Origin of the sequence: Pseudoalteromonas sp. 0802 (assembly GCF_013350085.1) — a bacterium.
Classification (GTDB): Bacteria; Pseudomonadota; Gammaproteobacteria; order Enterobacterales; family Alteromonadaceae; genus Pseudoalteromonas.
Genome location: NZ_JABVXE010000001.1, coordinates 123,654 through 354,339, shown reverse-complemented (window position 1 = coordinate 354,339; position 230,686 = coordinate 123,654). Strand labels below are relative to the sequence as shown.

Genomic DNA, 230,686 nt, shown 5'->3' with positions numbered 1-230,686 from the left:
CCATTCGCACCGATTAAACCGTAACGGTTACCATCGCCAAATTTTGCTGAGATATTTTCGAATAAAGGTTTAGCACCAAATTGCATGGTGATATTAGCTGTACTAATGATAGCGGTACCCTCCAGCGGGTAAAAAGTAAAAACGAAACTGCGGGCAATTTTAAACTAAAGCCGCTTGGCACGCCATGAAAGTTTAATTAAATACACAGGCTAATTTTACAAGCTCAACACTTACGACTACCTTTAATGAGCGTGCTCATATATGTATATGAGCACGCTCACTATTAAAATAACCAAATAAAAACAGCAGGTTAAAAATGAGCAAACATGGCGATACTCACCAACGTATTTTAGAGGCGGCTTGGCGACTCTTTACTGAGCAAGGGTTTAACGATACCTCTACACGGCAAATTTCAGCAGCAAGCAACATAGCGGTTGGCACCTTGTTTAATCATTTTGCTGATAAAGTTGCTATTTTAGAAGCTTGCCTCGAAGATAAATTTAATGATGTATTAGAGCGCGCAAAAGAAACCGATATACATCGCCCTGCTCGCTTAAAGATTAATCATTACGCACAATATTTTTATCAGTTTTATTGTTTACATCACCGCTTTTATAAGGTGCTCTTTAGCCAGCGATTATTTTCGCAATCATTCCAGCAACAACACATGGAGCTAATTCAATCATTAGTTTTTGCCGACCAACCGCAATTTAATAAAGTAAAAGCAGCTATATTACTCGACTGCTATTTTATGACCTTGTTGTATGGCTTAGGCGCCGAAACCCCAAACACTAAACTCATGCTCAGAACGCTTAGCCAGAAGGTGTCTGTTTTTTAGGCTTGGTAACTCATTGATAATTCAACACAGTGAACCTAAAGTGAATAATTTTTCCTCGATGTAGGTTTGTTGCATGATAATTTTTCACTTTTGACCCTATTTTAGCTTTGATAATCTCCGTCTCTTAACTAAATTATACCTATTAGGGACAATATTTAATCAAGGTACTTTATGAAAAGAACACACACTGCCTTATTTGTTGCAGGCATGCTTGCCATACCTACAGCCAATGCCATCGAGATCTATAACAATCAAACCAATAGCGTTACTGTTGGTGGCTTTATCGATGCAAGAGTTATTAATACTCAAGGCGAAACTGAGGTAGTAAATGGTGCATCACGCATAAATTTTGATTTTAAGCGCCAATTAAAAAATGGCTGGCAAGCGTTTGCTCTACTTGAATGGGGAGTAAACCCAGTCGGTAGTAGTGATATCGTTTACAACAATCGCTTTGAAACAATTCAAGATGAGTTTTTATATAACCGTTTAGGCTATGTTGGTCTTAAACATGACGATTATGGCCAAGTGACATTAGGTAAACAATGGGGCGCATGGTACGACGTTGTTTACAACACCAACTACAGCTTAGTGTGGGATGGTAACGCTGCAGGTGTTTATACCTACAATAAAGATGATGGTGCTGTGAATGGTACAGGCCGCGGCGATAAAGTACTTCAGTATCGAAATACCTGGGGTGGTTTACATTTAGCACTTCAAGCACAGCTAAAATCTGATGAATTTTATACCTGTGATATCGTTGATATTTCAAGAAGCTCTTGTGAAGTACTTTGGAACCAAGGCAACAATGCTGCACAAAAAGTAGAATTTAACTCGACTTATGGGGCCGCACTCACCTACTCGGTTAGCCCTAATTTAAAAGTCACTGCTGGTGTTAACCGCGGCCAGTTCGATATTGTGTACGCAGGTGGCAGAAATCAATCAGTAAACGATTTAATTTATGGTATGGGCATTACCTATGGTGATTTTTATAAACCGGGTTGGTATGCATCAGCGAATATAAATAAAAACGAAAACCACGATACAGACAACTTAGGCCGCTTAATAAAAGATGCTGTTGGTCTAGAGTCTATTTTAAGCTATCGCTTTGATAATGACATTCGTACCTTTGTTGCTTATAACGTTTTTGATGCCGGTAGTGACTATGTTATTCAGCCAAACTTTAATGCCGACCCTGAAGATGTGTTTAAACGCCAATTTGCAGTAATTGGTGCGCACTACTTTATGAGCGATGACACCATTTTATATATCGAAGCCCGTAAAGATTTTAGCGACTTTTCGAGTAATGACGCTGAGCAAGAAGCACAGATGTCACAAACCGAAGATGACGGTATTGCCATTGGTTTTAATTACACTTTGTAGTTACGATAAACACTAAGCCCACTATTGTGGGCTTTTTTCCAATCCAATTACACACTTTCAAGATTGTTCGCAATATCAATCAACAACTGCTATTACTTAACAACCATAAAATAAAATACGTAATTAGTTGAGGTTGTTGTGTCTAACAAGATAAAGCTAATTCTACTTTCATTAATTTCTAGCGTTTCGTTCATGCTTTTTTACTGGCTAACAAATGTCAGAGAGTCGGATTATGTATTAGGTGTTAGTTCCGATTTATCGGGTGGTTTAGTAATGGGGTTTGCTATTGGTGTGATGCTAGTTACATTAAGCACACTTAAGTTAAACAAGTATTGAGTGTTTTTTGGAAACAAACGTTTAAACCGTTTTGACTCTTCACTTCCAAATAATGTGATTGTGGCTAATTATTTCATGAGCTCCTTTTTAGATCCTACACACTTACCCTGCTTATTAAAAAGCTCAAATTTAGGGGTTATGCCGAGATTGAAATTAAACCAAAAACAGTATGATGTGTTCTTTTTGTGGTTAATGATTATCATAATGAATAATCACGTTCTACTTTAGCAATACGCGTTGTAAAGGCGCTGTACCATTTGTCTCTGCCGAGCTGTTGGGCATTTAAGTGCTCTACGTTTTGTTTCCAGGCTTTTATTGCATCTAAGCTTTGCCAATACGACACCGTAATACCCAAACCATCACGAACAGACTCCATACCTAAATACCCAGGTTGTTGCTCTGCAAGCTCAACCATTCTATTAGCCACTTCTTCATAACCGGCGGTATCATCTGATAAGGTATTCGTAAAAATCACGGCGTAATATGGCGGTTTTGGTGTATTCGCTATCATGGCTGTTACTTCCCTCTACTTGGTTCAAAACCATCATAACATGGTATTTCTGCGTCAAATGTATCCCAATTTGCTTTAGAGCTTACAAAGTTATGGCTAATCGGACGCTCGTTTATATCGCTATCTAATAAACCTAAGCGAATACGTAAGCGGCTTGGGTCATCTTTATTTTCGCTATAAATAGGCGAGCCACAACAGTTACAAAAATAGCGAATTCTGCCGGGTTTAAATTCAAACGCACTTAAATGCTGCTTGCCTTCTGTGAGGTTAAAACCATCTCGTTGAATAAAGCCATTGGTTGCGTAGGCTGTGCCTGAGTTTTTACGACATAAGGAGCAATGACAATGAATAATTGAGTCTATGCCACCAGCAATAGTTACTTTTACTTTGCCGCATAAACAACTTCCTTGATACATAGTCCCTCTCAGGTTTAAAGATTAATAACCGCGATGCTTCCAAAATTCAGTGGCAGTGCCTTCGGCTTCCTTTAATAAGTTAAAGGATTTATCGGCAATTATATGGCCATTTAACTCAATAGTCATTCGCCAAATACCTACTTTATTGTCAACAGGTGCCCATATCGTATCACCTAAATAAAACTGCCAATCGTTTGTTTTAACGTACTGCTCGCCCTCAAATGGTGGCATGATCTCGCCATCTTCATCGGGGATATCTGGGTGGTAAACGCAAAATTTAATTTTTTGTCCTTTAGCCTTTTTAATATTAACAATAAAGCCAAATTCAATATCTAACTGTGCAGGAACGTCTGTTGTAAATTCGGTAATTTGAGGCAGGTCTTTCTCTTTTGCATCCCAATGACTGTAAATACCGTAACTTTCAATACTGGTAATTGGTTTGGCTTTTGCCATATCTGCAAGCGCTCCTTTTTAAAAATGAGGCGCTATTTTATAGTAGCAACCCTAGCAGAACAAGATTGTACTATTATAGTAATTAGCTAACGTATTTTACCCAGTGAGTGTCATGTTGTTGAAAGCCACATTTAGTTAAAAGTTTAATACTTGCGCTGTTATTTGGGTTAACTAAAGCTAACACACTGTTTAGCGGAGCAGGTACAAAGGTCGTCAGTTTTTCAAATAGCATATCCATTACCTTTTGCATTATTCCTTTGCCAAAGTATTGTGACGATAACTCAAACCCCAACATGCCCTGCCCGTCAATTATGTTAAATACGCCTACACTGCCAATAACTTGCCCACTACTTCGTAAAACGATAACTAAACGAATGCCTTGTTGATTATAAAAACGTTCTATGTCGCCTTGAATAAAGTCGTACACGTCACCTTTCGTTATATCAGCGCCGTAATCATTAAACGTTTGTACTTGCGGATCTTTTAAAATATCCCATATCGCTTGGCAATCTTTATGTCGAATTGGGCGTAAGTCAAACGCTAAGTCATCGTGGCTAGACACGTTAATTTCTTCTTTTTGCTTTATGAGCTGGCATTATTGTCTTACTATAAACGCAATTTCAAGCAATTAGATTAAGTTCGATGAGTGAAGAATTTAAAGTAATTCAACCTACCACTACAGTTTACTGTAAAGAGCGCGGTGAAGGCTGGACCTTAACAGGGATCACCAGTATTGATGAACATACTTCTGTGATGTTTGATGGCGTAAGATATACCTTACCTGCCCGTGAAATTATTGAGGTATTATTGCCACAACAACTCGAGCGAGAGAAAAACCAACAATAAAAAAAGCCAGCTTGATGCTGGCTTTTTCGTATTTAAAATTAACGTAATGCGTTAATACGTTCATCAAGTGGTGGATGCGATGAGAATAACTCGGCAACACCTTTACCGCTTGCAATACCAAATGCCATCATTGAACCTTCTAGTTGTGATGGATGGTTTTGTTTTAAACGCTCAAGGGCGCTACGCATTTTATCTGCACCTACTAGTCTTGCTGCACCCGCATCCGCAGAGAATTCGCGTTTACGGCTGTAGTAAGCAACAATCACGCTTGCTAGAACACCAAATAACATTTGGAAAATCATATCGAACAAGAAGTAAGTCCAGCTACTACCGCCCTCTTCTTCATCACTATTAAGAAAGTTATCAACAATACCTGCCAATACTTTCGCCATAAAGATAACAAAGGTATTCACTACACCTTGAATAAGAGTAAGCGTTACCATGTCACCATTTGCAATGTGAGATACCTCATGAGCCAATACCGCCTCAGCTTGATCTTGATTCATGTTGTGTAATAAGCCTGTGCTCACAGCCACCAGTGAGTTGTTCTTACTTGGACCGGTCGCAAATGCGTTCATTTCAGGACTATCGTAAATAGCCACTTCTGGCATCGCGATACCTGCTTTTTTAGCTTGCGCTGCTACCGTCGAAACTAACCATTGTTCTGTTTCAGAACGAGGCTGTTCAATAACATGTGCACCGGTTGATTTTTTTGCCATCCATTTCGACATAAATAACGAAATAAACGAGCCACCAAAACCAAACACAGTTGAAATAACTAAAATGCCGCCTAAACTGCGATGGCTAATACCCAGTACGCTCATCACAATAGACAACACAATACCTAACACTAGCATTACCGCTAAGTTTGTAAGTAGAAACAAAAATACACGCTTCATAAAAACCTCAGAATAAACATACCAATTGTATTAACTAACGACATGGTTAAAAATCGTTAGTTAATAAAATTATCTGGGTGTTCTACCAACTCAGTTTAGGGCTTATGCAATTGGTTGCAAGGAACTAATTGCAACCAATTGTGACAGAGTATGTCAAAAGTAACAACTCAATTATTATGGGTTGATAGATAAAATTTCAAGTAAGGTTTTGTAAATTTTTAATTTAGGGGTGCCGTCTGTATACGGACTAATCGCTAAAAGCGGGAAAGGTAGTGCTGATTTCAAAGTTTCTAAATTGGCGTCTTGTTCACGCATGTTTGGGTCTACATGATTTGCTATCCAACCTACACAATTTACACCAAGCGCTTTAAAGTGAGCAGCTGTCAGTAGTGCGTGATTAAGGCAACCAAGCTTCATGCCTACTACTAGAACAACATTAAGGTTTTGTGATTTAACCCAATCGCTGAGTAAATCGGTTTCGTTAATAGGTAAACACCAACCGCCTGCACCTTCTGTAAGAATATAATCGGTATTGAGTGCTTTTACATTTGCATAAGCAACATCAAGTTTATCAAATGTCAGTCTGTCACCTACTTGGGCAGCTGCAATATGCGGTGCAATGGGTGGCTCATAGGTAAAGGGGTTAACAATGTTATATTTAACCCCAATTGATGAGCTTTCCATTAAGGTTAATGCATCATCATTCACTAGCTGACCAAATGCTTCTTCTGCACCTGCTGCAATGGGTTTAAAACCCACCGCACGCTGTTTATGTTGCGCTAGTAAGTTTAATAATAAACTGGTTACATGGGTTTTTCCGGCATCGGTGTCTGTACCCGTGATAAAAAATTCTTTCATTTTTGAGTTAATTCTATTTTTCTAGTTCTAAAAGGACAACTTGATAGCTCACTCTAGCATGCCCATCAACCAGAGGGTATGCCCTACAAACACTATTAAGTGCCTGCCTCGTTAATAACCCTTGGCGTTTTTGCTTAGTTTGCAATGAGGTAGCACCAATCGCTTTTATCGACCGCAGCGCATCTAAAGGAGAATTATAGGCATCTATATAACATCTATCAGCTGCAAAATTCAGTTTAAACCCCGCCAATTTTGCATACTCAATAATATGACTAGCACAATGAAACTGATTAATATGGTTTTGCTCGTCTAAACAAGCGAAAGCCTGTTTGATTTCTTTAAGTGATCCATCTACCACACAGCTTAAATAAACCTTACCGCCCGCTTTTAGTGAATAAAAAAGACTTTTAAGTAGCCCTTTTAAATCAGCAGACCATTGCATTGCAAAATTACTAAACACACAATCTAGCGAATTTTGCTGTAATGGTAGGTTATCCATATCAGCACACACTTTTAAACAATGCGGGTTTTGCTCTGTGCTTAACATGGAATGACTTAAATCCATTGCTAATACAGTATTAAAATGTGTTTTAAGCAATGCCGTGTTAACTAAAGGCCCAGCACCTAAATCTAGGCAAGTACCCTGCTGATGTTTACTTGCCATCATTTTAAATAAGTGCGCAGCCGCTTGTTTTTGTACATTAGCATGGCTTGTGTAATTTGCAGCTGCTTTAGAGAACTTAGTTTGTGTTGTTAGCTTATTACTGTGTTGAAAGCTTAAAGGCGCTTGCAGTTGAACACTCATAAACACTCCACTAGCGAATCAACAAGCTGTTTTATATCGTCAGCTTGATGCGCGCTACTTATGGTTACTCTAAGTCGTGCCGTATTAAATGGCACCGTGGGCGGTCGAATAGCGGTTAACCACACGCCTTTACCTTTAAGCTTATTAGCAACCGCTAGCGTGTGTTCTGCATCGCCCAGTACCAAAGGCTGAATAGCCGTTGTTGATTCCATTAATGCTAAGTTATGCTCTTTGGCAAGTGCTCTAAAGTAGGCAATATTCTCTGTAAGTTGAGCGCGTCTCTTATCAGCTTTTAATAACTTTTCGAGTCGTTCAAGAATACAATTTGCCATCAGTGGTGACATTGCCGTTGAATATATGTATTCACGATTAAACTGCAGCATGTAATCAATCATTTTCTTTGATGCAAGCAGACAAGCCCCACTACTTGCTAGTGCCTTGCCAAAGGTGATAATCAGTAAATCAGGCTTGATTACCTCACAACTCCCTAAGCCTTGCTCGCCTAACACGCCAAAGCCATGGGCGTCATCAATCATCAGCCACGCATTGCTTTGTTTAGCAAGTTTACAGAGTGCTTCAATGGGGGCTTGATCGCCATCCATCGAAAACACCCCTTCGCTCACTATGAGTTTATGCTTTGCTTTTGACTTTTGTAACCGAGATTCTAAGTGCCTAAGGTCGTTATGATTAAACCGCACCATAGCAGCGGCAGAATGAAGGCCGCCATCAATTAGGCTGGCATGATTAAGCTTATCTTGAAAAATTGCCGATGATTGCGCCACGCTTTTATCTTGAAACAACGCTTTTAATACGCTGCTATTAGCACTAAATCCGCTATTAAATAACATGGCGCTTTCATAGCCTAATAACTCGCATAAACGCTGCTCAAGCTGTTGTTGTGGTTTATTATAACCATTCACTAATGCTGAACTGTGGCTCCCTAGATGCTGCGCTTGTATTTCAATAAAATCATCAGCAAAGCCAAGATAGTCATTACTGGCAAAATTTAAATACTGTTTGCCTGCAACCTGAATAAAGCGCCCGCTTGATTGCTCAACAAGTTGACGCTTTCTCAGCAATGCATCTGCTTGTCGCTCAACAAGATGCTCGGCAATAAAATCAAAAGCCATTTAATTGCTACGCTTCGTAAAATAATTCAGATGTTGCTTTATCGGCAACTTTTGATGAAAGTGATGCTTCTACTGCTTCATCTGAGTAATCTTCACGTGTTTCTGGGTTCATGCCTAATTTTTTAATTAGCATCATATCTGCGTCTGCTTCAGGGTTTTCTGTAGTCAGTAGTTTATCACCGTAGAAAATTGAATTAGCACCAGCAAAGAAACACATAGATTGCATCTGTTCGTTCATCGCCGTACGACCCGCTGATAAACGAACATAGCTTTTCGGCATCATAATACGTGCAACTGCGATAGTACGAATAAACTCAAAATGATCTAAGTCTTCTACATCTTCAAGTGGCGTACCTTTAACCTTAACCAACATATTAATTGGTACACTTTCTGGCTGCTGCGGTAAATTTGCTAATTGCATTAATAAACCAAAACGGTCAGCAGCCTGCTCGCCCATACCCACAATACCACCAGAGCACACTTTCATGCCGGCATCGCGCACGTTATCGATGGTGTTTAAACGGTCTTGGTAAGTACGTGTTGTAATGATCTGCTGGTAATACTCAGGTGATGTATCTAAGTTATGGTTGTAATAATCAAGGCCCGCGTCTTTTAATGCATGGGCTTTTTCGTTATCTAGCATGCCAAGGGTCATACAGGTTTCAAGGCCTAGCTCTTTAACCTCTTTTACCATTTTTGAAATATATGGCATGTCACGTTCTTTCGGATCAGACCACGCAGCACCCATACAAAAACGGGTTGCGCCTTTTTCTTTAGCAACACGCGCTTGCTCAACCACTTTTTCTACTTCCATAAGGCGTTCACGGTCTAAGTCTGTTTTATAATGACCTGACTGAGGACAATATTTGCAATCTTCTGGGCAAGCACCGGTTTTAATCGATAACAAAGTAGAAATTTGTACTTCATTTGGGTTGAAGTTTTCACGATGCACACTGGCCGCTTTAAACAACAGATCATTGAACGGCATTTCGAATAAGGCTTTTACTTCTTGGTGAGTCCAATCGTGACGGACAACTGCGTGCTCCATAATAGTCTCTTTTTTTAAATTATTGGGACGGTTTGATTGGCTTAGTCTACGACTTGACGTAACATTGTCAACGAACCGAAGTGATGTAAAGTTTACATATGATTAATAAACAAACAATTAATTTAGATTTTGATCGTGAGCATATTTGGCACCCTTATACTTCTATGACTCAGCCCCTTCCCGTTTACCCAGTCAGTCATGCCAATGCAAATCGTATTTTCTTAGAAACAGGCGAAAGCCTAATAGATGGTATGGCCTCTTGGTGGAGTGCGATTCATGGTTACTGCCACCCTGTTTTAAATGAGGCAATCACTACACAGATTAGTAAAATGAGCCATGTCATGTTTGGTGGCTTAACTCATGAGCCCGCTGTTGAACTGTGTAAAAAGCTAGTGAGCATCACACCTGAGTCACTCGATAAGGTGTTCTTAGCCGACAGTGGCTCTGTGAGTGTTGAAGTTGCCATTAAAATGGCCTTGCAGTACTGGCTTAGCCAAGGTTATACAGGCAAACAAAAACTAATGACACCGCTTAAGGGATACCACGGCGATACCTTTGCAGCCATGAGCGTTTGCGATCCGGTTAATTCAATGCACAGCATGTACTCGGGTTTTTTACCTGAACATGTTTTTGTACCTGCGCCGAGTGCTAAATTTAATGGCGAGTTTAGCCCTGCAGAAGCTGATACGCTTGAAAGCTACTTTGCAGCTCACCACCAAGATGTTGCTGCATTTATCATTGAACCCATAGTACAAAATGCTGGGGGAATGAATTTTTACCACCCTGATTACTTAAAACACTTACGCATTCTGTGTGATAAGTATGATGTTTTACTTATTTGTGACGAAATCGCTACAGGCTTTGGCCGCACTGGCACTCTTTTCGCTGTTGAGCACGCCAACATTGAGCCGGATATTTTATGTATTGGCAAAGCATTAACGGGCGGCATGATGACGCTATCAACGACATTAACCACCAGCAAAGTCGCTATTGGCATTAGTGAAGGTGAAGCCGGCGTATTAATGCATGGCCCAACCTTTATGGGTAACCCGCTTGCCTGTGCTACTGCCTGCGCAAGTATTGATTTACTGTTAGAGCAACCGTGGCAAGAACAAATAGAACATATAAATGATGTACTAACTACGCAGCTTGCAAAGTGTAAGCATCTCGATGCGGTCGTTGATGTGCGAACATTGGGGGCAATTGGTGTTGTTGAGCTTAATAGAAGTGTAGATGTAGCAAAAATTCAACGCTTTTTTATAGAGCAAGGTGTGTGGATACGCCCGTTTGGTAAGTTAATTTATTTGATGCCGCCTTACATAAGTGATGAACAGAGCTTAACTAAGTTATGCAATGCTATTTATGCAGCAATAGAACAGCAGGCGTATTAGGGCGTGTTGACCCTTTGTGATTGATTTTGCAGCAGTGTGTTTGGTATTTAGGCAAGGCAGAGCCTATGTAGTGTGATTGTTCCACATAAATAGGCGATAACGCAGCATCAATGCCAAACACGCGCTGCCCTTCGGGATCTTTCTAGGGGCGATTAACTCTTTGTTACCTACATGGATGTAGGTAAGGAGCGTGAGCAGGACGCGGTAGCTTTGCTCGATTTTTACTTAGCCCACTAGGTTACAAATCTCGCGCCGCGATTAAATCGCCCCTAGAGTGAACAAATTTTAATCCACAAAGGTCAACACGCCCTCTAGACATTAAAAAAGGAAGCTAATGCTTCCTTTTCCTTTAAACTTTACCATTCAAACATATATGCCATTTTACTGATCATTCGAAGCGGTACTTTATGTTCGCAGCGCTTGGCGTAAAGATGCTGCAGCGATTTATCTTTAATTTCACCAACGATCACTTCTTTCACTTGATAACCCAGTGCAGTGGCCGCTTGTGCGTAGGCGATAAATTCCCACTTTTTAATATTAGTGTTATCAACAATTACTAACGGGATTTCTTCTGCTAAGGCATTAATAAAGCGTGCAAGGTTTAGATTGTGATACTCAGATAACTTGTACTTATCAAATTGATACACACCTTCGCTATTGTAAAAATAATCATCTGTTGCGCACACGACATAATCACTTTCATTACCAGCTACCAACTCATCAGCAAGGCTTTGTGCGTAATATGATTTACCTGAGCCTGGTAAGCCGCGAAGAATAAAAACTTGTTTCATAGCACCTGTTATACAATTTAATTAAAGACTAAAGGACAGTAATTGTTAATAATGCCACAAAATAACCAATTAGCGCAGCGAGAATTTAAATAAACGCAAATTTTACGCAAAATATTGCTGCTATTTTACTCAATTGAAGAAAAACTACTAAAGAGTACGCCTCAATAGTTTTTTTATTTGATTTACGAGGGTAAGATAGTCGATTCAAGTGCAATGCACAGCATTATTATATTAGGCAACTTATATCATTGGAGTGAAGATGAGCCATTTAGCGATTTCAGAGCTATTAAAAGGCAAGGTTGCGGTAGACAGCCAAGTAACAGTAAAAGGCTGGATCCGTACACGCCGCGATTCAAAAGCAGGAATTTCATTTTTAGCCGTTCATGACGGTTCGTGTTTTGATCCTATTCAAGCGGTAGTACCTAATTCACTCAATAATTATGATGAAGTAACACGTTTAACTGCCGGTTGTTCTGTATCTGTAACAGGTGTTCTTGTGCCTTCTGCGGGTCAAGGCCAGTCTTTCGAAATTCAAGCTAACTCTGTAGAAGTATTAGGTTGGGTTGAGAATCCAGATACTTACCCTATGTCTGCGAAACGTCACAGCATTGAATATTTACGTGAGCACGCACACCTTCGTCCTCGTACTAATATCATGGGCGCGGTAACCCGTGTACGTAACTGTTTAGCACAAGCGATTCACCGTTTTTACCACGAGCAAGGCTACTACTGGATCAGCACACCGATCATCACAGCAAGTGACTGTGAAGGTGCCGGTGAAATGTTCCGTGTATCTACTTTAGATATGCAAAACTTACCACGCACAGATAAAGGCGACATCGATTACAGTGAGGATTTCTTCGGTAAAGAAGCATTCTTAACAGTATCTGGTCAATTAAATGGTGAGACATATGCCTCAGCAATGTCAAAAATCTATACTTTTGGCCCTACTTTCCGTGCTGAGAACTCAAACACATCTCGTCACTTAGCAGAGTTTTGGATGGTTGAACCTGAAGTTGCATTTGCAGATTTAGAAGATATCGCAAAACTTGCTGAAGACATGCTTAAATACGTTTTCAATGCAGTATTAACTGAGCGTCGTGATGATATGGAATTCTTTGCACAACGTGTTGAGAAAACAGCTATCTCTCGTTTAGAAGAGTTCGTAACTAAAGATTTCGCACAAGTTGATTACACAGATGCTATCGAAATCTTAAAAGCGTGTGGTAAGAAGTTCGAATACCCTGTTGAATGGGGTGTAGATTTACAGTCTGAGCACGAACGTTACCTTGCTGAAGAGCACTTTAATGCGCCAGTAGTTATTAAAAACTACCCGCGTGATATTAAAGCCTTCTACATGCGTCAAAACGAAGATGGCAAAACAGTCGCTGCAATGGACGTAGTTGCACCAGGTATTGGTGAAATCATCGGTGGTTCTCAACGTGAAGAGCGTCTAGATGTTCTAGATAAGCGTCTAGAAGAAATGGGCTTAAACAAAGAAGATTACAGCTGGTACCGTGACCTACGTAAATACGGCACTGTACCGCACTCAGGTTTTGGTCTAGGTTTTGAGCGTTTAGTTGCATATGTAACAGGTATGGGTAACGTACGTGACGTTATCGCCTTCCCTCGTACAAAAGGCAGCGCGACTTACTAACAAGTAACGCTACATAATCTAAAAGCCGCTTTCGAGCGGCTTTTTTGTGTGTAAATCATTAAATATTTTAAAGTTTACAGCCTAAAGAATTAGCAAAGCCAGACATATTGCCTATATTGATAGGAAGCTAACTATTAAGGAATTTGTGTCTATATGCTATTTCGCTCTATGAAAGCCCTTTTGCTATCTACAACTCTTATCTCTGCACATAGTGCGTATGCAATTGAAGAAAATATTAATACCAAACCAATTTTTATTGCCGGCTCAACCACAGTGACAGAATTACTAGTCTATATAAAAGACGACTTAAGCCAAGAATTTGGCAATAGTATACAAATTAGGCCAATGGGCAGTGATAAAGGCATTAAAGCAATTGCCGAAAATGTTATAGATATCGGCACCAGCTCGCGTTATTTAACAAAAGAAGAACAACAACGTTGGCCCTTTTTGCGGCAAATAATCATAGCCCAAGATGCAATCGCATTTTTTGTAAACAAAAACTTAAACATCACTGAGCTTACAACTAAAAAACTAAGCGATATTTACCAAGGTAAACTAAAGGCGTGGTCTGAGGTTTCGCCTTATACTCCAGAGCTAAGCGCAAAAAATGATGAGATCCTGCTTTTTAGCAAAGGCACTAGTCATGGTAGTTTTGATGTGTTTTTAGAGTATTTAAACTTAGATTATATTCAAGAACCTGGCAGTAATTTCATACGCTTAAAAATGGCGGGTAATAGAGGTTTATTTTCTAAACAAAAAGTAGAGCTTTATGATCAGTTCAATCAAGCGCTGGGTATAGTCCAGCGTATTCCAAATGCCATTGCCTATGATTCATATGGCGCTATTAGTAAATTAGAAAATGATAGACGTATTAATAGAGTAACTTTGCTTAAGATTGACGGTGTTAGCCCTTCTGTTGAATCAATTCAAAGTGGCGACTATGCCTTTGTAAGGCCGCTGGTGCTAATAGTAAACACACAATCACCCCGCTCAAAAAAGATTGGCGACAAACTCGCTGTGATTGTTAAATCAAACAAGATACAACAGAAAATGCTTGAGTTTGGTTACCTTCCGGTAAAACAGTAATCTGAAGATATAAACGAAAAAAAGCTGCGCACCTAAAAGGTGAACAGCTTTTAACAACCAGAATCGTTATGAATTACAGAGCGCTTTCAAGCTCTGGTAACACATCAAATAAATCAGCAACTAAACCATAGTCAGCGACTTGGAAAATTGGTGCGTCAGGATCTTTATTGATGGCAACAATCACTTTAGAATCTTTCATACCCGCTAAGTGTTGAATTGCACCACTGATACCCACAGCAATATATAAATCTGGGGCAACAATTTTACCTGTTTGACCTACTTGCATATCGTTTGGTACAAAGCCCGCATCAACAGCAGCACGTGAAGCACCAATAGCTGCGCCTAGTTTGTCGGCAATACCATTTAATAACGCAAAGTTTTCACCATTTTGCATACCACGACCACCTGAAATAACCACAGGTGCAGCAGTAAGCTCTGGACGTTCTGATTCAGTTTGTTCTTCTGATACAAACTCACTCAGGCCAACAGAACCTTTACCAGCAACACTAGTTACAGCTACTGGCGCTTGCTCTGGTGCAACATCAAAGCTACTTGCACGAACAGTAATAACCTTTTTGCTATCCAATGATTTAACTGTCGCAATTGCATTTCCTGCATAAATAGGACGCTTAAAGGTATCTGCATCAATCACATCGATGATTTCAGAGATTTGCGCAACATCTAAAAGTGCAGCAACACGTGGCATAAAGTTTTTACCCGTTGTTGTTGCGCTTGCGACAATGTGTGAATAGTTATCTGCTAAAGATAAAACTAGATCCGCTAGGTTTTCTGCAAGTTGATTTGCATAAGCTGCATCATCGGCAATCAGTACATTGCTAACACCTGCAATTGACGCTGCTTGTTCACTCATTGCAGCTAAATTTTCGCCGGCAAGTAGTAAATCTACATCAAAGCCTAGTTTAACAGCAGCAGTAATCGTTTTATTGGTTTCAGGCTTTAGAACACCTTTATCGTGTTCGGCTATCACTAATGTTTTCATTTAGATCACCTTCGCTTCTGTTTTTAACTTTTCTACCAATGTTGCTACATCTTCTACAATGATGCCGCCACTGCGTTTTTCTGGCTCATTTACTTCTACCAGCTGTACGCGAGGCGCAAGGTCTACACCTAGACTATCAGCAGCAATTACATCAAGTGGTTTACGTTTTGCCTTCATAATGTTTGGCAATGAAGCGTAGCGTGGCTCATTTAAACGTAAGTCTGTGGTTACAATAGCAGGTAGTTTAAGAGCAACTGTTTGTAAGCCACCGTCTACTTCACGCGTTACATTAACTGTTCCCGCTTGAACATCAACTTTAGATGCAAAAGTACCTTGGCCACGACCCGTTAAAGCAGCAAGCATTTGACCGGTTTGATTGTTGTCAGAGTCAATCGATTGCTTACCTAAAATAACCAGCTCAGGTGATTCTTGCTCTACAATTTTGCTCAGTAATTTTGCAACATGTAAAGACTCAAGCTTTTCTTCTGTTTCAATATGAATGGCTTTATCAGCACCGAGTGCTAAGGCTGTACGCAATTGCTCTTGAGATGATTTATTACCAATAGTCACAGCAACAACCTCAGTGGCCGTCCCTGCTTCTTTTAAACGAATAGCTTCTTCAATTGCAATTTCACAAAACGGGTTCATCGCCATTTTTACATTAGCTAGATCAACATCCGTTTTATCGGCTTTAACGCGTGCTTTGACGTTGTAGTCAATTACTCTTTTAATTGGAACGAGGACTTTCATCGTGACTCCATCAATTGTGTGTTCTCAAAGTTGACCTATACGTCAACTTATTTATTTTATGAATTCAGACTACTTCCTGTTGACGTAAACGTCAACCTAAAATAACCTTAAAGTATTCACAGCCTGTAACGTTTCATTTGCAAGTATGAAATAAGGTTCTTTACAGCAGGTCCGTCACCGAGAAGAGGTTTATATGGTCGAACGCGAAACCATGGAATTTGATGTAGTCATCGTAGGCGCAGGCCCAGCAGGTTTATCAACTGCGATTAAATTGGCTCAACAAGCACAAGAAAAACAACAAGAATTAATGATCTGTGTGGTAGAAAAAGGCTCTGAGGTGGGCGCACACATTTTATCGGGTGCGGTTTTTGAAACCAAAGCACTAGATGAGTTATTACCTGATTGGCAGTCATTAGGCGCTCCAGTTACCACTAAAGTAACGCAAGATGATATTTACTGGTTCAATAACAGTGAAAAAGCCACCAGCATCCCCCACTTTGCTAGCCCTAAAACATTCCATAACGACGGCAATTATATTGTCTCTATGGGTAATGTATGTCGCTTTTTAGCAGAGCAAGCGGAAAACTTAGGAGTAGAAATATTCCCTGGCTTTACTGCGCATTCTTTGATTATTGAAGACGAAACAGTAAAAGGCATTATCACTGGCGATATGGGCCTTGATAAAGACGGCAACGAAAAAGATGGTTACATGCCAGGCATGGAGCTTAGAGCTAAATACACAGTATTTGCTGAAGGCTGCCGCGGTCATTTAGGTAAAGAGCTAATTAAACACTTTGCCCTTGATAAAGATGCATCACCACAGCATTACGGTTTAGGGTTCAAAGAAATTTGGCAAATCGACCCAAGTAAACACAAAGAAGGCACTGTCGTACATGGCACAGGCTGGCCGTTAACTGGTGATACCAGTGGTGGTGCGTTTATGTATCACAGCGACAACAATCAAGTTGTGGTGGGCTTAATTGTTGACCTTAACTACTCAAACCCACATCTAAGCCCGTTTGATGAATTCCAACGCATGAAACATCACCCTGTTTTTAAAGATGTTTTAGAAGGCGGTGAACGCATAGCCTATGGCGCAAGAGCTATTGCCAAAGGTGGCCTGCGCTCTTTACCGAAAATGCACTTCCCGGGTGGTTTACTTGTAGGTTGTGATGCAGGCACATTGAACTTTGCCAAGATCAAAGGTAACCACACAGCCATGAAATCGGGCATGGTTGCCGCTGATGTGATAGTAGCAGCTCTTAGCGACGGTAAAGAGAATGCCGATTTAGCCGAATATAAATCAGCTTTTGAACAAAGCTGGGCGTACAAAGAGCTTTATCAATCACGTAACTTTGGCCCTGTTATGCACAAACTCGGTAAGTTCTTAGGTGGTGCTTATAACACCCTAGATCAAAACCTATTTGGTGGCAACTTACCATTTAACTTTGAAGACAACATGCCAGATCATGCCACATTAGTTGCAGCTGATCAGGCCGAAAAAATCGATTACCCGAAAGCAGACGGCAAACTGAGCTTCGATAAACTTTCATCGGTGTTTTTATCAAATACCAATCATGAAGAATCGCAGCCATGCCATTTAAAGCTAAAAGATAACTCGATTCCAATTAAGGTCAATTTACCGCAATTTGATGAGCCAGCACAACGCTACTGCCCTGCGGGTGTTTACGAAGTACAAGAGGTTGAAGGTGAAAAAGAGTTTGTGATCAACTCACAAAACTGTGTGCACTGTAAAACCTGCGACATAAAGGACCCAAGTCAAAACATTACTTGGGTAACACCTGAAGGTGCTGGCGGGCCAAACTACCCTAATATGTAACGCACGTTACTCATTTAATTAAAATTTATCCTAAATTGCAGGGGCTTCGGCCCCTTTTTTAGGCTATGCTGAAAATGTCGTGTTTTATAAAAGTGAGTAAAGTATGCCGTCTTCAAGTGTAACCTTTCGTTTTTTAGCTGAACCTACTGATGTCAATTTTGGCGGTAAGGTTCATGGTGGTGTGGTAATGAAGTGGATTGACCAAGCTGGTTACGCCTGTGCTGCAGGTTGGAGCGGTCACTACTGCGTAACTGTTTCTGTTGCGGGTGTAAAGTTTCAGCGCCCTATTTTGGTTGGCCAAATAGTCGAAGTGAAAGCTAGTATCGCCCACACAGGTAAAACCAGTATGCAAATCTTTATTCAAGTACGCTGCGGCGACCCTAAAACCCAAAACTTAGTTGAAACCAACCATTGTGTTATTAGTTTTATTGCTATGGATGAAGCAGGCTACCCAATCGAAGTCCCTTCATATACAGCCGTAACTGACGAAGAAAAGAAAATCGAAAACTATGCGATTAAAATGAAAGAGATCGCGATAGAAACAGAAACCCTTTTACAAAAAGCCTAAAAGCTTAAAGCAACAAAAAAATTATAAACCGTACCTAGTAACTTCTACAGAGCACCCTGAAATTGTTACGACTGCCAAACTGAATGCCTGATTACAGTTTCAACAAACTGCACAAAAACCCGCTAAACAAAGCCTAAAAACAATACTTTAGGCTTTGTTTTCAGCTTGGCATTGCCGTTGCAATACTCCTTGTGAATGACGCGAAACATTCGTTTATTTATTTTATAAAGGAGCTATTAAATGATTAAAGCAATTTCACTTTCTGCACTTTCTTTAGCACTACTAGGTTTTAATAATGCTGCACATGCAGATATTACCGAAATGGATTCTCCGCGTATTTATACCGGTATCGGCTACGGTCAATATTCTTTTGAGTTTGAAGACAGTGAAAATGACACTGACTTTGATGACGATTCACAAATGCTGAAAGGTTATATTGGTACTCAGTTTAACAAGTACTTAAGCCTTGAACTTGCCTACCAAAATTTTGATGAAGTAAGCGATATCGATTCTAAAGCTGAAATTGACGGTGTTTCACTAGCAGCACGCTTAGCAGCCCCAATTACAGATAGCTTTTCTGTTTATGCCAAAGGTGGTTGGCTAGAGTGGGATGCTGAAATTGAGCAAGACCTAGGCGAGCTTGGCAGTATCAGTGCTGACTCAGACGGTGGTGATGTATTTTATGGTGCAGGTGTAGAATATGCTTTCACAACAAACATGCAAGTACGTTTTGAGTATGAGCGCTATAAATTAGAAGATGATATTGACCCTGATATGGATGTAGCGTCTGTATCATTCCAATACATGTTTTAATTTAGACTGTATAGTCTAAATATTTAAAAGGCAGTCTCGACTGCCTTTTTTGTGTTTGCATGTAATGCATGTAAAATGTCGGCAGATTTTCATAACGACATTGCACAATGAGCGAATACCAATTAACTGCCGTCGGCCATATTCAATCTCCTTATAAACAAAAGTTTGCCATACCTCGCCAACCTCGTTTAGTTCCTGAAGCTAAAGCAAAGCTGGTATTCAGCAGCGATTTTAATCGTGAAGAGTTTGTACGCGGCCTCGATGAATTTAGCCATATTTGGTTACTATTCAGATTTCATGAAACCGCAGATAAAGGCTATTCAGCAATGGTGAGACCCCCTCGCCTAGGCGGTAATGAACGTAAAGGTGTATTTGCAACACGTGCAACCTTTCGCCCAAATGCAATTGGCATGAGTGCCGTAAAATTAGAGGGTATCGAATATAAAAATGGTCAGTTAAGCTTATTGCTTTCAGGTATCGATTTACTCGATGGCACACCTATTTTAGACATTAAGCCATATTTGCCCTACTCAGACGCAATGACCGATGCCACCGCAGGCTTTGCCGATACCCGACCAGAAACCGATATGAGCGTTGAGTTTAGTGAAGAAGCCCTGGCGTTTATCGAAAAACAGACCGAACAACCTGAATTAAAAGCGTTTATCACCAATGTATTAAAGCAAGATCCTCGCCCTGCTTATAAAAAGCAACGTGACTCAGAACAAAGCTACGGCATGACCTTATATGATTTTAATATTAGATGGCATGTTCAGGACAATCATAATACAGTGACCAGCATTGAAAAATGCTAGTTTTTAGCATATAGCGCTTTAGTGTCAGTGCTTCCACTGGTAAACTTAGCGCCTTGTTATTACTCAAACGTCTTGAGTAAACTATAATAATTTTAACACTACTTGGAATAGAGATGCGTACCAGTCAATATATACTCGCAACACTTAAAGAAACTCCGTCTGATGCAGAAATTGTTTCTCATCAATTAATGCTACGAGCAGGCATGATCCGCCGCGTTGCGTCGGGTTTGTATACATGGTTGCCCTCTGGTCTACGCGTACTTAAAAAAGTAGAAAACATCGTACGTGAAGAAATGGATAAAGCAGGCGCTATCGAAATGTTAATGCCTATTATCCAACCAGCTGATCTTTGGGAAGAGTCTGGTCGTTGGGAGCAATTTGGTCCTGAATTACTTCGTATTAATGACCGTCACAACCGCCCATTTGCACTTGGCCCAACACACGAAGAAGTGATCACTGATTTTGTACGTAAAGAAGTGAGCTCTTATAAGCAATTACCGCTTACTCTTTACCAAGTACAAACAAAAGTACGTGACGAAGTTCGCCCTCGTTTTGGTGTAATGCGTGCTCGTGAATTTACGATGAAAGATGCTTACTCTTTTCACTTAAGTGATGAGTGTTTAGAGAAAACATACCAAGTAATGCACAAAGCATACTGCAACATCTTCGAGCGCCTTGGTCTTGATTACCGCCCTGTTATCGCTGATACAGGTTCTATCGGTGGTAGCGTTTCACATGAGTTCCATGTACTTGCAGAATCAGGCGAAGATGCAATCGCATTTAGTGATGCAAGTGATTATGCTGCAAATATCGAAAAAGCAGAAGCACTAGCACCGGCTGAAGAGCGCCCAGCTGCAAGCAAAGAGCTAAAAGCGTTCCCAACGCCTGATGCAAGATCAATTGCTGAGCTTAAAGAGCACTATGGTGTTAAACCTCATCGCGGCGTGAAAACATTAATCGTATATGGCGCACCAGATGAAAACGAACAACGTGGTTTAGTTGCCCTTGTATTACGTGGTGACCATGATCTAAACGAGTTAAAAGCTGAGAAACACCCGCTTGTAGACTCACCGCTTGAAATGGCAAAAGAAGAAGACATCGTTGCTGCTATTGGCGCAAAACCAGGTTCATTAGGCCCGGTCGGCCTATCAATGCCAATCATTGTTGACCGCACAGCTAACGTAATGGCTGATTTTGTAGCTGGTGCTAATAAAGATGGCGAACACTTCAGCGGTATCAACTGGGATCGCGATGTAGAAAACTACGAAGTGGCTGATATCCGTAATATCGTTGAAGGCGACCCAAGCCCGTGTGGCCAAGGTTCACTGCAAATTAAACGCGGCGTTGAAGTTGGCCATATTTTCCAACTTGGCACTAAGTACTCAGAAGCAATGAAAGCAGGCGTATTAAGTGAATCAGGTAAAAACCAAGTAATGACAATGGGTTGTTACGGTATTGGTGTATCACGTATCGTAGCTGCCGCTATTGAACAAAACAACGACCAATACGGTATTAAATGGCCGCAACCTATCGCACCATTTGATTTAGCGATTGTACCTATGAACATGCATAAGTCTCATCGTATTCCGGATATTGCAGATAACCTTTACAAAGGTTTGAAAGATGCAGGTTTAGATGTGTTGTTTGATGACCGTAAAGAGCGCCCTGGTGTTATGTTTAATGACATGGAATTATTAGGTGTGCCTTTCACGCTAGTTATTGGTGAGCGTAACCTTGATGAAAATAAGGTGGAGCTTAAAAACCGTCGTACTGGTGAAAAGCTAATGCTTGATTTAGATAGTGCCGCTTCCGAAATTGCCGCACTTGTTAAAGGCTAATTAAGTCAGCTCAACAAAATATAAAAAACCGCTTCGGCGGTTTTTTTGTGTTTTTAATTGTCATAGATGTTTCGCTAAAGCGTCTTTTAACTGTCATTGATTCTGCCTAGCATTTACTTTATTACACCACGAGTAAATGCCATGAATAACACCACTTGCAGTAGTAAAACCCACTATCCTGCCGTTTGGATTTCCGACGTTCACTTAGGTTATAAAGACTGCCAAGCGCAGTATTTACTAGACTTTTTAAATGCGATTGAATGCGATGTTCTGTATTTGGTCGGTGATATTGTCGATTTATGGTCGATGAAACGACAGTTTTTTTGGCATCCTAGTCATTATGATGTGCTAGCGCTTATTCAACAAAAAGCAAAAGATGGCACACGAGTGATCTATATACCGGGTAACCACGACGAAACCTTTCGCCATTATGCCAATGATTCATTATTCGGTATTGAAGTACATAAACAATATATCCATACCACAAAAGCCAACAAACGGTTTTTACTGTTGCATGGCGACGATTTTGATTCAGCAACCCGCTACAACAAATTAATCAGTATTGCAGGCGATGCAGGATACGACTTTTTACTTTTTTTAAATCGTTGGACTAATCGCATTCGCCGTTTATTTGGCGGTAATTATTGGTCATTGGCCTCTTGGATCAAAGCACGCGTGCATAAAGCACGTGAAGCAATTGACGCATTTGAAAAAGCGGCAATCCACGAAGCAAAAAAACAAGCCGTCGATGGCATCATTTGTGGGCATATTCATCACCCAGCCGTTAAAGTGGTTGATGGAATTTTGTATTGCAATGATGGCGACTGGATTGAGAACTGCACTGCATTAGTTGAAAACAGCTCTGGTCGTATTGAGTTATTGCACTGGAGTGAAACACAAAAAGTGATTCACTCTGCTGATATTAGTACATTAACGCCTAAACCTGCATTTAATAAAGAGCGAGATGCCGCTTAAGCCTTCAGCCACATTGAGAGCTTTTTACGCAATGTGGCTTGTTTAATAGGCTTGGTGATATAGTCGTTCATGCCAACACTAAGGCATTTCTCTCTATCGCCAGCCATGGCGCTTGCGGTCATGGCTATGATCACCACATCTTGGTATTTCTCACCTGTTTTGCCTTGCCTAATTGCTTTGGTACAGTCATACCCATTTAAGTTTGGCATTTGGCAATCCATCAAGATCAGATCAAATTGAGTTTCGCTGTTATTCAATACCTCAATTGCTTCAAGACCATCACTGGCTGATTCAATATGCACATGGCTATCTCTTAAAATGGCTTTGCTCACCTCAATATTAATCATGTTATCGTCGACAATAAGCACTGAGCGAGATGTTAAATCAAGCTCAATAGTTTCTTTAGTATCTGTATTCTTACGCTCAATAACAGAGTTATTATCATTAAATAAAACCGCGAGTTTATAAGCTAATTCATCAGGAGTGACAGGTTTTGCAATAACAGTACAATTGCTCGGTAATGTTTCTTTTTGTTTAAGTGATGCCATAACCCCTAAAATTAATACACAGGTGTCGGGGTATTGATTTGCAAAACTCACCACATTTTTTAGTTCTGGGTGTTTATGATCAATGATAAGTAAATCTAACTCATTGAAAACATTTTCAGGTATATCACTTAATCGAGAAACTTTCGATGGCTGAGGCTGACAAGATTTCTCTAATTGGGTTTCAATGTTCTGACCAAGCAGATCATATAAAACTGCACAACCAACGTGTTTGTTATTCAGCGCCGTAATCGCACCCAGCTCTTTTAATGAGCCACTGAGTGACACTTTGATACTTGCACAAAAGCGGCTTCCTTTTCCTTTTTCACTATCAACGATAATATCACCGCCCATCAACTGAGCGAGTTTTCGGCTTATTGAAAGCCCTAAACCGCTGCCACCATAATGGCGCGTTGTACTTGAGTCCTCTTGGGTAAACACTTCAAACAATTTACTTTGGTTTTCTTTCGAAATACCAATACCTGTATCTTCAACAACAAAGCTTAGGCAAAGCGACTTATCTGAATGCAGCTGCTCCTTAACCGTTAAACTTACATGCCCTTTATGAGTAAACTTGAATGCATTATTGAGTAAATTATTGAGAATTTGTTTTAAGCGGTGGCTATCACCCGTTACGGTACGCTTAGTAATAGCATGTGCATCGAACAGGATTTCAATACCTTTTTTCTGACCTTGAACGGCCATCGATGTGATTAAATCACTGCACACTGAAACTACATCAAACTCATGACTATCTAAGTCAAGTTTACCTGCTTCAATTTTTGAAAAATCGAGAATATCATTAATCAGTGTCATCAATGAGTTAGCGCTGGTATTTGCATAATGTAAGTATTGCATTTGCTGAGTAGATAATGGTTCTTCTTCAAGCATTTCGAGCATGCCAAGCACACCATTCATCGGAGTGCGGATTTCATGGGAAATGTTAGCGACAAATTCACTTTTAGCTTTACTAGCAGCTAATGCTTGTTCGGTGGCCTTTTCGAGCTCGGCTGTGCGGCTTTTTACTTTTTCTTCTAGTGTCACATTAAGCTTTTCTAGTTGATGTTGAGCGCACTTAAGTGAATCAATATTGCGTAGTATTGCCGCTATTTGATATTGCTGCTTCGCTGCATCAAAAACAGGTGTCATGGTAATAGAGAAATAATGAGTGCTCTGTTCACTAATGTGAACCGCTTCAAACGAGCAACGCTGCCCTTCTTTAATGGCTTCTGCAATCCCTTGAAAATCTTCATCGTTATAATTAAACAAGGTATCAAAATGGGTGGTTTGTTCTGTAATACCAAAAAATGTTTTTGCTGTTTCATTGGCATTACAAATAACGCCATTTGGCTGAACCATAATGATGGCATCTGTTGAGCTTTCAATTATTTTGCTGTTTTTTTCTTTTAAAAAACTGAGCTCAATTTTTCTGTTGATGTCACGTTGATAGATTATAAATAACATCAGCACAACTAAAATGATTAAGCATAATATACCAATAAACCTTAATCGCTTTTGATGTATTTCATTGAGTAATGTATCTGTATTTATTGAGACAGCCAGTGTCAGTGGCTGCATTTGAACGCCATTGTTAAACTCAATAATTTTCTGAACATATAATTTTTCAGGCAAGTTAACTACATCAAAAAAATCAACGCCTGCCATTTTTTGTTCAGTGCTAAATTCTTCAGACCAATAATGAGCATCATCCAGCTCAAAACTAAAACGGTATGATTCCTTTGGATGATAGATAAATTGTTGCTGCGCATTTAATAAATACACTGACAGATTATCAGCAGTGTTACTGGTAAGCTTATTAAGCAAATCGGCTGCATAATAGTTGAGGATCAACACTGCGAACGGCTTACCTTCATTATCTTTTACTAATTTGGCTATCCTATATGTGCTGATATAAGGCTGTTGTAAACGGCCATTTTCACGATTGTAGTTAATGGGTGAAATGTAAATTTGGCCATTTTCAAGCTTTGCCGTAATTTGCATGTAATCACGTTGGCCTTTGTGTTGTAACTTGTCATCAGCCACTCTATAAGCCTGACCATTTAAACTATCAACCCGCACAACTTCTTTGCCATTATCAGCAATATAAATGTACCGAGCTTGTGCGAGGTCTTTATCTGTTGACATAAAACCAGTAAAGATTTTTGCTAGGCGGTCTTTCCATGCTGAGATAGGCGTGCCTAAAACGGGATCTATATTTTGATCATTTGTAGCACGCATGATTGCAAGCACTGGCGGGGTTGAATCTAAGAAGTTAAGTGCTGAAATATTCTCTCTTAAACTTGTTTTTAATACACTTTCTTTAGTGCCGAGCTCTCGCTGCATCTGTTCAAAGGTGCGAGTGAACACATCTTCTCGTAGATCATATTCATATTTTACAGTAACAAAAATGCCCAATACTAAAAAAATACATAATGCCAGTATTGGTAATTTATGACGTTGATAGAAATGCGCTGAATGTCCAGAATCCATTGAATCGAAAGCCTTCTTTTCTACTCTACTTTAGAGTATAGGAGAGAATAGTAATAAAAGCGGAGTATACAGAAAATATATTAAGTAATAAGGATTGGCAGGTACTTAGCTTGGCTTACAAACAAATAAAGCACCAAAATGGTGCTTTATTATTAGGTAAAATCAGTATCTCTTATCTAAATAAGACATCTTCTTTGTTAAACCATTTAACGCAAAACGCAAGTAATGCACCTGCCACAATGACTGTCGCTAAGAAAATTAAACCCACGAGTGTGTAATCAACTGTACCTTTAATAATTTCTTTGATTGCCAAAGCTACATTTGTAACAGGAATGAATGCTGTTTTGCTCGTCAGTTCAACATTTGGCATCAAAGCAACCATAATTGGAAAAATTACACCCATGCTAAGTGGTGCCATGTAGTTTTGCGCTTCTTTAAAGGTTCGCGCATAAATTGAAATAGCCAACGCTAATGATGAGAAGATTGCAGCAATAGGTAATAACAACACAAAAATCAGCCCTAAATCTAATACGGTTAAAGAGCTAAATGCGTTTTTAACAACTGCTAAATCTACAAATGCAATGGCCACTGATATCCACACACCCATACTGAGTACAGTAATGGTGGTTGTCGCAATAGAAGAAGCAAGTAAGGTTACAAACTTACCTAACACCAGCTGTGTACGGGTGATTGGTGTAAGTAGAAGGGTTTCGAGCGTACCGCGCTCTTTTTCACCAGCTCCTAAATCAATCGCCGGATACGTTGCGCCCATCAATACCAGAGGAATAAGTAGATAAGGAATAAACCCACCTATTTTCTCGCCAAGATTTTCACGTTTATCTGCAGTGTCGACCTTCACAACTTTAATAGGCTCGATAATGGCAGCTTGTTGCTCTTCTGATACACCAAAGCTTAATAGTTTGTTTGTACGCAGCGCATCGCCATATTCTTTTGCCAGTTCTTTGACACGGTCAAATAGGAAATTAATTGCTTTTGCGTCGTTATACACAACTTGCCATTCGCTTTGCTTTGCATCATCTAATGTTTGCTTAGCGTCTGACGGTAAATAGATACCCATGTCTATGGTGCCTGCTTTTACCGCTTTAGTGAGCTCTTCTACCGTATTAAAGGTTTCGTCGCCTTTATATAAAGCAAAGCTCTTATGGTAAAACACCTTATCGGTAAAATCTTGCGCGTAATTGCCATTGATAATGGCGTAAGTATGGACCTCTTGTTCTGCCTCTAACGCCGCTTGAGAACTAATAAAGGCCATAACAGCAAATAAAAGTGGGAAGATAGCAACCGGTAGTGCAACAACGAATATCAATGTTTTACGGTCACGTAATAGCTCTTTTAATTCCTTTTTAAATACTTCAAACATCACGGCTCTCCGTTAAAATATTCATAAACGCTTGGTTCAATTCTTCACTTTGACCTGTTTGTTTAAACTCATCTAAGGTGCCATCAAAGCAACTAATTCCTTGGTTTATCACTGCAACACGGTCACAAAGTAAGGCAACTTCATCTAAATGGTGCGTTGAGAAAATAACTGGTGTGCCCTGCTCTTTAAGGCCGCGAATAAAGTTAATTACGGTTTGCGTAGTCATAATATCTAAACCAGTTGTCGGCTCATCAAGAATAACCACATCAGGATGATGAACAACAGCACGGGCAATATTGGCTTTTTGCTTCATACCTGTTGAAAGGTTTTCGGCGCGTTTATCAATAAAGCTGTGCATATCAAGTAAGGTGAATAGCTCATCACAACGAGCGGCTACCGCTTTTTTACTCATGCCATGTAAACGGGCAAAGTATTCAACGTTTTCTTTAACTGTTAAACGCCCATATAAGCCGGTACTACCTGACAGAAATCCAATTGACTTGCGGCCAACTAATGGCTTTTTAACGATATCATGACCAGAGATGGTAATGCTGCCTTCATCTGGTTTTAAGGCTGTTGAAATCATTCTAAGGGTGGTTGTTTTACCGGCACCATTTGGGCCGAGTAAACCGAGTACTTCACCTTTGTTACATTGAAAGCTGACGTCTCTTACAGAATGAAAAAACTCTTTATCTTCACGGGGGTCTACGTTGTCCGTTTTATTTTTTTTATGATCTTTTGTTAGCTTAAACTTCTTTTTAAGCCCTGCCACTTCAATCATGTGCGTTTCCTTCGTTTCGGTCTAAAGTAATCAGTGTTACTGTAAAATTCTGGATTTTCATTGTCAGTCCACCATCCTGGTACGCCTAACAAGGGTAAGGGTGATAAGTTTTTATTATCACGCAAACAATCATCAAGCTTTATCATCTCATAAAGACGTTGATCTAGATACGCATATTGCTCGCTTAAATCTTTACAAAATATGTCATCAGGAACAATTACAAATAATGCTTTACCCGTTAAACCAATATACGGCTGAGTGAGCATTTCGTAGTTAGCATGACCAAACATAAATGGCCTAATGCTTTTTCCCCAATGTTCACGTTGTTCTACAAAGACTTGCTGCCATTGGTGGTCGCGTAATTGATGCTGCCAGCTTTGCTCAGTAATTGCCAGCACCACACCGCATTCGTCAAATAAAGTAAGCGCATTTCGGTGTTTACTACGCTCTTTTAGACCATGCAGTTTAATTTCTTCGATATGCTGATGATTAATCAGCGCTTTTGTTTTTGGAAATAAACACCAAATAAAGCCACCAAAAAGGTCATGCCAATTTTGTTGTCTTGTTGGTACTTGCCCCGTCTCAAATATGATTTGCTCATAATAACGGGTTTCATCAGCAAACTTTTCATCTTCAACAAAGGTTATGGCTTTGTCCTGTGTAGTTTTCGCATTTAGATATTGATTAAACCACTGGCAAGATGGCCAATCTGACAGTTTATCTAAATTAAATAGCGTCGCTAGGTCACTAAAAGCACCCGTTGTGAGGTATTGTGTTGACCATTGCTCGGGAGCATTAAATCGTTTCATTGCTTATTTTTAACTTCTTGATGTATTGTGGGTAGTTTACCGTAAAAACTGGTTCTCATTAATAGAACCTCATATACTAATGCCACCATAAAACAAAAAAAGAGCTATTATGAAACGCTATTTTCCAATGACAGTCCTTGCAAGTGCCATTCTTGCGGGCTGTGCTTCAACAAGTATCACATCAAGTGATGTCGAAAAAGCCTATCAAAGCATTAATTCAGAGCAATTAGCAGAGCATATTAAAGTGCTTGCCTCTGATGAGTTCGGTGGCCGTGCACCATCATCTAAAGGTGAAGAGCTAACGCTTGCCTATTTAACCGACCAATTTAAAGCATTGGGTTTTGAGCCGGGTAACGGTGATAGCTTCTTACAAGAAGTACCGCTTGTTTCACTAGAAGCTGATTCAGACATGGTACTTACCATTGGCGGCAAAGATTACCAATACAAAAAAGATATGGTAATGGGTAGCAGCCGTATTAGTGCTAAGCAAAGCATTAAAGATTCTGAATTAGTATTCGTTGGCTACGGTGTTAATGCACCAGAATACAACTGGAACGACTACGAAGGCCTAGATGTTAAAGGCAAAACAGTTGTTATGCTGGTAAACGATCCTGGTTTTGCGACGAAAAACCCTGATTTATTCACCGGCGATGCCATGACCTATTACGGTCGTTGGACATACAAATATGAAGAAGCAAGCCGTCAAGGTGCAGCAGGTGCGATTATCATCCACGAAACAGCACCGGCTTCTTACCCATGGTCAGTTGTTGAAAACTCTTGGAGCGGTGAGCAATTTGGTTTCCAAAAAGAAAATAACAACATGGACCGTGTTGCTGTTGAAGGCTGGGTAACAACTGATGTTGCTAAAGAGCTTTTCACAAAAGCAGGCTTAGATTTCGATACCATGAAAGCTAATGCGGCAAAAGGCGCTTACCATGTTGATATGGGCGACCTAACTGCAAGTGTTGAAGTAAATAACACAATCAAAAAGTCAATTTCGTATAACTTTATCGCGACGTTACCGGGTAGCGAAAAGCCAGACGAGCACATCATTTATTCAGCTCACTGGGATCACCTTGGTACTGATAAAACCCGCAAAGGCGACCAAATCTATAATGGTGCCCATGATAATGCAACGGGTACTGCTGGTTTAATCGAAGTTGCTGAAGCATTCGCTACGTTACCTGAGCACCCTAGCCGTTCAATGACTTTCTTAGCCGTTACTGCTGAAGAACAAGGTTTACTTGGCTCGAAATATTATGCTGCAAATCCAGTGATCCCAGCATCACAAACGGTTGCTAACATCAATATGGATAGCTTAAACCTATTAGGTAAAGTAAAAGACATCAGTGTTGTTGGTATTGGTAAATCAGAAATGGATAGCCTGCTAGAAACAGCTGCTAAAGCACAAGGCCGTACAGTATCTGGTGACCCTAAACCGTCTTCAGGTGGTTACTACCGCTCTGATCACTTTGCATTTGCAAACATGGGTGTACCAGCAATGTATGCCGGTGGTGGTAGTGAAGCACTTGACGAAGAAACGGCAAATTACCGTAAGCGTATGAGCCTAGTGCTTCGTGGTTGTTATCATCAGCCTTGCGACCGTTACCGTGATGAATGGGATTTATCAGGTGCCGTTCAGGACCTTCAGTTATTCTATCAAGTCGGTTTTGATATCTCAGAACGAAAAGAATGGCCGACATGGAATGCCACTTCTGAGTTCCAACGTAAATAGATACAAATGAGATTGATTTTCATTTAAAATCGTAATACAGTGTAACCTGATTAATTTTTAGGTTGCACTGTATGCTCTCACTAACACAAACGAGGTTTATTCCTAATAAAGCGAGGTGTTACATTACGGACAATAAACGCTTAATTTTACCCCTTTTATTACTGACTTCTTTAGCGGTACCTGCAAGCCGAGAATTCACCCTACAAGCGCTTAGTGATGCTTTTTTTCAAGTATCTGTATTTGTTGCAGCCACCTTATTAATCTATTACTACCTTATTGATCGACTTCCTCAATTACAGCTTAGCTATTTACGTGCTAAATCAGGCATTCTAGAGGTGAGCTTTGCGTCTATTTTAGGTGCTTTGCCTGGCTGTGGGGGTGCTATTATTGTGGTAACCCAATTTACTAAAAAGCAGGCTAGCTTTGGCTCTGTTGTTGCCGTATTAACAGCAACCATGGGCGATGCCGCCTTTTTACTGTTAGCAACCCGCCCGCTTGATGGTTTATTAATGATGTTAATCGGTGTTGCTGTAGGTATTATTAGCGGTCAGATAGTTAATACATTTCATAGCCCAGATAAATTTCAACCTGACGAAGCAGGTGAATACAGCGAGCAGCCACAATGCCAACCAAGAGCTTTGAAATTTAGCCGTCCTATTTGGAAATTTACCCTAGTACCAAGCTTGATTATTGCTTTTGTTATCGCTACCAATTCTGACCTTAGCGAATTTAGTCAAAGCGTTAATACTGGCGTCACCCTGTTTGGCTCGATCATGGCGCTATTCACCGTGGTTGTGTGGTCTCTGTCTTCTAAAGGCAGCAGTTATAAGCAAGTAACCAGTGAAGAAGCGCCTTGCACACCTCCCTCAAAACTCACGAAAGTGTTAATGGACACGCACTTTGTTACTGCCTGGGTTGTTGCCAGTTTTATGCTGTTCGAAATTCTCGTTAATCTAGTCGGTGTTGATTTAACAGCCTGGTTTTCTGAGTATGCTTATCTTGCACCGCTGGTGGCTGTGGCTATTGGTTTATTACCTGGCTGTGGGCCACAAATCGTGGTGATGACACTCTATATTCAAGGTATTATTCCATTTAGTGCGATGGCAGCCAATGCAATTTCAAATGACGGCGATGCCCTATTCCCAGCTATTGCATTAGCGCCAAAAGCGGCCTTAATCGCGACGGTGTATTCAACAATTCCAGCGCTGTTACTCGGTTATGGATTGTATTTTTACGGTAAATAACAAATACAAAATTTACGATTAAAAAAACCAGCCGAGGCTGGTTTTTTAATGCTTACTAATGTTAGCTCATCGCCATCATCATTTTTGCAGGGTCTTCTAAGTAAGACTTCCATAAGTTATTGAAGCGGGCAATTGTTCCGCCATCAATCACTCGGTGGTCTCCAGACCAGCTTACTTGCATAATAGCAGCTGAAACAACATTGCCTTGTGCATCAAAGCGAGGTAAATGCTGCAGTTTACCTAAAGCAACAATCGCTACTTCAGGTTTATTGATGATTGGGGTTGCAATTGTGCCGCCAATCGCACCTATGTTAGAAATGCTAATAGTGCCGCCTTTCAAATCATCCGGTGAAACACGACCATCACGTGCTGCTTCAGTTAAACGAGTCACTTCGTTTGCAACATCTACGATGCTCTTTGATTGGCATGATTTAATGTTTGGTACTAGTAAACCAATCTTAGAATCAACCGCCATACCGATGTTATGATCATCAAAGTAAGTTAGCTCGCTGCAATCATCATTTACTTGCGAGTTTAGTACTGGGAATTGCTTAATCGCTAACGACAGTGCTTTGATAAAGAACGGCATCATAGTGAGCTTAACGCCCTGTTGCTTATACTGCTCTTTAAGCTCACTGCGCATTGCAATTAGTTTAGTTAGGTCAATTTCATCACAGAAAGTAAAGTGAGGAATTGTCGAAACTGAAGCAACCATTTGCTTAGCCATTGCTGCTTTAATGCCTTTAATAGGCTCTACGCGACTGCCACCAGAAGACGCCACAGTTGATACTGGCTCTGCCGCTTTTGGCGCAGCTTGTTGTGATGCTACTTGGCTTGGTGTTTCATTCAAGAAATCTTCGATATCTTGTTTGTAAATACGGCCATTTTTACCAGACCCTGGTACTTGTGTTAAATCAACATCAAGTTCGCGGGCTTTACGACGAACAGCAGGTGAAGCAACAGCTTTCTTATTCAGTTGTTTGCTAGAGTTTGCCGAAGTCGCAGGCTTCTGCGAAGGTTTAGTTGCTGCATTTGTTTGCGCTTTAACCACCGCAGAACTTACATCTGGCTCTGCACTTTGGCCGGCAATGCTCATTTGGAATAATGGGCTGTGAACCGCTGCAATATCACCTTTTTGATAATAAAGCTTTTCAACTTTACCTGTGTATTTAGCCGGAATTTGCACCAATGCTTTGTCTGTCATTACATCACACACAGCTTGGTCTTCTACGATTTCATCGCCTTCACTCACTAACCACTCAACGATTTCACACTCAACGATACCTTCACCGATATCTGGTAAAATGAAATCCTCTAAGTGCTCACCAGTCTCAGATGATGCTTCAGTTGCAGTAGCAGGAGCTTGAATTTCTTCACTTTGTGTTGGTGCTTCGCCATCAACATCCATTGCAAATAATGGTGCATGTACTTTCGCAATATCCCCTTTTGCATAATAGAGCTTACTGATCACACCATCATGAACAGCAGGAATTTGCACAAGCGCCTTGTCAGTCATAACATCACAAATAGGCTGGTCTTCTTTTACAGAATCGCCTTCTGCAACTAACCATTCAACAATTTCACACTCTACGATGCCTTCGCCGATATCTGGCAAGATAAAATCTTTAGACATACTGACTCCTAAAACTCTACTGATTGCTTAATCGCAGCAAGCACTTTAAGTGCATCCGGCACATATTCTTTTTCAAGTGCTAATGGATATGGCGTATCTAAACCACACACGCGAGCAATTGGCGATTCAAGGTGTAAGAAACACTCTTGTTGAATTGTTGCAACGATTTCTGCACCAAAACCATTGGTGATTGGTGCCTCGTGGCTTACCACTAAACGACCTGTTTTAGTCACTGATTTAGCAATGGTCTCAACATCCCATGGTAAAATGGTACGTAAGTCAATCACTTCACAGCTAATTCCTTGCTCTGCAGCTTTTTTAGCGGCGTCTTCGATGATTTCCATCTGAGCACCCCAAGCAAGTACAGTGACATCAGTACCTTCTTGCACGATTTCAGCTTTACCGAGCTCGATGCTGTAATCTTCTTCTGGAACTTCACCTGTTGATGCACGGTACAAACGTTTCGGCTCAAAGAAAATAACAGGGTTATCATCTTTAATCGATGCACGAAGCAAACCTTTCGCTTGGTATGGGTTACGTGGCACAACCAACTTTAAACCCGGTGTGTGAGCAAAATAAGCTTCTGGTGATTGTGAGTGATATAAACCACCTGCAATACCCCCACCGTATGGTGTACGAATTGTTAGATTTCCAACATTAAATTCATTACCACTACGGTAACGGAACTTAGCTGATTCATTCACGATTTGGTCAAATGCAGGGAAAATATAATCAGCAAACTGAATTTCAGCTAATGCAGGCGCACCAAACGCCGCTAAGCCATTAGCAAAACCTAAAATACCTTGCTCAGTTAACGGTGTATTGAACACACGATGCTTACCATATTTTTCTTGTAAGCCAGATGTAGCACGGAATACACCACCAAAATAACCAACGTCTTCACCAAAAATACATGCATTTGGATGCTCTGCCATGGTGATATCAAGGGCAGAGTTAATTGCATGAAGCATGTTCATTTTAGCCATTACTTTAATCTCCCTGCAGTTGTTGGATAAGCATCAGGATGCTGCAAAATGTGCTCTTTTAGTTCTTCATATTGTTTTTGCAGTGATGGGATTGGCTTATCATAAACATCAGAAATAAGCTCTTCTAATGCTGGCTTTTCAACTTTTTCAGCGCGTTTAAGGGCCGCTAAAATTTCTTCACGAATAGTTTCTTTGTCTTTCGCGTCTTGCGCTTCGTCTAACCAACCTTGCTTTAATAGCCACTTACGGAAACGCTCGATTGGACAGCCTTTATGTTTTGCTTCTTCATCTTTTGTACGGTAACCGCTTGGATCGTCACTGGTTGAGTGAGCGCCTAAACGATAGGCAATCGATTCAATTAAAACAGGTTCACCTTTGGTAGTCGCAATTTCACGGGCTTTTTTTGTTGCTGCATAAACAGCAAGTGCATCAGCACCGTCAACACGGATTGTTTTAATGCCATAGCCAACACCACGTGATGCAATACCATCACCTTTAAACTGTTCATCAGCAGGTGTAGAAATCGCATAACCATTGTTACGAGCAAAGAAAATAACCGGTGCTTCGTGAACTGCGGCCATATTTAAACCAGCATGGAAATCACCTTCAGATGCAGCGCCTTCACCAAAGTAACAAATAGTGATGTTATCAATAGTGCTGTTTAACTCACCTGTTTGGGCATCAATATGACGAACTTTTTGACCGTATGCATAACCTGTTGCTTGCGGAATTTGTGTACCAAGCGGTGATGAAATAGTCATGTAGTTAAGTTCGCGTGAGCCATAGTGAATTGGCATTTGGCGACCTTTACCCAAATCTTTTTCATTTGAGAACATTTGATTCATGAATTGGTCAAGGCTAAAACCACGATAACGTAAAGCTGCTTGCTCACGGTATTGGGCCATGATCATATCGTTTTGATCAAGCGCTGCAGCTGATGCTGTTACAGCCGCTTCTTCACCTAGACATTGCATATAAAAGCTAACACGACCTTGACGCTGTGCTGCTTGCATACGCTCATCAAGTGCTCTAATAAAACGCATTGTTTCATATAGACGGATTGCCGTTGCTTTGTCGATATCAGGTGCGGTTGCACCTTCGTAGATGTCGCCTTCCTCATTAAGAATACTTAATGTAGGGATCGTTAATGCGTGACCGTCAATAAATGACAGTTCATGATTAATGTTTAGCGATACGTTATTTGGATTACTCATAACCTACCTTCTTTCGTTGTCAGAAACCTACGCTACTGCCCTTAATTATATTTTTATCAGCATGAGCTGTAAGGATAAAGTTTGCGCAGTATTCAATCTAATTAAATTAAACTGCCGTCACTTTACGTTAACGTAAGTTGTTATTCAACTAATCATAGACGAATAGATGACAAATGGCTAAAAACGCATGGAAAGTTAACTATACAACAAGATAAGTTCTTTATAGTCATATAGTTAACTAAATTTAGATGGGTGTTAATGCAGAGATTTTAAATAAAGTTGCTATCAACTTGCATTGGAATAACTGTAAGCAAAGCGCGCTGACCTAAGGCTACATCAGCGTTTGGGAAGATAATAGCTTCACCGTCTACTTCCGCTTCATATCTGGTCTGACCATCAGTTGCCATTAATTCGCCCTTTGCGAAACCGGTGAAATTTTCCACATCATCAGCAAATGGAAAACTAAAGTCTTCGCAAGTACGGTTTATTGTTCTATATACTGAAAACAACTCGAAATCATCTGCATTAAATTCTTTATATTCGACAGATTCTTGACTAATTAATGCAATTAAAGTTTGTTTGGTTTTCTCAAATCGCGACATGTCATTTTCGCCAAATGGTTTTACTTGGCCAAGTTCTACCGTAAATGAGTCAGCTCCATGTACAAACGACGAGTAGTAACTAAAGGTAGTTGCCGCTGATTTCATCATTAGTACCGTGTTTACGCCACAGCTAAGTAAAAATTGCAGTTGTGATTTTTTCCACGGTTTACCATGTAAGAAAGGATACACTGCGAACTTTTCATTTTTAGAGCCACGAATTGCTGTGTGAAGATCATAATGAAAACGCTCACTGCCCTGGTTGCCTCTAGCAAAGAAATCAGTAACAACGTCTTCAAGCAGTTTTGCACGAACTCGCTCTGGGTTAGAAGCAATGCCTTCTACAGTATGATGACCATTAAACAAACGGTTTAAGTTTTCATCTACAAAACGCTTACCGATATTAATAGATTTAGGATTACCATAAATGAACAGTACACGCTGCTTCAAGGAAAGTTGTTCTGTAATGATTGACTTGATTAATTGATCGCAAATTTCAATTGGCGCAGTTTCGTTACCATGTACTGCACTTGAAAGAACAATATCTTTGTTTGTTTGCTGTGCAGGTTGAAACTCGATGATACCCGTGTCGTGAACTGTGACATCAGTACCATTGGCAAGAGTAAATGCACAAGGTTCTAATGAAAATTCATTGTTGCGAGTCAGGGTTAAAAAGTCGCCGGTACTTTTTAATTCTTCGAGATATGAAGGAGTTGAATAGCTCATTGTTCTATCCTAAAAATGCGTGAGAGAAGAATACAAAAACGGCTGAGAATCTCAGCCGTTTTAATAGGTAAAAAAGGAATTAGCTAATTACTGAATCAACCAGCTTTTTCGCTTCTTTTTCTAATAATGCTAGATGTTCTTCACCTTTGAATGATTCAAGGTAAATTTTATAAATATCTTCAGTGCCCGATGGACGTGCAGCAAACCAACCGTTTTCAGTAACAACTTTTAAACCGCCGATAGCAGCGTTATTACCAGGGGCATGGGTTAGTTTTTGCGTAATGGCATCACCCGCTAAGGTACTTGCAGTAACATCATCAGCTGATAACGCTTTTAAACGTGATTTTTGTTCTGCACTAGCTGGCGCATCAATACGTTTATAAATAGGCGCACCGAACTCTTGTTCAAGTTCTTTATAAAGCTGTGAAGGTGTTTTACCCGTTACGGCTAAAATCTCTGCAGCAAGAAGACCTAAGATGAAACCATCTTTATCAGTGTTCCAAACTGTTCCATCAAAGCGCAAGAATGACGCCCCTGCACTTTCTTCACCACCGAAAGCAAGGGTACCTTTGCTTAAGCCTTCAACAAACCATTTAAAGCCTACCGGTACTTCTTTTACTTCACGGTTATTACGTGCAACTACTTTATCAATCATGCCGCTTGATACCAGCGTTTTACCAATTGCGACCTCTTTTGACCATTCGCGGTTATTTAATAAGTAGTCAATTGCAACTGCTAAAAAGTGATTTGGATTCATTAAGCCGTCAGGTGTAACAATACCGTGGCGGTCATAGTCAGGGTCGTTACCAATACCGATATCATAGTCATCTTTTAATGCAATAAGGTTTGTCATTGCATAAGGAGAAGAGCAATCCATACGGATTTTGCCGTCTTTATCTAAAGGCATGAACGAAAATGTTGGGTCAACAGACTCATTTACGACCGTTAAGTCTAAATTATATTTTTCTGCAATGACTGGCCAAAAGTTGATACCAGAACCACCAAGCGGATCCACACCAATTTTGATTTGAGCATCGCTAATTGCTTTTAGATTAACGATATTAACTAAGTCATCAACATAAGGGGTAATTAAGTCTTGGTACTTAATAAAACCAGAACGTGATGCTTTAGCATATGGAAATAACTCGACTTCAACTAAGTCTTCTAAAAGTAATTGATTTGCTCTGTCTTCAATCCACTTAGTAACATCAGTATCTGCAGGGCCACCATTTGGTGGGTTATATTTAAAACCACCGTCTTCTGGCGGATTATGTGAAGGAGTTACCACAATACCATCAGCAAGTTCATTTGGGTTTTCTTTGTTATGGCAAACAACAGCATGACTGATTACAGGTGTTGGCGTGTAATCGTCATTTTCTTGTGCAATGACTTGCACTTCGTTTGCAACAAGTACTTCAATAGCAGAGTTAAAAGCCGCTTCACTCAATGCATGTGTATCTTTACCTAAGAAAAGTGGACCAAAAATATTGTTTTCTTTACGGTAATCACAAATTGCTTGAGTGATCGCTAAAATATGCGATTCATTAAATTTTACATCGAACGAACAACCACGATGGCCAGACGTACCAAAAGCAACACAATGCTCTGGGTTTTGTTCTAGGTCAGGTTCATTTAAGTAATAAGCCGAGATCAGTTTTGGTACATTCACTAAGCTTGATTGCGGTGCAGGTTTACCTGCATCTGGATGAATCGCCATATTATTTCCTTATGGATTATAAGTAATCACGAATTTTTTCTGCTTCATCTGCGCTGTAGCCTAAGCACAGTGCTACTTCGTGAAGCATCATTTTTTTTCTGGTTGTATTTGAATTTGTCATCACCCAATACTCAGTATCAGTGATATTTTTTGGATTCATGCTGCTACCGCTTTCCAGAAGTGCTTCTTTGCTAGTGGCAAAATAAACACGGTCACGGCCTTTAATTTCAAGCACGTTAGCGAAATCTTTTTTATGCGTTCTATATAAAGCAGCTAGTATAAATAAGAATCGACCAACAACACCTTTTTGCATTGCCAGCTCTTCTTTGTTTAATACATTAAACACATTACCTTTCACTTGTGTCGATGCTGTGACAGTTTGTGCAGCCTCTTCAACATTTTCGTCGCTTGGTTCAGGGCTTGATTCTTGTTCTGCTTGTTCTTGTACTTCAACAACTGGGGTTTCTTGTTCAGTTTTAGTAGTTGTTTCAACTGGGGCATTGGCGCCATCAGAGAGGTTTAATAAACGACGCAAAATGGTTGATGCACTTTCACCAATACTTTGCGTGTTACTTGCAATGTATTGATATAACTCGTCGTCTATGTCGATTTTTTTCATGTTATTCCTGTCTTTACGGGTCACATTTTAAAAGTTCTCAATGATTATACCTAAGCTCGCAGCAATTCTCTATGTTTTGCATTTTGTAATTTCACTAGGCAAAATACTGCCATTAAAATTAGGAGTTGAAAATGCTATTAAACTACCAACAATGGGGTCAAGGTTCAGACGTTGTATTGATCCACGGTTTGTTTGGCTCACTTGAAAACCTCAATGTTATCGCAAAAGCATTAGCTGAAAATTATCGTGTAACGAATATTGATTTACGTAACCACGGTAAATCATTCCATAGCGATACCATGAATTATCACGCTATGGCTAAAGATGTCAGTGAGTTACTTGAGCATCTAAATATTAGTAAAGCGCACATCATAGGTCATTCAATGGGTGGCAAAGTGGCCATGCAATTAGCACTTAATCACCCAAAGCTTATTGATAAGCTTGTAGTGTTAGATATTTCTCCTGTTGCGAATAACCCAAGGCACAGTGCTATTTTTGCAGGCCTTAACGAAGTTGCACAATCGAATGTCAGTGATAGAAAAGCAGCTGATGAAATTCTTGCCAAACACATTGATGAAATGGGTGTGCGTCAGTTTTTATTAAAAAGCTTTGCTAAAAATGATGAAGGTCAATATCAATGGCGCTTTAATTTAGCTGTTTTATACCAGCAATATGAAAATATTTTAGCGCAAGTTAGTGAAAATGATTCTTGTTTATGTGATACTTTATTCATTAAAGGTAATGATTCTGACTACATTTTAGCAGAACACCGCCCTGCTATTATGGCGTTATTCCCTAATGCAAAAGCAAAAATTATTCATGGTGCTGGTCACTGGCTACATGCCCAAAAACCACTTGCTGTAAATAAAGCAATCAGTGATTTTTTAGCTCATTAATTGGGCTGATAAAATTCGCTGTTTTTGATCGTGCGCACTAAATTATTACAAATTTGTGTGCTATAGTACGCGCCGTTTAATTTAAAGGTTTATACGTTGATGGTCAGTCAGTTAATTAACGAATTTGATACCTTAGGGTTGTATTTTGGCTTAGCCGGTATTTTCTTTTTTATTGGAATGGCAATTCAAGACGTCCTTAAAAAAGGTGATGTACCACGATTTGGCCGATACATCGTTTGGTTAGTGCTATTTTTAGGCTGTTCTGGGTTTATAGCGAAAGGACTTATTCAAGTCTTCTGGCAAGGCGCAGGTGTGGGCTAGACATGGCAAAGTCAGAAACAGATAGAACAACACCCGATTTATTTGAATACGAAAAGCGTCCAGGTAGGCCGAAAACAAATCCCCTACCTCGCGATATGCAATTAAAAGTAAATAAACGTAATCAAATAAAGCGAGATAAAGCACGTGGTTTAAAGCGTGTAGAATTTAAGGTTTCATCACAGTTATATCAAGCATTAAGCGATATGGCAGATGCGCAGAATATTAGCCGTAGCGCGTTGATTGAAACAATTTTACAAGAAAGATTGGCTATTGATAGATAGAAGGTTTTAAATCCATGTCAAGCGTAGGTATTTTTTTCGGAAGTGACACAGGCAATACTGAACACGTAGCTAAAATGATTCAAAAAGAATTAGGTAAAAAGCTTGTAGCGGTTCACGACATTGCAAAAAGTTCTAAAGAAGAGATTGCTGAATTCGATTTATTGTTATTCGGTATTCCAACTTGGTACTACGGTGAAGCTCAATGTGACTGGGATGATTTCTTCCCTGAATTAGAAGAAGTTGACTTCGAAGGTAAACTTGTTGCTATTTTCGGCTGCGGTGACCAAGAAGACTATGCAGAATACTTCTTAGATGCAATGGGCATGATCAACGATATCGTTACTGAGCGTGGCGCAATCGTAGTGGGTCATTGGTCAACTGAAGGCTACGACTTTGAAGCTTCAAAAGCACTAGTAGATGACAGCAATTTTGTTGGCCTTGGTATTGATGAAGACCGTCAACCAGAGCTTACTGAAAAGCGTGTTAAAGACTGGTGTGCTCAGGTTTATGACGAAATGTGTTTAGCGGAACTTGCTGATTAATAACAAGTATTACTCGCATTTACTAGCTGATGTAAAGATGCACAACCAGTTCATTTTTGTTTGAAAAATCGGCAAATAGACGAATTGTTCTTTGCACTTAGTAACTAGGCACGTTATTCTAATAGTTGCTAATGTGTCGTGTGCATCTTGCTGATGCCTAGTATAACTAAATAAAATTGAGACAGATTGAATGACTGATCACAACTTGGAATTAAAAAAAGCAGGGTTAAAAGTAACTCTGCCGCGTATTAAAATTTTAGAGATTCTGCAATCTCCAGACAACCAACACATCAGCGCTGAAGATGTCTATAAAATTCTTTTAGACAAAGGCGAAGAGATTGGTCTTGCAACTGTCTACCGTGTTCTTAACCAATTTGATGATGCAGGTATTGTATCTCGCCACCACTTCGAAGGCGGCAAGTCAGTATTTGAATTATCAGGTAGCACTCACCATGACCACTTAGTGTGCCTAAAATGTGGTAAGGTTGTTGAGTTTGAAGACGATACTATTGAACGTCGTCAAGAAGAAATCGCAAAAGAGAATGGTATTAAACTGACTAATCACTCTCTTTACCTATATGGCGAATGTGAAGACACTGCTGCGTGTAAAGAATACGCTGAATCAAATAGCTAATTAGTTATTTGTTTCAGACATAAAAAAACCTGCTTTAAGCAGGTTTTTTTATGTCTATTTGAAATCGATTAGATGATTTCTAATAGCTCAACGTCAAAGATTAGCGTTGAGAAAGGAGCGATTGCTGCACCAGCACCGCGCTCACCGTAAGCAAGTTCGTGTGGTACGTATAAGCGCCACTTAGAACCAGTACCCATCATTTGTACTGCTTCAGTCCAACCTTTGATTACACCGCCAACTGGGAATTCAGCTGGTTGACCACGCTCGTATGAGCTGTCAAATACTGTACCGTTGATTAGTGTACCGTGGTAGTGTGCACGGATTGTTGAATCTGCAGTTGGTTTTTCACCGTCGCCTGCAGTAAGTACTTCGTATTGAAGACCTGATTCAGTGACTGTTACTTCAGGACGTTTTGCATTTTCTTCTAAGAATGCAATACCTTCAGCTGCAAGAACTTTAGCTTCTTCTTCACGACGAGCTTGGATCTCAGCGTTGATTTTCTCAAAAGCTGCTTGAATTGCTGGGATTTCAACTTGGAAATCATTACCAGTGTATGCGTCTTTCATACCTTCAAATACAGAATTTAAGTTTAAACCTTCGAATGGATTCGCTTTTAATTGCTCACCCATTTGTAAACCAATACCGTAACTTGCTTTTTCAGCGTCTGTTGTAAAATTATCTGACATGTTTTAATTCACGTTTATTTAGTTAAAAGACGTGCTCATACTAACATAAAAATACAACGAATATCGCCTAGTTTTACTGCGTTTGCTCAGTGTTTGCACTAATTCGCTGCTTTATTTTATCAATTACAAATGTCGCAACAGGTAATGTAGCGATCATCGAAGCAATAAAAAAGCCGCTCATTAAACCATCTTTGCCCAACATAACTAAAGGCACGGCAATAAGACCCACAGTCGAAATCACACATGCAGCAATGACAGGCCAATGCTTGTCGTATTTGCCAATAAGGTGCCCTACTAACACATTAAACCCAATACCATAAGCGATTGAAGATATTAGCCCGTAATCAGGCTGCGCATCATGGGCCATAGCTACAAGTACATTGATCCCGCTGTGATAAAAATAAGAAAAGATACACCAAAGCAGAACATGTTTAACAATGCGCATTAGTGTAGAAGAAGACTCGCTTGCTGACATTACTTATCTCCAGATAGCAAAAAACCGCCATAAAGGCGGTTTTTCTAAATAATGGTGGAGAGATAGGGATTTGAACCCTAGAGGGGCTACAAACCCCTGCCGGTTTTCAAGACCGGTGCATTCGACCACTCTGCCATCTCTCCGTACGGCGCGCATAATAGTGTTTACTGCGTTCGTTGTAAAGCCTTAAATGTAAAAAACTTTAAAAAAGTAATTTTAATAGTACTGCTTAGGGCGCTTTGCGATTAAAGAGCAAACTAAACAAACAATTAAACTAACAATTGCAAAGCCTGAACCCTGCACTATTACGTCAATTTTATTGAGGTTATAGCTAGGTATAATGACTAATGCAAAAGCGGGTAAGCAGGTGATCGTTAAAACGTAGCAACAAATTTTAAAAGCGCGGCCGAAATCGAAACGTTTAGTGCTTTGCATCCACCAAGTCAGTAGGAGTAATATCACTACAGCAGACAAGCCAAGGTAATGAGGTTGCTTCGTAGACATGGCAACAAAAAAAGTGACCACGGCGCCAACTAAGCCCCAAATTGACCAAGCGAACCAATTTTCTTTTTCACGTAAAAATAAGTTTCCCATCGTTCTCGTCTTCTTTATCGTTATTTTTTTAAGACTATCCATACGTTAACAAAAAATAACCGATTAAAAAACACACTGAAGAAGAATTATTTCGTTTTTTGCATCCGTGCGCTTCTTACAGCTAAGCTAAATCTAAAAAAACTAACATAAGTAAGCTTAATAGTGTCTGACTGATTAACTGCAAAAAAGTTCCTAATATTTATAAATTCTCAAAAAACGTCTCTGGCTTGTGTCTGATTGGTTTTTTAATGTCTACTTCTGGTGTACCTAAATATAAGTAGCCAACAATCTCATCTTGTTCTTTACAACCTAGTGCCGCTTTAACAGCTGGGCTCTGTGCAAAATAACCTGTACGCCAAATGCCCCCTAAACCTTGCGCAAATGCTGCTTGTTGCATTGCAAGTACAGCGCAGCCTGCACTTTGTACTTGTTCAATACGTGGCACTTTTGGGTTTTCAGTTACATCAGCAATGGCAATGATCATCATAGGAGAGCGTAGAGGTAGATCTTTAGCGCGCTCAATGGTTCTATCATCTTGGTTTTCAGCAACAGCGGCTTGATGGTAGATATCGCCTAATTTATTACGTGCGTCGCCTTCAACGACAATAAACCGCCAAGGCGCAATACAGCCATGATCAGGCACTTTTATGGCCGCTCGCTTAATAATTTCAAGTTGTTCTGCAGTTGGTCCAGGTGCAATAAGACGAGGATCTGATTGTCGAGTTTGTAATAGCGTTAAAGCGTCCATGAATATTCCGTAAATGCTTAAGTACGACACCCCTTAATAATCGGGGCAGAAAACCCAAGCTTATCATTTATCTTTATTAGCAATAAAGCTATTAGATGCTTTTCTAGTTAACCAATAATCTAAACTGACGTAACGACCGCCACCTGCAAAAAATAAACTTAAGAGCATAACAAAGTATATTGCGGAAAACTCAATACCATTATTTAATATTACAGGCTTCCCTTTCCCATAGAGGTATTCTGTATAACCATGCGTCTCTAACAATTCACGCATTTTAGCTAATCTCTCACTGGCTTCATTGGAATTAACTAAACTGGCTTCACTTCCTGGTATTGCTAGCCAATTCAGCACTCTCGCAGGGCTGGTACTGGCATCGATAGGTGTTACAGCAAACCAGCCATTACTGGCATGTACTGTTGTCGCTGCAACCAGCATGGTGATCATTAAAGGGATTGCTGTTAAACGAGTAAATAAACCCAATAATATAAAGATCCCCCCTAAAAACTCAGTCCATGCAGCTAAAAAGGCTAATACAGAGGGCATGGGTAGACCTAAACCCCAGTCACTATTTCCAAACCAAGCAACAATATCCTCAGATGCTAAAAAGTATTGATAAAAGTGAGTAACATCACCGCTTAAAGCAAGTTTATTAAAACCGGCAATGATCATCACTGGGGCTAAAATCAAGCGAATTAATAGACTCGGTAGTCCATCTAAAAAATGCAGTTTCTTAAAGGTGTGTTGGTAAAGGGGTATTAGGTGTGTGTGCAACATAGCGGTCTCATGACTAAATAGATTAATCACATAGACCGCACGTTTTCTAGTTTACTTTCAATTAAATTTTACGAGCGACTTGTAACGCTTCAAAAATTGCACGTTTAGCATCGATAGCGGCAGCTAGTTTTGCGCCACCAATAACGTGTACTTTAGCGTTTTCGGTTTGATTGTCGAACGTTTCAGTATTTGACACCTGACCAATACAAGCAATCACGGTATCAACATCGAGGATTTGCTCTTCACCTTTTACCGTTATCTTCAAACCTTGTTTATCAAAGCTTAGATATTGACACTCAGCGATTTGTTTAACACCGTGCTGTTTGGCAACTTGACGGTGGATCCAACCCGTTGTTTTACCAAGTTCACTACCAAAACGCCCTGCACTTCGCTTAAGCATGTAAATTTGACGATTGTCTTTTTCAGGCGCAGCTTCGCATTCAATACCCCATTGAGTTTTGAATTGCTCAATTGTTTGGCCTTTGTGTTCACTTAAAAAGGCAACCATATCAAAACCGATACCACCGGCACCTAGAATCGCAATTTTCTCACCGAGTTCTACTTCACCACGAATTACTTCATCATAAGCGAATACGCGTTTGCCATCACTGCATTCTATTTTGGCTTCACGCGGACGTACGCCTGTTGCAAACACCACATCATCGTATTGATTGAGCATCTTGTCAGTAAATTCAGTACCGAGCTGTAAATCGACATTTAAACGCTTTAATTCATTAGTAAAGTAGTTAAGGGTATGGTTAAAGTCTTCTTTACCCGGCACTTGCATGGCTAAATTAAATTGGCCACCCATTTGTTCTTTACGTTCAATTAAAGTCACTTTGTGACCTTTCGCTGCTAAGTAAGAACTTGCAGCAAGGCCAGCAGGGCCAGCACCCACAACCAGTACTAATCGAGACGATGGTGCTTTTTCAAGGCTGTAATCTAACTCAAAAGCCGCTTGTGGGTTAACCAAACAGGTGGCACGTTTGTTTTTAAACACATGGTCTAAGCAGCCCTGATTACAACCAATACAAATATTGATTTGCTCAGACTTATTATTAACGTATTTATTGAAAAATTCTGGGTCTGCTAATAAAGGGCGTGCCATCGAAATTAAATCAGACTCGCCGGCTTCTAAAATTCCATTGGCAATTTCTGGAGTGTTAATACGGTTAACCGCGATAACTGGCACTGATACCGTTTCTTTCAAGCGTTTTGATGCTTCTTTAAATGCTCCTGGTGGTACCATACTGGCAATGGTTGGTACACGAGCTTCGTGCCAACCAATACCGGTGTTAAAGATATCAACGCCAGCTTGTTCAAGTGCTAGGGCTTGTTGTTTTACTTCATCAGGTGTTGATCCATTAGGAATTAAATCCATCACAGACAAACGAAATACAATAATGAACTTTTGACTTACTTTAGCGCGTACAGCTTTAACAATATCAACAGCCAAGCGCATGCGGTTTTCTAAACTACCGCCATAGTTGTCTGTTCTTTTATTAGTGTGGTTAGCCATGAATTCATTAATCAAATAACCTTCAGAACCCATGATTTCAACACCATCATAACCTGCTTTTTCAGCCATTTTTGCTGAGTTAGCAAAGTCTTTGATGGTTTTTTTGATTGAACCTAACGACATTTCTTTAGGTTTATACGGATTAATAGGTGCTTGAATTGAGCTTGGCGCTTGATTGAATGGATGATAAGCATAGCGACCTGCATGCAATAATTGTAAGCAAATTTTTCCGCCATGCTGATGCACTGCATCAGTATATGCTTTGTGTTTGATCACATCATAAAATGAGTTAAATGTTGATGCGAACGGAGATAGCTTGCCACGAATATTTGGGCTATAACCACCTGTAATGATTAAACCCGTGCCGCCTTTGGCACGTGCTTCGTAGAATGCACGTAAGCGTTTACGGTTATGCCAGCCTTCTTCTAAGCCGGTATGCATTGAACCCATAACCAAACGATTACGAAGTTCGGTATGCGGTAATTGTAATTTTTGTTCTAACATTGTGTGCCCCGTTAACTGGTCGAACCTCTATTTGAAATAGATTCTGCGGCAATAACTTAGAATAATCAACTTTTCACCGGTAATTATTCTGTAGCAAATTGTCGTTTTAAACACTCTGTTACTATTTAACAGTTAAATTTAAAGTTATTCTAAGCTAAGATGAGATCACTATTAAGCTGTACTGAATTAAGGATTTATTTTGCTAGCAAAGATATTTAAAGGCATTTGGACCGGGATTAATTTTTCCCGCCGTTTGGTCCTAAACATATTATTTCTATTACTAGTGATACTCTTCTTTGTTGCTATCACTGGTGAAGAAGACCAAGTAAAAGTAGCAGACGGAACCGTGCTACGCCTAAACTTAAATGGCCCTATTGTTGAAGAAAAAACGTATGTTGATCCTGTAGAAGCAGCAATCAACGATGCAACTATGGGTAATGAAGCACCATCAGAAATTCTTCTTGATGATGTTGTTGAAGTGATCAACCAAGCAACTAAAGATGATCGCATCAGTGTGATGCTTCTTGACCTACAAAAAATGCCAAGTGCACACATCAATAAGCTAAAACAAATAACTAAAGCAATTGATGCCTTTAAAGAAGCAGGCAAGCAAGTTATTGCAACGGGCTATTACTATACACAAGCTCAATACTATATTGCAGCACACGCTAATGAAGTGTCTATGCACCCTTATGGTGGTGTGAGCATTGAAGGCTACGGTATGTTCCCGCTTTACTTCAAAGATGCGCTTGAAAAATTAAAAGTAACTCAACATATTTTCCGTGTGGGTACTTACAAGTCAGCGGTTGAGCCATTTATTCGTAATGACATGTCAGATGCGGCAAAAGAAGCGAATAGCGTTTGGTTAACTGCACTTTGGAACGAGTATAAAACTGACGTTGCTGCAAGCCGTCCATTCGATGAAAGCAATTTCGATGAAGATATGGATGTTTATCTTGCAAAAATGCAAGCAGTTGATGGTAACTCAGGTCAGTACGCATTAAATAATCAGTGGGTTGATTCTTTAAAAACCTCACAACAAATTCGCCAACAGCTTATTGAGTTAGTTGGTGCAGAAGAAACAGGCAAAACCTTTAAGCAAGTAAGCTTCCGTGAGTATTTATCGCTGGTAAAACCACCTGTTGAGTTCGATAACCCAATCACTGAAAAAGTAGCTGTGGTTGTTGCGAAAGGCACTATTGTTGATGGCGAGCGTAAAGCAGGTGAAATTGGTGGTGACTCTACAGCAGCCCTACTTCGCAAAGCGCGTCTTGACGATAAAGTGAAAGCCGTAGTACTACGTATCGATTCAGGTGGTGGTAGTATGTTTGCTTCTGAAGTTATTCGTGCTGAAGTATTAGCTCTTAAAGCAGCGGGTAAACCGGTTATCGCTTCAATGAGCTCAGTGGCAGCATCTGGTGGTTACTGGATTGCATCTGCAGCCAATGAAATTTGGGCAGCCCCTAGCACAATTACAGGTTCAATCGGTGTATTCGGTACTTTCATGACATTTGAAAATACAATGGCTGAATTAGGTATTTACTCAGATGGCGTTGCTACAACAGACCTTGCTGGCTTCTCTATTGCACGCCCACTTGATGAGAAGATGTCAGATATCATTCAAATGAGCGTTGAAAATGCATACAAACGTTTTTTAAATGTAGTGGCTGAAGCGCGTAACATGACCCCTGAGCAAGTTGATAAAATTGCCCAAGGCCGTGTATGGATTGCAACTCAAGCAAAAGAGCTGGGTTTAGTTGATAAACTTGGCGATAAGCAAGATGCAATTAAGGCAGCAGCTGAGCTTGCTAAGCTTAATCATTATGATGTTAAAACCATCAAGCAATCGCTTACACCACAAGAGCAAATGCTACAAGATATCTTTGGTACAGCGGCTGTTAAGAGCTTCTTTGCTAAGTCTGATTCATCACAATCAGTACTAGCAACACAAGCCAACTTACAAAGCCTTATTAATCAGTTAAGTAGTGAAATTGATAACCTAAAAGATTACAACGATCCACAAGGCGTTTACGCTCGTTGTTTAGTGTGTAATGTAATTCAATAAGTTACTTAGCTAAGCGATTTTAGGTATACTAAGCCCAGTTATTTAACTGGGCTTTTTTTATGAAACGTAAACGTATATATATCGCCTATACGGGTGGTACTATCGGTATGAAAAAATCGAGCCGCGGCTATGTTCCGGCAGAAGGTTTTTTAACCGAAACAGTGGTCAATAATGCAGAGTTTAATCGTGATGAAATGCCTTTGTTTGATATTCACGAATATTGCCCGCTCATTGATTCTTCAGATATGTCCCCTGCCCACTGGCAATTAATTGCTGACGATATTAAGAGTAAATACCAAGACTATGATGGTTTTGTGGTTTTGCATGGTACCGATACTATGGCCTACACAGCTTCTGCTTTGTCTTTCATGTTCGAAAACCTAACAAAACCTGTAATTGTGACAGGCTCACAAATTCCATTGTCGCAACTTCGTTCTGATGGCCAAGTAAACTTACTTAATGCCATGTATTTAGCCGCTAATTACCCTATTGCTGAAGTAAGCCTGTTTTTTAATAACCAGTTGTTCCGTGGTAACCGTGCAACAAAAGCCCATGCTGATGGCTTTGATGCCTTTGCATCACCGAACCTTGAACCCTTAGCACTGTCTGGAATTAATATTCAACTGATCAAAGGGCAACTAAGCCCTTACGTTGATAACGAACTACAGGTGTCAAATATCACACCACAGCCAATTGGTGTGCTTTATCTTTACCCTGGGATCAGTCCAAAAGTGGTTAAAAGTTTAGTTAATGACGACATCAAAGCACTTGTTTTATTAAGTTTTGGCGTCGGTAATGCCCCGCAAGATCCGGCGTTCTTAGACATTCTTAATGATGCAAGTAAACGCGGTATGGTGATTGTTAATCTAACACAGTGCTTAAAAGGCCAAGTTAATATGGGCGGTTATGCAACCGGTAATGCCTTATTAAATTGTGGTGTGATCAGTGGCTACGATATGACATTAGAAGCCTGTTTGACCAAGTTACACTACTTATTTAGTCAAAAGCTTGAAGTAGAAACAATTCGTCACTTGATGCAAGACAACCTGCGCGGTGAGCTAAGTCGTTAATGCAGCAAATACAAAAAAGGCACCAATTGGTGCCTTTTTTATGCTTTTTGATAATTAACGAACTTTTTCGTCAATCTCAACTAAGTCTGTTAAATGGCAAATCTCACCACTGTGAGTTTTAATACCATGTTCACCGAAATAGTCACGTTGTGCTTGAACTAGATGACCATTACTTGGGGTTGTTAACGTCGCAATGTAAGTTTGCGTTGCTGTTAACACTGGGAAAGCAAGACCAGATGAAACTGCTGCACCCGTTACCTTACGTAATGCTGCTGATTCACGCTGCATAGAATCAATAAATTCTACACCTTCAGCTACATTGTCTAAGTAATCAGCACGGATGATACAACCTGCGCGCCACGTTTGTAGCGTTTTAGAAAGATCAACTTTCCACTGATGCGCACGAGACGCACCTTTGATAAGGGCTAAACCTTGACGGTAAGCAAGTAAACTAGCCAATGTGAACGCGTCTTTTAGCTCTGCTAAGTCTAAATCAACGGTATCAGTTGCTTTAGCAGCGTAAGTCATTTCTTTAGCAGCATGCGTATCACAGGTATTAGTTAAGTGACGTGCTTGAACAGCTGCGACTAGTGATGGTACTGCAATACCAAGCTCTAAGGCATTTTGTGCAGTCCATAAACCCGTGCCTTTCGCGCCAACTTTATTGTCGATTAAATCAACTAGCGGCTCGCCTTCTGTCGTTTCAAGGCTCAAGATATGGCTTGAAATTGACAGTAAGTAGCTATTTAAAGTGCCTTCAGACCATTCATTGAAAATGTCAGCCACTTCTTTTGGTGAACGATTAGTACCTAAACGTAATAATTGATACATTTCTGCAATTAATTGCATTAACGCATATTCGATACCGTTATGAACCATTTTTACAAAGTGACCACTTGCAGATTGGCCTACACGAGCAAAACACGACTCACCTTTGTAGCTTGCCGCTACTTTTTCAAACCACGGCTCAACTCGCTCCCAGCCGCCTTCTGAACCACTTGCCATCATTGCAGGACCGTGACGTGCGCCTTCTGCACCGCCAGAAATACCCATAGTGGCAAATTCAAATTTGTTTTGATATTTAAGTTTACGGCTAATGCCATCTTTGTAGTTACTGTTGCCGCAATCTACGATAATGTCATCACAGTCAACACCTGCTTCTGCAAGCTCTGTACATACTTTATCAACCAATTCACCAGCAGGAACTAAAAGAAGAATCGAACGAGGCGGCTCTAAGCGTCTAACCATATCATTTAAATCAGACACAATATGTAAACGGTCTGCCAAACCTAGTGCTTTCGCACAGCTTAGTAACTCGGCACCCGCATCTGGGTTTTTATCATAAGCTACTAATGTCAGCCCTTTTTCAATCAGGTTGAGGGCAAGATTTTTACCCATAACGCCTAACCCTACTAATGCAACTTGCATTTAGTGTCCTCCTCGGTAACAACTATTGGTTAGTTAATCAAAATAATTACGCGCGCATTATACCCAAGCAGCCCAAAAATGCGAGCTTGACAGCCAACTTGAGATAAATCATCGAAATCATGAAGCGACGTTGCCCCCATTATATCAAAATAACCAAGGCATCGGACCAGATTTTTATAATACCCTTTAAAAAGGTATGTGTATTGACGCTACCTGACACCGGTGTCATAATAACGTCATTCACCCTTTGTATACTCTATAATTAATACAAAGAGCCAGATTCTCATAAGTAAAAACAATCATTTTTTACTTATGAGTTCTACATTGTGCTTATGTATAAGCCTATATTAAAGGTTTATAGCACGACATTTTAATAGATAACCATCAATTCGCTTAATATATTTGAGCGCACAGGAGAATTTGATGCTAAGACGCACAAAAATTGTTGCGACCCTTGGACCGGCAACCGATCGCGATAACAACCTAGAAAAAATTATTCGTGCAGGTGCAAATGTGGTTCGTTTGAACTTCTCACATGGCGTAGCACAAGATCACAAAGACCGCGCAGAAGCGGTACGCAGCATTGCTAAGCGTTTAGGCAATCACGTTGCTATCCTTGCAGACTTACAAGGTCCTAAAATTCGTGTATCAACGTTTAAAGACGGTAAAGTAAACCTAGAAGTTGGCGCAAAATTTACCCTTGATGCAAAAATGGAAAAAGGCCAAGGCGACGTTAATGCGGTAGGTATCGACTATAAAGAGCTACCTAACGACGTTAAAACAGGCGACTTATTGTTATTAAACGACGGTTTAATTCAATTAACAGTAGATAGCGTTGACGGTGACCTAGTGCACACGACTGTTACAGTCGGCGGTGTACTTTCAAATAACAAAGGTATCAACCGTTTAGGCGGTGGTTTAACAGCCCCTGCTTTCACTGATAAAGATAAAGAAGATTTAATCACTGCTACTGAGATTGGTGTTGATTATATTGCTGTTTCATTCCCACGCAGTGGTGATGACATGCGTTATGTTCGCTCTTTAGCAGAAGCTGCTGGCTCAAACGCACAACTATTAGCAAAAATCGAACGTGCAGAAGCAGTTGAGAACGTTGAAGCAATTGACGATATCGTACTTGCTTCTGACGCTGTAATGGTTGCGCGTGGTGACTTAGGTGTTGAAATTGGTGATGCAGCCCTAGTTGGTAAGCAAAAGCTTATCATTAGCCGTGCTCGTTCACTTAACCGTACTGTTGTTACTGCAACACAAATGATGGAGTCTATGATCGATAACCCTATGCCAACACGTGCAGAGGTTATGGACGTAGCAAACGCCGTATTAGATGGTACTGATGCAGTTATGTTATCTGCAGAAACAGCCGCTGGTGATTACCCTGAAGAAACAGTAGCGACTATGGCTCGCGTTTGTTTAGGTGCTGAATCACAAAAAGAAACTCACGTTTCTAAGCACCGTTTAGACAGCCGTTTTTCATCAAATGCTGAATCAATTGCATTATCTGCGATGTATGCTGCTAACCACTTAGATTCTGTTAAAGCTATTGTGACTCTGACTGAATCAGGTAGTACAGCTAAATTGATGTCGCGCATCAGCTCTGGTTTACCAATTTATTCATTATCACGTCATCCAAGCACACTGGGCCAAACAGCACTTTACCGTGGTGTTTATCCAGTATTTTTCGATTCGACGAAATGTGAAGATGAAAGCATGGTACGTGATGCATTAAACACACTTGTTGAGCAAGGCTCACTAGTAGCTGGTGATACTGTGATTTTAACTCACGGTGATGCAATGGAAACGATTGGTGCAACAAACACAATGAAGATTGTAACTGTTTAATCTGTTACAAATTTTCAATAAAAAAGGCGCAATTTATTGCGCCTTTTTTGTTTTTAACTTATTAAATTTTGGACAACTATTAGCTCGCGAGCGCTGCTTTTACTTTATCGCGATAGCTACGGCTTACTTTTAGTTCTTGGCCGTTATCTAACACTAATAGGTATTCACCGCTTACTTGAGTTACAAGTTTGCTAATTTGCTTAGTATTAACAATGGCACTGCGATGAACTCGCACAAATAGTTGTGGATCAAGCTCTTGTTCAAGCTCTTTCATTGTTTTACGAAGGATATGCGTTTGCCCATCTTGGCAATGAAGGCACATATAATCACCAGCCGCATCAACCCATTGAATCGTAATGACTGGCACACGAACAATTTCGCCCTGCTCTTTTACTGCTAATGATTCTGGGTAACGACGATCAGCAAGGCTATCGCCCGTTGCTAACTTCTTTAAAATTTCTTCGCAATTATTGCCTGTAATACCTGCAACAAAGCTCGCTAGTTTTTTCTTATGGGCGTTATCTTGTTGCGTTTTTAAATAGGTATGCACTTTTTCTACCGCCTGTTTTAGTCTGTTGTCATCGACTGGTTTAAGAATATAATCCAACGCATGAATCTCGAATGCTTTAACTGCAAACTGGTCAAAAGCCGTGACAAACACAATAGCGGGTAATGGATTAACGCTCTCGCTAAGTGCTCTTGCAACTTCAAAACCGTTCATATTTGGCATTTGAATATCTAAGAAAACCAATTGAATATTGCCCGATAAGCATTCATCAATTGCCTCTTGACCATTGCTACATAAACGAATGACTTCTAAATCGTCAAACTCAGAAAGTCGAACTGCTAAGCCTTTTCTTGCTAGCGGTTCATCATCAACGATCAAAGTTCTAATTTTGCTCATTTCTTAACAGCCTTTTCAAACGGAACGCGCAGATTAACTTTTAATCCACTTGGCGTATTGTCAGAGAGAACAAACGAGTAGTTGTTCTCATAAAGTGTTTTTAAGCGGTCCTGTGTATTAGCTATGCCAACGCCTTGAGAATTAACCAGCTGGCCATTTTTAAGCTCAGTGCCAGGACCATTATCGCCTACTTCCAATAATAGTTCATTTGCAAAAACTTGTGCTTTAATATCAATCACACCACCCTCATTTAGTTGCGCTATCGCATACTTTATCGAGTTTTCGATAATAGGTTGGAGGATCAAGCTTGGTACCAAGGCTTCTTTTGCCTGCTCGCTTACATCTACATTAACTTGTAAACGTTCATCAAAGCGTACTTTTTCAATTTCTAAGTACAGCATGAGGGCATGAATTTCTTGCTCTAATGGCACCTTTTTTATTGGGTCGGTATTGAGTGTGTATCGTAAGAAGTCACTCAATTTTGACACCATTAAATTTGCATCTTTGTTCTCTTTTACCAAAATTAAGGTTGAGATTGCATTTAGGGTATTAAATAAGAAATGCGGATTAAGTTGATAGCGCAGCATTTTCAGCTGAGCTTCGTGAGCCATAGTGGTTGCTTTTAGAGCCTTTTGTCGCTCACTTTGCAATAGCTGGTAATACTTAATACCAAAATACAAACCACTCCAACAAAGGATGATATAAACCGAATCTAAACCTTGTTGAAAGTAATAAAACCATTCATTTGGACGGTAACCGTGACGGTAGATTTCCCATAAATTAAATTTTTGTACAACGGCCCATAATGTGCCTGTGACATAGGAAGCACCAAAAACGACAAGCATTAATACCCAAGGTGAGGCATTCCAAACTTTACGATACATATAACGTAAAGGTACTGTCATTAAACAGCCTGCATAAGCGTTTAATACAATAACAAATACGTAAATATCACGCATTTCAAAGACTTTTGAGCCGATATAATTAACTAACGCATAACCTATCCAGCCTGCAATTTGCAAAACCCAGAAAAAGCGTTGTCGATTATCAACTAATGATTGCCAATTCAAAATATCAGATTACCTTTCATAATTATTTTTATTATACCGATAGTCACGAGAACAAAGCACTGCCGCCTATCTTAATTTTTTATAGCCTTACCGCATTCTTCAGACATTAAAAAAGCGAAGACCACAACAGCCTTCGCTTTTTCTCTGCTTTATTTTTAAGCTAGTTTATCTGAAGCCACTTTATAATTTGGATCTTCAATCACATTGACTTCAACTAAATCACGCGCATTGTGTAAAAGTTGAATACAATCAGGGCTTAAATGACGTAAATGCAGTTTCTTACCCACTTTTGCGTATTTGTCTGCGAGACTGTCAATCGCTTCAATCGCACTGTGATCAGCAACACGGCTATGTTTGAATTCAATGATCACGTCTTCTGGGTCATTTTTAACATCAAATAACTCACCAAAGTTCTTAACCGAACCAAAGAATAAAGGACCATGAAGCTCATACACTTTAGAGCCTTGCTCATCGATGTAATTGCTTGTGTAAATGTGTTTAGCATGCTGCCAAGCAAAAACTAAAGCCGAAACAATCACACCCACACATACCGCGATCGCAAGATCTGTTACTACGGTTACACCTGAAACAAGTACGATAACAAAAGCATCAGACTTAGGTACACGCTTCATCATCTTGAAGCTTGCCCACTCGAAGGTACCAAGAACAACCATAAACATAACGCCAACTAAGGCAGCCAGTGGGATCATTTCAATGAGGCTGGCTGCAAAAATGATGAATGCTAGCAGTATTATTGCGGCACTAATACCAGATAAACGTGAGCGACCACCTGAATTAATATTGATCATAGATTGACCAATCATCGCACAACCACCCATTGCACCAAAGAAACCACAGGTAATATTTGCAGCGCCTTGACCAATACACTCTTTATTACTGTGACCACGGGTTTCAGTAATTTCGTCAATTAAGGTCAGTGTTAATAACGATTCAATTAAACCAATCGCCGCTAAAACTAAAGCGTAAGGGAAGATAATTTTTAATGTTTCAAGATTAAATGGCACCATAGGAATATGGAACTCCGGCAAGCCACCGGCAATCGTTGCCTGCTCATTACCTGTCATTCCTTTTAAGAAATCAAGTACAGTGCGCGCTTCTAAATCAAAACCAATCACAATCGCTGTTACAGTAACAATGGCAGCTAACGATGAAGGTACAGCAGTGGTTAGCTTAGGTAAGAAATGAATAATAGCCATAGTTAACGCTACTAAGCCAAGCATAATATAAAGTGCTTGCCCTTCCATCCACTGTTGGCCGCCCATACCGTCTGGTACTTTAAATTGCCCAAGTTGAGCTAAGAAAATAACAATCGCAAGACCATTTACAAAGCCCAGCATTACTGGGTGCGGAACCATGCGAATAAACTTGCCGAGCTTGAAGATACCTGCGAGTACTTGCAGTATCCCCATCAATAAGACGGTAGCAAATAAATACTCTACACCATGATCTAAAACTAAACTTACCATTACAACGGCTAGTGCACCGGTAGCACCAGAAATCATACCTGGACGACCACCAAAAATAGCCGTAATTAAGCCAACAATAAATGCGGCATATAAACCAACCAAAGGCTCAACATTAGCAACAAAAGCAAACGCAACCGCTTCTGGTACCAATGCCAACGCAACGGTCAGGCCTGATAGAATATCGTTTTTAGCAGAGCTTGGGGCTTTGCTGAGTAAGTTAAACATTAAGATCCTCTTTATAGTGAATGCATTTCGGCAAGGCGCAGAATTCTAGCAAAATCCGCAAAAGTTAACAATTATTAACAACAAAACGGCTAGTACCTAAAAGCACTAACCGTTTTCGAAAAAATAAAACGTAGTAGAAAAAGATTAAAGAGGTAAAGACGTACTACGCTTAACGCATGTCATGGTCACATTTGAGTGAACTTCTTGAACAAACTCAAGGTTTAGTAGGTTATCACGAACAAACTGCTCATAACCTTCAATACCTTTAGAAATAATTCGAAGCATGAAGTCCATGGTACCCGCCATGCTGTAACACTCCGTTACTTCATCATAGCTCATAATTAAACGCTCAAACTCAGCTAGATTCGTTCTACCGTGGTTAGATAGACGAACATGGGCATAAACTAACATATCAAAGCCAAGCTTTTTCTCGTCAAGCAAAGCAACTTTACCTTTGATATAGCCATCTTGCTCAAGCTTAGCAATACGACGCCAACATGGAGATTGAGATAAACCAACTTTATCGGCAATTTCTGCCGTAGATAAGCTAGCATCCTGCTGTAATAATGCCAAAATTTGGCGATCTACTTGGTTCAGAGACATTTTATTTCTTTTTCTGTAAAAATACTGGTTAAATTATATAACTGATTTAAAAATCAGTCTGCCTATTTTCTACTATTTATGCAAAAAAATTGCAATTTTATACTGATCCACTTACAAACTACTAAGCTATTGTTACGCGTTGGCATTAACCAAAACGTCCGCTAATAAATGGATTGGTTTTTCGCTCATGCCCTACGGTGGTATTCGGACCGTGGCCTGGCAAAATAGCAACTTCATCAGAGAATGATAAAATCTCAGACTTAATTGATTCGATTAATTGCGCACTATCCCCTTTCGGGAAGTCAGTACGACCGACAGAGCCTTGGAAAATCACGTCCCCCACAATCAGCTGTTCTGAACCTTGGTGATAAAAAACAACATGACCAGGCGTATGCCCTGGGCAATGGCGTACAGATAATTCAAGTTCACCCACTGTGATTGTATCGCCATGATTTAGCCACTTCGTTGGATAAAATGGTGTAATTGGTGCAAAACCAAACATTTGCGCTTGCATTGGCAAGGCATCAAACCAAAATTTATCATCTAAATGTGGGCCAATGATATCAACGCTAAAATGCTCTGCGAGTTGCTTTGCAGCACCCACGTGGTCTAAGTGGCCATGTGTTAAATAAATTGCCTCTAATTGGCAATTTAAAGCAGCAAGTTCTGCTTGAAGTTTGTCTGCATCGCCACCTGGGTCAACCAAGGCCGCTTTATTCGTTTGCTCACAAATAATAATGCGGCAATTTTGCGCAAAGCCAGTAACAGGAACAGCTTTCACTTTCATGTTATTGTCCTTTTTGTAACTGCTCAAACGCCATTAAAATGGGGTATTTTAAATAGCCTTGATCATAAAACGGTGTACGCTCATAAAGCCAATGCAAGCGCGCATCAGCATCCTTTGCAAAGCTTTTATCTTCACGAATTTTTTTATCGAACTCTAAAGCCAATGCAGGTTTTTCTTTTAGCATTTGACGTGCATACGGCATTAAAGCGTAATTCTCAACGTATTCAGTACGCTGAAAAATAGTATTAAACTCGCCCCAAGCAAAGAATGAATCTGGCGCTTCTGGGTGTAGTAAGTGTGTAGCCAGTTCTGAGTATGGCTGCTCAGTTGAGACTTTGTACCAGCCGGTCATATCGACATTTTCTACGGTGTTGTAATCAAATGTCGCCTCTACACGAAAACGTCCTTCAAAAGGTGCTTTTTCAAATGAATAATCAGCAACGCTTGCTTGGGTTAATGGCTCAGAAACAGTTTCATTAAGTGTCGTTACCTCTACGCCGTGTAATTTAAGCTTACTTACCAATTGGCTGTACGCTGGCGGAATATAAAACGCAGCAGGAACGTTAACGGTCTTTTTAACTTCTTTTTGCCAAAAAACCGGTAATGCGTCATAGTTTTTAGCCTCACCTAAATATTTAACTTCAGGTTGCCCTGACAATGCGCTTTCAGTTCTTGAATAAGCGATCCCTTTAAATTCTATGGTATCTGGCTCTTTAGCATAACCGCGTTCAACAACTAATTGTGTCGGTTTGAAATCGAGCTCTTTTTGAACCGCTTCATTAAGGGCTTTATCGTTTGCAGCTAAAGCGTCAATAGCACCATCAATAAATACATAAGTACCTAATACGCGCTGCTTATAAGGTTTTAAAGAGTGGTTCTCAACTAATATTGTTGGTAATGACCGTAAATCACCCCAACCATTTGAAAAACGTGGTGTTGCCACCCAACCAGCTAAACCTTTTTTAAATTCGCGCTTGTCCATTACAAAAACCAGTGGACCAGGAATATGCCCTGCTTTTTCGAGTTTGGCATCAATAACAGGTTTAAACAGATTATCTAACGCTTGTGACACACTTGGTGATTCACTTGAAAAAACCGGATTATAGCCGTAGGTAACATCATATTGGTAATCAGCACCATCTGTTACATGGACATCCACGTATAAGTCTGGCTTAAATTGATTAATAACCTGCATTACACCGCGTACTTCGGGTGTATCAAGCTTAGTGTAATCACGATTTAAATTTAAATTTAGACCATTCGTTCTAAAGCCCATTTCTACTGGACCACGCTGATTAATACGGTTGTATTGGCTACTACGCTCGTGACCATCAACGTTTAAAATAGGAATAAACAGAATATTGACTTTGCTGAGAATATCGCGGCGTTTACCTGTTGCAATATCGCGTAGCAACATAAACATGGCGTCTTTGCCATCAATTTCACCACTGTGAATACCTGCTTGAATAAAGATGGTTGGTTTTGTATCAGCAACAAGTTGTTTGGCATCAAACAAACCTTGCTCATTCGCCACTAACATCTTAACCGCACGACCCGCGCTGCTTGTCGCAATAGTCGTTACTTTGAATTGTGTTGGGTTTGCGGCAACAAGGCGATCTACGAAAGCCATAGTGTCTGCATAATCAGGCGATAAAGTGCCTTCGCTTAATTCAAAATCTGTGGTTAAAGGTCCTTTTTCTTGCATTAAAGACACACTATCGCCTTGCCATGGCAACAGTGGGGGTAAGTGGCTGTCTAAAGTTACTGCAGCAGATAAAAACACTAAACTCGCAAACATATCACTCTCAAGTGCGGTACTTATTCTATATTGGGGAAATTATAACAACTAATCTGAATGGATTGCGTAAACTGCGGTGATTCAACAAAAAAATGGAGCAAACGACATACGCTATGCAAAATCGTTGTTAGTTATGAATATTAATTAAGATCAAAAAAAGGAGCACAAGGCTCCTTTTTAAACTTTATGAAAAGCGAAATTAAGCCGCTAGGCCTTCTTTTGCTTTTGCAACAAGCGCTGCGAATGCAACTTGGTCATAAACAGCGATATCTGCAAGGATCTTACGATCGATTTCTACAGAAGTCTTTTTAAGACCATTGATAAAACGGCTGTATGAAAGACCGTTTTGACGAGCTGCTGCATTGATACGTGCAATCCAAAGTTGACGGAAAGTACGTTTCTTAGCACGACGGTCACGGTAAGCGTATTGACCCGCTTTAGTAACTGCCTGGAAAGCTACGCGGTAAACACGTGAACGTGCTCCGTAGTAACCTTTAGCTTGCTTTAAAACTTTTTTGTGACGTGCACGTGCGATAACACCGCGTTTAACTCTTGCCATTTCTGAAGACTCCTATTAAGCGAATGGTAACATACGTGAAACTAGACCATGGTCATTCTTATGAACCATCATCTTAGGACGTAAGTGTAATTTACGCTTAGAAGTTTTCTTAGTCAGAATGTGACGAAGATGCGCTTGTTTACGCTTGAAACCGCCAGAAGCAGTTTTCTTGAAACGCTTAGCCGCGCCTCTGTGAGTTTTTAGCTTGTAAGCCATTGCAATAACTCCAAATGTATTGCTTAAAAATTAGCAAGCAGGCGAGAGATATAAAAATAGCTCTACTTTTAAGGCCTAACTTACTGCCATAATCCGGTGAAGGTTCACTACAAAAGCAGTGCAACCTTACTTATAACCGGTTATTTCAGGTGAACAGTAAACTGTTACTTGCAGACCTGAAATAAAATCGGTGCGTAATATACCCTGTTTATTGCTTTTTAGCAATAGGTGCCATCATCATAACCATCTGGCGACCTTCAACACGATTTGGGAATGATTCAACTTGTGAAACATCTTCTAAATCGGCTTTAACACGGTTTAATAATTCGATACCAATTTCTTGGTGAGCCATTTCACGACCACGGAAACGGATAGTGATTTTAGCTTTATCACCCGCTTCTAAGAACTTGCGTAAGTTGCGTAGCTTAACCTGGTAGTCACCTTCATCCGTACCTGGACGGAATTTGATTTCTTTAACCTGGATTTGCTTTTGCTTTTTCTTTTGTTCTTTTAGTTCTTTGCTTTTTTCAAAGATGAACTTACCGTAGTCCATAACCTTACAAACAGGTGGCTCAGCATTAGGACTGATTTCTACAAGATCTACACCCGCATCATCAGCGATAGCTTGCGCCTCTTTTAATGACACGATGCCAGCTTGCTCGCCGTCGATGCCAATTAAACGAACTTCTTTAGCTGTAATATCTTCGTTGATACGATTTTTTTGAGCTGTTTGTTGCCCTTTCTTGCCGCCTCTAATGGTACGATCCTCCAAGAATATAAAATAAAAAGCGTGTAGTTGGCTGTTTGTTTTGCCCTACACGCTCATGATTTATTGTCGATTTTTAATTTCTTCGCTTACTTTAGCAACGAAATCATCAACACTAAATTTGCCTAGGTCTTCACCTGTGCGAGTGCGTACTGCCACTTCTTGTTGTTCAACTTCTTTATCGCCAACAACAAGTAAATATGGAATACGTTTTAACGTATGTTCACGGATTTTAAAGCCAATCTTCTCATTTCTCAAGTCAGCAGCGGCTCTAATTCCAAGTTTATTTAATTTTTGTACAATTTCTTGCACATAATCTGCTTGTTTGTCCGTGATGTTCATGATCACAACTTGCTTAGGAGCAAGCCACGTTGGGAACAAGCCAGCGTATTCTTCAGTTAAAATACCGATGAAACGCTCAATTGAACCTAAAATCGCGCGGTGGATCATAACTGGTGTACGACGTTCGTTATTTTCAGCAACATAAGTTGCACCTAAACGACCTGGTAATGCGAAGTCTAGCTGTACAGTACCACATTGCCATGCACGGTCTAAACAGTCATAGAGTGTAAACTCAATCTTAGGACCGTAGAATGCACCTTCACCTGGTAGGTAATCAAACTCAATGTCGTTTGCTTTTAATGCATCAGCTAGCGCAAGCTCAGCTTTATCCCACATTTCATCTTCACCGATACGCTTTTCTGGACGAGTAGACAGTTTTACAACGATCTTCTCAAAACCAAACGTTTCGTATGTGTCGTAAACCATTTTGATACATGCAGAAACTTCATCCATGATTTGCTCTTCAGTACAGAAGATATGCGCATCATCTTGAGTAAAGCCACGTACACGCATTAAGCCGTGTAATGCACCTGATGGTTCGTTACGGTGACAACAACCAAACTCAGCCATACGTAATGGAAGATCACGGTATGATTTTAAACCTTGGTTAAAGATTTGTACGTGACCCGGACAGTTCATTGGTTTGATTGCGTATTCACGCTTTTCAGACTCAGTTGTGAACATCGCATCTGCGTATTTGTCCCAGTGACCTGATTTTTCCCATAAACCACGGTCCATCATTAATGGGCCTTTAACTTCTTCGTAATCGTACTCACGTAATTTTTCACGAACAAAGTCTTCTAGTTCACGGTAAATGCTCCAGCCATCATTGTGCCAAAACACCATGCCTGGCGCTTCTTCTTGCCAGTGCCATAAATCAAGCGCTTTACCAATACGACGGTGATCACGTTTTTCAGCTTCTTCTAAGCGTTTTAAATACGCTTTAAGTTGCTTTTTATCTGCCCATGCAGTGCCGTAGATACGTTGCAGCATCTTGTTTTCAGAATCACCGCGCCAATAAGCACCTGCCACTTTCATGATTTTGAAATGTTGACAGAATTTCATGTTTGGAACGTGTGGACCACGACACATGTCGATGTATTCTTCGTGATGGTATAAGCCTGGACGATCATCTTTCGCGATGTTCTCGTCTAGAATTTCCATTTTATAGGTTTCACCACGCGCTTCAAAAGTATCGCGTGCTTCTTGCCAGCTTACGGTCTTTTTAACAACGTCGTAGTTTGTTTTAGCAAGCTCAAGCATACGCTTTTCGATAGCATCTAAATCATCTTGGCTTAAAGAGTGTTCCATATCGATATCGTAATAGAAACCGTTATCGATGGTCGGACCGATTGCCATTTTTGCTTCAGGGAAAAGCTGCTTAACTGCATGACCAATAAGGTGCGCACATGAGTGACGGATAATCTCTAAACCATCATCATCTTTTGCTGTGATAATTTCTAAACGCGCATCTTCAGTGATTAAGTCACATGCATCAACACGAGTACCATTAACACGGCCTGCAATCGTTGCCTTGGCAAGACCTGGACCGATATCGCTCGCTACGTCATATGTACTTACTGGGTTTTCAAAACTACGCTGACTGCCGTCAGGGAGGGTAATAACTGGCATTATAAATCCTTAATACAGTGGTGATGCCTACAATGCATCACATGTAATATTTTTAAAAAAATTTTATGTAACTCTGCAACGCTTTTACGAATAAGCATTGCTATTTAAGCTTGTATTTACTGAGTCTTCGCAAATACAAGCAGCTATTGTCGCTGCTCACGTGCTCAAATACAAGTAGTTAGAAGACTAAATTGACAATTAGTTAAGTCATTTCATACTTAGTGAGTCAGTACTTTTAGGGTGATGAAAATGCCAAACACGCGTACGTTCAAATTCGCAACGTTTAATTTATTAAATTACACCGCGCCACCCTACTCGTTTTACCAATTACATGAACGCTATAACAATACGCAATGGCAGCAAAAACAATTGTTTGTAGCTAATTTCTTAAATGAGGCAAACCCTGATGTGGTGGCGTTTCAAGAAGTGTTTAGTCAGCATGCTCTAGAAGTGCAATGCAAAGAAGCGGGATATGATTATTTTAAAACGGTCGATAGCCCGTCCCATGATAGCCTTTATCCGCAAGTGTTATTCAATCCTGTGGTAGCCATTGCCAGTAAATACCCGTTTAAATCGGCCGATGCACTATCGCCATGCCCTGAATTACTTGAGTACTTAAACAATCAAAATGAGTTCAAATTTAACCGCACACCGATTAAATGTATGATTGATTTACCTGATTTTGGTGAAGTCTGCTTTTATGTTGTTCATTTTAAGTCACAGCGTGTGCAATCAATGGCGCATATTCTTAATATTCATAACCTTGAAGATCCGCTGCTTCAGTTGTTACACCAGACTGTGGGTACCATGCAGTCTCAAATATCGCGTTCATTGGAAGCATCTATTGTTTATTATGATGCGCTAAAAACCCAACGCGAAAAGCAATGTGCAACGCTCGTTATGGGTGACTTTAACGATGTACTTACTAGCCCTACTTTATCGTTTATGACACAAGGGTTTCATCCTACACGCTGTGAGCCCTGCATAGAACATAACGAACCCGTTGTTGGCCTAACCGACAGCTACGAGTTTAGCCGCTCGTTTTATGATGAGAAAAACAAACCCTTTAGCCATTATTACCAAGGTAAAGGTAATGTACTAGATTATATTCTTGCCTCTGCACATTTTAATCCCGATTGCCAAGTTTCAAAGGTGAAAGCACTCGACTATGAAAGTTATGACAAGCATATTTCCCCTACACAACTGACCGAAGACATTAGTGTAAGTGACCATAGTGTTATCGCTATAAAAATTCATTTTTAAAGCAACTGTTTTTCATAACGTTACTTGCTATAATTGCGCAAATTAAGTTATTTAGAGAATGACCATGAGAACATGTGGTGTAGAAATTACAGGTAGCGACGTACTACTGTGTATTTTAACCAAAGACAATGACGTATTTGATATCCGTGATGTCAGACAAACACGTTTTACCTTAGGTAACGGTAATGACACAGAAGTAATGCGTAAATTCCAATTTGATTTCAAAAAATTAATGGAAGATTACCAAATTGACTCTGTAGCAATCAAAGAGCGCCAAGCTAAAGGTAAATTCGCTGGTAGTGCGAAAGGTTTCAAAATGGAAACGGCTATTCAGTTAATCGAGCACTTAGATGTGCAAGTTTTATCTGCAACTGAAATCAAAGAGCAGCTTAAGCGCAACCCAGTGCCTATTGATTTTGAAGACACAGGCCTAAAAAAATTCCAAGAAAACGCATTCATTAGTGCTTACGTGTACATCATGCGTAAAACTTATAAGCAAGATGAGCCAAAAGCTTAATTGCTGCTTATTCTTAAAAAAACGTGCTACGGCACGTTTTTTTATACCTCAAAACCCATTCTTTATTCTGCTTTATTAAAATTACACTCTGTACATTAGTCTTATAAAGCTTTTCTTTGTCGACAATCTATGTTTAGTTAATCAGGTACGCATGTTTTGAAATCATCCTAAATGATTGTTTCAATTCTTTTGCATCAAGTCCATGACAACAAATTAACCGGACACGGAGAATACAATGCAGACAAAGAACACACACTGTAATGCGCTTCCACTTACTCAAAGCTATTATCAAGGCCGTACAGACATTCCATTGATAGAACAAACAATTGGACAGTACCTTGACAATATTGTCGACAATTACCCTGATCATCCCGCAATTGTGGTTCATCATCAACAGATCCGATTAACCTATAGACAATACCAGCAGCAGATTAACCAGTTGGCAATGGGATTATTATCACTTGGCGTAAAACCTGGCGACCGGGTTGGTATTTGGTCTCCTAACAATATTGAATGGTGCTTAACCCAATTTGCTACAGCCAAGATTGGTGCAATTATGGTGTGCATCAACCCTGCATACCGACCAAGCGAATTAAAATACGCACTCAATAGTGTTGAGTGTTCAACACTTATCACAGCAAGTGAATTTAAAGCCAGTAATTATATAAGCATGCTCAATGAGCTCGCACCGGAACTTAAAGATTCACAAGCAGGTGAATTAAATTTAAACGCCCTGCCACATCTAAAAAATATAATTCGTATTGGTGATGAGCCTGCTACTGGCATGTTTAGCTTCAGCGATATCATGCAGCGCGCAACAGATGCCCATAAGCTAGAGCTTGATGCAATAGCTGCCACTTTACATTGTGACCAAGATATCAATATTCAATTTACTTCTGGTACTACGGGTAATCCAAAAGGAGCGACCTTATCGCATAAAAACATCCTCAATAACGGATTTTTGATGGCCCAAGCGATGAAGCTGACACATGAGGATAAACTCTGTATTCCTGTACCGCTATATCACTGCTTTGGTATGGTGCTTGGCAATTTAGTATGTATAAGTAAAGGTGCTACCGCAGTTTTTCCGGGTGATTCTTTCGACCCTAAAACAACCCTAGAAGTTGTTGAAAAAGAACGCTGTACCAGCCTGCATGGTGTTCCAACTATGTTTATCTCCGAGTTAGAGCTTAAAGATTTTGCAAACTATGACTTATCTAGCCTTCGAACAGGCGTAATGGCCGGCTCAACCTGCCCTGAGCAAGTTATGCGTAAAGTTCACTCATTAATGCATATGAAAGAAGTTGTAATTGGTTATGGCCAAACTGAGTGTAGCCCTATCAATAATGTGACCGAAACAGACTCGCCTCTCGAAAAACAAGTTACCACAGTGGGCCGTGCATTAGCCCATACTGAAGTGAAAATTATCGACGAGCTGGGTGATGTTCAAAAAGTCGGCATACCGGGTGAAGTATGTAGCCGTGGCGCTGGAATTATGCGCTGCTATTGGAATGATGAAGAAAAAACGAAAGCAACAATTGATCAAGACGGTTGGTTACATTCTGGTGACTTAGGTGTGATGGACGAAGATGGTTTTGTTGCTATTGTTGGCCGAATAAAAGACATGATCATCCGTGGTGGTGAAAACATTTACCCAAGAGAAATAGAAGAAGTTCTCTACACCTACCCTGGTATTCAAGATGCAGCCATATTTGGCATTAGCGATGAAAAATACGGTGAAGAAGTATGTGCCTGGATCCAACCTAAAGATGATGCAGTACTTGATGAAAATGCCATTCGTGATTTCTTAAAAGATAAACTAGCCTATTTCAAAGTACCAAAGCACATCCGCTTTGTTGAAGAATACCCAATGACAGTAACAGGCAAACTTCAAAAATTTAAAATGCGCGAACAAATGCAAGAACTCCTAAGCGAAAAAGCCTTTTCGTAATCATTTACTTGCAAAATACAACCTAAATTAAAAAGCTCAGCCCGCCTGAGCTTTTTAATTTATTAAGACACCCATATTAAATTAAGACGCCCATATTTATTTAAGGAGTTAACCGAGCTTCATATCTAAAGAATAAATTTAAGAAGACATCCAACTTAATATTTCTCACTTCACAAAATTATGACTAAACTTAAATTGTTCAACTCATGGAGGAGAAGAGCATGGCAACCCCACGTAGAAACTTAATTAGCGTTTCAAACACACCTTACTATCACTGCATTTCACGCTGCGTTCGTCGCGCTTATTTGTGCGGGCAAGATCCACTGACGGGCCGCTCATATGAACACCGGCGCGATTGGGTTGAAAAGAAACTACTTCAACTTGGACGAATATTTTGTATTGATATTTGTGCCTACGCTGTAATGAGTAATCACACTCATCTGGTTCTTCACATTGATATAGCAAAAGCAAAGCGCCTGAATAGTAGAGCGATTCTAATTAGGTGGCACAAGTTATTCAAAAGTACATTCCTATGCCAACGATTCTTAAATGGCGAATTGCTAACACAAGCTGAGCTCGCTGCGGTTAATACCAGAGTAAATTTATATCGAGAAAGGCTAAGCAGCATTAGTTGGTTTATGCGAGTTCTTAATGAGGGTATTGCACGAAAAGCGAATCAAGAAGATGAGTGCAAAGGACGGTTTTGGGAGGGTCGCTTTAAATCACAAGCTTTACTTGATGAAGCTGCACTTGTCGCTTGCCTCGCTTATGTAGATTTAAATCCTGTTAGAGCAAAAGTTGCCGATTTACCTGAGCAATCTGACTACACCAGTATTAAATCTAGATTTAATGCAGCTCAAAATAATAAGCAACCGAAATCGCTTATGCGCTTTGCAGGTAAACCTCGTAAACATATGCCTAAGGGACTACCATTTGAGCTCAAGACATATCTGCAACTTGTAGATTGGACAGGCCGTTCAATACGAGAAGATAAGCCAGGTAAAATCCCAGAAAATGCATTACCAATACTTGAAAGATTAAACATTTGTACAGAAAACTGGCTTACACTCACCACTTCTTTTACCCGCTCGTTTAAAAATACAGCGGGTAAAGAGCTGGCAATCAATGCTTATTCAAATCGCATGAAACGAAAGAGAAGAAGCTCAATAACTAATAGCCAAGCTTTGTTTTGCTAAACACTTAAACTTTTCATTTACTACTTTTATTCATCTATTTTAAAAAATAGAAATTTCTACGTACTGAATTTAATTTCATCTAGAATTAAATAACTAATTTTTAAATTTAAATAACAACAAAGAACTAAACATAATTTGTACATAAATGAACTCAACCAAAAGCTGTGACTATCTACTTTTTACATACTAAAAGTGGGTGTCTTTTTTAAAAAATGGATGTCTCTTTAACTTTAATTAAGAAACGTTACACAACTCCTTGTTTTAACATTGCATCTGCAACTCGTTCGAACCCTGCTATATTCGCACCAAGGACCAAGTCATGTTCATTCGAGTACTGTTTGGCGGTAGCTGAAATTGTATCGAAAATAGACTTCATAACTTGTTGAAGTTTCTCATCAACTTGCTCAGCTCGCCACTTTTGCATACTGGCATTTTGAGCCATTTCAAATTGACTGGTAGCAACTCCACCAGCATTTGCAGCCTTACTTGGACCTAAAAATACATCATTGTCTTTAAACACTTTTAACGCATCAGCTGTGGTCGGCATGTTTGCACCCTCGCATACAACAGAGCAGCCATTTTCAACCAAAGCTTCAGCATCTTTTTCGGTAATTTCATTTTGAGTTGCACAAGGAAGTGCAATATCCGCCTCATATCGCCATACATGATGTCCGTCGCTAGGGTATTGATTTACAGGCGTAAACTCAGAATCTTTGAGCTCGTTCAAATAATCCCTAAGCTCAGCACCTTGTTCATTTTTTAAGTGTTTTACAAGAGCCACATCAAGCCCATCTTTACAATACAAGGTCCCTTTTGAATCACTACAGCTAAGAATAACAGCATCGTATTGGTCAAGCTTTTCCATCAAATACAATGCTACATTACCAGCACCAGAAACTAGGCATCGCTTACCTCTTAAAGAATCGCCTTTAGCATCTAACATGGCACTTAAAAAATATGCAACACCATAGCCAGTAGCTTCGGTTCTCAGTGATGACCCCCCCATAATCTCAGGCTTGCCAGTTAACACCCCTTCAAATTGATTAGATATCCGTTTATATTGACCGAATAAATAACCAATTTCTCTCGCCCCAACGCCAATATCACCAGCAGGAACATCTGTGTTAGCACCTATGTGACGATAGAGTTCAGTCATATATGACTGACAAAAACGCATAATTTCATTGTCACTTTTTCCTTTAGGATTAAAGTCAGCACCGCCTTTAGCGCCTCCTAATGGCAAACCTGTAAGTGCATTCTTCAAAACTTGCTCAAAGCCTAAAAATTTCACCACACTTTGATTGACACTAGGATGGAATCTCAAGCCTCCCTTATATGGGCCTAGAGTTGAGCTAAATTCGATTCTAAAACCACGGTTAACTTGCACTTTGCCGTTATCATCAAGCCAAGGAACCCTGAATATTGCTTGCCTTTCAGGCTCAACTAACCGCTCTAGAATTGCCTGCTGTTGATATTCATTATTCCCTTCTACTACCTGATTTATTGATGAAAGCACTTCTTCAACAGCTTGATAAAACTCAGGCTCATTTGGATTAGACTCTTTAACTGATTGCAGTACCTCTTCGATATATTGCATTACAAAATCCTCTTTCAAGCTGTTGAAAATATTCAGTCTATTAGAATTAAACTGACTAAGACATAATATCGATCACTCATGTTTAACGAATAGTGAACACCGCTGATTGCTCCCCATCATATTGCCACTCAAAACGCAGTGGTTCATTTTGAGAATCATAAAACCAAACTTCTGCCACAAGCTCTAAGGCACTATTTGCCAGCATCACAGTCGACGTTAATTTGCTTTGTTTTAGAGGTGCCCGCAATAAGCATTGATTGTAATCAGCCTTATCATCATCGCCTTTCAAGCAGATATTTAAATACGCTCTGCTATCACCCATGTTCAAATCAACATCTATGTTTAGTTCTATCTTGCTACTTAAATCAAATTGAGGAGCAATCGTTAGGTCAGCCATTGTCTCTGTTTCTTCACTCGTGTCAGGAGGTGTTGTTTCTGGTGGCTGCGTGCTTGTTGTGGGTGTCTGCGTAACAGTTGTACTTACCGCTTCAGTTGAAGAGCTACCTTCACCACCGCCACCACACGCAGATAACATTAAGCTAATGATTAATAAAGTATAATGTTTCATGACTATTCTCCTCGTAGAATAACATTTGCAAGTTTTGCATTATTAAACCAAAGCGGCTTTTCCCGTCCCTCTGATTCAGCAAATGCTCTAAAGTCACTATACGCACGTGTTATATCAACACTCTCTTTTGGATGCGCCCATGAACTGCCAATCTCCATTGCCCAAGGTAGACCCGTTTCAGTTTGGAAATAATAACTTTGAGCACTATTACTGGCATCATCAGATTCAGTGATTGAAAATAACTGTGAATTGAATTTTTCGGTTGGTTGTTGATTCTTAATATGAACTTCCCAACCACGTGGGTTTTGTCCAACTAAAAACTCACCATGATAGTAATCTTGAGCCGCGAAAATAAATGGGTCTAAAGTATATTTTGGCGCTTCAATTGTGGTCACTCCACTTTGAAGTGAAACGGTTAAACTAAACGAAACTTTGCTGTTGGTATCACAGCCTGTTTCAGTTCTAAAATAACTACAACTTGACTGCTTATCTGCATACTCCCAAGTGTCTGGCATGATAATGAAAATAGCATCTTCAACCCCTTGTTCTAATATAGAATGTGATTGTGTTTCGCCATTTATCGTTAAATTAATTGAACTTGTATCTATCTGACTTCTTAATATTCGTTTATCAACATCATCGGCTATCGTTTGATACAAACGAACTGCAAAGCCATTATGAAAATCAGCACCAATTCCAACCAACTCCCCTTCTATTTTGTAACCAATGGCCTGACCTTCTTTATCAATCAATGTAGTACGGAAATTTACAACTAAATCGTTAAAGTCATAGTCACCAGCGAAAGGCCATTGATCTTCATAGGCAAGGGTTACCCAACCATTCTCACTTGGGTATACCAAACTGCCATAAGTGGTTACCGGGTAATCCTCGACTTCGCCGCCTGTTACCCCACCACTTGCGGTAATTGGGTTAGCCTCGCTGCCATCGGTTACACGAAAGCGTGCCCATGTTGCTCCCATCACAGCATCACTTGGCACATCAACCAGCACGCTGTTATCACCTTGATTTAAGCGATATTTGCTCACTGTGATTTCGTCTGGATCAAATTGGAAATTTTGATCCCAATCGAACCAAGCATATAAATAGCCATTATCATTTGGTGCGGTCACTATTATCTGGCTGGTAGAGCCTGCAACAAAATCAGTGACAAACTTAACTCCATCATCTGAGCTATCGACCGGTGAAGCCTGTAAGTCAGCCGGGGTGTTAATATTTTCACCATCAACAACGGCCCCCAGATACACTAAATTTGATTGGTCTTCATTTGGGTCAAACAAATGGCGGGCACCACTGTGAGAAAGTGCTGTTTTATATGGCATAGGGGCATCGCCAAAATCGATTGAGTTATCAGTTACTTTTACTTCCGCAATAGCACAGCGTGCACCATCATTTTGATTCGATGTTGGCCCTAAGGTGAACACTGAAGCAGTAGGCGTATAACCCATTACAGGGCTGGTGCTCAAATCTACCTTATGGATTTTACCGCTGCGGTTATTACTAAAATAAAACTGACCTTGTACATCAAAATAGCCTGCACCATTAGCACCGGTATCACCTGCTATGTCGAGGTTAGCGACAAAAGTGGGTGTCTGGTTATCTAAATTGATTTCATAAAGGTCGCCGTTTGACTCAACCGCATACAAAAGATTGCTGTGTGGATGAAAAGCAAAATCATAAATAGCTAAATTCCAGTTCGCTGAGCCTGCAACTAATTGCGCCTGATACTCGTCGGCCTCTTCAGTTAAATCAATGCCATATAGACCAAATTTAGGGTGGTATAAATAGTAAACCGCCCGATTAGTTTCACTATTCACATGAATATCACCAACATAAAAATTGGTATCTGGTAGACCATTTACAATTAAACGCTGTAAAACATAATCATCACCAATACGTACAACACTTCTCGGGGCTTGTTTGCTAAAGCCATACATGTACTGGTCTTGATAATTAAAGCCAACCGCATTAACGCTGTCGTTATTCGCTTCTGTTGTAAAATCCATTGACGCTGCAAGCACGGTGGTTTTGGCAGAAACTAGGTCAACGCCAAACATTTGCGCAGGCGAACCTTGAATCAAAAATGCTTTACTCGGGCACTGTTCAAATGGTGCAGCACTTACAAAGCCTGTTGCAAGTGCGGTTATTAGGTAAGCGGGTATGTTACTTTTCATAATTACACTCTCCTGTGGATGTGTTATTACTCAAAGCAGTAACCATTCCAAAATATAACTCACGCTATAACAAGGTGTTATGAAAAATCAGACTGAGTATTTGCAAGATGCAAGAGGCATAGTTGCATAATGCAATTCTTTTTAGCTATAAAAGCAAATCATTCCCACTTAAAAGAATGACATGCTAGACTAGTTAGGAATAAAAATAATAATAAACCCCACTATGAAACTTAAAGCCTCTGTAATTCTGTACTTTGCCTTATCAATGAACAGTGCTGTTGCATCAACACTGCAACAAAACATTGATGAAGCCAGAACAATCAGTGACTACCAAAAACGATATGACTATTTAAAAGCCATCGATAAAAAGCTTATTGAGTCTGCCAGCCTTGCAGAACAAGTCAGTTTTAACGTTAGATTAATTCACGTTCACATACACCTCGGCCAATTTCAACAAGCGCAAACTATCATTGATGAACTTGAAGCGGGCCCAAAATACAAAAAAGACTCCCCCATTTACAGCGAGTTGTATCTAGCGAAAGCGCGGTTGGCATATAGAAAAAGTGACTTAGAAACTGCAATTTATTTATCGCAACAAAATGTCGCCCTATTTCAGCGCTTACAACTTACCCATTATGAAATTGATGCCGTGGCGAGTCTTGTCAGTGCTTATCATAATGCTGGCGAGTATCAAGCAGCCTTAAACTTGCTTGAAGTTTATATTCACGACAACAATCGCGAATTAACCTTAAAGCAAAAAGAAATGCTCTATCATGGTTATTCGCGTAATCTTGAACAGTTAGACCGCTTAACGCTTGCACTCGAATATAAGCTAAAACGCCGTGAAGTTATTCAACAGATGTCGCCGTCTATCTCGTTACAAGCTGGTATAAGTTATTCAATTGCCCAAAGTTATTTAGATTTAGAACAATACGAAAAAGCAAAGAACGAGTTTATTATAGCCCTTAGTTTTGATAGGCAAACAGGTTCACTTTCTGATATCGGACATAGTTTAGTTAAACTATCCCAATGCGAATATGGGCTAAAAAACTACGATGCAGCACTTGAATACGCACAAGAGGCTCAACATGTGTTCGCAAGTTATAACAGCGCACGAAATACTGCCTGGGCAAACCATAATATTGCGATAAATTTGCTCGAAGTCGATAAAGCAACTCAAGCATTAACCATTGAAAAACAAGTGTTCACTGAACTCAAGCAAGACGATCACTTATATATTGATGTATTACTCACATTAGCAAAGCTATACATTGGCTCTACTGAGTACGAACAAGCTAAACATTTTGCTGAGCAAGCCTACAAGTTAAGCAACCAAAAAAATAAGCTGCAAAAGCAAGTCACAGCCCTAGAACATTTGATCACTGTGGCAGTACAACAAGCTGATTACAAACAGGCATTGTCGTATCAACGGACTATTACAGAGCTTGAAAAAGGCTTTGCCCGCAACAACTACAATCAACGTTTAGCGGAGCTGCAAAACTCCATTGCGATGCGCGACCGCGATTTGGCCATTCAAGATTTAAAGCTCCAAGACAATGAAAAAAGCCAAGCAATTGCCTCACAGCGCCAAACTATCTTATACAGTATTTTATTATTTAGCCTGCTTTTAGCTGTAATGGGCATTGCTTTATTAAGAATAAGACAGAGAAAACAGCTTATTGAACAGCGCCGAAATTATCTAGATAAACAAATCAGTCAACGTAGTAAGTTATTATCACAAGTTGCTCACGAGTTAAGTGGTCCATTAACCGGCTTGCGCTTACACCTTGAAACGCTCCAAGCAGGCTTAACTCAATTTAATGAGCTTACATACGAAAAACTCAATCAAAAAATCACCGATATGGCAACTTTAGTCACTGATTTAAATAAAATTTCACTTTTAGAGCAAAGCAGCTTTCAGCTCAACGTAACAACACTTAATGCAGCTGAGTATTTCCAAAGCTTACACGCAGATATGGCAATCCAGCTTGATAAATTTGAAGTGAGATTCTCACAAAATGTTGCTGATGAATTAAACTTTGAGTGCGATGCAACACGGCTTTCACAGTTATTTGCAAACTTAATCAGTAATTCGCTTAAGTACACAAATCACCCTGGTAAGATAAATTTGACGATTAGCCAAAACCAAACTCAGCTCTTAATCTGCTATGAAGATTCAGCCCCTGGCGTCAGTGACGAGAGTTTAGCAAAGATTTTTGACCATCTTTATAGAGTGCCTGACTTAAAAACAGTAAAACAATCAGGTTCTGGAATTGGGCTTGCGATAGTAAAACAAATTGTCGAAGCCCATAACTGGCATATTACTGCAGCTCATAGCGAACTGGGTGGTGTCCGCTATGACTTAACGATTCCTATTTAGTTGATTTGTCTGGCCATTCAAACGCGCCAACATCACCAGGAAAAACAACCGGTGATTCAATACCGTCTTTGTTTACAGCAGCAACACCAAAATAGTAGTTATCGATAACAACATTTTTCAGTGTTGCTTCGGTGACGTTGCCAACATCGCGGCTAAATTGCCATTGTGGCTCACTCGTGTAACGCCAATAGATTTTATAACTGACCACCGTTGGATCATCGCTTTTATGCCACGCTAATGTTGTACTTGGCTTTACTGCACCTGAAATACTAACGCCCGTTGGTGGCGCTGGAGCCCATGCCATTGAAGCCATTGTCACTGCATTAAGTGACGTTAATTTCGCCGCATAGGCAAAATCAACATGGTCAATGGTGTCACCGTAGGTAATACCATTTTCAGTACGCAAGTCTTGATGCTGTTGATTATAATTTTCATTGGTTTCCATTATACGCACAGCGGCAAAGCCAACATCGTTAAATGGACGGTGATGCCCTCCTCGACCAAAACGATCGAGTCGATATACCAACATGGTATCTAGATTTTCAATGTAGCGATCTGCGATTGTATCAATGTAACGCGCTAGGTTACGACTTGCAGAGTCAACTTCACCACCGGTAAAACGGCGTTTATGGGCTTGCTCTTTGGTTTCTATAACGCGAGTGCCTTCAGAGAAGATACGTGCAGTTGTGTTATCTGTTACTCCATTAATGCCGGTTGAATTACCAATCATGTCGTTGTTTAAAACACCATGAACACGCCAATTATGCTCTTGTGCATATTTAGCTAAAATTTTACCGCCAAACAAGCCTTGCTCTTCACCAGATAAAGCTGCATAAACAATTGAGCCATTAAATTTATACTTTGATAAAACACGCGCCGATTCCAGCACGCCAGCCACACCAGATGCATTATCGTTAGCCCCTGGCGCATCTGAGGTATAGTCCATTACATCAGACACTCTCGAGTCAATATCACCCGACATCATAACCATACGGTTCGCATCAACTTGACCGCGCTGAATAGCCACGATATTGACCACTTCAACAGGGTTTGGAATACGCTTTTCACCAGAAATAGTGTCTTTTACTTCGATGATTTCTAGGCAGTTACCGCAGGCTTTAGAAATCGCCTCAAACTCAGACTTGATCCAACGTCTTGCAGCACCAATACCACGTTTATTTGATTTCGTCTCAGAGAGAGTATGGCGAGTGCCAAAATCAACCAGCGTTTGAATATCTTGCTCTATACGTGTTTTAGAAACAGCATTTGCAATATCATGCAAAGCTTGTTGATCTTTATATTGAGGTGTTGTGGCATGAGCTGCCGAGATCAATAACAGCGATGAGCTAAACAAAGCACCCGTTGTTGTTATTATTTTACGCTTAAACATAGTTTCACTCCTTCAATGAATCATTAAAGGCTAACTAATATTTCATTTCGCGCAATAGTTATGAGTTAGAAAACAAATTACTAGGTTAAAACTACGGGCCAAGCTTTAATTTAGACGCTGGTAACTTCAAGCTATAACGATAGCGAGCAGTTCGCTCGTCCCTTTCACTATCAAAAAGATAATCACATGCCAATCCTTCAAGCACGCGTTGCAGCTCAGTTTTAATTTTGTTGCGGTTTTGATCTAAGGTTTTACCTTTTAAGCCTTCATCAAGATCACGTATCGCTTTTTGGTGACCACCATACTGCTGCATTAATTTGGCTAGCTGCTGGCCATTTTTATGATCAGGTTTACCCTGTGGCGGATTTAAATAAGCAGGCTCGGCTTCAAACTTTCTTTTTGCATACCAAAAATAATAAAGTAAAGGTGTCTTTGAAAGCCGGATAGGCACTCCATGGATAATCACTTGTTGATTTGCTAAGTCAAAGCATAACGCATCATCAGCCTCTGCTGCTTTTAATGCTTGTTCAATGTTTAAACCTTGCTTTAGGGCTATGCTAAACCAACATTGTTGCTGCTCTTTAAGCGATGCCAATTGTAATTCTTGCTGTGCCGTTAAACCCTTTATTAAACCCTGTTGCTTTAAACCATCAAACCAGCGTAACTCTTCAATAGCAGTGCTTAACTTATCTTCCGCAGTCATTAATTGATCGGGTATAGGTACTTTTTGCCTGTTAGTCTGGAGCTTAAATATAAACTTGAACAAATAATCAATAAGTAGACCTACTGCAGTAAATGCGCTTGCCCAAAAAGCCACCAGCCAATAGTTAAAGTTAACTGAACTATCAATGCTTGCATAGAGTGCGTGATTACCAAATAGCCAGTTAAGTGTGTCACTTCCTGAGAGCTGTATTTTACTTAGGTTTAATTCAGTCACAGTCAAAGACGCAACTAAATCCCCCGGTAGCTTTGATAAAAAAGTAATGTCATGCAAATCATCTAATAGTGAGTGGCTCATGCGCGAAAGTTCTTGGCTTTCATCTATGGCATTATTGAGTGAAGGGTTAACAACCTGAGGAAGCTGCTCTGCAAGTGTCATCATTAGTTGCTGCTTAGCATTTTGCCCAGATAAATAAATCAGCCCAAAAAAAATAAGTAAAAATAATACAAGGGCTTTTAAGTAATTCATCTTAGCCCCTTATCCAGACTATAAGGATGCGTGGTATGAACCTTTAACAGCCTTGACTGATATTGCTGTAAATAGGTTACAAGGGGCGGCGCTAAATCAGCATATTGATCATTAAGGTACCAAGATAAGGTTGATGAAACATGCTGTAAAGGCTGTGTTTTTGAAGCTGGCCAACGCTTTAATTGCCCATGGTGACCGACACTCGGAATAATATCGAGTTTTTCTGCCAAGAAATCATAAACCAAACTTTCTCTATTAGGGTAAAAAACCAATTGTGCATTATCAAGCCCATGACCAAACTGTTTTAATTCACTCATAGGGGCTAAATAACCAGACTCACTGCGCTTGTCTTCGAGTAAACCTATTCGTTTATTTTTTAATGAATTTGCTGAAAGCTGCATATTGTCTTGATGTGAAAACCACGAAACCTGATAACTTGGCAAGCTTAATATTGCTGTATAAAAATCATCCCAATTTGGCAGTAGACCACTTAAGGCATAATCACGATTTAGAAAAAGTGCATAATTGTCACTGAGTAATTGTTCTGTACTTAGCATTTCTCTGGGTTGCCAAGACACAGTGACAGTTTCAAAACTCTGCTTAGCGAGCAACGTATCACATAAGGTCTGCGCAAACTCTTCAACCTGCCAATTGGTCGGCATATAAATATGAAAATGCTTTTTACCACTCGTATTTTTTACTTTGCAGCTGTAACTGTATTGCTCTTTTAAAACCACAGGCTCAATTGTTTGCTGGCTTAAAAACGCCATTGTAGGCAGTAAAACCAGTGTGGCAATAAGCAATCTTAAAATAGTGAAAACAAAAATACGTGGCATTTTTTATTGTTAAAAGTGTCTTTTAAGTGACTAATTTATAGCATTTGTATTACAAACTTATGAAAAGCGTTTGGGTTAGTTTATTTGTCATAAAAACATCAAATTTAACTTTTCACGTCCCCTTATTTGGTTAAGTAAATTAATCAAAAAGACATCTCTAAAAATTACCAACCCATTGTTTAATAAACACAAAAATTTAAAAGATATCCCTGTATTTTATATCGATGCCGGTTTAACCAAACTGCAATATTTCTATTCCATTCTTTGCCCAACTTTTTAAAACATCCAAAATAACCCGGAGTATTCAAGTGACACCATTTGCTCGAAATCGATTAGCGGCTTGCGTAGTACTTGCCTGTTCATCGTCATATAGCTATGCAGCACAAACAAACGACTATAACGAAATAGAAGAAGTTGTTGCTGTTGCATCCCCTATCAAAGACAGCCAAAAAGCAGCTATTATGGCAAAGCAATCTGCCTCTAACTTTGTTGATATTGTTGCTGCTGATACCATTGGACGCTTTCCTGACCAAAACTTAGCGGATTCATTGGGTCGCGTTCCAGGCCTTGCTATTGAACGCGATCAAGGCCAAGCACGCTATATAAACTTTCGCGGTGCACCGTTTCGTTACACCACAATTGCCATAGATGGCATGACCATTCCTGGCGCTGAAAATGGCCGTATTCCGCGTTTTGACAGCTTCCCGTCTGTTATTACTAGTCGTTTATCTGCCAATAAAGCAATTATGCCTGATATGCCAGGCGAATCGATTGCTGGTTTTATTAATATCGAAACTTTTAACCCGTTTGATGTTGAAGGTTTCTCACTAGCCACTGATGTAGGTTTAGGTAATCAAGCATTAGGGGATGGCGATATTAGTAAGTTTTCAGTGCGAACATCATGGTCTGGTGAAAATGTAGGCATTAGTTTATTCGCATCACAAAACAGCCGTGAACAAATCACGGATAACCGCGAATTCGACTTAGAACAAGTGGATTCAGAGCTTCTAGTTAACGAACTTGATATGCGTAGCTATAAAGTAAAACGTGAAGACGAAGCCTATGGTGGCCGATTTGAATATCGTCCGAGCGATTCAATGAACAGTTTTTTCTTCAGCACGCTATACAGTAAATTCCAAGATCATGAAGAGCGCAACCAGTATGTGTTTGATTTTGCAGGCGGTGCAGAAGCTGCGGGCAGCAACCTAGCTGCAGGTGAAACAGGCACAGGCCTTGCCATGGTAAGCCGCTCTTTAGAGTATGGTTTGTATGAGAACTCAACATGGACCAACACACTTGGTGCTGATCTCCAGTTAGGTGATTGGTTTTTAGAAGCGCGTACAAACTTCACAAAAACCGAAAACGATGTGTTTTTACCCCTGCCTTATAGTTTATATGGCGCAGCGGTCGCAAGCTATGATGTAACAGATATTAACGACCCTCTTGTCACACTTGCACCAGGCACTTCCCTTAATGATATAGATTATGGCTACGAAATGCTGCTGGTTTACGGCAGTGCGTTATCGATTGATAGCTTGCAATTTAAACTAGACGCAGAAACTGACTTTACTTTCGCAGGGCTTAACAACACCTTTAAAATGGGGCTAGGCCATGACCAGCGTGAAGCACAGGGCTATGGCACAAATGGTGGCATGGGATCACTATATGGGATCAATCCAAGTGACTATGTAACTGATCAAGCGTGGCATACAGATTTCACAAACAGCATTAACGGCACTTACTTCGACAATAAACAGCTTAGAGCAGATTTAGAAAGCGCATCAGGTGGACTTACAGTCACCCCAGATAACGCCAGCAAAATAAATATTGATGAAAACATCACTACCGCCTATGCCATGGTGACCAATCAATTCAAATGGGGTTCTTTAGTCAGTGGGGTACGTATTGAAAGTACTGACTACACCAGCAGTGGTCCAGAAGGAGAACATTCTGATACCTTCACCGAAGTATTACCGAGTGTGAATTTAAATGTTGATTTATCTGATCAAGTTAAATTCAGAGCCGCACTTTCAACGGGTATGAGCCGCCCTACTTACAATGAATGGCGCGCATCAGCATCGATTGATACCACAGAGCAAACCATCTCGGGGGGTAATCCGTTCTTAGAGGCAGAGTCTTCATATGGTGCTGATATGTCATTAGAGTGGTATGCAGGCGATGCAAGTCTTGCTGCAGTAGGCGCTTTCTACCGACACATTGATGATGTGATTTATGCGGATACGACCTATGTAGATGCAGGTAACTACATAAGTGAATTTGCCGGTGAACAATGGAAATACACAGGGTTTATCAATGGTGACGAAGGTCACTTCCAAGGTATCGAGCTTAACTTTATTGGCCAAGCCAGCGATTTTATCTCTGAAAGTTGGGATGGTTTTGGTTTCTCTGCCAACCTAACCCTCTTAGACAGTGAATTTACCACGCTTTCAGGTAGCAGCTTTAGTTTACCAGGCACATCAGACATGATTTTCAACAGCTCTGTTTACTATGAAAACGACCTATTCTCCGCGCGATTAAATTATCAGTATCGTGATGATTGGTTATCAACCACAGAAAACGACAGCATGGGTGAATATTGGGCAGCACAGACCCGTTTAGACCTTTCACTGAGTTACACATTAGCAGAGCCTGTGTATGGTTCAGATGTGAGTTTTTACGCAAACATCAACAACCTTACCGATGAAATTGACGTGCGTTACATCGGCACAGAAGCCACCCCTAACCAAATTGAACGCTACGGCCGCCGTTATATGGCGGGTGTTCGCATCAACTTCTAACCTACTTTTGAATTTTCAGCTCAGAGTTTAATCGCTCTGAGCCGAGTAATAACTAAGGAATAACCATGAAAACAATATTTAAAAAGATTGCCATTGCTGCTTTAGTCTCATCAACACTTGCAGCTTGCACAGCAACTGCGCCTAAAGTCGCTATTGAATCTGCGCAAACTAATTTTAATAATGAAAACTACCAAATTAGCTGGCAGCAAGATGTCCCTGCAGCTGTTGATGTGCTGGTATCAACAACACCCGATTTAACGAATGCAATACTCATTGCTGATGATATTACTACCAATGTATTTAATTGGTCACCAAGTGATGAGCATCAGCGTTACTACTTTTTTGTAAAACCAGAAAATGGTGAAGTAACTATGACCACAACGCGACTAATTCCACTTGAAGGTGGCCGTAACTTCCGCGACTTAGGCGGCTACAAAACCCAAGATGGCCGCACTGTAAAATGGGGCAAAATTTACCGTTCTGGGGTTTTAGCGAATCTAACAAACGACGACTATGCGCTTATCAATAGCTTAAATATCGATACCCTTGTTGATTTTCGTGCTAATTCAGAGCGAGATTCAGAAGTGACAGTGTGGGCTGCTGATAAGGTCGAAATCATCGACCGTGACTACGAAATGGACTTTGATATGGGACAAATCGGCAAAGTGCTTCGTGACCCTAACCTAAGCCGTGAAAAGCTCGAAAATGTGATGGTACAAATGTACCCGCGAATTGTAGAAGACCAAAAGCAAAACTACACACAAATGTTCGACCGCTTAGTAAATAAAGACGGCGGTTTATTGTTCCATTGTACGGCAGGAAAAGACCGTACAGGTATCAGTGCTGCATTGATTTTAACTGTGCTAGGCGTTGATCAACAGACAATTATGAATGACTATCTTGCATCAAACGACTACCTTGATTTTGAAAATATGCTTGCTGAAGACACTGGCAAAATGGACCCAAAATATGCAGCAATGATGCAGTTTTTTGCCAGCCTACCAAAAGAAGTAGCGATGCCACTTAAAGGGGTCACTCAGCCTTTACTTGAATCTGCAATTGAGAGCATGGAGCAGCAACACGGAAGTGTACTTAATTACATTCAAGCTGAATTAGACGTAAGCGATGAAGACATTCAAATCCTGCGTGCCAAGTACTTATTGTAAATAACACTGCGTTCACTCCAAAGTTACCCTGTGCTTTTAGCGCCGGGTAACTTTATTCCTTCATTATAAAACACCATGCGATTACCCCCTTCATACTTTGCTTTGTACATGGCTTTATCGGCACACTGAATGAGATATTCTGCGTCACCATAATGCTCGGGGAACAATACGGCACCAATACTTGGCGAGTAAATAAGCTCTGCATCGTTATAAATTAAGGGTTGGCAAATCTCAGCTATCAATTCATCAACCATTTCGATGACGTCTTTTTTGTGTTTAATGCTATTGAGGATAACTACAAACTCATCGCCACCTAAGCGCCCTACACTGTCTTCTTTTTTGAGAACATGACGAATACGCATGGCAATGGTTTTTAATAGTTTGTCGCCAGCGCCATGACCATGAATATCATTAACTTGCTTAAAGCCATCAATATCAATAAACAGTACTGCAATCACAGTTGAAATGGTGTTCGCAATCGACAATGATTCTTCAAGCTGGGTGGTTAAGAAACTGCGGTTGGGAAGATCGGTCAGAGGGTCGTGCCCTGCCATATAAATCAATTTTTGTTCAAGCTTTTTTTGCTCTGTAATGTCATAAGCAATAGCCACTCTGACTTGTTTTTCTTTAGACCAATAAACAGACCACAAAACGTGCACTACTCGGCCATCTTTTCTAACCCAGCGGTTTTCAAATCGTGGGTGCTGATCATTAACCACTATTTGATTAATGGCATTGATGGTTTTGGCTCTGTCTTCTGGATAGACAAAGTCGAGCATGTTTCTATTGATGGCTTCTTCTGGCGCGTATCCGAAAATTGTTTCAAAGGCTGGATTAGTAAAAAGTAACGTGCCTTTGGCATCAACTACGCATACTGCATCGAGTAGAAGCTCAATAATGTCTGACAAATAATCCGAGGTATCTTTGTTCATACGCAACTTTTAAGCTAGGTCTACACTGAGTATAGACGAAACCTAACAAGTCACTGAAAGTTTAGACCTTAGTTGGATATAACTTTTTGCAAAGCCAAGCTGAAATAGCGCTAAATACCGCAATACCCGCAAAGTCAGCAATTAAATCGACAAAGTCTAGCGTTCGAGATTCGACAAAATTCTGGCTTAGCTCTTCTAAAATCACAAATGTACTAACAATCAACACTGCTAAATAAATAGGCCGCCCAGCAACGTTCATTGTTTTAAACTTAAAGGCAAGATTGATGAATAGCGTAAGTAGTCCAAATAAACAAAAATGCCCCAACTTATCACCGTAAGGAATTGCCGCAACGAGTTCGAAAAACACCGACTTTTGCCCAGTATTGGCAAGATAGATAACCCAACCAATAAAACCAAAAAAGCCGATAGCAATTAACACAAGAATACGTTGAAACATCTTTTATGGCGCCATATGAGAGGTTAAGAATAAAAATTGATAGGCAATCACTTTATTCCAATAGTGCCAGTCATGAATGCCCGGACGTTCAACATAGTCATGGCGGATGCGCATTTTTAACATCGCCTGGTGTAGCGCTCGGTTTTGCTCAATAAAAAAGTCATCAACGCCTATATCAAGCATAATAGGTAAGGTATCCGCGCCCCTTTTCCATGCCGTATTGCCAGCAGCAATTTTATGGAGGTTGTTAATAATGGCAATGCTATCCCATTTTTCTTTGTTTTCAGCGTAACTGCCTAGTACTTTTGCAAGGTCAAACTCTGCACTAAAGGGCCTAACATCAACCCCAGCAGATATTCCTGAAACTGCAGCAAACAGGTTTGGGTGATTTATTGCAATGTGCAAAGCACCAAAGCCCCCCATTGATAAGCCTGTGATTGCACGGCCACTTTTAGACCGGTTGGTCGAATATTTAGAATCGATATAATTTAGTAAATCGTCTGCGATGTAGGTTTCGTATTGCGAGCTTTTGTCGATATCAGAATCGAGATACCACGAACCAAAATTGCCATCTGGATTAACAATGATGACATCATATTGGTCTGCCAGTTTTTCAATGTTTGTCAGCTTAGTCCAATCGCTGTGATTTCCACTGTAGCCATGTAATACATAGATAACATTGTATTTTTTTGAGTCCTGATAGCCATCAGGTAATGTCACCGTTACAGGTTTCTCGATGCTGGTTTTTTTTCCCTTAAATATGTCGGTGTCGGTTTGGTAGGCACAAAGCGGTAAGCTAAAAACGAGGGACAGCGTACAAAGCAACTTTTTCATCATTAATTCCTTTTTCTTATTATATTTTCATTTCTCACACTAGATGTAAATAACTGAATAGTTGATAGATTTTAATCTTAGTTTTTAAATTAAATGAACTGCTAAAAAACCACTCAAATGATATAGTAAGACCACTTTGATTTTTTAAAAAGCGTCGTCTATGTATCGTTTATTTGAGCGGATGACTAATCCGTTTCCTAAAGAGCAACCCTCTCAGCCACCTAATAGCTTATTTGCTTTTTGCCGTCATTATACACGTGGCATGGAGCTTTCATTGCTGCTGATGTCGTTAAGCGCCGCTGCACTAGCAATTTTAGAAGTATCGCTATTTAGTTACATGGGGCAACTGGTCGATTGGCTTGGTCAATACACCCCAGATACCTTGTTTGTTGAACAGCAGGCTGAGCTTACAAAAATGGCGATTATGTTGCTGGTGGTGTTACCTATTGTTGTGTTCTTTCACTCAGCGGTGTTACATCAAGCGCTGCTTGGCAACTATCCTATGTCTATCCGTTGGTTAGCACACCGTTATTTGCTTCGTCAGAGTGTTAGTTTTTATCAAAACGAATTTGCCGGCCGTATTGCGACAAAAGTCATGCAAACCTCATTAGCTGTTCGTGAATCAGTGATGAAATTGCTCGATGTATTAATGTATATCGTTGTCTACTTTGGCGCCATGGTGTTTTTGGTCGCAGAATCTGACTGGCGTTTAATGTTGCCATTATTGGTTTGGTTAGTTCTTTATGCCGCTATTCAAATGTATTTTGTACCTAAGCTAAAAAAAGTAGCCAGCTCGCAGGCTGATGCACGCTCAGAAATGACTGGCCGTGTGGTTGATAGCTACACTAACATTTCTACTATCAAATTGTTCTCCTACACACAGCGAGAAGAACAATATGCAAAAGATAGCATGGATGTGTTTTTACAACCGGTATATAAGCAAATGCGCTTAGTTACTAGCCTAAACTTCTCTATCAACACGCTAAATTATTTATTGGTATTCAGTATTGCAGCCCTCTCTTTGTATTTATGGTCAATTAGCGCCATCAGTGTTGGTGCTATCGCCATTGCGGTGAGTTTATCATTGAGATTAAACGGTATGGCACAGTGGATCATGTGGGAGATAAGTAGCCTATTTGAAAACATTGGTACTGTTGCTGATGGTATGAAAACACTATCAACACCGATTGAAGTGGATGATAAAGAAAATGCGAGTACCCTTGCAGTTAATGATGGGTCGATAAGCTTTGATAATGTGCAATTTAACTATGGTAAAGCTGCCAACGAAACCCATCGCGGCCCTGTTATCAATGGCTTAAATCTAGACATCAAACCGGGTGAAAAAATAGGTTTAGTCGGCCGCTCTGGTGCGGGTAAATCTACCTTAGTGAATTTATTACTGCGTTTTTATGATGTTGACTCGGGCACAATTCGTATTGATGGTCAAAACATCGCTGAGGTAAGCCAAGAAAGTTTACGTAAGCACATAGCGATGGTGACGCAAGATACCTCGCTGTTACACCGCTCAGTAAAAGATAATATTCTATATGGCAGGCCCGATGCTACTGAAGATGAAATGCTTGCGGCCGCAAAGCAAGCAGAAGCAATTGAGTTCATCGAAGACCTAGAAGATAGCAAAGGCAATAAAGGCTTTGCCGCACAAGTTGGTGAACGCGGTGTGAAGCTTTCTGGTGGTCAACGTCAACGTATTGCTATTGCACGAGTGCTTCTAAAAGATGCGCCAATTCTTATATTGGATGAAGCAACCAGTGCTCTTGATTCTGAAGTTGAAGCCGCGATTCAAACTAGCCTAGACGATTTAATGACTGGCAAAACTGTAATTGCCATTGCACACCGTTTATCAACTATTGCGCAAATGGATAGGCTCATTGTACTTGATGAAGGGGGTGTGGTTGAACAAGGCTCTCATGAGCAATTAATTGCCCAAGGTGGCATCTATGCAGCCTTATGGTCACATCAAACCGGTGGCTTTATCGGCGTTGAGTAGCTAGTTTTTCACTATTAAAAAAGGCATTGAATGAGTATTCTTTCAATGCCTTTTTTATATGTTAGCAATGCTGTTTAAATCAAACGTAAACCAATCAGAATGAGCATCACAATATTTGCCAAAGCAGCGATTAAAAAGAAATAGCTGCGTGGGCTTGGATTCTTCTCAGTAGCCACACCATAATACAGCAGCATATGAATGATTCTGGCTATCACATACATCCAAATACACAGTGCAAATGCGCTGCTGTTCAAGTTTAAAAAGAACCCCAGAAATACGGTACCTAAAAATAACGGGCTATTTTCTAAGGTATTCATAAATGTGCGATGTGAACGAAACACAAAGCTATCATGACTTAATGAATTATCGAGTTTACCAGGCACCGCATTGGGTTGCTTGGCTTTTGTGACAGCTGCAACTATCCACTGAGTAGTAAGCATAATTAGATAAACATACATAGCCGCATATGCTGAAAAAGTAAGTTCAGGCATTTTCATTTCCTTTTCTATAACAACATGAATGCCTATTCGTTGCAAAAAACCAACCAATTTAAAGCACTGATTTATAATTGGTTATTTATATGATTTAGTTTCTGCAGTACCAATTGTTCGCAAAGTGTATAAATTTTACAGTGTTGCTGAGCAATTTATGAAGTAAAAATAGATGTGAGTATTATTTGAAACTTAAAAAACTAAATTTATTTTTACAGGTCGCTAAACTAAAACGGTGCTTTAAAAAGCACCGTTAGTTTTGCTGTACGTTTATTCAAATTATTGAATATAAGCACCACCACAAACAGGGTTGTAAGTGCCTGTGATATGACCACTTTTCTCGCTTGCTAAATAGCGCACTGTGTTCGCAACATCTTCAGGTTGAGCAATTTTTTGAGTTGGAGTGTGTTGCCTAATCATTTCTTTAAACTCTTCTGGCGCTTCTTTTGTTGCATCTGTTTCTACAAGACCTGGCGCAACAATATTTGAAGTGATCCCATAAGGGCCAAGCTCTTGAGCCAAATATTTATTGAAACTATCAAGTGCGCCTTTTGCAGTACCATGGGCAATAAAAGCGGGTGCTGGCATTTCTGATAAAGTACTTGATATAAATATTAATCGACCAAAATGTTTTTCTTTCATTACCTTAGCTGCAAGTTGAGCTGTATTGTAAGCCGCAAACATTTCATCATTTAATTTTTGAGAAAATTCTTGCCAAGTTTGATCAAGAAATGGCTTCGAAGTAAAACTCATATTCGCATTTGAGATAAGTGCATCAACTCCGCCATGCTGGCTAATATTGTTGATCATTTCTTCAACTTGAAGTGGATCTCGGACGTCTGCTTTAACAGCAAAAGCCTCACCACCATTTGCGATAATTTCATCAGCAAGCTTGTTTGCAACTTCTGAGCTATTTACATAATTAATAAATACTCGGTAACCCTCAGCAGCCAATGCCTTTGCGCAAGCTGCACCAATACCACGCGCACCACCTGTAATTAATGCATTTCTTTTAGACATACTAATTCCTTATTAATAAAAAATATAATTTAAGATTTGAGCAAAGATCGAAGATTTGAGACAACCTTAACTAATAGCTCTTGCGATTCATTTAAACCTTTAAGATCAATATGATTTTGAGAATCATCTAATACACCCTGAGCAATTTTTGTGCATTCGCTTACAACATCGAGTGACTGCTCTGTCAGGTTAACCAATTTAGTACGGCTATCTGTTTCCGACTTAACTCGCATAATCCAGCCATTTTTCTCTAATACTTCTACTGAGCGGCTTACGCTTGATTTTTCAAGATACAAAATGTCACAGATTTGGCTCTGTGATATGGAGCCATATTGCTTTAAAGTTAAGATCACTCCCCATTGTTCCGCAGTGATATTTATACCTGCCTGCTTAAACCGAGAAGTTAAAAGCCGATTAAATAAACGACTCGCTAAACCTGTTAAATGTCCCATAGAGACCGTTAAAGGCACTTCTGCTTGGTGTTTATTGTTTTCCAAAAGCATTCACCACATATAGTTGCATATACAACAAAATAACTTAAATAAGACTTACTTGCAATTAGCATTATTCAATTTTCTTAAATTTCGATTAAGGTTAACCTTGTTGCTATTTCTACTTTACCGCAACCTTAAGAGCCTTTACCCTTACCTATTGATCATTTTGTGGTATGAATAATATTCCCCCACAAAAATACTAAAACTCTAATAATAAAGGTTTTTTATGCGTTTAGGTCCCGGACTTCTGGTCACCGCTGCTTTTATTGGCCCAGGTACCATCACCACGGCAAGTGTTGCTGGTGCTAATTTTGGCTTTGCTCTTATTTGGACGTTATTGTTCTCTGTCATAGCGACTATTTTGCTGCAATCTATGGCAGCTCGTCTTGGTGTGGCTACTGGGCTAGATTTAGCCTCTGCACTTAGAACCACCATTCAAACACCGGTATTTAAAGCCTTGGCTGTAATATTAGTAATAAGTGCGATTGGCATTGGCAGTGCAGCTTATGAAGCTGGTAATCTGACTGGTGCAAGTTTAGGACTGCAAGAAATACTACCTTCTGTAAGCCCATTACTCAGGACTCCCCTTATTGCAATTTTAAGTGCAGTTCTTTTGTACACTGGCAAACATAAAGTCATTGAGGGTGCGTTAATTGTTTTAGTGGTGTTGATGAGTTTAGTGTTTATTTCAACGCTGGTGATGGCGGCTCCGCCACTTGGAGAAGTGCTAAAAGGATTTATACCTAGCTTACCTGATAATTCTATCACCACGGTACTTGCCTTGATAGGCACAACAATTGTGCCCTACAACCTGTTTTTACACTCTGGGGTACTTGCAGAAAAACACGATAGTTCAAAAAATATCGACAAAGTTATCAAAGAAACAAACCTTGATACCGGTATTTCGATAACTTTAGGTGGCATAATCACGTTAGCTATCTTATCAACAGCCTCTGTGGCATTTTACGGTACCGATGCAGGTAAAATTTCAGCGGCCAATATGGCTGTGCAGCTTGAGCCACTTCTAGGTGGTATGGCTCATTATTTCTTTGCTATCGGTTTATGTGCTGCCGGGCTTACTAGTGCAATCACCGCACCACTTGCGGGTGCCTATGCTGTATGCGGCATGCTTGGTTGGTCAACACAAATGAGTGATACACGTTTTAAACTGGTTGCTATTACTATTCTTGTTTTTGGTGCACTGGTCGCATCGCTTGGGCTTGACCCGGTTGCGGTTATCATCTTTGCGCAAGCTGCCAATGGTTTATTACTGCCAATTGTAACCTGTTACCTTGTGTGGTTAGTGAATCAAAAATCGGTGATGAAAGGCTACACTAATTCGCTGTTACTTAACCTTGTGATTGTGCCAGTAATACTGCTTATATTTGGCCTTAGCCTTTATAAACTAAGCAATCTAATTTTTTAGCTTTTACTTTGAAAAATAAGCATTATACCAATTAGCTTAATTAAGTGAGCTATTTTGAGGCAATAAAACCTAGTTGATAACAAGGCAAAAATTTCGTTATTTAGTTGTTCTAAATGAGAAATTTTTAACGCAGGTAGCGACAGGTTTAATCCCTCAAAATGTTTAAGTATTATTGCTGATTGGTATTAAAAAAGGCCGCAAATTTGCGGCCTTTTTAATGCTTAAACGCTTATTTAGTATAAGCGCGTGGCATCGCTGAATCAGTTGTATAACGATCGCGTAGTTTGTCTTGACGCGCTTCGGTTGAAACCTCTTCACCGTTGATCCACATTTTGCTTACGTGTGAGTTTAGCTCAAATGGATCTGCAGACCACATAACTAGGTTTGCACGTTTACCTTTGGCAATTGCGCCTGAGTTTAAACCAAAAACATCAGCAATATTGCTGGTTACTGCGCTAAGTGCACCTTGTTGGCTCATACCGTATGACACGGCATTACCTGCATCAAAACGTAATTGGTATACATTGTGGCTTGAGTCACCTGCAACACCAATAATGACTTTTACACCGGCTTTTTCAAGCTTACCTGCGTTAGCAAGGTTTGCATGTAATGAGTCAAAGCTACCCGGTAAGTTAGCCATAGAACTGATGATCACAGGAACATCCGCTTTAGCTAGAGCATCCGCAACCACAACAGCATCATCACCGCCATGAATCACTAAATTGATGCCATAGGTTTCTTTTAGCTTTACAAGTTCATAGATGTCAGATGCGCGTTGAACACTCGCAATCAGCGGCATATCACCCGAAAGCACAGCTGCTAGCACTTTTTGCTCTGTTGATGGCTCTTTTTTGTCATCTTTTTTAGCAGACTTTTCGCCTTCAAGTTTGTCGATAAGTGTTTTCATCGACATAGCACGTGAGCCTTTACTCTTTTCGCCTAGGTGAACAACAAGCGCAACTTGCTTTTTATTTACGCTTTCAAAGCTGCCTGATAGATCAACTACAGATGCAAGACCCGCAAAAATACTGTCACCGCCGTTTGGTACAATGACATCTTGAGTAATGCCGCCTTTGCGTGCATAAGGAATTAAGCTACTGCGTGGGTTGAACGCAAGGCTTGGATCAAAATCAATGCCCGCTTTGTCGTCACCACCATCGCGCGACCCTGCAACAGCACCCACTTCGACTAAGCCTAATTGGTTCATAGTACCAATAAAGCCAGCAGTCACGATTTGGCCTTTTGCATCAATGGTTGTATCCGCGTTGATAGACGCAGGGTTAATAGCAACAATTTTGCCATCTTCAATAACAACGCTTGCGCCTTCAAGTACGCCTTGCTCTGTTGAAGTGTGTAGTGTTGCATTTACAATCGCTACCGATGCAGCACTTGCTGTCGCAGAAAATAAGCCAGCAGCAACAAGTGACAGCTTTAATGATTTAGTTAATTTTGTCATCAATGTTACTCCTATTTTTGACCTAGCATGAAATCACTTTGTGCTTGGTATTTATCATCGTTACGATCATAAACTTTGGCACCATCGATAAATACTTGTTCAGCTTTCGCATAAACACTGAATGGGTTTTGGTTCCAAATAACCACATCAGCTTGCTTACCTGCTTCAAGTGACCCTGTTTTATCATCAATACCTAGCGATTTAGCCGCGTTTGAAGTGATCCACTTAATTGCGTGTTGCTCAGAGATGTCATAGCCCACATCATTTGCGCGATACATCACTTTACCGGCTTCTTGGTTTAAGCGTTGGATAGTTGTATCAGAATCAGAGTGAACAACGGCACATGAATTTTTAACAGCATCTACAATTGCTACGTTCTCTTGAACCATGTCGTAGGCTTCCATTTTAAAGCCCCACCAATCAGGCCAAAGTGCCGCACAGTTACCGTTCTGGGCAAGTAAATCAGCAATTTTGTATGCTTCAACACCGTGATGGAAAGTACCTGAGTGATAACCGAACTCTTTACCAAGGTCGATCATCATGGCCATTTCTTCTGCTTTATAACAGTGGTTATGGATTAAAATGTCACCTTCTAACACACCAGCTAGCGTATCTAGCTTAATGTCACGGTGAGGTGCTGCAGGGTTTTTACCCGCGGCATAATCACTTTCGTATTTATCCCACTCGCGTTTGTACTCAGTCGCTTCAATCCACGCTGTGCGATAGCCCGCCATGTTACCCATACGCGTTGATGGTAAAACACCTTTACGGCCATAAACACGTTTAGGGTTTTCACCACATGCCATTTTTAAACCATACGGTGCTTCAGGGAATTTCATACCTTGCATTGTGTGCGAAGGAATGTTTTTAAGTGTTACACCGCGGCCACCAATTAAGTTTGCTGAACCTGGTAGAATTTGTAATGACGTAATACCGCCTTCACGAGCACGGTTAAAACCAGGATCTTGTGGCCATACTGAATGCTCAACCCATACTTCTGCAGTCACAGGGCTGGTCATCTCGTTACCATCTTGGTGAGATGCCACCGATGGAGTTGGGTATGCACCTAAATGTGAGTGCACGTCAATAATACCCGGTGTTACCCATTTGCCTTGTGCATCAATTGTTTTATCAGCTTGAACAGAAAGGTCTTTACCTACTTGTTGTACTTTGCCATCAACAAAGAATACATCTGCGTCATCTAAACGTTCACCAGTGCCGGTTAAAACAGTGGCATTAGTGATTAACGTACTTTGTGATGCAAGTGGCTGATAAGTGCTAGGGTATGGGTTTTTGTTAATTGAGACTTTTGGATCTTGCGGGCCATTGTCTTGGCAGCCCGCTAACGCGACACCAAGCGCCATAACCAACAAGGATGGTGCAAATTTCTGCATTCTTACGTTCCTCTTTTTTATTATTTAATTACTTTAACTAATTGTTAATTCTAATGCGAGTAAACGAGGCCAGTCACCAATATTCAAGACGAACAACCAGCCTCACAGAACGCTATTTCTTTATGTAGTTGTTATATAACTGCTCTAACGCACCTTCGGTCGTTAAGCTCGGATCTTTGTTGATAAAATGTTTCACAGTTCGAGTTACAAAGTCTGAGTTTTGCTTATGCTGCTTGGCAAAACTCTTAATCAGTGAATCAGCATCGTTAGCTGCGGTTACTTTTTCGTGTCGATGGCGGTATTGACTCAATGCTCGGTTAAAATCGCCATTATAATCTTCTACCACCAGCTTATAGAATTCTGTTCTGTCGACTTGTAAATCATTAATGCAGTAATTAAGCGCGTCTTTAAAGTCATAAAAGACTTTGCCTTGCACATCAAATTCGGCACGCTTCTCACGAATAGTGACACTGGCATCTTCAGTTGCATAGCTGAAACCTTGAAATGCAAGTCGCTCAGCTGCCTCTGCACCTAACTTCATGCCTGCTTTAATACTGTGCACAAACTCATCACTCATATCGTGAAGTTCACTCTCATGCCACATGTGATAAATTCTCAGCGCTTTTGCATATTTTGTTGAGAGTTTCTTTTTAAGCTTTGTCACTCGCCCATCAATAGTCAGCACTCGTTCGTTATGCAGTAATGCAAAGCACTCATAACATGCTGGAATTGATATAAATTCAGCCTCTTCGCCTAAATCTATAATACTTTGTAGCATATGCAGTGGCGGACAAAAATCTCGCTCAGTTGCTTCACAACCACAATAAAAACATTGATTAAAGTGTTTTGATTCAGATGCATAGGCTTGTTGATAATAGCCTGCTAATTTTGTGGTCACTCATGCTCCTTATACTCTGATTAGCCTTTTAAAGAAAAGCTAGAGTTAATACTTAAATGTAACAGCTACGTAAAAATTAAGCCTTTAATACGAGCCAAAACACGTTTTAAAAAATAAATGAAAAAAAATTTCAGCCTATTTGTGTCAAAATTCACACTTTAAAATAGCACTTATCAAGCGGTTAGTTTTACTTGTTCACATCTACATACTTACTTACATCTTGTCGATTTTCATTAACAGCAATTGTTCTTGTTTAGCGTAATACTTTAAATGTGCCCAGCAAACAGGAAGTGTGAAGTATCCAAAAAGCGAGGTCGCACATACTAAACGTAATACGGACAACAACTGGAGAGAAAGATGAATACGTTAACTACAGCACTAGGTACAGCATTAATTTTAGGTTCTTCATTAGCAGCAACTAATGCAGGTGCAGCACAATTTGTCGCAGCAGATAACTCGCCTGGCACGCAAGCTTGCATGGCCATTGCTTCTAACAAACCATTAAACGTATCAAGCACAATGCGCGATCTACGCTTAAGCAAACGAGTAATGACAGAAAAACTACTTTGCAATGATATGACGACTGATAAGTTTGCAAGCACTTATGGTTTTCATAACTCTGCGAAATACTTAAATTTTGAAACAGCAACTAAAACAAGTATTCAAGATATTGCTAAAGTATCTGATGACACGGTGATTGTTATTGCTGGTTCTAAATAATGATGAATTCACTGTAGCAGGTCTTTAAAGGCCTGCTACAGTTTCTTCTTCGTTAAACGAGCGCAGCTATCAGGCCAAATAGGCCGCCAAATACCCCACCCCAAATCACTAACCAACCTAAATGTTCTTTGATCATGGTTTGAATAATATCTTTCACCATGGTTGGCGTAAGCTCATTCAGACGCTCATCTACTAAACGCTCAACAGTACTGTGCAATGAGCCACCAAGATGAGAGTTGGCAAATAGCTTTTCATCAAGAATGGTTTTAAATTCGTCGCTCTTAGAAATATCAATCACCGCCGCTTTCATTTTTTCAATAAAGGGCTCTCGCATTGGCTCGAGCGCATCACGGCCGCCAAACATCGACAGCATGCCACCAAATTGAGAGTTTTCTATAACCTCAATTAAAGAGTCATAAGCCGGACTTAAATTAACTTCACTGATCACAGGCTCTAAATCAATATTTGGCTTAGCGAGCGCCATGACCTGATCTATTTTCTCTTCGGCGAAGAACTCGGTCATGATCAGGTTACGAATAGCCACTTTAAAAGACGCAAACTTTAGAGTGATAACCCCTGAGCCGTATAAAAATGGTACTTTTTCGAATAGCATGTGAATAGCAAGCCAGTTAGTTACTGCGCCCGATAACGCAAATAAACCAACAGAAAGCACAATTGCTTGTTCAAATAAAAATCCGACTAATACTAAGGCAAGCGCCACTAAATTAGTAATGAGACTTTTATTCATCTGACCCCTCATAAATACTTCGATAAACTTTAACAATATTAACGCTATGGGTTTGTTAATTCATCGTCTTTTTGCCATAGTTTAATTATATGGTTAAAAGGTGAACAAAATTATGTGGAATTCGGTGAATGAACAGATTAGCCAAGCGATGCACTTTGATTTTAAGCATACCTTTAAGCGCCAATTACAATCACCCAATAACGACAAATACTTCCAAATTGGTGATGATCTACACCACTTTTTTGTGAAAGTCGCTCACTTGAGTGATCTGGAGCGCCTAGAGTGCGAAGCCTTTAATCTTGAGCTATTAACCCAAGAAAGCTTATTTATGATCCCAGATTGCATCACCACAGGTTGCAATATTGAGTTTTCATTTATCGTGCTTGAATGGTTAGAGCTTGATAAACAGCCCCATACCAATTGGCATGAAATGGGAGAACACCTTGCCCATTTACACCAAAAGCATACCCAAGCTATGTTCGGCTTAGATAACGACAACTTCCTTGGCCCGACTCTACAACCAAATCGCTGGCACAAAAAATGGGATGTATTTTTTGCTGAAGAGCGCATTGGTTGGCAATTACAGTTATTACAAGAAAAAGGCATTGAGCTTGTCAATCAAGACACCTTCATCGCTTTTGTTAAAGACGCACTGCATAGCCATGTTGTAGAGCCTTCGTTATTGCACGGTGATTTTTGGCGTCGAAATATGGGCTTTTATAATAATGTACCCAGTGTATTTGACCCTGCTTGTTATTATGGTGATCGGGAATGCGATATAGCAATGAGTGAGCTTTATGCGCCATTGCCTGATAGCTTTTATGATGCCTATAACGATATCTACCCATTGCAGGTAGGTTACGAGCAACGTAGAGCCATCTATCAACTATACCCTATGCTCAATAATGCCAATATATTTGCTGGGCACTATCTTACTGAAGCAAAACAACAAATTGATCAGCTACTGAAATAAGCGAGAATTCACTGTAAAAGGAATGTCACAAACCGCTAAACACAGCTATATTTAGCTTATAAAGCGTATTAATAAAGATGCTAACCGAATTGGTAGCACTACGCTTACATCTATTCGGTTAGTGAGTTATATCAATCTAATTAAATCTAGATTCATTTTTGATGAGTTAGGGTTTAACGAAGATTGCAATTTAACGAACTCAGGCATGCCTGATTAAGGTAAAAGCTGATGAAAGACCAATACACACAACGGATTTCATGCCCTCACTGTGGCCACCACATTCATGTTTCACTTGATGCAAGCGACGGTGACCAAGATTACTATGAAGATTGCGCAGCATGTTGCAATCCCATTCATTTAAATATGCATATAGATTACGCACATAACAAACTCGAATTACATGTCGATAGTGACGACGAGCAAATTTTTTAATTTGCTCGTTTTTATACTTATTTAGCTCGTTTATTGTATTTATTTTGCTTGTTGCGAGAGATAATTTTCGACCGTGTTGATAATGGTATAAGTTTGCTGATCAACTTCGATATTTAACTTATCACCCTCGCGGTAGTTATCGAGATTGGTAATAGAGAGTGTTTCTGGGATCAGGTGTAGCCAAAATCCCTGCTCATCAACTTCACCTACAGTGAGGCTTGCCCCGTTAACGCTCACAAATCCCTTATAAAGCACGTATTTTTGCCACTCTTTTGCTAATGCTAATTGCATTTTACAGTTATCTTGATGGTGGTTAATTGAAAGTATCTCGGCCATACAATGAATGTGACCCGACACGATATGCCCGCCTAATTCAGTCCCAAAAGTCACTGAACGTTCAAAATTCACCGTATCATTGACAGCCAGCATACCTAGGTTGGTTAACTTCAATGTTTCATCAATCACATCAAAATTTATAACACAGCAGCCTTTCGTGTCTGATGCAAACTTCACCACGGTTAAACAACAACCATTAATAGCTATGCTCGCGCCGATATTCAAGTTTTCAGCATATTGCTGATCTACTTTTAAAGCTAGCCTCAGTACACCGCCTTGGTTAGTAGCGTCAACCACAACGGCTTGCGTTTGCACAATTCCAGTGAACATCGCTTTCTCTTTTCTTCATTAAATAGATAACTGCGATTTTTATTGATCTATGAATAGATTACAATGGCTGTCTGTTTATTTAGTCGTGTAATTTATGTCTTTTTGTAGTTGGGAAGCCAAAAGGTTAATTTCGTTAGCCATTCCTGTTTTTTTGGCACAGGTAACCCTTATTTTAATGACGGTTGTTGATACCGTGATGGCAGGCCAAGTAAGTGCAACAGACTTGGCGGCACTTTCTATTGCAACAGGTATTTGGAATCCGTTAATGCTTGCATTGCAAGGCATATTATTGGCGTTAACGGGTATCATTGCGCAGTTTGCTGGTTCAAACGATAAACAAGGTATTAGTCATTATTTTCAACAGGGCCTGTATCTGGCATTAGTACTTGCCATAATCGGTTTAGGGCTGGCAAGCCTCGCTGATTTGGTGCTTAGTCAATTAGATACTTCAAAGTCTATTACCCGCTTAGCCGAGCAATACATTCATTTTGTTAAATGGGGTATTTTTGGTTTTTTACTTTTCAGTGTGTATCGCAATATCACTGAAGGTATGGGAATGACCAAACCTGCTTTTTACATTAGTTTAATTGGCTTAGCGGTTAATATTCCGGCCAACTACGTATTTATCCACGGTAAATTAGGTTTTCAAGCGTACGGTGGCGCGGGCTGTGGTATTGCCACAGCGCTGGTATTTACAGCAATGGCGTTAACTCAGGTTATTTATTGTCACTTTAACAAAAAGATTGATGCCAAAGCATTGCTAGCCAATTTCAAAGCGCCAAAGCTCGCGACTATATGGACTATCACCAAAGTAGGTATTCCAATTTCATTAGCTACCTTTTTTGAAGTAACGCTATTTGCTTGTATTCCTTTGTTTATAGCGCACTTAGGTGCAGTTGCTGTTGCCGGTCACCAAATTGCAGCCAGTGTGACGACATTACTGTTTATGATGCCGTTGAGCCTCTCAATTGCCATTAGCATTCGAATAGGCAATTTGTTTGGCCAACAACATTATAAGCAGTTAAAAAATGCCGTTAAAACGAGTTATATTCTCGCGGCAATTATTGCTTTTTTACTGGCAAGTGTGACCTTTTTTGCTCGAGATATTATAAGCCAATTGTATTCTGACAACCCTGAAGTATTAGCTCTTGCTTCTTCAATCATGGTACTTGCTTGTATCTACCAGTTACCAGATGCCCTGCAAGTTTCTGCCAATGGTATTTTACGTGGATTGAAATACACGGCACCGATTGGTTATATCACCTTTGTATCCTATTGGTTGATCGGCTTTGCGCTTGGCTTCGTACTTGCTCGTACAGATTTAATTGTTCCAGCGCTGGGCCCTCATGGCTTTTGGATAGGCATTATTGTGGGGTTAAGTGCCGCAGCAATTATGTTGATGTTCACTGTTCATAGGCGATTTAAACATGCACCTTTTTTGCAAAACCAATAGCCTTTTAAACTCTATCATCGCAACAGCGTGTGTGGCACTTATTGCCTGCACGCCCTCCTCCGGTGATGTAAATCACACCTACGCTCAAAGATTAGAAAACGTACTTAAAACTGAAAGTTTTAAACTCTCTAAACCAAGTACACTAACTGTTAACCACTTTTCTGAAAATACTGAAGATAAATCAACCATTGGCATGCTTGAACTTGCCCAGTTACGTCAATGTAAACTTGCAACCCTTATTGCTGAGCACAATAACCAGCTTGGCAAAACAGCAACGCCTGCTAATGTTCTTAGTTATCAAATTAAGTTTATTCAAAGCGCAAATGAATGCTTAGAAAGCTTTGATGAGCAAGGTGAGGTAGTTGAAAAAATAAAACTCACCGCAGTACAAAAGCAAGCAAACCTATCAAATTACTTTAAAGCTATGCTGCTCAACGAAAGCGAGTTTAAGCAAAGCTGGCAGCTAAGTTCGACACACATTGATGAAAACACCGCAGGTTTTAGCGAAACCGTGAGCGCGATGGAGCAAATTGCTAAGTTAAACAACCAAATTAATACCGGCAAAATAAACGCTATAGAGCCTGAGCAAATCATCAACCAACTCGAAGTATTAAATCGTTTTAAATACAACAAGCTACTCATTTCTGCGGCAAGGGTGCAAACACATTACAATCGACAAATAACAGCGCTGCTCATGCAGTACTCAAAAGATGAGCTCTGCCCTGCCAACAAGAATAAACAAAAAGCACAAACACTAAGCAATGTGTTTAAAAAGTTTTATTTAGAGCAATTACAGCCTTATCAATCATTCTTAGTGGGTCGATTAGAAACTCTACAACCTCTTTACCAGCAAATATGGCATGACACCGAATTGGCCCAGTTTGTAGATAGCGACAGTAATGCCGCAATTTTACAAAGTCTTAAGCGCTCTGCGAAAAGCCATGTTGCTTGGTGGCAAGGTTTTTACAGAACGTGCGAAATTAGTCCGTTATGAATAAAAAACCAGCACTTAGCACAAAAATAGCTAAAGCTGCTTGATTCACACAACCAGTCACTATATATTAGCCTCCGTTGTTTAGCCACGCTAACAACTGTTTTAAATCAAAATACAACCGTAGCTCAGTTGGTTAGAGCACTACCTTGACATGGTAGGGGTCGGTGGTTCGAATCCACTCGGTTGTACCATGATTTAGGTATAATCAAAGGAAAGAGCACTACCACTCTTAACGGCCCGGTTCATAGGTCGGTGGTTCGAATCCACTCGGTTGTACCATGATTTAGGTATAACCAAATCCCTCTTGGTTATATCATGGCTTTTCCAGTACGACCGTAGCTCAGTTGGTTAGAGCGCTACCTTGACATGGTAGAGGTCGGTGGTTCGAATCCACTCGGTCGTACCAATTCTTAATGTTCCAAATTTAAAATATTCCTAAGCTCAGTTGGTTAGAGCACTCCCGCTCTCTATGACTCACGCCAAAATCAGTGGTTCGAATCCACTCGGTCGTACCAATTCTTAATGTTCCAAATTTAAAACATCTGTAGCTCAGTTGGTTAGAGCACTACCGCTCTCTATGACCCACGCCAAAATCGGTGGTTCGAATCCACTCGGTCGTACCAATTCTATTTTTCTTAGTTTTAATTATTTTATATCTCAGTTGGTTAGAGCACTACCGCTCTCTATGACCCACGCCGAAAATCGGTGGTTCGAATCCACTCGGTCGTACCAATTATATCTTTATTGCTTCTTAGTAATTCCTACAACTTCTATTAATAAGTACACTAATCTAAAAAGTTTCACTCAGTTGGTTAGAGCACTACCGCTCTCTATGACCCACGCCAAAATCAGTGGTTCGAATCCACTCGGTCGTACCAATTCTATTTTTCTTAGTTTTAATTATTCTATATCTCAGTTGGTTAGAGCACTACCGCTCTCTATGACCCACGCCAAAAATCGGTGGTTCGAATCCACTCGGTCTACCCTAGCACCTAACACCTAGCACCTAACACCTAGCACCTAACACCTAGCGCCTTGCATCTAGCCCCTTGAAACTTGTAACTTGAAACTAGCCCCTCGAAACTTATATTCGTAAACTTATACTCGGAAACTAACCCGTCTGCTCTTCCAGAGAAAATATCCTCTCTACTAACTGCCACTTACTTTGTTGATTAGTACTATCTACGTTTTGAAACTGCTCCATTAGGCATTCCCATTGTTGCACCTTTGGGTTCATTGCATCTTGTTTTTCTTTTTCTGTAAAGCTAAATGAATCATCGGTTTGCAGTATCATGATAAGGGTTGTGCCAACACGATGAATCGCCATGTCGGTAATTCCTGAATCGCGAATAGCACTTATGACTTCAGGCCAAACTTGTTTAGGGCTATGGTATTGCTCGTAGGTAGCTATAAGCTCTGGGTCGTTTTTTAGCTCTAATGTAAGGCAGTACTGCATCTGACTCTCCTTTTATTGTTTATGAATAAATACAACACGATACGCAAAAATCGTAATTGCAACAAAACACAGCATAGGTAATAAAAATGACGCTTGTTCAGCACTTAAAAAGGCAATGGGGTTCGCATCAATAATCATCCCCTGTAATGGCGGCATTAATGCCCCGCCAACGATTGCCATTACCAGCCCCGCAGAGGCAATACTTGCATCCGCTTTTAAGCCATTCAAAGCAATGCCATAAATAGTTGGAAACATTAAAGACATACAGGCAGAGGTGGCGACCAAAGAGTAAAGCCCCACTTTACCGCCGATAAATACCACCACACACATCAAGCACGCAGCGGCTATTGCAAACCACATTAATAACAGCCCCGCTTTAAGCCAATTAAGTAGGTAGGTACATAAAAATCGGCTCGCAAGAAAAAAGCACATAGCAATAATATTAAAATGCTGCGCCTCTGCTGCACTTAGCCCTACTTCAGCCATGCCGTAGTGAATAATAAAGGTCCAACACATAATTTGAGCACCTACATAAAACACCTGTGCTACTACCCCTTCACGATAGGGTTTGTTGTTTATAAGCCTTATAAATAAAGGCTTTAATGCTTGATTGCGTTTATCTGATGCCACGAGCTGTGTATTAGGCAACCGATAAAACAAATAAACAAACAGTAAACAGATCACAACCAGTGCAATGACTACATAAGGGGTGCGAATAGTCGCTAAATCAGCGCTTTGCATGAGTTGGTGTTGTACAGGGTTGGTTACAGCAAACTGCTGTAGTGCATCGGTTAATGTACCATCGACAACCGAAGGTAGCATTTGCGCATACTCGGGATGTGCTGCTTTTTCTGCTGCTCGAAACTTTGCAACATGAAGATTATTTAAAATCAAGTTTGAGGCCACAAACATGCCAAGTAAAGAGCCTACTGGGTTAAATGCTTGCGCTAAATTAAGTCGTTTGGTTGCAGTTTGTGGACTGCCCATTGATAAAATATACGGGTTTGCCGTTGTCTCTAAAAGCGCTAAACCGCAGGTCAATATGCATAATGCCGCAAGAAAATAGTTAAAATCGCCATATATACTTGCTGGAATAAACAATAAAGCCCCAACGGCATAAAGACCAAGCCCTAAAACAATGCCGTATTTATAACTAAAGCGACGAATAAACAACGCGGCAGGAATTGCCATTACGCCATAGCCTAAATAAAACGCAAATTGCACCAAGCTACTTTGCGTGTTTGAGATCAAAAATATATCTTTAAACGCCTTAACTAAGGGATTGGTTATATCGTTTGCAAAACCCCAAAGTGGAAAAAGTGCCGAAACCAAAATAAAAGGGATCAGCATGTCATTTGATACGACGCGGTCATCGTTACGCTTAGTGTTTATTCTTTTGTGTGTGTTCATAAACAAGCCAGTTGCTTTATACAAGGCTCGGTCATTACATGCCATGCCTTATAAAATCGATTAAAACAGTGTCAAACCAGTTTATAGAGTCGTGCTTATTTGATGTAGAAAATCACCATCAGCGAGAGTGATTTTTGTACAAATAATTAAACATAAAACATCGCTACAGCAAAAATTTCATATACAAAAACCTGTTTAAAATACGCGCTAAACGCGTTGACTCACTTCAAGCCCAAACATATTTTACAAAGAAATTCATTTTTCAAATCGTTGCAGATTAACAACGTGAGATGGCTATGACTGAGAATAAATTTGTACAGTTACACCCAGACGATAATGTCATTGTTTGCTGCCGTTCGGCGCAAAAAGGCGAGCAAATTAACATTACAAATCAGGTAATAACACTCGATTCAAGTGTCACTATCGGGCACAAAATTGCCTGCCAAGATATTGCCGCTGGTGAGCAGATTTTAAAGTACGGGGCTTCAATTGGCTCTTCGACTGAAGCAATAAAAACGGGCCAACATGTTCATCTTCACAATATGAAAAGTGACTACATTGCCAGTCACACTCGCCATTCAGTAACGGGAGAATAATATGCGCGGCTATTTAAGAAACGATGGCTCAAAAGGCATTCGAAATACCCTAGTTGTGGTTTATTTGGTTGAGTGCGCACATCATGTGGCACGCTCTATCGTCAATAAGATGGATCATCCAGATGTGCAACTAATCGGTTTTCCGGGCTGCTACCCAAATAACTATGCGCTGGCGATGATGAAAAACATTTGCACCCACCCTAATGTGGGCGGTGTTTTATTAGTATCACTAGGCTGTGAAGGTTTTAATCGTGAGTACTTGAGCAATGCGATTGCTGAGTCTGGTCGCCCAGTCAATACCTTAGTGATCCAACAAAATGGCGGCACCAAAAACACCATTGCCAAAGGCATTACACAAAGCCAAATCATGCTTGAGCAGCTTGCTCAATGCCCAATTGAGTACATGCATCTCGATGAGCTTGTCATTGGCACTATTTGTGGTGGCTCTGATGGCACCAGTGGAATTAGCGCAAACCCGGCAGTTGGTAAATGTTTTGACCGATTAATTAGCGCGGATGCTATCTGCATTTTTGAAGAAACCGGTGAACTTGTCGGTTGTGAGCAAATCATGGCTCATCGAGCCGAAAGCCCTGAATTAGCTAGGCAACTTATTAATTGTGTTGTCAAAGCAGAAAATTACTACACCAAAATGGGCTATGGCAGTTTTGCCCCAGGCAATGCCGAGGGCGGCTTAACAACCCAAGAAGAAAAATCAATGGGCGCCTATGCCAAGTCTGGCGCATCGCAAATTAACGGCATTATTAAACCTGGAGAAAAGCCAAATAAAAAAGGTCTTTTCTTAATGGATGTGGTGCCCGATGGCGAACCTATGTTTGGTTTTCCAAATATTTCTGACAACCAAGAGATTGTCGAAATGATAGCCTCTGGAGCTCATATTACCTTATTTACCACAGGCCGCGGCTCTGTTGTTGGTTCTGCTATTTCACCGGTTATTAAAATCTGTGCTAACCCAGAAACCTATGCAAATCTCAGTGATGATATGGATATAAATGCCGGCGCTGTTATTGAAGGCAGTAAAACCGTTAAGCAAGTGGGAGATGAAATTTTTGAGTTGATTGTCCGAGTCGGCAATGGTGAACAAACCAAATCTGAGCAAATGGGACATCAAGAGTTTTTATTAACGTATAAAACCTTCGACAGCATTGGGCCAGCGTGCTTGAAATAAAGCTGAGGTATTCATCATGAGCAATTACTTTAACCACCTTTATCCAGACGTTGCCGACCTTAAGAAAAAAGCCAAGCAGCGCATTCCTCGCTTTGCCTTCGATTACCTTGAAGGTGGCTGTATGCAAGAGCATGGTGTAAAGCGAAATAGAGATGACATCAATAGTGTGCAATTACGCAGTGAACTATTAAAGCCATTTGCAGGTAGCAGTCAAACTGTCGAATTATTTGGCCATACATACGCTGCCCCATTTGGTATTGCGCCGGTTGGTTTACAAGGGTTAATGTGGCCAAAAGCCCCTGAGATTCTTGCTAAAGCCGCCGCTGAAAAAAACATTCCTTATGTGTTAAGCACGGTTTCATCATCTAGCCTAGAACGAATCGCAGAAGAATCAGAAGGCCATGCGTGGTTTCAGCTTTATAACCCGACCGATGAAAAGATTAGGCTCGATTTACTCAATCGCATCAAAGCAGCCCACTACCCTGTGCTAGTTGTCACCGTTGATGTGCCTACCTTTGGCTACAGGCCACGAGATATTCGAAATGGCCTTGCTATGCCACCGAAGATGACACTGTCTAATATTTTGCAGATGCTAGCAAGACCCCGTTGGCTTTATGAAACATCGCTTGCTGGTAAACCAGAAATGGAAACGCTCAAGCCGTATATGCCAAAAAATATGCCTACCGATGAACTCGCAGCCTTTATGAATAAAACCGTCATGGGCCGCGTTGATCTGGAAGGTTTAAAACCGATTCGCGATTTATGGCAAGGGCCTTTGATCATTAAAGGGTTGATTAATGAGTCTGATGTACAAGCGGCCATTGCGCTCGGCGCAGATGGGGTTGTTATGTCAAACCATGGCGCGCGTCAGCTAGATGCCGGTGAATCTCCCGTCAAACCACTGCAAACAATCGCTGCCAAGTATTCAAACGACATCAAAATTTTTATGGATAGTGGGCTTCGTAGCGGAACCAATATTGTGAGTGCACTTGCAAGCGGTGCTGACTTTACATTTTTAGGCAGGCCCTTTGTGTATGGCGTGGGTGCCCTTGGCGATAGAGGCGGCATTCACACCATCAATACCTTGATGATGCAAATTACTCAGATCATGAATCAGCTAGGCTGTGCCACTGTATCTGAACTACCCGATTTTTTGGTGAAGTAAGGAAACCTTAAGAGGTATGTTATGAAAAACACATTTAAAACGCGTCCGCTTGGAAAAACCGGCATTGAGGTTTCAACCCTCGGTTTTGGCGCGGCCTCTATGGGTAACCTATATCAAGCAGTGAGTGATGAAGAAGCTAAAAACACCTTAACTGCAGCAATTGATGTGGGCATTTCATTATTCGATACCGCCCCTCGCTATGGCGCTGGGTTAAGTGAACGTCGTGTTGGTGATGCCCTGCGCGGTCTTGGTAAAAAAGACTATATTCTATCAACCAAGGTTGGCAGATTGATCAAACCTGATCCCCATGCTGATGTAACGCAGCTGCGTCATGGCTTTGCCACGCCAATGCCTTTTGATGCTCAATATGACTATAGCTACGATGGCATTATGCGCTCTTTTGAAGATAGCCAGCAACGCTTAGGCTTAGCTGAAATTGATATTTTACTCGTCCATGACTTAGGGGTTGATACACATGGCGAGCGAGATGCCTTTTATTTTATGCAATTTGAGCAAGGCGGCTACCGCGCGTTAGAAGAGCTCAAAGCAAGTGGGCAAATTAAAGCTATCGGTTTAGGGGTTAACGAAGTTGAAATATGCCAACGTGCAATGGCAATAGGACAGTTCGATTGCTTTTTATTAGCTGGTCGTTATTCACTATTAGAGCAGCAACCTCTCGATGATTTTTTACCTGCATGTATAGAGCATGGTGCGTCTATTATCTTAGGTGGGCCCTATAACTCGGGAATATTAGCAACGGGCGTTCGTCATTTTCAAAACCCATACTACAACTATCAACCAGCGCCACAAGAAATCATCGACAAAGTCGCCAAAATTGAAGCTGTTTGTGTTGATCATAATGTCACATTAGCAGCTGCAGCTTTACAGTTTCCACTCGCGCACCCTGCTGTTTCCTCCGTTATACCTGGGCTTGGTAACGAAAAACGGGTGCACAAAACCGTCGAATTATTTAATCAGGTGATCCCGAACCAGTTTTGGCAAGATTTAAAAACGGCAGGACTCATTGCACAACATGCACCGACGCCAGAAAGCGGAGACGCATTATGAGCACAGTCAGCACACTCAACCCAATTAAGAAAATAGATAGCCATCAACATTTTTGGAAATTGAGCCGTGGCGACTATCGCTGGTTAAGTGAAGATTTAACCGTGCTTTATCAAGATTATTTACCAGAAAGACTCACTACGACCCTTGCTATTAATGACATTGCTAACACTATTGTGGTGCAAGCAGCCGATTCACATGATGAAACGCGCTTCCTACTAAAACTTGCTAGGTCCTACAGTTTTATTGCAGGTGTTGTTGGTTGGGTCGACTTTACCGATACAAACGCTCTAAAACAGTTAACCTTATTTGCAGCAGATCCTTACTTCAAAGGTGTACGTCCTATGCTGCAAGATATTGAACAAATTGATTGGATCTTAAACCCAGAATTTACGCCAATTTTCCAATTTTTAGCGGCGCATAAGCTCTGTTTTGATGCCCTAGTACATGAGTGTCATTTACCGTATATACTCACCATTGCTAAGCAGCATCCTCATTTAAACATTGTTATTAATCATCTTGCTAAACCTGATTTAACAAAGCCAAAGTCTGAACATTGGGAAGACATGCTCTATCAACTTGCATGCTTAAAAAATGTCTCGATTAAGTTTTCCGGGCTTATGTCACAAGCACAGGCTGATTGTGTCGATATCGATACATATCGCCCCTACTTCGAACTCATTTATCAGTTATTTGGTGCCAACCGAATTTTATGGGGCAGCGACTGGCCAGTGGTTAACATGAATGGCTGTTATACCGACTGGCATTACATCAGCGATGTGCTGATAAGTGTTCTACCAGTCTCTGAGCAGCGAAAGATTTGGTCCGATAATGCCAAGAGACTTTACCAATTATTTTAATTTCCCCAGTTAAGGACTTTTTATGAGCCAGCAAAACACAAAAAAAATAGCCCTAGTAACCGGTGGTGGAAGTGGCATCGGGCGCAGCATCTGTTTGCGTTTGGCAAAACGTGACATTCATATCATGGTGGTTGATTTAAACCTTGACGCTGCAAACTTAGTGAAAGATGAAATTCTTCGCGACAGTGGCAGTGCCGATGCGTACGCCGTCGATGTTGCAAACCATCAACAAGTTCACGAGTTATTTAATACGATTACCAAGCACTACCCCATTGATATTTTGGTTAACAACGCCGGTATTGCCCATATCGGCAATATCGAAAACACCACAGAAGCTGATTTGGACAGACTCTATAACATTAATGTTAAGGGCGTTTATAACTGTATTCATGCAGCTATCGAGAGCATGAAATCTCGAAAAAGCGGCGTCATTATTAACCTTGCTTCGGTTGCATCATCAGTCGGTATTGCTCACAGGTTTGCTTACTCAATGACTAAAGGCGCGGTTTTGACCATGACCTATTCAGTTGCAAAAGACTATATAAATGATGGCATCCGCTGTAACTGCATTGCGCCTGGTCGAGTGCACACCCCATTTGTTGATAATTTTTTAGCCCAAAGTTACCCAGATAATCAAGCTGAAATGTTTGAAAAGCTCTCTAAAAGTCAACCTATAGGTCGTATGGGCAAACCAGAAGAAATTGCCGGACTGGTCGAATATCTCTGCTCAGATGATGCAGCCTTTATTACCGGCAGTAATTTTCCCATTGATGGCGGTTTCGTCACCTTGAATAACTAATAGAAGTAAAGAGAATCATCATGAAACTACTAAGATACGGCCCTTTTGGCCAAGAGAAACCCGGCATCATTGATAGCGATGGTAAGCTACGTTGTTTAAGTAACGTGCTCAAAGACATCAATGGCCAAGCTTTATCACCAGTAACACTCAATTTTATTAGTCAAATTGACTTAAACACCTTGCCGCTTATTGAAGAGCCTGTGCGTATCGGTTCATGTATTGCTGATGTAGGTAAGTTTATTTGTATCGGCTTAAACTATGCTGATCACGCCGCAGAATCTGGCATGGCGATCCCCAATGAGCCTGAAGTATTTAGCAAGGCCACCAGCGCGATTAGCGGCCCTAACGACGATATTATCAAGCCCAAAAATAGCGAAAAGCTAGACTGGGAAGTTGAACTTGCCATTGTCATTGGTAAACACGCCTCGTATGTCGATGTAGAAAACGCTTATGATTACATTGCCGGTTATTGTATATGTAACGATGTATCTGAACGAAACTTCCAATTAGAACGTGGTTCACAATGGGATAAAGGGAAAGGCTGTGACACATTTGGACCACTTGGTCCATGGTTAGTCACCAAAGATGAAGTTCCGGATCCACTTAATTTAGATATGTGGTTAAAGGTGAACGATACCCTGTATCAAAACGGCAACACAAAAACCATGGTGTTTGATCCAGCGTTTATCGTCAGTTATCTCAGCCAATTTATGAGTTTACAACCGGGTGATGTTATCTCTACCGGAACGCCACCGGGAGTAGGTTTAGGGCAAACGCCACCGGTTTACCTAAAAGAAGGCGACACAGTTACCCTTGGCATTGAAGGCCTTGGTGTACAACAGCAAGTCGTCGTTGATTATAAAAAATTACACTAAGTAATAAATCCCAAATTACATTTGATCTAGACCCAAAATCCGATAGAGCAAAGCCTATCGGATTTTTATTCAAACACTAATTGGCGAGTTTCAAACCAATAATACCAAGGGCAATCAGCAGTAAGCTGGCAATTTTTAATAGGCTTACGCCTTCTGATAATAGCGTCATGCCAATAATTGCTGAGCCAATTACGCCGATACCTACCCAAACCGCATAAGCCAAACTAAGTGGTAATGATTTAAGCGCCACGCTTAAGCAATAGAAGCTCGCAGCCATGGTTAAGATTGTAAAGAATGAAATGAGTGGTTTAGTAAAACCGTTTGATTGTTTTAGGCCATAAGCCCAAGCGACTTCAAGTAAGCCAGCAGCAATAAGTAGGATCCAATTCATGGTCGACCTCTTTATGGGGTCGTCCCCGAATTTAATTTCAGCTTTAAGGTCGTCCTTAAAGCGGTGTAGTACATCACCACACCCGACGTAATCTAGCACGCCCAAATTAGCAAGGCAACTATAGCCAAAAAAAAGCGAGCAACCTGCTCGCTTTTCTCTACTTGGTTTTGTTTATCGCCTTTTAACTCACATTTAGCGACCAATAATCAGTGCGCCACCTTGAGCTAATAAGTTTAAGGTTAACTTACCACTGTTACTTACTTTGACTTGCTTGGTTCCTGCACTGCCATTTTTGTTATCAAACAACAGGGTGACTTTTTTGCCTGCTAACATAGGTAAATCAATATCTAATGTTTTGGCTTTATTTTCACCATTCACGGCTGCTACCCACCATGTTTGCTGGTGACGCCTTGCTATCGTTGCATCTTGACCCGGCTGACCTGCAATGTAGCGTGTTTCATCCCATACCGTTGGCATCACCTTTAAAGTATCAAGAACAAATTGAGGTTGCTCTTCAAGGTTATTTGGTGTCAGGCCAAAATGTTGCACTGGTGATTGATAAAGCACACCTGTTGCCAGTTCAAATGTATCTGTGGTTTTACGAATAGTGCCGACTGTTTGATCTTGAGATAAGCGTTTGTTTAAAAACACTGGGGCAAAGTCCATAGCGCCAATAGCATTACGAGTGAACGGTAAAATAGTCGCGTTATAGGCATGTAAATCTAACGAATTTTGATGAAAAACAAGGTTTTCCGATGCTAGAACCGCTTCAGATGTGACGAAGTTCGGATACATTCTTTCCCAACCACGCGGTATGGTGCTGCCATGAAAGGTGATCACTAAACCATACTGATTTGCATCAGTGAGAATATCTTCATAGAGTTTAATGGTTTCTTGTTTATCACCACCAAAAAAGTCTACTTTAAGCCCTTTTACACCAATGCTTTGCAGCCACGCCATTTCATTTCGACGTGCTGGTGCACTGTTCATTCTATTTTGTGGGGTCTGTGGTGCATCATTCCACCAGCCATTTGAGTTGTACCACAAAATAACATCAACGCCCTTTCCATTGGCGTACTTAACCAATTCAGCCATTCTCTCGCGGCCAATGTTTTTATCCCACCAATTGTCGATTAATACATATTCAAAATTTAATGATGCAGCTAAGTCAATAAATTTGATTTGGTCATCGTAGTTGATACTTGGGTCTTGCCAAACAATCCAGCTCCATGTTGAACGACCCATTTTATAATCTTGGCTTGCTTGATAAAGGGGTTTAACTAAATCAAACGCCACGGTTGATTCAACGATTGGTTTTAAACTTGCTCCTAACGTGATGGTGCGCCAAGGTGTGGTTGCAGGCATTGCCATAGCCGCATAAGTTGCACCAATGCCATTGTTCTCTCCAGCCTGAGGAAATGAAATACGATAAACACCGTCTTTCGTGCCTTCGCTTAATTTTGAGCCAACATAATGGCTATCAACACCGGTTTCTGAGATTAAAAGCCAACCTTTATCGCTATTTTTAAATAATGCAGGAAAGGTATAGCCCACGCCGTTCGCTGGCGGTGTTCCAAGGGTTTCGTTAAAGGTGTAAGGCTCTTCGTAACTTGGTTTTGTTTGCATCCAGCCCGTTTCAGGTAAGGCTTGTGGGCTTATAAATGTAGTTGCAGAATCTGGTAAATTAAAAGCGCTGTATTCAGCTAACACCTTGATACGGGTGTCTGTTTCAGCTCCCGATATCTGATATCGAAATGCAACATCGCTATCAGACACATTAAACTCGACGCCAAGCATTCTGCCGTCTTGGTTTTCAAATTGCGCCTTGAGTGAATTTGCTGTGTAGTTTACTTCACTTACCTTCGCATTATGCAGCTTATAGCTTTCATTGACTGAAGCGGTTGTATGGCTTTTATATTTTAGGCTTTGTGAAAAATCACCCAGGTTGGTATTTAAACCAAGCTGTGATTGCTGCAAAAACTCTTGGTTGCCATAATTTACGCTATAAACAAGCTGATTTTGTTGTTTTTCGAGTTTTACAGTTATTTGTCCATCTGGGCTTGTAACGCTAAGCGGTAATTGTGCGTGAGCAAGCATAGAGCTTGTGAGAAGTGATATATAGATACTTGGTTTTATCATTGTTGTTATCCTTAAGCTGCAGAAGCATTAAGTGATATCATAATACAAATGTAAACTTTTTGTCACTCAAGCCTATTAAAATAAGCTGTGATCGAAAAATGTACTCCATCCGTTAGATATTGTTACAGTTACTAGGTTGTATATTTACGGCAAAAGGCTAAGCTTTAGATAAATAACAAAAACTTAAACAATTTATGAAACTACTAACCGTATTTTTTTTATTCGCCTCATATCAAGCTCTTGCGGGCCTTACGCCTGTTAGCTTTGAAAAAAATGGCGAAATCATCACTGAAGAAGCGGTGCGTTTCAACGGCGGATATGGTTATAACTTAGATGCCAAACATGTTTTAAAGCTCGTTACTTTAGATTGGCCTCCTTATATAGACGAAAACTTATGCAACAAAGGCTGGCTTTACCAATTTGCTGTAAGCTCCTTACTTGAAAAAGGCTATGGCGTGCACATTAGCTTTTATCCTTGGGCGCGTGCCGTAAGAGAAGCTGAATTAGGTCGCGCTGATATTCTCTTTCCTGAATATTTCATTGAAGATGATGTTATTTCAGATAACTTCCTTGATAAAACCCGCAACAATTTACTCGCTTTAAGTCATGCCATTCCAGGTGGGAATCTTTCTTTCGTGGCGTTAAAAGGAACTCAAATTCCATTTAATGGGGATTTAAACTCTGTAAAAGACTTGCCTATTGGTGTAGTTCGCTCATATAAAAACACCAAAGAACTCGATGCCATGATTGATAATAAAGAAATCGATACAATCGTCGCTAATAATGAGTACCAACTAATTCATCTCTTGCTTAGTAACCGAGTAAGCCTGATTGTGGCAGATCTTGAAGTGTTAAAAGCAAGCGTTTACAAGTCTGAATTATCAAATAGCGGCAAACGACAAATTTTAGAATCACTGGTCGCATTAGAGCCTAAGCTTGAATACAAACCGCTATATTTTTCTGTCAGCAAATCAACGCCGCACTGGCAAAAAGTTTTAGAAGACTTAAATGACGAAATAGAACTAATGCAACAAAGCGGCAAGTTTGACGAGTTTATCGAAGGTATGAAGCAACAATGCTACGGATTAGACAAAGCGGCGTAACCGCCGCTTTATTTTGATTATGTGTACTGCTACTCGGGCACTCGAACCCAGCCTTCCATTAATACACGTGCACTTCGGCTCATACTTGCTTTTGTGACTTGCCAATTACCATCAACAAGTGTTGCAGCAGCGCCGACTTTTAAAGTGCCAGAAGGATGACCAAAGTTTACCTCTTGTCGCTCACCACCACCTGCAGCAAGGTTTACTAAAGTTCCAGGTATGGCAGCTGCAGTACCTATTGCTACCGCAGCCGTGCCCATCATAGCATGGTGCAATTTACCCATCGACATAGCACGTACCACTAAATCAATATCGGTTTCATTTACAACTTTACCGCTTGATGCGTGATAAGTTTTAGCTGGTGAAACCCAAGCTACTTTTGGCGTATGTTGACGTGCTTTTGCTTCATCAATATGAGAAATTAGCCCCATTTTCAACGCTCCATAGGCGCGAATCGTTTCTAACTTTTCAAGTGCCGATGCATCACCGTTAATGGCTTCTTGTAGCTCTGTGCCATCGTAGCTAACTTCACTGGCGTTAATGAAAACTGTAGGAATACCCGCATTGATCATCGTTGCAGACAACATACCAATACCCGGTACCTCTAATTCATCGACTAAGTTACCTGTTGGAAATAAGGCCCCTTCGCCATCTGCAGGGTCCATAAATTCAAGTTTCACTTCAGCGGCTGGAAAGGTCACGCCATCAAGCTCAAAATCACCAGTTTCTTGCACTTCACCGTTAGTAATTGGCACGTGCACTATGATAGTTTTACTAATATTGACTTGCCATACTTTAACTTCAACAACGCCGTTCTCTGGAATTTTGCTGGCATCAACAAGACCGTTTGACACAGCAAAGGCCCCGACTGCTGAAGTTAAATTACCGCAGTTACCACTCCAATCAACAAACGCCTTATCGATAGCAACTTGACCAAATAAATAATCAACATCGTGATCAGCTTTAGCGCTTTTCGATAATATCACCGTTTTACTGGTGCTTGAGGTTGCACCGCCCATACCATCAGTTTGTTTTTGGTAAGGATCGGGGCTGCCAATCACACGTAATAACAGATTATCGCGCGCCTCACCTGCCACTTGGGCAGGCTCGGGTAAATCAGTCAAGTTAAAGAACACCCCTTTACTGGTGCCGCCACGCATATAGGTCGCTGGCACCTTAATTTGTGGTTTAAACGCCATCACTTAGTGCTCCTCAGATTCTAAGAAATCTTGCGCGAAACGTTGCAGTACACCACCCGCTGAATAAATTGACACTTCTTCAGCAGTATCTAAACGGCACGTCATTGGTACTTCAACGATTTCACCATTGGCACGGGTAATCACTAATGTCAGTGTTGCGCCTGGTGTTGGCTCACCTTTGACACTGAAACTCTCACTACCATCAATACCTAGCGTAGTTCGCGTGGTACCTGCTTTAAACTCAAGCGGTAATACACCCATACCAATTAAGTTAGTACGGTGAATACGCTCAAAGCCTTCTGCTGCAATCACTTGAACACCAGCTAAACGTACACCTTTTGCAGCCCAGTCACGTGATGAGCCTTGGCCATAATCGGCACCTGCCACAATGATAAGCGGCTGCTTGCGCTGCATGTAGGTTTCAATAGCTTCCCACATACGCGTCACTTTGCCTTCTGGTTCAATGCGAGCATATGAACCTTGCTTCACTTCACCATTTTCTTTAACCATTTCATTCAATAACTTAGGGTTAGCGAATGTAGCACGCTGTGCTGTTAAATGGTCACCTCGGTGAGTAGCATACGAGTTAAAATCTTCTTCCGGCAGGCCCATTTTAGCGAGGTATTCACCAGCAGCACTTGACGCTAAAATCGCATTCGAAGGTGATAAGTGGTCAGTAGTGATGTTGTCGCCCAACACAGCTAGTGCACGCATATCACTCAGAGAGCGTTCACCCGCTAATGCGCCTTCCCAATAAGGAGGACGGCGAATATAAGTACTTTGTGGGCGCCATTGGTAAAGTGGATCGTTGTCTTCACCGTAATCTACACTTAAATCAAACATTGGCTCGTAAACCTTTTTAAATTGTTCAGGTTTAACACTTTGTTTGATCACCGCATCAATTTCTTCATCTGATGGCCATAAATCCATTAGGCGAATTTCGTTGCCTTGTTGATCATGCCCTAATACATCTTTTTCGATATCAAAACGAATAGTACCGGCAATTGCATAAGCAACAACCAGTGGCGGTGAAGCTAAGAATGCTTGTTTAGCATAAGGATGAATACGACCATCGAAGTTACGGTTACCCGACAGTACAGCGGTTGCGTATAGGTCACGGTCAATCACTTCTTGCTGAATTTTTGGATCAAGCGCACCACTCATGCCATTACAGGTTGTACACGCAAAGGCAACAATACCAAAGCCAAGTTGCTCAAGCTCAGGTAACAAATTAGCTTCTTCTAAATAAGACTTAACCGCTTTAGAACCCGGTGCCAGTGATGTTTTAACCCATGGCTTACGAGTTAAACCTTTAGCGTTAGCATTACGCGCAAGTAAACCTGCAGCAATAACGTTGCGTGGGTTACTGGTATTAGTACAACTTGTGATTGCTGCAATGATACAGGCGCCATCTGGCATTAAGCCTTCTTCATTCTCAACAACGCCAGTGATACCCGCTTTATCAAGATCGCTAGTTGCAACACGGCGATGTGGATTCGAAGGGCCCGCAATATTGCGACCAACTGATGATAGATCAAAGGTTAACACACGCTCGTATTCAGCCGTTTTAAGGCTATCACTCCAAAGGCCAGTCTCTTTTGCGTATGTTTCAACTAGTTTAACTTGCTCTTCTTCACGGCCAGTTAAACGTAGATAATCAAGTGTGTTGTCATCGATGTAGAACATCGCTGCTGTTGCGCCAAACTCTGGCGTCATATTAGAGATAGTTGCTCTATCGCCTAAGGTTAGTGCATCAGCACCTTCGCCATAAAATTCAAGGTAGGTCGACACAACTCTTTCATTACGTAAAAATTCGGTGATCGCTAATACAATGTCGGTTGCAGTAATACCCGGTTGTGGCTTGCCTTTTAGTTCAACACCCACAATGTCAGGTAAACGCATGTAAGATGCACGGCCAAGCATCACGCTTTCAGCTTCAAGACCACCTACACCGACTGCAATAACACCTAACGCATCGACCATAGGTGTGTGGCTATCTGTACCAACTAAGGTATCTGGGAATGCCACGCCATCACGTTTTTGGATCACCGGTGACATTTTCTCTAAATTAATCTGATGCATAATGCCGTTTCCCGGCGGGATCACATCAATATTTTTAAATGCTGTTTTCGTCCAATTAATAAAGTGGAAACGGTCATCATTACGGCGGTCTTCAATAGCACGGTTTTTTTCAAATGCGTCAGGTTCAAAACCTGCGTGTTCAACCGCTAATGAGTGGTCAACAATTAACTGTGTTGGTACCACAGGGTTCACTTTTGCAGGATCGCCGCCTTTTGCAGCAATAGCATCACGCAGACCTGCTAAATCAACTAACGCTGTTTGACCTAAGATATCGTGACAAACAACACGAGCAGGAAACCATGGAAAATCTAAATCACGCTTGCGGTCAATCAATTGCGACAATGCATCATTTAGCATTTCAGGTTCACAGCGACGAACTAAGTTTTCGGCAAGTACTCGCGATGTGTAAGGAAGTGTGGCATAGCTGCCCGGTTTAATTGCATCAACAGCAGCACGGGTATCAAAGTAATCGACTCCGGTGCCTGCTAATGGTTTTCTAAAATTTGTATTCATGATGATTCTACTTGTACTTGGTGACGGTGAACAAAGGTGGGCTGATTGTTTTTGTATTTATTTCGCCCCTTCATAAAGGGGCAGCTAAGCTACCCCTATCACTGATTTAATTACGATTAACGCTCAGAAATTGGCGTATAGCTGCGCGCTTCTGGGCCCGTATAATCTGCACTTGGGCGAATAATACGGTTGTTAGCACGTTGCTCTTTCACGTGTGCTGTCCAACCCGTAACACGGCTCATCACGAAAATTGGAGTGAATAACTTAGTTGGAATCCCCATGAAGTGATACGCAGATGCATGGAAGAAATCAGCATTACAGAATAATTTCTTTTCACGCCACATAACTTCTTCACAGCGAACAGACACAGGATATAGAACATCGTCACCCACTTCTGCAGCCAGTTTTTCTGACCATTTTTTGATGATCACGTTACGTGGATCTGATTCGCGGTAGATAGCGTGACCAAAGCCCATGATCTTGTCTTTACGCTCAAGCATACCCATTAGTGCATCTTCAGCTTGATCTGGGCTTGTGAAGCCTTCAATCATATCCATAGCGGCTTCGTTCGCACCACCATGTAATGGGCCACGTAAACTACCAATAGCACCCGTTACACAAGAGTGAATATCAGACAATGTTGATGCACACACACGCGCAGTAAATGTTGATGCATTAAACTCATGCTCTGCATATAAAATTAAAGACACATTCATTACTTGCTCAAACAGTGCTGATGGTGCTTCGTCATGTAATAAACGTAAGAAGTGTGCACCTACCGAATCATCATCTGTTTCAGTTTCAATACGAACGCCGTCATGGCTAAAACGATACCAGTAACAAATAATGCTCGGGAATACGGCAACTAGGCGGTCAATCGCATCATTCGCTTGTGAGAAATCTTGCTCCATCTCTAAGTTACCTAGCATAGAACAACCAGTGCGCATTACATCCATTGGGTGCGCGTCTTTAGGAATGTTCTCAAGCACAGTTTTTAGTGCATCTGGTAAACCTCGTAGTGATTTTAACTTTGCTTTATATTCAGTCAGCTCAGACTCTGTTGGTAATTCACCACGCGACAGTAAAAAAGACACTTCTTCAAACTGCGCTTTATCTGCTAATTCACTAATATCATAACCACAATAAGTTAAACCTGAACCTGACTTACCTACTGTACACAGTGCTGTTTCACCTGCTACTTGACCACGTAAACCTGCGCCGCCTAATGCTTTATCTACCATGAGTGTTCTCCTTATATGTTGTCGTTATGATTTTTTAGCTGAGAAAAGGTTATCGAGTGTGTTTTCATATGAGTGATAATCTAAAAACTCATATAATTCCGCACGTGTTTGCATATTGTCTACTTGGCTTTGTTGTGAGCCCTCGCTAAGAATAGACGAATACACATTAAGTGCTGCTTTGTTCATCGCTCTAAATGCACTAAGTGGATAAAGTACAATTTCAACACCCACTTCGCTCAATTGCTCTTTTGTATAAAGTGGCGTTTGACCAAATTCAGTGATGTTCGCAAGAATTGGCACATTTAACGCTTTAGCAAACGCTTGGTAATCTGCTAAATCATGCACAGCTTCTGCAAAGATGGCGTCTGCACCTGCTTCAACACACGCTGCTGCGCGGTCAATCGCTGCATTTAAGCCTTCTTTTTGGAATGCATCAGTACGCGCCATAATGTAAAAATCACTGTCTGTTTTAGCATCAACCGCAGCTTTAATACGATCAACCATTTCATCTTTAGACACGATCTCTTTATTAGGACGGTGACCACAACGTTTTTGTGCTACTTGGTCTTCAATATGGAAGCCCGCTGCGCCTGCTTTGGTCATTTCTTTAACGGTACGAGCAATATTAAAAGCACCGCCCCAACCTGTGTCAGCATCAACAAGAAGCGGTAAGTCGGTAGCGCTGGTGATTCGACGAATATCTTCAAGTACGTTATCAAGGCTAGTCATACCTAAATCTGGCATGCCGTATGATGCGTTAGCAACACCCGCACCTGAGAGGTAAAGTGCTTGGTGACCGGTTTTCTCTGCCATCATTGCGCAGTACGCATTGACGGTGCCAACCACTTGTAATGGCTTGTTGTTGGCGATTGCCTGTTTGAACTTTAATCCTGCTGACATTGGATAACTCCTATCTTTGAACGGTTTCAGCTCTTTGGCTGACTCTATTTTTTAAATCTAAATTGTGACTGTTTAACTACGGCGCTACTGATTTTTTGCTGCGAGTAAGTCAAACTTCGTCTGAATATTTGCCTGAGACGCACTAATATGGCGCTTCATAAGCATTTCGGCTAATTCACCGTCATGGTTTTCAATGGCATTAATAATAGCCAAGTGTTCATCAAACGCTTTTGATACACGTGGCCCAACCATCCCCATTTGTACACGGTACATACGAATTAACTGGTACAACTCATTACATAAAAGATGAATTAAGTGTGCGTTTTTCGACCCTTTAATAATGCGATAATGAAAATCAAGGTCGCCCGCTTCTTGGTAGTATGATTCACCTTCTTTTACACGCTGTGTTTGTAAGTGCTGATTCAATAACTGTTTTAAACCCTGCACTTCTTCAGGTTCCATGTTGTCGGCAGCTAACCGACAAGCCAGCCCTTCTAAGGCACTACGAACCTGATAGACTTCGATTAAACGCTCGGCGGTTAGTGCAACAACACGACAACCGACATTTGCTTTACGCTCTACCAAATAACAGCTCTCTAAACGATTTAGCGCCTCACGTAAGGTGGCACGGCTTACACCATAGCGTTTAGCAAGTTCTGGCTCAGAAATTTTGCTACCCTGCTCAATGGTGCCCTGTACAATTTCACGGCGCATGTCGACAAACACTTGGTCTGATGCTGTTGTTATCGTGATATCGTTGTAGTTATCGTTGGCTTTTTGCTCTGTCATAATAGGTCTATCAAAGTACTAAATTAAGATTGTCGACAATTTGTAAGTTCACTATGCGCCCTATCATTGCAAGTGTCAACCTTGAGATCGGAAAAACAGGCTAAAAAACCAACAAAATGTCGACATAAATTGATATTTATCAAAAATAATGGCTATAAAGAACATTTATATTAGCAATGTGTCGACACTTCAATATCGCTCTTAAAAAGCTAAAAATATCCCCTGATAGCGCTATAAATGGTATGATCCAGCTATTATTACGTGATGTGAGAGCCATTTAGTGGACGCTAATACATATATTCCTGACTCATTTATTGATGATGTAAAAAGCTACCTTCCTGAACATTTATCATTAGACGACTTTATTGCAGCCTGTCGCCGCCCACTAAGACGATCTGTTCGCGTAAATACATTAAAAATGTCAGTCGATGAATTTCAGCGTCAATGCGCCAAAAAAGGATGGGAATTAACAGCAATTCCATGGTGCGAAGAAGGATTCTGGCTAACACGACCAAGCGACGAAGAAGCCGCCCTTGCAATCGGTAATACCGATTTACACTTAAGTGGTGCTATGTATGTGCAAGAAGCCAGCTCAATGTTACCACCGGTAGCACTGAGAGCCGAAGTTAAGCAAAGCGACGCGGTACTTGATATGGCATCGGCACCAGGTTCAAAAACATCACAAATCGCCGCCATGATGGATAATAGTGGCGTGTTAGTGGCCAATGAGTTGTCATCGTCACGCTTAAAAGTATTGGCTGCAACCCTCAAACGTATGGGTGTGGGTAATTGTGCATTATCACATTTTGACGGTGTGATATTCGGGGATTACATGTATGAGTGCTTCGACAGCATTTTGCTAGATGCCCCGTGTTCAGGTGAAGGCACGGTTCGTAAAGATGCAGACGCCTTAAAAAATTGGTCAATCGAATCTAATATTGATATTGCTGCTGTGCAAAAAGCCCTTATCAAAAGTGCCTTTTATGCCTTAAAACCAGGCGGTACATTAGTCTATTCGACCTGTACTTTAACACCGCTTGAGAACCAACAAGTGTGTGAGTATCTATTAGCAGAGTTCCCTGATTGCATCGAAGTACAATCGCTCAATACTCTGTTTGATGGTGCAGACAAAGCGACAACCAGCGAAGGTTATTTGCATGTTTGGCCGCAAACTTACGACAGTGAAGGTTTCTTCATCGCTAAATTTAAGAAAGTAGCATCAAGCGATAACCCAAATCAAAAAGTTAAAAAAGGCGCATTTCCGTTTGCTGAATTTGATAAAAAACAAAGCCAAGCGTTTATGCAAACAATTAAAAAACAGTTCGGTCTAAAATCACTTAAAGGCACGTTAATGCAGCGTGATAAAGAGCTCTGGTTGTTTCCTGATGGCTTTGATGAACTACAAGATAAAATTAAATACTCACGTTTAGGTATTCAACTTGGTGTGATCCACAAAGGTGGTGTTCGCTTAACTCACGAGTTTGCCACTGTCTTTGGCCAAGATTGCGATAAAAATACCTTTGAGATGTCTGCTTGCCAAGCAAACGATTACTTTAACGGTAAAGATATTAGGCTCGAAAAACCAACGCAAGATAATGGTGAAGTAGTTTTAATGTTATGTGGTTGTCCGGTAGGACTTGGTAAGTGGCAAAAGAATAAAATTAAGAACTCATTACCGCGTGATTTGGTCCAAAATGCCCAGTTGATAACTTGGGTATAAGTTGCGCATAAAGACTGTATAAATAAGGCGCTAATTTAGGTAAAAAGCTGTAACAGACTGATTTTAAACTAGTATAAAATTTGTACATTTACCGTGCAATTTCCTGCTGATTAACTACACTTAAAAGTACTTTCTACTTCTCCATACTGAATTTAGAAGGTGTTTTTTTATAGTTAGCGCAGGCTCACACGAGCCACCCCCTAAGCCCAGAACAATGTGGATTCGTTCTGGGCGTTTTTTTATTCAAAGGATTCGATTAATTATCGTTTAAATCGAATTCAGTTATTTGATTATCAGCGTGAATAAGTTCATATTTAGCGAGTAAACCGTCATTGAGCTCAATTAAGCTGATAGCCGCATTACTGACTAAATACTTTTGTCCTTCGCCTATGGTTTGGTGTTTATCTACTTCCATTTGCCAACGTTTAGTGAAAAAGTTAAGTGGGCTTTTCGGGGCATATAAAATTGAGTCGAGCTTATCGAGTACATTAATAAGTTTGCGTGGGAACTCATTTTTAATACCACTGGCAGTTAACTGCCAAATACGGTTTTTATGCTTACCAAAGCGTTTTTGCACTGAAAAACAAAATGAATAATGAACATCACCAGAGAGGATCAAGGTTTCTTTTGGTGTATCTTCACGGCGAAAAGTATCTAACAGCTTTTTAGCAGAACCTTCATGGGCCATCCAGTTTTCAACATCAACCAACAAAGGTTGCCCGCAAAAATTAAAAATCGCTTGGATTGCTTCAATCGATTTAACACCAAACACCGGTGCTGGAGATACAATAATCACTTTATCGTGAGACAATAAGCTTTCTTCTAATTCAGTGAGCCTTTCCCAATCAAGTAAACCAGATGGTTCATTGAAGTTTTGTTCATTACGCCAGCGATGGGTTCGGGTATCGAGCACCACAACTTTGGGGATGGTATTTAGCTCGTAATGCCAATGGTTAAAATTGAGTATTAGCTTATCAAAGTCTTGAAACTGCCAGTTCTGTTGCTGCAGACTTTGTTTAAAACTGGCTAATAAAGACAGCGAGTTATCACCTGCATCATTACCAATCCCCTGCATTAACCAATAACTAATCAGGCCATTATTTACAATACGACGGCTAGCTGGGTGCTGATAAATAGCTTGCTCCCAGCCTGCGGTTAGGTTCCAATCATCGGTGACATCATGATCGTCAAACATCATTAGTGTCGATACATTGGCGAATAACCTTTCAACGCTTTGAAGACCCTTTGCAAAGCCAAGCAGTGAGTCTTTTTCAAGTTTAAATAGATTAGCGTATTTAGGGGCTAATGCTGGGCATTCAATTGATTCAAAATCAATTAGCTGCCAAGTAACCGCGCTGAAGTTTAATAAATAAAGCGCTATAAATTCTTGAAAATGAATTAAGTGGTTTTCAGCTTTTAAGCTTGAGAAGTGTGGCTCATCTTTTTTAAGCCAATAACCAACACCAAATTTGCTCCGTTTTTGCCAAGGTACTTTAGGTAAGTGTAAATGGCGCTGATATAGTTGCTGCTCAAACTCTTCTGGCAAATCTAAATCAAGCGCTGGCTCTTGAAACACACCAAATAGGCTAATCACTTTTTCAATCGCGAGCAGCATAGGCCCTGCGACATCATCCGCATATATTTGGTCGCCAGATAACAATAATAGGTCTGCACCTGCATTAAGCGATTGGCGCTGATCATTTTGCCAATTATCTGCAGCAACAAGGCTGTCTTTTGCTGGGTGATGAGGATTACGACACGAGCCATGCAGAATTCTATCGAGTCGATTTGGGATCACAAATGCCGGAGATTCGGCACGTTCATAGCAATAAGACGACAAATCAAGGCTTTTATCTTCATCATGTAATGAATAATAGATCAGTGAATCAACTGCAAACTGGCCACTGACTGGCATGACATTAATGAAATTTAAGTAAAGCTGTTGCCCTAATTGGATTGACTCTAAGTTAGAGAAAGTCTCAACACCGCTAAACTCAATTCGGTATTGGCAAGGCCTAGTTGTAACAAATTGAAAACACACTCGCCCTGCATCTGCTCGGCGTACCATTGGCCCCATTACTAACTGAGGTAAGTTCGATACGCCGTCCACTATTACGCCCTTTTAGCTTGATTAAACAACGAATAAAAGTTGTTAGTTGTTGCTTCAGCTAACTCGTTAAAAGTAAGCCCTTTTAACTCAGCGATGTAGTAAGCGACATCTTCAACATAGGCTGGTTGATTTGTTTTACCACGATATGGAACAGGCGCTAAATACGGTGAATCTGTTTCGATCAATAAGCGATCTAGCGGAATTTGCTTTACAACGTCTTTTAATTCTACGGCATTTTTAAACGTAACAATGCCCGAAATAGAAATATAAAAGCCCATATCAATGGCTTTTTTGGCCATTTCCCAGTTTTCTGTAAAACAATGCAATACACCACCACAATTCTCGGCATTGTGAGCGCGCATTAAGTTAATAGTGTCTTCTCTGGCATCTCGTGTATGAATAATAAGCGGCTTATTTAGCTCATTGGCAACGTCGATATGACCAACAAAACTCTCTTGCTGAACAATGTGGGTGTCTTTTGAGTAATAGTAATCAAGACCGGTTTCGCCAATAGCAACCACTTTATCGTGGCTTGCAAGTGAAATAAGCCTTTGCTTATCGAGTGCGTCTTTTTGATCAAGTGGATGCACACCGCATGATGCAGAAACATCTGGATAGTGTTTAATTTTATCCAGCATACTTGGAAATTGATCTAAAGTTACGCTTACACATAAAAAGTGTTCTACTTTCTTTGCACGAGCATTATCGAGTACTTGGTCTAAGTCTAAGTCGAGTTTATCAAAATCTAAACGATCTAAATGACAATGAGAATCTACAATCATGGTACTACTTTTATTACATGGTATAGGTCGGATTGCCGGAGTTTAACATAGTACCGAGTAGTTTTTCGATTTTCGCATTCAAATTGGTTTTATCATCGATAAAATTAACACCAATACCTGGTGGGTTTGAGCTTTGTGCACCTTGCGGTGTGATCCAAGCAACTTTACCTGTTACTACATCATCCTCTAGTGCATCTGGTAATGTGACCTTTAAAGCCAATGAATGCCCCATTTCAAAGCGCATATTAGTGCGAACAAACAAACCACCATTTTTTAGATAAGGCATATAACAGCGATATAATTCTTCTAAGTCTTCAATATCTACTAATAATTCTTGCACGATACTTCCTAATTTTGGCTTTCACGTAAAGTAAACGCTAATTGTGAAATTGCTAGTTCCAAGTTTAAACCAAGCACATGTGAACTGTTATAAAGAAACTCTGAAATTGCAGATTGTGCTTTCTGATAATTGAAAAAGTCCATTCCTAAAACCAATTGCGTTTTAAGATGCTCTGTTAAAAACAAAGCAAATACATTAACCAAGCTATGATCTTTATTAAGGATGTCGACTAACGCACTGAAATTATGGCTGTCTTTTATCTCAGTTGCAAATTTATAAAGAGAATCGACAGCTTCAAGTTGGTTGTCATTTTGCCACTGCTGAACAAGAAGTGGCTGCCTAGCGAATAACTCCAACCATGAATAATTAGCAATGCTTAATGATGCTAACCATTTTTTCGTATATTCAGAGTTAACTTTTATTTCGTGTACGGCACAGCGACTTAAAATTGTTGCAGGTAATAATGCAGTTTGTTCGCACGTTAACAATAAATAACGGCGCAAGCTTGGCTCTTCAAGGGTTTTTAATAAAGCATTAGCCGCTGCAGTGGTCATTTTATGACACTGTTCAAGTACCACTACTTTGTTACCATTTTGTGCCGCTGAATGGTTGATAAAATCACTGATCTCACGAATTTCATCAACGCCTATTGTTTGGCCTTCCACCTTTACAACGCGTTTATCAGGGTGAGTACCTGCTTGATTAAGTTGACAGCTTTTACAATTGCCACAGGCTTTTAAATTTACAGGTGACGCGCAAAGTAAGCCATCGGCGAGCGAATCGACTAAACATAGTTTGCCAACACCTTTATCACCATTAAATAGCTGGGCATGATGAAAGCGTTGCTGTGCAAAACTTTGCGCTAGTTGCTGATAAAGCCCTTCAAGCCACGGCAAAGGCATATTAATTTAAACCTGCAAAAAAGTTATCAAGCACGGTTGTGATTGCCGCATGTACTTCTGGCATTGTTTGGTTTGCATCCACTGTTTTGATACTGCTATCAGTTTTAGCTATTTCAAGGTAGCGTGCGCGAGTGCGCTCAAAAAAACCTAACGCTTCTTGTTCAATACGATCAAGTTCACCACGGCCTTTTGCACGAGCAAGCCCCACAGCTGGGTCAATATCTAAATAAATGGTTAAATCAGGTTTTAAACCATTTAGCACCATATCAGCTAAAAAAGAGAGTTTAGTCTGTTCAATACCACGACCACCACCTTGATATGCTTGTGACGAAAGATCATGACGATCACCTAAAACCCAAGTGCCCTTTTCAAGTGCTGGATTAATAACATTAGCAACCAATTGCGAGCGTGCTGCATACATGATTAATAGCTCTGTTTCACCGGTCACTGTTTCTTGGTGAGCCTGTTTGACGATATTACGCAGCTCTTCAGCCATAGCTGTACCGCCGGGCTCACGTACATTAATAAAATCGACTTGCTTGTTTTCTAAATAAGCTTGGCATACGGCAATGGCCGTTGATTTTCCGGCACCTTCTAGGCCTTCAATCACTATAAATTTCGCTGTCATAGACTCAATTCTGGTTGTTAGTTTAATTGGTACTGCTTTACCGCACGATTATGTTCTTGCAATGTTTTCGAAAATTGATGGCTGCCATCCCCTTTCGCAACAAAATACACATATTCAGACTCAGGAGGATTAACCGCGGCCAAAATCGCTGCTTTCGAAGGCATGGCTATGGGTGTTGGCGGCAAGCCTTTTATCTTATACGTGTTATACGGTGTATAGGTTGTTAAATCTTTTCGCTTTATATCACCGTCAAAATCAGCACCAATACCATAAATAACCGTTGGATCTGTTTGTAAGCGCATATTGGTTTTTAAACGATTGGTAAATACCGCAGAAATTAGTGGTCGCTCAGAAGCAAGGCCCGTTTCTTTTTCGATGATAGAAGCCAGTATTAACGCTTCATACGGTGAGCTTAATACTAAATCTGCTGCTCTAGTTTGCCATGCAGCGTCTAATTCCTGCTGCATTTTGCTGTATGCGCGTTTTAATACGCCGCTGGCAGTATCTTCACTATGGTAGTGATAGGTGTCAGGGAACAACCAGCCTTCTAAATTTTCTTGTGTGCTACTTATCTGCGTCGCTAAATTTTCTGTGTCTAAGTCTTGTGTTAAATGTGCTTGTTTTTGGATATTAGCAACAACGTCACGAAGTGGCTGACCTTCAATAATTGTAAAGCTAAAGCTTACTTGTTCACCTTGATTGATACGACGAATATTATCAATAACGGCGCTTGTATCCAGTTCATATAGACCCGCTTTTAGATCAGTAAGCGTAGGATCTAATTTAGCTAGTACCTGAAATTTAAAGCAGCTATCAACCCACTGCTTTGTTTGCCATGCTTGGCAAAGCTGATTAAAGCCAGTGCCACGTTCTACTTTAAATAAAGTACTATTTTCAACTTTTAACGGCATTTTTAATGCTGATTGAAGCTGTTGATAGCCAATACCACAACATAGCAATGCTAATAACAGCACGCTAACAATGACTTTTATCACACACTCTCCTTGGCAAACTGCGCCGTTAATAGCGCTTTACTGCATTCAATATCAAACTGTGTATCAGCAATTCGAGCAACGGGCACCACGCCCATTAAACTATTACACATAAATACGGCATCCATAGCTAAAAGCTCATCTAGTTGGATTGCTTTAAATTCAATGGCTAACTTATCACATAAAGCGCTGAGATAAACCCCAGTGATACCGCAGCGGTCTAACTTAGGTGATATAACTTGACCGTCTTTAATAGCAAAAATATTTGCAGCAGAGCACTCAATCACATTGTTATCATAATCAAGTACAACAACGTCATCACATTCAAGGCTGCTCATTTGCTTTTTGATAAGCACTTGCTCTAAACGGTTCAATGTTTTTAAGCCTGCAAGTAAAGGTTGATGCGCAAGTTTCACGTCGCTGACCGCTAGGTTTACACCCTGCTGTTGCCAACTTTTATAGTGTGAAACTGCAGGCATTACACTGATCAGCACTTGGATACTTGGTGTATCTGGTAAGCCATAACCACGCCCACCTGCACCACGGGTGATAACTATTTTTAAAATACCGGTTTGTGTATCACTGATTGCATGATTTACTTCACGCTCAATTGCGGTTAAATCTAATTCGGGGAAAAATAGTCTTTGCGCGCATTCTTCTAAACGCGCTTTGTGTAAATCCCAGTGCTCAACGACAGAATTAACCACAGAGCCTGTGGTAAAGAAGCCGTCACCATAATTTAAGCCACGGTCTTGCGTGCTTATTGTGGTGTCTGGTGTGATTATTTTTATTGTTTGTTTTAATTTACTCATACAAAAAAGCCCAGTTAAACAACTGGGCTCTTCTTTTTAGTCCGTTGTTAAAAAGAATTATACCTTTTTAAACAGCAACGAGCCATTAGTACCACCAAAACCAAATGAATTACATAGTGCGTAATCCAATTTAGCGTCACGTGCAGTGTGCGGTACGTAGTCTAAATCACAGCCTTCATCTGGGTTATCAAGGTTGATTGTAGGGCTTACTTTCTGGTCAACAAGTGACAAGATAGTAATGATCGACTCTACCGAGCCTGCTGCACCTAACAAGTGACCCATCATTGATTTAGATGAACTTACCATCACATCTTTCGCTGCATCGCCAAAAATAGTTTTAACAGCTGATGTTTCGGCTTTATCGCCTGCATTAGTCGATGTACCGTGAGCATTAATGTAACCAACTTGGTCTGCATTAACTTGTGCATCGTTTAGGGCATTTTCCATCGCTAGAGCTGCGCCTGCACCGTCTTCAGGTGGAGACGTCATGTGATATGCATCACCACTCATACCAAAACCAACGAGTTCTGCGTAGATTTTCGCGCCACGTGCTTTAGCATGCTCATATTCTTCAAGTACGATAACACCAGCACCATCAGCAAGAACAAAACCATCACGGTCTTTATCCCAAGGACGAGATGCTGCTTGTGGATCGTCGTTACGAGTTGATAATGCACGAGCTGCATTAAAGCCACCCATACCAATTGGTGTCGATGCTTTTTCAGCACCACCGGCTACCATTGCATCTGCATCGCCGTATGCAATCATACGCGCAGCATGACCAATGTTATGTAGACCTGTAGTACAGGCTGTAACGATTGAAATATTAGGGCCACGTAAACCGTGCATAATCGATAAATGACCAGAAATCATATTGATAATGGTCGAAGGCACGTAAAACGGAGAAAGCTTACGCGGACCGCTGTTTAATAGTTTGATGTGGTTTTCTTCAATTAAAGTTAAACCACCGATGCCAGAACCCACTGCTACACCAACACGAGTGGCGTTTTCTTCAGTGATCTCTAGACCAGAATCTTGTAGTGCTTGTACACCCGCTGCAATGCCATATTGGATAAACAAATCCATTTTCTTTGCATCTTTCGGTGACATGTAAGCTGATGCATCAAAGTCATTCAGCAAACCTGCGAATTTGGTGCCGAAACTTGAGGTATCGAAATGCGTGATAGTTTGAATACCACTTTTACCGTTTAACAAACCTTGCCAAGTAGATTCAACATCATTACCTAGCGGTGTCAACATTCCTAAGCCAGTTACGACGACTCGACGTTTAGCCACGGGTTGCCTCCAATAAGGAAATTATTTTAGGTGGGGTGTATACCAAATTTATTAGTATCATTATATAGATAGACTAAGGGCAGCTTAATGCTGCCCTTAAAATCAAAATGCGTAAAATTACTCAGCGTGAGCTGTAACGTAATCGATTGCAGCTTGAACTGTAGTGATCTTTTCAGCTTCTTCGTCTGGGATCTCAGTGTCGAACTCTTCTTCAAGAGCCATTACTAGTTCTACAGTGTCAAGTGAATCAGCACCTAAGTCGTCAACGAAAGAAGCTTCATGTTTTACTTCTTCTTCTTTAACACCTAGTTGCTCAATGATAATTTTCTTTACGCGTTCTTGGATGTCGCTCATTCTTCTTTCCTTTATTAAAAACGCCAATGCGTTATTTTCAGATTGCGGCGTAGTTTACGCCGCATAATTCTGTGATTCAAGGATTTGCTGATAATTACTTATCTGGTCAAACCTCTCGAATAGTATTTGTTCATTTATCGCTTATTTTAATAGCGAATTCAAGTATGTTTAAAGCAAGATCACAAAAAATTCAACAATTTTCGATAATCTTTCGTTAGCAAATTTTTGCTAACTTTCATTAAACCATGTACATCGCGCCATTTACGTGCAATGTTTCGCCTGATACATACGCAGCAGCGTCAGATGCTAAATAACATACCGCAGCAGCGATTTCTTCAGGTTGGCCTAAACGCCCTGCAGGTACATTTGCAAGAGTAGCTGCTTTTTGCTCTTCAGTCAGCTCGTCTGTCATATCTGTTTGGATAAAACCAGGTGCAACAACGTTCACTGTAATGCCACGTGATGCCACTTCGCGTGCTAATGACTTAGTAAAACCAATTACACCCGCTTTCGCTGCAGCATAGTTAGCTTGACCCGCATTACCCATAGTGCCCACAACAGAACCGATATTAATGATACGGCCATTTTTCTTTTTCATCATAGGGCGTAAAACAGCCTTAGATAAACGGAAAATTGAGCTTAGGTTAGTATCGATGATGTCATCCCACTCACCGTCTTTCATACGCATTAATAAGTTATCGCGAGTAATACCCGCATTGTTAACTAATACGTCGATATCGCCTAAATCAGCCTTGATCGCAGCAAGTGTCGCCTCAATTGATTCAGGATCTGTAACGTTAAGGGCATAACCTTTACCGTTGTCACCTAGGTATTCACTGATTTTAGCAGCACCTGATTCGCTTGTTGCAGTACCCGCTACTTTTGCACCTTGTGCAACTAGCGTATTTGCAATCGCTTTACCAATACCACGGCTTGCACCAGTGATTAGGACAACCTTGCCCTCAAGAGAAAATAAATTTGTCATTCTATTCCTACTTATTTCGCTTCATCAATAGCAGCTTGCGTATTAACCGCAGCACATACCATTGCTTTATCAATTCGTTTAGCAAGACCCGTTAATACTTTACCTGGGCCAAACTCATAGCTTTGTGTGATACCTTGAGCAACTAATGCTTGTACAGTTTCAGTCCAGCGAACTGGGCTGTAAAGTTGACGTACTAATGCGTCTTTAATTGCTTCACTTGATTGCTCAGCTTTTACATCAACGTTGTTGATTACATCACACTTAGGTGTATTAAATGTTAAAGCGGCTAAATCAGCAGCTAATTTTTCAGCAGCTGGTTTCATTAGTTCACAGTGAGAAGGTACGCTTACTGCAAGTGGTAAAGCACGTTTAGCACCTGCTTCTTTACATGCTTCTGATGCACGCTCAACTGCCGCTTTGTGACCGGCAATAACAACCTGACCTGGTGAGTTGTAGTTTACTGGTGAAACAACTTCACCATTTGCTGATGCTTCACACGCAGCTTTGATTTCGTCGTCACCTAAGCCGATGATTGCAGCCATAGAACCAACACCAGCAGGTACTGCTTCTTGCATATATAAACCACGATTTTCTACTAGTTTAACTGCTTCGCTTAAGCTTACAACGCCAGCACAAACTAATGCTGAATACTCGCCTAAACTGTGACCAGCCATAACAACATCGGCATCAGGGTTTGCGTCTAACCATTGACGGTAAATAGCAACACTAGCAGTAAGAAGTGCTGGTTGTGTACGATGGGTTTGATTTAATTCTTCTTCTGGACCATTTAGTACAAGTGCAGCTAGATCATAGCCAAGAGCTTCAGATGCTTCAGCGAATGTTGCTTTAGCAATTTGAGAATCAGCTAATAGTTCAGATAACATGCCCACAGTTTGTGAGCCTTGACCTGGAAATACGAGTGCAATTTTATGTGCCATACTTTGCTCTTATAATTAAACAAAAAAATATTCTGTAGCAGGCAGCATAACAAGTTTTAGATATGCTGCACTACTTTGTTGTTGGATGTGTTTGCTCAAAAATCGCAGCGATTTTTTCAGGGAGTTGGCGTTCGACTTCCCGCGCGGCTTCATCAATAGCAGCATGAAACGCCTTTGGTGAGGCATTGCCATGGCTTTTAACAACAATACCGCGCAATCCTACCAGACTTGCGCCGTTATACTGGTCGGGGTTCACCCGCTTGTAGAGTTTTTTTATCACTGGACGCAATAAAAACGCTAAACTTTTGTATAAGAAATGCTTGTGTAAGGCTTTGGTGAGTTTATGCATGATCAGTTTGGCAATACCTTCACAGGTTTTTAATGCCACATTACCAACAAATCCTTCGCACACAATAACATCGGCTTTTCCACTGAAAATATCACTACCTTCACTGTAACCTGTGTAGTTGAGATATTCACACTGCTGCATTAACTGTGCAGCTTGTTTTATTCCTTCATGCCCTTTGATGTCTTCAGAGCCAATATTCAATAAACTAACTCTTGGGTTATCACACCCAAGTGCCTGCCCTGCTACCACAGAACCCATAATGCCAAATTGATAAAGGGTTTGTGCATCACAATGCACATTCGCACCTAAATCAAGCAAATAAACAGGGTTTTTACGTTCGGTTGGAACAGCAGAGATTAATGCAGGACGTTTTACGCCTGGAAGCATCTTTAATACATAATGCGCCATAAAAAATAACGCGCCTGTATTACCAGAGCTTACACACGCTTGCGCTTCACCCGATTTAACTAAATCAAGGGCAACTCGCATTGATGAATCTTTTTTAGAACGAACCGCTAAAGCAGGTTCACACGCATTTGTGACGACTTCGCTACAATGGCGAATAATTAAACGAGGGTGTGAAACAGAATCGAGTGCTTCGAGTTCTTTTAGAATAACTTGCTGATTACCACATAAGATGAGTCTTAAGTTGGTATTAGCATTTACCGCTTGCACGGCAGCGGGGATAGATGAACGGGGGCCGTAATCGCCCCCCATCATATCTAACGCTATGGTTAGATTGGTCAGCATATAGCAATCTCTTAGTTAGAAATTACTTTAACGCCTTTGTAGTAACCGTCAGCAGTTACGTGGTGACGACGGTGAGTCTCACCAGAAACTTGATCTACAGTTAAAGTTGGACCACTGATCGCATCGTGTGAACGGCGCATGCCGCGTCTTGCACGAGACTTTTTGCTTTTTTGTACAGCCATTAGTCTTCTCCTAAGAATCTTTCTTAAGTTGTTTCAAAATATCAAATGGATTTGGTTTGTCATCTTTTGCTGCTAATTTACCAAAGCTAGTAGGCTCTGATGAATAACTGCATGAAGCTTCGTTGTGTGTAGGCACTATTGGAATAGCTAAAATCAGTTCGTCTTCGATTAACTCAAATACGTTGATTTCACCGTTTTCGTCCAGCTCTACTTCATCGTAACCTTCAGGTAGATGATCTGACTCTGCATCCAAACCAATTGGCGAATACACAAAGTCTTGTTCCAAATCCAACCCTAATTCTCCATTACAGCGTTGACAAGTTACAGTTACATGTGTTGATAAGTTACCACTTATTACCACTAAACCTTGCTCGTCAATTTTGCAATGAATCTTTACCGCTATTTCACCTGCTTCCTCCTGCACAACTTGCTCTAAACGAGAAAGTTTTTCAAGCGGGACAATACCGTCATACGTTAAACGATGTTGAGCTGCTTTGCTGGGATGAAGAGTGATGGGAATTTTCACCTTTTGCATAGGGGCTGCATCATATAGATAGTTAGTAAGTTAGTCAAAGTAAAAAACCAATTTTGGTAGGTTTTTAACGATCTTCTGCTTTGTTTTCGGATTCATTGTGGCTTATCCTTGGCAAAATACAATTTTCATCCAGAATTTATTATGAAACCAACACTTATATTAGCGTCAAGCTCACCATTTAGACAGCAATTATTAACTAAGTTTAACTTACCTTTTCAAAGTTTTTCTCCAGATATTGATGAGTCCCCTATCGCAGCTGAAACGCCAGAGCAATTAGTTGCTCGTTTAAGCGAACAAAAAGCCCGTGTTGCCAAACAACATTATAGTGAAGGTTTGGTAATTGGCTCTGATCAAGTTGCGGTATTCAACGATACAATTTTAGGTAAACCTCATACTAAAGAGAATGCCATTAAGCAGCTATCATCGTTTAGTGGCCATACAGTGACCTTTTTAACGGGTTTAAGTGTATTTGATATACAAAGCGATAAAGCAATTACCACCGTGGTGCCATTTGATGTGACATTTAAAACACTCACACTTGAGCAAATCAATGCTTATTGCGATGCAGAGCAGCCATATAACTGTGCAGGCAGTTTTAAAAGTGAAGGATTAGGAATCTGTTTATTTGAAAAGCTCAGTGGCGATGATCCTAATACATTGATAGGCCTGCCACTGATCACATTAACTAAAGTGCTGGCTGAGTTTGGTGTTGACGTGTTAACGCTGCAAGGGGCGTAGTTAAAACCTGCAAAAGTTGTTGGTATGAATCAACAACACATAACGGCGTATGTTGTTGCAACTGCGCCGGGCTATGGGCACCAAAACTCACTCCAATACAAGCAATACCTGCAGCATTAGCCATTGCCATATCCAGTTGACTGTCGCCAATCATCACAGCATCAGCTTTTGCTATACCCTGCTCGTGTAAAATTTGCTCAAGCATATCTGGAGATGGCTTCGACTCAGCATCATCTGAACATTTTACATTCACAAAATACTGACCAAGGCCTGACTCATTAAGAAGCCTATCGATGCCTTCACGTCCTTTTCCGGTAGCCACAGCCAATTGCATATTTGCATCGCTTAACTGCTTTAAAACGGATTCTACATCTTTAAATAAAGGTGTAGGTGTAACATCTAACTCACGGTACTGTGCTTTATAACCTGCAACGAGTTCGTCGCTTAAATGTAAATGCGCCGGAAAAAGCACTTCAGTGGCTTTTGCCAGCGACAAACCAATAACGTCTTTCGCTTGCTGCTCTGTTGGAACAGGAATACCTAAATCTCGCGCAGTATTTCGCAGGCAGGTAACAATTTTTGGCACAGAGTCCATCACTGTGCCATCCCAATCAAAAATAACCAGCTTAAACTTGTTCATTATCGGCACGTAGCTTTTTGATACAGTTTTGAAGTGCATTATCGAGTGGTGCTTCAACATGCATAGTTGTTTCGTTTTTAGGGTGCATAAAACGTAAATCATGGGCGTGTAAAAACAAACGATTTAAACCAGTCAGCTTATTTACGTATTGATCAAACTCTGCAACGCCGTATTTATCATCACACGCAATTGGATGACCTTTACATTGCGTATGTACACGAATTTGGTGAGTACGCCCTGTTACCGGCGACGCTTGCACTAATGAGCACTCAGCATATCGCTCAAGCACACGAAAACGCGTGTGCGATGGTTTACCTTCGGTATTATCAACACGCACCACACGCTCACCAGACTTCAAGGTGTTTTTACGAAGTCCTTCGGTAACGTTTTTCGTTTTAGAATCCCATTGACCATCAACTAATGCCCAATAGTTTTTCTCCATGGTTTTTTCACGTAACTGTTTATGTAAATCAGTTAACACTGAACGACGTTTAGAAATAAGCAAACAACCTGATGTGTCACGGTCTAGTCGGTGTACAAGCTCTAAACTACGCTCTTCAGGACGAAGTACGCGAAGCGCTTCGATTAAGCCATAACTTAGGCCACTGCCACCATGCACAGCCATACCCGAAGGCTTGTTGATCACCATTAAATACTTGTCTTCAAACAAAATGGCGTCTTCAAGTTGTTTTACTTTATCGAGTTTTTTTGGCACAAACTCTTCTTTTTCGGCCACTTTAATAGGTGGAATACGAACCACATCATTAAGTTGTAGTTTGTAGACAGGTTTTATGCGTTTTTTATTTACTCGCACTTCGCCTTTACGAAGGATTTTATAAACTGCACTTTTAGGCACACCTTTTAGGTGAGTAATAAGAAAGTTATCAATACGTTGACCTAGATGGTCTTCACCTATGGTAACAAACGAAACTTGTAAGCCGGTTTTTTCTGACATTGCCTAATCACTGATTTAAGTAAATAATTTAGTTGCTAACGCGACTGTAATAGTGGGATAATCACCGTCGCGAACATAAAGTTTGCAAGTAACAACGGTGCTTTTATCACATTAATACATTCGTGAAGCATATTCTGGGTTGCCGATCATACAGATCCGCGCTAAGTTTTCCAAAGCTTTTATAATTACCCAGCCAACACGAGCGTTCAATTATCGGCGATGCGCGTAATATATTGCCTGAATAATTTGAGCACGAATGTTGATTAATGAACATAAAAAGCAATTGAACAAGATAAATTGACTGATAGTGACGACGTAGCAACGTCATTCAGAAGCAGCTGTTGTAGCAAGACATTGAATAAAAATTTGAACATGGTCGACTTCGGGACAAAACTCGTAAATTAAAACCGCAGAATTGGCGGCAGTTTTGACACCTATAAGAATTTAATAACGTGACAACATGTTATTGTCAGCCACACCTAGTGATGCTCAATGTAAGCAAACAACTTCAGGTTTTGACTTTACCCAGTCGTGAGACTGCACAAAAACAACCGTCAGAAACCACTGAACAGACGAGTTTATATCGTCATGTCAGCGACAGAATTAGTAGAGTAACAATATGAAACGTATGCTAATCAATGCGACGCAGCAAGAAGAAATGCGCGTTGCACTGGTTGATGGCCAGCGCCTGTATGATTTAGACATAGAGAGCCCAGGTCACGAACAAAAAAAAGCAAATATTTACAAGGGTAAAATTACCCGTATCGAACCGTCACTAGAAGCTGCCTTTGTTGATTATGGCGCTGAGAGACACGGTTTCCTTCCTCTTAAAGAAATAGCTCGCACCTACTTCCCACAAGGCTATACATTCCAAGGTCGTCCAAATATCCGTGACGTGATCAAAGAAGGCCAAGAAGTAATTGTGCAAGTTGATAAAGAAGAGCGTGGCCAAAAAGGCGCTGCGTTAACGACTTTTATCAGCGTTGCAGGTAGCTATTTAGTACTTATGCCTAACAACCCTCGTGCCGGTGGTATTTCTCGCCGTATCGAAGGTGATGAGCGTACTGAACTTAAAGAAGCACTGAGCCGTTTAGAACTACCTAAAGGCATGGGCTTAATTGTTCGTACTGCAGGTGTTGGTAAATCATTTGAAGAACTAGAGTACGACTTAAAAGCACTATTAGTGCATTGGCAAGCAATTCAGCAAGCTGCTGATAGCGGCCCTGCTCCGTTCTTAATTCACCAAGAAAGTAACGTAATTTTCCGCGCAATCCGTGACTATTTACGTCGTGATATTGGTGAAATTTTAATTGATAAAGCACGTGTATTTGAAGAAGCGAAAGCCCATATTGAGCGTTTCCGTCCTGACTTCATGAGCCGTGTTAAGCTTTATCAGGGCGATGTACCACTATTCACCCACTACCAAATTGAAAGCCAAATTGAGTCTGCTTTCCAACGTGAGGTTCGCTTACCATCAGGTGGTTCAATTGTAATTGACCCAACTGAAGCGCTTACGTCTATCGATATCAACTCATCTAAAGCCACTAAAGGCGGTGATATCGAAGAAACAGCACTTAATACTAACTTAGAAGCGGCAGACGAAATTGCCCGTCAATTACGTTTACGTGACTTAGGTGGTCTTATTGTTATCGACTTCATCGATATGACACCACCACGCCACCAACGCGAAGTAGAGAATCGTTTAAAAGACGCTGCTCGCCCTGACCGTGCCCGTGTACAGATTGGTAAGATCTCACGTTTTGGTCTGCTTGAAATGTCGCGTCAGCGCTTACGCCCTTCATTAGGTGAAGCAAGCCAAGGTCCATGTCCTCGTTGTAATGGCCAAGGTACGATTCGTTCTAACGAATCAATTGCACTGTCTATCCTTCGTTTAATCGAAGAAGAAGCAATCAAAGACAACACATCACAAGTAAATGCACAAGTGCCTGTGGCTGTTGCCGCTTACCTATTAAACGAAAAACGTCGTAGTGTTCAACGCATCGAAAAGCGCCACAACGTTGATGTTGTGATCATTCCTAATCAACACATGGAAACGCCACATTACGAAGTAGTTCGCTTACGTAAAGACGAAACAATCGAAACAGTAAGCTACGAGCAAGTTGTTGCTCCTGAGCCAGAAGCATTTGAAATGGCTAAAGCGCCTTCAGCACCAGTTCGTGAAGAGCCGGTTCTTAAAGGTGTTGTTATGCCTACTACACCTGCGCCTCAAGCTGCACCGAAAGCTGAGCAAACAACACCTGCGGCTAAAAAGTCAGAAGGTGGATTATTTGCTGCCATTGGTAAGTTCTTCAAGTCGTTATTCAGCAATGCCGAAGAAGAAGCTGAAAAAGAGCAAGAAGAGAAAAAAGCTGCACAAAGACGTAGCAATAATCGTCGCAACAACGACAACCGTCGCCGTAGCAACAACCAGCGCCGTCGCAACTCTCGTAATAAACGTCCTGACGATGCACAAGCTAAAGAAGAAAACACAAATACTTCAAATAAGCCTGAGCAAAAAGAAGGTAACGAGAATCGCAACAAACGTCGTCGTAATTCTAACAACAGAAAACGTAATGAAAAACGTAATGATGATGTAGAACAAACGAATAAAGACACTGCACCAGAGACGAAGTCTGAGCAGCCAAAGGAAACTAAACCTAAGGTTCGTCGTCAACGTCGCAACTTACGCAAAAAAGTTCGCGTAACAGATGAAAGCGCAGATGAAGCAAAAGCAGTACAAACGACTGAAACAACTGAGCAAGCACCTAAAGCTGAAAAACCAGCTAAGCCTGCAAAAGAAAAAGTAGCAGTTGAAACTGAACAAGCAGAAAAGCCCGTTGCTGAAAAGCAAGTACCTGCAGAACCAGTAAAAGCTGACGCTGAGCCTAAACAAACAGAGCAAACTGAATCGGTAGTTGAATCATCAACTGATGAAGAACAAGCTCAACCTCGTACACGCTCACGTCGTTCACCTCGCCACTTACGTGCTGCTGGTCAACGTCGCCGTCGCCCTGAGCATGATGAAAAATCAAGTGATGAGAAAGCTGATGCGCCAGCATTTATTCCAGTTGCCGACCAAGCTGCTGCTGAATATGAAGCTGAGCTAAAAGCAAAACAGGCTCAAACTGAAGAACCAGTAAAAGCTGAAGAGCCAGTAAAAGCTGAAGAACCAGTAAAAGCTGAAGAACCAGTGAAAACTGAAGAACCAGCAAAAGCTGAAGAGCCAGTTAAAACTGAAGAACCAGTAAAAGCTGAAGAGCCAGTTAAAACTGAAGAACCAGTAAAAGCTGAAGAGCCAGTTAAAACTGAAGAACCAGTAAAAGCTGAAGAGCCAGTTAAAACTGAAGAACCAGTTAAAGCTGAAGAACCAGTGAAAGCTGAAGAGCCAGTACAAGCTGAAGAGCCAGTTAAAGCTGAAGAACCTGTTAAAGCTGAAGAGCCAGTACAAGCTGAAGAGCCAGTACAAGCTGAAGAGCCAGTTAAAACTGAGGAACCAGTACAAGCTGAGGAACCAGTGAAAGCTGAAGAACCAGTTAAAACTGAGGAACCAGTAAAAGCTGAAGAACCTGCTAAAAATGAAAAAACTGTTTTAGTAAAAGGTTCAGCAAGCGCTGCGATGGCAAAACCAGCACCGGTTGCAGACAGTGAACCAGAGCCAACACCAGCAGCCATGGCACATGATAAACGTGTTGCTATTCCTGATAGTGGCCTTCGTGCAGGCTCAATTAAACCTGCTGGCAGAGCCCGTGCAGATATGGCAAAAACCTTAGCGGCTGAATAATTTAGTCACTTAAGTAAAAAAGCCGCGTTTTTAACGCGGCTTTTTTGTATGTCATGTTTGTAAATAATACCAATTCGCTTAATTTAGTGGTCTATTTTGAGGCAAGGAAACCTCATTGATAGCAAGGCAAAAATTTCGTTATTTAGTTGTGCTCGGCAATTGCTCCTGCATTGCTCTACCTTCTGCATCCATGCAGTCGTAAATCAGAAATTTTTAACGCAGATAGCGACTGGTTTAATCCCTAAAAAAGATTAAGTATTATTGCCAATTGGTATAACAATATCTTGTGTGCCTAGGTGATTGGCATAACCGCCCACAAGAACCTTATAAACACCCTGCTCATCCGAATAAACACTGGCAGAAATATGTGAACTACAACCCATTGCTCGGCCTTGTTCAAACTTGAAATGGTTTTCTTGCTGTACAAATACATGCTTTGATAAGTAGCATGCAAGCGCACCACTGGCGCTACCGGTCGCTGATTCTTCAGGTATACCAACCAAAGGCGCAAAGTTACGACAACTCGCTGTGAGCTCACTTTGCTCTTCACATAATTCGAAGGCATGCACACCAATCACGTTATGCTTTTGGCAGAACTTGCTCAGCGCTTCTTCATCTATAGTGATTTTATCTAAATCGCCATTAGGCACAGCGACAATAATATCTGGTAAGCCTGTGGTTATTACATCGATTGGCAAGCCTGTTTTTGCCAGTGTTGTTTCATCAAGCCCTAGTAAGCCTGCAAGGTCATCATAAGCAAAGTTGCCAAGGTAATTTGGTAAGGCTTGCTCCATCGTAATTTGCCCATCTGCGGCAATTGTTACGCCTAACAAGCCTGCTTTTGTTCGCTGTGTGTAATAACCAGGGTTTAAGAAGCCCTGTTCAAAGAGCGTAGCAAACACCGCAAGTGTTGCATGGCCACAAAAATCAACTTCTTCGGTTGTCGTATAAAATGACACAGCAAAGTCAACTTCATGATCTTGCGCCACAAATGCAGTTTCTGAAAAACCGATTTCTTTTGCAATCGTCAGTTTTTCTGCGTTTGTGAGTTTATCTGCATTCAACACAACACCTGCTGGGTTGCCGCCTGTATTATTTGCACTAAAGGAGTTAACTAAAAATGCAGTTATTGTCATTATTGTATTCCGTGATTTAAATTAAATTCATAAAACAGCATGCCATTTTCCTTAGGCGCTTGTTCTTCAAAAGCCAACTTTTTTAAAAGATTAATTGATGGGATATTTGACTCATCAACACCAGCGATGAGCTTATGCCAGTGTGACTGAGTACCAGCCAAGTTTATAAATCCCTGCAATAACTCAAATGCAAGACCCTGCCCCCAATATTGCTCAGCTAACAAATAACCGATATGAGCATCATGCTTTTCGGTATAGATAAATAAAAGGCCAACAACTTCTTGATGTTTAGATTGCAGCATTAATAATCGGCACTCATTAAGCATGTTAGCCAGCCACTTTTCAGCAGCAGCTATAGAATCTATCCCCTGAAAATAACCAGGTAAGTTTGCAACTACAGCTGGGGTTAATATCGTTGGCAAGGCAATCGTTAATTGATGATGCTCAACCTTTGACGAGCTTGCGTCTATTTCAATCACATTTAATCTTTTCGTACTGAAAGATAAATTCATTTTTCATCACCCAGAAAAGCATTAGTTAAGCCATTTATTTGAAACAATTAAGATTGCAACACTAACGCTTATTACAGCAAATAAAAGACCGATAATCAGTTGCTGGTATGCAATGAAGATCGAAAATCCAATAGCGGCACCGATACAAAAAAATAGCCCAGTATTAGCTTTGTTACGTTTTATCATAGTCGTGTCCCTTATTTAGCTGTTGCTTTATCCCTAGTACTCATTTTTTACATTACTTCTGCCCTGAATATCCATGTTGCTGCAAGGCAAAATTATTAAATGAAGTTACTTTTCTATGACCTCTAGTTCATCGTATTCATATTTAGAAATTTTTATTGCATAGGCTTTACTGCGCCACTTACTTCTCGACTCAGCGGATACATTTGCATGATCTAGCGTTGTTTTAATCATAAGTAAGAATGAATCATCATGTTCTACAAAACTAACGTATTGCCAGCCTTTGGATTTTGGTAATTCAAATAAGGCTGGAACTTCGTAAAGATCGCCTGTATTTACTGATATGAATAACCTAGCATTTGGGCAAGTTTGATATTCACCATCACATTCAGTCTGCGACTCCCAGCTTTGAATGACCCTAATTTGCGGGAAAGATTTATTCTTATAAAGCACTTCCATAGAAGAAAATATAAAGCTAAGTTCAGTATTAGCCAGCTTCTGAACCGATTTAGCCTGACAGCTTGACGCAAGCATTAACAACACTAGAATCTTGTACTTCACATAATCAACCTTGTTATTCGGTATTCATTACTGTTTCGGTAAGTCAGGGTCGAGCTTCCCGCCTTCGTTGATATAAACGCTGTCCTTTATCAATTCCGACAAGTACTCAGCATAACCTTTTAACTCAGGATCAGTCACCGATTTCAATGCTGTTTCCAAATCGGCCCAGTAACTTACAGTTTTATTTTGCTCTGCAAACTGCTTTGAGTAGTTTGTCGCCAAATAAAGGTATTCAAGTCGTTTATATCCATCTAAATCTCCATTTAGGGCATGTTGAATCTCTTGAAATGCTCTAGCTCGATAGCTATTTGCCTTATTAAGGTTACCTAAAGACTGCTGCCAACGAGCAAGGATTCTTAGCAACTTATTTTTAAAAAATTCATCTTTTTCGCGAAATGCGTAAGTTTGCTCGAGCAAAGCTAATTTTTGCTCGAGAGTTGGCTTCGAAATGTGTTGAGACGCAAGAAATTCCGTTATTCTCTCAATTTCTTCAGGTTTAAGTTCGTCAAAATCACCAATTAAAGCTATAAAACCCGATGTCTCGCAAAACCAAATGCCATTTCTATCCGTATGCGGCCAAAACACCTGATCATATTTTGATGGCCAACTGTAAATATAACCACCATAGCTTGCAGGCTCAGCAACCGCACATTTTGCACCCTTAACGATTGGGTCATCTACTTCTAACTCTCCCCACGTTGTTGAGTTAGCAAAAGATGATAAAACCAATAAAGCCACTGATAACTTTTTTTTCATAAAAACTCTCTTATAAATATCTTTAAAAATTAGATTTGTTGTTACATCTTCACGATATTCACTAGAACGTTTCAAAATCAGTTAAGGGGTTATAATTGTCATTTTAATTTTCAGCTGGTTGGTTTTATGGATGAATTACCACTTGCCAGCAGCCTCCCGAGGGCATGCATTTTTTATCTCTGTGACAAGTTTTCTTTGCTGAGCCGTCGGTTCACCTTCAACATTCGCTACCTCATCGACGAGATAACAAATTGAAGCTGCTTGCTCTTTTGTTACTTTATCTAAGCATCGCTCAATTACTTTGTGAGGTTTATCGTAAACGTCGCTAGTATGCCCTAATAAATGCGTACTTGAGCGTAATAAATCAGTTGCTTCTTTCATAGTTAAATGAAATTCGCTGTTAAAAAGAGCTAGAATTTTTTCTTTTTGTTCTTTACTCATTTCACCGTCTATTTTGGCCACTGCGACCATATATAACGCAGCTACATCCATGGGTGAATCTAACTTAAATGCAGGATTTAAATCATGGTGTTTCCTGAATTTACGACGTCGGTACCAGCTAAAAGGATTCAACCAACCAATATCTATCCCCCCTTCTTGAAGTCGATTCAGTAACACCAAAATGGTCACTACAATACCTAAAACACCTAATACAACATGCATAATTTTTCCTTATTTTTATTGCAGTCTATTGTTATTTATATTTTTTAAATTCTTCAGCCGTAAAATTACTTTTAAACGTAAAAGCACGTGGAGTGTCGCCGTTTTCTCGCAGATATTGCAACTTTTCTAATGCCTCTTGAGGGGTTGGAATATGGTTATCTTCAACCCACCATAGAACATAGCTATCTTCTGATAAGCGCTGAAACCATTCACCTTTTCTGCGCATGAAATCTCTGTGATGTGTGCGAAACATAAAATTTTTAAGATCTTCAACGCTTTCCCACACAGACATATTGATTATCATATTCGGATCATCAAACAATTTAATATTGGTAGCATCGCCTGATTCGTCTTTTAATCGCCATACAAAACCTGCACTGTTTTCAGCAACGCCATTTATTAAATCAAGATTATCAACAAAATCTTTTATTTCTGGGGCATCCAATGGATATTTAGTAAGAGCAATATTTAGTTGGGCAAGTTTCATTTATGACTCTCCTTAGCCATCGGGGGAATTTGTACCTTTAATGTTTTAAAACTAAGCGATACTGAAGGAAAAGAAAAGCATTTTTACACCTTCCACTATTCGAATTTTTATATTAACCATGCTTAAAACCATCAGTAGATGTTTTACTAAATCAATAATGGCAAATGGAAGAACTTTATCTAATCTCCGCCACCGCAATCACCGCCGCCGTCAGAACATGAACTGTCTGATAAACTAAAGCAAAGAAAATATTAGAAGTAAATTTTTACTTTAGCTTAGGTAAAGCGAGTTGAAGTTCTAAAGCTGTAAATTCTTCTTTCGTGTAAGGCCCAAAAACAAACTCATTATGCTCTGCATATTTATGGTCGTTCACTTTATCAATATAAAAGTAAGAACAGATATTTTCAGGGCAAGCCAAAACCGAAATGTATTTATCGTTTGACGCAATCAATTTAGGTTCATTTATACGTCCAATGAATGCACCTTCACCAATTGAGTAGCCTAACTTTTTTGAGTTATCACTAAAATAGACTTGATATGGAGGTTCTTCCCAAAGCGGTGAACAACCAAGAACAAACAGTGATATGAATAATATAAGTTTCTTTGTCATTATTATGCGAGCTAATTTTTGTTGTTATTTAACCAATCAAAAGACTTCTCTAAGAACGAATGAGCATCACCCAACACCAGTTTATCATGTGCCATTACAAGCTTCTTAGCGTGCCAACCTAGTATGGTATTAAGATGGCTTTTAATCCTAAATCTCTTGGCATATAAGTTTGAGCTTTGCTTTTTTAAAGCGATTCATAAAAGAGTTTAAATAAATAAACTGACCGTATTCATCCATCGTTGACTCTCTGTGAGATACACCTAACCAATGCTGGTAAAAGTCATCAAAGTCAGAATAAGCAATTTCTTTTGAGGCCCCTTCTACTAACCAACAATGTTCTATATCTATTAAATCAAGGTTAATTATTTTGCTTAAACTCAGCCCGTGCATTGCAAGCAATAATTTGAGCTCTTCTAAATTATTCAGGCATACAGATTCTTGCAATTCAAACCGAGACTCTAAATTATTTAACATATTAGTATCTAAACTATTTGCCGCTACAAAACTATAGTGATGCAATGTTTCTTCCTTGTAGTAGTAATAGTGTTTTAAAGTACCCAAAACTAAAAAGCCCAGCAAGTGCTGGGCTATAAAAATAGTATCTATCGGCTTATCGCTTAAAGCTTTAAGCTTAAACCTGATTAACTTTCGTCTTGCTCCATAAAGCGCTGAAGCTGGTCTTTAAGATTAGGTGGAATACCTTTGATCACTAGTGTATCGGTTGCTTCGTTATACATGACGCGCTCACCTAAGTGTTTACGTTCAAAGCTCACGCTAACACCGCCGCCCATGCCAGAGAACTTAACCATGCTGGTAACTGTTTTTTTATCAACAGGGAAAGACTCTTCTAAGTCATAGCTTTGCTCTTGGCAGAAGCTTTCAAATGGGCTGTCGTCATTTTTCGATAAGGTTGCAGAAAGCTCTTTAACGTTGGCATCTTCACCTGTGGTTACGCAATCATTACAGTAATCAAAAACTTGCTTACGTAGCTCATCTTTCTCTGACTTGTCGTATTGTTGCTCAGATAAATAGTCTTCTACAGCACTAAGCATAACTTGGCTTTGCTGTTTAGGATCAATGCCCTCTTCGCAGCCTAAAAAGTCTAAAAAGAAGTCAGCCACTTTACGACCTGCACGACCTTTAATAAATGACACATAGCGATTATCTTCTGGTTGCGTATCCCACGCAGTTAAATCGACACGTGCAGCTAGTTGCATACGCGAAATATCTAAGTGACGAGATGAAGCCAAATCAAGCTCAGAAGTAATTGAGTAATGCTCTTTAATATTGATCATCGCAATTAACAAAAAGTCACTTGCAACATATTGATAATGGCAAAAAACTAAATAACCCGTTTCATTAAAGGCATACTTATTTAACTCTTCTTTTAGCACATTTGTTGCTTGCTCTGTCATGTGCCAAAAACCAAGTTCGTCGTTACGGTAACTTTGCATTGCTGAAGCAACAATGCTGTTTTTCTCGCCACTGAATGCACAGTAGCCTTTACCTGGCTTACCATTATATGCATGGTGTAGCTGCTCTATAAAAACGGCTACTTTATCGTTAACAACCATCTCATCATTGCGTAAATGAATATCTGTATCGTCATCTTTTTTGTCTACATAATGAACGACTAATTTTTTAACATCTATTGTCATCTTTGTTTTTCACGCCTCTGGTGTTAAAATACGGGAATATAACTCTTTTTATCGAACCAACTGATGCCTATCATATCAAAATATTCTAATGACCAAGTAGAACAAATCGTTGATCAGCTGATTGATGTACTAACAGAGCACAAAGCGCCTGTTGATTTAAGCCTTATGTGTTTAGGAAATTCTATCACGCATATTTTAAAAGAGCATGTACCATCAGAGAAAAGACAAGCTGTTGCCGACAACTTTGCCAAAGCATTAGCACAGTCGGTTAAATAAGATTTATGAATTTATCGCAACAAAGTCAGTTTTCTTCAAAAGTAAGTCAGCTTTTAAGTTGGGGCCATTGGTTCACCTTTGCAAACATAGGTTTAGTGCTATTTATTAGCTTAAGCTACTTAGTTGCAGACAGTGCACCGACTACCTTCATGGGCTATTTATACATGCTCGTGACCTGGTTAAGCCACACCAGCTTTATTACTTTTATTGCCTTTGTTTTAACGATATTTCCATTAAGCTTAGTGTTTCCATACCCTCGGCATATCCGAGGGATGGCAGCCATTATTGCAACCCTCGGCGCGTCATTCTTAACGCTTGATGCCTATGTTTATTTTAACTTGGGTTATCACTTAAATACGTCTGCTCTACCTGAAATCGTTTCTTTGTTGTGGCACCGTTTAACAAGCTCACCAGCATTAACAACGATTCTTGCAGGCGGCATTGTGCTGCTAATTTTAGCGTTCCAATTATTAGTCAGTAACTACACCTGGCACCACTTGGCGCGCTTAAAGCAATATAAGTTCCCGCGCTATGCAACCAGCACAATTTTAGTGTGTTTTGCACTTAGCCACAGTATTCATATTTGGGCTGATGCCAATTTAAAATTTGATATCACTAAACAAGATAATGTATTGCCGTTGTCTTACCCTACAACAGCTAAAAGCTTATTAGCTAAAAACGATTTACTAGATCTAGAAAGCTACAAAGAAGCACACGATGTGAGGCTTGACCCACATAATATTGATTACTTAGCTCCTACTCCACTTGCCGAGTGCAAAGCTGAGTCGAGTGCGACTATCGATATTTTAGTATTTGAAAATAATGCTGACCTTGAGCAATTTGTTTCCACTGAGCCAGCATTACGTAAAACAGACTTGTTCTTACAACCTGTAGAAACCGAAGATACGTTATTTAGTTTAGTGTATGGCCTGCCAGCATTTTACAAAGCCCCTATTCTAGACAAACAGCAACTGCCTGTGTGGCTTGCTGATAATCGCTCAATTCAAATTAATGGTTTTGAGCAATTCGACTTTATTAATAACGACGACCAAAACCCAGCGGTTCGCCTTGTACGTGCAGACGCTACAACACAAGCGCGTGAATCTGCTAATGCCGTGTTTGCCTTTAGTCTTGCACAGCAGAGCAATGGTATTGTTACAGCCTCTCGTTTATACAGCTCAGATAAAAAAGTTGTACAAACCGAAGGCCTTATTCAACCAAGTGATATTATCGCCACCAGCGTGGGACATTACCTAGGTTGTAAAAAACTCGCTAAACAAAGCATGTTGGGTAGTAACTTATACAAACGCCATGACGACACGGGTGTTAACTACTCGCAAAATGTGTTCATCGCATTTAAAAAAGACAGAATTACTCTGATAGATTCAGACGGTAACTTTAAAAACATTTCAGCAGCGCAAGGCTTTGCCATTGAACAAGGCTTAGATATTCCATTCTTAGTGCAAAGCATTAAAAAGCTGAAACGATATACGCCCTAGCGCTTATTGATAAATCAATATTTCGAGCTAGCTTTAGATATTAGACACCTTATTTGATTAGGAGACACGGACGTCATGAAAGCCATAATCATTTATCTAATATCACTTACACTACTTTGTTTTACCAACAGCTCACTTGCTGCCACCACAGAATACTATAAATGTGTCACAGACAGAGGCACCGTATTTAGTGAATTTCCCTGTGGTAGCCGTGCAACCAAACATAAAATTCAAGTAACCGACCCAGACTTACAAGCTCCGCAAAACTTTGTTAAAGAGCTCAACGAGCTTGAGCGCCAGCAAATTATCAGAAACCTCGAAGCTGAAATTCGCAGCTATAAACACCGTTTAGATATTTTAAGCCGTGATCGAGACCGAGCTCAGTACCAGCAAGAGCAGCGCTTAAACCGAATTTTGTCTGATAAAGAAGCTAAACAAATTAATAAAGACATAAAAAAACAGCTAAAAGCAATTAACAAGCAATACGGGCGCGACGTAAAAAGTGTTAATAAAAAACTCGCAAATCTAGAGAAAAAACTAGCTCGCTATAATTAAATACACTTTACTATTGGGTTTGAAGAATAAATAACATATTCTTAACACCAATAGAGTTATTGCTCTATGTTGGTATAAGTAAGGAGTTTATATGCAGCCACAACACATTGCAGAGTTAATTTTATCTGGGTTTCGCAATCACTATAAACTCTTTCAAGCAATTACAGCCAAGGCACCACTTGCGTTTGCACATCGTGATTGGCAAAAAATAAATGAGATAAGCAAACTTAGAATTAGCCATTACGATGATCGGGTTAACGAAACCATTGCTAAGCTCAAGTCGCTCAACGAACAGCAAATTATTACCTTAGATCAAACCTGCTGGCTCGAAACCAAACAGCTCTATCAGCAATTTTTGCGCTTTCACCCTCAAGCAGAACTCGCCGAAACCTTTTACAACTCTGTTTTTTGTCGTTTATTTCATCGTCGTTATTTTAATAATGACTTTATCTTTGTAAAAGCGACGCTTGCAGATGCCCCCGCGCTACCAATGGAAGTTGAATACCGCAGTTACCACCCTGTTGTTGATGGCTTAAGACCCACGATACGCAAAATTATTAATCAGTTTGATTTTAAAGCGCCCTTTGTTGATTTAGAACGCGATATTCGCTTGCTCGTAAAAGCCTTTTATAAACAAGCGCCCGATACACATCACCAAGCATGGCAAATGCGCTTTGATATACTGCAAGCCCCGTTTTACCGAAACAAAGCGGCTTATATTGTTGGCCGCGTGGTGTCAGAAAGTGGCGTACAGCCATTTATTATTGCGGTGTTACACCATGAAGACAAAGGGCTATACCTTGATGCCCTACTCACCAAATCATCGCAAATGCGGGTTATCTTTGGTTTTGCCCGTGCTTATTTTATGGTTGAAACCCATGCGCCATCAGCGTTAGTACGCTTTTTAAATCAACTTATGCCAAACAAGACCCTGGCAGAGCTTTACAATGCAATAGGCTTTCATAAACAAGGTAAGACCGAGTTTTACCGAGAGTTTTTAAGTCATTTAGATCATTCAAACGATCAGCTTGTAATTGCCCCTGGTACACCGGGTATGGTGATGATGGTATTTACCCTGCCTTCGTTTGGCTATGTATTTAAAGTCATTAAAGACACCTTTGGTGAAAGCAAACCTTTTGGCCGCGATACCGTATTAAAACGCTATCAATTAGTAAAAAGCCATGACCGTGTTGGCCGCATGGCCGACACCATAGAGTATTCGAACGTCGTATTTCCACTAGCCCGATTTGATAGTAAATTACTTGCAGAGTTACATAAAACCATTGGTTCTTCGATGATTATTGAAGGCGAATGGTTAATCATCAAGCATTTGTATATAGAAAGACGCATGACACCGTTAAATCTCTATCTTGAAAATGCCAGTGAACAACAAGCGTTTGAAGCAATAGAAGAATATGGCCAAGCTTTAAAAGAAATGATCGCCGTAAATATTTTCCCCGGCGACATGCTGTTGAAAAACTTTGGGGTGAGTAAACATAATCGCATTATTTTTTACGACTATGATGAAGTTCAGTATCTAACAGACATGAACTTTCGCGCCTTACCAAAAGCAAAGTCGTACGATGATTACTTAACCAATGAGCAAAGCTACTCTGTAGCACCGCAAGATGTGTTTCCAGAGCAATTATGTACTTTTGTGACAGCAAACCCGGTGTATAAGCAATATTTATTGAGTACACACCCAGAGCTTGAAGATCCAGCCTATTGGCGACAAGCACAATACAATTATAAGCAAGGTGTAGTTAGCCACATTTATCCATACCCTGCTGCACAACGATTTATCCATTATTGGTAAACACCAAGGACACACAATGAATATAAGTAAAATAGATTTAAACTTACTTGTTTACCTAGATACGTTACTAAGGGAGTGTAATGTAACTAAAGCTGCTAACCAGCTAAGCATTACGCAACCTGCCATGAGTAATGGCCTAAAAAGGCTCCGTAATTTATTTAACGACCCTATTTTAGTGCGTACCAGCGAAGGTATGGTACCAACAGAGCGTGCAAAAGAGCTACAGCCGGTGATCCGCGGCATTTTAATGACCCTTGAAGAAACACTTGCACCAAACCGCGAATTTGAAGCATCACAAAGTAAACGTGTTTTTCGTATCATGGCCAGTGACTATGCTGCAAGTACCCTTGCCCCTCGCTTATTAAGTAAATTACACGAAGAAGCGCCCGATACCACACTCGATATTTTGACCCCGAGTGATGTAACCTTCCACGACGTTGAAAACGGTAAGGTAGATATGGCTATCAACCGCTTTGAAAACTTACCGCAATCTTTTCACTATAAACAAATTTGGAAAGACAGCTTTTGTTGCCTAGTAAAAGCAGATAACCCAATTATCAAAGACTTCAGCCTCGACAGCTATTTAAAAGCGCGTCATATCTGGGTAAGTAAAACAGGCTTTGGTGTAGGTGTTGGTATGGACCCAAAAGATGTGCAAAAACTAGGTTGGGTAGATGAGGCGCTCGCTCACTTTGGTAAACACCGTAATATTGCCACCTTTACCCGTAACTACCACGTAGCTATTCACTTAGCGAAAGAACAAAACTTGGTTGCAACGCTGCCTTCAAAAGCCGCAAATATTTATTTAGACGATCCGGGCCTTAAAATTCTTGAGCCGCCATTCCCTATTCCGCCGTTTGAGCTCGATATGATTTGGAGCCCGCTATTACATCGTGATGCAAGCCATATTTGGTTACGCCAAAAGGTTGCAGAAGTAGCCGACGAGCTTAAGTAAGATTTTACCAACCAGATTGTAATTATTGCTGATAAGCAAAGTGTTAGCTTAGCTTATCAGCAGCACCTCTTCGATTAAAAACCAATAACCACCTGAAATACAATAACTTTATATTTAAGTAATGAACTGGAATATGCTTTGCAAGTATCTAATTGCATTGTTTTTAATATTCAAAAAGAGGTCATTATGAATACTCATCAAGGACAAGACGTTCATCATATTGCAGATATCATCCAAGTTATGAATAGCGGTATCGATTTTTATGAAAAAGCTCAGGAAAAAGTAACCGACCCAAGCATAATTGCCTTATTTCAACGCATGATAGATGCGCGTAAAGTAAGTGTTGAGCGCTTACAACCCTATGCTATTAACGAAAATGGCGAGCGCGAAAACGGCTCTGACTTTGCTGTAGAAGCGCGTAAAGCTTATACATCAGTAATCACCAAACTCGGTGCCGACAAAAATGCCACCTATGTTAGTGAACTTGAAGAAGTTGAAGATAAAACACTAGCCGAAATCAAGCATGCGCTTAAAAAGCCACAACCACATGATTGTGAAGCCGCGTTATCAAAAACCTTGCTGACAATTCAAAGTTGTCATGCTGAAATGAGTAAAATGAAAAAGCATTAAATTGTGAAAGTGCAAAGCCCAGTTAAGCTGGGCTTTTATCTGTTTAGATAAACGACTTGTATCTCATCTGAGAGTTTAACTATTAGGTTGGAGGTTTATTTTACAGACGCTATAAGTTAGCAGTGATGGTCAGGAAAATAATCTCTGAAGTCAAAATCTGCCCTCTATGGCCTTTGTAATACTCGGTACTATCCATGCTTAACTAAGAATCCTAACACAGCCATATGGACGATTTGCATACGTCGCCTAGCCCATAGAAAGAGTTGTAATGGCCTTGTTAGCTTTTTCCGAATTTCTGGATAATCAAAGCAATTGAATCAGCTTCCATTTTGTGAGGCATAGATTGATAATTATAGGTGGATATTTCAACAAAATAGGCCTTGTACCATTCTGCTGCACTCATGGTTACTTCATTTATTTTAACGCCTAAAGGTCGACTATCATTCACGTCAATGCTAGCTTGTAATTTAAGTGATAAGTCTACAGAGTTTTTAGCCAGCTGGGGACCGACATGAACCATTAGCTTAAAGCCATTTTTTTGGGCTCTCAGTGCTAATTCATTTGCTCTATTTACTTCGAAAGTATCATGTATTTGCAGATAAATTACTAAGTCCATTACAGAGTCGATGTAGTTCTCTGCTTTCGTTTTAATAATTTCCAAATTTTTTTGGGTATTTTGAGCATTAATAACCTTAATGTCCTTTTCTGCCATAATGGTATTACTCTTAATCAAGAACATGCCTGTCACCAAGGCGGACATCAACCCAACCACCACTGCAGCCGCGGAGCTAATTAAAACAACTCTGATGTCACTTTTTGATTCCACAATTCCCCCTTATAGTTCGTTACTGACTTTAAAACTAACGCTTCCCTACCGACGGTAAATATTTGGCTAAAATATCAACAATGCAGCACAAACCAATATCTTAGTCTGGCCGCTATCCATTCGGTATGTTAGCACAGTGTTGTTTATGCTATAGCTCCCGGTAATGCTTAACGCATTATAATGCATCAATTACACATAAATTTGACTAGATTAACAATTTTATTTTCACGCTTAAATTTTCATTTCTTTGAACTAAAACTATATATATACAGCCTTAGTTCAATGGCTCGCATAATCAAGAAACGACCCTTTCGCTCGTTTTATACAGTTAAAAAGCTAACACGACTAGATTTTTTTAACAGTGGTAATTAGTTAACAAGTTTGTTAAAAATAAACCAATAAGAAAAACGCGCAATTTGCTCGCTATAAACATGTTAGGTGACAAGGAAGGTTGATGAAGCACTACTTCTGGCATTGGGACGAGTCCCGTGGCGATGAATATGACAACTGGGGAACATCAGACTGGTATTATGAAGTCGCTGACGATGAATCTTACAATAGAGTCATTCAAATATATCAATCGGGTAACGCATTGTTTTACAGCAGGGAGCATATTGAGGATAAGTACGGCATTTTACCTGAGGGTAGTTTCGGCTGTTGTGAATATGGCGAGGAGCCTATCTCTGCAGAAGCTTTCAATAAACTGGTAAAAGAAACTTCATTTACTAATGTCAGCAATGTCACCTAACAAACGCATTAAATCGCTCGCAAGCTCGCTGGGACGCTAACACATGGGCAGCGCCACTTCGTTCCTAATTTTAGCCCATATGTTATCGCCCTTTATGCGGGTGTTAGGTGTACTTGGTGTTTACTTCTGAACCAAATTATTCTCAATATACTCATGAGGAACTTTTAGATGTTTTAGAGCATATTGATCGGGATAAATATCATCATAGGTATCAAATTGTACTTAAAGAAATAGACAATAGAAATAAAGGTATTTCTCCAAAAACTAGCTCTAAATGTAAGTCACCAATAAGTTCTGTTAAAAACGATGATAACGTTGTAATTAAAGCAATAACTAATTTAAGGTTAAATACCTCGCGGCTTTTGAAAACTATTTTTCTTTTAGGTTGTATTTTTATTTTCTTGGCATTTGTATTTACACCACAATCCGATGGGTTCGGTGACTTCGTAGCTTTTATAGTGTTTTTATTTTTAAGCCCATTTTTACTTGTTTATTGCATTCATGCAGTAAAAACTGGAGAAATAGAAATTAAAGCAATAACTGTTAGGCGCAGTGAATCACCCGGTTGTTTTTGGTTAGGTATCGTCACGTACGCAACATTTTCAATTTTTGTTTTGTTTACTCTAATTTGGAATACATACACCTAACAAGGTAAATTAAACGTGCGGACAAAAACAGTTGGCTTTGTTCGTGCATCACAAATTTTGCAACTACTTTTTGCCGTTTATCGCGGCGTTAGCTATATGGTGTAATCGAATGAGAGTTTTAGTCTATTTTTTATTGGTTGGTTTAATAGCTTGTAGTAATAATTATCAAGTTTCTACAATCAATTATAAGAATTTAACAAAATCTCAAACTTTTACATTAACGAGTACATGCGGAGATAAAGTTATAGCTATTAAGATAGAAGGCTATGGAAACTCTACCGGTTCTTCCGTTATACATTTGATGCTAAACGGTGAAGCGTATAAATCTGAAACTCTAGATGGTGAGTTCAAATTTAAATGGTCTGGTGACTGGTACAGCGAAAAGGCTATTATTCGTTACATTGCAAACTCAGATAGCATAACTAATTTAACTTTGAGCTACAGAATGGAATGTGTATAGCTAACAAATCAATCAATGGACGAAAAACAGTTGGATTTACTCACTGCTTTCGTTTTTTAGCCAATAATTACCTCCTAAACGAGGCATTATATACCCTTTAAAAATATGGATATTGAACTACTATATGCCGCTAAAGCGGCTCACAAAAAATCGATATATCATCGAGATTCTTTGCGAAATAGCAACAAATGTGGTTGTTTCTATTGCCTCGATATATTCGATTACAAAAATATCCTATATTGGACAGATGATGGGGATACAGCTCTTTGTCCAACTTGTGACATAGATTCAGTCATTGGCGATGATTCTGGTTATCCTGTTACAGAAGAGTTCTTATCAGCTATGCAACAAATCTGGTTCAGTGCGTAATGAGTATGGGCGCAAAACGCATGGCTTGTACTCCATCGTCGCAAATATTAACCAAGCTTAATACGCCCCAAATTGCGACGTATTTGTGTTTAGGAGTGGTGCAATGAGCGAGCTAAAAGGAATGACTGTAAATGAGCGGCTTTTTACACTCAATAAATTCGAAGCATTCGATGAAGCAATTAAATCTAAAAGTACTCATCAGGCAGTGAACATTCTAATTCAATGTGAGCTAGCCAGAGAAGAAGCTTTAAAAATCGTAAAAACGATTTTCCAAACCCCGGACAAATATGGCTACTAATATATCGGTTTGGTTCAGTTTTGATACACACATAGCAAGGCACTTAAAATTGACCGGACGCGTAACATTTGGCTCGCGCTTGTTCCTTGCAAATTATAGCCAAGTTTTAGTTGCCGCTTAGTGTGGCGTTAGCTTTTTGAGAGAATTGTTTGCACCCTGTCGAGTTAACTTTCTATAGATTAGTATCCAGAGAAATCGAATTAAATGACTTCGAGAATTGGGTGTACACGGAAACTACACTCGAACAAACCTTAGACTCTGATGATTATCTCGAAATCATTTCAATAAACTACAAAACGCCTTCCAGTTTATATGAAGCCCAAAAAGTGCTCTCAAAGTATTTTTCTATGGGTAAATATTATGAATGGAGTATTCGCAACATCCTCCATAAAATAATTGCTAAGCCGCACGATGTGGATAAATATATCGAGCAATGCTATGACCTATATTGCGAAGGATTTGGTTTCATGGATAACCTTGGGTTAGGTTACGGTCTTGGATTAACTTGCCCAGATGGTTTTAATGATAAAGTTGATGAATTCTACCCTCACATTGCTGAAGAAGTCGAAAGAGTAATATTGTGGCTAGATACAAGAAAAATAGTAATAACGGGGCATAGTGGTGAGTATCAGGGTATCGAATACGATGATAATCGAAGCCACAAAGAAAAAGAGCCAACAAGTTATAAAATACAAAAATCAAAAAAGTGATGGCAGTTTTGGTTGTAAGTACAGCTAACAAACACTTGCCCCAAAACGTGTTAAGGCGAGTTACTCAAAAGAGCGAACTTCGGCCTTTCACAATTGCTTTTCTATTTCGCCAAACTATATTGCTCGCATAGTCAAGAAAACGACCCAATCGCACGTTTTTATCCTGAGGTAAAAGCGAGAACTCCTAAATTTTAATAACACTGGCAATTAGTTAACAAGTTTGTTAAAAATAATCTAATAAGAAAAGCGAGCGATGCTATAGAAGAAAAACGCGCGATTCGCTCGCTATAAACATGTTATGTGCCAGAGTAACTGATGTCTAATATAGAAAAGCTGCGAACAAAATATAGTCTTTCAATTGAATCTCCATTCACTACTTTAATCAACGGAGAAGCTTTTGAATTTGATGCATTGATAAGTGGATATGGCGCAAAAAATGGGATGCTCATTTCCACAAATGGCCATTTTATGAATGCAAACCGTGATGAAATATTGACGAATGGGTACGGTTATTCTTGCTTCAACATCCATGGACGAGGTGTAACAGAGAACTTCGACGAAACACTCGAAGACTGGGGGAAAGTTTAAAATACTTTCTTTGTGTTGAGTTAGTGGCACATAACAAACAAATGTTGGGGACACAAACACGCGGGCTCTGCTTCGCAGTATAGCCCACGCGTTTGTGCCGCCAAATTAGGGCGTTATAAGCCACAATAGCCACAATAGCCACCGTCACTTTGGAACCCTGTGAGTATTTTAAAACTAGAGAAACGATATTTTAACTTTTGGCTTTTATTAGCGTATTTCCTCGTTATTGGGTTAATTGATTCCCAATTATTCAGCCCAATACTCATATTATTAGCTATTCCTTTAAGCTACTTATTTCCTGAAAAACGCGAAAGTGGTTATTTCGTGGATGCTCTTGATTTAGGGGAGTATTCTGACCAATATTTATATGCATTATATCGAGCGTTTCTTTCATACACGTATATTTATTTGGCATATTCCATTAACTATCAGCTTTCGTTGGATATAGTATTTTTTATTTTCTGGTGCACTGGCGGTTTTTTATATTCATTCGCGGCTACATTTGTACCCAAGGATGGCTTCAAAACAGGCGGTAATTTTAAAGTAGCTCAACTTTATGCAATCATGTATCTTTTAGTTACTTTACTATTAACTTATTGGATAATAGTTAGTTTTAAAGGGCTTGATTGGTTTAGTCCCTTAGTCACAAATATCTATCATTTAGTTATCGGTGGCTTATAAGAAGGCAATTATGTGTGGGACGCAAAACACTTGGCTTGCGCTCCTTCGTCGCTAATTTTAGCCAAGCATTTATGCGCCCCATATTGCGGCGTTACTGATTAATAAATACTCTAACGTGTTTTTGTCCAAAAACGAGTTTCCCGACAGACTGCTTCTCACTCATACACACCTGTTAGGTTTATTAATTCCTTTTAAACAAACCTGACAGATACAATTAAGAGTTATTGCCCCGTTAAACGCTTCGCAAATGAAATTGCATAAGCTGTTGAGCGTAATTTAAGTACTTTGTCATCACTTGGCATAAACCCTTTAGACAATAGATTAGGGTCATAATTTGTGAGATCGCAGCCTGACTCACCTGTTGATTCTATGGTGAGCTTTCCTAATTCAATTGTTTTGCGATCCGCAGGCCAACGAACTGAAGGGTCAGTTAATGTATCACCCGGCTCGGCTAATTCAGCTTGAAAACGATAATGAACCTTCCCTTTTGCTAAATCTTCTTCAAGTCGCTTAGCCAGAAATGATTTAGGGAAGGTTTTCATTTGCTCTTCTGTTAGCAGCTGCTCTGGCTCTTCTGGCACCATGGTCCATCTAAAGGCATGTTTAGCGCCCTTTTCATCAACCATGTAAAAGGTATGCACACCAAAATAACGCGAAGACACATACGATGCTGGCGGGTTATGGCTTTGTAGCCAATTAAATTGCCCTAAGGTACTCGGGTTTTGCTCTCTGTATGCTTTTACTTTCGCAAAATCAATTTGCCCTGTTTTTTCGTCAGGTACTAAAGTACTTAGCAAACCAAAAAACGCTTCTGGGCTGTTGCCTGCAAATACTGGCGTAGTTAGCCCTGCAATATTGTGTACATCACCATTTTCTAGCACAAACTGCACCCCCATTCCGCGTGGAGAACGTGATGTTTCATCAGCGTGAGGGTTACCCCCGCCCATAGAAAAACGAATATTTGCTTTTGATGGCGCATTAAATAAAGGGCTAATTGAATACTGCTTTGCAGCTTGATTAGGTGTAAATGTGCCAACAGCACACACCCCTTTGGCATGACCTTTTCTGATGCCGGGCTGCTTACCTGAAAGCTTTTCAAATAAATTGATAAAATCTTGCCCGTTTACTGGTTGCTCAGCAAAACTTACTGTTGGTAAAACAAGGCACATAGCACAAACTAAAGACTTAATTTTTAGCATTTATCCATCCTTTAAACTTAATTCCGACAAAAATGACCAGATAAACTTCAAAATGATTTCATCAAAGTTAATAAATATTTTTACCAACAAAAACGCTACAAACATTTAATAAACTTAGAATATTTATTTAACTACAGTATTTTTAAAAGCTGCTAACTTTAAATTTAGGATCCTAAAAACTGCTGTGGCGCCCAGCATTTTAAAAATAATCCGTGTTCTTAACACGACTATGGCTAGTCCACTTAATCGTAAATTTTGTGGCTTGGTCAAAAACAACAAGGACCTAATTATGGTGAAACAACATAAAAAAACCACTACAAACGCTGATGTAGATATGACTCCAATGCTCGATATTGTGTTTATCTTGCTGATATTTTTTATCGTCACAACCTCATTTGTTAAAGAGCGCGCTATTGAAGTGAATCGCCCTTTAGCAAAACCAAGTCTTGAAAACCCTAAAAAACAAGCGCAATTTACTATCACTGAAAACGACAGTATTTACTTTGCAAACCGGCTTATCACACCAGAGCAAATAATAGCTAACCTTGCGTTATTTGCCGCACAGTTTGAAATGACCAATGTGCAAGTAACAGCAAGTGAGCAAAGTAGCCACAAAACCTTAGTAACCTTGCTTGATAAAATAAAACAATATCAAGATGTGCCAATTTCTATAAGCACATCTTTATAACTAAAAAAGGGCCTAACGGCCCTTTGCAAGTTAAATAATAAAGGAATCTAAAGGGAGTTTAGAACTTGTACTCTGCACCTACGTAGTAGTACGCACCGTTAAAACCAAATGGTGCTGAACGACGTGAGTAAGTGAATACACCTGGGCTTGAAACAATTGTGTTGCCGCTAGCATCAACAATCGTACCCGAGCGTGAATTACCAATGGTGTTCTTATCTGGGTAAACATCAAATAAGTTATTTGCACCAATGTTAAATGACAGGTTTTCGTTAAAGAAGTAGTTAACTTTAACATCAGTTAAGATTTCAGCACCGTATGTTTGACGGCCACCATCTTCAACTGTGTATTCGCCGTAACGGTTTAGAGATAGGTTTACTGTCCAATCTTCTAAACGGTAAAGCGCACTTAAGTTAATGCGGTCTTCTGGTTGCCATTCTTCAATAATTGATGTTTCTTGGGCAGAAAACACATCTTCTACCGGAATAGTCTCAAGACCACTGCCTGATGGCGTGAATAAATCAACCACATCAGTTTTAGTGAAGTTAGCAGCAAAGGTGAAATCTAGCGTACCGCCAAGGCCTTCTGTGTTCCATGTGGCAACTAAATCAACACCTTCGGTTTCGGTGTCTGCACCATTTAAGAAGAATTGACCCGCACCTGCGCCTGAACTTTCAAGTGCAGCATCGAGCGTATCTGATAAACCTTTACCTAAACGGTTTGAAATAACGATACGGTCGTCGATATCAATCGAGTAGTAGTCAATAGTTAAATTGATATTGTCGGTTACGTTATACACAATACCTAAGCTACGGTTTTGTGATTTCTCTTCTTTTAACTTAGGAATACCAATTGATTGCGCTAAGGTACTGTCGTTTCTAAACGTACCTACTTGCTCAGCCACTAAGCTGCCGTCATCGCCTACAACAAACTGTGTACTTACGTTATTAAAGTAAAGTTGTTGCATAGAAGGTGCTCTAAAACCTGTGCTTAATGCACCACGTAAAGACACATCTTCAGTTACAGACCAGTTACCCGCTAACTTAAAGTTAACTGTATCACCAAAGCCTTTGTAGTTATCGTACCGTACCGCACCTGAAATAATTACATCATCGATAACATAGGTTTCTGCATCCATATAGAATGAGATCACATCGCGCGACTCATCAACTGATGATGCCGGATCTGAACCACCAAAACCTTGCGTGCCGCTTGCAGCGTCAACACTACCTACCCCGCCATTTAAGCCAGAATAGATGCTCATACCATCAACAGTGTCGTAATCACGGTATGCGTATTCGCTACCTTCAAGAATACGGAACTCATCGGTACGAAGCTCAGCACCTAGTGCTAATGAGAAGTTGTCGTAATCTTTGGTGTAGTCAAGGTTTAGAGTTTGCAGCGATAATTCAAGGCCATATGCATATGCTGAACGCGGGATAGTGGCACGAATTTCATCAGCCGTTAAACCTTGATCATAACGAAGGTAGTTAGCATAAGAGCCGTTGATAGTGTCACTTGTTGTGTAATCAATGCTGTTTTCACCGTAGGTGTACGATAAATCAATGCTTGAGTCATTATCGAACGATTTTTTATAACCAAAGTTATAAGACACGTCATCAATGACAGTATTAATTTTCGGTAAGAACCCCATAGGAATGGTTGCATCACCATCTTGTAATACAGGGTTACCATTAGCATTTGCGTTATGACGGAAAAACGCAGCTGATTCGTTTTCACGATTTGAATAAGTGATAAAGCCATATAGCTCACCACCAGCAAGCTCATAGCCTGTATTAACGGTTAGAGCAAATTGTTGTGAATCTGCATCACCAATTCTAAACGTATCACGAGGTGCTGTTAACTCACGAGGATCGCCTGCTAATAGCGTACCGTCATCAAGTTCAGTACAGCCGTAAAATTGACATGAGCCATGAAGGCCTGCACGGTTTGTCGGCGCACGGTCACGGTAGTTGATTGTGGTATTTAAATAACCTTCATCACCTAAAGCAAAACCTTTGTTGAAATCAACAGTTACAGTTTCACCATCGCCTTCTGAATACTCACCGTAATTAATAGCTGCTTTACCGCCCTCTTCAGCGTCTTTTAATACGATATTAATAACACCTGCAATGGCATCTGAACCATATTGCGCAGCAGCACCATCACGTAATACTTCAATACGTTTGATTGCAGCAGCAGGAATAGCATTCATGTCGGTACCCGCCGTACCACGACCTACTGACGTATTAATGTGAATAAGGCTCGCTTGGTGACGGCGTTTACCATTGATAAGAACTAAGGTTTGATCTGGCCCTAAGCCACGTAATGTTGCAGGACGAAGTGCATCAGTACCATCACTGATAGACGAGCTTGAAAAGTTAAAAGACGGTGCAATGGCCTGAAGCATACGGCCTACTTCTGTTTGACCTGTATTCTCGAGTGCTTCGGCACTTAAAATATCAACCGGAACCGGTAAATCTTCAACCGAGCGTCCTGCTACACGGCTACCGACAACGGCAATTTTTTCGATGTTTTGTTCTGCTGATTGATCTTCTGCTAACGCTTGCGTATTGGCGGCAAGCAGTAATGGCACGACTGCAGCGCTGACCCCTGATACTTTGATCATGTTATTATCTATCCTATCTACTTGTTTGAGTTTTATACTCAGCAAGCCTTGTTGATCAACAACCGCATCGAGCTCAGTGCCTTCTAGCATCGCATTCAGTGCATCAAGTTTGGTGTAAAAGCCAAACACAGATTGCGCTTGATATTGCTTTGCTAATTCGAAAGAAAAAATGACTGTTTGTTCGGTTTGCTTTGCAAATTCGATTAACGCCAAATCAGCTCGTTGCGCTTTGATGTCAAACTGCAGCATTTGTTTTTCAGCCGCTATTGCTACTTGGCCTGCTGTGAGGCCATAAATAACAAAAGAGGCAGGTAACAACGGCAATTGCTTACTGCGCAATTTAAACAAACAAGTGAGGAAGAAAAATCCGCTATGTAAATTTAACTTTTTTTTAATTAATTTTTTGTGACGAGAAGGTGGCGCACAATTAACATCATTACATTGGCGTATTCTCATAGACAGAACTAACCTTTTGCAGCGATAGTTAAGCTAACACGATGTTCACCTAAACGTTGATGTTCTACACCTAAGTTGGCCTGTAAAGAATCAAGCAAACCTTTAATGTCGCCAGTTTTAAACACACCAGCCACTTTTAATGAGGCAAGCTCTGGGTCATTTAATTCAAAACGTGTGGCAGTATAACGACTTACTTCTTGCAGTGCTTCGCCTAAAGACTCGCCATTAAAAATCAGCATTTCTTGTTGCCATGCCAAATCACGTTGTACGTCATCAACCGATAACTGTTTAATTGGCTCTGTTTTACTTTGTTTTATTAGTGCTTTCTCACCAGATACAACAACATTAGCGCGAAGCGCTTTAATATCTGCACTGTTATCTGAGGCATCTTTTAAACGATTAAAGTCGCTAGCATTAACCTGCGTATTCGGATCAGCAATCATCACCTTGCCCTCAGTCACCACTAGCTCTAGGTCTGAAGCGGTATTTCGCTGAACATTAAACACCGTACCAAGTGCAGTAAATGATTTATCACCAGCAATAACCGTAAACGGACGGCTTGGATCTTTGGCAACATTGAAGCGCCCTTCACCGCGGCTCAAAATCAACTGACGGCGATCGCCTGAGTAGGCAACTTCGAGTTTAGTATTGGTATTAAGCTGAACAATAGTGCTGTCTGGTAACACAAATTCAGCTTGCTCACCCACTTTGGTGCGGTAAATTTTGCTGAATTTGGCGTAATCGTTTTCTTCACTTTGCCAATAGCTTGAATAGATAAGCATGATAGAACCAAGAAGCATTGCCACTAAAAAGCTGGCAGCGGTTGCCATACCAAACACTGCAGGTTGCTTTTGCGGTGCTTTATATGGAAACAAACTACTTAACTCGTTAAGTACACTCATTTCATCCCATAAGGTCGCAAGTTCAAATAATGCCTCTTGATGAGCCGCACTTTGGTGAGCCCACAAATGTAATTGGCTTACTTCATCTTTAGATAGGCCACGATCAATTGCACTGATCCATTGACTCGCTTGCTCTTGAATCATGTCTTTTGATGAAAATGGATGGACATTACTCATTTGTTCACCTCTTTTGCAGTGAACTCTGTAGTTGGGGTAAATGCCTGTGGTTGTACGTCGTGTGATTTCATTGCTCGGTGAACATGTAATAAGCCTTTGGCTATATGTTTTTCAACAGTACTTTCGCTAAGACTCATTTTAGCTGCAATTTCCTTTTGGCTTAAGCCATAGACTTTTTTTAAGATAAAACATTTTTTAACCTGAGGGCTTAATTCGTTAGTCACACGGCAAAAAAACAAAAAACGTTCTTTAGAAGTCACTTCATCTTCAAGTGCCATTGAACGCATGTGATGCTCAACCTGCTGTTGTTCATCTAACGATTCTTTGTATTTATTGTCCCATTTAGCGATATGATTTAACGCCAAATGCTTAGCCGTTTTCAGCATATAACTGTGAGTATATTCGATATTTTGCTTAAGATCAGCTTCATAACTTTTTATAAACGTCTCTTGCACAATATCTTCTACATCATCAGGGCTGACGATACGTGATACAAAGCGCCTAAGCTTGCTCGATATCTCGGTAAAAGCGGTGATAACCCCAGTTTGATCTGTCATCCTTAACTCACCTTTATTATATTTTTATTGCTTTAGGGTACGAGATTTCAGTTTAATTACAAGCCATTTGTTAAGTTTTTGTACCTTAGGTAAACAAAGATTTCATAAACTCATAAAAAACCTCTGTTTTGCGCGTCACTAGGCTGTTTTGTGATTTTAAAAACCATACTGGCGCGTCAGCATCAACAAGGCTATTAGGGAGTATTTCGATTAACCGCCCTTCGGCTAAATCATCTTTAATTACAATATAAGATTTAATCGCTATGCCATGGCCTGCAATCGCCGCCTGTGTCATTTTATCTGAGTTAGATACAGTAAAACGCGTTCTCGCATTATAATTAATGACTTGTCCGCCTTCGTTAAATTTAAGCTGTCGCTGCCATGGCAAACACAGCCAGTAATGGTCTTTAAGATCAGCCACCGACTTAGGTTGCCCATATTTTTCAATATAGCTCGATGCTGCGCACAAATTAAGTAAACATGCTTTGCGTTTTTTTGTGCTCAATAAAAAGTAAACTACAGGGTGTACCTTTATCTTTTTTGGGTATAAACTAAACGCTAAATGAATATGCATAGTGACGTCTTTCATGCTAATAGACTATTTTTTATGCATACCTACTTAACAATTGGACTGTGGAGTAAACATGCGTCTGCCTTTCGCACCTGCCAAATTATCATTATCTGCGTTGTTATTAATTTCTGCTCCTTTGCTACTGCAAGGTTGTTCTGAAGCGCCACAGCAACAACAGGGTCAAATGCACCCCGCTGCTGTCGCGACTATGACAATGGAAACTCACGATGCCCCTTTTACTATTGAGCTACCAGCGACGCTGTCTGGTTCAAAAGAGGTTGAAGTTCGTGCCCGTGTCACCGGTATTCTTGAATCACGCAACTTTGAAGAAGGTCAGCGTGTAGAGCAAGGCCAATCACTGTTTACAATTGACCTAGAACCTTATCAACTTGCGGTTGACCGAGCACAAGCTGCACTTGATGGTGCAAAAGCAGCGCTTGTTCAAGCTGACCGTGACGTTAAACGATTAGCTAAACTACGTGCCGAAAAGTCTGTTTCACAACGTGATTACGATAACGCAAGCTCAGCCAATGATATTGCAAAAACTGATTTAGCCGCAGCAAAAGTTGCCTTAAAAGAAGCGCAACTAAACCTTGAATATGCGCAAGTAAAAGCCCCTGTCGCAGGTGTAATGGGACGTGAGTTTGTTTCTGAGGGAACTTATGTTTCTGGTCCAGATTTATTACTAACTCAAATGACTCAGTTTGACCCTATTCGTATTCGTTTTGGCTTATCTGAGCGTGAACAACTGCAAATGCGTCAAGATGTTAAAAATGGCTCACTAACATTACCTGAGCAAGGCCACTGGAAAACACAAATTAAACTGCAAGATGGTTCGTTATACGGACAAACCGGTGAAGTTAACTTCTCTGATGTGCGTATTAATCCAAACACAGGTACCAGTGAGTTTCAGGCAATTATTCCTAACCCTGATTTTCAACTTCGCCCGGGCCAGTTCGTTCGCGTTGAGTTAAGTGGTGCAGTACGCAAAAACGCTTTCATTGTTCCGCAACGTGCAGTACTTGATAACGGCACCGGTAAGTTTGTTTATGTAGTAAGTAAAAACGAGCAAGGTATGGATGTCGCTTTACCTGCCCCTGTTACTGTAGGTGAATGGATCAAAAAACCAGAAAACGAGCAATACCAAAACTTTTGGTTAATTCGCAGTGGTTTAAAAGAAGGCGACCAAGTTATTGTTGATGGCATGGCACGTATTTTCTTCCCGGGTATGCCAGTCAATGTTGGCCAACCTGCCGCTAACCCTAGCCACGCAGAATAAGCACAGGGAGTCTTATGTTTTCTCGTTACTTTATAGACAGACCCATTTTTGCGTTTGTTATCTCTATTGTTATTGTGCTTGCGGGCCTTGCTGCGATGCGCAGCTTACCTGTGGCGCAATATCCTGAAATAGCACCACCGGTTGTACAAGTAACCGCAGCCTACCCAGGTGCATCTGCCGATGTACTTGAGCAAACGGTTGCCACACCGATTGAAAATGCCATTACCGGTGTTGAAGGCATGATGTATATGTCATCAACGTCAACCAGTGCAGGTTCAACGACCATCGAAGTTACTTTTGAAATTGGTACTGATGTTGACCAAGCAGCCGTTAACGTAAACAACCGTGTTAAACAGGTTGAAGCCCGTTTACCTGAAGAAACGCGTCGCCAAGGTGTGGTAGTTCAAAAAGGCTCTTCTAGCTTTTTACAAGTTCATGCCTTTTACTCACCAGATGGAACACGATCGAGTTTATGGACATCAAACTATGTCACTATGAATGTGCTTGACCGTGTTAAACGTATTCCTGGCACCACCAGTGTACAAATTTTTGGTGCCAAAGATTACGCAATGCGTATTTGGTTGCGCCCTGATGTGATGAGCCAATTAGGTGTCACTGTTGAAGAAATTGCAGGGGCAATTCGTGTACAAAACTCGCAATACGCGGCAGGTAAAATTGGTGCCACACCTACTACGCAATCTCCACAAGAGCTCGTTTACAGTGTAACTGCACAAGGGCGTTTGTCTGAGCCTGAGCAGTTTGAAAATATCATTATTCGTTCAAACACAGACGGTAGTAGCTTACGCTTAAAAGACGTAGCCCGCGTTGAGCTTGGCTCAAAAGACTATAACTTCAAAGGAACAATTAACGGTAAAGAAGCGGTACTGTTAGGTATCTTCTTGCAACCTGGTGCTAACGCTCTTGATGTAGCTGAAGAAGTAAACAGTGTTATTGAAGAAATGAAAAGCCAGTTCCCGACCGGTCTTGCTCATTTAACGTCATACGACACAACCCGCTTTGTTGAAGTATCGATTCGTGAAGTTGTAAAAACACTACTTGAAGCCATGGTATTGGTATTCTTAGTGGTGTATTTATTCTTACAAAACTGGCGCGCAACGCTTATTCCAACCCTTGCAGTACCAGTGTCACTACTGGGCACATTTGCCGGTATGTATATGCTGGGTTATTCAATTAACTCACTCACCTTATTCGGTATGGTGCTGTCGATTGGTATTGTTGTTGATGATGCCATCGTGGTACTTGAAAACGTTGAGCGTATCATGCATGAAGAAGGCCTAGGTGCCAGAGACGCCGCTGTTAAAGCGATGGGCGAAGTAAGCGGCCCTGTGGTGGCAATTGTTTTAGTACTTTGTTCAGTGTTTGTGCCAATTGCGTTTTTAGGTGGCTTAACCGGTGAGCTATTCCGCCAGTTCGCTATTACTATTTCGATTGCTGTAAGTTTATCGGGTGTCGTTGCTTTAACGATGACGCCAGCGCTTTGTGTACTTATTTTAAAACAAGAACACAAACAAACTGCCCGCTTCTTCTTATGGTTTAACGACATGTTTACCAAGATCACCGGCCGTTACGTAGGTGCTGTTGGATTTATGGTGCGCCGTGGTCTGTTAGGGCTGATCTTAATGACAGGTATGGTTGCAGCAACGATTGGCCTTTGGCAAAACACCCCTGGTTCACTTGTGCCAGATGAAGACCAAGGTTATTACATATCTGCAATTTTCTTACCTGACGGTTCGTCACTTGAACGCACAGAGCAAGTCACGCAGCAAGTTGTTGAGGCCGTGCAATCAAACCCAGCGAACGAAAACGTGGTGGCGTTTACCGGTTTTGACTTTATTGGCGGTGGTTACAAAAACAGTGCTGCAACATTATTCGTGACACAAAAGCATTGGGATGAGCGTGAAGTTGATACCAAAGCGCTGGTGCAAGAGCTCTTCATGAAAACAGCAGGTATTAAAGAGGCACTCGTGCTTGCCTTTAATCCGCCTGCAATTTTTGGTTTAGGTAACACAGGTGGCTTTGAGTTTTATATTCAAAACAAAGGTGATAGCGACCCAGACAAACTTCAACATGCAATGCAATTGATGACAGCTGAAGCACAAAAGAGCCCTATCATCAGTGGTCTGCAAACTCTTTGGCGCCCTGATGCACCACAGCTACGTGTTGATGTTGACCGTGAACAAGCCCGTGCCATGGGTGTCGAAATTGATGATGCGTTCACTGCCCTTGCAGGTAACTTAGGGACTTATTACGTTAACGACTTCAATAAATTTGGTCGCGCATGGCAAGTACTAATGTCTGCAGATGCTGAATTTAGAATGAAGCCTGATGACATTGGTCGTATCTATGTTAAAAACAACCAAGGTACTATGGTGCCGCTTTCAGCCTTTACCACTATCGAGTATAGCCGAGGCCCTGAAAACCTAAATCGTTATAACAACTTACCTGCTGTTAAACTGATGGGTAATGCAGCTCCAGGTTACAGTTCGGGTCAAGCTATTGCTGAGGTTGAGCGTATTGCACAAGCAGTATTACCACCTAATATGACCTACGAATGGACAGGCTCTGCATTCCAAGAAAAACGCAGTTCAGGCACCACAGGAATTGCCTTAGGTCTTGCTGTGATCATGGTATTTTTGATTCTAGCAGCGCTGTATGAGCGTTGGTCGTTACCACTGTCTGTGATGCTTGCCTTGCCATTTGGTACCTTTGGTGCGCTTATAGCGGTTTGGGTTGTTGGCATGACAAACGATGTATACTTCCAAATTGGTCTGGTAACACTACTTGGTCTTGCTAGTAAAAACGCAATTCTTATTGTTGAATACGCCTTGATGAAACATCAACAAGGCTGGAGCGCAAGTACGGCTGCTCTTGAGGCTGCGCGTTTACGTTTTCGACCTATCATTATGACTTCGCTTGCTTTCATTTTGGGCGTTGTGCCTTTAGTACTGAGCTCTGGCGCAGGTGCCGGTGCTCGTCACAGTGTTGGTACCGGTGTGATGGGCGGTATGATGGCAGCGACATTCCTTGCCGTATTCTTTGTGCCGCTGTTCTTTTATTGGTTAACGGCGCGTAAGTTAACTGAAAAACGTTCAAGACAAGAGCTTGCTGATGAGATAGCAGAACATCATCAACAAGAACATGTTAAAACCCAAGAGGGTAACCTGTAAAAAATGAAGGGCAAACAATGAGTTTGCCCTTTTTTTTGATTATTTGATTACTAGCAATTTACTGCTTCGAACGCTAGTATTAAGGAAAGATGTGTGGAGTACAGCATGAATAATCAAAAATTAGCCGAATTTGAACAATATTTTCAAATCAACGAGAGCAACCGTGTCAATTTATATGCGGTTGAACCAAGTGCTGTGCCAAAAACCAATGCTGAACTTGAAGCGGATATCCCTGCCCTATTTAAACTTGCCAACGAAGTAAACGAACTTGAACAAACAAGCTTACGACCACTGCGTAATCTGGGTGATGTTGCGCAAGAACTGGCAGCCTTTTTACAGGCACAATCTCGTAAAATTGATTTAATCATGAGTCACATCTTAGCCTCAGAGCAGCCTGACGATAACGCAAACTATTGCGATAGTTATGGCGGTGGTGGTGTAAAACTTACCTCAGCTGATGTGTATGAATTAGGGCAAACATTTCGTACTAAGTTGTTCTTGCAGCACGAAGCATCTGCCATTTATTGCTATACCGAATTAGTGGCCATTGAAAAATGCGATGATGATAAATACCAATACACATTATTGTTTACTGCCATTCGCGATGCTGACCAAGATTTAGTCGTAAGAGCAGCCCTGCACGCACAAACACGCCAACTTAAAAAACGTCAGCAAGAAAACAATCAACAAGACAGTTAAAAATCACGCTTTATCGCGCACAAAAAGCTGACATCTATGGCTAAAATGCTAAACTAGCCCCACCTTAGTTTGTTTAATACCTTCATGAAATTTAGACTTTTACCTGAATGGGCTGAGCAAGATGCCGTTATGCTCACTTGGCCTCATCAAGACACTGATTGGGCAGCAAATTTAACCGCTGTTGAGCCTGTGTATGTAGCACTTTGCCAAGCAATAAGCCAACAACAAGATGTTGTGATTGTAGCTCATGATAATACTCTCAAAGCACATATTGCAGCTTTACTTGCAAATGCAGAGGTTGATGCTAATCGCATTCACTTTGTGGTGACACCGTGTAACGATACTTGGGCACGTGACCATGGCCCATTGACCTGTGCAAATATTGATGACGCAACTCAATTGAAAGTAATGGATTTTATTTTTAATGGTTGGGGCAATAAGTTTGCAAGTGATCTTGATAATCAAATTAATCAAGTACTTGTAAATCAAGTCGCGAGCCCTAAAAATGGTTATCAGCAAAGTGATCTGGTTCTTGAAGGCGGTGGCGTCGAAATCAATGAACACGGCGTGCTACTCACAACCAGCGAGTGCTTATTAAACCCAAATCGTAACCCTGAACTCACAAAAGCAGATATAGAACAAACGCTTGTTGAGCAACTAGGTGCTACGTCGTTTCTTTGGGTTGATCACGGTTACCTTGCAGGTGATGATACCGACAGCCATATTGATACGCTGGTACGTTTTGCCCCGAACAACACCCTTGTTTATGTTAAGTGCGACGATAAAAGTGATGAGCACTTTGCAGCCCTTGATGCAATGGAAAAACAACTGCAATCATTTAAAACAGCAGAGGGTGAAAACTACACGCTGATTGCCTTACCTTGGCCAAAAGCAGTGTTCGATGAAGATGGTGACAGACTACCTGCCACCTACGCTAATTATTTAATTATCAATAAAACCGTTTTAGTACCAGTTTATGGTGACGAAAACGACCAACTGGCGCTTGGTCAGGTTGCCAAAGCATACCCAAATCACACTGTGGTGGGTATTAATTGTGTGCCAATTATTCACCAATTTGGCAGCTTACACTGTATTACAATGCAATTACCGCGCGGCTTTTTAGCAGGAACAAACAATGACTAAACCAACGCATTTAAAGGTTGCTCTTGTTCAGCAATCAAACACCGATAATGCTCAAGACAATATGGCAAAATCAATTGCTGGTATTCGTGATGCAGCAAGCCAAGGCGCTAAGCTTATTGTTCTTCAAGAGCTACACCGTAGCTTGTATTTTTGCCAAACCGAAGATGTAGACGTTTTTGATTTAGCAGAAACAATCCCGGGTCCAAGTACAGACACCTTAGGTGCACTTGCCAAAGAGCTCAATGTGGTGATCGTGTCATCATTATTCGAAAAGCGCGCTACGGGTCTTTATCACAATACTGCTGTGGTACTTGAAACTGACGGCAGCATTGCCGGTAAATACCGAAAAATGCATATTCCTGATGACCCAGGTTTTTACGAGAAGTTTTATTTCACACCGGGTGATTTAGGTTTTGAGCCTATTCAAACCTCTGTTGGCAAATTAGGCGTGTTAGTTTGTTGGGATCAATGGTTCCCAGAGGCGGCACGCTTAATGGCAATGGCCGGTGCTGAAATTTTAATTTACCCAACAGCCATTGGCTGGGACCCGCGTGATGAAAAAGACGAGCAAACACGTCAAAAAGACGCCTGGGTTATTTCACAACGTGCTCATGCAGTTGCCAACGGCGTGCCGGTGATCAGCTGTAACCGTGTTGGCCACGAAAGTGATCCAAGCGCTCAAAGTGAAGGTATTCAGTTCTGGGGTAACTCATTTATCGCGGGCCCTCAAGGTGAAATCTTAGCTGAAGCGAACAACAGTGATGAGCAATTATTAGTTGTTGAATTAGACCAAGCACGTAGTGAAAACATACGTCGAATTTGGCCTTACCTTCGTGATCGTCGTATCGATCACTATCAGGACTTAACCAAGATTTATCGAGACTAAGCAGTAAAAACAGTTTAAAGGAGTAGTAAATGGCGTTTGCGCAATGGGCAGCATTGCCTTGGGTAAAATCTGAAAAAGATAAAATTCAATGGGGACAACTAACCGGTAGCGGGCTTAGCATCGCAATCGCAGAAGGTGTAAAACAACACAACGAGCTGGTTGTGATTGTCACCCCAGATACACCAAGCGCCCTTCGCCTTGAAACTGAACTCGAATTTCTGTTGCCTGAAAACCCAGTCATGGTCTTCCCTGACTGGGAAACGCTCCCTTATGATCATTTTTCGCCCCATCAAGATATTATTTCGGCGCGCTTAGCCACGTTAAATACCTTAAAAAAAGAACAACAAAGCGTATTAATCGTGCCAGTGTCGACCTTAATGCTGCGTACTGCCCCTGCTTCGTTTATTTATGGTTCAACCCTTAACTTTAAAGTGGGCGATACCCTAGATACCCACACACTGCGTGAAAACTTAGAACAAGCGGGCTATTTACATGTACAACAAGTTATGGAGCACGGTGAATACGCGATTCGCGGCTCTATCGTTGACTTATACCCTATGGGTAGCCCACACCCATTCCGTTTAGACTTTTTTGATGATGAGCTCGACAGCATTCGCTTATTTGATGTTGAAAGCCAGCGCTCAGATGAAAAGGTCGACAAAATTGAGTTACTGCCAGCCCACGAATTCCCAACTAACGACTCAGACATTGAGCGTTTTCGTATCAACTATCGTGAACAATTTGGCGCAAGCTCTGAACAAGACTCAATTTATATGCAGGTGACTAAAGGAACCTGGCCTGCGGGTATCGAATATTACATGCCACTGTTTTTTGATGAATTGGCAACTATCTTCGATTACTTACCAAGTAATACAACCTTTATGCATTTTGGCGATATTGAGCATGCTGCTGATCAGTTTTGGCATGATGTGAATGTACGCTATGAAAACCGCCGTGTTGATCCGCTCAGACCTTTACTTGAACCTGTAAAACTGTATCAAAGCGTTAATGAACTATTTGGTGAATTTGGTAAATACGCGCGCATTCGTTTATCGCAAGCAAAATTAGGCACCAAAGCGGGTCACACCAACCTTGCTAGTAAAGAGCTGCCAAATGTTCGTATTGATCATAAGTTACATGAACCGTACCAAGGTTTAATTGACTATGTTGCCAGTGAGAAAAAACAAAAAGGCCGCGTGCTGCTCTCGGTTGAATCGGATGGCCGCCGTGAATCATTACTCACCTTATTAAAACCAAGTGGTTTAAAGCTTAAAGAATTTGAATCGTTTAGCGATTTTACCAATAGTTCGAGTGATGTTGGCCTAATCGTTTCGCCACTTGAGCAAAGTGTGGTGCTAGACGGTAAGCCGCGTTTAACCATTATCACAGAGCAAGAGTTATTAGGCATTAAGGTCTCGCAGCGTCGACGCCGTAAACATAAGTACGAAGCCAGCCAAGATGCGCTTATTCGTAACCTTGCTGAGCTACGTGAAGGTCAACCGATTGTACACCTTGATCATGGTGTAGGCCGCTACCAAGGCCTTGAAACCATTGATGCAGCCGGTGTGATCACTGAGTTTGTTACGATCATCTACGCTAACGAGGCAAAACTATACGTGCCCGTTTCTGCGTTACATATGCTCAGCCGCTATTCTGGTGGCGAAGAGGCCTCTGCCCCGCTCCATAAATTAGGCTCCGATGCGTGGGAAAAAGCCAAGAAACGTGCCGCTGAAAAAGTCCGTGATGTGGCTGCTGAACTCTTAGATATTTACGCTAAACGCCAAGCAAAGCCTGGCAATAAATTTAAGCTTGATGGCAGTGCTTATCGTCAATTTAGCGACAGCTTCCCATTTGAAGAAACTGACGATCAACGCAACGCCATTGAGTCTGTGCTCGGTGATATGCAAAGCAAGCAAGCGATGGACCGTTTAGTATGTGGTGACGTTGGCTTTGGCAAAACCGAAGTGGCAATGCGCGCAGCCTTTGTGGCAGTGAATGATAACAAGCAAGTTGCGGTACTTGTACCAACCACACTGCTTGCACAGCAGCATTATGAAAACTTTAAAGACCGTTTTGCCGATTTACCAATTGAGGTGGGTGTTTTATCGCGCTTTAACTCAACCAAAGAACAAAAAGACACCCTCGATAAAATGGCTGAGGGTAAATTAGATATCGTGATTGGTACTCACAAGCTTATTCAACAAGATATTCAATTTAAAGATTTGGGCTTATTGATTGTTGACGAAGAGCACCGTTTTGGGGTGCGTCAAAAAGAAAAAATCAAAGCATTACGTGCCGATGTCGATATTTTAACGCTTACAGCAACCCCTATCCCACGTACATTAAACATGGCAATGAGTGGCATGCGCGACTTATCAATCATAGCCACACCGCCTGCAAAACGTTTAGCGGTTAAAACCTTTGTTAGACAAAGAGATGCTGAACTAATTCGCGAAGCAATTCTGCGTGAGATTAAACGCGGTGGTCAGGTGTATTTCTTACATAATAATGTTGAAACCATAGACCGAGTTGCTGAAGAAATCAGTGAATGGGTACCTGAAGCCAGCGTAACAACGGCACATGGTCAAATGCGAGAGCGCGAGCTTGAGCAAATTATGAGTGATTTTTATCACCAAAAATATAACGTGATTGTGTGTACCACTATTATCGAAACCGGTATCGATGTACCCACTGCCAACACCATTATTATGGATAGAGCAGATAAGCTGGGTCTGGCACAACTGCATCAGTTGCGTGGTCGTGTTGGCCGAAGCCATCACCAAGCGTATGCCTACCTACTGACTGGTAACCCTAAATCACTCAGTAAAGATGCGGTTAAACGCCTTGAAGCGATTGAATCACTGGAAGACTTGGGTGCAGGTTTTGCGCTCGCAACCCATGACTTAGAAATTCGTGGTGCCGGTGAACTGCTTGGTGATGATCAATCAGGTCAAATGCAAACCATTGGTTTTAGTTTGTATATGGAAATGCTTGAGCAAGCGGTTAACTCCCTCAAAGAAGGTAAAGAGCCAACCCTTGAGAACTTATTAGGTCAGCAAACTGAGGTAGACTTAAAGCTGCCAGCGTTATTACCAGATGATTATATTCATGATGTAAACGTACGTTTAGGTATCTATAAACGCATTGCAAGCTGTGCTAACCTCAATGATATGGACGAGTTACAGGTAGAGCTGATTGACCGTTTTGGTCTACTGCCTGACGCCACGAAAAACTTATTCAGCTTGCAACAATTAAAACTGCAAGCAAGTAATATTGGCATTAAGAAGATTGAAGCAAACCCGAAAGGCGGTTATTTTGAGTTTAGCCAGCATACAAAGGTTAACCCTAGCTTCATTATAGGTTTGATACAAAGTGCACCGCAGGTGTATAAAATGGATGGCGCAAATAAACTGCGCTTTGCAATTAGCGAAGCCAACGCTCGCGAACGCTTAAAAATGGTCACTGCAATGATTGCAGATTTCGAAAAAAAGGTTAGCCATTAATGTTGTTTAGAAATAGTTTACTACTGCTTTGTTGCTTATTTACAAGCTCGTCATTTGCAACACGTTGGTTCGAAATTGAAGTTCTTATTTATAAACAGCGCCCAGCCCCCTACTTACAGGAAGATTTCAGCCTAAAACACGATGAAATCAAGGCTAAGCGTAGCAAGGATTTATTATCTCCTGCATACACAGAGCAGGCAAAGCAGGCTTGTATTGAAGGTGATAGCCGCTTTCGCTCAGATTCGTTCACAGATTCTTTAGTCAATACCAACCCTCACTCTAACGTGTGTGATGACAGTGTTGATTTTTTAGCTAGCTATAGTCAACTGCCTGTGACACCCGTTGTTGAACCCCGTGAAGACACTGACGACATTTATTTAATGGCGCCAGAACAATTACAGTTTGTTGAGCAAAAAAATCAGCTTGATAGAAAAGGCTTAACCCCAATTTTACACACCGGCTGGCGTTTTCCTGAAATGAGTGAAAAAAGAGCACCTAGCATCCGCCTCTTTGCCGGCGAGCACTTAGCAAAACACGCAAGTCCTGTAGAAGAAAACAACGATTTTATTAGTTTAGTCGGCCCTACTGAGCGCTATATTCCCGACCAACTGCAAAATGTGCCAGAGTGGGAATTAGACGGTTTAATGAAGATTTATGTTCGTCACTACCTGTTTATAAACGCAGATTTTGATATTAGTCAGCGCTTAGAAACTGGTGATTACGAAAAAGCACGTTTTTCACAATTCAAACGTGTGATCAGTAACGAGATACATTATTTTGATCACCCACGTATGGGGATGATCGTGCAAATAAGACGCTACAACCATTAATGGATACAATTATGAAAAAATATATGGCAATTGCAGCAGCGGCTGCGGCACTTACTTTAGCTGGTTGCTCAAAAGTAAATTTAGAGAACTACGAAAAAATTGAAATTGGTATGGATAAAACTGAGGTTGAAGCTATTTTAGGTTCAGCTGATAAGTGTGAAGAAAAGACACTACACACTAACTGTATCTGGGGTAACAAAGATAAAAACATCGAAATTACCTTAGTATCAGACAAAGTATCGCTTTACAGCAAAACAGGTTTAGACGCTAAATAAACCGAAATGGGTGGCCAAGGCCACCCTTTCATCTTTCATCTTTCATCTTTCATCTTGCAGAATGTCAGTTTGTGAGTAAATACGCTCAATATTAACAATTTTGCTGCGATTTAACGTAATCTTGTAGCGCTGATACAAAGTTTCATCTTCGCTTTGTGTAAACACTAATACCACATTTAACTGATAACGCCTCTCTACGGCTTTCTTAGAGATTTTATTGCTATCTAGATGATAGAGCTTACCTTCACCCCGCTTTAAATAACGAGCAAACGGTGCCAAGCTAAATTGCATGGTTTGTTGCAAGGTATCGTAGCCAGGTAAAAACTCTTTCGCGTTAACTTGTGTTTCGCTTGCAAAATGCAGCCACTGAGCAGCCTGTTTATTTTGATGGCGGCGCTTTGAAAAAATTCTTCTTACCGCTTTAGGCAGGCGTTTAAAACTGGTGTATTCAAGCCAAATGTATTGGCTGGCAATTTTGTCTTTGGTTATGCTGTTTTTAAATTGAAAGCGCCATTTAGGTCGCCCTCGTACGATAGCTCGCCAGATCACCCGTGTTATGTCTTCTTTAAATATTTCACGAAGACCATAAATAACACCCAAGATCAAAATCAACGTCGCTGTTACTTCGGTAAAGTTTGAGCGAGCATTTAACACAACTAACATCACAAAGGCCATGATCACAGCGGTCACCGTGCCCTTTACCATACGTTTTAAATAACTGTTTAAGTGACGCGTGCTACGTGTAAGCACCACTCCATGCTCAATCAAACGTTGTAATAGGCGCATTTTGTTGGTGATACGGTTGGCATCTTCAAGTGTCGATTGCGAGTTATATTCTTGCTCTTCACGGTAACTGTTTTCATTTTTGCAAAACTCTAATAGCTCACTGCGTTCTTTTGCAAAATCACTACTGCGCGGTCCTTCATCCAGTAGTTTCAAAAATGACTGCTCTACATGCCAGCTTAAGTAGTTATCAGCGTTTTTATAAAATGGCAGTAGCTTTTCGTCATCTGGGGTGTAGCGTCTTAGTTTTTTCAACAAGCCTTTGGTTTGCTCGCACAACTCAATGGCTGCAGGGTAAAACTCTTCAGCTTCTTGGTGCTTTAGGGTGTCTTTAATATCGGCATTAAGCGCTAAACGGACTTGATAACAATATAGGTTTAAGTTTTGCCGATAATCTTGCTGTTCACCTTTGTTTTTACTAACAAAGCGGCTTCTAACTAAAGGTAAGTGAATGTTGTTAGCGTTATACGCAAGGTGCGATTTAAAATTGTTGTTAAAGAAAGATTCTTCGCTAAGTGTTTGTGGGTTAACACTCATTTCATTCGGAATGGAGAAATACAGGTCGAGTCGTTGCTCTGTGCGTGGTTTAAGCTCAGGCTCAATAATAAAAGATAAGTTTTCGTCTTGTTTAAGCAATATCACCTCGTTTGTTAAAAGTACCTCTATAGTTTACGCGTTGATAGGCTTTCAGACAATAAAAAAGGCCCAGTAAAAACTGGGCCTTAGTAATCATTTCAAACTAGATTAGAACTTGATGTTCATACCAGCGAAGAAACGACGACCTAGTACATCGTATGTGTACGGGTCAGTGTTTGAGTCATTGTTACCTGAGTAGTAAGGTGCTTGCTTATCGAATAAGTTGTTAACACCTGCAGAGAATGACACTGTGTCGTTCAGGATGTATGAACCGCTGATGTCGTGGTATACAACAGTACCAACGCTTGGTACTAGACACTCGCTGTCGTCAGCAAGACATGCGTAGCTGTCTAGGCCGTCGATCATACGTGCTTGGTATTGTGCATCCCAGTTGTCGCCAGACGCGTTAAGAGTGAAGTTAGACTTAACTTTCGCGTAGCTACCGATACCTGAAGTTACAAGACCTGTGTAATCGATTGTGCTTGTGCCTGAATCAACGATGTACTCATCAAGGATTGTTACATCAAGACCTGTGCGCCAGTTAAGACCTGCAGCTTCAAATGCATACTTGAAGTTTACGTCGTAACCTTTAGTAGATTCATTACCAATGTTTTGTAATTGGTTGTTGAAGCTAATGCGACCAGTGCTTTGGTTGAAGTTGATTGCAGAAGACTGACATAGTGCAGTATCTTGGTTCTTGTATGCGCCTGTAGAAGCATCAAGACAGTTTTCAACGATGTACTGGTTGTTTACGCTTGAAATTGAGTTTTCGATTTCGATTTCGTAGTAGTCAACAGTCATTGAGAAACCGTCTAACCATTCTGGAGCGTATACGAAACCAGCAGTTACTGTATCAGCAAGCTCTGGCGTTAATTGATCGTTACCACCAACAGTTACTTCAGCTTGGTCTTGTGCACCAGGGAAGTTAACTTGTTCGAATGAAGGTGATTTACCTTGGTAAAGCTCAGATACTGTAGGAGCACGGAATGCAGTTGAACGAACAGCACGTAGCATTAGTTCGTCGTTTACACGCCAAGTTAGACCTAGTTTCCAAGTCTCATCTGAACCAAATGTGCTGTAATCGAATGCACGAACAGCAGCGCTTAAGTCAACCATTTGAGCAAATGGTGCGTCAGCTAGAAGTGGAACAGCGAATTCAACGTAAGCTTCGTTTACGTCAAAACGACCACCAGTTGGTTCAACACGTGGGTCATTTGCAAGACCTTGTGAAGTTAGTGAATCTGGAACGTACCATGCTTTTTCTTCACGACGCTCGATACCAGCAGCGAAACCAACGTAACCTGCAGGAAGTTCCATTACTTCACCGTTAAGGCCAGCAGAAAGAACTAATAATTGGCTACCACCTGAGTTGTTTTCAGTGTAGTTGTACTGTGCAAGGTTGCTACCTGACCAATCAGCTTGGTTAAGTGGGTTGAAGTCACCCTCTTCGATTGCGTCTTGGATTGAACCCATGTTAAGTAGGTTAGTTGCGCGGTCAACTGAGTCGTTACGACCGAATACTACTGAAGTATCCCAGCCCCAACCGTTGTCGAATGCACCGTCAAGGCCGATTACTGCACGTACAGTGTCAACAACTTGCTCATAACCACGAGGACCAACATCAGTCATACGACGACCGTAAGAGATGTCTTCACCGTCAGCTACACCGTGAGAAAGAAGTGAGTCACCCATTGTGTCTGCATCGTAAGTGAAGTCAAACCATACTGGCTGTGGAGCCATTTGTTGAGTTGACCAACGCTTAGAGTAAGTGAACTCAGAAACTAAACGCGTTTCATCTGTTACGTCAAAGTGGCCGATACCTGTAAGGTTTAAACGACGCATTGGCGTGTAAAGGTAGCTTGTTGCTGAGTAGTTGTAAGCATCACCTGCTGAAGTGAAGTCGTGCCACTCGCCGTCTGCTTGACCTTGTAAGTCTGCATTTTCAGCCCAAACGTGGCCGAAAGGCGTGTAAGAAGAACCACCACAGTAGAAGCTACCGTTTTCGTAATCTTCTTCGATTGGACAATCAGAGAAATCACGGTCTGCTTGAGAAGCGTCGCCACGGTCTGTGTATTGTAAACCAATTACAACGTTACCACGGTCAAAGCTTGAACCCATTGTGATATCGAAAGACGTTTCGTCTGCATCGCCTTCACCAGTGATAGCACCATTAAGGTTCATGTCTAGACCTTCGAAGTCGTCTTTTAAGATGATGTTAACAACACCAGCTACCGCGTCAGTACCGTATACAGCAGATGCGCCGTCTTTTAGTACTTCAACTTGCTTGATCATTGATACTGGGATTGTGTTTAAGTCAACAGTAGATGCTGCGCCAGTACCAGAGTTGATCATACGACGACCATTTACTAGTACTAGAGTACGTTGTGCGCCTAAACCACGTAGGTCAACACGTGCGTTACCGCCTGAACCGTTGTTAACAGCAGGGTTAGTCATCGCACCGCTTGCTGCAGTCATTTTTTGTAGAACGCCATCGATGCTTGATGCACCCATTGCTTTGATGTCATCTGCACCAATTAAAGTTACAGGACTAGACGTCTCCATATCGGTACGCTTAATGCGAGAACCTGTAACTTGAATTTTTTCAATAGACTCTGCTGCATCATCAGCAGCTAAAACTTGCATGCTTGAGAACATTGGGATTGCTGAAACAACAGCTAAACCAAGAATTGATTTTTTCATGTGAAAACCCTACTTGTTGGAAATTTACCTTTAGTTAGGTAGCGCTCGTTATTATTAGAATCACGAGTCAGCGGAGGGCAACTTAGGCTCAGTTAACTGAACGAAAACTGAATGGCAGGTCAAAGAAAAAACAACCCCAAAATAGCGTACCCATTTTAGGTAGCAAGGTTTCACGATGTATCAATGTTAACAGAAAAAAACACTGCCACATCAGCAATGTAACATTATTAAGTAGCAAAAAAAACACGATTGAAATCAATTGCACGCACTTTGTAATCAAGTGTAACTAAAGCCCAATTGGTGCTACAAATGAAATTTTTACAAGTTGATCACACAACGTTATAAAAACCGTAAAAGCTTGGTAAGACTGCTAACCATAGTTATTCACTTAAATTAACTAAATAGACAAAGTTAGCCCGTTAAACAGTGTATTAGAGGAAGAATTTTTGTTTTTGTTCCGTCAATTTGTAATACCGTATAAAGATACGGCTAATAAAGAACATTAAAGTAGAAAAAGATGACGTAGGAATAACGACAATCACAGCTTTTAAATAATCAAAAACTGTGATCAACAATAACAATAAAGGATGTTATCGAGTTTGCAGTGAATCGAAATAATAAAGCAAAGTTTGTGGTTGATTGTCACCAGTAGTATAAGTGAGCATCATTTTCCAGGTCATTACAGGCTCAGAGCATGCGCCAACCATAGTATCAGCAACCCAAACTTGCCCTTTCTGCTTAAACTGCAGTGGAATAAACCCCATATACATAGTGACACCTTCAAGTTTAGCAGAGAGGTTTTTAGCACCTTTCGGCAGCTTTAGGTTGATTGCAAAAGGCAACTCAGGGCTGACATCTGGGTTGCTCAGCCAAACTTCTGCATTATTAGGGTAATAACAATGACTATTGTTCTCACAACTTGTACTTGTGCTGCCCTCTTCTATACTTTGGCTATCACATGCAGCTAAAAATACACTGAAAAGGAAAACGGGTAAAAAACTAGTTCGCACTCTATTTGCCTGTATAAAATAAAAGCGGATACTAGTGAGCTACCCGCGAAAAGACAACCATGCTAGATGGAATAAGCTAATAAAAATACAATCTCTGACAAAAAATAACCAACAAAGCGCTAAAATTTGATTGATGTCATAATTTTATGCAATTGACCTATCTTTTTAAGGTCAAAAATTTTATCATTTCCATCGCAAAAATAAGGGTTTCTCGAGTTTGTTTTCTGAAGCTAGCACCGCTAAGTTGGCTTTAGGTAACACGCTTGTGAAGTAATAGTAGGCCCCACTTTGAATAAAAGTGGGTAATTCATTTCTAAAACGCATTTATTGCAGCGGAAGCCAGAAAATGAGCCAAACAGTAGCATCACAAACTGAGTACAATTATAAAGTTGTACGCCAATTCGCTATTATGACAGTGATTTGGGGCATCGTTGGCATGAGTGTTGGGGTTCTGATTGCTGCCCAATTAGCTTGGCCAGCACTTAACTTTGATACACCATGGTTAACTTACTCTCGACTACGTCCGTTACACACGAACGCAGTAATTTTCGCATTTGGTACAAGTGCACTTTTTGCGACGTCTTATTACGTCGTACAACGTACATGTCAAACGCGCCTTTTCTCAGATAAACTAGCAGCCTTCACCTTCTGGGGTTGGCAACTTGTTATCGTACTAGCAGCGATTACCTTACCTTTAGGTATCACAAGCTCAAAAGAATACGCAGAACTTGAATGGCCAATCGATATTCTTATCGCCGTTGTTTGGGTAACTTACGCAGTTGTATTCTTTGGTACGTTAATCAAGCGTAAAGTATCGCACATCTATGTTGCGAACTGGTTCTACGCTGGTTTCATCATTACTGTTGCCGTTTTACACATTGTAAACAGCATGGCAATTCCTGTTTCACTAACTAAATCATACTCTATCTACGCAGGTGCTGTAGATGCAATGGTTCAGTGGTGGTACGGTCACAACGCTGTTGGTTTCTTATTAACTGCTGGTTTCTTAGGTATGATGTACTACTTCGTACCAAAACAAGCAGGTCGCCCTGTTTATTCTTACCGTTTATCGGTAGTTCACTTCTGGGCTCTTGTTTCTTTATACATCTGGGCAGGTCCTCACCACCTACACTACACTGCGCTTCCAGACTGGACGCAAAGCTTAGGTATGGTTATGTCAGTTATCCTATTCGTTCCATCTTGGGGTGGTATGATCAACGGTATCATGACGTTATCAGGTGCATGGCATAAACTACGTACTGACCCAGTACTTCGTTTCTTAGTTGTTTCTCTATCTTTCTACGGTATGTCTACGTTCGAAGGCCCAATGATGGCTATTAAGTCAGTTAACGCGCTTTCTCACTACACTGACTGGACTGTAGGTCACGTACACTCAGGTGCACTAGGTTGGGTTGCAATGATCTCTATCGGTGCTATCTATCACCTAATCCCTGCACTATTCTCACAAGGCCGTATGTACAGTGTTAAACTAGTTAACACGCACTTCTGGTTACACACTGTTGGTGTTGTTCTATACATCGTAGCAATGTGGATCTCAGGTGTAATGCAAGGTCTAATGTGGCGTGCAGTAAACTCAGACGGTACGTTAATGTACAGCTTTGTACAGTCATTAGAAGCTTCGTATCCGTTCTATATCATGCGTTTCCTAGGCGGTGTATTCATCGTAACAGGTATGCTAATTATGGCTTACAACGTTTATCGTACTATTGCAGCGAAGAAAGATTCGCTTCAATTAGACGCTGACGCACAATTGGCATAATGGAGTAGCACGATGAGCAATAATAATTCACAAAACAAACACGAAATAGTCGAAAAGAACGTTGGCCTAATGGCTATCTTGACTGTCTTTGCAATCAGCTTTGGTGCGTTGGTTGAGATTACTCCACTAATGTTCCAAGACGATACGACTAAACCTGTTGATGGCTTACGCCCTCTTACAGCGTTAGAAATGGAAGGCCGTGATATCTACGTGCGTGAAGGTTGTTACAACTGTCACTCACAAATGATTCGTCCTTTCCGTGACGAGGTTGAGCGTTACGGTCACTACTCTGTAGCTGGTGAGTCAGTATGGGATCACCCATTCCAATGGGGTTCTAAGCGTACTGGTCCTGACCTAGCTCGTGTTGGTGAGCGTTACTCAGACGATTGGCACCATGCTCACTTAATGGACCCACGTGCTGTGGTTCCTGAGTCAAACATGCCAGCGTTTCCTTGGTTAGACGAAAACAGAGTCGATACGACCCATACACTTAAAAAGCTTCAAGTATTCCGTGATAGCTTCGGAATCGACAAAGCAAGCGACCGTTACGACGGTAAAGGTTACGGAAGTGACGAAGAGCTAAAAGCTGACATTGCGAAAATCGAAGCCATGAACAATGGTGAAGGCGCAACTGAAATGCAAGCTCTAATCGCTTACTTACAACAGCTTGGCACACACTTGAAGTAATTATTATGGATTACGGAACATACAGAGGCATTTTGACTCTGGTAATTTTAGTACTGTTTATTGTGATTGTTGTATGGGCATACAGCAAGCGTAGCAAAAGCCGATTTGATAACGCTGCTAATGCCATATTTGAAGATGAAAAAAAACACAACAACACAATCTCTAACGAGGAAAAGGAGTCTGAGAAATGACTAGCTTTTGGAGTATATGGGTTATCGTATTAACCCTAGCGTGTCTTGCTATCATCTTCGGCCTACTTCTGTGGAACTTAAAAAACTACACAGGTGTTAAAGAAGGCGAAAGCTGTGGTCACGAGTTTGACGGCATTGAAGAACTAAACAACCCACTACCAAAATGGTGGACTTACATGTTCTTCGCGACATTCATTTGGTCTGTATACTACCTTGCTGCCTACCCAGGTTTAGGTAACTGGGAAGGTTTAGGTAAATGGACAAGTTCTAACCAAGGTATTACTTCTTTAGCTGAGTCTAAAGAAGCGACTGAACAAGCATTAGCTAACGGTGAGAACGTTCAATTAGACCAAGAATTTATCGCTGCTGATGAGCGTTTTGGCCCAATCTTTGAGTCATTCGCAAAACAAGATATTGAAACACTAGTTAAAGATGAAAAAGCGCTTGAGATTGGTCAACGTTTATTCTCACAAAACTGTGCACAATGTCATGGTTCAGATGCACGTGGTGGTCAAGGCTTCCCTAACCTAACGGATAACGATTGGTTATATGGCGGTACCCCAGACAAGATCAAAGAAACACTTCTTTACGGTCGTGTTGCTGCGATGCCACCTTGGGGTGATGCACTTGGCGAGCAAGGCATTAAAGAAATGACTGCTCACGTACTTAGCCTTTCAGGCCGTACTGTTAACCAAAAAGACGCTGCTGCAGGTGCTGCTAAGTTTGCAATGTGTGCTGCGTGTCACGGTGCTGACGGTAAAGGTTCAGTTGCACACAACTTACCATTTGGTGCACCTAACCTAACAGATAACATCTGGTTATACGGTGGTTCTAAACGTGCTGTTGAAGAAACACTAATCAATGGCCGCGCAGGTGTAATGCCAGCATGGAAAGACATTTTAGGTGAAGATAAAGTTCACTTATTAACAGCGTACGTTTACAGCTTATCGCAAGATAAATAACCACGCGGTTAATAAAATGTATAAACAATTAATCTTTTAATTCAATAGATTAATTAAGATCAAAAAAGCCTCCATCTGGAGGCTTTTTTTTAGTCTTTTGCTTTTAAATCCGATAAAATGCGTACAACGTTTTTAAAGGTATAAGTACTATGAAACCCACTCCTTGGTATAAAAACTTTTGGCCATGGTTTTTAATCTCTTTTCCTCTTGCAGCCATCATCGGCTGTGCTGGTCTTATTTATATGGCGATTGGCAACGGCCCAGATATGGTTGTTGATGATTACTATAAAAAAGGCAAAGCAATTAACCTTGAACTCAGCAAATTTAATAAAGCAAAAGCACTTTATTTACATGGCGATTTAAATGTTGCAGGCGACAAAGTAACTTTCACTTTCACCAAGGGTGACGCAAGCAATGTTCACTCTTTAAAAATGTCATTTTATCATCGCACCATTAAAGCCAATGACTTTGATGTAAGCCTAATGAAAAACGCCCATGGCGATTTTACTGCCCTACTCGACACCCATGTTGACGGTGCATACACAGTGTTTATTGAACCAATCGATAACAGTTGGAAACTTAAAGAAGATGTAATTCTACCAACTGATAAAACGATTTCGATTAGCCCTGAATATAAGTAGTAAACTCTAATGTCCGATAATTGCTTTCATTGTCTTGAAAGTGTGCCAAAAGGCTTTAATGCGACTGTCGAAATAGACGGTAAGGCACAACCTATGTGTTGTATTGGTTGCCAAACGGTTGCTGAGAATATCGTCGCCCAAGGCATGACCGATTACTATAAATTTAGAACTGTACGCTCTGGTAAAGTTGAACAACTTGTTCCAGAGCAACTCGAGTTGATTAAAAGTTACGATAACGAAGATATTCAAGACGAGTTTATTTCAGCCACTAATGATTTATCTGAAGTGCTATTAACGGTTGAAGGCATCACCTGTGCTGCCTGTGCTTGGTTAATCGAAAAACAACTACTTAACTTAAAAGCAATCAAACGTGTTGATGTAAATACTTCGACCAACCGTGCCATGATCCAGTGGGATAAATCGGTTACACCGCTTAGCCAAATTATTACCTCATTACATGAAATCGGCTATAAAGCCTATCCGTTTCAGGCAGACCTTGAAGCGAGCCAAAAACAACAAGCCGCAAAAGCCTACATTCGCCGTTTAGGGGTTGCCGGTCTGATGACCATGCAAGTAATGATGTTTGCTTTTGCTATGTATTTTGGCATGTTCTCTGGCATGGAAGAGAACTTCGAGCAGTATTTTCGATGGATAAGCTTAGTACTTGCTTCTCCAGTTATTCTTTACAGTGCCTTGCCATTCTTAACCAATGCCATTAATGGTTTAAAAGCCAAACAGCTGAATATGGACTTACCCGTCTCATTAGCTATTTTTGGTGCTTATGGGGCAAGCTGTTATGCCACATTAATGTCGGTTGGCGAAGTTTATTTTGAATCTATCTGTATGTTTACCTTCTTATTATTATTAGGTAAATATTTAGAATTTAGAGCTCGTTTAAAAGCCAGTGAATTTACCGCTAACTTGCAAAAGTTACTGCCGCTTACAGCTCGTATTATTGATGATAATAACCAAGAATCGATAATTGCAGCCAAAAAACTAAAACTGGGTGATGTTGTATTAATCAAAGCAGGCGAGACAATTCCTGCTGATGGTATTGTTACAAAAGGTCAAACAACCGTTGATGAAGCCATGATGACGGGTGAACACCAGCCAGTTAACAAGTTTGTCAGCCATCAAGTTTACGCAGGAACGATTAACCATGATGGTGTGATCAGTATTGAGATCAACAAAATCGGTCAAAATACCCTGCTTAATCAAATTATTAAGTTACAACACACAGCGTTAACCAAGCGCCCGCGATTAGTTGAGATAACAGATAAAGTAGCGCAGTGGTTTGTTGCCTGTTTATTAGTGTTTGCCTCAATAACAGCAATTGGTTGGTATCAAATAGACCCCGAGCATGCCTTTTGGGTTACTATTTCTGTACTTGTTGCAACCTGCCCTTGTGCGCTTAGCTTAGCAATTCCAACCGCTCTCACGTGCGCTGTAGCCAGCCTTACGAAGCGTGGAGTTTTAATTAAACAAGCCCATGTGTTAGAAACGCTACCACAATTAACAGATATCGCGTTTGATAAAACAGGTACTTTAACGCAAGGTCGTTTTACCATTGAACGCGTTGAACTAGTTAACACCCAATACAGTGAAGCTGATGCATTACGCTTAGCAGCGCAACTTGAAAGTTTCTCTGAGCACCCTATTGCTAATGCATTCGCTGGTTTCAACGACACAGTGAACCCTATTGAAAATGTGACTATCGAACCGGGTAAAGGCATTACCGCTTTACTAAATGATCAGCACCTTGCGATAGGTAAAAGCGGTTGGTTTGATACCGAAAAAGCAGATGCTCAAGCAACCTTATATATCGATAAACAAGTCATTGCGCGTTTTTACTTAGCCGACAGCCTACGTAATAACGCAGAAAAATTGATTACTACACTTCATTCGCAACAAATTAAGTGCCATATGTTAACGGGCGATGCCTCTAACAGTGGTGAGCGAATTGCAAAACAGCTCAATTTAGATACTGTGCATGCTGCATGTAGCCCTCGCGACAAACAAACCCATGTCGAAGCACTTGCAAGTAAAGGTGCTATTGTTGCTATGGTGGGTGATGGCGTGAATGACAGCCCAGTATTTGCCAGTGCCCATTTATCTATTGCGATGGAAACCGGCGCTGATATTTCCAAAAATAGTGCCGATGTGGTATTACTCAATAGTGATCTAACGGCCATAGAACATTTGCTTACTGTCTCGAAAAAGACACGCCGTATTGTTAAGCAAAACTTGGCATTATCACTTATTTACAATGGTTCGATTTTACCATTGGCAGCCCTTGGGCTTGTTGCTCCTTGGATGGCTGTAATTGGTATGTCTGCAAGCTCCATTTTGGTCATTACCAACTCATTAAGGTTATTAAAACTATGAGTATCATCTACATGCTTATCCCAATTGCCATTTTATTTGTGCTAATTGCCATTGGGGTATTCTTTTGGGCTGTAAAAAGCGAACAATTTTCTGATTTAAACAAACAGGGCCACAGTATCCTGTTCGAAGACGATAAAGAGCAGCACAACAAAAGTAATGATTGATCCGCTGTTTATTAGTGCATTTATAATGGGCTTGTTAGGTAGTGGTCATTGCCTAGCAATGTGTGGTGGCATTGCCAGTAGTTTACAACTTGCCGCCAACAAAAACCGTGCAGTGAGCTTTTCGGTTGCTTATAACCTAGGCCGCACACTAAGTTACATGCTTGCCGGTGCTCTTGTCGCAGGCATTAGTAGTCGCTTTGCAGCGCAAAATACTTCTATATCGATAGCGTTGTCGTTTTTGAGTGGTATTTTTATGCTCCTTGTTGGGGTTTACATTATGCGTTTAGCGGCAACTCTACAGTGGCTAGAAAAACTTGGCAAAACCCTAGTATGGCAGCATTTAGCTAAACTTAATCGTTATTTATTACCGGTCGATACTACCCCAAAGGCCTTACTCTATGGCGCTTTGTGGGGCTGGTTGCCCTGTGGATTGGTTTATTCAGCGCTAACCTGGGCACTGACTAGCCCATCAGCATCACATGGTGCAGGTGTGATGTTATTTTTCGCGTTGGGCACCTTTCCTGCGATGATAAGCGTAGGACTCGTCAGCCAGAAAATAAACATTATTTTCAACCATGTTTGGACTAGGGTTATTCTAGGAAGCGTAATAATATGGTACGGTATATACTTATTAATTATAGCAACCGATAAGCTAATTCATTAATCTTACGGGTTGTTAACTTATTTGAATGGATTTGATGTATGGACTTCTCACAAAACAAGTCAAAAGGCTTATGCACAATTAGCTGTAATAATTGCAGTATCAGCCAGCTATGTTTGCCATTTTCATTAAACGGTCAAGAAATGGATCGTCTCGATGAAATCATCGAACGTAAGAAACCACTGCATAAAGGTGATTATTTATTTGAGTCTGGCGAAAGCTTAAATGCCATTTATGCGGTACGCTCTGGCTCGTTTAAGTCTTATACTTTGTCAGAACAAGGTGATGAACAAATTACTGGTTTTCATCTAGCTGGTGATTTGGTTGGTTTCGATGCTATTAACAAAATGGCTCATCAAAGCTTCTCACAAGCCCTTGAAACTTCAATGGTATGTGAAATTCCATTCGATACTCTAGACGAATTAGCGGGTAAACTACCTAAGCTACGCCAACAAATTATGCGTTTAATGAGTAATGAAATTAACTATGACCAAGAAATGTTATTGTTACTCAATAAGAAGTCAGCTGAAGAGCGTCTAGCCAGTTTTATTTATAATCTTGCAGAGCGTTTTGGTGAACGAGGTTTCTCACGTAAAGAATTCCGTTTAACCATGACACGTGGTGAAATCGGTAATTATTTAGGCCTTACTGTTGAAACAATTAGCCGCCTTTTAAGCCGCTTCCAAAAAGCTGGTTTTATTAAGGTTGAAGGTAAATTTATCACCATTTTGGACCAGCAAGCGCTTGCAGCAACAGCAGCGATTAAATGTAAATAGAGTTTGATTTAACGCAACTTTATATGGTTTGCCCCTTTAACTGTTCTAAATTTAGGTTACACTCAAAGTACTACTTTTTGCGGAACAGTTAAGGAGCAGCAAATGGACGCAATTAAACGAATTTTAGCAGTTATAGACCCAACCAAAGAGCAGCAGCATAGTTTAAGCCGCTCAATTGATCTAGCCAAAAAATCTGGCGCGACCATTACCGCTTTCCTCAGTATCTACGACTTCTCTTATGAAATGACCACAATGCTTTCTGCTGATGAGCGTGAAGCAATGCGCGAAGCCGTAATAAAAGACCGCCAAGAATGGTTAAATGAACAAATTGCCCTTTACCCAGAGCTTACCATTGATAGCTGTGTGGTTTGGCATAACCGCCCTTACGAAGCCATTATCAATACCGTGATCAACGATGGTTTTGACCTTGTTGTCAAAGGCACTCATCAACACGATACACTTAAGTCTGTTATTTTCACGCCAACTGACTGGCACCTCATTCGTAAGTGCCCTGCTCCAGTTTTACTTGTTAAAGAGAAAGAATGGCCGGCAAAAGGCAATATTTTAGCTGCTGTGAACGCAGTGAGTGAGAATGAACAACACCTTGAACTTAATAAGCGTATTATCAATGACGCTCGTTTCATTTGTGATTTGGCCAACGCAACGCTTAACCTTGTGAATGCCTACCCAGCAACTCCAGTTAATATCGCTATTGAAATCCCTGAATTCAACCCAGGTGTTTATAACGAATCAGTTAAAAAACATCACTTTGAATCAACGCTTACATTAGCTGAAGGGTTTGATATTGATAAAGCTCATTGCCACATTGAAGAAGGCTTACCAGAAGATGTTATTCCTGATGTGGCTTCACGCCTCAACAGCGAATTAGTAGTGATTGGTACAGTTGGGCGTACTGGCTTAAGTGCAGCGCTTGTCGGTAACACAGCAGAGCATGTTATTGATAGCCTTGACTGCGATGTATTAGCACTAAAACCAGATGGCTATGTAAGCCCACTTGCTAAGTAACCATTTAAATATGCATTAAAAAAGCCCCAGTTTGGGGCTTTTTTCTTTTTATATATTTGTTACATCAATAAATAATGATTCATCAATGTTTGTTGATGAGACCACCGCCTCGCTAAAGTCATAGCTTTCACGATTGCCTTCTCTATCAAGTGGTAAATTTTCAAAATCAAATAAGTTTCTGTCTGCAAGCTGGCTTGGGCTAACATTTTGTAAAGACTTAAAGATACTCTCAACACGACCTGGAGTTTTCTTATCCCACTCTGTCAACATGGCTTTGATTGATTGACGCTGCAGGTTTTCTTGTGAGCCACATAAATTACAAGGAATAATTGGGAAGTCTTTGTGCTCAGCGTATTTAATTAAATCTTTTTCACGGCAATATGACAACGGACGGATTACCACGTTACGCTCATCATCAGAGCGTAATTTTGGTGGCATCGCTTTTAGTCGTGAACCATGGAACATGTTTAAGAACATCGTCTCTACGATATCATCCATGTGATGACCAAGTGCTAGTTTGGTTGCACCAATTTTTTCTGCAAATGAATAAAGTGTGCCGCGACGAAGTCGTGAACAAAGACCACAGGTTGTTTTGCCCTCTGGTACTTTTTCTTTTACTACTGAGTAAGTATCTTTATCAACGATGTAATACGGAGTATTTAGCGTTTCAAAGTAATCAGGCAAAATGTGCTCAGGAAAACCAGGTTGCTTCTGATCAAGGTTTACTGCAATTACTTCAAATTTAATCGGCGCTGCTTTTTGTAAATTAAGCAAAATATCTAGCATTGCAAAAGAATCTTTACCACCACTGATACATGCCATAACAACATCACCGTCTTCGATCATGTTGTAATCAGTAATTGCGTTACCAACATGCCTTCTTAGACGCTTTTGAAGTTTATTAAATTCAAGAGTTTCTTTTCTAGTATCAGTTTGATTCATTTGCTCTGCTCATACAGGCTTTTGTAAGCCATGTTTCATAGTAAAAAGTTCGGCGTGGATTATACGGACTTTTTGAGCCAGTTGAAATGATTAGCATGGGATAATTAAAGCGCTTCACTCGTAGAGATACCACGTAAAGCACAGCGCTTTGGGAATAGACTCAAAAGTTTATGAATTTATAGGCTGAAAGCTCTAATTTTCTGACCTCTGTAAACTAACTGCTGATTTATTTTACTGTGCATTTGTAACGAGAAGCTGTACAAGCAAGGTCAGGCCAATCATCTCTGCCCCAACAGTATTTATCATTTCTAAGAGGTTTTAGATGCCAAACCACAGGCTTGCCCTTTTTATCTAAGCGAGTTTCATTTTCAAGCTGCACACGGATTAAATTTTTCTCTGCTGAGAGAATATTATAAACGAAGGTTTTTCTCGCTTCAGACGCAGAAATATAGCCCTGCTCATCATAAGAGATTTCTAATGTTTTATTTTTAAACGTTATGGTATGAAAATTAGCTTCACAAACTGGGCTATTTGTAGACTGCCATGAGCCTTGCAACTTAGTTTGCATTTCTTGGTTGATAGGTGAATGACTGCTACAAGCTGAACATAGCAGTAAAATAACAAAAATAGGCGCTGAAGTTTTCATTAAGATGCTTTTAAGTCCCTGAAAAAGTAAGGTTTAGCATATCGAGAATCGTAAAAATGTCCAGCCATACGCTTAATAAAAAACAAAGGGCACATGAGCCCTGTGCCCTTTGTTAACTTTAAGCGCTTTTAGTTTTAGCTTTTTTATTCTTTGCCATTCGTTTAGCACGTTTTATTGCCGACTTTTTCGACGCATTTTTCTGCGCTATTTTTAACACTTTGGCCTCTTTTAATTGCTTTTTAGCTGCTTTCAAGCGCTTTTTAGCATTTTCGGCTAGGTTCTCTGCTTCACTAGCGCACTCTACAGCTGCTTGTGCTTTAAGTGCTGCATCTTTTGCAAGTTCAGTGGTTCTAGCCACTTCTTTTTTACTCTTTTCGAGAATTTTTTCGAGCTTAGCAAGACGCTTCTCAAATACTGACTGTGAATTTTGCATAGTATTCTCCTTTACTGACGTGCAGACATGCGGGTTGGTTCGGTGACAATAAGCGGGTCTAGACGATTCACAATTTCGTGATCTTTTTCTGGGTAATCCAAACAGCTTAAGAAATGACGCATGCAGTTGATTCGCCCGCGCTTTTTATCGTCAGATCGAATTTGTGTCCAAGGTGCATCCTTAGTATGGGTATGAAACATCATGGCATCTTTGGCATCACTATAATCATGCCATTTAGCCAAAGATGCCATATCAACTGGGCTTAGCTTCCATTGTTTGAGCGGGTCATTTTGGCGCGATTTAAAGCGTCTAAATTGCTCTTCTCTGCTGACCGAAAACCAATATTTAAATAGCTTAATACCGCTATTCACCAACATACGTTCAAGTTGAGGTGTTTGACGCATAAACTCTAAATATTCGTGATCATCACAAAACCCCATTACCTTCTCAACACCGGCTCGGTTATACCAAGAACGGTCAAATAATATAATTTCACCCTTTGTTGGCAGGTGGTTAATGTAACGCTGAAAGTACCATTGATCACGCTCTCTTGCAGATGGTTTTTCTAAAGCCACTACGTGCGCCCCACGAGGGTTTAAATGCTCCATAAAGCGCTTAATAGTGCCACCTTTACCCGCCGCATCTCGACCTTCAAATAAAATCACAATTTGCTGGTTGGTCTCTTTTACCCAGCCTTGCATTTTTAAAAGCTCGATTTGCAGTTCGTGTTTATGGCGCTCGTATTCAACTACGTCCATTTTGCGTTTATATGGGTATTTACCGTCAGCATTCCACTTTAAGCTTGGGTTTTTAACATTTAGATCAAAAACCACATCCTGCTTCGCATTGGCTTCTGCTAATTTCTGTTGTTTAACTGATACAGGTTCGACATTGACTGTCTGCATAACGACTCCTTTTAAACTATAACTACCTATATTGAGATCTTTATAGTTTTACTTTAAGCCAGTTATTGCTAAGTAATTTGATCTAAATCTATATTTTCAATTCTTGAAAAATCATTTAAAAATAGAAGGTTAGCACTTAATGATTAAGTAAAAATAAGGGTGCTAAAATAAAATTAAACCTTTTATCTATAGCAAGAAACAATCAGTAAAAACGCATATTTTCATACTGTTTTCAGATCTAAAAACACGCTAATTCTTAAATGCACAGCAATACAAATAGTTAGAAAAGATATGAGTTAAAGGGAATAATGTAGATAAAATAAACAGTCAAAGTAACTGCACTGCTTACGATGAATTTCAGATTTTGATGCTAAACCAAAATACCGAGGCAACTCTTTAAAAAAAGAGACATAAGAACTATCTGCTTCACAAGGAAAAAAGGACCTAATAAGGTCCCTTTTGTCGATGTTTAAACGCTTTTACCAATATATGGTCGCTATTTAACAATCCACGGTGTGGCACTGATAAGCTCAGCATGACTGCTAAGCACTGTGTTATCGTCTTGCCAGTCGTCTGTTACTTTTATTGAACAACGCTGCTCTTTACAGCTAACGTCATTTGCCGAAATAGCATCTTGGCCATTAAATTTAAGAACAACACCTTGTTGTTCAGGCAGTAAAAACCACATTAATTTGCTAACAAAAAAGCCTGACAAATCAGATAAAAGCTCGTCAAATTCTTCATTTAACGTATATAAGTTCGCTTTACTGAGTTCAAAATCAGCCAGATCCGTTGCTTCAATTTGTAACTTTAACTGGCATTCATGTTTTGGGTTTTCTGGTTGAACAACTATTACGGCTTTATCTGTATCAAGCTGCTTATCGAATGGTAAAAGTAGTTGAGCCTTATCTGTATAAGTTAGGTCAAACTCTTGTTTTTCTGTAATTATTTTACCTGATTTAATTGTGCATACTTCGTTGCTAGCAATATCAGACAAATAAAAGTTAACTTGAGCGTATTGAAACTCGCCTTTATTAACAACTTTTAAGCGATCGTAAAAGCCATCATAGGCAACAACAAATTCTGTTGCAGCGGCCTTTGAAGCAACTGCACCTTGCGCAACCGCGATGGTTGCTGCTTTTAACCATGGAAGGAGTTTATTCATCAAAGTAAGCTCTGTTTTGATTTATCATTTTATTCAATTCTTCAATGTACGCTTCACGTCGTTCAGAATAAGACAGCAAACCTTGCGTTAGCTTAGTTGCATCAATTGGCTTTTGCTGGCGACGTAAATCAGCACGAATTGATCTTAAATCTTTATACGCCGCATGGGTATTAATATTTTTAAAATAAGAGTTTACAGCAGCACGTACCGATTGAAATGCAGCCACTTCGTGAGCTGCTTCGTTGGCACGGCGACGAGGAACCATGCCACAGCCTTTTTTATAACACCACTGGCCGAAAAAGTTTAAGCCAATACGTGCAAAGCGTGACGTACCCCATGCTGATTCATTAGCTGCTTGCATAAGCGCAAGCTCTTTAGGAATAATATCAACACGACGAAGTGCCTGGGTAAGCGATAAAGTATCTATGGTGGTAGGCAACTTGTAGCTATTCAGTATTTTTTTAATATCTGATTGCTGTTTGCTACTTAGTGGCTCATTGTACTCCAGCATCATGCGCGCGATTTCTAAAGTCGCACGCTGCTGTAGAATCTTTTTATTTTCGGCCTCAACATGAGGGCGAATAAAATCAAAAAATGCATGTTTCTTTTCTTTCACATCAGTAAAAGCTGCAAAATCTGGCAGTTTCACATTATGTAATGGCTTTTCTTTTTTGATTACGCGCTGGGTCCCTTTTGGCGTTGTCTGCGATTGTTCAGACCCACTTTGTACTACTTCTTTATCTACAAATGGCGATAACAACGCCCATGCAAAAAAAGCAGCAAGTAAAGCTCGAAAAACGTAATTAAGCATGTATTCTCTCATATAAACTACTACTCATGTGCGGTAACTTCACGCACACACAAAGGCGAAGTATACCAAAACCCTCTATTTTTGGCGAATTTGCCCTAAGAAAATTACCTATACCTTTACCAAAATAGCGTGATTTAGCGCCAATTTACTCGCAATTTTCAAGCGCTTGCGTATACTGAAAAGCAAGCAAACGAGAAAAAGGTAGGTTTTTTTTATGTGCCAATCTTGGCAAGCTCGCATTATTGATCAGCAAAAATATCGTCCAAACGATAACCGCTCAGCTTGGCAAGTTGACCGCTCTCGAATCATCCACGCCGCAGCCTTTAGGCGGTTACAGGCTAAAACCCAAATTATGGGTATTGGCTTGAATGATTTTTACCGAACTCGTCTGACCCATTCTCTAGAAGTTGCTCAAATTGGCAGTGGCTTATTACGCCATTTGAAAAAGCAACACCCTGAATTTACGAATTTTCCGAGTGGTAGCCTACTCGAGACCCTATGTCTTGCTCATGATATTGGCCACCCTCCTTTTGGTCATGGTGGTGAAATAGCATTAAATTACATGATGCGCGAGCATGGTGGCTTTGAAGGTAACGCTCAAACATTAAGAATTGTGTCTAAGCTTGAGCCCTATTCAAATGGCTATGGCATGAACTTAACCAGACGCACCTTATTAGGCTTTATTAAATATCCAGCCTTTATTGATGATTTGTGGCACAGCATTCCCCCTTTGAGTGAGCAACGTAGTTTTATTAAAGCTGACCATTGGCGACCAGCCAAAGGCTTATATAAAGACGATAAAGATGTTTTCGATTGGATCATTGAGCCACTGTCGAATAACGATAAAGCGCTGCTGAGTAGTCATTATAAGGTTGATGAGTTTAGAGCTAAAACCCATTACAAATCGATAGACTCAGCAATTATGGAATTAGCCGACGATATTGCTTATGCCGTACATGATTTAGAAGATGCCATAGCTACAGAGGTTTTAACGCTGGCTGATTGGCAAAATCATGCCCTTGTACAATTACAAGAGCTCGATTCAGCGTGGCTAACTACCCATTTAAGCTCGATAACCGCCAGACTCTTTTCTCATCACGAGTATGAGCGTAAAGACGCTATTGGTGAATTGGTTAACACCTTTATTATTAACGCTCAGTTAGTTGTACAAAACGCAGATTTCGAATCAGAAATACTGCAATACACAGTAAGCCTACCGGATGAATTTGCCGAAATTCTTAACGTGCTAAAACATTTTGTTTTTAAACGTTTAATTCGCGAGCCAAAGATGCAGCAAGTTGAATTTAAAGGGCAAAACCTGCTGATTGAGCTATTTAGTGCTTTTGCCAGCGACCCAATGCGCTTATTACCTGAAACAACCCAAGAAATGTGGCTAAGTGCGCACCAACAAGGTGATAATGCAATGCGCATAATATGTGACTACTTATCTGGGATGAGTGATGAATATGCTTATAAAACCTATCAGCGCTTGTTTTTACCATCTGCTTAAGTAATTTTTGAACACTAGTTTAAATTGTTCTAAAATTAAACAGGTTATAGTAATAACAACCTCACCCCTTGAATGCATTTTATTTAACATGGATTGAAATAATGCTCAAAAAATACCTGCTTATTAGTGCTGCTGTAGCAAGCTCATTTGCTTGCTATGCTGCAGAAACACTTCCTGATCCGCTTCTTGAAGAACGCGGCATAATCATAAAAGATGCCACTCATTTCGATTGGGTACGGCTGAATTCGGGCGAATGGCTCAAAGGCGAGCTTGTCTCCATGTATGATAAAGAGATTGAGTTCGACAGTGATGTGCTCGACACATTAATTATTGATCGCGAAGATGTCTACATGATCATCTCAGATCGCCACCATACTGTGCGCTTTAATGATGGTATTGAGCTAAGCGGCACATTAAATATCTCTGGTGGTTATGTAAAAGTTGGCGAACAAGAAGCTAAATACCGTTATCGCGATTTAGTCTCTATTGCGCCTTCAGTTGAAAGCGAACTCAGTGCATGGACAGTGAAAATATCACTAGGTGCCGATATATCAAAAGGTAATACTGACCAAACAGAATATTCGGCTCGTGCAGATATCAAGCGCCGTACGGCGTCTAGCCGTTTCCTCGCTGAGTTTTTAGGTTATCGCACCACCAGCGATGAGCAAGTCACTAAAAACAACATTCGCGCTAACGGTACCTTCGACTGGTTTCAGACCCAAAAAATGTATTACCGCCCTATCTTCTTTGAGTACTACCGTGATCCGTTTCAAAATATCGCTAACAAGTACACAGTGGGTGCCGGTGTTGGTTACTATGTAATGGATACCGATAAAACAGAATGGGATTTTTCAACAGGCCCTGCTTATCAAAAAACTGAGTTTGATACTGTCACTACGGGTGAAGAGAAATCAAATTCATCTTGGTCATATTTTGTCGGCACTAATTACGAGCTTGAAGTCACCAAGAAAATTGATTTTACCTTTAATTATCGCTATCTAACTGCAAACAGTGATGCAGGTGGAGACTCTCAATATGCGATGGCTGCGTTTGAGTTTGAGATCACCGATGATATTGATTTTGATATGTCATTAGTATGGGATTATTTGGCTGACCCGATTGCCGATGAAAACGGTGTAGTACCAGAAAAAGAAGATTACAAAATGATTTTCGCGCTGGGTATCGATTTATAAACATCTCAATCAATAGATATAAAAACGCCGGGCTTAGCTCGGCGTTTTCATTTTAGTTAATAAATATCTTATAGCGATTTAACACCCATGTTATATAGGGTAAAGCCATAAATATCAGCGTATTGATCAATGATCTTACTTGTTGGTGTTCCTGCACCATGACCTGCATTTGTTTCAATGCGAATAAGATACGGATTTTGTTTCGCACCTTTTTCTTGTAGCTCTGCTGCAAACTTAAATGAATGCGCAGGCACAACACGGTCATCATGATCCCCTGTTGTTACTAAGGTTGCTGGGTAGCTAACACCCTCTTTTACATTGTGAACTGGTGAATAGCCTTTTAAGTACTCGAACATTTCTTTACTTTGTTCACTCGTACCGTAGTCATAAGCCCAACCAGCACCCGCTGTAAAAGTGTGGTAACGCAGCATATCTAAAACACCTACAGCAGGAAGCGCAACTTTAAATAGCTCAGGGCGCTGTGTCATAACCGCACCAACTAATAAGCCACCATTTGAGCCACCACGTACCGCTAGGTAATCAGGTGAGCTGTATTGTTTTTCGTTTAAGTACTCAGCCGCAGCAATAAAGTCATCAAATACATTTTGTTTCTTAAGCTGTGTACCATTTACATGCCATTCTTTACCGTATTCGCCACCACCACGAATATTAGCAACAGCATAGATACCACCGTGCTCAAGCCATGCCGCAATTGTAGGGCTGTAGCTTGGTGTTAGGCTCACGTTAAAGCCACCATAACCATATAAAATAGTCGGATTTTTACCGTTAAGTTCGGTGCCCTTTTTGTACGAAATTATCATCGGAACTTTGGTGCCATCTTTTGATGTATAGAACACTTGTTCAGAGATATATTCTTCGCTATTAAATTTAGCGCCCGACTTGCGGTACACATCAGACTTACCTGATTCAACATCAAACGAATAAGTATTGCCTGGTGTAGTGTAATTAGTAAATGAGTAATACAGCGTTTGTGCATCGTGCTTACCGCTAAAGCCATATGCAGTTCCCACACCTGGCAGGATGATGTCGCGTACTAATTTTCCTGATTTATCGTATTGTTTTACTTGCGAAATCGCATCAACCATATACTTAGCAAAGAAATAGTCACCGCCTTTTGAAAGGCTAAGCACATTATCAGTTTCTGGGATTAAATCTTGCCAATTTTCAGGGCTTGGATCAGCAGCATCAACAGTCACTACACGTTTATTTGGCGCGTTTAAGTTAGTCACTAAATACAGTTTCGAGCCGTCATTATCAATAATTGAGGTATCTGAGTCAGTGTTATCTAAAATAGTCACTAGCTCGCTGTCAGGCTTAGTTAGATCTTTGATAAACAGTTTATTACCTGAAGTTGAAGTACTTGCTGCAATTATTAAATAACGATTATCACGGGTTACATCAGCACCTATATAACGATGTTTCTGAGCCTCAGTGCCACCATAAACTAATTGGTCATCTGCTTGTGCCGTGCCTAACTTATGGTAGTAAACTTTATGTTGATCTGTTTTTGCAGACAGCTCACTACCCTTTGGCTTATCGTAGCTCGAATAATAGAAACCTTCGTTGCCAAGCCAAGAGATACCGCTGAATTTTACATCGACTAATGCTTCTTCAATTGGTTGTTTAGTCGCTGTATCAATAATAATAATTTTACGCCAGTCACTGCCACCTTCAGAGATTTGATAAGCCGCTAGTGTGCCGTCTTCTGTGAATGTTAAGCCCGACATTGAGGTTGTGCCGTCGCTACTGAAGGTATTTGGATCTAAGAACACCTCAGCTTCTGAGTCGCCTTTTTTACGATAAACTACGTACTGATTTTGCAGACCATCGTTTTTATAAAAATAAGTGTATTCACCCTCTTTAAATGGCGCTGTGACTTTTTCGTAGTTCATCAACTTTTCAAGCGTAGTTTTCAGCTCATCGCGATAAGGAATATTTTTTAGATAAGAAAAGGTAACGTCATTTTCGGCTTTCACCCACTGGGCTGTTTCGTCGCTCATATCGTCTTCTAACCAACGATACGGATCGGCTACTTTCTCACCGAAGTATTCATCAACAACATTGCCTTTTTTAGTTTCTGGATAATTCACAGCAGCTTTAACCTCTGCAGTTTTCACTGTTTGTTCTGTTTTTGTTGGGGTGGATTCACCGCAGCCCGCCAATGCAACAACAATCGCACATGCTAGTGTTTTCTTGATCATAATAAATTTACTTTTAGTTATTGTTAATAAAATGAAAGTAAAATTAAAGCATTAGAATGTCTAGTAATTTGCGGTTAAACACTGGAAGTGCTGTAAACCAATGTAAAAACAAAAAAGCCACGTAGTAACGTGGCTCTTCAAAGCATGTATTTGCTCAGCGATTATACTTTTGTTAACCAGCCATGAGTATCTGCTGATTTCCCCCATTGAATATCATTTAATGCTTGGCGTAATTTAGCAACTTTCTCACCTGGTTCACCAGAGCCCACCTTAAACTCTTGGTCGTTATGAATAAGCGTGCCAACCGACGTCAGTACCGCAGCGGTACCCGATAATGCAGCTTCAGTACCTGGTTTAGCGGCTCTTTCTAGTAATTCAGACACAGTGAAGTTACGCTCAGATACTGTCATACCTAAATCTTTCGCAATCGTTAAAATACTATTACGCGTTACACCGTGTAAGAATGTGCTATCAAGTGCTTTTGTGATGATCTCATCACCATCAATTAAAATGAAGTTTGCAGCACCCGTTTCTTGTACATCACCACCAGGGCAGAATAAAATTTGGTCTGCTTGATGCTCTGAGCGAGCTTCTAAGATTGGACCTAATGCACTTGCATAGTTTCCACCACTTTTAACCATACCCATGTGTGGTGCGCAGCGCATGCCGTCTTCTTCAAGTAATACACGTAATGCTGTAGCACCGCCTGAGAAATAATCACCTACTGGCGAAAGCAATACATAAAGCAAGGAACTCATTGACGGTGCAGCCGCTTTACCGATTGCCGCTTCTGTACCAATGTGGGTTGGGCGAATATACATTGAACCCGGCGGTGTTGGTGTTTCGTCTGCGTACTCTTTTACAATGTCTTTGATCATTTGCTCAAGCATGCTTTCGTCAAAGTCAGGTAAGTTTAGTAACTTAGAGCTTTGTTTCATACGAGCAATGTTAGCATCCATACGAAAGATATAGACCGAGCCATCTTCGTGACGAAATGCTTTTAATCCTTCAAAACAGGTGCTTGAGTAATGTAATACGTGAGCACCCGCATGTAATTCGATTTTATCAGATGGGACCAGCGCGCTTTCACTCCATGAGTTATCAGCAAAACGTGCTTGGATCATTTGTGGCATAAATACAGTACCAAATGCGGCCATTGTTGTTCTCTCTTGTTTGGACTACTTTTACCCCATTGTATGCTAATCCATCCCCGTTTAACCATAGCAAACTAGTGCCTTTTATCGATTAAAGTGATAATAATCCGACCATTTGGTACAAAAAATGCGCAACCCAAGTTGCGCATTGTTTACTGAGAATCATTCACTAACAAATGACTATAAATTATCTGTAGTTCATTTTTGCTGTGAGGCGGTTAAAAAAGCCCGGGAAAAATCGCTTAATAGTCGGTGCTAAACCACTTATTCCTTCACCAATAACAACTTCATCTTTCTCGGCTTCAATGGCTTTAATCATTTTTGCAGCCGCTTTTGCCACATCCATGCCGTTTTCAATTGAATCCTCTGGCTTATTTTGCGGTTTACCTTGGCCATCTAACGAATTATGTGCAATGGCTGTTTTGATTGAACCTGGGCAAATAGTCAGGCAATTCACATTTTTATCGGCTAGTTCTGCTCTTAAGCAATCCATAAAGCCCACGACCGCATACTTAGAACCCGAATACCCAGTTCTGAACTTTGAACCGACTTTACCTGCCACACTGCTAATTGATACCACCATGCCCATACCTTGCTTCACCATCTGTGGCACGACCGCCTTAGTTAAAGCAATTAAACCAAAGTAGTTTACTTCCATCAGTTGGCGATAAACCGTAAATTCGTTTTCTAAAAATAGACTACGCTGCGACACCCCACCGTTATTGATAAGAACATCAATGCGGCCAATTCGCTCGATCACTGCTGGCATATCTTCAAGTAAGGCTTCGGGCTTTGCCAAATCAAGAGCGACCACATGATGATTACCACCGAGTCTTGTATTAAGAGCGTTGAGTTTTTCCTCATTACGGGCAGACAATACTAGCGTTGCCCCTTTTGCTGCCAGTTGCTCACAAAGTGCCTCACCAATTCCAGATGATGCCCCAGTTACCCAAACTGTTTTACCATTTAATTGCATGTGTGTTCCTTATTATTGTTGTTATGCTTTGTTAGGCCCTGCATTTTGTTCGATATGATCAGCAATATCTTTATAAAAACCAAGCATAATCAAGAACTCTGCTAATACAAATAACGGGCCTATGACCAAACCAATTAAATCATCAACAAAGGCTGGCTTTTTACCTTCAAAATAGTGACCAATAAACTGAAACACCCAACCGACAATGAAACTGCCAATGCTCACAGCTAGCCATAACTCTGTTGAAAGCGACACCACAGGCTCAGCAGCAATGCTTAACAAACTTAAGCATACAGCCATAATTAACCCCATAGATAAGCTAAGCATTAAGTAATAAAGACAGGTGAGTGCAATCACCACGGTTGCCAAGGAGATAACGGCAGGCTCTGAGATAAGCGTGACGCGTTGTAATAAACAAATAATTGCAAACACAATTAATGGAATGCCAATAAAGTGAGTGTAAATATTGCGTTTAGAACGGTGATAAAGGGCGTAATTTGTCAGTTGTTGTTTTAATGTTTTCATTGTTTTTCCTGCCAAAACTGTGTTCAAAATTCAGATTAGCAGAAAATTCACCACCAAGAATGTCAACTAGCCGACATTTAAAGTTGCTAGCTTAAACTCACACATTAAACCAGCGCATCAATAACTTTGCCTTTTTCAGCTTCTGGTCGCATATCCATGCGTTCGCGACCTTTTTGATACTCTTCATCGAGCATCGCTTGCAGCTCATTCATTTTTTCTTGCAGTGCTTTAGTATCGGCACCTTGTTGTTGCATTTGTTCAGCAAGCTTCTCTATTTGCGCTTTTATTTCATCAATTTTCTCTTTATCAACCCCGAGCCGCTGATAAACCAAAGCTTCTTGAGCTTGTGCTAAAAAAGAGCTGGGCTCAGGCTGCTTTTGTAAAAGTTGTTGTGCTGAAGATGCTGGCGTATGCATGGCATTCACATCATCGAGGCGAGTTGTTTGCGATAGCTTAGCAGCAGCCGAAGCGTGATAAGGGTTATATTGATTATGAAATGTAATTGCCACAAGTTGTCTTCCATTTAAGCTTGATTACAACTTTGTAGCAATTTTAGTTCCAAACTAGCATTGAGATTGCAATTTATCGATATCAATAATTTCAATCGTTTGATATTTAAGATTAATAATTGAATCAGCTTGCAGAGATTGTAAAATTTGATTAATGGTTTGCCGTGTTAAATAGGTCATATCGGCAAGTTGTTGCTGGGTAAGCGGCAAACAGCTTTGGAGTGACGACTGATAAAGCATGCACAACCGCTTACTCACCTTTTGCTTTGCTGTAAGGAGTGCATGATCTTCTAATGAGTCAAACAGGTTTCGCACTTTATTGGTAAGCAGCAGACCAAAATCATGCCAATATGCAGGGCTTTCTTGTAATAACTGAGTTAATGCCCGCTCAGGTACGTGTAAAAGTCGTACCGCAGTTTGAGCATACACATCGTGGGTGCGCTTACCACCATCAAACAGAGCAACTTCACCAAACCACATAGCACTGGTTACAAAACTGAGCACGGCTTCTTTGCCTTGGCTATTAACCCCAGAAACTCTAAGCACGCCATTAATAACACAATACAGACCGGTATTTTCATCACCACGCAAAAACAATGCATCACCAGCATTTAAGGTGATTAATTTAGCATTTTTTACTAGCTTGTCCCTAAATAATTGTGTGCGATTTTTAAACCATTTGTCTTGGTTAATTACCGAAAGGTCTTGTTCATTCAAGTGTTTATCCTTTACATTGGTGTAGTGTGCATATATCCAAGCCACCTCAAAATGCAGAATTCAGCGTTTCACAGATTGTTTGGATATCTAAATAATAAAAGGATACGGGATGTTAAACAAACTACTTTCGACCAGCCTACTTCTCAGTGCTATTTCTACACCTGCATTTGCGAGTGATATTAATACTGAACTTAAATCTGCCAATAAAAGCGTCAGCGAAAAAGTCATTAAATGGCGCCGTCATTTACACCAATACCCAGAGCTTAGTAACCGTGAGTTTGAAACAGCCAAATACGTAGCTAAGCATTTACGTTCGTTAGGCCTTGAGGTTCAAACAGGTGTGGCTCATACCGGTGTGGTTGCCAAACTTAAAGGGGGCAAAAAAGGCCCGCTTATTGCGCTGCGTGCAGATATGGATGCACTACCTGTAAAAGAGCAAGTAGACTTACCTTTCGCGTCAACTCAAACAACAGAGTACAAAGGCAATACCGTTGGCGTAATGCATGCCTGTGGTCATGATAACCATGTGGCTATTTTAATGGCAGCCGCTGAGTCTTTAGTAAAAATAAAAGACCAATTAGCGGGTGATATTCTGTTTGTCTTTCAACCTGCTGAAGAAGGTGCTCCTGATGGCGAAGAAGGTGGTGCTGAGCTGATGCTTAAAGAAGGCTTATTTAAAGAAAAGCCAGAAGCCGTATTTGGTTTACACGTAACCAGCTCACTTAATACCGGACAAATTGGTTTTCGTGAAGGGCCGCTAATGGCCAGCGCCGACAAATTTACAATCACAGTAAAAGGTCGCCAAACTCACGGCTCACGCCCTTGGAATGGGGTTGACCCAATTGTGGCGTCATCACAAATCATTATGGCAACACAAACCATCGCTTCACGCCAAGTTGATGTGACCAAAGCGCCATCGGTAGTTTCATTTGGTGCCATTAATGGCGGTGTGCGTAACAACATCATCCCTGATCAAGTTGAAATGGTGGGCACAATTCGTACCTTTGACCAAGAAATGCGTGCTGACATTAAAAAACGTTTAGCTAAAACCGCTGAGATGGTAGCTGAATCAGGTGGCGCAGAAGCGCATGTTCACATTGACCATGGTTACCCAGTAACAGTGAACGATGTTGAATTAACCAAGAAAATGACACCAACACTTGCTGGTGTAGTTGGTAAAGAAAACCTGATCACAACGCCACTTATCACAGGTGCCGAAGACTTTAGTTACTACGCCTTAGAAACACCAGGCATGTTCTTTTTCTTAGGTGTCACACCAAAAGGTCAAGATGCAGTTACAGCACCAAGTAACCATTCACCACACTTTTTTGCAGACGAAAAAGCTTTACAGCTTGGCGTAAATGCAATGACGCAATTAGTGGTTGATTACCTTAAATAAGCGGATTGATATAATCACTATTCCCTTCTGGCGGGTGACATCACTACCCGCCCTATTTTCTTAGTTGTTCAGCATCAATAAAGTTCATTTTGCTAGGGTTAGATTACTATAAACAGGTAAGGAAACCCCATGACATCAGAATACTTTCATTTTTTAAGCATTATCGGTGTAGCGTTTTTTGCTATTTCTGGCACCTTGCTGGGCCATGAAAAAAGTGTTGGTGGTTTTGGTGTGGTAGTCGTTGCCACAGTCACAGCTCTGGGTGGTGGCACACTTCGAGACATATTGCTTAACAAACCTGTATTTTGGATAGCTCAACCCGATTATTTGTACGCAACTTACATAGCCATATTCGCCTCTATTTTATCTATTCGTCACTTACCCGATTTAAGTAACACCACCATGCTATTAATGGATGCCGTAGGGATGGCTATTTTCAACATTATTGGTATCGAAAAGGCACTGATCGGCGGCGCAGATATGGTTGTAGCCATCACTATGGGTATGACCACAGGTATTTTTGGTGGCCTGATGCGTGATGTGATCTGCCGAGAAGTGCCTTTAGTAATGGGTGAAGAGCTCTATTCAACCGCTTGCTTATCTGGCGGGTTAACTTACGCGGCTTTATTCACCCTAGAGGTGAGTTATATTTGGTGCATTCTTGGCGCATTCGCTGTGACGGTCTGTTTAAGATTAGGCGCCATACACTTTGGCTGGCAACCTAATCTGTTTCGTAAAAGCAGCTTTAAACGCTCTTAGCAAGTCATATAAATACAGCCATCGAGTGGCATGTCCGCTGGATACTGGGTTTGTATAAACCCCAGTTTTTCATAGGCTGTTTTAGCAAGGGTATTGTGGCTATACACAAACAACGACAAACTATCACACTGCAACTGCTGTTTACCCTGCTCTCCTAGTAAATTTATCAACACTTTTGCAAGACCTTTACCACGTTCACTTGGCGAGATAACTAGCCGCCCTAAATGGCAACGACCTTCACGTAAATAGTATTGACCAAACCCTAACATCTGGCCCTCGTCATTAATCAACGTGAAGGAATTCAGCGCATCTAGGTTTAAATCTTTTTTAAAGCTTTGCGTATCAAATGGGTAATTAAAAAATGGCCCAGACCAAATACGCAGTTCAGCCTCTGAGTTAAACCAACCCATTAACTCGTTTAGTTGGTCACTCGTTACTTTAACTAGCTTCATGTTTTAACCTATCGTATAAACCCGATGCACGAGTAACTGATTTATTCATCGCCATGAGCAATACATTTTTATCGGCCACCAGCTCAAATGTGGTTTTCGCGCGGGTGATACCCGTGTAAACCAACTGCCTGTTAATGCCCTGATTAGCCTGTTTTATTGGTGGTAAAATCATTGCTGTGTAAGCAAATTCAGAGCCTTGCGACTTATGAATTGTCATGGCATACACTTTGTCGTGAGCAGGTAAACGCGCGGGCGAATAGGCACGAATATTTTCTTGCTCATCAACAAACATGGCTTTTAACTGACCTTGCTCATCGTGCATTAAAATACCGATGTCGCCATTAAACAGTTTTAGCTGGTAGTCGTTTTGGCTGATCATAATTGGCATACCCACGTAATGCCTTTGATATGGCGAGATTAAACCTTGTTGAGCCAGTGCTTTTTCAATACGCTGATTAAGGCTATTTACACCATAATCTCCTTCTCTGACGGCAGCTAGCAACTGATAATGTGCAAATGCTTTATGCACACTGGCAACACTTGCCCCTTGCTGGATAAGCTGCAAATAATCGTGATATTGCAACGCTGCTTGTTGCACAAATTGCTCAATCGGTTTACTAATTACGCTGTAATTAAGTTTAAGGTCTTTAAAACCACCTTGATTAATCGTTTGCTCAACGTAGCCCAGTAAGCCACTGTTATTGGTATTTACAGCTTGTGCTAATTGACCAATGCCGCTGCTGCCATCAAAACGATAACTTTGCTGTAAAAACGCAATACAATCGTTAAGTACAAAATGACTGCTCGCCGCGGGTATTTCGCTCTGATTATTAAAACAAACGCGATTAAGCTGCGCTGCTCTTTCACTGCTGTAATCAGGCATTTTGCCAAGCTCTAAGCCTTGGCATAGGTCGCTAAGAATACTGCCCGTATCAACCGAGGCTAATTGGTCTTTATCACCCAGTAAAATAAGTCTTGCATGGCTCGGTAGTGCCTCGATTAGTTTTGCCATAAGCGATAAATCTACCATCGATGCCTCATCAATGATCAGTACGTCTAAATGCAGCGGATTACGCTTGTTATGGCGAAACTTATTGGTATGCGGAATAACGCCCAGTAAACGGTGAATCGTTTGCGCGCTTTCAGGAATAAGTGGCGCGATATTACCAGGGATCATACTAAGCTTTTGCTTTGCCCCTAAAATCGACTCGGTTAAACGCGCTGCCGCTTTACCTGTCGGTGCAACCAGCTTTATTGTTAGCGGTGCACTGGCATACAAAGATTGTAATATTGCTAGTAGCTTAGTTACTGTGGTGGTTTTACCGGTACCTGGGCCGCCAGTGATCACACTAAAGCCTTTTGTTGCGGCAATCGCACAGGCTACTTTTTGCCAGTTTAATGTTTTAATAGGATCGCTTGGGTTGGTTGTATGTTCACTATTAGGAAAATACACCTCAAGTAATGCCGTTAATTCGGCTTCATCAAGTGTGAGTTCTTTCGTTGCTAAATGATGTAAACGCGAAGCCAGTGTGGTTTCGTATTCAGCCAGTCGGGCAAAATAAAGTTTATTCGCGAACAATAGCAGTGGTTTGTCGTCCCCGACACACTCAGCATTCATTAGTTTATTAACAGCCTCATTAAGGCCAAATTCCATATCAAACGGGGTTAAAACCTCAGGGGCTGCAATGCTGGCATCAGCTAGGCTTTGCTCTCTTATTTCAAACGGGTTTTGCCAGTTTATATTCACGAGCTCTAAACAGCTGTGCTGACTTTGCTGCGCGGCCGCAAGTAATAAAATCAGGTAAAAAACCTCATTATGCGCTGCATCGTTATTCTCTATCAACGATTGTGAACCGGCTACTGTTTCTGTGCCAGTCAATAGCTCTGCGAGTTTAACATCAACTAAGCGAATACGTTTTGCCTCAAGTAAATAACTCAGTAAAGGCTGCGTTTTAACCTCTGTGACAGTCAACACTGAGTCGCTTTGGGTATGTTGTGCTGGCTGCTGTGGTTGCTTATTCATTGGCTCGTTTGGCTCATGGTCATCAAAGCCGAATGTCATTTGACTCATAGCATGGCTCCTTGTGCGAATAAGCTATCAAGCTCAGTTATTTGCTGTTTAGTAAGCTGATTAAAGTACACCCCTTGCCCTTCGCTCATACCACGTAAGAAGGTGTAGTAAACACCGCCTAAATGCGTATCGCTATCGTAATCTTGAATACGTTGTTTTAATAAGCGGTGCAATGCCACGGTATATATCAAATACTGCAAATGATACTGGTGACTGGTCATGGCCTGTTCTAGTTGCTCATGTTGGTAGTCAGCCGCACTATTGCCTAAAAAGTTCGATTTATAATCAAGAATATAATACTTACCCTGCCAGCAAAATATTAAATCGATAAAGCCTTTTAGTAAGCCTTGTACCTCACTAAAATCAAGCTGCCCGGGTAAGTTAAAGTGTTTTACTAACACCTGGTTAAGCTTATCGCTTGAGAGCGATAACAGCGGTAAGTTAAATTCCATTTCGACCAAACAGGTATCAGGCTCAAGTACTGATAAACTAAGGCCTTTATCGTTTAATGGGCAATTCAGTGCAGCAAGGATCCACTGCTCGGTCATTTCCTGCCAACTATCGTCAATATGGTATTTTTCGAATAACGTTTTAATCACTTTATCTAGAGCGTGGTCGTCTTGCTCACTAGCTGGGCGCGTTAACGCATAAGGGTCGGTAAAGTCTAATTGCTCAAATATTTCATGCAAACAACTACCCGGCTTTGCCCCTTTTGGGAAGCTGTAAGGTGTTAAAGCATTGGCATTTTGGGCTAAAAACTCATCTTTTTCGTGGTCTTCATCACTGCGGCCAAGTTCAATATGATCAGTATGCTTTTTCAGCGTTAAGCTACTAAAGCTGGTTGAGCGCCAATCACGCTGAATGTCTGCTTTAACAGTATTAACTTGATAGGCTTGCTCACTGTCAGCGCCAGCAAATGTTAACTTTTCAAGCTCATCCGCTTCGCTAAACGCCTCATAGTGCATGTGCGCAGAGCCTTCACAAAATTGTTGTAACAACTCACGCCATTCATCGCCCGATTTAATCTCTAACCCTGCAAATAATACGTGGCCAATGCTGGTACTTTGAATTCCAGGGCGAGCGCTACGACCTTGGGCAATGTTATACATACCCACAGAACAAAAATGCACGGCACGTGTCAATGCCACATAAAGTAAACGTAAATCTTCAGCTAAGCGCTCTTGCTCTGCTTTTTGCATTGCGTCGTCACTTTTAGCAAGGTCATAAATAAGCTTACCGTCTTTATGGTAAAGGGCTTCTTTGCTTTCACGGTAACCACAGGCAAACGGCATGAATACAATCGGGTACTCTAAGCCTTTTGAGGCGTGCATAGTGACAATTTTCACCAAGTTAGCATCGCTTTCTAGGCGAACTTGCACCGCTTCGCCATCTTGTTGACTAACTTTTTGCGCAAACCAACGCAGCAATCTGTGGGTGCCCTCAAGTTCAATTTGCTTTTGCTGCAAGATTTCCCCTAAATGACGGAAATCGGTGAGCCAGCGTTCAACGTTGTAGCCTAAGCCTTGCCAACGCGCTGCAAGTTGATTATGGCTTAATAAACGCTCGAGCATCGCCATAGCGCCTTGTTTATGCCAAATGTGGGCAAGCTGAGCAAAAAAGTTTAGATGTTCTTGCCATGCACTTTCATTTTCGTGAAGCTCATAAATACGGTTGTAGCTTAAACAAAACAATGGCCCAGCAAGCACACCACGCAGTAATGATTCATCATACTGTCCATGCAATGCCGTTAAAAAGTTCAGTAAATGATGACTAAGCTCTTGGTTAAACACACTGTCACGGGACAAATACACGCTGGCAATTGCGGCTTCTGCTAGTGCGTTTTTCATTAGCTGTGCTTCGTTTCGGTCACGCACTAACACACAGATATCGGCAGCAGTAAGTGGTTCTCCTGCAATAGTTGCATGGCCTGCATTAGCTTGCTTGAGTAGCTCAGTAATTTTTTTCGTATATTGCAAAGCCAATGCCTGTTGAGCTACCCCTTTGCTGGTTGGCTTGTTGTTGGCTTCGGCGTACTCATCAACAAAAACCGAAAATTCAAACGCACTTGGCATTTCACCGTTTATTAAAAACGCTTTGTCTTGCTGTTTTCCTTTAGCATTGACCTTTTGAAATGGGATCGCATCGTTATAAATAAAGCTATTAGCATTTTTAGCAAATAAGCGGTTTACGCTATCAACAACCCCTTCACTTGAGCGGTAGTTGGTACCTAGGGTGTATTGCTTGTCACCTGAAACGGCTTGTTTTGCGCCAATATAAGTAAAAATATCTGCACCACGGAAGCCATAAATAGCCTGTTTTGGATCGCCTATCATGGCAAGCGTGGTGTTTTTAATGCCATAAATGCGGCTAAAAATACCATATTGAACTGGGTCGGTATCTTGGAATTCGTCAATCATGGCAACTGGAAATAAAGCCGCAATTTTTTCACTTAACGCTTGGCCTTGCTCACTTAAAAGTGCCTGATGCAAGTTACTCAGTAAATCATCTGGAGTAATAACGCCTTGCTCTTGCTTACGTTTAACTAATGCATTTGCGACCCATTTAGCTGCGTATTGCACTATCGCAATATTCAAGCCGTTATTGATAAGGCTACTGAGTTTAGCCATTTCATCAAACTGAGCCAGCATTTCATGACTCAGCAAGCTGCCGTTTTTCTTATAATTTGCAGGGTCGCTTAAATTCTCTGTACTCCACACTTCAAACGAGTATTTACTGGTACCAAATACAAAAAACAACTCATCATTGCTTAAGTATTCTTCAAGCGCTGCAAGGCTGTTTTTTCGACCTGGGGTTTTTGAACCACTTAAATCAGATGCTTTTACAGCATTAATAAACTCACTCTCACGGCACGCAGTTTTAAATGCTGGTACTTTTGCCACAAAGTTGTCGCGCGCTTGCCATATTTCATCAAGGTCAAACTCAGGGGTAATCGTTGCCCCTTGTTTATTGAGTAGACTTACCACCTGTGAATACAGTGACGCCGGCACTGGGAAAATATCGGTAATTGCTTGCGTACGCTCTTTTGATTGTGGGTAAACAAAAGCACGCCAGAAGTCATTAAGAGTTTCTTGAATGAGCTCACGCTCATCTAAAATAAACTCTAAGTTAAACGCCACCCCTGATTCAAAAGCATGTTGTTTCAGCATTCGCTGACAAAAGCCATGAATGGTGAATATAGCGGCTTCATCCATCGACTTTGCTGCAGCGTCTAACAAATCAAATGCGGCGTGTTTGTCAGTTACCTCGTTAATTATTTGCTCAATCAGCTCATCATCAGTCTTTTTACCAAGCAGAGCATCTCTGGCATTGATTATACGCGCCCTTACACGGTCTTTAATTTCTTGAGTTGCGGCCTCGGTGAAAGTCACCACCAGTATTTGCTCAACACTCAGCGGCGTATTTAATTGTTCATCTTCACCGGTCGCTTTTTGTAAGCCCAACAAATACCGTAAATACAAACCTGTGATGGTGTAGGTTTTACCTGTACCGGCACTGGCTTCAATAAGGCTTTGCCCACACAGCGCCATACTCATTGGATTAAGCGTTTGCATGATCTGCCTCCTGTGCTAATTCAACAATTGGCGATAACAGCAGCTCGCTCCATTTTATAAACTCTTCTTCACAGTCTTTAAGGCTTTTTATGGTTAAACGAATATACGGGTTCTCACCTTCACCTATGCCTATGTATTGCGGCGTGAATTTATTGTTTGCTTTGACCATGTCTTTATCTGTTTTTATGTACTCGTAACCACTGACCGGGAAAAACGCCACTGGGCGAGTTAAAAGCGTTTCATAAAGCGAAAACCAATCATTTAAATAGCTGCGGGCATCGTCTTCTGACAAGGGTGAAAAACTAATTTGCTTGTCTAAACCAAGAATAAGGGTTTCAACCGGCTGGCCCATTATTTGCGCCGCTAAATGATGCACAAAGCCGCGAATAACATCTTTTGCTTTAATACTGGCGGTGCGATAAAACACCTGTTTTTGACCATAAATATGATTTAACCAACCTTCTAAAGTGGTGTTGGCTATTTTAATATTTACTTCAACGGGTAATGCTTCATCACCTTGAATATGCGCTTTTACTTGCCCAGCAAGCGCATCAACTCGGTGCTGCATACTTTCAAACACAAGATCGCCAACATGGGCTTGGGGTAATTCACCGCGCTGCATAATTTGCGCTTTATTAAGCGGTAGCTCTTGAATGCTCGCTTCGAGAATTTCGTCAAGGTAAAAGTAGCGGCGTAATGCATCTAAACTAAATGGCTCTTCATCTTTAGCGATATCGTTAAATTGCGGTAGGCGTAAACCCAAACTTTGCTGATAAAAGCTCTCGTGCGGCTGGCAAATACTGCGAATAAACTGAGTTAACTCAACACTGCTTTCTGGCTGAACACTAAGCGCTTGCTGTGGTTCAGGATTAACAGCTTGAGTTGGCATCCACACGGGGTTATAGCTGTGTAATTGTGTGGCTAGCGGTTTATTTGCTTTTTGCTCGTCATCAGTTTGGCTTTTATTACCTTCTTTGTTAGTGGTCAGATAATAAGCCGGGTTAAATGGCTGTAAGTGCTGATAATTAATCAGCGCCTCAGGTAGCTTTAAGTGAATGTCTTTATCAGCAAATTCAAAACTACGGGCTATGTATTCCAAAAGCTCGCTCACTAAAGTTGAGGGCATTCTTGGTTGGTTATCAAAGCAAGAACGGCCAATATAACTGATGTATAAATTCTCACGAGCACTTAAAATCGCTTCTAAAAACAGGTAACGGTCGTCGAGTTTGCGAGAACGGTCGCCTTTTTGGCGTTTTGAGAAAGGCACTAAGTCAAAACCAATTGGCTGAACGGTACGTGGGTAATCTGCATCATTTAAACCTAGCATGCACACTACTTTAAATGGCACCGCACGCATTGGCATCAACGTACAAAAGTTAACTTGCCCCACTAAAAAGCGCTGCCCTACACCTTTTTCTTGAATACCTTGTTTAACCAAGTAACTCACAATACGCTGCGAAACGGCTTGTTGGTAATCGCCATTATCATAATGCTTAATCAGTGTATCGAGCACTTTTTGCAGTACTAATAAATCCCAGCTTTGTTCACCTTCATCGCTGTACACATCGCTTAATAATTCTTTTAGAATTTCTGCCTTTTCATTAAGCGGTGCATCAGCTTGCAGCTTAGCTTTATATCGGGCCAGTACATCAATAAATTCAATGAGTTTATTTAAGGTATTTAATGCCATGCCTTCAACTTCATCGGCACTGTAAATCCCCGAAAACGGCAATTGTTCATCACGTTGCGCAACGCCAAGTAACAAGCGGTTTAGGCCATGTTGCCAGGTATTTAAATCTATTGCGGGTAAGCCAAAACTGTCTTTGTGGGCGGCATCTAAGCCCCATTTAACGCCAACGCGTTCAAGCCAAAAGCCAATTTGCTCATATTCATGAGCTTCAAGATTAAACTTTTCGGCAATTTGTGTGACTTGCAGTAAATCAAGAATGTCAGACACACCAAAGCGTGAGTAAGGTAAATCGGCTAAACTAGCAAACGAGCTAAGTACGGGTTTTTCTTGTTCTATGGCTAAATCGGCTAACGCATAAGGAATAAAACGTCGCCCTTCGGCACCACCAAACACCGCCTCAATATACGGGCTGTATGTGCCAACATCCGGCATCATTACAATAATATCTTTTGGTGTTAGCGCTTTATTTTCATTGAATAAATTGAGTAAGTAATCATGTAATCGTTCGACTTCGCGTAGTGGCGTGTGACAATCACTCAGCACAATGCTGGTATCGTCTGCCTGAATTGGCAACTTGCCTTCGTCATTAATAAACCATTCTTTATCAGGCGTTAGTGATTCACCCTTAAAAGCTAATTGGTAAATTTCAGACTGAATTTGCGATAGCAAGCTTTGATCAAACTCGTTATCGAATCCGTCAAGCCACTGCGCATCTAGTTGCAGTAACTGCTCAAAATAATCTCGGCCTAATTTACCCCACGACGAGAGTAATGGGTTACCAATAAAAAAGTACTCGTGATTAGGGTTTTTAGCGCTGTCTTCAAGCGCTTGTAACTGCGGGCGTTTGGCATATTTAGCGGCAATCTTAGCTGCTGTTTTTTCATCGAGTGTGTCACCCCAGTAATGCTCACTGGGGTTGAAGAAAAACAAAAACACCTGCGTTTTTTTTGCAATGGCCTGAAACACTTCAAGCTGGCTACTCGCAATTGCAGAAATACCAAATAAGCTAATACGCTCAGGTAATAGGCTTGCGTCCATTTTTTCAAGGGCTGCAAGGAGATTGTCTTGCATATTGGCGCGGTGATATTGGCTTTGCCCAAGTTCTTTACTGTGCGCCACCAGCTTGCGCCAAAGATCTGGCTGCCATGGCGCAATGCCCACATCAACATCATCTAGTTCATCGATGCCCTGCTCCCAAGTGGCAATCCAATTGGGACGATACATTAAATATTGGTCATAAACGTCGGCAATTTTCTCGCACAAGGCAAAGGTTTTTTGCCCTTCACTGTCACCATCTAAATAGGTTTTAAGTGGTAAGTACAGCGGCTCATCAATGCAGTTTGGTAAAATCGCAAACAGCTTCCAAGCAAGGTTAGCTTTGTTATACGGTGATTCACTAGGTACATCAGGCAGCAATTGTTGGTAAAGCTGCCATATAAAACTCGAAGGCAGCGGAAAATCAACCTGAGCGGCAATCCCTAAGTGTTCACTTAAACCTATTTTTAGCCACTGCGACATACCTGGTGACTGCACAAGCACAATTTCTTTTTTAAAGGGACTCGTTAATGGATTAACTTTAAGAAGAGCGTGAAACCGCGCTTGCAGTGCTTCCATGCGATTTGATTGAATTATATTCAGCACTTTACACTGTCCTTGCTTGAAACTAACTAATTGACACAGTGTAAGATATTTTAATTAGATGGGATAGAGAGAAATACCCGCAAACAAGGCTTATTCCATGTTTGCGGGCATGAGCTGCGGGCATGTGTTAAAGATATGCACAGCAGGCAATATCTACTGGTATGGGCTTATCGTCGATAACGCGAATTCGGTGTGCATGATCTCATCACCCTTGATGCCTTTAAGCGCAATACGAATGGTAGGATCTGCTTTTTGCCAATCGATTGTTAAATCGCCGTAGTTAACCTCATGAGTGTAATCACCCACACGGTGTTTATTAGGGCTAACATCTTTCCACTTCTCTGTAAGCCCCGAGCTGGTCATTTCATATAACGGGTAATCTAAGTTTTGTTGATACTTAGACAGCTCCCCCCAGTGGGTATCGCCACTGAAAATAATCACACCATTTACTTTATGCTTTTTAATAAGCGCAAATAAACGCTCACGATCAGCCGGATAATTTGCCCATGACTCCCAACCTGTAAAATCAGCCAATAACTGTAAGCTTGAGGCAATGATTTTTATCTTTTCATCTGACTTAAGCTCTTGTTCAAGCCATCGCCATTGACTTTCGCCAAGCATAGAGGCGTTTTTATCAGTTGTTGGGCTATAAGGCCCTTGTTTTGCAGGTTTTCGCTCAAGTTGATAGGTCATAGCCGATACATGATTCAACGGTGCGCGATTAAAACGCAGATCAGGCATGATGACCTTTACTGTTTGCTCACCTTCACCGTACGTGTACGAAGTGTAAATACCATCTTCACGAGTTCTGCGAGCAGAATCCGCAGGCTCTTGCCAAAAGTCGAGCATGATTTTTCGTGACTGCTGTTTTTTGGGGTATTCGCTGCCAGCATCATTTTCGCCATAATCGTGGTCATCCCACATGGCAATGATTGGCGTATTCGCACGTAATGTTTTAAAGCCCGGCTTTTGCCCTAAACGTTGATATTTATCAGCAAGTACCGACATATCTTCGGTATCTCCATAAATGTTATCGCCAAGGAACATAAATAAATCGGCTTGCTCTTTGTTGATGGCATCAAAAATCGGAATAGCCTTGTCTTGATGACCACATGAGCCAAACAAAATTTTACTCGGTGCGGCAATCGCAGTCGCACAACTAACCAGCATTAATCCAGATAAGGCGCTTCTAAAAAAACTAAGCGTTAAACTCATTTTAAAATCTCCTTAATCGGCGCGGCCATTTTCGGGTTAACTTGCTGACTGTTGACGCCTAAAACGCTCAACACAGTTGCAGCCACTTGCGCTTGTTTAAGCTCATTTTTGGGCTTTATTAAGCCCTTTGCTTTTATATCTGGGCCAATCGCTGCTAACCAAATATGCTCAGAGCCAACAATGCCGTTTGGAAAACGTTGCTTACCTTGCTCTGAACGTGCCAAAGCACGCTTCGAACTATGATGCTGCCAATCATCTGCATGACTGCCACGGCCATGATCGGTGGTAATGATCATTGTGGTGTTGTCTTTATAGCCCGGTGTTTGTTGAATTGTTTGCCAAAGGTCACGAATAAACGCATCACTTTGTTTAGCCGATTTTAAATAGGCATCGTATTTACCGTTATGGGCAAAGTCATCGGTTTCACCCAAGCTAATAACAAGCAAACGCGGCTGTTTATTTAATAAATATTGCTTGGCAAATCGGTAGGTAAAGCTGTCGAGGCGAACATTGTGCCAAGGGCTTGGGATCTCGCTTTGCATTTGGTTTAGCAGAGTCACTTCGGCTGACTTCACCGCATCAAAAGTTTCAAAGCCAGCATTAACATAAACCCCACTGCGCTCACGATTTACAATATAGGGAAACACATCCCAGCTACCAAAAAGCGCGGTTTTACCTTTAAACTCTGGCTGAGAATTTAAACTCTCTAAAATGGTTTTATTGGGGTTAGGCACTTTATCGTTACTATCGATATTTTCATCTACTATGCCGGTTAAAATTTCACTATAACCTGGGTATGAGAAATACCACGGGTTGCTTACCGACATCAATGAGCCTTGAGTTCTATCGCCAATCAAAACGCCTTGCTTTGCCAATGTTTCACTAAAAAATGGCATTAACGCTTGAGTTCGCTGTGCTTGGTCATCTCGCCAAAAAAGCGCCTTTAGTTCATCTGTATCTGCAACAAAATCAGTGTTTTCGATTAGGTTTTTATCTGCACCAGAGAACACTTCTTGCCAGCGAAGGCCATCAAGAGTAACGAGCACAACATTGTCGGCAGCTTTACTGTTTAAGCTTAATAGTGATGCTGCTACAACCGCCGTGGCTAAAATTAATTTTTTCATATTTCACCTGCAAAAAAGCCCATCAACGATGGGCTATTTAAAACGTTAGCTTATTACTTAAAACTGTGCTGTAAGTGTTAAAGCTGCGGTACGTGGTGCACCAATAAAGTAGGTTGAACCATTACCTGTACCACCCGCTAGATATGATTTATCAAACAGGTTATTCACCACAAATGCAAGGTCGATTGATTTAAACACGCCTGAATCAAGACTGGTGTTATAACCAATGTTTAAATCAACCAAGGTGTAACCATCAACCTCATTACGCGAACGGGTTTGCTCATCAGTCCATGCACCTAAACGCTCACCTGTGTATTTAGCCGATAAACCAAAGCGGAAATCACCACTGTAGTAGTCTGCCGATACCACAAATAAATCTTGTGCTGAGTCAATCACTTCATCACCCGCTTTAAAGCTGGCTGATGCATCCTCAAGTAGCTCACCCTCGCTGTTGTAAGCACTTGGATCGTTCGATTGATACTCAGAGTTATTGTACGTATACGATGTGTAAAGATTCCATTTGTCAGTCAGCATATAGCTTGCTGAAAGCTCCACACCCGTTGACTCAATACCACCAACGTTGATGTAAGAACCGTTCGTGCCAATGGTGTAATCAATACCATCGGTATCACTGCCCGGAGCAATAAAGGTAATACGGTTATCAAATTCGATGCTGTAAGCGGTTGCCGTTAAACGTAAACGGTCATCACTGTAACGTACACCTAGGTCGATGTTTTCAGCTGTTTCAGGTTCAATTTCGGTCAGTGTTGATGAATCACGTTCAAGTACACCATCTTTAATTGCCGCAAAGTTTTCGCTGTAGCTGGTGAATAGCTCTGTGCTTGCAGATAGCTGATAAAGCACACCACCGCTGAATAGCACGTCTGAATCACTGTCGATTTTATCTGAGTATTCATCTTCAAAATGGTTATATCGCTGCAGCTCAACAAGGTACTGTTTAGCACCTAAATTAAGTGTGAAGTCGCCTAAACTGATTGAGTCTTGTACGTACCACTTGAATGTATCTGTTTCGAAGGTGTTTTTATACTGTGTCCAATACGGCGTATGGTCAAAGTGATGATAAATACGGGCATCAATAACTTTATGCCAGTCACGTGACTCATCACGGTCTGTTTGTTCAAACCAAAAACCGGCTTCAATATCATGATTGCCAAGGGTTACTTGGTACTCACCGGTCATACCTAAGCGGTCTTTTTTGTAGTGAGTATGACGATACGACATAACCGGAATAGCATCATCTGAGTAACAGGCTGGGTTTAAGCCAGGGCCTGAAGACCATGGCCACTCTAAACTTGCCGTACAACCTGCAGCAGGTGCGAGTGGATTACCGTCGCTATCTGTAAAGCCGTAGCTGCCAGCGTTTTCGCCGCCAATTGTTGTTGGGTTGCCATCGCCATCAACCGGTGACGTTAAATAAGGCGGGATCCAATCGCCACGACCTGAATTTTTATGATAGTAAGGTGACAAGCTTAAGTTTGAAGTGGCACCTAATGCATAATCAAACTTTACATACGCAAGAGTATTTTCACGCAGTGTACCCCAGCCCTCAGCAAACATTTGATCAAAATGCGGCACGCCAGTCCAATTCCAAGTTAAACGATCCCAATCAGGGTTTTGTTCAAACTCGCTAATGCTAATGCTGTTATAGTTAATTTCGTGAACATCATCATACGAAACACGACCTGTTACAGTTAAGTCACTAAAGTCTGATACAAACTTCGCTTCGATGTGCTGATTGTCTTTACCACCATTGCTGCCATCACCAACCCAGCGGCTAGTGTCTGTTTGCGAATAACTGATATAGGCTTGCGTGTTATCAAACACAGTGCCGGTTTCGTGCTTCACAAAGTAGCGGCTAGCGTTATGATCGCCCGTTGTGTAAGCAAACGTGGTGCTTTGCTCGGTACTCGGTTGTGCACTCACAAAATTGAAAGTACCGCCTAATGCTTCGAGTGATGCAGAGGCAATATCAGACGTACCTTGCCCTACTTCAACCGTTGCTAAGTTTTCGCTGTCTAAGTAACGGTTTGCTTTTGCGCCGCCACCATAGTTAGAACCGCCATTAGGAATACCATCAATCGTCATACCTAATTGCTGTTGATTACCATCAATACTAAAGCCACGCATAGTAATGGTGGTTGACCAATCGTCACCACCAAACGCATCACCTTCGTTGATGCTAATACCCGGTAGGTTATCAATCACGGCTAACACACTTGATACTGAACTTTGTTGCTCAAGCATGGCAGGTTCAATAACGTTATTTGCATAACTGGTTGGCTTTGCAACAACGGTAATTTCTTCAATTTCGTTATTCGTGTTTGCATGTGCCGATGTTGCTAAAAGCGTTGCTACTATAAGGCTTAGCTTTGTTTTTTTAGTTACTGTGCTCATTGTTTTTCCAAGGTTACGTATTTAAAAGCGGGCACAGTATGCAGAGCGTGTATGACATTTAGGGTCAAAATTTTTGACACAACAATTAAACAATTAATGCATTTTCATGGCAGATTTAAGACTTAACTGCTTAATAAATAAGAAAGTATTAGAAAAAACGCCCAGTTAAATTAACTGAGCGCTTGTTGGTTGGACAATATTATTAGGTTTGCTTAAATCAATTCAGCCAGCATTTCGTCGCTGTATGGTGTTAACGCTTCACCATTTTTAACTTTACTGATGTAATCTGGGTTCGCAATGAATGGGCGACCAATCGCAATTAAGTCAAATTGGTTATTATCGATAGCTTGATTAGCTGACTCAAAGCTATAGCTACCTACCCCGACTAAGGTACCTTTGTACGCACCGCGCATATATTCAGATGCTGACTTATCACCTAAGCTTGCAAAGCGCATGCTGTCATCAAAAATACCAACATGTAAGTACGCAAGGTTACGTGTTTCAAGGGCTGGTAATAGATAATCAAATACCGCCTTATCATCGTCACTTTCAGTCATATTAAAATACGCCCCTGGCGATAAACGTAATGCAGTTTTATTTGCACCAATTGCTGCCACTACTGCATCAACGACTTCAAGAGCAAAACGCGACATGTTTTCTGGTGTTTGACCGTATTGATCTTCACGTTGGTTGGCAGCAAAGTGTAAGAATTGATCAATTAAGTAACCATTTGCACCATGAATTTCAACCCCGTCAAAACCCGCTTCAATTGCGTTTTCCGCCGCTTTTGCGTAGTCAGTAATTAGACCTTGAATGTCTTCAATGGTTGCCGCTTTTGGAGTAACGTAAGTTAATTCACGCATTCTTGGTACCGAACCTTCAATACCAATTGCTGATGGTGCCAGTACATCACCACCAAAAAAGTGAGGATGAGCAACACGACCAACATGCCAAAGCTGAGCAAACATTTTGCCGCCTTTAGCATGCACAGCATCGGTCACTTTCTTCCAACCTTGAATTTGCTCACTGGTAAATAAACCCGGCGTATTTGGATAACCTTGAGCATCTGGGCGAATAATCGTTGCTTCGCTAATAATTAAGCCCGCATCAGCACGGCGTGCATAATAATCAACCATTGCTTGTGTAGGTACTAGGTTATCGTCGCTCATACAGCGTGTCAGTGGTGCCATTAGTACACGGTTTTGCAGCTCTATGCTGTCGTTTAATTTAAACGGAGAAAGTAAATCGGTTGTCATGGTTTTATCCTTATCTTGAACATACATTCAAGATAAGGGCGAAACATACACACTTCAAGGTTTATTTTGAATAACCGTTCAAGATTACGTAAACTTCGTTTATACCAATTCGCTTAATTAAGTGGTCTATTTTGAGGCAAGAAAACCTCGTTGATAACAAGGCAAAAATTTCGTTATTTAGTTGTTCTAAATCAGAAATTTTTAACGCGGGTAGCGACAGGTTTAATCCCTCAAAATGACTAAGTATTATTGCGGATTGGTATTATAAACCGTGAGGAGCTTTAATGAGAACTGCTGAATTTGATACTGAATTTGTACTACGCCAAGCCATGCATGCTTTTATGCAATATGGCTATGCGAAGACCAGTATGCAAAAATTAAAAGAAGTAACTCACCTTCACCCGGGTTCTATTTACGCGGCTTATGGCAACAAAAAAGGCTTGTTTTTAGCCGCTACCGAGCAGTATCAAAAAGATAGAAACCAACAATTTACCGCCCTTTTTAATGACCAACAATCAATTTTATCGACCCTCAAACATTACTTAACTGTGATTGTTGATGAATGTATTGAAGGTGAAGTAGCTAAAGTGTGCTTGCTTACAAAGAGTATTTCTGAGGTTGAAGGCAACGACCCACAAATTTGCACTGTGCTACGTGGTAACTTAAACGCTTATGAGCATGCCCTCGCCGAACAACTTCAAAAAGCGCTAGATAACAACGAATTTGTAAGTAGCAAGTCAGCGCAACAGTTGGCGCGCTTTTTAGTGATGGGCATATACGGTATTCGTACCTATGCGCTGACAAATCAAGACCCTAAATCTCTGCAACAACTTGCTGACGATCTATTTGCTGCATTAGTAAATTAATTTAGCTATTAACTTTACTTGTCATATTAATTTATCACCTTATGATTAAGGTGTAGCTGTGTATAACTAAAAGAGTGAGCTTGTCATGAATAATGCAACTGCTAAACGTGTTGAAACTGAATTTGATGCTGTACTCGCCTTAGGCGCTAAGAAACGACTCGCTTATATGTTTGAAACGGTTCAAGAGTTTAAACAAGTGTGGATCCTCAATGATGAACATGGCTGCGTCATGCTCTCAAACGAAGACGACGACTGCGTGCCTGTATGGCCTAGTCGTGAATTTGCCCAAAGCTGGGCAACCGGTGAATGGCAAGACTGCACCCCAAAAGCCATCCCTGTAAAAGACTGGTTAAGTCGCTGGACACCTGGCCTTGAGCAAGATGACTTACTTATTGCTGTATTCCCAACAGATCAAGACGACGGCACCATTTTATTCCCCGATGAGTTTGACTCACAACTAAGAATGCCAAAAAGACGATTTTAAATACAAGGGAGCCAAGTGCTCCCTATTTTATGCGATTTGTTGTAACCGCAGTGCCGAAATATCTTTTATCGGTGGCTTGCCAAAAAAGCGTGTGTACTCGCGGCTAAACTGGGATGGACTCTCGTAACCCACTTTTAAAGCCGCAGATCCTACATCAATTCGCTCATTCAGCATTAATTGCCTTGCCGCCTGCAACCGTAAGTTTTTTACGTATTGCAATGGGCTCATCTTTACCACATCACGAAAATGTAGCCTGAATGTCGACGGGCTCATGTGCGCATCACGAGCTAAATCATCAATTGAAAATTGACTCGTGTAGTTTTCTTTTAACCAACATAAGATCTTGGCTATTTTTTGATGGGCAGAGCCAGACATCACAATTTGCCTTAAATAAGGGCTGTGCGGACTATTTAACAAGCGCAATATAATTTCTTTTTTAATAAGTGGCGCAAGGTTAGCTTTTAATTGAGGCTCTTTGTCGAGTTGAATAAGCCTAAGTAAAGCATCAAGCAGGCCATTGTCAGTATCAACCACCGACATGGCTTGGTGTTTAGGGAACTTGTCTTGCCCAGCAAAATCCATTTCAGCAACAATATGGCTGATCTCATGGGCATCTAACCGTAAGTAAATGCCGTAAAATGGCTGCTCTTTACTAGCACGCGTTATTTGTGAAGCTACGGGCACATCGACTGAGGTCACTAATGATTGGCCGTCAGTGTAATCATAACTATGTTCACCCAACACAACTCGCTTTGCACCTTGCAAGCTAATACCCAGCCCTAACTCATACACGCAGGCCATCGGTAATGAAACTTCGCTTCGTCTGAACACCAATAACTCAGGAATTGCTGTTTCAAAATTACCGTCTGCAATCGCTATCGCTTTAACCGCTTCTATTAATGCCTGACGCATTTAGATTACCTCTAAGAAATACTCAATTAAGTGTATCACTGTAATTTGAGGTTAGGACCATTTTAGGTAACAGTTCGTTATTTTAGGCAAAAATTAAATCATTTATGGCAAGCAGAAATCGCCATCATCAACCATAATGTATCTTCAATTTTTCGATTGCATGCTCTTTGCAATCAGCCAATGCTACAAAACCTCAATACATTCAATATCTAAAATCAAAAGAGAAATTATGAACCATAACAACACGGATTTATTTGTGTTTGTCGCGATCGCTGCTTTGGTCACCGTTCATGACAAGCCCTTGTTAAAACGAGCATGTCAGCACGCATTGAATGATGGCGTTTCAATGCAAGAGTTGTGTGATATTTTACCGCATATCAGTGTGTATTCTGGGGTGCCAAAAGCATTGCTAGCACTAGAGGTTTTAAAGTCTCTTGATGGTATTAAAGGTTCAAATACGTTGCTTATCAAACGCACAGAGCAGCAACTAAAAACCGCGCTCACATTTGGCCAACTACCTTTTGGTTTAGATCAGCAAAACAACAAGGTATTTGAGCTTGCCTCTTTAGGCGCTTTATTTGCATTAGACGATGCCAACAGCTTAGTTAGCGAGCAACTTAAACGCTGTGTATTACTTGGTTATAGCCGTGAACAACTTGAATTATTAGTGATAGAACTTGCAAGGAAAGTCAGTAGTCATATAGCGATGCGTGCCAAATGTAATCTTGAAAAGCACTTTGCTATGGTGGGTTAAGAAAAGCGTATAAGTACTCTATTTTATCCGAGAATTTTGCTTCACATTGAAATTTGTCTAAGTTTTCGGATAGTTTAGAAAACGCCTCTGCTAAGCTTCAACTAAATAAATTGTAGAGTATTGAATTCACTTGATTAACTCGCCTTAAGTTAAAAAAATAAAAATACAACTAAGATGAAAAAACTATAAGTTTGTCTATATTTAAGAAGATATTACTTAAATAGTGAATTGTATTAATGAAATCAACAATTTTGATAAAGCTCAACTCTTTTAAAAGTAAAGGGTTCACATTAGTTGAGCTTATGGTAGCCATCTCAATCATAGGGATCTTATCCTTAATCGCCTTGCCTAATTATCAAGGCTATGTAAATGAGTCTAAGGCAGCCACCTTATTATATAGAATCCATTCTATTGGCCTTGCTTATCAGGATGTTATTGCAACTTCACCTGATGCATTAGCAAAGCCAAATCAGCTTTCAAGTTCAAGTTTTGGTCAAGCCCCTAGCTATTTACCCGGGCTTGCCAATCAATTTTCAGAAGAGTTTGGTATTCAATTTTCAGCTCAGTTAGTTAATCACTCTGGTTATTTTAATTTTACTGGTCATGAGGCTTTTCCTGTTTTATTTTTAAAAGCAAATAGTCAAAACGGATTGAATGTACTCAATGCCTTGGATCATGTAACTGAATTAAAACATTCTTTTGTGACTCCTAATATGATGATTATTGCATTAGCAACACCTTATGAGACTCACCAAACCAATTTAATACCTTCAGAAACAAATACAAACCCTCCCAAAATAAATCAACCACCAAAATTAACTGATGCAGGGACTAATCAGCAACCTGATGCTAGCAATACAGGTAATACTCAACTTCCTGACGCAAGTAACACAGGTAACACCCAACCTCCAGATAGAAATAGTGGAGATAGCAACACAGGTAGCCAAACGAGTACAAGTACAGAAACTAGTACCAATGGTGATTCAGAATCGGGCAGTCGAAGTAATGCTGGTTCTAACTTGAATTGGCCTCCTGGCTGGGTAAAACATCCAGATCAACATATAGGCCAACAGCATGGGCATCATGATTAAAAAATTAGGAAGATAAAAATGATTTCAACCAATAAACGATGGCAAGAAAGTATCGCGGAAGCGATGGATGAAACGCAAAATAATCAACGAAATAAAAATCGAGCATCCATTGTATTACCCAGCTGGCTTCCTTATGCCTCATATATTGCTTTTGGATTTTTGTTAGCAAAAACTCTACTAATTGGCCATGAAACCCACCCTGTAAATTACGACAGAGATTATCAAACAGGCAGCTCAGTGGCATTATTAATGATTGCAGAAGATGTTGAACATTACCGCACAACTTACGGAGAACTGCCAGACGACTTACCGAGCCCTATTGCATCTGTCATGGATGTAACTTATGAAAAAATTACCAATGAACATTTTCGCTTAACCATTCCACATGGTGATTCAACAATCACGTTTGATGCCAAAGACGACAAAATATATATGGAATGAGTATGATTGATAAAAATGAGGTACACAGAAGTAATGCCACTTTTAACTGGCTAAAACGATTTTGCATTGAAAAATCGACTAACAGCAATATTAATATTGAAGAAATGTATAACGGTGAGTCAGCCATTTCAGCATGGAAAAGTGCAGAGGCAATTTTGCAAGTCGACAGCAAAGTGTTAACAGCAATGATTGCAAAAAGTTACCAGTTAGATGTAGCAAAACCTCCTGATGATATGTCAGAAGAATTGCTTCATTATGTTTCTCTTAAAGTAGCTAGAGAGTATGGAATTTTTCCTTTAGGCTTTACAAATGGCTTATTAACAGTAGCTTCCCCTCACCCATTTGATACTGATATGGAATCAATGGTTGAATTTTTAACGACCCTTCATGTTAAGTCGGTATTGGCATCACCCGAGCTCATAGCAAAATGGACGGAAATGTTTTATCAGGAGCAAATGCTATCTGAAAATGACATTATTATAAAATCAAACCAACTCAACACACGAACAAAACAAAATGAGCCCGACTCTTCAAACTCAGCCATAGTTAAAATTGTATCCGAAATGCTGTTAGAAGCGTTTATATTCAAAGCCAGTGATATTCACATTGAACCCTTTAATAATGGCGGCATAATTCGTTACAGAATAGATGGTATGTTAAGGGTCATATCAGAATTACCAGCACAAGTTTTTATTCCAATAGTACAAAGAATAAAAGCATTATCTGGCCTTAACTTAGCAAAAAAAATGGTTCCACAAGATGGAAGTGCTAGTTTAGAGCTCAAAGGTCAGGATGTGGATCTACGGGTATCGACACTACCAGTTAAAGGGGGAGAAAAAGTAGTCATCCGTCTACTGATTAAATCTGTTGTAAACAAGTTAGATGATATTGGTTTACAACAGCAAGAGCTCAATACATTTAAAAACTTACTGCAAAGTAGCGAAGGTATCTTTGTAATAACAGGCCCTACTGGGTCAGGAAAGACAAGTACGCTTTATGCTGCTCTAAAAGAATTAAACACTCCAGAAAAATGTCTTGTCACCGTTGAAGACCCTATTGAATATGAGATTGAAGGTATTGCCCAGGTTAATATTAACCCACATCAGAACCTCACCTTCTCCAGCGCCCTCAGAAGCATTTTAAGACAAGACCCCGATGTAATATTAATGGGTGAAGTTCGCGATGAAGAAACGGCAGAAATGACCTTTCGCGCTGCAATAACTGGGCATTTTGTGATGACCACCTTACATACAAGTGATGCAATTACGACTATTTCAAGGTTAATAGGTTTAGGTGTGTCACGTCCTATTATTGCAGACTCTTTAAAAGGTGTTGCAGCGCAGCGATTAATTAGAAAACTATGCCCTAAATGTAACCTAAGTGGCCCGTTGTCCACAGATACCTATGGTAAACGCTTTAAAAGCATCTTTCCTGATATAAATATTATGTCGCCATCTGGTTGCGATGACTGCGATCAGTCCGGTTACAAAGGACGTATTCCTCTGTTCGAAATAATCACTATTGATTATCAACTAGCCGATGCAATTCGTGCAGGAGAAAGTACCAGTAAGTTAAGAGAGATTGCAGCTAAATGCGGTGCGAGATCTTTATATAAAGTAGCCTTAGAAGCACTTTCAAAAGGCCTCACTTCAGTAGAAGAAATAAATAGAGTATTAGGGCAGTCTTTTTGGAAAGAGTGTGAAAGAAATAACAGCTTAGATAATTAGACAAGCTAAAATGCGGTTTAAAGTATTTGTAAATGACTAAAGTTAGCTTATAAGATTAGAAATGGCGGTGACGGAGAGATTCGAACTCTCGATACGTTGCCGTATACACACTTTCCAGGCGTGCTCCTTCAGCCACTCGGACACGTCACCTAAGGCGCTTAGAGTTTAGCGCGGCGTTATAGTATGAAAACAACCCTACAGACGCAAGGGCTTTTTAAAATAGTGCTGTTAAGTGATTAGTAATCAAACAAAAAAGGCAAGGTAAACACCTTGCCTTTTGTATATAGTCAATTCGTTCTTAACGCTGAAGCGTTGCTGAAAAATCTAACATACGGTTAAGCGACTTTAATGCGCCTTCGCGTAAGTCCATATCAACAAACACTTCTTTACCTTCAGGGTCTGTCAGTGCTTCTTCAATCGCTTTTAAGCCATTCATTGCCATCCACGGGCAATGTGCACAGCTTTTACAGGTTGCGCCTTCACCCGCAGTTGGGGCTTCAAAGAATTCTTTCTCTGGGCATAACTGCTGCATTTTGTAGAAAATGCCTCGGTCAGTCGCTACGATGAACTTTTTGTTGTCCATAGTTTGCGCTGCTTTGATTAGTTGGCTTGTTGAGCCAACCGCATCAGCTAAGGCTACAATCTCCGCAGGAGACTCTGGGTGAACCAATACAGCCGCATCTGGGTGTAAGGCTTTCATATCCTTAAGTGCTTTGGTTTTAAACTCGTCATGAACGATACAGGCGCCATTCCACATGATCATGTCTGCACCTGTGTTCTTTTGAATGTAAGAACCTAAGTGTTTATCTGGACCCCAAATGATTTTTTCGCCTTGCTCATCAAGGTGCTCAACGATTTCTAGGGCACATGAAGAAGTAACAATCCAATCTGCACGCGCTTTAACAGCGGTTGATGTATTTGCATACACTACTACCTTGCGATCAGGGTGCTGATCACAAAACGCTGAGAATTCTTCAATTGGGCAACCTACGTCTAATGAACAAGTTGCAGCAAGTGTTGGCATAACAACTGTTTTATTTGGCGTTAGGATTTTTGCTGTTTCGCCCATAAAGCGAACACCGGCTACCACAATTACATCTGCGTCGTGCTTAGCGCCAAAACGCGCCATTTCTAGCGAGTCAGCAACACAACCGCCTGTTTCTTCAGCTAGTGCTTGAATTTCAGGATCAGTGTAATAATGGGCAACAAGAACCGCGTTCTTGTCTTTTAATAATTGTTTGATACGTGCCTTATACTCAGCTTGCTCGTCTTTTGATAACGGAGCTGGCTTTGGAGGGAAGATATAATCTTCAGGCATAATTTGTTCAGCTAGACTCATTTCTCGACCACTTAGTCCACAGTGCATTCATGGCGCGAATTATACGAGAATCTTAAGCTAAAGAACAGTATTGCTGTGAGCTGTTAAGATAAATAAAGGATAACTTAGAAAGAAAAGATAAATCAGCAATGGTGGGTCATGATGGACTTGAACCATCGACCAATGGATTAAAAGTCCACTGCTCTACCAACTGAGCTAATGACCCGCTCTGGGCTTATATTTAGATGCGTAAATCCGCCGATATGAGACCATTCGAAAAATGGTGGGTCATGATGGACTCGAACCATCGACCAATGGATTAAAAGTCCACTGCTCTACCAACTGAGCTAATGACCCGCTCTGATGCTTATAAAAGCTACGTAAATCCGCCGATATAGAACCATTCGAAAGAATGGTGGGTCATGATGGACTTGAACCATCGACCAATGGATTAAAAGTCCACTGCTCTACCAACTGAGCTAATGA

Annotated in this window: 209 protein-coding genes, 6 tRNA genes and 2 pseudogenes (1 of these 217 running past the window's edge); 91 read left to right on the top strand and 126 right to left on the bottom strand. The window is 40.7% G+C overall.

Translation table 11 applies throughout. From position 1 onward, the window contains the following. A protein-coding gene (locus tag HUS61_RS01700) for an ABC-F family ATPase (protein ID WP_082401562.1) crosses the window boundary here: on the bottom strand, positions 1 to 110 show its start. The gene continues 1,477 nt to the left of window position 1, outside the view; the window shows 110 of its 1,587 coding nt (coding positions 1-110); its start codon is at positions 108 to 110; the stop codon falls past the left edge of the window. A gap of 206 nt (positions 111 to 316) precedes the next feature. On the opposite strand from HUS61_RS01700, the gene HUS61_RS01695 reads away from it, so the two are divergent. Beyond that, positions 317 to 838, top strand: coding sequence for a TetR/AcrR family transcriptional regulator (locus HUS61_RS01695; RefSeq protein WP_175081922.1), 522 nt, complete (start codon positions 317 to 319; stop codon positions 836 to 838). A 171-nt stretch (positions 839 to 1,009) separates the two neighbouring features. Continuing rightward, complete coding sequence (locus HUS61_RS01690; RefSeq protein WP_175081921.1) at positions 1,010 to 2,218, top strand: porin; 1,209 nt, start codon at positions 1,010 to 1,012, stop codon at positions 2,216 to 2,218. A gap of 535 nt (positions 2,219 to 2,753) precedes the next feature. On the opposite strand, the gene HUS61_RS01685 is transcribed toward HUS61_RS01690, so the two are convergent. The 4 genes from HUS61_RS01685 to HUS61_RS01670 form a co-directional block, all read right to left on the bottom strand. After that, complete coding sequence (locus tag HUS61_RS01685) at positions 2,754 to 3,065, bottom strand: antibiotic biosynthesis monooxygenase (protein WP_175081920.1); 312 nt, start codon at positions 3,063 to 3,065, stop codon at positions 2,754 to 2,756. A 5-nt stretch (positions 3,066 to 3,070) separates the two neighbouring features. Beyond that, the gene (locus HUS61_RS01680) at positions 3,071 to 3,481 is read right to left on the bottom strand and encodes a GFA family protein (RefSeq protein ID WP_175081919.1); all 411 of its coding nucleotides are present in this window, start codon (positions 3,479 to 3,481) and stop codon (positions 3,071 to 3,073) included. Between the two features lie 21 nt (positions 3,482 to 3,502). After that, positions 3,503 to 3,934: a DUF3859 domain-containing protein gene (locus HUS61_RS01675; protein ID WP_054553896.1), complete on the bottom strand. Its 432-nt coding sequence runs from the start codon at positions 3,932 to 3,934 to the stop codon at positions 3,503 to 3,505. A gap of 82 nt (positions 3,935 to 4,016) precedes the next feature. Beyond that, positions 4,017 to 4,496, bottom strand: coding sequence for a GNAT family N-acetyltransferase (locus tag HUS61_RS01670; protein ID WP_175081918.1), 480 nt, complete (start codon positions 4,494 to 4,496; stop codon positions 4,017 to 4,019). Between the two features lie 80 nt (positions 4,497 to 4,576). Between HUS61_RS01670 and HUS61_RS01665 the strand changes: the two genes are divergently transcribed. Next, on the top strand, positions 4,577 to 4,780 hold the full coding sequence (locus HUS61_RS01665; RefSeq protein ID WP_175081917.1) for a hypothetical protein: 204 nt from the start codon (positions 4,577 to 4,579) through the stop codon (positions 4,778 to 4,780). Positions 4,781 to 4,818: 38 nt separating this feature from the next. Here the strand turns inward: HUS61_RS01665 and htpX are convergent, their stop codons facing one another. The 5 genes from htpX to bioB all read right to left on the bottom strand — a co-directional run bounded on the left by htpX (position 4,819) and on the right by bioB (position 9,520). Beyond that, positions 4,819 to 5,679 (bottom strand): protease HtpX, encoded by an 861-nt coding sequence (gene htpX / locus HUS61_RS01660; protein ID WP_167657693.1) that lies wholly within the window; start codon positions 5,677 to 5,679, stop codon positions 4,819 to 4,821. Between the two features lie 174 nt (positions 5,680 to 5,853). Continuing rightward, a complete protein-coding gene (bioD, locus tag HUS61_RS01655) occupies positions 5,854 to 6,537 on the bottom strand; it encodes a dethiobiotin synthase (protein WP_130051528.1) in 684 nt (227 codons plus the stop codon). Between the two features lie 13 nt (positions 6,538 to 6,550). Next, the gene (locus HUS61_RS01650; protein ID WP_175081916.1) at positions 6,551 to 7,342 is read right to left on the bottom strand and encodes a methyltransferase domain-containing protein; all 792 of its coding nucleotides are present in this window, start codon (positions 7,340 to 7,342) and stop codon (positions 6,551 to 6,553) included. After that, positions 7,339 to 8,472: an 8-amino-7-oxononanoate synthase gene (locus HUS61_RS01645; RefSeq protein WP_175081915.1), complete on the bottom strand. Its 1,134-nt coding sequence runs from the start codon at positions 8,470 to 8,472 to the stop codon at positions 7,339 to 7,341. The genes HUS61_RS01650 and HUS61_RS01645 overlap by 4 nt, the downstream gene beginning before the upstream one ends. A 7-nt stretch (positions 8,473 to 8,479) precedes the next feature. Next, entirely contained in the window at positions 8,480 to 9,520 is a 1,041-nt protein-coding gene (gene bioB / locus HUS61_RS01640; RefSeq protein ID WP_175081914.1) for a biotin synthase BioB, read from the bottom strand. Positions 9,521 to 9,618: 98 nt separating this feature from the next. Here bioB and bioA point away from each other — a divergent pair, with 98 nt between their 5' ends. After that, positions 9,619 to 10,911 (top strand): adenosylmethionine--8-amino-7-oxononanoate transaminase, encoded by a 1,293-nt coding sequence (bioA, locus tag HUS61_RS01635; RefSeq protein ID WP_175081913.1) that lies wholly within the window; start codon positions 9,619 to 9,621, stop codon positions 10,909 to 10,911. Positions 10,912 to 11,267: 356 nt separating this feature from the next. Here the strand turns inward: bioA and HUS61_RS01630 are convergent, their stop codons facing one another. After that, the gene (locus HUS61_RS01630) at positions 11,268 to 11,702 is read right to left on the bottom strand and encodes an ATP-binding protein (protein ID WP_054561441.1); all 435 of its coding nucleotides are present in this window, start codon (positions 11,700 to 11,702) and stop codon (positions 11,268 to 11,270) included. A gap of 259 nt (positions 11,703 to 11,961) precedes the next feature. Here HUS61_RS01630 and asnS point away from each other — a divergent pair, with 259 nt between their 5' ends. Together asnS and HUS61_RS01620 are read left to right on the top strand one after the other, a co-directional pair. Next, positions 11,962 to 13,359, top strand: a complete 1,398-nt coding sequence (gene asnS, locus HUS61_RS01625) for an asparagine--tRNA ligase (RefSeq protein ID WP_054553906.1) — start codon at positions 11,962 to 11,964, stop codon at positions 13,357 to 13,359. Positions 13,360 to 13,512: 153 nt separating this feature from the next. After that, the gene (locus HUS61_RS01620; protein WP_175081912.1) at positions 13,513 to 14,445 is read left to right on the top strand and encodes a substrate-binding domain-containing protein; all 933 of its coding nucleotides are present in this window, start codon (positions 13,513 to 13,515) and stop codon (positions 14,443 to 14,445) included. A gap of 73 nt (positions 14,446 to 14,518) precedes the next feature. Here HUS61_RS01620 and HUS61_RS01615 read toward each other — a convergent pair whose 3' ends face one another. Both HUS61_RS01615 and HUS61_RS01610 read right to left on the bottom strand, forming a co-directional pair. Continuing rightward, positions 14,519 to 15,445, bottom strand: a complete 927-nt coding sequence (locus tag HUS61_RS01615; protein WP_175078291.1) for an FAD-binding protein — start codon at positions 15,443 to 15,445, stop codon at positions 14,519 to 14,521. Next, positions 15,446 to 16,195 carry an electron transfer flavoprotein subunit beta/FixA family protein gene (locus HUS61_RS01610; RefSeq protein WP_063705098.1) on the bottom strand — a complete coding sequence of 250 codons (750 nt, stop codon included), beginning with the start codon at positions 16,193 to 16,195 and terminating at the stop codon, positions 15,446 to 15,448. A 193-nt stretch (positions 16,196 to 16,388) separates the two neighbouring features. On the opposite strand from HUS61_RS01610, the gene HUS61_RS01605 reads away from it, so the two are divergent. The 6 genes from HUS61_RS01605 (at position 16,389) to HUS61_RS01580 (ending at position 23,041) form a co-directional block, all read left to right on the top strand. Then, positions 16,389 to 18,035, top strand: a complete 1,647-nt coding sequence (locus HUS61_RS01605) for an electron transfer flavoprotein-ubiquinone oxidoreductase (protein WP_175081911.1) — start codon at positions 16,389 to 16,391, stop codon at positions 18,033 to 18,035. A 103-nt stretch (positions 18,036 to 18,138) separates the two neighbouring features. Further along, entirely contained in the window at positions 18,139 to 18,603 is a 465-nt protein-coding gene (locus HUS61_RS01600; RefSeq protein WP_054561436.1) for an acyl-CoA thioesterase, read from the top strand. A gap of 240 nt (positions 18,604 to 18,843) precedes the next feature. Beyond that, a complete protein-coding gene (locus HUS61_RS01595) occupies positions 18,844 to 19,416 on the top strand; it encodes an outer membrane beta-barrel protein (RefSeq protein WP_175078289.1) in 573 nt (190 codons plus the stop codon). A gap of 107 nt (positions 19,417 to 19,523) precedes the next feature. Beyond that, complete coding sequence (gene tsaA, locus HUS61_RS01590) at positions 19,524 to 20,228, top strand: tRNA (N6-threonylcarbamoyladenosine(37)-N6)-methyltransferase TrmO (protein WP_175081910.1); 705 nt, start codon at positions 19,524 to 19,526, stop codon at positions 20,226 to 20,228. Between the two features lie 113 nt (positions 20,229 to 20,341). Continuing rightward, positions 20,342 to 22,066 carry a proline--tRNA ligase gene (locus tag HUS61_RS01585; protein WP_175081909.1) on the top strand — a complete coding sequence of 575 codons (1,725 nt, stop codon included), beginning with the start codon at positions 20,342 to 20,344 and terminating at the stop codon, positions 22,064 to 22,066. Positions 22,067 to 22,207: 141 nt separating this feature from the next. Further along, positions 22,208 to 23,041 carry a UDP-2,3-diacylglucosamine diphosphatase gene (locus HUS61_RS01580; RefSeq protein ID WP_175081908.1) on the top strand — a complete coding sequence of 278 codons (834 nt, stop codon included), beginning with the start codon at positions 22,208 to 22,210 and terminating at the stop codon, positions 23,039 to 23,041. On the opposite strand, the gene HUS61_RS01575 is transcribed toward HUS61_RS01580, so the two are convergent. The 4 genes from HUS61_RS01575 to HUS61_RS01560 form a co-directional block, all read right to left on the bottom strand. Beyond that, a complete protein-coding gene (locus HUS61_RS01575) occupies positions 23,038 to 26,076 on the bottom strand; it encodes an ATP-binding protein (RefSeq protein WP_175081907.1) in 3,039 nt (1,012 codons plus the stop codon). The two genes, HUS61_RS01580 and HUS61_RS01575, sit on opposite strands and share 4 nt — an antisense overlap. Positions 26,077 to 26,248: 172 nt before the next feature. Further along, on the bottom strand, positions 26,249 to 27,457 hold the full coding sequence (locus tag HUS61_RS01570) for an ABC transporter permease subunit (protein ID WP_175081906.1): 1,209 nt from the start codon (positions 27,455 to 27,457) through the stop codon (positions 26,249 to 26,251). Continuing rightward, positions 27,450 to 28,238, bottom strand: coding sequence for an ABC transporter ATP-binding protein (locus HUS61_RS01565; RefSeq protein ID WP_054561430.1), 789 nt, complete (start codon positions 28,236 to 28,238; stop codon positions 27,450 to 27,452). Before HUS61_RS01565 ends, HUS61_RS01570 begins: the two co-directional genes overlap by 8 nt. Further along, positions 28,235 to 29,047 carry a DUF3025 domain-containing protein gene (locus HUS61_RS01560; protein WP_175081905.1) on the bottom strand — a complete coding sequence of 271 codons (813 nt, stop codon included), beginning with the start codon at positions 29,045 to 29,047 and terminating at the stop codon, positions 28,235 to 28,237. The genes HUS61_RS01565 and HUS61_RS01560 overlap by 4 nt, the downstream gene beginning before the upstream one ends. Before the next feature lie 109 nt (positions 29,048 to 29,156). Between HUS61_RS01560 and HUS61_RS01555 the strand changes: the two genes are divergently transcribed. After that, positions 29,157 to 30,782, top strand: coding sequence for a M28 family metallopeptidase (locus HUS61_RS01555; RefSeq protein WP_054553919.1), 1,626 nt, complete (start codon positions 29,157 to 29,159; stop codon positions 30,780 to 30,782). Positions 30,783 to 30,853: 71 nt separating this feature from the next. Further along, positions 30,854 to 32,026 (top strand): putative manganese transporter, encoded by a 1,173-nt coding sequence (locus HUS61_RS01550; protein ID WP_175081904.1) that lies wholly within the window; start codon positions 30,854 to 30,856, stop codon positions 32,024 to 32,026. A 61-nt stretch (positions 32,027 to 32,087) separates the two neighbouring features. On the opposite strand, the gene HUS61_RS01545 is transcribed toward HUS61_RS01550, so the two are convergent. The 6 genes from HUS61_RS01545 to seqA all read right to left on the bottom strand — a co-directional run bounded on the left by HUS61_RS01545 (position 32,088) and on the right by seqA (position 39,520). Next, positions 32,088 to 33,659: a dihydrolipoyllysine-residue acetyltransferase gene (locus tag HUS61_RS01545; RefSeq protein WP_175081903.1), complete on the bottom strand. Its 1,572-nt coding sequence runs from the start codon at positions 33,657 to 33,659 to the stop codon at positions 32,088 to 32,090. Positions 33,660 to 33,667: 8 nt separating this feature from the next. Continuing rightward, positions 33,668 to 34,645 carry an alpha-ketoacid dehydrogenase subunit beta gene (locus tag HUS61_RS01540; RefSeq protein ID WP_058584964.1) on the bottom strand — a complete coding sequence of 326 codons (978 nt, stop codon included), beginning with the start codon at positions 34,643 to 34,645 and terminating at the stop codon, positions 33,668 to 33,670. Further along, positions 34,645 to 35,859, bottom strand: a complete 1,215-nt coding sequence (locus HUS61_RS01535) for a thiamine pyrophosphate-dependent dehydrogenase E1 component subunit alpha (protein ID WP_058584963.1) — start codon at positions 35,857 to 35,859, stop codon at positions 34,645 to 34,647. The genes HUS61_RS01540 and HUS61_RS01535 overlap by 1 nt, the downstream gene beginning before the upstream one ends. A 269-nt stretch (positions 35,860 to 36,128) precedes the next feature. Next, positions 36,129 to 37,184 (bottom strand): succinylglutamate desuccinylase, encoded by a 1,056-nt coding sequence (gene astE / locus HUS61_RS01530; protein ID WP_175081902.1) that lies wholly within the window; start codon positions 37,182 to 37,184, stop codon positions 36,129 to 36,131. Between the two features lie 79 nt (positions 37,185 to 37,263). Continuing rightward, positions 37,264 to 38,901, bottom strand: a complete 1,638-nt coding sequence (gene pgm / locus HUS61_RS01525; RefSeq protein ID WP_175081901.1) for a phosphoglucomutase (alpha-D-glucose-1,6-bisphosphate-dependent) — start codon at positions 38,899 to 38,901, stop codon at positions 37,264 to 37,266. A 16-nt stretch (positions 38,902 to 38,917) separates the two neighbouring features. Next, positions 38,918 to 39,520: a replication initiation negative regulator SeqA gene (seqA, locus tag HUS61_RS01520; RefSeq protein WP_063529332.1), complete on the bottom strand. Its 603-nt coding sequence runs from the start codon at positions 39,518 to 39,520 to the stop codon at positions 38,918 to 38,920. A 131-nt stretch (positions 39,521 to 39,651) separates the two neighbouring features. On the opposite strand from seqA, the gene HUS61_RS01515 reads away from it, so the two are divergent. From HUS61_RS01515 to fur, 5 genes are all read left to right on the top strand, one after another. Next, positions 39,652 to 40,416, top strand: a complete 765-nt coding sequence (locus tag HUS61_RS01515; RefSeq protein WP_175081900.1) for an alpha/beta fold hydrolase — start codon at positions 39,652 to 39,654, stop codon at positions 40,414 to 40,416. 99 nt (positions 40,417 to 40,515) lie between these two features. Next, complete coding sequence (locus HUS61_RS01510) at positions 40,516 to 40,737, top strand: DUF2788 domain-containing protein (RefSeq protein WP_036968243.1); 222 nt, start codon at positions 40,516 to 40,518, stop codon at positions 40,735 to 40,737. Positions 40,738 to 40,739: 2 nt separating this feature from the next. Next, positions 40,740 to 41,018 carry a LexA regulated protein gene (gene ybfE, locus HUS61_RS01505; protein WP_004586673.1) on the top strand — a complete coding sequence of 93 codons (279 nt, stop codon included), beginning with the start codon at positions 40,740 to 40,742 and terminating at the stop codon, positions 41,016 to 41,018. Between the two features lie 14 nt (positions 41,019 to 41,032). Continuing rightward, positions 41,033 to 41,560: a flavodoxin FldA gene (gene fldA / locus HUS61_RS01500; RefSeq protein WP_054553928.1), complete on the top strand. Its 528-nt coding sequence runs from the start codon at positions 41,033 to 41,035 to the stop codon at positions 41,558 to 41,560. 190 nt (positions 41,561 to 41,750) lie between these two features. Next, on the top strand, positions 41,751 to 42,194 hold the full coding sequence (gene fur, locus HUS61_RS01495) for a ferric iron uptake transcriptional regulator (RefSeq protein WP_063529330.1): 444 nt from the start codon (positions 41,751 to 41,753) through the stop codon (positions 42,192 to 42,194). 68 nt (positions 42,195 to 42,262) lie between these two features. On the opposite strand, the gene HUS61_RS01490 is transcribed toward fur, so the two are convergent. The 7 genes from HUS61_RS01490 to HUS61_RS01460 all read right to left on the bottom strand — a co-directional run bounded on the left by HUS61_RS01490 (position 42,263) and on the right by HUS61_RS01460 (position 47,494). Then, a complete protein-coding gene (locus HUS61_RS01490; protein ID WP_054553930.1) occupies positions 42,263 to 42,880 on the bottom strand; it encodes an FKBP-type peptidyl-prolyl cis-trans isomerase in 618 nt (205 codons plus the stop codon). A 73-nt stretch (positions 42,881 to 42,953) separates the two neighbouring features. After that, positions 42,954 to 43,355 carry a hypothetical protein gene (locus HUS61_RS01485; RefSeq protein WP_130166376.1) on the bottom strand — a complete coding sequence of 134 codons (402 nt, stop codon included), beginning with the start codon at positions 43,353 to 43,355 and terminating at the stop codon, positions 42,954 to 42,956. 52 nt (positions 43,356 to 43,407) lie between these two features. Beyond that, positions 43,408 to 43,498 (bottom strand) — tRNA-Ser (locus HUS61_RS01480). A gap of 73 nt (positions 43,499 to 43,571) precedes the next feature. Beyond that, entirely contained in the window at positions 43,572 to 43,949 is a 378-nt protein-coding gene (locus HUS61_RS01475) for a hypothetical protein (RefSeq protein WP_175081899.1), read from the bottom strand. A gap of 199 nt (positions 43,950 to 44,148) precedes the next feature. Further along, complete coding sequence (locus tag HUS61_RS01470; protein ID WP_175081898.1) at positions 44,149 to 44,697, bottom strand: NAD(P)H nitroreductase; 549 nt, start codon at positions 44,695 to 44,697, stop codon at positions 44,149 to 44,151. Positions 44,698 to 44,760: 63 nt separating this feature from the next. Further along, on the bottom strand, positions 44,761 to 45,471 hold the full coding sequence (locus HUS61_RS01465; protein ID WP_175081897.1) for a DoxX family protein: 711 nt from the start codon (positions 45,469 to 45,471) through the stop codon (positions 44,761 to 44,763). Between the two features lie 61 nt (positions 45,472 to 45,532). Continuing rightward, a complete protein-coding gene (locus HUS61_RS01460) occupies positions 45,533 to 47,494 on the bottom strand; it encodes an FAD-dependent oxidoreductase (protein WP_175081896.1) in 1,962 nt (653 codons plus the stop codon). A gap of 199 nt (positions 47,495 to 47,693) precedes the next feature. On the opposite strand from HUS61_RS01460, the gene sppA reads away from it, so the two are divergent. Both sppA and ansA read left to right on the top strand, forming a co-directional pair. Continuing rightward, positions 47,694 to 49,559 carry a signal peptide peptidase SppA gene (gene sppA / locus HUS61_RS01455; protein ID WP_175081895.1) on the top strand — a complete coding sequence of 622 codons (1,866 nt, stop codon included), beginning with the start codon at positions 47,694 to 47,696 and terminating at the stop codon, positions 49,557 to 49,559. Positions 49,560 to 49,618: 59 nt separating this feature from the next. Then, positions 49,619 to 50,629, top strand: coding sequence for an asparaginase (gene ansA / locus HUS61_RS01450; RefSeq protein ID WP_054561413.1), 1,011 nt, complete (start codon positions 49,619 to 49,621; stop codon positions 50,627 to 50,629). Between the two features lie 54 nt (positions 50,630 to 50,683). On the opposite strand, the gene gndA is transcribed toward ansA, so the two are convergent. Continuing rightward, complete coding sequence (gene gndA, locus HUS61_RS01445; protein WP_055022232.1) at positions 50,684 to 52,057, bottom strand: NADP-dependent phosphogluconate dehydrogenase; 1,374 nt, start codon at positions 52,055 to 52,057, stop codon at positions 50,684 to 50,686. A 423-nt stretch (positions 52,058 to 52,480) separates the two neighbouring features. Here gndA and pyk point away from each other — a divergent pair, with 423 nt between their 5' ends. Continuing rightward, entirely contained in the window at positions 52,481 to 53,914 is a 1,434-nt protein-coding gene (pyk, locus tag HUS61_RS01440; RefSeq protein WP_175081894.1) for a pyruvate kinase, read from the top strand. A gap of 79 nt (positions 53,915 to 53,993) precedes the next feature. On the opposite strand, the gene HUS61_RS01435 is transcribed toward pyk, so the two are convergent. From HUS61_RS01435 to thrS, 10 genes are all read right to left on the bottom strand, one after another. Then, on the bottom strand, positions 53,994 to 54,818 hold the full coding sequence (locus HUS61_RS01435) for a LytTR family DNA-binding domain-containing protein (protein ID WP_054554883.1): 825 nt from the start codon (positions 54,816 to 54,818) through the stop codon (positions 53,994 to 53,996). Next, complete coding sequence (locus HUS61_RS01430) at positions 54,815 to 55,888, bottom strand: sensor histidine kinase (protein ID WP_054554884.1); 1,074 nt, start codon at positions 55,886 to 55,888, stop codon at positions 54,815 to 54,817. Before HUS61_RS01430 ends, HUS61_RS01435 begins: the two co-directional genes overlap by 4 nt. Before the next feature lie 155 nt (positions 55,889 to 56,043). After that, positions 56,044 to 57,600 carry a SulP family inorganic anion transporter gene (locus HUS61_RS01425; RefSeq protein WP_175078273.1) on the bottom strand — a complete coding sequence of 519 codons (1,557 nt, stop codon included), beginning with the start codon at positions 57,598 to 57,600 and terminating at the stop codon, positions 56,044 to 56,046. A gap of 144 nt (positions 57,601 to 57,744) precedes the next feature. Then, positions 57,745 to 58,203 carry an Lrp/AsnC family transcriptional regulator gene (locus HUS61_RS01420; protein WP_036968198.1) on the bottom strand — a complete coding sequence of 153 codons (459 nt, stop codon included), beginning with the start codon at positions 58,201 to 58,203 and terminating at the stop codon, positions 57,745 to 57,747. Positions 58,204 to 58,348: 145 nt separating this feature from the next. Further along, the gene (locus HUS61_RS01415; RefSeq protein ID WP_175081893.1) at positions 58,349 to 58,990 is read right to left on the bottom strand and encodes an MBL fold metallo-hydrolase; all 642 of its coding nucleotides are present in this window, start codon (positions 58,988 to 58,990) and stop codon (positions 58,349 to 58,351) included. A 1-nt stretch (position 58,991) separates the two neighbouring features. After that, positions 58,992 to 60,788: a M14 family metallopeptidase gene (locus HUS61_RS01410; protein ID WP_175081892.1), complete on the bottom strand. Its 1,797-nt coding sequence runs from the start codon at positions 60,786 to 60,788 to the stop codon at positions 58,992 to 58,994. A gap of 199 nt (positions 60,789 to 60,987) precedes the next feature. Further along, entirely contained in the window at positions 60,988 to 61,347 is a 360-nt protein-coding gene (gene rplT / locus HUS61_RS01405; protein WP_036968189.1) for a 50S ribosomal protein L20, read from the bottom strand. Positions 61,348 to 61,362: 15 nt separating this feature from the next. After that, positions 61,363 to 61,563, bottom strand: a complete 201-nt coding sequence (gene rpmI, locus HUS61_RS01400; protein WP_054554888.1) for a 50S ribosomal protein L35 — start codon at positions 61,561 to 61,563, stop codon at positions 61,363 to 61,365. Between the two features lie 208 nt (positions 61,564 to 61,771). Further along, positions 61,772 to 62,335, bottom strand: coding sequence for a translation initiation factor IF-3 (gene infC / locus HUS61_RS01395; protein WP_082389338.1), 564 nt, complete (start codon positions 62,333 to 62,335; stop codon positions 61,772 to 61,774). 57 nt (positions 62,336 to 62,392) lie between these two features. Next, entirely contained in the window at positions 62,393 to 64,303 is a 1,911-nt protein-coding gene (gene thrS, locus HUS61_RS01390; protein ID WP_054561407.1) for a threonine--tRNA ligase, read from the bottom strand. Positions 64,304 to 64,552: 249 nt separating this feature from the next. Between thrS and HUS61_RS01385 the strand changes: the two genes are divergently transcribed. The 4 genes from HUS61_RS01385 to HUS61_RS01370 all read left to right on the top strand — a co-directional run bounded on the left by HUS61_RS01385 (position 64,553) and on the right by HUS61_RS01370 (position 69,230). Beyond that, positions 64,553 to 65,566, top strand: coding sequence for an endonuclease/exonuclease/phosphatase family protein (locus tag HUS61_RS01385; RefSeq protein ID WP_175081891.1), 1,014 nt, complete (start codon positions 64,553 to 64,555; stop codon positions 65,564 to 65,566). 64 nt (positions 65,567 to 65,630) lie between these two features. Continuing rightward, on the top strand, positions 65,631 to 66,083 hold the full coding sequence (locus HUS61_RS01380; RefSeq protein WP_175078269.1) for a DUF3010 family protein: 453 nt from the start codon (positions 65,631 to 65,633) through the stop codon (positions 66,081 to 66,083). A gap of 235 nt (positions 66,084 to 66,318) precedes the next feature. After that, positions 66,319 to 68,034, top strand: coding sequence for an AMP-binding protein (locus HUS61_RS01375; protein WP_175081890.1), 1,716 nt, complete (start codon positions 66,319 to 66,321; stop codon positions 68,032 to 68,034). A gap of 221 nt (positions 68,035 to 68,255) precedes the next feature. Next, complete coding sequence (locus HUS61_RS01370; protein ID WP_175081889.1) at positions 68,256 to 69,230, top strand: transposase; 975 nt, start codon at positions 68,256 to 68,258, stop codon at positions 69,228 to 69,230. Between the two features lie 244 nt (positions 69,231 to 69,474). Here HUS61_RS01370 and gdhA read toward each other — a convergent pair whose 3' ends face one another. The 3 genes from gdhA to HUS61_RS01355 form a co-directional block, all read right to left on the bottom strand. Further along, positions 69,475 to 70,827 carry an NADP-specific glutamate dehydrogenase gene (gene gdhA / locus HUS61_RS01365; protein ID WP_175081888.1) on the bottom strand — a complete coding sequence of 451 codons (1,353 nt, stop codon included), beginning with the start codon at positions 70,825 to 70,827 and terminating at the stop codon, positions 69,475 to 69,477. An 82-nt stretch (positions 70,828 to 70,909) separates the two neighbouring features. Continuing rightward, positions 70,910 to 71,395 carry a hypothetical protein gene (locus HUS61_RS01360; protein ID WP_175081887.1) on the bottom strand — a complete coding sequence of 162 codons (486 nt, stop codon included), beginning with the start codon at positions 71,393 to 71,395 and terminating at the stop codon, positions 70,910 to 70,912. A 2-nt stretch (positions 71,396 to 71,397) separates the two neighbouring features. Beyond that, positions 71,398 to 73,587, bottom strand: coding sequence for an LruC domain-containing protein (locus tag HUS61_RS01355; RefSeq protein ID WP_175081886.1), 2,190 nt, complete (start codon positions 73,585 to 73,587; stop codon positions 71,398 to 71,400). A 223-nt stretch (positions 73,588 to 73,810) separates the two neighbouring features. On the opposite strand from HUS61_RS01355, the gene HUS61_RS01350 reads away from it, so the two are divergent. Beyond that, positions 73,811 to 75,967, top strand: a complete 2,157-nt coding sequence (locus HUS61_RS01350; RefSeq protein ID WP_175081885.1) for an ATP-binding protein — start codon at positions 73,811 to 73,813, stop codon at positions 75,965 to 75,967. On the opposite strand, the gene HUS61_RS01345 is transcribed toward HUS61_RS01350, so the two are convergent. From HUS61_RS01345 to HUS61_RS01335, 3 genes are all read right to left on the bottom strand, one after another. Continuing rightward, on the bottom strand, positions 75,960 to 77,357 hold the full coding sequence (locus HUS61_RS01345) for a M28 family metallopeptidase (protein ID WP_175081884.1): 1,398 nt from the start codon (positions 77,355 to 77,357) through the stop codon (positions 75,960 to 75,962). The two genes, HUS61_RS01350 and HUS61_RS01345, sit on opposite strands and share 8 nt — an antisense overlap. Positions 77,358 to 77,448: 91 nt before the next feature. Then, complete coding sequence (locus HUS61_RS01340; RefSeq protein WP_175081883.1) at positions 77,449 to 78,546, bottom strand: hypothetical protein; 1,098 nt, start codon at positions 78,544 to 78,546, stop codon at positions 77,449 to 77,451. Continuing rightward, positions 78,543 to 79,382 (bottom strand): hypothetical protein, encoded by an 840-nt coding sequence (locus tag HUS61_RS01335; RefSeq protein ID WP_175081882.1) that lies wholly within the window; start codon positions 79,380 to 79,382, stop codon positions 78,543 to 78,545. The genes HUS61_RS01340 and HUS61_RS01335 overlap by 4 nt, the downstream gene beginning before the upstream one ends. Positions 79,383 to 79,690: 308 nt before the next feature. Here HUS61_RS01335 and HUS61_RS01330 point away from each other — a divergent pair, with 308 nt between their 5' ends. Continuing rightward, positions 79,691 to 82,180, top strand: coding sequence for a TonB-dependent receptor (locus HUS61_RS01330; protein WP_175081881.1), 2,490 nt, complete (start codon positions 79,691 to 79,693; stop codon positions 82,178 to 82,180). Between the two features lie 65 nt (positions 82,181 to 82,245). Beyond that, entirely contained in the window at positions 82,246 to 83,346 is a 1,101-nt protein-coding gene (locus tag HUS61_RS01325) for a tyrosine-protein phosphatase (protein ID WP_175081880.1), read from the top strand. A gap of 23 nt (positions 83,347 to 83,369) precedes the next feature. Here HUS61_RS01325 and HUS61_RS01320 read toward each other — a convergent pair whose 3' ends face one another. The 3 genes from HUS61_RS01320 to HUS61_RS01310 form a co-directional block, all read right to left on the bottom strand. After that, a complete protein-coding gene (locus HUS61_RS01320; RefSeq protein ID WP_130166392.1) occupies positions 83,370 to 84,278 on the bottom strand; it encodes a GGDEF domain-containing protein in 909 nt (302 codons plus the stop codon). 61 nt (positions 84,279 to 84,339) lie between these two features. Further along, positions 84,340 to 84,735 carry a VanZ family protein gene (locus tag HUS61_RS01315; protein WP_175081879.1) on the bottom strand — a complete coding sequence of 132 codons (396 nt, stop codon included), beginning with the start codon at positions 84,733 to 84,735 and terminating at the stop codon, positions 84,340 to 84,342. Between the two features lie 3 nt (positions 84,736 to 84,738). Beyond that, complete coding sequence (locus tag HUS61_RS01310; protein ID WP_258539850.1) at positions 84,739 to 85,572, bottom strand: alpha/beta hydrolase family protein; 834 nt, start codon at positions 85,570 to 85,572, stop codon at positions 84,739 to 84,741. 157 nt (positions 85,573 to 85,729) lie between these two features. Between HUS61_RS01310 and HUS61_RS01305 the strand changes: the two genes are divergently transcribed. Then, on the top strand, positions 85,730 to 87,577 hold the full coding sequence (locus HUS61_RS01305) for an ABC transporter ATP-binding protein (protein WP_175081877.1): 1,848 nt from the start codon (positions 85,730 to 85,732) through the stop codon (positions 87,575 to 87,577). A 74-nt stretch (positions 87,578 to 87,651) separates the two neighbouring features. On the opposite strand, the gene HUS61_RS01300 is transcribed toward HUS61_RS01305, so the two are convergent. The 3 genes from HUS61_RS01300 to HUS61_RS01290 form a co-directional block, all read right to left on the bottom strand. Beyond that, positions 87,652 to 88,068 carry an MAPEG family protein gene (locus tag HUS61_RS01300; RefSeq protein WP_175081876.1) on the bottom strand — a complete coding sequence of 139 codons (417 nt, stop codon included), beginning with the start codon at positions 88,066 to 88,068 and terminating at the stop codon, positions 87,652 to 87,654. A gap of 279 nt (positions 88,069 to 88,347) precedes the next feature. Next, entirely contained in the window at positions 88,348 to 89,088 is a 741-nt protein-coding gene (locus HUS61_RS01295) for an SDR family oxidoreductase (RefSeq protein WP_175081875.1), read from the bottom strand. Positions 89,089 to 89,117: 29 nt separating this feature from the next. Further along, the gene (locus HUS61_RS01290; RefSeq protein ID WP_220094649.1) at positions 89,118 to 89,585 is read right to left on the bottom strand and encodes a MarR family winged helix-turn-helix transcriptional regulator; all 468 of its coding nucleotides are present in this window, start codon (positions 89,583 to 89,585) and stop codon (positions 89,118 to 89,120) included. A 223-nt stretch (positions 89,586 to 89,808) separates the two neighbouring features. On the opposite strand from HUS61_RS01290, the gene HUS61_RS01285 reads away from it, so the two are divergent. After that, positions 89,809 to 91,008: an Nramp family divalent metal transporter gene (locus HUS61_RS01285; protein ID WP_175081873.1), complete on the top strand. Its 1,200-nt coding sequence runs from the start codon at positions 89,809 to 89,811 to the stop codon at positions 91,006 to 91,008. Positions 91,009 to 91,237: 229 nt separating this feature from the next. Here HUS61_RS01285 and HUS61_RS01280 read toward each other — a convergent pair whose 3' ends face one another. From HUS61_RS01280 to HUS61_RS01270, 3 genes are all read right to left on the bottom strand, one after another. Beyond that, entirely contained in the window at positions 91,238 to 92,464 is a 1,227-nt protein-coding gene (locus HUS61_RS01280) for an amidohydrolase family protein (protein ID WP_175081872.1), read from the bottom strand. Between the two features lie 11 nt (positions 92,465 to 92,475). Beyond that, positions 92,476 to 93,858, bottom strand: coding sequence for an amidohydrolase (locus HUS61_RS01275; RefSeq protein WP_062565285.1), 1,383 nt, complete (start codon positions 93,856 to 93,858; stop codon positions 92,476 to 92,478). Positions 93,859 to 93,970: 112 nt separating this feature from the next. Next, entirely contained in the window at positions 93,971 to 94,756 is a 786-nt protein-coding gene (locus tag HUS61_RS01270) for a hypothetical protein (RefSeq protein WP_175081871.1), read from the bottom strand. A 357-nt stretch (positions 94,757 to 95,113) separates the two neighbouring features. On the opposite strand from HUS61_RS01270, the gene HUS61_RS01265 reads away from it, so the two are divergent. Beyond that, positions 95,114 to 95,476, top strand: a complete 363-nt coding sequence (locus tag HUS61_RS01265) for a DUF3718 domain-containing protein (RefSeq protein WP_175081870.1) — start codon at positions 95,114 to 95,116, stop codon at positions 95,474 to 95,476. Between the two features lie 52 nt (positions 95,477 to 95,528). On the opposite strand, the gene HUS61_RS01260 is transcribed toward HUS61_RS01265, so the two are convergent. Then, positions 95,529 to 96,224, bottom strand: coding sequence for a DUF445 domain-containing protein (locus tag HUS61_RS01260; RefSeq protein WP_175081869.1), 696 nt, complete (start codon positions 96,222 to 96,224; stop codon positions 95,529 to 95,531). A gap of 112 nt (positions 96,225 to 96,336) precedes the next feature. Here HUS61_RS01260 and HUS61_RS01255 point away from each other — a divergent pair, with 112 nt between their 5' ends. Together HUS61_RS01255 and HUS61_RS01250 are read left to right on the top strand one after the other, a co-directional pair. Continuing rightward, on the top strand, positions 96,337 to 97,197 hold the full coding sequence (locus HUS61_RS01255; protein WP_175081868.1) for a fructosamine kinase family protein: 861 nt from the start codon (positions 96,337 to 96,339) through the stop codon (positions 97,195 to 97,197). A gap of 228 nt (positions 97,198 to 97,425) precedes the next feature. After that, on the top strand, positions 97,426 to 97,629 hold the full coding sequence (locus HUS61_RS01250) for a CPXCG motif-containing cysteine-rich protein (protein ID WP_175081867.1): 204 nt from the start codon (positions 97,426 to 97,428) through the stop codon (positions 97,627 to 97,629). A gap of 39 nt (positions 97,630 to 97,668) precedes the next feature. Here the strand turns inward: HUS61_RS01250 and HUS61_RS01245 are convergent, their stop codons facing one another. Next, positions 97,669 to 98,295 carry a riboflavin synthase subunit alpha gene (locus HUS61_RS01245; protein WP_175081866.1) on the bottom strand — a complete coding sequence of 209 codons (627 nt, stop codon included), beginning with the start codon at positions 98,293 to 98,295 and terminating at the stop codon, positions 97,669 to 97,671. Positions 98,296 to 98,389: 94 nt separating this feature from the next. On the opposite strand from HUS61_RS01245, the gene HUS61_RS01240 reads away from it, so the two are divergent. From HUS61_RS01240 to HUS61_RS01225, 4 genes are all read left to right on the top strand, one after another. Continuing rightward, a complete protein-coding gene (locus HUS61_RS01240; protein WP_175081865.1) occupies positions 98,390 to 99,748 on the top strand; it encodes an MATE family efflux transporter in 1,359 nt (452 codons plus the stop codon). After that, entirely contained in the window at positions 99,723 to 100,742 is a 1,020-nt protein-coding gene (locus HUS61_RS01235; RefSeq protein ID WP_175081864.1) for a DUF3080 family protein, read from the top strand. Before HUS61_RS01240 ends, HUS61_RS01235 begins: the two co-directional genes overlap by 26 nt. Positions 100,743 to 100,856: 114 nt before the next feature. Then, positions 100,857 to 100,933 (top strand) — tRNA-Val (locus tag HUS61_RS01230). Between the two features lie 138 nt (positions 100,934 to 101,071). Next, a tRNA-Val gene (locus HUS61_RS01225) sits at positions 101,072 to 101,148 on the top strand. Positions 101,149 to 101,853: 705 nt separating this feature from the next. Here HUS61_RS01225 and HUS61_RS01220 read toward each other — a convergent pair. Both HUS61_RS01220 and fucP read right to left on the bottom strand, forming a co-directional pair. Then, positions 101,854 to 102,198: an L-rhamnose mutarotase gene (locus HUS61_RS01220; protein ID WP_175081863.1), complete on the bottom strand. Its 345-nt coding sequence runs from the start codon at positions 102,196 to 102,198 to the stop codon at positions 101,854 to 101,856. Positions 102,199 to 102,210: 12 nt separating this feature from the next. Further along, positions 102,211 to 103,608 (bottom strand): L-fucose:H+ symporter permease, encoded by a 1,398-nt coding sequence (gene fucP / locus HUS61_RS01215; RefSeq protein ID WP_175081862.1) that lies wholly within the window; start codon positions 103,606 to 103,608, stop codon positions 102,211 to 102,213. Positions 103,609 to 103,904: 296 nt separating this feature from the next. Between fucP and HUS61_RS01210 the strand changes: the two genes are divergently transcribed. Genes HUS61_RS01210 through HUS61_RS01180 form a run of 7 tightly spaced genes read left to right on the top strand, consistent with a single transcriptional unit; the run spans position 103,905 to position 110,154 of the window. Next, positions 103,905 to 104,204, top strand: coding sequence for a UxaA family hydrolase (locus tag HUS61_RS01210; RefSeq protein WP_175081861.1), 300 nt, complete (start codon positions 103,905 to 103,907; stop codon positions 104,202 to 104,204). A 1-nt stretch (position 104,205) separates the two neighbouring features. Next, a complete protein-coding gene (locus HUS61_RS01205; protein ID WP_175081860.1) occupies positions 104,206 to 105,390 on the top strand; it encodes a UxaA family hydrolase in 1,185 nt (394 codons plus the stop codon). 16 nt (positions 105,391 to 105,406) lie between these two features. Continuing rightward, positions 105,407 to 106,555, top strand: coding sequence for an alpha-hydroxy acid oxidase (locus HUS61_RS01200; protein ID WP_175081859.1), 1,149 nt, complete (start codon positions 105,407 to 105,409; stop codon positions 106,553 to 106,555). 21 nt (positions 106,556 to 106,576) lie between these two features. Continuing rightward, complete coding sequence (locus HUS61_RS01195; protein WP_175081858.1) at positions 106,577 to 107,623, top strand: aldo/keto reductase; 1,047 nt, start codon at positions 106,577 to 106,579, stop codon at positions 107,621 to 107,623. Next, the gene (locus tag HUS61_RS01190) at positions 107,620 to 108,480 is read left to right on the top strand and encodes an amidohydrolase (protein WP_175081857.1); all 861 of its coding nucleotides are present in this window, start codon (positions 107,620 to 107,622) and stop codon (positions 108,478 to 108,480) included. Before HUS61_RS01195 ends, HUS61_RS01190 begins: the two co-directional genes overlap by 4 nt. Before the next feature lie 22 nt (positions 108,481 to 108,502). Then, positions 108,503 to 109,279 carry an SDR family NAD(P)-dependent oxidoreductase gene (locus HUS61_RS01185; RefSeq protein WP_175081856.1) on the top strand — a complete coding sequence of 259 codons (777 nt, stop codon included), beginning with the start codon at positions 108,503 to 108,505 and terminating at the stop codon, positions 109,277 to 109,279. 20 nt (positions 109,280 to 109,299) lie between these two features. Next, positions 109,300 to 110,154 (top strand): fumarylacetoacetate hydrolase family protein, encoded by an 855-nt coding sequence (locus tag HUS61_RS01180; protein ID WP_175081855.1) that lies wholly within the window; start codon positions 109,300 to 109,302, stop codon positions 110,152 to 110,154. Positions 110,155 to 110,230: 76 nt separating this feature from the next. On the opposite strand, the gene HUS61_RS01175 is transcribed toward HUS61_RS01180, so the two are convergent. Both HUS61_RS01175 and HUS61_RS01170 read right to left on the bottom strand, forming a co-directional pair. Continuing rightward, complete coding sequence (locus tag HUS61_RS01175) at positions 110,231 to 110,545, bottom strand: multidrug efflux SMR transporter (RefSeq protein ID WP_062565271.1); 315 nt, start codon at positions 110,543 to 110,545, stop codon at positions 110,231 to 110,233. A 192-nt stretch (positions 110,546 to 110,737) separates the two neighbouring features. Then, a complete protein-coding gene (locus HUS61_RS01170) occupies positions 110,738 to 112,684 on the bottom strand; it encodes a glycoside hydrolase family 97 protein (protein WP_175081854.1) in 1,947 nt (648 codons plus the stop codon). Between the two features lie 194 nt (positions 112,685 to 112,878). Here HUS61_RS01170 and HUS61_RS01165 point away from each other — a divergent pair, with 194 nt between their 5' ends. Next, a complete protein-coding gene (locus HUS61_RS01165; RefSeq protein ID WP_175081853.1) occupies positions 112,879 to 113,787 on the top strand; it encodes an ABC transporter substrate-binding protein in 909 nt (302 codons plus the stop codon). A gap of 29 nt (positions 113,788 to 113,816) precedes the next feature. Here the strand turns inward: HUS61_RS01165 and prpF are convergent, their stop codons facing one another. The 5 genes from prpF to HUS61_RS01140 form a co-directional block, all read right to left on the bottom strand. Further along, positions 113,817 to 114,986, bottom strand: a complete 1,170-nt coding sequence (gene prpF, locus HUS61_RS01160) for a 2-methylaconitate cis-trans isomerase PrpF (RefSeq protein WP_175082031.1) — start codon at positions 114,984 to 114,986, stop codon at positions 113,817 to 113,819. Between the two features lie 3 nt (positions 114,987 to 114,989). Next, positions 114,990 to 117,581 carry a Fe/S-dependent 2-methylisocitrate dehydratase AcnD gene (gene acnD / locus HUS61_RS01155; RefSeq protein WP_175078246.1) on the bottom strand — a complete coding sequence of 864 codons (2,592 nt, stop codon included), beginning with the start codon at positions 117,579 to 117,581 and terminating at the stop codon, positions 114,990 to 114,992. Between the two features lie 116 nt (positions 117,582 to 117,697). Beyond that, complete coding sequence (prpC, locus tag HUS61_RS01150) at positions 117,698 to 118,822, bottom strand: 2-methylcitrate synthase (protein ID WP_175078245.1); 1,125 nt, start codon at positions 118,820 to 118,822, stop codon at positions 117,698 to 117,700. Between the two features lie 24 nt (positions 118,823 to 118,846). Next, entirely contained in the window at positions 118,847 to 119,722 is an 876-nt protein-coding gene (prpB, locus tag HUS61_RS01145; RefSeq protein WP_054561375.1) for a methylisocitrate lyase, read from the bottom strand. 84 nt (positions 119,723 to 119,806) lie between these two features. After that, positions 119,807 to 120,511 (bottom strand): GntR family transcriptional regulator, encoded by a 705-nt coding sequence (locus HUS61_RS01140; RefSeq protein ID WP_054554723.1) that lies wholly within the window; start codon positions 120,509 to 120,511, stop codon positions 119,807 to 119,809. Between the two features lie 280 nt (positions 120,512 to 120,791). Here HUS61_RS01140 and rsmF point away from each other — a divergent pair, with 280 nt between their 5' ends. Then, positions 120,792 to 122,231 carry a 16S rRNA (cytosine(1407)-C(5))-methyltransferase RsmF gene (gene rsmF / locus HUS61_RS01135; RefSeq protein ID WP_175081852.1) on the top strand — a complete coding sequence of 480 codons (1,440 nt, stop codon included), beginning with the start codon at positions 120,792 to 120,794 and terminating at the stop codon, positions 122,229 to 122,231. Between the two features lie 256 nt (positions 122,232 to 122,487). Here the strand turns inward: rsmF and HUS61_RS01130 are convergent, their stop codons facing one another. From HUS61_RS01130 to yceD, 14 genes are all read right to left on the bottom strand, one after another. Next, on the bottom strand, positions 122,488 to 124,308 hold the full coding sequence (locus HUS61_RS01130; protein WP_175082030.1) for an alkaline phosphatase D family protein: 1,821 nt from the start codon (positions 124,306 to 124,308) through the stop codon (positions 122,488 to 122,490). A gap of 35 nt (positions 124,309 to 124,343) precedes the next feature. Further along, positions 124,344 to 125,123, bottom strand: a complete 780-nt coding sequence (locus tag HUS61_RS01125) for a TatD family hydrolase (RefSeq protein WP_175081851.1) — start codon at positions 125,121 to 125,123, stop codon at positions 124,344 to 124,346. A 13-nt stretch (positions 125,124 to 125,136) separates the two neighbouring features. After that, a complete protein-coding gene (locus HUS61_RS01120) occupies positions 125,137 to 125,463 on the bottom strand; it encodes a PilZ domain-containing protein (protein ID WP_054554720.1) in 327 nt (108 codons plus the stop codon). A gap of 8 nt (positions 125,464 to 125,471) precedes the next feature. Continuing rightward, complete coding sequence (locus HUS61_RS01115; protein WP_175081850.1) at positions 125,472 to 126,365, bottom strand: DNA polymerase III subunit; 894 nt, start codon at positions 126,363 to 126,365, stop codon at positions 125,472 to 125,474. A gap of 1 nt (position 126,366) precedes the next feature. Then, entirely contained in the window at positions 126,367 to 126,993 is a 627-nt protein-coding gene (gene tmk / locus HUS61_RS01110; RefSeq protein WP_054561369.1) for a dTMP kinase, read from the bottom strand. A gap of 17 nt (positions 126,994 to 127,010) precedes the next feature. Continuing rightward, the gene (mltG, locus tag HUS61_RS01105) at positions 127,011 to 127,988 is read right to left on the bottom strand and encodes an endolytic transglycosylase MltG (protein WP_175081849.1); all 978 of its coding nucleotides are present in this window, start codon (positions 127,986 to 127,988) and stop codon (positions 127,011 to 127,013) included. Then, positions 127,985 to 128,797 carry an aminodeoxychorismate lyase gene (gene pabC, locus HUS61_RS01100; RefSeq protein WP_175081848.1) on the bottom strand — a complete coding sequence of 271 codons (813 nt, stop codon included), beginning with the start codon at positions 128,795 to 128,797 and terminating at the stop codon, positions 127,985 to 127,987. The genes mltG and pabC overlap by 4 nt, the downstream gene beginning before the upstream one ends. 57 nt (positions 128,798 to 128,854) lie before the next feature. Next, positions 128,855 to 130,093 (bottom strand): beta-ketoacyl-ACP synthase II, encoded by a 1,239-nt coding sequence (gene fabF, locus HUS61_RS01095; protein WP_054554715.1) that lies wholly within the window; start codon positions 130,091 to 130,093, stop codon positions 128,855 to 128,857. Between the two features lie 117 nt (positions 130,094 to 130,210). Next, positions 130,211 to 130,447, bottom strand: a complete 237-nt coding sequence (acpP, locus tag HUS61_RS01090) for an acyl carrier protein (protein WP_016707440.1) — start codon at positions 130,445 to 130,447, stop codon at positions 130,211 to 130,213. Between the two features lie 238 nt (positions 130,448 to 130,685). Continuing rightward, the gene (fabG, locus tag HUS61_RS01085) at positions 130,686 to 131,432 is read right to left on the bottom strand and encodes a 3-oxoacyl-ACP reductase FabG (RefSeq protein ID WP_175081847.1); all 747 of its coding nucleotides are present in this window, start codon (positions 131,430 to 131,432) and stop codon (positions 130,686 to 130,688) included. A gap of 11 nt (positions 131,433 to 131,443) precedes the next feature. Next, complete coding sequence (fabD, locus tag HUS61_RS01080) at positions 131,444 to 132,370, bottom strand: ACP S-malonyltransferase (protein ID WP_167657743.1); 927 nt, start codon at positions 132,368 to 132,370, stop codon at positions 131,444 to 131,446. 70 nt (positions 132,371 to 132,440) lie between these two features. Beyond that, complete coding sequence (gene plsX / locus HUS61_RS01075; RefSeq protein WP_175081846.1) at positions 132,441 to 133,469, bottom strand: phosphate acyltransferase PlsX; 1,029 nt, start codon at positions 133,467 to 133,469, stop codon at positions 132,441 to 132,443. 11 nt (positions 133,470 to 133,480) lie between these two features. Then, complete coding sequence (rpmF, locus tag HUS61_RS01070) at positions 133,481 to 133,651, bottom strand: 50S ribosomal protein L32 (RefSeq protein WP_036967969.1); 171 nt, start codon at positions 133,649 to 133,651, stop codon at positions 133,481 to 133,483. A 10-nt stretch (positions 133,652 to 133,661) separates the two neighbouring features. Next, positions 133,662 to 134,186 carry a 23S rRNA accumulation protein YceD gene (yceD, locus tag HUS61_RS01065; RefSeq protein WP_054554711.1) on the bottom strand — a complete coding sequence of 175 codons (525 nt, stop codon included), beginning with the start codon at positions 134,184 to 134,186 and terminating at the stop codon, positions 133,662 to 133,664. 141 nt (positions 134,187 to 134,327) lie between these two features. Here yceD and HUS61_RS01060 point away from each other — a divergent pair, with 141 nt between their 5' ends. Next, positions 134,328 to 134,924: a nucleoside triphosphate pyrophosphatase gene (locus HUS61_RS01060; protein ID WP_175081845.1), complete on the top strand. Its 597-nt coding sequence runs from the start codon at positions 134,328 to 134,330 to the stop codon at positions 134,922 to 134,924. Here the strand turns inward: HUS61_RS01060 and HUS61_RS01055 are convergent. Together HUS61_RS01055 and rluC are read right to left on the bottom strand one after the other, a co-directional pair. Further along, positions 134,872 to 135,564: an HAD family hydrolase gene (locus tag HUS61_RS01055; RefSeq protein ID WP_175081844.1), complete on the bottom strand. Its 693-nt coding sequence runs from the start codon at positions 135,562 to 135,564 to the stop codon at positions 134,872 to 134,874. The two genes, HUS61_RS01060 and HUS61_RS01055, sit on opposite strands and share 53 nt — an antisense overlap. Further along, positions 135,551 to 136,519, bottom strand: a complete 969-nt coding sequence (gene rluC / locus HUS61_RS01050) for a 23S rRNA pseudouridine(955/2504/2580) synthase RluC (protein ID WP_054561362.1) — start codon at positions 136,517 to 136,519, stop codon at positions 135,551 to 135,553. The genes HUS61_RS01055 and rluC overlap by 14 nt, the downstream gene beginning before the upstream one ends. A 619-nt stretch (positions 136,520 to 137,138) precedes the next feature. On the opposite strand from rluC, the gene rne reads away from it, so the two are divergent. After that, positions 137,139 to 140,300 (top strand): ribonuclease E, encoded by a 3,162-nt coding sequence (rne, locus tag HUS61_RS01045; RefSeq protein ID WP_175092366.1) that lies wholly within the window; start codon positions 137,139 to 137,141, stop codon positions 140,298 to 140,300. A gap of 251 nt (positions 140,301 to 140,551) precedes the next feature. Here the strand turns inward: rne and HUS61_RS01040 are convergent, their stop codons facing one another. From HUS61_RS01040 to yejK, 9 genes are all read right to left on the bottom strand, one after another. Beyond that, a complete protein-coding gene (locus HUS61_RS01040; protein ID WP_175081842.1) occupies positions 140,552 to 141,436 on the bottom strand; it encodes a PhzF family phenazine biosynthesis protein in 885 nt (294 codons plus the stop codon). After that, positions 141,436 to 141,948: a GNAT family N-acetyltransferase gene (locus tag HUS61_RS01035; protein WP_175081841.1), complete on the bottom strand. Its 513-nt coding sequence runs from the start codon at positions 141,946 to 141,948 to the stop codon at positions 141,436 to 141,438. Before HUS61_RS01035 ends, HUS61_RS01040 begins: the two co-directional genes overlap by 1 nt. 291 nt (positions 141,949 to 142,239) lie before the next feature. Continuing rightward, entirely contained in the window at positions 142,240 to 142,692 is a 453-nt protein-coding gene (locus HUS61_RS01030; RefSeq protein ID WP_175081840.1) for a hypothetical protein, read from the bottom strand. Between the two features lie 27 nt (positions 142,693 to 142,719). After that, positions 142,720 to 143,523: a hypothetical protein gene (locus HUS61_RS01025; RefSeq protein WP_175081839.1), complete on the bottom strand. Its 804-nt coding sequence runs from the start codon at positions 143,521 to 143,523 to the stop codon at positions 142,720 to 142,722. A gap of 60 nt (positions 143,524 to 143,583) precedes the next feature. After that, a complete protein-coding gene (locus HUS61_RS01020) occupies positions 143,584 to 144,111 on the bottom strand; it encodes a TerB family tellurite resistance protein (RefSeq protein WP_175081838.1) in 528 nt (175 codons plus the stop codon). A 31-nt stretch (positions 144,112 to 144,142) separates the two neighbouring features. Next, positions 144,143 to 144,598: a DUF3291 domain-containing protein gene (locus HUS61_RS01015; RefSeq protein WP_175081837.1), complete on the bottom strand. Its 456-nt coding sequence runs from the start codon at positions 144,596 to 144,598 to the stop codon at positions 144,143 to 144,145. A 265-nt stretch (positions 144,599 to 144,863) separates the two neighbouring features. Continuing rightward, complete coding sequence (locus tag HUS61_RS01010) at positions 144,864 to 145,208, bottom strand: hypothetical protein (protein WP_175081836.1); 345 nt, start codon at positions 145,206 to 145,208, stop codon at positions 144,864 to 144,866. 147 nt (positions 145,209 to 145,355) lie between these two features. After that, complete coding sequence (locus tag HUS61_RS01005; protein ID WP_175081835.1) at positions 145,356 to 145,727, bottom strand: hypothetical protein; 372 nt, start codon at positions 145,725 to 145,727, stop codon at positions 145,356 to 145,358. A gap of 122 nt (positions 145,728 to 145,849) precedes the next feature. Further along, positions 145,850 to 146,866, bottom strand: a complete 1,017-nt coding sequence (gene yejK / locus HUS61_RS01000; protein ID WP_054554703.1) for a nucleoid-associated protein YejK — start codon at positions 146,864 to 146,866, stop codon at positions 145,850 to 145,852. A gap of 63 nt (positions 146,867 to 146,929) precedes the next feature. Between yejK and HUS61_RS00995 the strand changes: the two genes are divergently transcribed. The 6 genes from HUS61_RS00995 (at position 146,930) to HUS61_RS00970 (ending at position 152,597) form a co-directional block, all read left to right on the top strand. Next, complete coding sequence (locus HUS61_RS00995) at positions 146,930 to 147,142, top strand: DUF1414 domain-containing protein (RefSeq protein ID WP_054554702.1); 213 nt, start codon at positions 146,930 to 146,932, stop codon at positions 147,140 to 147,142. A gap of 5 nt (positions 147,143 to 147,147) precedes the next feature. Continuing rightward, positions 147,148 to 148,641, top strand: coding sequence for a DUF3413 domain-containing protein (locus HUS61_RS00990; RefSeq protein ID WP_175081834.1), 1,494 nt, complete (start codon positions 147,148 to 147,150; stop codon positions 148,639 to 148,641). 75 nt (positions 148,642 to 148,716) lie between these two features. After that, a complete protein-coding gene (locus HUS61_RS00985) occupies positions 148,717 to 149,196 on the top strand; it encodes a DUF4124 domain-containing protein (protein ID WP_175081833.1) in 480 nt (159 codons plus the stop codon). Between the two features lie 91 nt (positions 149,197 to 149,287). Further along, positions 149,288 to 151,012 (top strand): bifunctional isocitrate dehydrogenase kinase/phosphatase, encoded by a 1,725-nt coding sequence (gene aceK, locus HUS61_RS00980; RefSeq protein ID WP_054554699.1) that lies wholly within the window; start codon positions 149,288 to 149,290, stop codon positions 151,010 to 151,012. A gap of 16 nt (positions 151,013 to 151,028) precedes the next feature. Beyond that, on the top strand, positions 151,029 to 151,967 hold the full coding sequence (locus HUS61_RS00975; RefSeq protein ID WP_054554698.1) for a LysR family transcriptional regulator: 939 nt from the start codon (positions 151,029 to 151,031) through the stop codon (positions 151,965 to 151,967). A 186-nt stretch (positions 151,968 to 152,153) separates the two neighbouring features. Then, positions 152,154 to 152,597, top strand: a complete 444-nt coding sequence (locus tag HUS61_RS00970; RefSeq protein WP_058584881.1) for a PA2169 family four-helix-bundle protein — start codon at positions 152,154 to 152,156, stop codon at positions 152,595 to 152,597. Positions 152,598 to 152,874: 277 nt separating this feature from the next. On the opposite strand, the gene HUS61_RS00965 is transcribed toward HUS61_RS00970, so the two are convergent. Next, complete coding sequence (locus HUS61_RS00965) at positions 152,875 to 153,423, bottom strand: hypothetical protein (RefSeq protein WP_175081832.1); 549 nt, start codon at positions 153,421 to 153,423, stop codon at positions 152,875 to 152,877. Positions 153,424 to 153,877: 454 nt separating this feature from the next. Here HUS61_RS00965 and HUS61_RS00960 point away from each other — a divergent pair, with 454 nt between their 5' ends. The 7 genes from HUS61_RS00960 to HUS61_RS00930 all read left to right on the top strand — a co-directional run bounded on the left by HUS61_RS00960 (position 153,878) and on the right by HUS61_RS00930 (position 157,924). Next, entirely contained in the window at positions 153,878 to 154,171 is a 294-nt protein-coding gene (locus HUS61_RS00960) for a hypothetical protein (RefSeq protein ID WP_175081831.1), read from the top strand. Between the two features lie 116 nt (positions 154,172 to 154,287). Next, positions 154,288 to 154,818, top strand: coding sequence for a hypothetical protein (locus tag HUS61_RS00955; protein WP_175081830.1), 531 nt, complete (start codon positions 154,288 to 154,290; stop codon positions 154,816 to 154,818). Between the two features lie 109 nt (positions 154,819 to 154,927). Beyond that, the gene (locus tag HUS61_RS00950) at positions 154,928 to 155,278 is read left to right on the top strand and encodes a hypothetical protein (RefSeq protein WP_175081829.1); all 351 of its coding nucleotides are present in this window, start codon (positions 154,928 to 154,930) and stop codon (positions 155,276 to 155,278) included. A 472-nt stretch (positions 155,279 to 155,750) separates the two neighbouring features. Continuing rightward, complete coding sequence (locus HUS61_RS00945) at positions 155,751 to 155,945, top strand: hypothetical protein (RefSeq protein WP_175081828.1); 195 nt, start codon at positions 155,751 to 155,753, stop codon at positions 155,943 to 155,945. 221 nt (positions 155,946 to 156,166) lie between these two features. Continuing rightward, complete coding sequence (locus HUS61_RS00940; RefSeq protein WP_175081827.1) at positions 156,167 to 156,655, top strand: hypothetical protein; 489 nt, start codon at positions 156,167 to 156,169, stop codon at positions 156,653 to 156,655. A gap of 315 nt (positions 156,656 to 156,970) precedes the next feature. Further along, a complete protein-coding gene (locus HUS61_RS00935) occupies positions 156,971 to 157,243 on the top strand; it encodes a hypothetical protein (protein WP_175081826.1) in 273 nt (90 codons plus the stop codon). Positions 157,244 to 157,402: 159 nt separating this feature from the next. Continuing rightward, positions 157,403 to 157,924: a hypothetical protein gene (locus tag HUS61_RS00930; RefSeq protein WP_175081825.1), complete on the top strand. Its 522-nt coding sequence runs from the start codon at positions 157,403 to 157,405 to the stop codon at positions 157,922 to 157,924. Positions 157,925 to 158,145: 221 nt separating this feature from the next. Here the strand turns inward: HUS61_RS00930 and HUS61_RS00925 are convergent, their stop codons facing one another. Next, positions 158,146 to 159,123 (bottom strand): catalase family peroxidase, encoded by a 978-nt coding sequence (locus HUS61_RS00925; protein WP_175081824.1) that lies wholly within the window; start codon positions 159,121 to 159,123, stop codon positions 158,146 to 158,148. A gap of 289 nt (positions 159,124 to 159,412) precedes the next feature. Between HUS61_RS00925 and HUS61_RS00920 the strand changes: the two genes are divergently transcribed. Then, positions 159,413 to 159,811 carry a biopolymer transporter ExbD gene (locus tag HUS61_RS00920; RefSeq protein WP_175081823.1) on the top strand — a complete coding sequence of 133 codons (399 nt, stop codon included), beginning with the start codon at positions 159,413 to 159,415 and terminating at the stop codon, positions 159,809 to 159,811. 58 nt (positions 159,812 to 159,869) lie between these two features. On the opposite strand, the gene HUS61_RS00915 is transcribed toward HUS61_RS00920, so the two are convergent. The 4 genes and pseudogenes from HUS61_RS00915 to HUS61_RS00900 all read right to left on the bottom strand — a co-directional run. After that, on the bottom strand, positions 159,870 to 162,776 hold the full coding sequence (locus tag HUS61_RS00915) for a TonB-dependent receptor plug domain-containing protein (protein ID WP_371319654.1): 2,907 nt from the start codon (positions 162,774 to 162,776) through the stop codon (positions 159,870 to 159,872). Between the two features lie 125 nt (positions 162,777 to 162,901). Further along, the gene (locus HUS61_RS00910) at positions 162,902 to 163,972 is read right to left on the bottom strand and encodes a FecR family protein (RefSeq protein ID WP_175078223.1); all 1,071 of its coding nucleotides are present in this window, start codon (positions 163,970 to 163,972) and stop codon (positions 162,902 to 162,904) included. Continuing rightward, on the bottom strand, positions 163,969 to 164,529 hold the full coding sequence (locus tag HUS61_RS00905) for an RNA polymerase sigma factor (protein ID WP_055021034.1): 561 nt from the start codon (positions 164,527 to 164,529) through the stop codon (positions 163,969 to 163,971). Before HUS61_RS00905 ends, HUS61_RS00910 begins: the two co-directional genes overlap by 4 nt. Before the next feature lie 85 nt (positions 164,530 to 164,614). Continuing rightward, a pseudogene (locus HUS61_RS00900) lies at positions 164,615 to 164,998 on the bottom strand (LysR substrate-binding domain-containing protein); the annotation flags it as partial. Positions 164,999 to 165,173: 175 nt separating this feature from the next. Here HUS61_RS00900 and HUS61_RS00895 point away from each other — a divergent pair. The 8 genes from HUS61_RS00895 (at position 165,174) to HUS61_RS00860 (ending at position 176,903) form a co-directional block, all read left to right on the top strand. Then, complete coding sequence (locus HUS61_RS00895) at positions 165,174 to 166,379, top strand: efflux RND transporter periplasmic adaptor subunit (protein WP_175081821.1); 1,206 nt, start codon at positions 165,174 to 165,176, stop codon at positions 166,377 to 166,379. Between the two features lie 14 nt (positions 166,380 to 166,393). Next, positions 166,394 to 169,567, top strand: a complete 3,174-nt coding sequence (locus HUS61_RS00890; RefSeq protein WP_175078220.1) for an efflux RND transporter permease subunit — start codon at positions 166,394 to 166,396, stop codon at positions 169,565 to 169,567. 105 nt (positions 169,568 to 169,672) lie between these two features. Beyond that, positions 169,673 to 170,266 (top strand): PilZ domain-containing protein, encoded by a 594-nt coding sequence (locus HUS61_RS00885; RefSeq protein WP_058584935.1) that lies wholly within the window; start codon positions 169,673 to 169,675, stop codon positions 170,264 to 170,266. Between the two features lie 84 nt (positions 170,267 to 170,350). After that, positions 170,351 to 171,409, top strand: coding sequence for an agmatine/peptidylarginine deiminase (locus HUS61_RS00880; RefSeq protein ID WP_175081820.1), 1,059 nt, complete (start codon positions 170,351 to 170,353; stop codon positions 171,407 to 171,409). Then, positions 171,402 to 172,295: a carbon-nitrogen hydrolase gene (locus HUS61_RS00875; RefSeq protein WP_175078218.1), complete on the top strand. Its 894-nt coding sequence runs from the start codon at positions 171,402 to 171,404 to the stop codon at positions 172,293 to 172,295. The genes HUS61_RS00880 and HUS61_RS00875 overlap by 8 nt, the downstream gene beginning before the upstream one ends. A gap of 29 nt (positions 172,296 to 172,324) precedes the next feature. Further along, positions 172,325 to 175,798, top strand: coding sequence for a transcription-repair coupling factor (gene mfd / locus HUS61_RS00870; RefSeq protein ID WP_063529151.1), 3,474 nt, complete (start codon positions 172,325 to 172,327; stop codon positions 175,796 to 175,798). Further along, a complete protein-coding gene (locus tag HUS61_RS00865) occupies positions 175,798 to 176,628 on the top strand; it encodes a peptidoglycan binding protein CsiV (RefSeq protein ID WP_175081819.1) in 831 nt (276 codons plus the stop codon). Before mfd ends, HUS61_RS00865 begins: the two co-directional genes overlap by 1 nt. 11 nt (positions 176,629 to 176,639) lie before the next feature. Beyond that, complete coding sequence (locus tag HUS61_RS00860; protein WP_055198739.1) at positions 176,640 to 176,903, top strand: hypothetical protein; 264 nt, start codon at positions 176,640 to 176,642, stop codon at positions 176,901 to 176,903. A 42-nt stretch (positions 176,904 to 176,945) separates the two neighbouring features. Here HUS61_RS00860 and HUS61_RS00855 read toward each other — a convergent pair whose 3' ends face one another. From HUS61_RS00855 to HUS61_RS00845, 3 genes are all read right to left on the bottom strand, one after another. After that, on the bottom strand, positions 176,946 to 178,322 hold the full coding sequence (locus tag HUS61_RS00855; protein ID WP_175081818.1) for a hypothetical protein: 1,377 nt from the start codon (positions 178,320 to 178,322) through the stop codon (positions 176,946 to 176,948). 108 nt (positions 178,323 to 178,430) lie between these two features. Continuing rightward, positions 178,431 to 181,022: a TonB-dependent siderophore receptor gene (locus HUS61_RS00850; protein WP_175081817.1), complete on the bottom strand. Its 2,592-nt coding sequence runs from the start codon at positions 181,020 to 181,022 to the stop codon at positions 178,431 to 178,433. 590 nt (positions 181,023 to 181,612) lie between these two features. Further along, on the bottom strand, positions 181,613 to 182,032 hold the full coding sequence (locus HUS61_RS00845; RefSeq protein ID WP_175081816.1) for a hypothetical protein: 420 nt from the start codon (positions 182,030 to 182,032) through the stop codon (positions 181,613 to 181,615). A 346-nt stretch (positions 182,033 to 182,378) separates the two neighbouring features. On the opposite strand from HUS61_RS00845, the gene ccoN reads away from it, so the two are divergent. The 10 genes from ccoN to uspE all read left to right on the top strand — a co-directional run bounded on the left by ccoN (position 182,379) and on the right by uspE (position 191,305). Further along, a complete protein-coding gene (gene ccoN, locus HUS61_RS00840; protein WP_036967883.1) occupies positions 182,379 to 183,812 on the top strand; it encodes a cytochrome-c oxidase, cbb3-type subunit I in 1,434 nt (477 codons plus the stop codon). Between the two features lie 12 nt (positions 183,813 to 183,824). Continuing rightward, positions 183,825 to 184,499 carry a cytochrome-c oxidase, cbb3-type subunit II gene (ccoO, locus tag HUS61_RS00835; protein ID WP_054561332.1) on the top strand — a complete coding sequence of 225 codons (675 nt, stop codon included), beginning with the start codon at positions 183,825 to 183,827 and terminating at the stop codon, positions 184,497 to 184,499. A 5-nt stretch (positions 184,500 to 184,504) separates the two neighbouring features. Beyond that, positions 184,505 to 184,690, top strand: coding sequence for a cbb3-type cytochrome c oxidase subunit 3 (locus HUS61_RS00830; RefSeq protein WP_054561331.1), 186 nt, complete (start codon positions 184,505 to 184,507; stop codon positions 184,688 to 184,690). Continuing rightward, complete coding sequence (gene ccoP / locus HUS61_RS00825; protein WP_054561330.1) at positions 184,687 to 185,652, top strand: cytochrome-c oxidase, cbb3-type subunit III; 966 nt, start codon at positions 184,687 to 184,689, stop codon at positions 185,650 to 185,652. The genes HUS61_RS00830 and ccoP overlap by 4 nt, the downstream gene beginning before the upstream one ends. Before the next feature lie 149 nt (positions 185,653 to 185,801). Beyond that, on the top strand, positions 185,802 to 186,293 hold the full coding sequence (locus tag HUS61_RS00820; protein WP_054561329.1) for a FixH family protein: 492 nt from the start codon (positions 185,802 to 185,804) through the stop codon (positions 186,291 to 186,293). Between the two features lie 9 nt (positions 186,294 to 186,302). Beyond that, on the top strand, positions 186,303 to 188,678 hold the full coding sequence (locus HUS61_RS00815; protein WP_175081815.1) for a heavy metal translocating P-type ATPase: 2,376 nt from the start codon (positions 186,303 to 186,305) through the stop codon (positions 188,676 to 188,678). Next, positions 188,675 to 188,842 (top strand): cbb3-type cytochrome oxidase assembly protein CcoS, encoded by a 168-nt coding sequence (ccoS, locus tag HUS61_RS00810; protein WP_054553052.1) that lies wholly within the window; start codon positions 188,675 to 188,677, stop codon positions 188,840 to 188,842. The genes HUS61_RS00815 and ccoS overlap by 4 nt, the downstream gene beginning before the upstream one ends. Further along, positions 188,835 to 189,506: a sulfite exporter TauE/SafE family protein gene (locus tag HUS61_RS00805; RefSeq protein WP_175081814.1), complete on the top strand. Its 672-nt coding sequence runs from the start codon at positions 188,835 to 188,837 to the stop codon at positions 189,504 to 189,506. The genes ccoS and HUS61_RS00805 overlap by 8 nt, the downstream gene beginning before the upstream one ends. Positions 189,507 to 189,544: 38 nt before the next feature. After that, the gene (locus HUS61_RS00800; RefSeq protein ID WP_054553050.1) at positions 189,545 to 190,279 is read left to right on the top strand and encodes an FNR family transcription factor; all 735 of its coding nucleotides are present in this window, start codon (positions 189,545 to 189,547) and stop codon (positions 190,277 to 190,279) included. Positions 190,280 to 190,381: 102 nt separating this feature from the next. Further along, positions 190,382 to 191,305, top strand: coding sequence for a universal stress protein UspE (gene uspE / locus HUS61_RS00795; protein WP_175081813.1), 924 nt, complete (start codon positions 190,382 to 190,384; stop codon positions 191,303 to 191,305). Between the two features lie 48 nt (positions 191,306 to 191,353). Here the strand turns inward: uspE and ttcA are convergent, their stop codons facing one another. The 6 genes from ttcA to HUS61_RS00765 form a co-directional block, all read right to left on the bottom strand. Then, positions 191,354 to 192,247, bottom strand: a complete 894-nt coding sequence (gene ttcA / locus HUS61_RS00790) for a tRNA 2-thiocytidine(32) synthetase TtcA (protein ID WP_175081812.1) — start codon at positions 192,245 to 192,247, stop codon at positions 191,354 to 191,356. Between the two features lie 226 nt (positions 192,248 to 192,473). Then, positions 192,474 to 192,893, bottom strand: coding sequence for a hypothetical protein (locus tag HUS61_RS00785; RefSeq protein ID WP_055021044.1), 420 nt, complete (start codon positions 192,891 to 192,893; stop codon positions 192,474 to 192,476). Positions 192,894 to 193,011: 118 nt separating this feature from the next. Next, a complete protein-coding gene (locus tag HUS61_RS00780) occupies positions 193,012 to 193,326 on the bottom strand; it encodes a hypothetical protein (protein WP_175078211.1) in 315 nt (104 codons plus the stop codon). Between the two features lie 11 nt (positions 193,327 to 193,337). After that, positions 193,338 to 194,231 carry a polyphosphate kinase 2 gene (gene ppk2, locus HUS61_RS00775; RefSeq protein ID WP_082665603.1) on the bottom strand — a complete coding sequence of 298 codons (894 nt, stop codon included), beginning with the start codon at positions 194,229 to 194,231 and terminating at the stop codon, positions 193,338 to 193,340. Between the two features lie 496 nt (positions 194,232 to 194,727). After that, entirely contained in the window at positions 194,728 to 195,396 is a 669-nt protein-coding gene (locus HUS61_RS00770; RefSeq protein ID WP_175081811.1) for a DUF2987 domain-containing protein, read from the bottom strand. Then, positions 195,389 to 196,207 carry a glucosaminidase domain-containing protein gene (locus HUS61_RS00765; RefSeq protein WP_175081810.1) on the bottom strand — a complete coding sequence of 273 codons (819 nt, stop codon included), beginning with the start codon at positions 196,205 to 196,207 and terminating at the stop codon, positions 195,389 to 195,391. The genes HUS61_RS00770 and HUS61_RS00765 overlap by 8 nt, the downstream gene beginning before the upstream one ends. A 214-nt stretch (positions 196,208 to 196,421) precedes the next feature. Here HUS61_RS00765 and HUS61_RS00760 point away from each other — a divergent pair, with 214 nt between their 5' ends. Further along, a complete protein-coding gene (locus tag HUS61_RS00760; RefSeq protein ID WP_175081809.1) occupies positions 196,422 to 197,717 on the top strand; it encodes an anti-phage deoxyguanosine triphosphatase in 1,296 nt (431 codons plus the stop codon). Between the two features lie 101 nt (positions 197,718 to 197,818). Continuing rightward, complete coding sequence (locus HUS61_RS00755; RefSeq protein ID WP_175081808.1) at positions 197,819 to 198,910, top strand: DUF481 domain-containing protein; 1,092 nt, start codon at positions 197,819 to 197,821, stop codon at positions 198,908 to 198,910. Between the two features lie 68 nt (positions 198,911 to 198,978). Here the strand turns inward: HUS61_RS00755 and HUS61_RS00750 are convergent, their stop codons facing one another. The 6 genes and pseudogenes from HUS61_RS00750 to HUS61_RS00725 form a co-directional block, all read right to left on the bottom strand. Beyond that, positions 198,979 to 201,132 carry a prolyl oligopeptidase family protein gene (locus HUS61_RS00750; protein ID WP_175081807.1) on the bottom strand — a complete coding sequence of 718 codons (2,154 nt, stop codon included), beginning with the start codon at positions 201,130 to 201,132 and terminating at the stop codon, positions 198,979 to 198,981. A gap of 161 nt (positions 201,133 to 201,293) precedes the next feature. Next, positions 201,294 to 202,295: pseudogene (locus HUS61_RS00745) on the bottom strand (branched-chain amino acid aminotransferase); the annotation flags it as partial. A gap of 178 nt (positions 202,296 to 202,473) precedes the next feature. Then, entirely contained in the window at positions 202,474 to 203,262 is a 789-nt protein-coding gene (locus HUS61_RS00740) for an SDR family oxidoreductase (RefSeq protein ID WP_175081806.1), read from the bottom strand. Positions 203,263 to 203,283: 21 nt separating this feature from the next. After that, positions 203,284 to 203,787: a DUF962 domain-containing protein gene (locus HUS61_RS00735; protein ID WP_175081805.1), complete on the bottom strand. Its 504-nt coding sequence runs from the start codon at positions 203,785 to 203,787 to the stop codon at positions 203,284 to 203,286. Between the two features lie 104 nt (positions 203,788 to 203,891). After that, positions 203,892 to 204,296 carry a hypothetical protein gene (locus tag HUS61_RS00730; protein WP_175081804.1) on the bottom strand — a complete coding sequence of 135 codons (405 nt, stop codon included), beginning with the start codon at positions 204,294 to 204,296 and terminating at the stop codon, positions 203,892 to 203,894. 54 nt (positions 204,297 to 204,350) lie between these two features. After that, a complete protein-coding gene (locus HUS61_RS00725) occupies positions 204,351 to 205,013 on the bottom strand; it encodes a Crp/Fnr family transcriptional regulator (RefSeq protein ID WP_062565214.1) in 663 nt (220 codons plus the stop codon). Positions 205,014 to 205,122: 109 nt separating this feature from the next. On the opposite strand from HUS61_RS00725, the gene HUS61_RS00720 reads away from it, so the two are divergent. Then, positions 205,123 to 206,412 carry an amidohydrolase gene (locus tag HUS61_RS00720; protein ID WP_055021053.1) on the top strand — a complete coding sequence of 430 codons (1,290 nt, stop codon included), beginning with the start codon at positions 205,123 to 205,125 and terminating at the stop codon, positions 206,410 to 206,412. 129 nt (positions 206,413 to 206,541) lie between these two features. After that, the gene (locus tag HUS61_RS00715) at positions 206,542 to 207,171 is read left to right on the top strand and encodes a trimeric intracellular cation channel family protein (RefSeq protein WP_062565213.1); all 630 of its coding nucleotides are present in this window, start codon (positions 206,542 to 206,544) and stop codon (positions 207,169 to 207,171) included. Here HUS61_RS00715 and HUS61_RS00710 read toward each other — a convergent pair. The 8 genes from HUS61_RS00710 to HUS61_RS00675 form a co-directional block, all read right to left on the bottom strand. Further along, positions 207,168 to 207,623 (bottom strand): GNAT family N-acetyltransferase, encoded by a 456-nt coding sequence (locus tag HUS61_RS00710; protein WP_175081803.1) that lies wholly within the window; start codon positions 207,621 to 207,623, stop codon positions 207,168 to 207,170. The genes HUS61_RS00715 and HUS61_RS00710 overlap by 4 nt on opposite strands. Further along, positions 207,610 to 209,646 carry an exodeoxyribonuclease V subunit alpha gene (gene recD / locus HUS61_RS00705; protein WP_371319657.1) on the bottom strand — a complete coding sequence of 679 codons (2,037 nt, stop codon included), beginning with the start codon at positions 209,644 to 209,646 and terminating at the stop codon, positions 207,610 to 207,612. Before recD ends, HUS61_RS00710 begins: the two co-directional genes overlap by 14 nt. 44 nt (positions 209,647 to 209,690) lie before the next feature. Further along, positions 209,691 to 213,266, bottom strand: a complete 3,576-nt coding sequence (gene recB, locus HUS61_RS00700; RefSeq protein WP_175081802.1) for an exodeoxyribonuclease V subunit beta — start codon at positions 213,264 to 213,266, stop codon at positions 209,691 to 209,693. Then, positions 213,253 to 216,597 carry an exodeoxyribonuclease V subunit gamma gene (recC, locus tag HUS61_RS00695; protein WP_175081801.1) on the bottom strand — a complete coding sequence of 1,115 codons (3,345 nt, stop codon included), beginning with the start codon at positions 216,595 to 216,597 and terminating at the stop codon, positions 213,253 to 213,255. The genes recB and recC overlap by 14 nt, the downstream gene beginning before the upstream one ends. 153 nt (positions 216,598 to 216,750) lie before the next feature. Continuing rightward, positions 216,751 to 217,767, bottom strand: coding sequence for an alkaline phosphatase D family protein (locus HUS61_RS00690; protein WP_258535961.1), 1,017 nt, complete (start codon positions 217,765 to 217,767; stop codon positions 216,751 to 216,753). Positions 217,768 to 217,808: 41 nt separating this feature from the next. Next, complete coding sequence (locus tag HUS61_RS00685; protein WP_175081799.1) at positions 217,809 to 218,936, bottom strand: sulfatase-like hydrolase/transferase; 1,128 nt, start codon at positions 218,934 to 218,936, stop codon at positions 217,809 to 217,811. Between the two features lie 57 nt (positions 218,937 to 218,993). Continuing rightward, complete coding sequence (locus HUS61_RS00680; protein ID WP_175081798.1) at positions 218,994 to 221,351, bottom strand: TonB-dependent receptor domain-containing protein; 2,358 nt, start codon at positions 221,349 to 221,351, stop codon at positions 218,994 to 218,996. Positions 221,352 to 221,563: 212 nt separating this feature from the next. Next, positions 221,564 to 222,607: an alkene reductase gene (locus HUS61_RS00675; RefSeq protein WP_175081797.1), complete on the bottom strand. Its 1,044-nt coding sequence runs from the start codon at positions 222,605 to 222,607 to the stop codon at positions 221,564 to 221,566. Positions 222,608 to 222,891: 284 nt separating this feature from the next. Between HUS61_RS00675 and HUS61_RS00670 the strand changes: the two genes are divergently transcribed. Both HUS61_RS00670 and HUS61_RS00665 read left to right on the top strand, forming a co-directional pair. Then, a complete protein-coding gene (locus tag HUS61_RS00670; protein WP_062565206.1) occupies positions 222,892 to 223,473 on the top strand; it encodes a TetR/AcrR family transcriptional regulator in 582 nt (193 codons plus the stop codon). Between the two features lie 85 nt (positions 223,474 to 223,558). Next, positions 223,559 to 223,957 (top strand): DUF2750 domain-containing protein, encoded by a 399-nt coding sequence (locus HUS61_RS00665; protein ID WP_054561299.1) that lies wholly within the window; start codon positions 223,559 to 223,561, stop codon positions 223,955 to 223,957. 27 nt (positions 223,958 to 223,984) lie between these two features. On the opposite strand, the gene HUS61_RS00660 is transcribed toward HUS61_RS00665, so the two are convergent. After that, entirely contained in the window at positions 223,985 to 224,869 is an 885-nt protein-coding gene (locus HUS61_RS00660; RefSeq protein WP_175081796.1) for an AraC family transcriptional regulator, read from the bottom strand. A gap of 229 nt (positions 224,870 to 225,098) precedes the next feature. On the opposite strand from HUS61_RS00660, the gene HUS61_RS00655 reads away from it, so the two are divergent. The 4 genes from HUS61_RS00655 to HUS61_RS00640 all read left to right on the top strand — a co-directional run bounded on the left by HUS61_RS00655 (position 225,099) and on the right by HUS61_RS00640 (position 228,882). Next, a complete protein-coding gene (locus HUS61_RS00655) occupies positions 225,099 to 225,623 on the top strand; it encodes a carboxymuconolactone decarboxylase family protein (RefSeq protein WP_175081795.1) in 525 nt (174 codons plus the stop codon). A 236-nt stretch (positions 225,624 to 225,859) separates the two neighbouring features. Continuing rightward, positions 225,860 to 226,714, top strand: a complete 855-nt coding sequence (locus HUS61_RS21775) for a prepilin-type N-terminal cleavage/methylation domain-containing protein (RefSeq protein ID WP_130166485.1) — start codon at positions 225,860 to 225,862, stop codon at positions 226,712 to 226,714. Between the two features lie 18 nt (positions 226,715 to 226,732). Further along, positions 226,733 to 227,155 (top strand): hypothetical protein, encoded by a 423-nt coding sequence (locus HUS61_RS00645; RefSeq protein WP_175081794.1) that lies wholly within the window; start codon positions 226,733 to 226,735, stop codon positions 227,153 to 227,155. A 2-nt stretch (positions 227,156 to 227,157) separates the two neighbouring features. Beyond that, positions 227,158 to 228,882: a GspE/PulE family protein gene (locus HUS61_RS00640; RefSeq protein WP_175081793.1), complete on the top strand. Its 1,725-nt coding sequence runs from the start codon at positions 227,158 to 227,160 to the stop codon at positions 228,880 to 228,882. Positions 228,883 to 228,944: 62 nt separating this feature from the next. On the opposite strand, the gene HUS61_RS00635 is transcribed toward HUS61_RS00640, so the two are convergent. The 4 genes from HUS61_RS00635 to HUS61_RS00620 all read right to left on the bottom strand — a co-directional run bounded on the left by HUS61_RS00635 (position 228,945) and on the right by HUS61_RS00620 (position 230,557). Beyond that, positions 228,945 to 229,032 (bottom strand) — tRNA-Ser (locus HUS61_RS00635). A gap of 148 nt (positions 229,033 to 229,180) precedes the next feature. Continuing rightward, entirely contained in the window at positions 229,181 to 230,221 is a 1,041-nt protein-coding gene (gene nadA / locus HUS61_RS00630) for a quinolinate synthase NadA (protein ID WP_054561293.1), read from the bottom strand. A gap of 129 nt (positions 230,222 to 230,350) precedes the next feature. Continuing rightward, positions 230,351 to 230,426, bottom strand: a tRNA-Lys gene (locus HUS61_RS00625). 55 nt (positions 230,427 to 230,481) lie between these two features. After that, positions 230,482 to 230,557: transfer RNA gene (locus HUS61_RS00620), tRNA-Lys, on the bottom strand. Between the last annotated feature and the right edge of the window lie 129 nt (positions 230,558 to 230,686).

Coding starts and splice junctions, on each gene's coding strand:
- HUS61_RS01695 (WP_175081922.1), top strand. CDS start 317: ATGAGCAAACATGGCGATACTCACCAACGTATTTTAGAGGCGGCTTGG.
- HUS61_RS01690 (WP_175081921.1), top strand. CDS start 1,010: ATGAAAAGAACACACACTGCCTTATTTGTTGCAGGCATGCTTGCCATA.
- HUS61_RS01685 (WP_175081920.1), bottom strand. CDS start 3,065: ATGATAGCGAATACACCAAAACCGCCATATTACGCCGTGATTTTTACG.
- HUS61_RS01680 (WP_175081919.1), bottom strand. CDS start 3,481: ATGTATCAAGGAAGTTGTTTATGCGGCAAAGTAAAAGTAACTATTGCT.
- HUS61_RS01675 (WP_054553896.1), bottom strand. CDS start 3,934: ATGGCAAAAGCCAAACCAATTACCAGTATTGAAAGTTACGGTATTTAC.
- HUS61_RS01665 (WP_175081917.1), top strand. CDS start 4,577: ATGAGTGAAGAATTTAAAGTAATTCAACCTACCACTACAGTTTACTGT.
- htpX (WP_167657693.1), bottom strand. CDS start 5,679: ATGAAGCGTGTATTTTTGTTTCTACTTACAAACTTAGCGGTAATGCTA.
- bioD (WP_130051528.1), bottom strand. CDS start 6,537: ATGAAAGAATTTTTTATCACGGGTACAGACACCGATGCCGGAAAAACC.
- HUS61_RS01650 (WP_175081916.1), bottom strand. CDS start 7,342: ATGAGTGTTCAACTGCAAGCGCCTTTAAGCTTTCAACACAGTAATAAG.
- HUS61_RS01645 (WP_175081915.1), bottom strand. CDS start 8,472: ATGGCTTTTGATTTTATTGCCGAGCATCTTGTTGAGCGACAAGCAGAT.
- bioB (WP_175081914.1), bottom strand. CDS start 9,520: ATGGAGCACGCAGTTGTCCGTCACGATTGGACTCACCAAGAAGTAAAA.
- bioA (WP_175081913.1), top strand. CDS start 9,619: ATGATTAATAAACAAACAATTAATTTAGATTTTGATCGTGAGCATATT.
- HUS61_RS01630 (WP_054561441.1), bottom strand. CDS start 11,702: ATGAAACAAGTTTTTATTCTTCGCGGCTTACCAGGCTCAGGTAAATCA.
- asnS (WP_054553906.1), top strand. CDS start 11,962: ATGAGCCATTTAGCGATTTCAGAGCTATTAAAAGGCAAGGTTGCGGTA.
- HUS61_RS01620 (WP_175081912.1), top strand. CDS start 13,513: ATGCTATTTCGCTCTATGAAAGCCCTTTTGCTATCTACAACTCTTATC.
- HUS61_RS01615 (WP_175078291.1), bottom strand. CDS start 15,445: ATGAAAACATTAGTGATAGCCGAACACGATAAAGGTGTTCTAAAGCCT.
- HUS61_RS01610 (WP_063705098.1), bottom strand. CDS start 16,195: ATGAAAGTCCTCGTTCCAATTAAAAGAGTAATTGACTACAACGTCAAA.
- HUS61_RS01605 (WP_175081911.1), top strand. CDS start 16,389: ATGGTCGAACGCGAAACCATGGAATTTGATGTAGTCATCGTAGGCGCA.
- HUS61_RS01600 (WP_054561436.1), top strand. CDS start 18,139: ATGCCGTCTTCAAGTGTAACCTTTCGTTTTTTAGCTGAACCTACTGAT.
- HUS61_RS01595 (WP_175078289.1), top strand. CDS start 18,844: ATGATTAAAGCAATTTCACTTTCTGCACTTTCTTTAGCACTACTAGGT.
- tsaA (WP_175081910.1), top strand. CDS start 19,524: ATGAGCGAATACCAATTAACTGCCGTCGGCCATATTCAATCTCCTTAT.
- HUS61_RS01585 (WP_175081909.1), top strand. CDS start 20,342: ATGCGTACCAGTCAATATATACTCGCAACACTTAAAGAAACTCCGTCT.
- HUS61_RS01580 (WP_175081908.1), top strand. CDS start 22,208: ATGAATAACACCACTTGCAGTAGTAAAACCCACTATCCTGCCGTTTGG.
- HUS61_RS01575 (WP_175081907.1), bottom strand. CDS start 26,076: ATGGATTCTGGACATTCAGCGCATTTCTATCAACGTCATAAATTACCA.
- HUS61_RS01570 (WP_175081906.1), bottom strand. CDS start 27,457: ATGTTTGAAGTATTTAAAAAGGAATTAAAAGAGCTATTACGTGACCGT.
- HUS61_RS01565 (WP_054561430.1), bottom strand. CDS start 28,238: ATGATTGAAGTGGCAGGGCTTAAAAAGAAGTTTAAGCTAACAAAAGAT.
- HUS61_RS01560 (WP_175081905.1), bottom strand. CDS start 29,047: ATGAAACGATTTAATGCTCCCGAGCAATGGTCAACACAATACCTCACA.
- HUS61_RS01555 (WP_054553919.1), top strand. CDS start 29,157: ATGAAACGCTATTTTCCAATGACAGTCCTTGCAAGTGCCATTCTTGCG.
- HUS61_RS01550 (WP_175081904.1), top strand. CDS start 30,854: ATGCTCTCACTAACACAAACGAGGTTTATTCCTAATAAAGCGAGGTGT.
- HUS61_RS01545 (WP_175081903.1), bottom strand. CDS start 33,659: ATGTCTAAAGATTTTATCTTGCCAGATATCGGCGAAGGCATCGTAGAG.
- HUS61_RS01540 (WP_058584964.1), bottom strand. CDS start 34,645: ATGGCTAAAATGAACATGCTTCATGCAATTAACTCTGCCCTTGATATC.
- HUS61_RS01535 (WP_058584963.1), bottom strand. CDS start 35,859: ATGAGTAATCCAAATAACGTATCGCTAAACATTAATCATGAACTGTCA.
- astE (WP_175081902.1), bottom strand. CDS start 37,184: ATGAGCTATTCAACTCCTTCATATCTCGAAGAATTAAAAAGTACCGGC.
- pgm (WP_175081901.1), bottom strand. CDS start 38,901: ATGGCGATTCATCCAGATGCAGGTAAACCTGCACCGCAATCAAGCTTA.
- seqA (WP_063529332.1), bottom strand. CDS start 39,520: ATGAAAAAAATCGACATAGACGACGAGTTATATCAATACATTGCAAGT.
- HUS61_RS01515 (WP_175081900.1), top strand. CDS start 39,652: ATGCTATTAAACTACCAACAATGGGGTCAAGGTTCAGACGTTGTATTG.
- HUS61_RS01510 (WP_036968243.1), top strand. CDS start 40,516: ATGGTCAGTCAGTTAATTAACGAATTTGATACCTTAGGGTTGTATTTT.
- ybfE (WP_004586673.1), top strand. CDS start 40,740: ATGGCAAAGTCAGAAACAGATAGAACAACACCCGATTTATTTGAATAC.
- fldA (WP_054553928.1), top strand. CDS start 41,033: ATGTCAAGCGTAGGTATTTTTTTCGGAAGTGACACAGGCAATACTGAA.
- fur (WP_063529330.1), top strand. CDS start 41,751: ATGACTGATCACAACTTGGAATTAAAAAAAGCAGGGTTAAAAGTAACT.
- HUS61_RS01490 (WP_054553930.1), bottom strand. CDS start 42,880: ATGTCAGATAATTTTACAACAGACGCTGAAAAAGCAAGTTACGGTATT.
- HUS61_RS01485 (WP_130166376.1), bottom strand. CDS start 43,355: ATGTCAGCAAGCGAGTCTTCTTCTACACTAATGCGCATTGTTAAACAT.
- HUS61_RS01475 (WP_175081899.1), bottom strand. CDS start 43,949: ATGGGAAACTTATTTTTACGTGAAAAAGAAAATTGGTTCGCTTGGTCA.
- HUS61_RS01470 (WP_175081898.1), bottom strand. CDS start 44,697: ATGGACGCTTTAACGCTATTACAAACTCGACAATCAGATCCTCGTCTT.
- HUS61_RS01465 (WP_175081897.1), bottom strand. CDS start 45,471: ATGTTGCACACACACCTAATACCCCTTTACCAACACACCTTTAAGAAA.
- HUS61_RS01460 (WP_175081896.1), bottom strand. CDS start 47,494: ATGTTAGAACAAAAATTACAATTACCGCATACCGAACTTCGTAATCGT.
- ansA (WP_054561413.1), top strand. CDS start 49,619: ATGAAACGTAAACGTATATATATCGCCTATACGGGTGGTACTATCGGT.
- gndA (WP_055022232.1), bottom strand. CDS start 52,057: ATGCAAGTTGCATTAGTAGGGTTAGGCGTTATGGGTAAAAATCTTGCC.
- pyk (WP_175081894.1), top strand. CDS start 52,481: ATGCTAAGACGCACAAAAATTGTTGCGACCCTTGGACCGGCAACCGAT.
- HUS61_RS01435 (WP_054554883.1), bottom strand. CDS start 54,818: ATGAGCAAAATTAGAACTTTGATCGTTGATGATGAACCGCTAGCAAGA.
- HUS61_RS01425 (WP_175078273.1), bottom strand. CDS start 57,600: ATGTTTAACTTACTCAGCAAAGCCCCAAGCTCTGCTAAAAACGATATT.
- HUS61_RS01420 (WP_036968198.1), bottom strand. CDS start 58,203: ATGTCTCTGAACCAAGTAGATCGCCAAATTTTGGCATTATTACAGCAG.
- HUS61_RS01415 (WP_175081893.1), bottom strand. CDS start 58,990: ATGAAAGTGAAAGCTGTTCCTGTTACTGGCTTTGCGCAAAATTGCCGC.
- HUS61_RS01410 (WP_175081892.1), bottom strand. CDS start 60,788: ATGTTTGCGAGTTTAGTGTTTTTATCTGCTGCAGTAACTTTAGACAGC.
- rplT (WP_036968189.1), bottom strand. CDS start 61,347: ATGGCAAGAGTTAAACGCGGTGTTATCGCACGTGCACGTCACAAAAAA.
- rpmI (WP_054554888.1), bottom strand. CDS start 61,563: ATGGCTTACAAGCTAAAAACTCACAGAGGCGCGGCTAAGCGTTTCAAG.
- thrS (WP_054561407.1), bottom strand. CDS start 64,303: ATGCCAGTTATTACCCTCCCTGACGGCAGTCAGCGTAGTTTTGAAAAC.
- HUS61_RS01385 (WP_175081891.1), top strand. CDS start 64,553: ATGCCAAACACGCGTACGTTCAAATTCGCAACGTTTAATTTATTAAAT.
- HUS61_RS01380 (WP_175078269.1), top strand. CDS start 65,631: ATGAGAACATGTGGTGTAGAAATTACAGGTAGCGACGTACTACTGTGT.
- HUS61_RS01375 (WP_175081890.1), top strand. CDS start 66,319: ATGCAGACAAAGAACACACACTGTAATGCGCTTCCACTTACTCAAAGC.
- HUS61_RS01370 (WP_175081889.1), top strand. CDS start 68,256: ATGGCAACCCCACGTAGAAACTTAATTAGCGTTTCAAACACACCTTAC.
- gdhA (WP_175081888.1), bottom strand. CDS start 70,827: ATGCAATATATCGAAGAGGTACTGCAATCAGTTAAAGAGTCTAATCCA.
- HUS61_RS01360 (WP_175081887.1), bottom strand. CDS start 71,395: ATGAAACATTATACTTTATTAATCATTAGCTTAATGTTATCTGCGTGT.
- HUS61_RS01355 (WP_175081886.1), bottom strand. CDS start 73,587: ATGAAAAGTAACATACCCGCTTACCTAATAACCGCACTTGCAACAGGC.
- HUS61_RS01350 (WP_175081885.1), top strand. CDS start 73,811: ATGAAACTTAAAGCCTCTGTAATTCTGTACTTTGCCTTATCAATGAAC.
- HUS61_RS01345 (WP_175081884.1), bottom strand. CDS start 77,357: ATGTTTAAGCGTAAAATAATAACAACAACGGGTGCTTTGTTTAGCTCA.
- HUS61_RS01340 (WP_175081883.1), bottom strand. CDS start 78,546: ATGAATTACTTAAAAGCCCTTGTATTATTTTTACTTATTTTTTTTGGG.
- HUS61_RS01335 (WP_175081882.1), bottom strand. CDS start 79,382: ATGCCACGTATTTTTGTTTTCACTATTTTAAGATTGCTTATTGCCACA.
- HUS61_RS01325 (WP_175081880.1), top strand. CDS start 82,246: ATGAAAACAATATTTAAAAAGATTGCCATTGCTGCTTTAGTCTCATCA.
- HUS61_RS01320 (WP_130166392.1), bottom strand. CDS start 84,278: ATGAACAAAGATACCTCGGATTATTTGTCAGACATTATTGAGCTTCTA.
- HUS61_RS01315 (WP_175081879.1), bottom strand. CDS start 84,735: ATGTTTCAACGTATTCTTGTGTTAATTGCTATCGGCTTTTTTGGTTTT.
- HUS61_RS01310 (WP_258539850.1), bottom strand. CDS start 85,572: ATGATGAAAAAGTTGCTTTGTACGCTGTCCCTCGTTTTTAGCTTACCG.
- HUS61_RS01305 (WP_175081877.1), top strand. CDS start 85,730: ATGTATCGTTTATTTGAGCGGATGACTAATCCGTTTCCTAAAGAGCAA.
- HUS61_RS01300 (WP_175081876.1), bottom strand. CDS start 88,068: ATGCCTGAACTTACTTTTTCAGCATATGCGGCTATGTATGTTTATCTA.
- HUS61_RS01295 (WP_175081875.1), bottom strand. CDS start 89,088: ATGTCTAAAAGAAATGCATTAATTACAGGTGGTGCGCGTGGTATTGGT.
- HUS61_RS01285 (WP_175081873.1), top strand. CDS start 89,809: ATGCGTTTAGGTCCCGGACTTCTGGTCACCGCTGCTTTTATTGGCCCA.
- HUS61_RS01280 (WP_175081872.1), bottom strand. CDS start 92,464: ATGACAAAATTAACTAAATCATTAAAGCTGTCACTTGTTGCTGCTGGC.
- HUS61_RS01275 (WP_062565285.1), bottom strand. CDS start 93,858: ATGCAGAAATTTGCACCATCCTTGTTGGTTATGGCGCTTGGTGTCGCG.
- HUS61_RS01265 (WP_175081870.1), top strand. CDS start 95,114: ATGAATACGTTAACTACAGCACTAGGTACAGCATTAATTTTAGGTTCT.
- HUS61_RS01260 (WP_175081869.1), bottom strand. CDS start 96,224: ATGAATAAAAGTCTCATTACTAATTTAGTGGCGCTTGCCTTAGTATTA.
- HUS61_RS01255 (WP_175081868.1), top strand. CDS start 96,337: ATGTGGAATTCGGTGAATGAACAGATTAGCCAAGCGATGCACTTTGAT.
- HUS61_RS01250 (WP_175081867.1), top strand. CDS start 97,426: ATGAAAGACCAATACACACAACGGATTTCATGCCCTCACTGTGGCCAC.
- HUS61_RS01245 (WP_175081866.1), bottom strand. CDS start 98,295: ATGTTCACTGGAATTGTGCAAACGCAAGCCGTTGTGGTTGACGCTACT.
- HUS61_RS01240 (WP_175081865.1), top strand. CDS start 98,390: ATGTCTTTTTGTAGTTGGGAAGCCAAAAGGTTAATTTCGTTAGCCATT.
- HUS61_RS01235 (WP_175081864.1), top strand. CDS start 99,723: ATGCACCTTTTTTGCAAAACCAATAGCCTTTTAAACTCTATCATCGCA.
- HUS61_RS01220 (WP_175081863.1), bottom strand. CDS start 102,198: ATGCAGTACTGCCTTACATTAGAGCTAAAAAACGACCCAGAGCTTATA.
- fucP (WP_175081862.1), bottom strand. CDS start 103,608: ATGAACACACACAAAAGAATAAACACTAAGCGTAACGATGACCGCGTC.
- HUS61_RS01210 (WP_175081861.1), top strand. CDS start 103,905: ATGACTGAGAATAAATTTGTACAGTTACACCCAGACGATAATGTCATT.
- HUS61_RS01205 (WP_175081860.1), top strand. CDS start 104,206: ATGCGCGGCTATTTAAGAAACGATGGCTCAAAAGGCATTCGAAATACC.
- HUS61_RS01200 (WP_175081859.1), top strand. CDS start 105,407: ATGAGCAATTACTTTAACCACCTTTATCCAGACGTTGCCGACCTTAAG.
- HUS61_RS01195 (WP_175081858.1), top strand. CDS start 106,577: ATGAAAAACACATTTAAAACGCGTCCGCTTGGAAAAACCGGCATTGAG.
- HUS61_RS01190 (WP_175081857.1), top strand. CDS start 107,620: ATGAGCACAGTCAGCACACTCAACCCAATTAAGAAAATAGATAGCCAT.
- HUS61_RS01185 (WP_175081856.1), top strand. CDS start 108,503: ATGAGCCAGCAAAACACAAAAAAAATAGCCCTAGTAACCGGTGGTGGA.
- HUS61_RS01180 (WP_175081855.1), top strand. CDS start 109,300: ATGAAACTACTAAGATACGGCCCTTTTGGCCAAGAGAAACCCGGCATC.
- HUS61_RS01175 (WP_062565271.1), bottom strand. CDS start 110,545: ATGAATTGGATCCTACTTATTGCTGCTGGCTTACTTGAAGTCGCTTGG.
- HUS61_RS01170 (WP_175081854.1), bottom strand. CDS start 112,684: ATGATAAAACCAAGTATCTATATATCACTTCTCACAAGCTCTATGCTT.
- HUS61_RS01165 (WP_175081853.1), top strand. CDS start 112,879: ATGAAACTACTAACCGTATTTTTTTTATTCGCCTCATATCAAGCTCTT.
- prpF (WP_175082031.1), bottom strand. CDS start 114,986: ATGGCGTTTAAACCACAAATTAAGGTGCCAGCGACCTATATGCGTGGC.
- acnD (WP_175078246.1), bottom strand. CDS start 117,581: ATGAATACAAATTTTAGAAAACCATTAGCAGGCACCGGAGTCGATTAC.
- prpC (WP_175078245.1), bottom strand. CDS start 118,822: ATGGTAGATAAAGCATTAGGCGGCGCAGGTTTACGTGGTCAAGTAGCA.
- prpB (WP_054561375.1), bottom strand. CDS start 119,722: ATGTCAGCAGGATTAAAGTTCAAACAGGCAATCGCCAACAACAAGCCA.
- HUS61_RS01140 (WP_054554723.1), bottom strand. CDS start 120,511: ATGACAGAGCAAAAAGCCAACGATAACTACAACGATATCACGATAACA.
- HUS61_RS01130 (WP_175082030.1), bottom strand. CDS start 124,308: ATGGGGCCAATGGTACGCCGAGCAGATGCAGGGCGAGTGTGTTTTCAA.
- HUS61_RS01125 (WP_175081851.1), bottom strand. CDS start 125,123: ATGATTGTAGATTCTCATTGTCATTTAGATCGTTTAGATTTTGATAAA.
- HUS61_RS01115 (WP_175081850.1), bottom strand. CDS start 126,365: ATGCCTTTGCCGTGGCTTGAAGGGCTTTATCAGCAACTAGCGCAAAGT.
- tmk (WP_054561369.1), bottom strand. CDS start 126,993: ATGACAGCGAAATTTATAGTGATTGAAGGCCTAGAAGGTGCCGGAAAA.
- pabC (WP_175081848.1), bottom strand. CDS start 128,797: ATGAGTAAATTAAAACAAACAATAAAAATAATCACACCAGACACCACA.
- acpP (WP_016707440.1), bottom strand. CDS start 130,447: ATGAGCGACATCCAAGAACGCGTAAAGAAAATTATCATTGAGCAACTA.
- fabG (WP_175081847.1), bottom strand. CDS start 131,432: ATGACAAATTTATTTTCTCTTGAGGGCAAGGTTGTCCTAATCACTGGT.
- fabD (WP_167657743.1), bottom strand. CDS start 132,370: ATGGCACATAAAATTGCACTCGTATTTCCAGGTCAAGGCTCACAAACT.
- plsX (WP_175081846.1), bottom strand. CDS start 133,469: ATGCTGACCAATCTAACCATAGCGTTAGATATGATGGGGGGCGATTAC.
- rpmF (WP_036967969.1), bottom strand. CDS start 133,651: ATGGCTGTACAAAAAAGCAAAAAGTCTCGTGCAAGACGCGGCATGCGC.
- yceD (WP_054554711.1), bottom strand. CDS start 134,186: ATGCAAAAGGTGAAAATTCCCATCACTCTTCATCCCAGCAAAGCAGCT.
- HUS61_RS01060 (WP_175081845.1), top strand. CDS start 134,328: ATGAAACCAACACTTATATTAGCGTCAAGCTCACCATTTAGACAGCAA.
- HUS61_RS01055 (WP_175081844.1), bottom strand. CDS start 135,564: ATGAACAAGTTTAAGCTGGTTATTTTTGATTGGGATGGCACAGTGATG.
- rluC (WP_054561362.1), bottom strand. CDS start 136,519: ATGTCAGAAAAAACCGGCTTACAAGTTTCGTTTGTTACCATAGGTGAA.
- rne (WP_175092366.1), top strand. CDS start 137,139: ATGAAACGTATGCTAATCAATGCGACGCAGCAAGAAGAAATGCGCGTT.
- HUS61_RS01040 (WP_175081842.1), bottom strand. CDS start 141,436: ATGACAATAACTGCATTTTTAGTTAACTCCTTTAGTGCAAATAATACA.
- HUS61_RS01035 (WP_175081841.1), bottom strand. CDS start 141,948: ATGAATTTATCTTTCAGTACGAAAAGATTAAATGTGATTGAAATAGAC.
- HUS61_RS01020 (WP_175081838.1), bottom strand. CDS start 144,111: ATGCATGTTGTATTAGGTGTTTTAGGTATTGTAGTGACCATTTTGGTG.
- HUS61_RS01015 (WP_175081837.1), bottom strand. CDS start 144,598: ATGAAACTTGCCCAACTAAATATTGCTCTTACTAAATATCCATTGGAT.
- HUS61_RS01010 (WP_175081836.1), bottom strand. CDS start 145,208: ATGACAAAGAAACTTATATTATTCATATCACTGTTTGTTCTTGGTTGT.
- yejK (WP_054554703.1), bottom strand. CDS start 146,866: ATGACAATAGATGTTAAAAAATTAGTCGTTCATTATGTAGACAAAAAA.
- HUS61_RS00995 (WP_054554702.1), top strand. CDS start 146,930: ATGCCTATCATATCAAAATATTCTAATGACCAAGTAGAACAAATCGTT.
- HUS61_RS00990 (WP_175081834.1), top strand. CDS start 147,148: ATGAATTTATCGCAACAAAGTCAGTTTTCTTCAAAAGTAAGTCAGCTT.
- HUS61_RS00985 (WP_175081833.1), top strand. CDS start 148,717: ATGAAAGCCATAATCATTTATCTAATATCACTTACACTACTTTGTTTT.
- aceK (WP_054554699.1), top strand. CDS start 149,288: ATGCAGCCACAACACATTGCAGAGTTAATTTTATCTGGGTTTCGCAAT.
- HUS61_RS00975 (WP_054554698.1), top strand. CDS start 151,029: ATGAATATAAGTAAAATAGATTTAAACTTACTTGTTTACCTAGATACG.
- HUS61_RS00970 (WP_058584881.1), top strand. CDS start 152,154: ATGAATACTCATCAAGGACAAGACGTTCATCATATTGCAGATATCATC.
- HUS61_RS00960 (WP_175081831.1), top strand. CDS start 153,878: ATGAAGCACTACTTCTGGCATTGGGACGAGTCCCGTGGCGATGAATAT.
- HUS61_RS00950 (WP_175081829.1), top strand. CDS start 154,928: ATGAGAGTTTTAGTCTATTTTTTATTGGTTGGTTTAATAGCTTGTAGT.
- HUS61_RS00945 (WP_175081828.1), top strand. CDS start 155,751: ATGAGCGAGCTAAAAGGAATGACTGTAAATGAGCGGCTTTTTACACTC.
- HUS61_RS00935 (WP_175081826.1), top strand. CDS start 156,971: ATGTCTAATATAGAAAAGCTGCGAACAAAATATAGTCTTTCAATTGAA.
- HUS61_RS00925 (WP_175081824.1), bottom strand. CDS start 159,123: ATGCTAAAAATTAAGTCTTTAGTTTGTGCTATGTGCCTTGTTTTACCA.
- HUS61_RS00920 (WP_175081823.1), top strand. CDS start 159,413: ATGGTGAAACAACATAAAAAAACCACTACAAACGCTGATGTAGATATG.
- HUS61_RS00910 (WP_175078223.1), bottom strand. CDS start 163,972: ATGAGTAATGTCCATCCATTTTCATCAAAAGACATGATTCAAGAGCAA.
- HUS61_RS00905 (WP_055021034.1), bottom strand. CDS start 164,529: ATGACAGATCAAACTGGGGTTATCACCGCTTTTACCGAGATATCGAGC.
- HUS61_RS00895 (WP_175081821.1), top strand. CDS start 165,174: ATGCGTCTGCCTTTCGCACCTGCCAAATTATCATTATCTGCGTTGTTA.
- HUS61_RS00890 (WP_175078220.1), top strand. CDS start 166,394: ATGTTTTCTCGTTACTTTATAGACAGACCCATTTTTGCGTTTGTTATC.
- HUS61_RS00885 (WP_058584935.1), top strand. CDS start 169,673: ATGAATAATCAAAAATTAGCCGAATTTGAACAATATTTTCAAATCAAC.
- HUS61_RS00880 (WP_175081820.1), top strand. CDS start 170,351: ATGAAATTTAGACTTTTACCTGAATGGGCTGAGCAAGATGCCGTTATG.
- HUS61_RS00875 (WP_175078218.1), top strand. CDS start 171,402: ATGACTAAACCAACGCATTTAAAGGTTGCTCTTGTTCAGCAATCAAAC.
- mfd (WP_063529151.1), top strand. CDS start 172,325: ATGGCGTTTGCGCAATGGGCAGCATTGCCTTGGGTAAAATCTGAAAAA.
- HUS61_RS00865 (WP_175081819.1), top strand. CDS start 175,798: ATGTTGTTTAGAAATAGTTTACTACTGCTTTGTTGCTTATTTACAAGC.
- HUS61_RS00860 (WP_055198739.1), top strand. CDS start 176,640: ATGAAAAAATATATGGCAATTGCAGCAGCGGCTGCGGCACTTACTTTA.
- HUS61_RS00850 (WP_175081817.1), bottom strand. CDS start 181,022: ATGAAAAAATCAATTCTTGGTTTAGCTGTTGTTTCAGCAATCCCAATG.
- ccoN (WP_036967883.1), top strand. CDS start 182,379: ATGAGCCAAACAGTAGCATCACAAACTGAGTACAATTATAAAGTTGTA.
- ccoO (WP_054561332.1), top strand. CDS start 183,825: ATGAGCAATAATAATTCACAAAACAAACACGAAATAGTCGAAAAGAAC.
- HUS61_RS00830 (WP_054561331.1), top strand. CDS start 184,505: ATGGATTACGGAACATACAGAGGCATTTTGACTCTGGTAATTTTAGTA.
- ccoP (WP_054561330.1), top strand. CDS start 184,687: ATGACTAGCTTTTGGAGTATATGGGTTATCGTATTAACCCTAGCGTGT.
- HUS61_RS00820 (WP_054561329.1), top strand. CDS start 185,802: ATGAAACCCACTCCTTGGTATAAAAACTTTTGGCCATGGTTTTTAATC.
- HUS61_RS00815 (WP_175081815.1), top strand. CDS start 186,303: ATGTCCGATAATTGCTTTCATTGTCTTGAAAGTGTGCCAAAAGGCTTT.
- ccoS (WP_054553052.1), top strand. CDS start 188,675: ATGAGTATCATCTACATGCTTATCCCAATTGCCATTTTATTTGTGCTA.
- HUS61_RS00805 (WP_175081814.1), top strand. CDS start 188,835: ATGATTGATCCGCTGTTTATTAGTGCATTTATAATGGGCTTGTTAGGT.
- HUS61_RS00800 (WP_054553050.1), top strand. CDS start 189,545: ATGGACTTCTCACAAAACAAGTCAAAAGGCTTATGCACAATTAGCTGT.
- uspE (WP_175081813.1), top strand. CDS start 190,382: ATGGACGCAATTAAACGAATTTTAGCAGTTATAGACCCAACCAAAGAG.
- ttcA (WP_175081812.1), bottom strand. CDS start 192,247: ATGAATCAAACTGATACTAGAAAAGAAACTCTTGAATTTAATAAACTT.
- HUS61_RS00785 (WP_055021044.1), bottom strand. CDS start 192,893: ATGAAAACTTCAGCGCCTATTTTTGTTATTTTACTGCTATGTTCAGCT.
- HUS61_RS00780 (WP_175078211.1), bottom strand. CDS start 193,326: ATGCAAAATTCACAGTCAGTATTTGAGAAGCGTCTTGCTAAGCTCGAA.
- ppk2 (WP_082665603.1), bottom strand. CDS start 194,231: ATGCAGACAGTCAATGTCGAACCTGTATCAGTTAAACAACAGAAATTA.
- HUS61_RS00770 (WP_175081811.1), bottom strand. CDS start 195,396: ATGAATAAACTCCTTCCATGGTTAAAAGCAGCAACCATCGCGGTTGCG.
- HUS61_RS00765 (WP_175081810.1), bottom strand. CDS start 196,207: ATGCTTAATTACGTTTTTCGAGCTTTACTTGCTGCTTTTTTTGCATGG.
- HUS61_RS00760 (WP_175081809.1), top strand. CDS start 196,422: ATGTGCCAATCTTGGCAAGCTCGCATTATTGATCAGCAAAAATATCGT.
- HUS61_RS00755 (WP_175081808.1), top strand. CDS start 197,819: ATGCTCAAAAAATACCTGCTTATTAGTGCTGCTGTAGCAAGCTCATTT.
- HUS61_RS00750 (WP_175081807.1), bottom strand. CDS start 201,132: ATGATCAAGAAAACACTAGCATGTGCGATTGTTGTTGCATTGGCGGGC.
- HUS61_RS00740 (WP_175081806.1), bottom strand. CDS start 203,262: ATGCAATTAAATGGTAAAACAGTTTGGGTAACTGGGGCATCATCTGGA.
- HUS61_RS00735 (WP_175081805.1), bottom strand. CDS start 203,787: ATGAAAACATTAAAACAACAACTGACAAATTACGCCCTTTATCACCGT.
- HUS61_RS00720 (WP_055021053.1), top strand. CDS start 205,123: ATGTTAAACAAACTACTTTCGACCAGCCTACTTCTCAGTGCTATTTCT.
- HUS61_RS00715 (WP_062565213.1), top strand. CDS start 206,542: ATGACATCAGAATACTTTCATTTTTTAAGCATTATCGGTGTAGCGTTT.
- HUS61_RS00710 (WP_175081803.1), bottom strand. CDS start 207,623: ATGAAGCTAGTTAAAGTAACGAGTGACCAACTAAACGAGTTAATGGGT.
- recD (WP_371319657.1), bottom strand. CDS start 209,646: ATGAATAAGCAACCACAGCAGCCAGCACAACATACCCAAAGCGACTCA.
- recB (WP_175081802.1), bottom strand. CDS start 213,266: ATGCAAACGCTTAATCCAATGAGTATGGCGCTGTGTGGGCAAAGCCTT.
- HUS61_RS00690 (WP_258535961.1), bottom strand. CDS start 217,767: ATGCTGGTTAGTTGTGCGACTGCGATTGCCGCACCGAGTAAAATTTTG.
- HUS61_RS00685 (WP_175081799.1), bottom strand. CDS start 218,936: ATGAAAAAATTAATTTTAGCCACGGCGGTTGTAGCAGCATCACTATTA.
- HUS61_RS00680 (WP_175081798.1), bottom strand. CDS start 221,351: ATGAGCACAGTAACTAAAAAAACAAAGCTAAGCCTTATAGTAGCAACG.
- HUS61_RS00675 (WP_175081797.1), bottom strand. CDS start 222,607: ATGACAACCGATTTACTTTCTCCGTTTAAATTAAACGACAGCATAGAG.
- HUS61_RS00670 (WP_062565206.1), top strand. CDS start 222,892: ATGAGAACTGCTGAATTTGATACTGAATTTGTACTACGCCAAGCCATG.
- HUS61_RS00665 (WP_054561299.1), top strand. CDS start 223,559: ATGAATAATGCAACTGCTAAACGTGTTGAAACTGAATTTGATGCTGTA.
- HUS61_RS00660 (WP_175081796.1), bottom strand. CDS start 224,869: ATGCGTCAGGCATTAATAGAAGCGGTTAAAGCGATAGCGATTGCAGAC.
- HUS61_RS00655 (WP_175081795.1), top strand. CDS start 225,099: ATGAACCATAACAACACGGATTTATTTGTGTTTGTCGCGATCGCTGCT.
- HUS61_RS21775 (WP_130166485.1), top strand. CDS start 225,860: ATGAAATCAACAATTTTGATAAAGCTCAACTCTTTTAAAAGTAAAGGG.
- HUS61_RS00645 (WP_175081794.1), top strand. CDS start 226,733: ATGATTTCAACCAATAAACGATGGCAAGAAAGTATCGCGGAAGCGATG.
- HUS61_RS00640 (WP_175081793.1), top strand. CDS start 227,158: ATGATTGATAAAAATGAGGTACACAGAAGTAATGCCACTTTTAACTGG.
- nadA (WP_054561293.1), bottom strand. CDS start 230,221: ATGAGTCTAGCTGAACAAATTATGCCTGAAGATTATATCTTCCCTCCA.